This window comes from Methylobacterium sp. 1A, from assembly GCF_058072805.1.
Genome location: NZ_JBYQVE010000001.1, coordinates 2507226 through 2695000 on the forward strand (window position 1 = coordinate 2507226; position 187775 = coordinate 2695000).

At 70.1% G+C, this 187775-nt stretch carries 170 protein-coding genes, 3 tRNA genes, 6 pseudogenes and 2 riboswitches (1 of these 181 only partly in view); of the genes and pseudogenes, 104 read left to right on the forward strand and 75 right to left on the reverse strand.

Annotation, left to right across the window (positions count from 1 at the left end; translation table 11 throughout):
- Positions 1 to 843: the 5' portion of a tyrosine-type recombinase/integrase gene (locus ACX9MN_RS12310; RefSeq protein WP_489724574.1), read on the reverse strand. Its footprint begins 318 nt before the window's first position; only the first 843 of its 1161 coding nucleotides appear in the window; the start codon lies at positions 841 to 843; its stop codon lies off the left edge, out of view.
- A 353-nt stretch (positions 844 to 1196) separates the two neighbouring features.
- Between ACX9MN_RS12310 and ACX9MN_RS12315 the strand changes: the two genes are divergently transcribed.
- Genes ACX9MN_RS12315 through ACX9MN_RS12325 form a run of 3 tightly spaced genes read left to right on the forward strand, consistent with a single transcriptional unit; the run spans position 1197 to position 1791 of the window.
- Positions 1197 to 1361 carry a hypothetical protein gene (locus ACX9MN_RS12315; protein ID WP_447684110.1) on the forward strand — a complete coding sequence of 55 codons (165 nt, stop codon included), beginning with the start codon at positions 1197 to 1199 and terminating at the stop codon, positions 1359 to 1361.
- Positions 1358 to 1573 carry a hypothetical protein gene (locus tag ACX9MN_RS12320; protein WP_447684109.1) on the forward strand — a complete coding sequence of 72 codons (216 nt, stop codon included), beginning with the start codon at positions 1358 to 1360 and terminating at the stop codon, positions 1571 to 1573. Before ACX9MN_RS12315 ends, ACX9MN_RS12320 begins: the two co-directional genes overlap by 4 nt.
- Entirely contained in the window at positions 1570 to 1791 is a 222-nt protein-coding gene (locus ACX9MN_RS12325) for a hypothetical protein (RefSeq protein ID WP_447684108.1), read from the forward strand. Before ACX9MN_RS12320 ends, ACX9MN_RS12325 begins: the two co-directional genes overlap by 4 nt.
- On the opposite strand, the gene ACX9MN_RS12330 is transcribed toward ACX9MN_RS12325, so the two are convergent.
- Genes ACX9MN_RS12330 through ACX9MN_RS12355 form a run of 6 tightly spaced genes read right to left on the reverse strand, consistent with a single transcriptional unit; the run spans position 1788 to position 4718 of the window.
- Complete coding sequence (locus ACX9MN_RS12330) at positions 1788 to 1985, reverse strand: hypothetical protein (protein WP_447684107.1); 198 nt, start codon at positions 1983 to 1985, stop codon at positions 1788 to 1790. The two genes, ACX9MN_RS12325 and ACX9MN_RS12330, sit on opposite strands and share 4 nt — an antisense overlap.
- The gene (locus ACX9MN_RS12335; RefSeq protein ID WP_447684106.1) at positions 1982 to 2275 is read right to left on the reverse strand and encodes a hypothetical protein; all 294 of its coding nucleotides are present in this window, start codon (positions 2273 to 2275) and stop codon (positions 1982 to 1984) included. The genes ACX9MN_RS12330 and ACX9MN_RS12335 overlap by 4 nt, the downstream gene beginning before the upstream one ends.
- Positions 2276 to 2277: 2 nt before the next feature.
- Positions 2278 to 2886 (reverse strand): hypothetical protein, encoded by a 609-nt coding sequence (locus ACX9MN_RS12340; RefSeq protein ID WP_489724575.1) that lies wholly within the window; start codon positions 2884 to 2886, stop codon positions 2278 to 2280.
- On the reverse strand, positions 2879 to 3001 hold the full coding sequence (locus ACX9MN_RS12345) for a hypothetical protein (RefSeq protein ID WP_447684104.1): 123 nt from the start codon (positions 2999 to 3001) through the stop codon (positions 2879 to 2881). Before ACX9MN_RS12345 ends, ACX9MN_RS12340 begins: the two co-directional genes overlap by 8 nt.
- Complete coding sequence (locus ACX9MN_RS12350) at positions 2998 to 3579, reverse strand: hypothetical protein (RefSeq protein ID WP_489724576.1); 582 nt, start codon at positions 3577 to 3579, stop codon at positions 2998 to 3000. Before ACX9MN_RS12350 ends, ACX9MN_RS12345 begins: the two co-directional genes overlap by 4 nt.
- Positions 3580 to 3581: 2 nt before the next feature.
- The gene (locus tag ACX9MN_RS12355; protein WP_489724577.1) at positions 3582 to 4718 is read right to left on the reverse strand and encodes an RNA ligase; all 1137 of its coding nucleotides are present in this window, start codon (positions 4716 to 4718) and stop codon (positions 3582 to 3584) included.
- Between the two features lie 678 nt (positions 4719 to 5396).
- Here ACX9MN_RS12355 and ACX9MN_RS12360 point away from each other — a divergent pair.
- From ACX9MN_RS12360 to ACX9MN_RS12450, 19 genes and pseudogenes are all read left to right on the forward strand, one after another.
- Positions 5397 to 5978: a hypothetical protein gene (locus ACX9MN_RS12360; protein WP_447684100.1), complete on the forward strand. Its 582-nt coding sequence runs from the start codon at positions 5397 to 5399 to the stop codon at positions 5976 to 5978.
- Positions 5979 to 6016: 38 nt separating this feature from the next.
- Complete coding sequence (locus ACX9MN_RS12365) at positions 6017 to 6280, forward strand: hypothetical protein (protein ID WP_489724578.1); 264 nt, start codon at positions 6017 to 6019, stop codon at positions 6278 to 6280.
- Between the two features lie 120 nt (positions 6281 to 6400).
- Positions 6401 to 6916, forward strand: coding sequence for a hypothetical protein (locus ACX9MN_RS12370; RefSeq protein ID WP_447684098.1), 516 nt, complete (start codon positions 6401 to 6403; stop codon positions 6914 to 6916).
- A 67-nt stretch (positions 6917 to 6983) separates the two neighbouring features.
- Positions 6984 to 8624, forward strand: coding sequence for an AAA family ATPase (locus tag ACX9MN_RS12375; protein WP_489724579.1), 1641 nt, complete (start codon positions 6984 to 6986; stop codon positions 8622 to 8624).
- Between the two features lie 12 nt (positions 8625 to 8636).
- Positions 8637 to 8888 (forward strand): hypothetical protein, encoded by a 252-nt coding sequence (locus ACX9MN_RS12380; protein ID WP_447684096.1) that lies wholly within the window; start codon positions 8637 to 8639, stop codon positions 8886 to 8888.
- A 139-nt stretch (positions 8889 to 9027) separates the two neighbouring features.
- Positions 9028 to 10521, forward strand: a pseudogene (gene istA, locus ACX9MN_RS12385) (IS21-like element ISMex39 family transposase); the annotation flags it as partial.
- Positions 10522 to 10526: 5 nt separating this feature from the next.
- Entirely contained in the window at positions 10527 to 11258 is a 732-nt protein-coding gene (istB, locus tag ACX9MN_RS12390; protein ID WP_043766072.1) for an IS21-like element ISMex39 family helper ATPase IstB, read from the forward strand.
- Between the two features lie 179 nt (positions 11259 to 11437).
- Positions 11438 to 13201 (forward strand): TonB-dependent siderophore receptor, encoded by a 1764-nt coding sequence (locus ACX9MN_RS12395; RefSeq protein ID WP_489724580.1) that lies wholly within the window; start codon positions 11438 to 11440, stop codon positions 13199 to 13201.
- On the forward strand, positions 13201 to 14379 hold the full coding sequence (locus tag ACX9MN_RS12400) for an acetyltransferase domain-containing protein (protein WP_489724581.1): 1179 nt from the start codon (positions 13201 to 13203) through the stop codon (positions 14377 to 14379). The genes ACX9MN_RS12395 and ACX9MN_RS12400 overlap by 1 nt, the downstream gene beginning before the upstream one ends.
- A 139-nt stretch (positions 14380 to 14518) precedes the next feature.
- Positions 14519 to 14714: riboswitch (cobalamin riboswitch) on the forward strand.
- Positions 14715 to 14822: 108 nt separating this feature from the next.
- Complete coding sequence (locus ACX9MN_RS12405) at positions 14823 to 16985, forward strand: TonB-dependent receptor (protein WP_489724582.1); 2163 nt, start codon at positions 14823 to 14825, stop codon at positions 16983 to 16985.
- Positions 16986 to 17384: 399 nt separating this feature from the next.
- Entirely contained in the window at positions 17385 to 18440 is a 1056-nt protein-coding gene (locus ACX9MN_RS12410) for a HoxN/HupN/NixA family nickel/cobalt transporter (protein WP_489724583.1), read from the forward strand.
- A 97-nt stretch (positions 18441 to 18537) separates the two neighbouring features.
- A riboswitch (cobalamin riboswitch) is annotated at positions 18538 to 18746 on the forward strand.
- Between the two features lie 119 nt (positions 18747 to 18865).
- Positions 18866 to 20836 (forward strand): TonB-dependent receptor plug domain-containing protein, encoded by a 1971-nt coding sequence (locus ACX9MN_RS12415; protein ID WP_489724584.1) that lies wholly within the window; start codon positions 18866 to 18868, stop codon positions 20834 to 20836.
- A gap of 8 nt (positions 20837 to 20844) precedes the next feature.
- Entirely contained in the window at positions 20845 to 21678 is an 834-nt protein-coding gene (locus tag ACX9MN_RS12420; protein ID WP_489724585.1) for an ABC transporter substrate-binding protein, read from the forward strand.
- On the forward strand, positions 21675 to 22721 hold the full coding sequence (locus ACX9MN_RS12425; RefSeq protein ID WP_489724586.1) for a FecCD family ABC transporter permease: 1047 nt from the start codon (positions 21675 to 21677) through the stop codon (positions 22719 to 22721). Before ACX9MN_RS12420 ends, ACX9MN_RS12425 begins: the two co-directional genes overlap by 4 nt.
- The gene (locus ACX9MN_RS12430) at positions 22718 to 23533 is read left to right on the forward strand and encodes an ABC transporter ATP-binding protein (protein ID WP_489724587.1); all 816 of its coding nucleotides are present in this window, start codon (positions 22718 to 22720) and stop codon (positions 23531 to 23533) included. Before ACX9MN_RS12425 ends, ACX9MN_RS12430 begins: the two co-directional genes overlap by 4 nt.
- Positions 23511 to 24476: a DUF6925 family protein gene (locus tag ACX9MN_RS12435; protein WP_489724588.1), complete on the forward strand. Its 966-nt coding sequence runs from the start codon at positions 23511 to 23513 to the stop codon at positions 24474 to 24476. The genes ACX9MN_RS12430 and ACX9MN_RS12435 overlap by 23 nt, the downstream gene beginning before the upstream one ends.
- 11 nt (positions 24477 to 24487) lie before the next feature.
- Positions 24488 to 24658 carry an AAA family ATPase gene (locus ACX9MN_RS12440; protein WP_489724589.1) on the forward strand — a complete coding sequence of 57 codons (171 nt, stop codon included), beginning with the start codon at positions 24488 to 24490 and terminating at the stop codon, positions 24656 to 24658.
- A gap of 18 nt (positions 24659 to 24676) precedes the next feature.
- Positions 24677 to 25036 (forward strand): hypothetical protein, encoded by a 360-nt coding sequence (locus tag ACX9MN_RS12445; protein ID WP_489724590.1) that lies wholly within the window; start codon positions 24677 to 24679, stop codon positions 25034 to 25036.
- Positions 25037 to 25268: 232 nt separating this feature from the next.
- Positions 25269 to 26213 (forward strand): annotated as a pseudogene (locus ACX9MN_RS12450) (IS1182 family transposase); the annotation flags it as partial.
- A 65-nt stretch (positions 26214 to 26278) separates the two neighbouring features.
- Here the strand turns inward: ACX9MN_RS12450 and ACX9MN_RS12455 are convergent.
- On the reverse strand, positions 26279 to 27484 hold the full coding sequence (locus ACX9MN_RS12455) for an IS256 family transposase (RefSeq protein WP_489724183.1): 1206 nt from the start codon (positions 27482 to 27484) through the stop codon (positions 26279 to 26281).
- Positions 27485 to 27618: 134 nt separating this feature from the next.
- Between ACX9MN_RS12455 and ACX9MN_RS12460 the strand changes: the two are divergent.
- Positions 27619 to 28095: pseudogene (locus tag ACX9MN_RS12460) on the forward strand (transposase); the annotation flags it as partial.
- 150 nt (positions 28096 to 28245) lie between these two features.
- Here ACX9MN_RS12460 and ACX9MN_RS12465 read toward each other — a convergent pair.
- On the reverse strand, positions 28246 to 29529 hold the full coding sequence (locus ACX9MN_RS12465; protein ID WP_489725225.1) for a hydantoinase/carbamoylase family amidase: 1284 nt from the start codon (positions 29527 to 29529) through the stop codon (positions 28246 to 28248).
- Positions 29530 to 30134: 605 nt separating this feature from the next.
- Between ACX9MN_RS12465 and ACX9MN_RS12470 the strand changes: the two genes are divergently transcribed.
- The 12 genes from ACX9MN_RS12470 (at position 30135) to ACX9MN_RS12525 (ending at position 43731) form a co-directional block, all read left to right on the forward strand.
- Positions 30135 to 31229, forward strand: coding sequence for an adenylate/guanylate cyclase domain-containing protein (locus ACX9MN_RS12470; protein ID WP_489724591.1), 1095 nt, complete (start codon positions 30135 to 30137; stop codon positions 31227 to 31229).
- 13 nt (positions 31230 to 31242) lie between these two features.
- Complete coding sequence (locus ACX9MN_RS12475; RefSeq protein ID WP_447686011.1) at positions 31243 to 32844, forward strand: adenylate/guanylate cyclase domain-containing protein; 1602 nt, start codon at positions 31243 to 31245, stop codon at positions 32842 to 32844.
- The gene (locus tag ACX9MN_RS12480; protein WP_489724592.1) at positions 32831 to 33571 is read left to right on the forward strand and encodes an E2 domain-containing protein; all 741 of its coding nucleotides are present in this window, start codon (positions 32831 to 32833) and stop codon (positions 33569 to 33571) included. Before ACX9MN_RS12475 ends, ACX9MN_RS12480 begins: the two co-directional genes overlap by 14 nt.
- A gap of 152 nt (positions 33572 to 33723) precedes the next feature.
- Positions 33724 to 34038, forward strand: a complete 315-nt coding sequence (locus tag ACX9MN_RS12485; RefSeq protein WP_447686014.1) for a helix-turn-helix domain-containing protein — start codon at positions 33724 to 33726, stop codon at positions 34036 to 34038.
- A 21-nt stretch (positions 34039 to 34059) separates the two neighbouring features.
- Positions 34060 to 34764, forward strand: coding sequence for an ImmA/IrrE family metallo-endopeptidase (locus ACX9MN_RS12490; protein ID WP_447686009.1), 705 nt, complete (start codon positions 34060 to 34062; stop codon positions 34762 to 34764).
- 141 nt (positions 34765 to 34905) lie between these two features.
- Positions 34906 to 35106: a ribbon-helix-helix protein, CopG family gene (locus tag ACX9MN_RS12495; RefSeq protein ID WP_489724593.1), complete on the forward strand. Its 201-nt coding sequence runs from the start codon at positions 34906 to 34908 to the stop codon at positions 35104 to 35106.
- 27 nt (positions 35107 to 35133) lie between these two features.
- Positions 35134 to 37239: an anti-phage ZorAB system protein ZorA gene (gene zorA, locus ACX9MN_RS12500; protein WP_489724594.1), complete on the forward strand. Its 2106-nt coding sequence runs from the start codon at positions 35134 to 35136 to the stop codon at positions 37237 to 37239.
- A gap of 63 nt (positions 37240 to 37302) precedes the next feature.
- On the forward strand, positions 37303 to 38166 hold the full coding sequence (locus ACX9MN_RS12505; RefSeq protein ID WP_489724595.1) for an OmpA/MotB family protein: 864 nt from the start codon (positions 37303 to 37305) through the stop codon (positions 38164 to 38166).
- Positions 38157 to 39554, forward strand: a complete 1398-nt coding sequence (locus ACX9MN_RS12510) for an EH signature domain-containing protein (protein WP_447686005.1) — start codon at positions 38157 to 38159, stop codon at positions 39552 to 39554. Before ACX9MN_RS12505 ends, ACX9MN_RS12510 begins: the two co-directional genes overlap by 10 nt.
- A 1-nt stretch (position 39555) precedes the next feature.
- Entirely contained in the window at positions 39556 to 42588 is a 3033-nt protein-coding gene (locus tag ACX9MN_RS12515; RefSeq protein ID WP_489724596.1) for a DEAD/DEAH box helicase, read from the forward strand.
- A gap of 9 nt (positions 42589 to 42597) precedes the next feature.
- Entirely contained in the window at positions 42598 to 43452 is an 855-nt protein-coding gene (locus ACX9MN_RS12520; protein WP_447686003.1) for a hypothetical protein, read from the forward strand.
- Between the two features lie 114 nt (positions 43453 to 43566).
- Positions 43567 to 43731, forward strand: a complete 165-nt coding sequence (locus ACX9MN_RS12525) for a hypothetical protein (RefSeq protein ID WP_489724597.1) — start codon at positions 43567 to 43569, stop codon at positions 43729 to 43731.
- Here ACX9MN_RS12525 and ACX9MN_RS12530 read toward each other — a convergent pair.
- Positions 43728 to 43988 (reverse strand): hypothetical protein, encoded by a 261-nt coding sequence (locus tag ACX9MN_RS12530; RefSeq protein ID WP_447686002.1) that lies wholly within the window; start codon positions 43986 to 43988, stop codon positions 43728 to 43730. The two genes, ACX9MN_RS12525 and ACX9MN_RS12530, sit on opposite strands and share 4 nt — an antisense overlap.
- Positions 43989 to 44367: 379 nt before the next feature.
- On the opposite strand from ACX9MN_RS12530, the gene ACX9MN_RS12535 reads away from it, so the two are divergent.
- The 3 genes from ACX9MN_RS12535 (at position 44368) to ACX9MN_RS12545 (ending at position 50761) form a co-directional block, all read left to right on the forward strand.
- Positions 44368 to 48519 (forward strand): bifunctional DNA primase/polymerase, encoded by a 4152-nt coding sequence (locus ACX9MN_RS12535; RefSeq protein ID WP_489724598.1) that lies wholly within the window; start codon positions 44368 to 44370, stop codon positions 48517 to 48519.
- A 1433-nt stretch (positions 48520 to 49952) separates the two neighbouring features.
- Positions 49953 to 50264 (forward strand): hypothetical protein, encoded by a 312-nt coding sequence (locus tag ACX9MN_RS12540; protein WP_489724599.1) that lies wholly within the window; start codon positions 49953 to 49955, stop codon positions 50262 to 50264.
- A gap of 203 nt (positions 50265 to 50467) precedes the next feature.
- Positions 50468 to 50761, forward strand: coding sequence for a hypothetical protein (locus tag ACX9MN_RS12545; protein WP_447685999.1), 294 nt, complete (start codon positions 50468 to 50470; stop codon positions 50759 to 50761).
- Here ACX9MN_RS12545 and ACX9MN_RS12550 read toward each other — a convergent pair.
- A complete protein-coding gene (locus tag ACX9MN_RS12550) occupies positions 50706 to 51740 on the reverse strand; it encodes a hypothetical protein (RefSeq protein WP_489724600.1) in 1035 nt (344 codons plus the stop codon). The genes ACX9MN_RS12545 and ACX9MN_RS12550 overlap by 56 nt on opposite strands.
- A gap of 720 nt (positions 51741 to 52460) precedes the next feature.
- On the opposite strand from ACX9MN_RS12550, the gene ACX9MN_RS12555 reads away from it, so the two are divergent.
- Together ACX9MN_RS12555 and ACX9MN_RS12560 are read left to right on the forward strand one after the other, a co-directional pair.
- Complete coding sequence (locus ACX9MN_RS12555; protein ID WP_489724601.1) at positions 52461 to 52664, forward strand: hypothetical protein; 204 nt, start codon at positions 52461 to 52463, stop codon at positions 52662 to 52664.
- A gap of 250 nt (positions 52665 to 52914) precedes the next feature.
- Complete coding sequence (locus tag ACX9MN_RS12560) at positions 52915 to 53193, forward strand: hypothetical protein (protein WP_489724602.1); 279 nt, start codon at positions 52915 to 52917, stop codon at positions 53191 to 53193.
- 195 nt (positions 53194 to 53388) lie between these two features.
- Here the strand turns inward: ACX9MN_RS12560 and ACX9MN_RS12565 are convergent, their stop codons facing one another.
- Both ACX9MN_RS12565 and ACX9MN_RS12570 read right to left on the reverse strand, forming a co-directional pair.
- Positions 53389 to 54117 (reverse strand): hypothetical protein, encoded by a 729-nt coding sequence (locus ACX9MN_RS12565; RefSeq protein WP_489724603.1) that lies wholly within the window; start codon positions 54115 to 54117, stop codon positions 53389 to 53391.
- A 114-nt stretch (positions 54118 to 54231) separates the two neighbouring features.
- Positions 54232 to 54681, reverse strand: a complete 450-nt coding sequence (locus ACX9MN_RS12570) for a hypothetical protein (protein WP_489724604.1) — start codon at positions 54679 to 54681, stop codon at positions 54232 to 54234.
- Between the two features lie 265 nt (positions 54682 to 54946).
- On the opposite strand from ACX9MN_RS12570, the gene ACX9MN_RS12575 reads away from it, so the two are divergent.
- The 10 genes from ACX9MN_RS12575 (at position 54947) to ACX9MN_RS12620 (ending at position 60410) form a co-directional block, all read left to right on the forward strand.
- A complete protein-coding gene (locus ACX9MN_RS12575) occupies positions 54947 to 55318 on the forward strand; it encodes a hypothetical protein (protein WP_489724605.1) in 372 nt (123 codons plus the stop codon).
- On the forward strand, positions 55315 to 55572 hold the full coding sequence (locus ACX9MN_RS12580) for a hypothetical protein (RefSeq protein WP_489724606.1): 258 nt from the start codon (positions 55315 to 55317) through the stop codon (positions 55570 to 55572). The genes ACX9MN_RS12575 and ACX9MN_RS12580 overlap by 4 nt, the downstream gene beginning before the upstream one ends.
- Positions 55569 to 56477 carry a hypothetical protein gene (locus ACX9MN_RS12585; protein WP_489724607.1) on the forward strand — a complete coding sequence of 303 codons (909 nt, stop codon included), beginning with the start codon at positions 55569 to 55571 and terminating at the stop codon, positions 56475 to 56477. The genes ACX9MN_RS12580 and ACX9MN_RS12585 overlap by 4 nt, the downstream gene beginning before the upstream one ends.
- Positions 56478 to 56542: 65 nt before the next feature.
- A complete protein-coding gene (locus ACX9MN_RS12590; RefSeq protein WP_489724608.1) occupies positions 56543 to 56893 on the forward strand; it encodes a hypothetical protein in 351 nt (116 codons plus the stop codon).
- Entirely contained in the window at positions 56890 to 57609 is a 720-nt protein-coding gene (locus tag ACX9MN_RS12595; protein ID WP_489724609.1) for a hypothetical protein, read from the forward strand. Before ACX9MN_RS12590 ends, ACX9MN_RS12595 begins: the two co-directional genes overlap by 4 nt.
- Before the next feature lie 68 nt (positions 57610 to 57677).
- Entirely contained in the window at positions 57678 to 58418 is a 741-nt protein-coding gene (locus ACX9MN_RS12600; RefSeq protein WP_489724610.1) for a hypothetical protein, read from the forward strand.
- Positions 58418 to 58873 carry a hypothetical protein gene (locus tag ACX9MN_RS12605; RefSeq protein ID WP_489724611.1) on the forward strand — a complete coding sequence of 152 codons (456 nt, stop codon included), beginning with the start codon at positions 58418 to 58420 and terminating at the stop codon, positions 58871 to 58873. The genes ACX9MN_RS12600 and ACX9MN_RS12605 overlap by 1 nt, the downstream gene beginning before the upstream one ends.
- Complete coding sequence (locus tag ACX9MN_RS12610; protein ID WP_489724612.1) at positions 58874 to 59116, forward strand: hypothetical protein; 243 nt, start codon at positions 58874 to 58876, stop codon at positions 59114 to 59116.
- Complete coding sequence (locus tag ACX9MN_RS12615) at positions 59109 to 59744, forward strand: hypothetical protein (RefSeq protein WP_489724613.1); 636 nt, start codon at positions 59109 to 59111, stop codon at positions 59742 to 59744. The genes ACX9MN_RS12610 and ACX9MN_RS12615 overlap by 8 nt, the downstream gene beginning before the upstream one ends.
- Positions 59745 to 60194: 450 nt before the next feature.
- Positions 60195 to 60410, forward strand: coding sequence for a hypothetical protein (locus tag ACX9MN_RS12620; protein ID WP_447685983.1), 216 nt, complete (start codon positions 60195 to 60197; stop codon positions 60408 to 60410).
- Here the strand turns inward: ACX9MN_RS12620 and ACX9MN_RS12625 are convergent.
- From ACX9MN_RS12625 to ACX9MN_RS12650, 6 genes are all read right to left on the reverse strand, one after another.
- A complete protein-coding gene (locus tag ACX9MN_RS12625; protein WP_489724614.1) occupies positions 60403 to 60927 on the reverse strand; it encodes a metallophosphoesterase family protein in 525 nt (174 codons plus the stop codon). The two genes, ACX9MN_RS12620 and ACX9MN_RS12625, sit on opposite strands and share 8 nt — an antisense overlap.
- Before the next feature lie 115 nt (positions 60928 to 61042).
- Positions 61043 to 62509: a tyrosine-type recombinase/integrase gene (locus ACX9MN_RS12630; RefSeq protein WP_489724615.1), complete on the reverse strand. Its 1467-nt coding sequence runs from the start codon at positions 62507 to 62509 to the stop codon at positions 61043 to 61045.
- Between the two features lie 577 nt (positions 62510 to 63086).
- The gene (locus tag ACX9MN_RS12635; RefSeq protein WP_489724616.1) at positions 63087 to 65561 is read right to left on the reverse strand and encodes a Hint domain-containing protein; all 2475 of its coding nucleotides are present in this window, start codon (positions 65559 to 65561) and stop codon (positions 63087 to 63089) included.
- A 700-nt stretch (positions 65562 to 66261) separates the two neighbouring features.
- Complete coding sequence (locus tag ACX9MN_RS12640; protein ID WP_489724617.1) at positions 66262 to 67308, reverse strand: glycosyltransferase family 2 protein; 1047 nt, start codon at positions 67306 to 67308, stop codon at positions 66262 to 66264.
- A 311-nt stretch (positions 67309 to 67619) separates the two neighbouring features.
- The gene (locus ACX9MN_RS12645) at positions 67620 to 67862 is read right to left on the reverse strand and encodes a hypothetical protein (protein ID WP_489724618.1); all 243 of its coding nucleotides are present in this window, start codon (positions 67860 to 67862) and stop codon (positions 67620 to 67622) included.
- A 670-nt stretch (positions 67863 to 68532) separates the two neighbouring features.
- Positions 68533 to 68676 (reverse strand): hypothetical protein, encoded by a 144-nt coding sequence (locus ACX9MN_RS12650; RefSeq protein ID WP_489724619.1) that lies wholly within the window; start codon positions 68674 to 68676, stop codon positions 68533 to 68535.
- A gap of 511 nt (positions 68677 to 69187) precedes the next feature.
- Between ACX9MN_RS12650 and ACX9MN_RS12655 the strand changes: the two genes are divergently transcribed.
- A complete protein-coding gene (locus ACX9MN_RS12655) occupies positions 69188 to 69460 on the forward strand; it encodes a hypothetical protein (protein ID WP_020092139.1) in 273 nt (90 codons plus the stop codon).
- A gap of 173 nt (positions 69461 to 69633) precedes the next feature.
- On the opposite strand, the gene ACX9MN_RS12660 is transcribed toward ACX9MN_RS12655, so the two are convergent.
- Positions 69634 to 69927: a hypothetical protein gene (locus ACX9MN_RS12660; RefSeq protein WP_056527929.1), complete on the reverse strand. Its 294-nt coding sequence runs from the start codon at positions 69925 to 69927 to the stop codon at positions 69634 to 69636.
- A gap of 231 nt (positions 69928 to 70158) precedes the next feature.
- Positions 70159 to 72834, reverse strand: a complete 2676-nt coding sequence (locus tag ACX9MN_RS12665) for an excinuclease ABC subunit UvrA (RefSeq protein WP_489724620.1) — start codon at positions 72832 to 72834, stop codon at positions 70159 to 70161.
- Between the two features lie 363 nt (positions 72835 to 73197).
- Here ACX9MN_RS12665 and ACX9MN_RS12670 point away from each other — a divergent pair, with 363 nt between their 5' ends.
- Positions 73198 to 73941, forward strand: a complete 744-nt coding sequence (locus ACX9MN_RS12670) for a dienelactone hydrolase family protein (protein ID WP_489724621.1) — start codon at positions 73198 to 73200, stop codon at positions 73939 to 73941.
- A 14-nt stretch (positions 73942 to 73955) separates the two neighbouring features.
- Here the strand turns inward: ACX9MN_RS12670 and ACX9MN_RS12675 are convergent, their stop codons facing one another.
- Positions 73956 to 74468, reverse strand: a complete 513-nt coding sequence (locus ACX9MN_RS12675) for a CYTH domain-containing protein (protein WP_091677196.1) — start codon at positions 74466 to 74468, stop codon at positions 73956 to 73958.
- A gap of 590 nt (positions 74469 to 75058) precedes the next feature.
- Between ACX9MN_RS12675 and ACX9MN_RS12680 the strand changes: the two are divergent.
- From ACX9MN_RS12680 to ACX9MN_RS12690, 3 genes and pseudogenes are all read left to right on the forward strand, one after another.
- Positions 75059 to 75517 (forward strand): annotated as a pseudogene (locus ACX9MN_RS12680) (glycine cleavage T C-terminal barrel domain-containing protein); the annotation flags it as partial.
- Entirely contained in the window at positions 75513 to 76100 is a 588-nt protein-coding gene (locus ACX9MN_RS12685) for a sarcosine oxidase subunit gamma (protein WP_489724622.1), read from the forward strand. The pseudogene ACX9MN_RS12680 and the gene ACX9MN_RS12685, both read left to right, overlap by 5 nt.
- Entirely contained in the window at positions 76097 to 77449 is a 1353-nt protein-coding gene (locus ACX9MN_RS12690; protein WP_489724623.1) for an L-serine ammonia-lyase, read from the forward strand. The genes ACX9MN_RS12685 and ACX9MN_RS12690 overlap by 4 nt, the downstream gene beginning before the upstream one ends.
- A 34-nt stretch (positions 77450 to 77483) precedes the next feature.
- Here the strand turns inward: ACX9MN_RS12690 and ACX9MN_RS12695 are convergent, their stop codons facing one another.
- The 5 genes from ACX9MN_RS12695 to ACX9MN_RS12715 all read right to left on the reverse strand — a co-directional run bounded on the left by ACX9MN_RS12695 (position 77484) and on the right by ACX9MN_RS12715 (position 83176).
- Positions 77484 to 77996, reverse strand: a complete 513-nt coding sequence (locus ACX9MN_RS12695; protein ID WP_489724624.1) for a prolyl-tRNA synthetase associated domain-containing protein — start codon at positions 77994 to 77996, stop codon at positions 77484 to 77486.
- An 8-nt stretch (positions 77997 to 78004) separates the two neighbouring features.
- Positions 78005 to 78787 carry an adenine nucleotide alpha hydrolase family protein gene (locus ACX9MN_RS12700; RefSeq protein WP_489724625.1) on the reverse strand — a complete coding sequence of 261 codons (783 nt, stop codon included), beginning with the start codon at positions 78785 to 78787 and terminating at the stop codon, positions 78005 to 78007.
- Positions 78784 to 79809 carry an electron transfer flavoprotein subunit alpha/FixB family protein gene (locus tag ACX9MN_RS12705; RefSeq protein ID WP_489724626.1) on the reverse strand — a complete coding sequence of 342 codons (1026 nt, stop codon included), beginning with the start codon at positions 79807 to 79809 and terminating at the stop codon, positions 78784 to 78786. The genes ACX9MN_RS12700 and ACX9MN_RS12705 overlap by 4 nt, the downstream gene beginning before the upstream one ends.
- Positions 79810 to 79939: 130 nt before the next feature.
- Positions 79940 to 81805 carry a glycoside hydrolase family 15 protein gene (locus ACX9MN_RS12710; protein ID WP_489724627.1) on the reverse strand — a complete coding sequence of 622 codons (1866 nt, stop codon included), beginning with the start codon at positions 81803 to 81805 and terminating at the stop codon, positions 79940 to 79942.
- Positions 81806 to 81931: 126 nt separating this feature from the next.
- Positions 81932 to 83176 carry an acyl-CoA dehydrogenase family protein gene (locus ACX9MN_RS12715; protein WP_489724628.1) on the reverse strand — a complete coding sequence of 415 codons (1245 nt, stop codon included), beginning with the start codon at positions 83174 to 83176 and terminating at the stop codon, positions 81932 to 81934.
- 124 nt (positions 83177 to 83300) lie between these two features.
- Here ACX9MN_RS12715 and ACX9MN_RS12720 point away from each other — a divergent pair, with 124 nt between their 5' ends.
- Entirely contained in the window at positions 83301 to 84056 is a 756-nt protein-coding gene (locus ACX9MN_RS12720; protein WP_020092151.1) for a response regulator, read from the forward strand.
- A complete protein-coding gene (locus tag ACX9MN_RS12725) occupies positions 84053 to 85462 on the forward strand; it encodes an ATP-binding protein (protein WP_056527902.1) in 1410 nt (469 codons plus the stop codon). The genes ACX9MN_RS12720 and ACX9MN_RS12725 overlap by 4 nt, the downstream gene beginning before the upstream one ends.
- Before the next feature lie 24 nt (positions 85463 to 85486).
- On the opposite strand, the gene ACX9MN_RS12730 is transcribed toward ACX9MN_RS12725, so the two are convergent.
- Complete coding sequence (locus ACX9MN_RS12730; RefSeq protein ID WP_020092153.1) at positions 85487 to 87643, reverse strand: methyl-accepting chemotaxis protein; 2157 nt, start codon at positions 87641 to 87643, stop codon at positions 85487 to 85489.
- A 415-nt stretch (positions 87644 to 88058) separates the two neighbouring features.
- On the opposite strand from ACX9MN_RS12730, the gene rocF reads away from it, so the two are divergent.
- The 3 genes from rocF to ACX9MN_RS12745 all read left to right on the forward strand — a co-directional run bounded on the left by rocF (position 88059) and on the right by ACX9MN_RS12745 (position 90078).
- A complete protein-coding gene (rocF, locus tag ACX9MN_RS12735) occupies positions 88059 to 89027 on the forward strand; it encodes an arginase (RefSeq protein ID WP_489724629.1) in 969 nt (322 codons plus the stop codon).
- Positions 89027 to 89887, forward strand: coding sequence for an urease accessory protein UreD (locus ACX9MN_RS12740; protein ID WP_091976401.1), 861 nt, complete (start codon positions 89027 to 89029; stop codon positions 89885 to 89887). The genes rocF and ACX9MN_RS12740 overlap by 1 nt, the downstream gene beginning before the upstream one ends.
- Positions 89888 to 90004: 117 nt before the next feature.
- Positions 90005 to 90078 (forward strand) — tRNA-Cys (locus tag ACX9MN_RS12745).
- A 48-nt stretch (positions 90079 to 90126) separates the two neighbouring features.
- Here the strand turns inward: ACX9MN_RS12745 and ACX9MN_RS12750 are convergent.
- Together ACX9MN_RS12750 and ACX9MN_RS12755 are read right to left on the reverse strand one after the other, a co-directional pair.
- Entirely contained in the window at positions 90127 to 91806 is a 1680-nt protein-coding gene (locus ACX9MN_RS12750) for a methyl-accepting chemotaxis protein (protein WP_489724630.1), read from the reverse strand.
- Between the two features lie 318 nt (positions 91807 to 92124).
- Positions 92125 to 92361 carry a hypothetical protein gene (locus ACX9MN_RS12755; RefSeq protein ID WP_056527886.1) on the reverse strand — a complete coding sequence of 79 codons (237 nt, stop codon included), beginning with the start codon at positions 92359 to 92361 and terminating at the stop codon, positions 92125 to 92127.
- Between the two features lie 268 nt (positions 92362 to 92629).
- Between ACX9MN_RS12755 and ACX9MN_RS12760 the strand changes: the two genes are divergently transcribed.
- The 3 genes from ACX9MN_RS12760 (at position 92630) to ACX9MN_RS12770 (ending at position 93643) form a co-directional block, all read left to right on the forward strand.
- Positions 92630 to 92705: transfer RNA gene (locus tag ACX9MN_RS12760), tRNA-Asn, on the forward strand.
- 344 nt (positions 92706 to 93049) lie between these two features.
- Complete coding sequence (locus ACX9MN_RS12765; protein WP_489724631.1) at positions 93050 to 93274, forward strand: hypothetical protein; 225 nt, start codon at positions 93050 to 93052, stop codon at positions 93272 to 93274.
- 126 nt (positions 93275 to 93400) lie between these two features.
- Entirely contained in the window at positions 93401 to 93643 is a 243-nt protein-coding gene (locus tag ACX9MN_RS12770; protein WP_056530108.1) for a hypothetical protein, read from the forward strand.
- 122 nt (positions 93644 to 93765) lie between these two features.
- On the opposite strand, the gene ACX9MN_RS12775 is transcribed toward ACX9MN_RS12770, so the two are convergent.
- The 3 genes from ACX9MN_RS12775 to ACX9MN_RS12785 all read right to left on the reverse strand — a co-directional run bounded on the left by ACX9MN_RS12775 (position 93766) and on the right by ACX9MN_RS12785 (position 95144).
- The gene (locus ACX9MN_RS12775; protein WP_489724632.1) at positions 93766 to 94449 is read right to left on the reverse strand and encodes a BA14K family protein; all 684 of its coding nucleotides are present in this window, start codon (positions 94447 to 94449) and stop codon (positions 93766 to 93768) included.
- A 125-nt stretch (positions 94450 to 94574) separates the two neighbouring features.
- Positions 94575 to 94892 (reverse strand): hypothetical protein, encoded by a 318-nt coding sequence (locus tag ACX9MN_RS12780; protein ID WP_489724633.1) that lies wholly within the window; start codon positions 94890 to 94892, stop codon positions 94575 to 94577.
- Positions 94893 to 94961: 69 nt separating this feature from the next.
- Positions 94962 to 95144 (reverse strand): hypothetical protein, encoded by a 183-nt coding sequence (locus ACX9MN_RS12785; protein ID WP_012319429.1) that lies wholly within the window; start codon positions 95142 to 95144, stop codon positions 94962 to 94964.
- A gap of 475 nt (positions 95145 to 95619) precedes the next feature.
- Here ACX9MN_RS12785 and ACX9MN_RS12790 point away from each other — a divergent pair, with 475 nt between their 5' ends.
- The 3 genes from ACX9MN_RS12790 to ACX9MN_RS12800 all read left to right on the forward strand — a co-directional run bounded on the left by ACX9MN_RS12790 (position 95620) and on the right by ACX9MN_RS12800 (position 97590).
- Positions 95620 to 96261: a cell wall anchor protein gene (locus ACX9MN_RS12790; protein WP_489724634.1), complete on the forward strand. Its 642-nt coding sequence runs from the start codon at positions 95620 to 95622 to the stop codon at positions 96259 to 96261.
- 72 nt (positions 96262 to 96333) lie between these two features.
- On the forward strand, positions 96334 to 96912 hold the full coding sequence (locus ACX9MN_RS12795; protein WP_091676658.1) for an NADPH-dependent FMN reductase: 579 nt from the start codon (positions 96334 to 96336) through the stop codon (positions 96910 to 96912).
- Between the two features lie 345 nt (positions 96913 to 97257).
- Entirely contained in the window at positions 97258 to 97590 is a 333-nt protein-coding gene (locus ACX9MN_RS12800; protein WP_020092164.1) for a hypothetical protein, read from the forward strand.
- A 322-nt stretch (positions 97591 to 97912) separates the two neighbouring features.
- On the opposite strand, the gene ACX9MN_RS12805 is transcribed toward ACX9MN_RS12800, so the two are convergent.
- Positions 97913 to 98128: a hypothetical protein gene (locus ACX9MN_RS12805; RefSeq protein WP_020092165.1), complete on the reverse strand. Its 216-nt coding sequence runs from the start codon at positions 98126 to 98128 to the stop codon at positions 97913 to 97915.
- 305 nt (positions 98129 to 98433) lie between these two features.
- Here ACX9MN_RS12805 and ACX9MN_RS12810 point away from each other — a divergent pair, with 305 nt between their 5' ends.
- Entirely contained in the window at positions 98434 to 98586 is a 153-nt protein-coding gene (locus ACX9MN_RS12810) for a hypothetical protein (protein WP_489724635.1), read from the forward strand.
- A 3-nt stretch (positions 98587 to 98589) separates the two neighbouring features.
- Here ACX9MN_RS12810 and ACX9MN_RS12815 read toward each other — a convergent pair whose 3' ends face one another.
- On the reverse strand, positions 98590 to 99069 hold the full coding sequence (locus ACX9MN_RS12815; protein WP_489724636.1) for a hypothetical protein: 480 nt from the start codon (positions 99067 to 99069) through the stop codon (positions 98590 to 98592).
- Between the two features lie 154 nt (positions 99070 to 99223).
- Positions 99224 to 100474, reverse strand: coding sequence for a phosphoglycerate dehydrogenase (gene serA / locus ACX9MN_RS12820; protein ID WP_091976388.1), 1251 nt, complete (start codon positions 100472 to 100474; stop codon positions 99224 to 99226).
- Between the two features lie 373 nt (positions 100475 to 100847).
- On the opposite strand from serA, the gene ACX9MN_RS12825 reads away from it, so the two are divergent.
- Complete coding sequence (locus ACX9MN_RS12825; protein WP_489724637.1) at positions 100848 to 101696, forward strand: transglutaminase-like domain-containing protein; 849 nt, start codon at positions 100848 to 100850, stop codon at positions 101694 to 101696.
- Positions 101697 to 101730: 34 nt separating this feature from the next.
- Here ACX9MN_RS12825 and ACX9MN_RS12830 read toward each other — a convergent pair whose 3' ends face one another.
- Positions 101731 to 102498, reverse strand: a complete 768-nt coding sequence (locus ACX9MN_RS12830) for a Crp/Fnr family transcriptional regulator (RefSeq protein WP_489724638.1) — start codon at positions 102496 to 102498, stop codon at positions 101731 to 101733.
- A 541-nt stretch (positions 102499 to 103039) separates the two neighbouring features.
- Between ACX9MN_RS12830 and rpsA the strand changes: the two genes are divergently transcribed.
- From rpsA to ACX9MN_RS12850, 4 genes are all read left to right on the forward strand, one after another.
- A complete protein-coding gene (gene rpsA, locus ACX9MN_RS12835) occupies positions 103040 to 104752 on the forward strand; it encodes a 30S ribosomal protein S1 (RefSeq protein ID WP_010683172.1) in 1713 nt (570 codons plus the stop codon).
- A gap of 343 nt (positions 104753 to 105095) precedes the next feature.
- Positions 105096 to 106058, forward strand: a complete 963-nt coding sequence (gene sppA / locus ACX9MN_RS12840) for a signal peptide peptidase SppA (protein ID WP_020092171.1) — start codon at positions 105096 to 105098, stop codon at positions 106056 to 106058.
- A 47-nt stretch (positions 106059 to 106105) separates the two neighbouring features.
- On the forward strand, positions 106106 to 106417 hold the full coding sequence (locus tag ACX9MN_RS12845; protein ID WP_012319412.1) for an integration host factor subunit beta: 312 nt from the start codon (positions 106106 to 106108) through the stop codon (positions 106415 to 106417).
- An 18-nt stretch (positions 106418 to 106435) separates the two neighbouring features.
- Positions 106436 to 106804, forward strand: a complete 369-nt coding sequence (locus ACX9MN_RS12850; RefSeq protein WP_026604778.1) for a LapA family protein — start codon at positions 106436 to 106438, stop codon at positions 106802 to 106804.
- 10 nt (positions 106805 to 106814) lie between these two features.
- Here the strand turns inward: ACX9MN_RS12850 and ACX9MN_RS12855 are convergent, their stop codons facing one another.
- From ACX9MN_RS12855 to ACX9MN_RS12895, 9 genes are all read right to left on the reverse strand, one after another.
- Positions 106815 to 107474, reverse strand: a complete 660-nt coding sequence (locus ACX9MN_RS12855) for a phosphoribosylanthranilate isomerase (RefSeq protein ID WP_091676647.1) — start codon at positions 107472 to 107474, stop codon at positions 106815 to 106817.
- 113 nt (positions 107475 to 107587) lie between these two features.
- Positions 107588 to 108694, reverse strand: a complete 1107-nt coding sequence (locus ACX9MN_RS12860) for a DUF2125 domain-containing protein (protein ID WP_489724639.1) — start codon at positions 108692 to 108694, stop codon at positions 107588 to 107590.
- Between the two features lie 136 nt (positions 108695 to 108830).
- On the reverse strand, positions 108831 to 109277 hold the full coding sequence (locus tag ACX9MN_RS12865) for a hypothetical protein (RefSeq protein ID WP_132366734.1): 447 nt from the start codon (positions 109275 to 109277) through the stop codon (positions 108831 to 108833).
- Between the two features lie 132 nt (positions 109278 to 109409).
- Entirely contained in the window at positions 109410 to 110189 is a 780-nt protein-coding gene (locus tag ACX9MN_RS12870) for a lysophospholipid acyltransferase family protein (protein WP_489724640.1), read from the reverse strand.
- Positions 110190 to 110263: 74 nt separating this feature from the next.
- Positions 110264 to 110779, reverse strand: a complete 516-nt coding sequence (locus tag ACX9MN_RS12875) for a hypothetical protein (protein ID WP_489724641.1) — start codon at positions 110777 to 110779, stop codon at positions 110264 to 110266.
- Between the two features lie 108 nt (positions 110780 to 110887).
- A complete protein-coding gene (locus ACX9MN_RS12880; protein WP_056530065.1) occupies positions 110888 to 114085 on the reverse strand; it encodes an efflux RND transporter permease subunit in 3198 nt (1065 codons plus the stop codon).
- 107 nt (positions 114086 to 114192) lie between these two features.
- Positions 114193 to 115347, reverse strand: coding sequence for an efflux RND transporter periplasmic adaptor subunit (locus tag ACX9MN_RS12885; protein WP_091676637.1), 1155 nt, complete (start codon positions 115345 to 115347; stop codon positions 114193 to 114195).
- A gap of 145 nt (positions 115348 to 115492) precedes the next feature.
- Positions 115493 to 115813: a rhodanese-like domain-containing protein gene (locus ACX9MN_RS12890; RefSeq protein WP_091976377.1), complete on the reverse strand. Its 321-nt coding sequence runs from the start codon at positions 115811 to 115813 to the stop codon at positions 115493 to 115495.
- 161 nt (positions 115814 to 115974) lie between these two features.
- Positions 115975 to 117255: a glycosyltransferase family 4 protein gene (locus tag ACX9MN_RS12895; protein WP_103986109.1), complete on the reverse strand. Its 1281-nt coding sequence runs from the start codon at positions 117253 to 117255 to the stop codon at positions 115975 to 115977.
- A gap of 141 nt (positions 117256 to 117396) precedes the next feature.
- Between ACX9MN_RS12895 and ACX9MN_RS12900 the strand changes: the two genes are divergently transcribed.
- Positions 117397 to 117474, forward strand: a tRNA-Pro gene (locus ACX9MN_RS12900).
- A 498-nt stretch (positions 117475 to 117972) separates the two neighbouring features.
- Here ACX9MN_RS12900 and ACX9MN_RS12905 read toward each other — a convergent pair.
- The 7 genes and pseudogenes from ACX9MN_RS12905 to ACX9MN_RS12935 form a co-directional block, all read right to left on the reverse strand.
- Positions 117973 to 118794: an oxidoreductase gene (locus tag ACX9MN_RS12905; RefSeq protein WP_489724642.1), complete on the reverse strand. Its 822-nt coding sequence runs from the start codon at positions 118792 to 118794 to the stop codon at positions 117973 to 117975.
- Positions 118795 to 119122: 328 nt separating this feature from the next.
- Positions 119123 to 120529 carry an MATE family efflux transporter gene (locus ACX9MN_RS12910; protein WP_489724643.1) on the reverse strand — a complete coding sequence of 469 codons (1407 nt, stop codon included), beginning with the start codon at positions 120527 to 120529 and terminating at the stop codon, positions 119123 to 119125.
- 36 nt (positions 120530 to 120565) lie between these two features.
- Positions 120566 to 120799: a hypothetical protein gene (locus tag ACX9MN_RS12915; RefSeq protein ID WP_158684234.1), complete on the reverse strand. Its 234-nt coding sequence runs from the start codon at positions 120797 to 120799 to the stop codon at positions 120566 to 120568.
- A gap of 309 nt (positions 120800 to 121108) precedes the next feature.
- Positions 121109 to 121695: pseudogene (locus ACX9MN_RS12920) on the reverse strand (IS3 family transposase); the annotation flags it as partial.
- A gap of 254 nt (positions 121696 to 121949) precedes the next feature.
- Positions 121950 to 122141 carry a hypothetical protein gene (locus tag ACX9MN_RS12925; RefSeq protein WP_020095026.1) on the reverse strand — a complete coding sequence of 64 codons (192 nt, stop codon included), beginning with the start codon at positions 122139 to 122141 and terminating at the stop codon, positions 121950 to 121952.
- A 92-nt stretch (positions 122142 to 122233) separates the two neighbouring features.
- Positions 122234 to 122404 (reverse strand): hypothetical protein, encoded by a 171-nt coding sequence (locus tag ACX9MN_RS12930; RefSeq protein WP_489724644.1) that lies wholly within the window; start codon positions 122402 to 122404, stop codon positions 122234 to 122236.
- A gap of 572 nt (positions 122405 to 122976) precedes the next feature.
- Positions 122977 to 123177, reverse strand: a complete 201-nt coding sequence (locus tag ACX9MN_RS12935; protein ID WP_489724645.1) for a nuclease — start codon at positions 123175 to 123177, stop codon at positions 122977 to 122979.
- 1108 nt (positions 123178 to 124285) lie between these two features.
- On the opposite strand from ACX9MN_RS12935, the pseudogene ACX9MN_RS12940 reads away from it, so the two are divergent.
- The 4 genes and pseudogenes from ACX9MN_RS12940 to ACX9MN_RS12955 all read left to right on the forward strand — a co-directional run.
- Positions 124286 to 124398 (forward strand): annotated as a pseudogene (locus ACX9MN_RS12940) (LexA family protein); the annotation flags it as partial.
- Between the two features lie 282 nt (positions 124399 to 124680).
- Positions 124681 to 125667, forward strand: a complete 987-nt coding sequence (locus ACX9MN_RS12945) for an NAD(P)H-binding protein (RefSeq protein ID WP_427509044.1) — start codon at positions 124681 to 124683, stop codon at positions 125665 to 125667.
- Between the two features lie 314 nt (positions 125668 to 125981).
- On the forward strand, positions 125982 to 126605 hold the full coding sequence (locus ACX9MN_RS12950) for a glutathione S-transferase family protein (protein WP_091676605.1): 624 nt from the start codon (positions 125982 to 125984) through the stop codon (positions 126603 to 126605).
- A 589-nt stretch (positions 126606 to 127194) separates the two neighbouring features.
- Positions 127195 to 128205 (forward strand): glycosyltransferase, encoded by a 1011-nt coding sequence (locus ACX9MN_RS12955; protein ID WP_447683490.1) that lies wholly within the window; start codon positions 127195 to 127197, stop codon positions 128203 to 128205.
- Positions 128206 to 128528: 323 nt separating this feature from the next.
- Here ACX9MN_RS12955 and gcvA read toward each other — a convergent pair whose 3' ends face one another.
- Complete coding sequence (gene gcvA, locus ACX9MN_RS12960) at positions 128529 to 129419, reverse strand: transcriptional regulator GcvA (protein WP_489724646.1); 891 nt, start codon at positions 129417 to 129419, stop codon at positions 128529 to 128531.
- A gap of 95 nt (positions 129420 to 129514) precedes the next feature.
- Here gcvA and ACX9MN_RS12965 point away from each other — a divergent pair, with 95 nt between their 5' ends.
- Positions 129515 to 130471, forward strand: a complete 957-nt coding sequence (locus tag ACX9MN_RS12965; protein WP_489724647.1) for a zinc-dependent alcohol dehydrogenase family protein — start codon at positions 129515 to 129517, stop codon at positions 130469 to 130471.
- Positions 130472 to 130879: 408 nt separating this feature from the next.
- Here the strand turns inward: ACX9MN_RS12965 and ACX9MN_RS12970 are convergent, their stop codons facing one another.
- Positions 130880 to 131044, reverse strand: coding sequence for a hypothetical protein (locus ACX9MN_RS12970; protein ID WP_165923078.1), 165 nt, complete (start codon positions 131042 to 131044; stop codon positions 130880 to 130882).
- A 258-nt stretch (positions 131045 to 131302) separates the two neighbouring features.
- Here ACX9MN_RS12970 and ACX9MN_RS12975 point away from each other — a divergent pair, with 258 nt between their 5' ends.
- The 4 genes from ACX9MN_RS12975 to ACX9MN_RS12990 all read left to right on the forward strand — a co-directional run bounded on the left by ACX9MN_RS12975 (position 131303) and on the right by ACX9MN_RS12990 (position 136515).
- On the forward strand, positions 131303 to 132430 hold the full coding sequence (locus ACX9MN_RS12975) for a Gfo/Idh/MocA family protein (RefSeq protein WP_056527789.1): 1128 nt from the start codon (positions 131303 to 131305) through the stop codon (positions 132428 to 132430).
- Positions 132431 to 132432: 2 nt separating this feature from the next.
- Entirely contained in the window at positions 132433 to 133515 is a 1083-nt protein-coding gene (locus ACX9MN_RS12980) for a Gfo/Idh/MocA family protein (protein ID WP_489724648.1), read from the forward strand.
- Between the two features lie 794 nt (positions 133516 to 134309).
- The gene (locus ACX9MN_RS12985; protein ID WP_056527784.1) at positions 134310 to 134741 is read left to right on the forward strand and encodes a helix-turn-helix domain-containing protein; all 432 of its coding nucleotides are present in this window, start codon (positions 134310 to 134312) and stop codon (positions 134739 to 134741) included.
- A 166-nt stretch (positions 134742 to 134907) separates the two neighbouring features.
- Positions 134908 to 136515, forward strand: a complete 1608-nt coding sequence (locus ACX9MN_RS12990) for a putative bifunctional diguanylate cyclase/phosphodiesterase (RefSeq protein WP_447714957.1) — start codon at positions 134908 to 134910, stop codon at positions 136513 to 136515.
- 37 nt (positions 136516 to 136552) lie between these two features.
- On the opposite strand, the gene ACX9MN_RS12995 is transcribed toward ACX9MN_RS12990, so the two are convergent.
- Positions 136553 to 137455, reverse strand: a complete 903-nt coding sequence (locus tag ACX9MN_RS12995; protein ID WP_489724649.1) for an MBL fold metallo-hydrolase — start codon at positions 137453 to 137455, stop codon at positions 136553 to 136555.
- A gap of 243 nt (positions 137456 to 137698) precedes the next feature.
- Between ACX9MN_RS12995 and ACX9MN_RS13000 the strand changes: the two genes are divergently transcribed.
- From ACX9MN_RS13000 to ACX9MN_RS13015, 4 genes are all read left to right on the forward strand, one after another.
- Positions 137699 to 138364, forward strand: a complete 666-nt coding sequence (locus ACX9MN_RS13000) for an SCO family protein (protein WP_489724650.1) — start codon at positions 137699 to 137701, stop codon at positions 138362 to 138364.
- 87 nt (positions 138365 to 138451) lie between these two features.
- Positions 138452 to 140041, forward strand: a complete 1590-nt coding sequence (locus ACX9MN_RS13005) for an OpgD/OpgG family glucan biosynthesis protein (RefSeq protein ID WP_091927413.1) — start codon at positions 138452 to 138454, stop codon at positions 140039 to 140041.
- Positions 140042 to 140134: 93 nt separating this feature from the next.
- Positions 140135 to 140365, forward strand: coding sequence for a hypothetical protein (locus ACX9MN_RS13010; RefSeq protein WP_091976355.1), 231 nt, complete (start codon positions 140135 to 140137; stop codon positions 140363 to 140365).
- 4 nt (positions 140366 to 140369) lie between these two features.
- Positions 140370 to 140735 (forward strand): hypothetical protein, encoded by a 366-nt coding sequence (locus tag ACX9MN_RS13015; RefSeq protein WP_056527765.1) that lies wholly within the window; start codon positions 140370 to 140372, stop codon positions 140733 to 140735.
- Between the two features lie 9 nt (positions 140736 to 140744).
- Here the strand turns inward: ACX9MN_RS13015 and ACX9MN_RS13020 are convergent, their stop codons facing one another.
- Positions 140745 to 141011, reverse strand: coding sequence for a DUF6894 family protein (locus ACX9MN_RS13020; RefSeq protein ID WP_020095045.1), 267 nt, complete (start codon positions 141009 to 141011; stop codon positions 140745 to 140747).
- 176 nt (positions 141012 to 141187) lie between these two features.
- On the opposite strand from ACX9MN_RS13020, the gene ACX9MN_RS13025 reads away from it, so the two are divergent.
- Complete coding sequence (locus ACX9MN_RS13025) at positions 141188 to 141715, forward strand: DUF6894 family protein (protein WP_489724651.1); 528 nt, start codon at positions 141188 to 141190, stop codon at positions 141713 to 141715.
- Here ACX9MN_RS13025 and ACX9MN_RS13030 read toward each other — a convergent pair.
- Positions 141697 to 142416: a Crp/Fnr family transcriptional regulator gene (locus ACX9MN_RS13030; protein ID WP_020095047.1), complete on the reverse strand. Its 720-nt coding sequence runs from the start codon at positions 142414 to 142416 to the stop codon at positions 141697 to 141699. The genes ACX9MN_RS13025 and ACX9MN_RS13030 overlap by 19 nt on opposite strands.
- Positions 142417 to 142841: 425 nt before the next feature.
- On the opposite strand from ACX9MN_RS13030, the gene rpoN reads away from it, so the two are divergent.
- The 4 genes from rpoN to ACX9MN_RS13050 all read left to right on the forward strand — a co-directional run bounded on the left by rpoN (position 142842) and on the right by ACX9MN_RS13050 (position 149161).
- Positions 142842 to 144416, forward strand: coding sequence for an RNA polymerase factor sigma-54 (rpoN, locus tag ACX9MN_RS13035; RefSeq protein WP_489724652.1), 1575 nt, complete (start codon positions 142842 to 142844; stop codon positions 144414 to 144416).
- 75 nt (positions 144417 to 144491) lie between these two features.
- Positions 144492 to 145868, forward strand: coding sequence for a bifunctional UDP-N-acetylglucosamine diphosphorylase/glucosamine-1-phosphate N-acetyltransferase GlmU (glmU, locus tag ACX9MN_RS13040; RefSeq protein ID WP_489724653.1), 1377 nt, complete (start codon positions 144492 to 144494; stop codon positions 145866 to 145868).
- A gap of 146 nt (positions 145869 to 146014) precedes the next feature.
- The gene (glmS, locus tag ACX9MN_RS13045) at positions 146015 to 147841 is read left to right on the forward strand and encodes a glutamine--fructose-6-phosphate transaminase (isomerizing) (RefSeq protein WP_020095050.1); all 1827 of its coding nucleotides are present in this window, start codon (positions 146015 to 146017) and stop codon (positions 147839 to 147841) included.
- A gap of 168 nt (positions 147842 to 148009) precedes the next feature.
- Complete coding sequence (locus ACX9MN_RS13050) at positions 148010 to 149161, forward strand: M20 family metallopeptidase (protein WP_489724654.1); 1152 nt, start codon at positions 148010 to 148012, stop codon at positions 149159 to 149161.
- 4 nt (positions 149162 to 149165) lie between these two features.
- On the opposite strand, the gene ACX9MN_RS13055 is transcribed toward ACX9MN_RS13050, so the two are convergent.
- Positions 149166 to 150161 (reverse strand): aldo/keto reductase, encoded by a 996-nt coding sequence (locus tag ACX9MN_RS13055; RefSeq protein ID WP_489724655.1) that lies wholly within the window; start codon positions 150159 to 150161, stop codon positions 149166 to 149168.
- 93 nt (positions 150162 to 150254) lie between these two features.
- Between ACX9MN_RS13055 and ACX9MN_RS13060 the strand changes: the two genes are divergently transcribed.
- The gene (locus tag ACX9MN_RS13060; protein WP_489724656.1) at positions 150255 to 151142 is read left to right on the forward strand and encodes a LysR family transcriptional regulator; all 888 of its coding nucleotides are present in this window, start codon (positions 150255 to 150257) and stop codon (positions 151140 to 151142) included.
- A gap of 12 nt (positions 151143 to 151154) precedes the next feature.
- Here ACX9MN_RS13060 and ACX9MN_RS13065 read toward each other — a convergent pair.
- From ACX9MN_RS13065 to ACX9MN_RS13090, 6 genes are all read right to left on the reverse strand, one after another.
- Positions 151155 to 152098, reverse strand: a protein-coding gene (locus tag ACX9MN_RS13065; RefSeq protein ID WP_100250497.1) for an IS630 family transposase whose coding sequence is annotated in 2 segments (ribosomal slippage) — positions 151155 to 151762 and positions 151762 to 152098 — 945 coding nt in all. Because the reading frame shifts where the segments join, the coding sequence is not laid out codon by codon here.
- 110 nt (positions 152099 to 152208) lie between these two features.
- Positions 152209 to 153339: a serine hydrolase domain-containing protein gene (locus ACX9MN_RS13070; protein WP_489724657.1), complete on the reverse strand. Its 1131-nt coding sequence runs from the start codon at positions 153337 to 153339 to the stop codon at positions 152209 to 152211.
- A 143-nt stretch (positions 153340 to 153482) separates the two neighbouring features.
- Positions 153483 to 154460 (reverse strand): FAD:protein FMN transferase, encoded by a 978-nt coding sequence (locus ACX9MN_RS13075; protein ID WP_489724658.1) that lies wholly within the window; start codon positions 154458 to 154460, stop codon positions 153483 to 153485.
- A complete protein-coding gene (locus ACX9MN_RS13080; RefSeq protein WP_489724659.1) occupies positions 154457 to 156631 on the reverse strand; it encodes a 4Fe-4S binding protein in 2175 nt (724 codons plus the stop codon). Before ACX9MN_RS13080 ends, ACX9MN_RS13075 begins: the two co-directional genes overlap by 4 nt.
- Before the next feature lie 317 nt (positions 156632 to 156948).
- Positions 156949 to 157956 (reverse strand): YVTN family beta-propeller repeat protein, encoded by a 1008-nt coding sequence (locus ACX9MN_RS13085; protein WP_020095057.1) that lies wholly within the window; start codon positions 157954 to 157956, stop codon positions 156949 to 156951.
- On the reverse strand, positions 157953 to 159206 hold the full coding sequence (locus tag ACX9MN_RS13090; protein WP_489724660.1) for an ABC transporter substrate-binding protein: 1254 nt from the start codon (positions 159204 to 159206) through the stop codon (positions 157953 to 157955). The genes ACX9MN_RS13085 and ACX9MN_RS13090 overlap by 4 nt, the downstream gene beginning before the upstream one ends.
- 217 nt (positions 159207 to 159423) lie before the next feature.
- Here ACX9MN_RS13090 and pedF point away from each other — a divergent pair, with 217 nt between their 5' ends.
- From pedF to ACX9MN_RS13130, 8 genes are all read left to right on the forward strand, one after another.
- A complete protein-coding gene (gene pedF, locus ACX9MN_RS13095; protein WP_489724661.1) occupies positions 159424 to 159852 on the forward strand; it encodes a cytochrome c-550 PedF in 429 nt (142 codons plus the stop codon).
- The gene (locus tag ACX9MN_RS13100) at positions 159842 to 160702 is read left to right on the forward strand and encodes a substrate-binding periplasmic protein (RefSeq protein WP_489724662.1); all 861 of its coding nucleotides are present in this window, start codon (positions 159842 to 159844) and stop codon (positions 160700 to 160702) included. Before pedF ends, ACX9MN_RS13100 begins: the two co-directional genes overlap by 11 nt.
- A 347-nt stretch (positions 160703 to 161049) precedes the next feature.
- Positions 161050 to 162819 carry a PQQ-dependent methanol/ethanol family dehydrogenase gene (locus tag ACX9MN_RS13105; protein WP_056527719.1) on the forward strand — a complete coding sequence of 590 codons (1770 nt, stop codon included), beginning with the start codon at positions 161050 to 161052 and terminating at the stop codon, positions 162817 to 162819.
- 174 nt (positions 162820 to 162993) lie between these two features.
- Entirely contained in the window at positions 162994 to 163653 is a 660-nt protein-coding gene (locus ACX9MN_RS13110) for a response regulator (RefSeq protein ID WP_020095062.1), read from the forward strand.
- 392 nt (positions 163654 to 164045) lie between these two features.
- On the forward strand, positions 164046 to 166094 hold the full coding sequence (locus tag ACX9MN_RS13115) for an FUSC family protein (protein ID WP_489724663.1): 2049 nt from the start codon (positions 164046 to 164048) through the stop codon (positions 166092 to 166094).
- Positions 166091 to 166300, forward strand: a complete 210-nt coding sequence (locus ACX9MN_RS13120; RefSeq protein ID WP_026605231.1) for a DUF1656 domain-containing protein — start codon at positions 166091 to 166093, stop codon at positions 166298 to 166300. Before ACX9MN_RS13115 ends, ACX9MN_RS13120 begins: the two co-directional genes overlap by 4 nt.
- Positions 166297 to 167223, forward strand: a complete 927-nt coding sequence (locus ACX9MN_RS13125; RefSeq protein WP_489724664.1) for an efflux RND transporter periplasmic adaptor subunit — start codon at positions 166297 to 166299, stop codon at positions 167221 to 167223. Before ACX9MN_RS13120 ends, ACX9MN_RS13125 begins: the two co-directional genes overlap by 4 nt.
- A gap of 71 nt (positions 167224 to 167294) precedes the next feature.
- Positions 167295 to 167585, forward strand: coding sequence for a hypothetical protein (locus ACX9MN_RS13130; protein ID WP_489724665.1), 291 nt, complete (start codon positions 167295 to 167297; stop codon positions 167583 to 167585).
- 82 nt (positions 167586 to 167667) lie between these two features.
- Here ACX9MN_RS13130 and ACX9MN_RS13135 read toward each other — a convergent pair whose 3' ends face one another.
- The 7 genes from ACX9MN_RS13135 to ACX9MN_RS13165 form a co-directional block, all read right to left on the reverse strand.
- Complete coding sequence (locus ACX9MN_RS13135) at positions 167668 to 169140, reverse strand: NAD-dependent succinate-semialdehyde dehydrogenase (protein ID WP_020095068.1); 1473 nt, start codon at positions 169138 to 169140, stop codon at positions 167668 to 167670.
- A complete protein-coding gene (locus tag ACX9MN_RS13140; RefSeq protein WP_482959288.1) occupies positions 169133 to 171145 on the reverse strand; it encodes an acyl CoA:acetate/3-ketoacid CoA transferase in 2013 nt (670 codons plus the stop codon). Before ACX9MN_RS13140 ends, ACX9MN_RS13135 begins: the two co-directional genes overlap by 8 nt.
- A gap of 363 nt (positions 171146 to 171508) precedes the next feature.
- Entirely contained in the window at positions 171509 to 172639 is a 1131-nt protein-coding gene (phaC, locus tag ACX9MN_RS13145; protein WP_056527699.1) for a class III poly(R)-hydroxyalkanoic acid synthase subunit PhaC, read from the reverse strand.
- Complete coding sequence (locus tag ACX9MN_RS13150; RefSeq protein WP_091976330.1) at positions 172632 to 173462, reverse strand: poly(R)-hydroxyalkanoic acid synthase subunit PhaE; 831 nt, start codon at positions 173460 to 173462, stop codon at positions 172632 to 172634. Before ACX9MN_RS13150 ends, phaC begins: the two co-directional genes overlap by 8 nt.
- Before the next feature lie 14 nt (positions 173463 to 173476).
- Positions 173477 to 173653 (reverse strand): hypothetical protein, encoded by a 177-nt coding sequence (locus ACX9MN_RS13155; protein WP_489724666.1) that lies wholly within the window; start codon positions 173651 to 173653, stop codon positions 173477 to 173479.
- Positions 173650 to 174825 carry an iron-containing alcohol dehydrogenase gene (locus tag ACX9MN_RS13160; RefSeq protein ID WP_489724667.1) on the reverse strand — a complete coding sequence of 392 codons (1176 nt, stop codon included), beginning with the start codon at positions 174823 to 174825 and terminating at the stop codon, positions 173650 to 173652. The genes ACX9MN_RS13155 and ACX9MN_RS13160 overlap by 4 nt, the downstream gene beginning before the upstream one ends.
- A gap of 43 nt (positions 174826 to 174868) precedes the next feature.
- Positions 174869 to 176521, reverse strand: coding sequence for an acetolactate synthase large subunit (locus ACX9MN_RS13165; protein ID WP_020095074.1), 1653 nt, complete (start codon positions 176519 to 176521; stop codon positions 174869 to 174871).
- A gap of 264 nt (positions 176522 to 176785) precedes the next feature.
- Here ACX9MN_RS13165 and ACX9MN_RS13170 point away from each other — a divergent pair, with 264 nt between their 5' ends.
- Positions 176786 to 178273 carry a DUF2252 domain-containing protein gene (locus ACX9MN_RS13170; RefSeq protein ID WP_234082762.1) on the forward strand — a complete coding sequence of 496 codons (1488 nt, stop codon included), beginning with the start codon at positions 176786 to 176788 and terminating at the stop codon, positions 178271 to 178273.
- A gap of 174 nt (positions 178274 to 178447) precedes the next feature.
- Here the strand turns inward: ACX9MN_RS13170 and ACX9MN_RS13175 are convergent, their stop codons facing one another.
- Both ACX9MN_RS13175 and ACX9MN_RS13180 read right to left on the reverse strand, forming a co-directional pair.
- Positions 178448 to 179386 carry a LysR family transcriptional regulator gene (locus ACX9MN_RS13175; protein ID WP_489724668.1) on the reverse strand — a complete coding sequence of 313 codons (939 nt, stop codon included), beginning with the start codon at positions 179384 to 179386 and terminating at the stop codon, positions 178448 to 178450.
- A 945-nt stretch (positions 179387 to 180331) separates the two neighbouring features.
- On the reverse strand, positions 180332 to 181975 hold the full coding sequence (locus tag ACX9MN_RS13180; protein WP_331299018.1) for a GMC family oxidoreductase: 1644 nt from the start codon (positions 181973 to 181975) through the stop codon (positions 180332 to 180334).
- Between the two features lie 222 nt (positions 181976 to 182197).
- On the opposite strand from ACX9MN_RS13180, the gene ACX9MN_RS13185 reads away from it, so the two are divergent.
- The 3 genes from ACX9MN_RS13185 to gluQRS are packed head-to-tail and all read left to right on the forward strand — an operon-like array spanning position 182198 to position 185434.
- Positions 182198 to 184228, forward strand: coding sequence for an ATP-binding protein (locus tag ACX9MN_RS13185; RefSeq protein ID WP_489724669.1), 2031 nt, complete (start codon positions 182198 to 182200; stop codon positions 184226 to 184228).
- 44 nt (positions 184229 to 184272) lie between these two features.
- Positions 184273 to 184554, forward strand: coding sequence for a hypothetical protein (locus tag ACX9MN_RS13190; RefSeq protein ID WP_489724670.1), 282 nt, complete (start codon positions 184273 to 184275; stop codon positions 184552 to 184554).
- Positions 184555 to 184570: 16 nt separating this feature from the next.
- Positions 184571 to 185434, forward strand: a complete 864-nt coding sequence (gene gluQRS / locus ACX9MN_RS13195) for a tRNA glutamyl-Q(34) synthetase GluQRS (protein WP_489724671.1) — start codon at positions 184571 to 184573, stop codon at positions 185432 to 185434.
- A gap of 16 nt (positions 185435 to 185450) precedes the next feature.
- Here the strand turns inward: gluQRS and ACX9MN_RS13200 are convergent, their stop codons facing one another.
- Positions 185451 to 187475, reverse strand: a complete 2025-nt coding sequence (locus ACX9MN_RS13200) for a M23 family metallopeptidase (protein ID WP_489724672.1) — start codon at positions 187473 to 187475, stop codon at positions 185451 to 185453.
- Positions 187476 to 187775 lie beyond the last annotated feature (300 nt).

Here is a 187775-nt window from a genome sequence, read left to right on the forward strand (position 1 = left end):
CCGGCGCCGGAGGATCTCCAGCATGGGGGCGGACAGGGGCACCTCGTGCGGGAGCCCGTTCTTGGTGCGCGAGCCCGGCATCGACCAGGTGGCGTTCGCCAGGTCGATCTCGCTCCAGAGCATGCCGGCGACCTCCTCGCGGCGCTGGCCGGACAGGATGAGCAGCCGGACGATTTGGCTGAACTCATCGGCGCCGGCCGTGGCGCGCCAGACGGCGCGCAGCTCGTCGTCCTTCAGCACGCGGTCGCGGGCGCCGCTGGTTGCCGGCGTCTCGACATCGACCACCGGATTGCGCGAGGCGATGCCCTTGCTCACCATGGTCCTGAAGAAGCGCGACAGCCCGGCCCGCGCCTGCTTCGCGGCGTGCGGGTGGTTCCGGGCGATGCGCTCGATCTGCTCGTGGACCTGGCCGTGGGTCATGTCGGCGACCGGGACCTTGTGCAGGGGTGCCAGGTCGACATTCAGGGACCGGGTCAGGTCCCGCAGGTAGCTCGCGCTCACGTCCTTGCTGCGCATGTCGAGGTAGGCCTCGATCTGGCTGCCGAAGGTCACGCTCGCGGCCACCTTGGCGGCCTTGCGCTCGGTGTGCGGGTCGGCGCCGAGCCGGACCCGGCTCAGCATGTCCGCGGCGGCCTTGCGGGCCTCGGTCGCGGAGAGCAGGCCGACGCGGCCAACCGTCTCCTGCTTCGATTGCCCGAGCTTGTTCCGGTACGAGATGATCCACACCCGGGTCTTGGCGCTCACGCGCACCCCGAAGCCTGGCACCTCGTCGTCGAAGACGGTGATCTGCGGCCGGCCTTCCGGCCGGACGATGGCGAGGGCGGACTGGTTGGTGAGGCGCATTTCTATCCAGCACATATTCAGCGCGAGCGTTCAATCCGACACACAGTCATGCCGTGTGTGAGAGTGGCTCTCAGCGCTGGATCGCGCAAAATCAAGGACTTGGCAAGGTCCGTTTCGTACCTATGTAGCGTCTACGGTACGAAACGTACTAATTACACTCCCTCTTAATCAGCGGGTCCTAGGTTCGAACCCTAGTGCGCCCACCAAAATCCCGAAACAGAAACAACGATCTACCCCGAGGCGCCCACGCGGCGCCTTTTCCATGTCTAGGCCTTGGGCGGGGTTTGGGCGGGGCCGGTTCTTGGGCGGGGCTACGGATTGCCGGCGCCCCCGCGAGCTGCGAGTCTCCCCGCATGCGCTACGTCCTCGACATCGAGCCGGCATCCGACGGCCTGGTCAGCGTCCAGCTTGTCGTGGGCGGGAGCGGCATGCCCCTGATCCTCGGCGAGCATCGCCCCGAGGATGTGCCCGGGCTCGTCGCCGAGGCGCTCCGCGAGCGACTGGCGGACCGGGCATGAGCGACGATCTGCAGTGGTGGTGGATCGAGCGCGACGGCACCCTGGAGATCGCCCGCGTCTCGTTCGGGGATGCCTACGCCTCCATTCAGGATCCCCCGCAGCCCTGGTGCGCCGAGATCGTCGGGTCCGAGGCCGTCGTGTGGCCGGGGCAGGCCCGCCTGGTCGTCGCCGTCGCGCCACTCGTGACGGCCCGCCCGGGCGCCACGGCATGAGCAAGCCCCTCTACCCCGTCGAGGACGGCCCCGGCGCCGGCCGGTACGTCGACGTCGCAGTGCGGGTGATGGTCGGCACGGAGCGCAGCACGGTCCTTGTCGAGCGCCGGGGCGAGCCCGCGTCGCTGTACGAGACACGGGAGCACGGGCGTGAGGCCGACGGCCTGGGCGAAGCGGTCGAGGCGGCCGTGAGGGAAGGGCTCGGGAAGCTGCGCTAGGCGGCTCGCAGGACGTTGTACCGGTCGCTCACCAGGCGGCCGGCGTCGATGGCTCGCCGGAAGGCGGCCTCGGCGTCCCGGCGGGCCACGCCCTGCCGGATGAGATGCATGACGCAGTGGCCGGGGAGGCCCGGCGCGTGGCGCACGAACTCCACCAGCGCGGTCACGTTGTGGTCGATGGGCCTGTCGCTCACGCCTTCCTCCTCGCCTCGTCGGCCCTCAGGCACGTGTCTGTGCACTCGGGCTCGCCGGACTGGCGCTCCCGGCATTCCTCGGCGCAGCGCGCGTAGGCGGCCGCCCCGGGGTCGGGCTGGGGATTCCATGGCGTGTCGTCGACCTCGTCCGCCAACACCCAACCGAGACGGCCGCGGCTCGGGATGCGTGCCGGGTCCTCGCTGCCCTGGGCCACGTCGATGCCCAGCGTGATGAAGGGGACCGCGGCCACGCCGTTCGTGAAGACCCGGCCGTTCCAGTCGTTGCTCATGATCAGGCCTCCGTCGCCTTGATGGTCGCCTCGGCACGGGCCAGCACCCCGGCGAGCGCGGCGTCGATCACCGCCAGCGCGTCGGTCGCGCAATGCGGCCCCGACTGGCAGGACCAGGGTTCCAGGGGGTTCCGGGTGGCCAGCGTGAAGCGGCCGCCGAAGTCGCGCGACCACATAAGGCCGCCCTGGGGCACCCTCAGCAGGGTCTTGGCCAGCTTCAGGGCCTCCGGGATCCCGGAGAACCAGAGCAGGCGCCGGCGCTGGTCACCGAACACGGTCGGGAGGAAGACGCCCCGCGCGTAGCGGCCGATGGGGTTCGGCACCCATCCATCGGGCAGGCTGCCCGTCTGGGTCAGGACCTTGCAGGCGTTCTCGCCACGGGCGTCGACCGGGATCTCCGCGTCCCGCCAGCCGAGCAGGTGCTCCGCGATCATGCAGGCGAGCCAGTCATAGTTGACCTCGGACGATGACGGGTCGATCCAGGCGATGCACCGACGCATCGGCGGGATCGCCTCGACGAGGCGCGTAGCCTCCGCGAGCCGGTAGGCGGCCTCGGCCGCGCCGACCTCCAACTTCAGCCGGTCGGTGCCGGCGGTGCTGCGCCTAGCCACGGGATCCCCCCATCATCGAATCGACGGCGCGCGCCCAGGCGAACGCGCAGTGCCAGGCGTGGACGTAGACCGTCGTGCAGGCGGTCATGGTCTGGGTGAGCAGGGCCTCGGTCATCCGAAGGACCCGACGGCGGGGAGGGAGGAGGCGCGGGCCGGCGGGGAGACGGCGGCGGCCGCCACCTCGTCGACCATCTCGGAGATCTCCTCCTCCGCGATCTCCGCCTCGGCGGTGGCGAGGTCCGCGCGGACGATAGCCGTCATCAGGCGCACGATGACCCGCAGCAGGGCGAAGGCCTCGGGGTGAGCGACGGGGTGCGGCTCGACGCGCTGGGCCCACATGGCCGAGCGCTCCTCGGCGGTCAGCCGCTCGTCGTCGGGCGGGGTGACCAGCACGGCCCGGGTGCCCAGCATGCCCAGCTTGGCGCCCGGCATGACGCGGCGGGCATAGGCCTGGGCTGCCGGGAGGCTTGTTAGGTAGTTCGGGAGGGGCTCGCCCTCCTGGTAGTCGCCGAACTGGGCGAGCTGCATGCAGACCTCGACCACGGCATCGCGGCCGGACAGGTCGCCGGCGAGCAGGCGCTCGATCTCCGCGAGGCGTTCGAGCTGCGAGCGGCAGGCCCAGAGGGACAGCCTGGCGAGCGTGCCGGGCGACATCTTGACGGTGAACGTGCCGGTCGTGGAGATGTTCGCCATGGTCAGGCAGCCTCGTCCAGCGCGCGGGCCATCGCGTAGGACGGCACGTAGCCGGCCAGCACGTTCCCGGTCGGGCGGATCGACTTGGCGATGCTCTGGGCGACCTTCACCTTCGCCTCGGGCGTCGCCGCCTTCCGGTGGGCGAACAGGAAGGGGCGCACGTCGTCGGGCATCGTGGACAGGCGCAGCCCGAGTTCGCGGTCGGACAGGTCGCTGACCTCGCCGGCCACCTGCCACACGCGGGCCTGCAGCTTCCGGTAGCGGTCGTCGAGGATCCCGCAGATCTCGTCGAAGTCGCCCCAGAACTCCTCCGGCAGGTCCTTGCGCATCAGCGTCGGGTCGCCGCCGGCGGCGAGGATCTCCCACACGGCCAGGGGCGTGCACCGGCTGATCAGGTTGTGGAGGCGCTTGTACTCGTCGCCCTTGATCTTGAGGCGCGTGCCGTCCTCGAACCGGACGACGAAGCCCTCCTTGTCGCCGGGCAGCGTCGCGGCCCGCGTGACCATGTCGGCGATGCTGTCGAAACCCTCGCTGGCGACGAGCGGCAGGCCGGTAGCGATGCAGGCCCGGGACAGCTCGCCGTAGTCAAACTCGACGCCGTCCTCATGGTAGGCCGCCAGCAGGTACAGCCCCGCCACCGGGTACCGGACGACGATGACGTTCTCCGGGTAGATCGCCTCGAACAGGTACGTGGCGCCCGGGACGAGGGGGTGCGTGTCCATCGCGTCGAGGCGGGCCTGCGCCCACGCGGCCTGCGAGCTGTCGAACGCGCCCTTGGTCGCGGCGCGCCAACGGCCGGCGAAGTGGAAGGCCACGATGAGGCTGCCGTCGAGCTTGTCGTAGGCCTCGAACGGGCCGGCCGGGGCGGTGCGGCCGCCCTCGCCGAGGTTGAAAAATTTCGGGAACGGCGTCGCGACGACGGTGCGGGCGGCCGGGTCGACGATGAGGCCACGGGCCAGCAGGGAGAAGGCGTCCCAGCCTTGATCGTACACGCAGCGCTGCGTGTAGCAGTACAGGTGCAGGCCGGTCTCGGCGCACACCTTCCGGCTGACGTGGCCAGCGGCGCGGGCGCGCTCCAGGCCTGCCACCAGGTCGTCGAACGGCATCAGGCGTGCCGGGTGCTTGGGCTGCTCGATCACTCGTTCCCCCTCAGGAATCAGGAAGGGCTCCGCCACCTGGACGGAGCCCTTTTCAAGCCTCCCGGCGAAGGCCGGGATTGGGAGCGTGGGAGCTCAGCGCATCTCGGCCTCCGTCAGGCTGGATCTTCACCCCGCCGCGCCCGCCAGTCGGGGCGTCCGCAGAGCCATCACGATCGAAGCACGAATTCTGGATTCGCCTAGTCCCCCTCGAACGAGAAAGGGGTCCCCCTTGGCGTGAGGACCCCCTGATCGTCCCGAGCAAGGCCCCCGGGCTGGGCCCCCGCGCCGGCCGACGCGGGCTCCCGGGCCGGCCGGCCGAGGAGGAAGGCCGGCATCCTCGATCAGGGCGGGGGATTCGTCCAGTGGGCGGAAGGCAACCTCGGCCAGAGGTTAACGCCAGTATTGGTGAACGATTAATGGGTGTCCTATGGGGGGGACATATATGAGTTACTTCAGGCAAATTCCGGCCGAGTGACTTCTATATAGGTCACGCCTCGGCACAATTGATTTGATGGCGTTAACCTGTGTAGACGGACTGTTAACACTGTTGGAAGGCAGGGTCGCGGGGTGTGTGATCGGGGATCACAGGAAGACCCCTTGCAATCCAAACCGTGTCTGCTAAATACAGACACACTGGACCGGTTCTCATCGATCCAGGGGACAACAAGAGGCACTCCCATGACCAGCGTCACCATCGACACCGCCATCGCCGCCTGGAAGGTTGCCAAGAACCAGATCGACCGCGACCTGGCCGCCCAGGCCATCGGCGAGCACATCGCCTTCAACACTCCCGAGGGCGCCGACTACGAGTCCGCCACGGACGAGCTCCTCGCCCGCCTCAGGGCCGAGTTCGGCCCCGTCCCCTCCGAGGATCTCCTCTACGTCAGGAACCCGCAGCGGTTCTACATCGCCCTGCCGGCCGAGCTCGTGGCCAACGAGGTCGAGGCGATCTGGGGCATCGGCCGCACCGAGGAGGAGGCGCTGGCCGACGCCTACCACTGGAACAGCACGACCGCCCCCGTGGTCGAGAAGGATGGCGAGGGCAGGTGGTTCGTGGCCTACGACGGCAGCCGCGAGACATTCCCGGACCGGGCCGTGGCCGACGCCTACGCCGCGACCCTGGGCTACCGCGCCGAGCCCTGCACTGAGGCGCTGTACCGCCGCGTCAAGCACGAGGGCTACGACGCCCACGGCAGGAACTCGTACGGGTTTGCCAAGAGCGGCCGCCTCTACGACGTCGTCGAGCGCGACGCGGCCTGATCCCTGGCCCCACCCCGCGCCCCGGCAATCCCGCCGGGGTGCCCCTCCATACAGGGATCACCGCCCTGGACGCTGACACCTCCGAGACCTTCAACGCCGGCCCCTACCAGGCCTATCGCGCCGAGGACGGGAAGATCGACATCTACGATTCCGACGAGCACCTGTTCGCCCTGCCGGCGGGCTTCCCGGCCGAGTTCGTGCGGACGGTCGCCAAGGCCATGGACACCGCCTACGAGCGCGGCCGCGTCTCCGGGCAGGTCTCCAAGGCCTACGAGATCCGCCAGGCCCTGATGATGCTGTGAGCCGGGTCTCCATCACCGTCGCGGGTCGCCCCTGGGCGATCCGCTTCGCCATCTGGGCGGTCGCCAACGACGGCGGCCGCATCGTCGTTTCGGTCGACCTTCTCGCCCCCTGAGGGATCCATGATCATCGAGCTCGTTCCCCTCGACGATGGGCTGTACGACGGCACCGCAGTCGGCCTGCTGGACGGCCAGCCCCTCGTCTACGTCGAGCGCACGGCGCACGTCGGCGGCCAGGCGCTCGCCCACGGCGACATCGCCGTCGCCCTCGTCGAAGCCGTCAACGTCGCCGCCTCCCGCATCCTCGGACCGGAGTGGTCGAAGCCGTTGGCGCAGGTCACTGGGCTGAACGCGCGCACGTGCAACCGGGACAGGATACAGCGGTGGGGGCTACCCCCCTGGGTCCTCGTCCTGCTCGCCCGGGGCGCCGCCTCCGAGCACCCTCGCGCCATGGGCCACATGCTCATGGCCGTCGCGTCCCTGCGCGGCGGCATCGCGGAGCTCAAGCACGGCGCCCGGGTCGACGCGGTCGTCGGCAGGAAGGCGCGCGCCATCGTAGAGGAGGCCAGCGAGCTCATCGAGTGGGCGCGAAAACAGCGCCGCCTCCCCGGATCACAGGATCCAGAGACGGAATCTTAACCCGCCCCGCGTACAGTCCCACTCCCCAGCGTCGGTTCTCACCGGCGCATCGGACCAAGGAACACCGATGACCCTCGACCCTCAACGGGTTGCAGAGGCGCGTCTTTCGCTGCGCCTGCAGACGCCCCCCGCCGTCACGCTCCCCAACGCCCCGCCGGACCTCGACGCCCTCTACAAGGGCCAGGGTTTCGCGTGGAACTCGCCGTTCCTCGACTGCCGCGCGTGGGCGATGCAGGTCGAGACGAGGGCCCTGCCGCCCCTCCTCGTGGCCCTGCTGGAGCCCCTGCGGGAGAACCCCACGGCCGACGACGTCAATTCGGCGGCGGAGTGCGCCGAGCGGTACGAGCTCGACGACGGGCTCTCCACGGACGTCCAGTGGGCCTGCGTCCAGATCGCCCGACGCCTCCGGTTCGTGGGCGCTTTCATGGGGCACTACGTCTGCACGTGCATGGCGTATCACGCCGTGAGCGTCACGGCGTCGGGGCAGCATGACGACGCTATCCTGTTCCTGATGCTCACGACCGCGGCGGTGCTCAGGGAGGTCGGCCACCTGCAGGTCGCCGACGTCTACGACCCGGCGAAGGACGCCGACATCGCGAAGTTGCGCGCGATGATCGGCCCGGACATGGAGCGCGACGCCGGCGTCGTCGAGTTCTGGCGCGAGCTCCGCCTCACGGACGCCCAGGCTGCAGCAGGGGCGGACGAGCCCCGGGGCGCGGTCCGGGACGACACCGGCCTGGACCCCCGAGACGAGGATTTCGATCACGACCGCGCGAACCGCGTCGTGGCAGACCTCCTGAACGAGGGGCGGCCGGCGGCTGCCGAGGAGCCCGGGATCACGGTGCTTCGGTCCGTGGCCCACCTGCCGGGCTCGGCCAGGGATGGGCAAAAGAACTCGTCGGGCAGCACGCCGCGGTCGGAGTTCTCCGGCATCGCGGGCGAGCGCCTGCGGTGCCTGCCCCTGCGCGACCTGTCCGAGACCAGGGCGGCGCTGGTGGCGCGGCATCCCCACGCCGCCCGGCAGATCGACCGGATCCTCGGCAACGCCGTCGGCCGGCCGTTCGCCAAGCTGCCCCCGACTCTGCTCGTCGGCCCCCCGGGCGCCGGCAAGACCAGGCTCGCCACGGACATCCTCACGTGCATGGGGCTGCCCAGCATCGTCTACGCCTGCGCCGGCGTCGCGGACGCCTCGTTCGCCGGGACGAGCCGCCAGTGGGGCACGGGGCGCGGTTGCGTGCCCATACAGGAGGCGAAGAGGCACCGGCTGGCGACGTGCGGGATCGTGCTCGACGAGGCCGAGAAGTGTGGCGAAAGCCGGCACAACGGGAACCTCCAGGATGCGCTCCTGGCAATGCTCGACCACGGGGACCGCTACTTCGACCCCTACGTCGAGTCGGTCGTCGACCTGTCGGGGTTCACGTTCCTGGCGACCGCCAACGGCCGGGCCGGGCTCACCGCCGCGCTGCTGGACCGATTCGTCGTCATAGACGTCCCCACGCCCGGGCGAGAGCACGTCCCGGCGCTGGTCGACGGGATCCTCGCCGACGTCCGCCGGGAACGGGGCCTGAACTTCGACTGGTGTCCCGAGCTCGATGGCGAGGAGCTCGCCGCCGTGCAGCAGGCCTGGCGCCCGGGCAGCATCCGGTCGCTCCGCCGTCTCGTCGAGGCCATCCTGGCCACGCGCGAGACCCTGGCCCCGCGGCACTGAGGGGAGGCCGTCATGACGATCTCCCTCATCCCGGCCGTGCGCCCGGAGCGCCTGCTGTTCATCAACCGCAAGCTGGTGACCAACAGGATCGACCTGAGGCAGGTGAACGAGGCGGCCGCCGCCGCGGCGGTCCTGTTCACTTACCAGCTGGAGCGCGAGCTCCTCGAAGGGCTGATCGAGCCCGAGCTCGCGGTCAGGAAGGCGGGCGTGCTCTGCCGGGCGGCGTGTTTCACGCACCCGGACCGCACGGGAGGCCAGCCGTGACGGACGTCTACTACAACCGCCGTGTGTTTCGGCGTGCAACTTTGACCCCTTGAGGCGGGGGATCGGCGTCCAATTCTGACCCCCTAACCTCGTTCTCGCAGACTGCCCTCTGGTGCGGCCGGAAGGGTGGTGCAGGGGGATGAAGGGCGTGGACACGATTGCGCGCATCCGGCGCGAGTTCTTCACCCGCGGCCGCGCGATCAAGGACATCGTCCGCGACCTGCACGTCTCCCGCAACACGGTCCGGAAGGTCATCCGGTCGGGGGCCACCGCCTTCACCTACGAGCGCGACGTGCAGCCTCTGCCCAAGCTCGGGCCGTGGCGCGACGATCTCGATCGGATGCTGACCACCAACGCCGGCAGGTCCGCCCGCGAGCGACTGACGCTGATCCGGATCTACGAGGCGCTGCGCGGGCTCGGCTACGAGGGCGGCTACGATGCCGTTCGGCGCTATGCCAAAACCTGGAAGCGCGAGCGCGCCTCGGTCACGGCGCAGGCCTTCGTGCCGCTCATCTTCGCCCCAGGCGAGGCCTACCAGTTCGACTGGAGCCACGAGATCGTGCTGATCGGCGGCACGACCGTCACGGTCAAGGTCGCTCACGTCCGGCTCTGCCACTCGCGCATGCTGTTCGTGCGGGCTTATCCGCGCGAGAGCCAGGAGATGGTGTTCGACGCCCACGACCGGGCGTTCGCGTTCTTCCGCGGCACCTGCCAGCGCGGCATCTACGACAACATGAAGACCGCGGTGGAGACGATCTTCGTCGGTCGCGAGCGCGCCTACAACCGTCGCTTCCTGCAGATGTGCTCGCACTACCTCGTCGATCCGGTCGCCTGCACGCCGGCCTCGGGCTGGGAGAAGGGGCAGGTCGAGAACCAGGTCGGGCTGGTGCGCGAGCGCTTCTTCACCCCGCGCGTCCGGGTGAAGAGCTACGACGAGTTGAACGCGCTCCTACTCGATGGAGCTATCGCCTACGCCAAGGCCCATCCGCATCCCGAGGAGCGCGAGCGCACCGTCTGGGAGCGGTTCGAGGCCGAGCGGGCGGCGCTGGTGCCCTATGCTGGCCGCTTCGACGGCTTCCACGCCGTCACCGCTTCGGTGTCCGCGACCTGCCTCGTACGCTTCGACAACAACCGATACTCGGTCATGGCCTCCGCCATTGGCCGCCCGGTCGAAGTGCGAGCCTACGCCGAGCGCATCGAGATCCAGCAGGACGGGCGCGTCGTCGCCGAGCACGCGCGTGCCTTCGGCCGGGATCAGACCGTGTTCGATCCCTGGCACTACGTCCCTGTGCTCGCCCGCAAACCTGGCGCGCTCCGGAACGGCGCACCGTTCAAGGACTGGGTGCTGCCCGCCGCCCTCGACCGGGTTCGACGCAAGCTCGCCGGCAGTGCCGGGGGTGACCGGCAGATGGTCGAGATCCTCACCGCTGTGCTCGGTGACGGGTTGCCGGCGGTCGAGGCGGCCTGTGCCGAGGCCCTGCGCGAGGGCGTCCACTCGGCCGATGTCGTCCTCAACATCCTCGCCCGGCAGCGCGAGCCGACCACGCCCGTCACCATCCTGACGCCCGAGAGCCTGCGGCTGCGCCACGAGCCGGTCGCCGACTGTGCCCGCTACGACAGCCTAAGGAGAGCACCATGATGGAACGCCAGCAGATCCTCGCCACCATGGGCGATCTGAAGCTCTTCGGCATGAAGGCCGCCTACGACGAGATCATCAAGGTCGCAGTGAAGCGCACCCACGAGCCGCAGCAGATCGTCGGCGACCTGCTCCAGGCAGAGATCTCCGAGAAGCAGGCACGCTCGATCCGCTACCAGATGACCATCGCCAAACTGCCCCTGGCCAAGGACATCGCCGAGTTCGCCTTCGACGGCACTCCGATCAACGAGGTGCTGGTGCGTGATCTCGCCGGCGGCGAGTTCCTGGCGCATCAGCGCAACGTCGTGCTCGTCGGCGGCACCGGGACCGGCAAGACCCACCTCGCCATCGCCCTTGCACGAGCCTGCATCCGGGATGGCATGCGGGGCCGGTTCTACAACGTCGTCGATCTCGTCAATCGGCTCGAAGCCGAGGCACGCGCCGGCCGGCACGGCCGCATCGCCGACCATCTGGCGCGGCTCGACTTCGTGGTGCTCGACGAACTCGGCTACCTGCCGTTCGCGCAGTCGGGCGGCCAACTCCTGTTCCACCTGATCAGCAAGCTCTACGAGACGACCTCGATCGTGGTCACCACCAACCTCGCCTTCGGGGAATGGCCGAGCGTGTTCGCCGGCGATGCCAAGATGACCACCGCGCTCCTCGACCGGCTCACCCACCACTGCGAGATCGTCGAGACCGGCAACGAGAGCTGGCGCTTCAAGAACCGCGCCTGAGGCCAGCACACACGTCGCGCCTGCTGGACCCCTGATCAGCCCGGCTGCGCCACCCCGACCCGCCTTCGCCGGGCTGATCAGGGGCGTCCCGCCATACCCATCCAGGGGGTCAAAGTTCGACGCCGATCCAGGGTCAATGTTCAACGCTGTTTGACACCCAGAACCTCGCCCTCTATTCCGTGCGCGGCTTCGCCACCCAGGACATCTTCTTCAACGGCTTCAACATCGCCCGCGGCTACAATGGCGCCCCGGACACGCAGAATGTCCAGTCCATCGAGGTGCTCAAGGGACCTAGCGGGGCACTCTACGGACGCAGTGACCCGGGCGGCACCGTCAACATCCTGACCAAGCAGCCCGTGGCCTTGCCCTTCGTCGAGATGGGCACGCTGTTCGGGAGCTTCGGCACGGCGCGCACCACCGTCGACGCCGGCGGGCCGCTGAACGAGCAAGGCACCGTCCTCTACCGCTTCAACGGCGCGCTCGCCCGGCAGGACAGCTTCCGCGATTTCGTCGACGGCGATCGCGTCCTGGCCGCGCCCGTGGTGAGCTGGCTGATCAGCCCGGACACCAAGCTCACCGTCGAGGCGCAGTACCTGCGCAACCGCCAGACCTTCGACCGCGGGACGGTCGCGGTGAACAATCGCCTGGGCCTCGTCCCACGCTCCCGCTTCTTTGGCGAGCCGGGCGACGACTCTATTTCGGAGGCTGGGATCCTCCAGATCCGCCTCGATCACGCCGTCAATGCCGACTGGCAGCTCCGGATCGCCGGTCACTTCAACACCGGCAGCCTGACCGGCATGCAGACCGGCGCGACCGGCCTCCTCGACGACGGCCGCACCCTGCTGCGCGAGTTCCGTCGGCACGACTTCACCTGGGGGGTGGCCATCGGGCAGGCCGAACTCGTCGGACACTTCGACACCGGGCCGTTCGCCCATACCGTGCTGCTTGGGTTGGAGCACGAGCGCTACAACAGCACCGAGAACCTGCTGCGCTCGACGCCGCGGATCGACCCCTTCGCCATCGACCTGTTCAATCCGGTCTACGGCCAGCCCAAGCCGCCCTTCACCCGGCGCTACAGCGCGAGCGAGAATGTCGGGAACACCGCCGTTTACGTGCAGGACCAGATCGCGCTCAGCCCGGAATGGAAGCTGCTCCTCGGTAACCGAACCGACTTCTACAACCAGACCTTCCGCGATAAGGTCGGCAACGAACGCACTGAGCAGGACCGGACCGGCTTCTCACCGCGTGCGGGTCTCGTCTACCAGCCGCTCTCCTTCCTCTCGTTCTACGGCAACGTGGCGGCCTCGTTCCGGCCCAACACCGGCTTCGACATCGCGACCCGCCCCTTCGCCCCGGAGACCGGCTTCGGCTACGAGGCCGGGGTCAAGCTCGACCTCTTCACCGGTCTGAGCGTGACCGGCGCGGCCTTCCACATCGAGAAGGAGAACGTTCTCACCACGGACCCGCGGGACTTCTTCTTCCAGATCGCCGCCGGCGCGGTGCGCAGCCAGGGCTTCGACCTGAGCTTCGTTGGACAAGTAACGCCCGAGTTCCGGGTGATCGGGGGCTACGCCTTCATCGACGCCGCCGTGACCCGCGACGAGGTCCTGAGGGTCGGCTCGCCACTCCTCAACATCCCGCGCCACTCCGGTAGCCTGCTCGGCGTCTACGAGGTCCAGGTCGGCGACTGGAAGGGTTTTGGGTTCGGCGGAGGTGTCCGGGCCGTCGGCTCGCGTCTCGGGGACAGCGGCAACGAGCGGTTCCGACTCCCGGGCTACGTGCTGACCGACGCCCTGGCCTACTACCGCTACGAGAACCTGCGCTTCGGGCTCAACGTCGATAACATCTTCGACGAGACCTACTACGAGCGCTCCTACAACGCCTTCTGGGTCGGCGTCGGCGAACCCCGGCGGGTGACCGTCAGCATGACGGCGCGCTTCTGATGGGCGTGCATCCGGGCACGTTGGAGGCGTCGACGGAAAGATTGGCCAGGACCGGGCGCATCGTCTCCATCGATGCCCTGCGCGGGCTGGTGATGCTGCTGATGCTCGTCGACCACGTGCGGGAGTTCTTTTACCTGCATGCGCAGGTCCGCGACCCGATGGACCTCGCCGCGACGCCGCCCGACCTGTTCCTGACGCGGGCGGCCTCGCACCTCTGCGCGCCGGTCTTCATCCTGCTCACCGGCCTGTCGGCCCACCTCCACGGGCAGAGGCACGGCGCACGGGCGACCGCCGCCTTCCTGCTCAAGCGCGGTCTGCTCCTGATCCTGCTGGAGCTGACGCTCGTCAACTTCGCCTGGGCCGGCAGCGTCCAACCGCCGATCCTGTACCTGCAGGTGATCTGGGTGATCGGTCTCTGCATGGTGGCGCTGGCCGGCCTGCTCTGGCTGCCGCGGGCCGTCCTCATGGCCGGGGCCCTGGCGCTCATGCTCGGCCACAACCTGCTGGACGGGGTCACGATCCGGGCGGACGAGCCGGGCTACGTGCTCTGGTCGATCCTGCACCAGCGCGGGATGATCGCGCTGCCCTGGGGCGGTCTGGCGCGGACTTCGTACCCGCTCCTGCCGTGGATCGGCGTGATCGCGGCGGGCTACGCCCTCGGTCCGCTCTTCGCCGGCGGGGTCGACGCCGCGCGCCGGCGCGTGGGGCTCCTCGGGCTGGGCGCGGCCGCCCTGGTCGGCTTCCTCGTCCTGCGCGGGCTCAACGGCTACGGTGAGCCAATGCCGTGGCAGACAGGGGCCACACCGCTCGCCACCGCGCTGTCCTTCGTCAACCTGACCAAGTACCCGCCCTCGGCCGATTTCCTGCTGTTGACGCTCGGGCTCGGCCTCGGCCTGCTGGCGCTGTTCGAGTTGCTGCCGCAGCGATTTCTCGGCGCCCTTCGCGTCTTCGGCGGCGCGCCAATGTTCTTCTACCTGCTTCACCTCGCGCTGTTGCGCGTCCTCTACGACGGCGCGACGGCGCTGGGCCTTGCCGGGTCGTCGGGACGGGTCGAGGCCGGCTCGCCCCTCGCGCTCTGGCTCATCGCGGCCGCCGTGAGCGTTCCCCTCTGGCTGGCGTGCCGTGCCATGGTGCGCCTGAAGCGAACCGCGACTTGGCCAGCCTTGAGCTACCTGTAGATCCAGAAGCCTGCATGTTGGACGCCCAGACCGGCGTCTGACGGCCTGCCTGCGTCTCCACTCTGACACACCCCAGGGATGAAGACCGACGTTCAAACGTAAACTGGATCTTAAGCCTTGACGGTCGGCGGAGCCCGAATGCTAAGCTTTGCTCGACGGTTCCCCTCGGGGATCAAAAGGGAACGCGGTGTGGGGCAACCCGAAACCGCGGCTGCCCCCGCAACTGTAAGCGGCGAGCTCAGCACCACCGCGTCACTGGATGCGCGTCATCCGGGAAGACGGTGCGAGGGCAGTGACCCGCGAGCCAGGAGACCTGCCGTCAGCCGTGGTCACACGCGAAACGCGTCGGGCGGGGTGTCCTGACGGGTGTCGAAGCGCCGGGCCGATGCCCGGCGTGGAGATCTCATTCGCGGTGACGTGCCACTGCCGTCGCCCGAGGTCTCGTGTCCCGTCGCCCACCCACCCGAATACTTTCGACCCTGTCGGGTCTAGGCCTCGCTGCGCTCGCATGCACAGCGTCGGCTCAGGACCGATCCACCCCGAGCGCGGCGATTGGCGAGACGACGCTGGAGGAGATCTCCGTCACCGCCGAGACCGCCGCAGCCGCGTCCCCGCAGATCGGTCCGGCCGCGAGCGCGGGCTATGTGGGCGGCACGACCGGCATCGGCGGCATCAGCACGCCCGTGGCTTCCGCCAGTTCCGGCGTCATCACGGGCGCGCAGGTCAACAGCCTTCCGGTCACCCGCCCCGGCGAAGTGCTGGAATCGGTGCCGGGCCTGATCGTCACCCAGCACTCCGGCGAGGGCAAAGCCAACCAGTTCTTCCTGCGCGGGTTCAACCTGGATCACGGCACCGACATCGCCCTGTTCCTGGACGGCATGCCGCTCAACATGCGCACCCACGCCCATGGCCAGGGCTACGCCGACATCAACTTCCTGATCCCCGAACTCGTCGGCGCGGTGGAGTTCCACAAGGGGCCGTACTTCGTGCGCGACGGCGACTTCGCCTCGGCCGGCTCGGTGCGCATCGATTACCTCGACAGCACGCCGAAGAACGTCGCCCTGACCTCCATCGGCAGCTTCGGCTACAAGCGGGCGCTCTCGATAACCAACGTCCCGCTCGGCGAGGGCAACCTCCTCCTGGCCGGCGAGGCGCAGGTCTACAACGGCCCTTGGGTCGTCCCGGACGCCCTGCGCAAGATCAACGGCGTGGCCCGCTACAGCCAGGGAACGGCGCTGGACGGCTTCTCCGTCACCGGCATGGCTTACGCGGCGAAGTGGACGGCCACCAACCAGATCCCTGAGCGGGCCGTCACAGAGGGGCTGATCAGCCGCTACGGCACGATCAACCCAACCGACGGGGGCGACACGTCCCGCTTCTCGATCTCGGGCAAGTTCAGCGCGACGGACGACACCGGCATCACCCGGGCCTCGGCCTATGTGATCCGCTCGCAGCTCAACCTGTTCAACGACTTCACTTACTTCCTGAACGACCCGGTCAATGGCGACCAGTTCCACCAGCTCGACCAACGCATCATCGGCGGCGGCGAGGCCCTGCACATCTTCCAGGGTGACCTGTTCGGCCTGCCCATGGAGAACGAGATCGGCGTCCAGACCCGCACGGACTCGATCCGCGTCGGCCTGTTCAATACGACGAACCGCCAGTACCGCTCCGGCGTACTCGACGACCGCGTGCTGGAGACGAGCGGAGCTTTCTACTTCGACAACCGGGTCCGCTGGACTGATTGGCTACGCACCAGCGTCGGCTTCCGTGCCGACGGTTACTACGCCAGCGTCGTCTCGGACACGCCGGCCAATTCCGGCAAGGCGCGGGACGCCATCGTCAACCCGAAGCTCGGCCTCGTGCTCGGGCCGTGGTTCGACACCGAACTGTATGTGAACTACGGCGGCGGCTTCCACTCGAACGACGTGCGCGGCGTGACCGCTACCGTCGATCCGACGTCGTCCCTCTTCAACACGACCCGCTCACCCTTCCTCGTGCCGTCCACGGGCTACGAGATCGGTCTACGAAACCGGTCCATCGCCGGGCTGGAGACGGCGGTCGCGCTGTTCCGGCTCGACTTCGCCTCGGAGAACCTGTTCCAGGGCGACACCGGCACGACGGAGCCGAGCCGTCCGACCCGACGCTTCGGCGTCGAGTGGACAAACCGCTATGCGGTCACGCCGTGGCTCTCGCTGGAGGGCGATCTCACGATTACCAACGCCCGGTTCTCGGACTACGATCCGGTCGGCAACCGGGTGCCGGAAGCCCCCACGACCATCGCTTCGGCGGGCGTGATCTTCGGCGAGCCACTCGGCTGGTTCGGGTCGTTGCGGTTCCGCTATTTCGGCCCGCGCCCGCTGATCGAGGACAACTCGATCCGTTCGCGCCCGACGGCGCTCCTTAACGGCCGGGTCGGCTACAACTTCGAGAACGGCATCAGCGTCTCGTTGGACGTACTGAACCTGACGAACAGCAAGTCCGACCAGATCACCTACGCCTACGTATCCCGCCTGCCTGGCGAGCCGGCCGAGGGGCTAATCGACCGCGTCTTTCACCCTGTCGAGCCCACGGCCGTGCGCCTCACCATCGCCGGGCGGTTCTGATGCGTCGTCATCGACCCGACAACATCGCGAACGCCTCCGCGAAGCGCGTAACACCGGTTTCGGTCGGTGATGGCGCCCGACCCAAACGAAGCGGTGACGCCGGACGCAGAGCCTCGATGGCTCGCGCGCATCGCTACGTCGTCGGCATGATGCCCCTGCTGGAAGCCATCATGCGAGACCAGGGGCGCTCCGCCCAGGCCGTCGCGACTGAACTGACGCGACGCGCCGTGCAAAAGCCGCGCGGCGGGGTGATCTGGACATCGGCGGACGCGCAGAGGCTCCTGCGCCGCTCAAGCATTGGCCGGGAGATGCATCGACACGGTGGTCAGGCGGGCGACGGGATCCCGCCAAGCCGCCGCGGCGTGGCAAGGTCGGACGGATAGGGGATGGAAAAAAGGGATGGTCCAATCGAAGGGTACGGCGCCCGGCGTCGTCCGGCGCCGTATCGGTCTGCTCTACCTCGTCCTGATCGCGGCCAACATCGCGGTGTGGTCCTGGGCCTACGGCCTGTTCGCGGGGCAGCCGGCCCTGCTCTCGACCGCGCTGCTGGCCTACGTCTTCGGGCTGCGTCACGCGGTCGATCCCGACCACATCGCCGCCATCGACAATGTCACGCGCAAGCTGATGCAGGCGGGCCAGAGGCCGGTCTCGGTCGGCTTCTGGTTCGCGCTCGGACACTCCACCGTCGTGGTGGTGGCAGCGGCCGCGGTTGCGCTGGCCTCGACCACCCTGATCACGGCCTCGGAAGGCTACCGGGAACTCGGCGGCCTGATCGGCACCGGCGTCTCGGCCGCCTTCCTCATCATCATCGGCATCGTGAACCTCGTTGTCTTGGTGGGCGTCTGGCGCGCGTTTCGACAGGTTAGGCGCACCGGCCGCTACGTCGAGGCTGACCTCGACATGCTGCTCGCCAACCAAGGCGTTCTCGCCCGGATCCTCCGGCCGCTGTTCCGCCTCGTAACGCGCTCATGGCACATGTACCCGCTGGGTCTGCTGTTCGCGCTCGGCTTCGACACCGCCACGGAGGTGAGCCTCTTCGGACTGTCGGCCGCCCAGGCGAGCCAAGGCACCGACATCTGGACGATCCTGGTCTTCCCGGCGCTGTTTACAGCAGGGATGACGCTGGTCGACGCGACCGATGGCGTGCTGATGCTCGGCGCCTACAGCTGGGCCTATGTCCAGCCGATGCGGAAGCTGTTCTACAACCTCACCATCACCCTGGTGTCGGTGGCGGTCGCGCTGGTGGTCGGCACGCTGGAGGCGCTGAACCTCCTGGCGGGCAAACTCAACCTCCAGGGCTGGTTCTGGCAGCGGGTCGCCGCAATCAACGACCATTTCGGCGTGATGGGCTTCGGCATCGTGGGCCTATTCGCGGCGGCGTGGCTCCTGTCGTTCCTTATCTATCGCCTCGGTGGGTTCGACCGTGTCGAGGTTAGACCGGCAGATGCCCCCTGACCGCTCAAGCCTAACAACCAGGACAACGGTCGATCCGTCCCGGACGCCACAAATCTGAACAACTTGTTTCCACACGTTGACGGATAGACACACCGCAGCCTAGCTTGAGCGTGACGGTTCCCCTCGGGGATCAAAAGGGAACGCGGTGAGGCCACGCCCGTGAGGGCTCGGCCGATGCCGCGGCTGCCCCCGCAACTGTAAGCGGCGAGTCCTTCATCACGACGTCACTGGGCGGCCTCGCCCGGGAAGACGATGAGAGGGCGACGACCCGCGAGCCAGGAGACCTGCCGTCAGCCGTGGTCACACGCGGAGCTTGCCGGGCGGGGTGTCCTGGGAGGTGTCGCGGCGTCGTGGTTCCCTTGCGGACGCGACTGCCGAGGCCTCGTTCGCGGTGACGTGCCACAGCCGTCCCCCGAGGCCGTCCCGTGTCCTATCCCGTTCCCACCGCGCTTCGGCGTAGCCTGGCGCTGTCCTGCGCCGCATCCGCGCTGCTCGTCTCCATTCCCGCCCGCGCGCAGCAGGTCGCCGCGCCCTTCGCCGATGCTCAGGGAGGCACGCAGGCCGCGGTCTCGCTGTCCGAGATCTCCGTCTCTTCCACCGGCGTGCCTACGCCGATCGCCAACACGGGTTCTAGCGTCACCGTCCTCACCGACCGCCTGCTTCAGGAGCAGCAGCGCCGGACGGTGCCGGATGCCCTGCAGCAGGTGCCGGGCCTCAACGTCGTGCAGACCGGCGGCGCCGGCGGCCAGACCTCGGTCTTCGTCCGCGGCACCAACTCGAACCACGTGAAGGTCCAGATCGACGGCATCGACGTCAACGACCCCTCGACCCCGAACCGCTCCTTCGATTTCAGCCAGCTGCAGACCTACGACCTCTCGCGGATCGAAGTGCTGCGCGGGCCCCAGAGCGGCCTCTACGGGGCCGACGCCATCGGCGGCGTCATCTCCGTCGTGACCAAGCGCGGCGAGGGCCCGGCCCGGGCGACGGCGACGGTCGAGGGCGGCTCGTTCGGCACGTTCAACCAGTTCGGCAACATCTCCGGCTCGGAGGGGATCTTCGACTACTCGGTTTCGGTCGGCCACATCCGGCAATCCGCCGTCCAGGTCACGCCGTTCGAATTGCTGCCTCGCGGGGTGCCGTTGCGGACCGCCTTCACCGACATCAAGACGGTCTCGACCAAGCTCGGGGCGCAACTCACCGACGAGTTCCGTCTCAACTACGTCCTGCGCTTCTCCGATAGCGCGTATCTAGATCAGGCCGACGGCGGCTTCCCGTACGCGCCGCTGCCGTACCGTAACCTCAACGACCAGCAGCAACTGATTATGAGGGGCGAGGCCGAGTGGACGCCGGTGCCGGGCTTCCACAATGTCTTCGGCGCGAACTACTCCAAGTTCGACCGCCTGTTCGCCGGCCCGCTCGACCCGCTAGCGCCGCCGACGCCCACCACCTACCTCGGTGAACGAACCCGGTTCGATTACCGCGGCGACTGGCAATTCTCACCCGGCAACCTCGTGCTGTTCGGTGCCCAGCGCGAGGATGAGCGCTTCGAGACGACCGGCATCGACCGGTCCAACGGCAACACCGCCGGCTTCGCCGAGCTTCAGACGATGCCCTTCGCGGGCGCCGCGCTGGTCGCCAACATCCGGCGCGACGCGAACGACCAGTTCGGCGGCGCGACCACTTACCGGGTGGCGCCGAGCTACATCGTGCCCGTCACTGGGACCCGCCTGAAGGGCAGCGTCGGCACCGGTTTCAAGCCGCCGACCCTAAGCCAGCTCTATCAGGACTATCCGGGCTTCCGCTTCTTCGGGAACCCGAACCTGCGGCCCGAGGAGAGCTTCGGATTCGACGGCGGCTTCGAGCAGCCGCTGTTCGACGGCTTCATGACCGTGGGCGCAACCTACTATCAGACCGACTTCAAAAACCTGATCCAGACGGCCTACTACCCGACCTTCTCCACCAACGTGAACGTCGGCCGTGCAACTGCCTACGGCACCGAGAGCTTCGTCGCCCTGCGCTTCAACGAGTTCTGGAGCGGGCGGCTCGACTGGACCACCACGGTGACGAAGGACGAGATCGTCCACCAGGAGCTGCTGCGCCGGCCCCGCAACAAGGTCAGCGCGACCGCGATCTGGAACCTGATGCCGGGCTTGACCATGACCGGCACGCTCATCGTGCTGGGGTCGTTCGTGGACGGAAACAGGGACTTCTCCGTACCCCGCCTGAAGGCCCCCGGCTTCACGCTGGTGAACCTGTCGGTCAACTATGCCTGGAGCGAGACCCTGACGGTGTTCGGGCGGATCGATAACCTGTTCGACCAGCGCTACCAGAACCCGACCGGCTTCCAGGGGCCGGGGCTCGCCGTCTTCGGCGGCGTCCGCGTGACGTCGTTCTGAGGTCGCGGATGCCGAGGCGCCTCGTGCTCGCCATGATGGCACTCCTGTCCGCCGCGCCCCTGAGCGCGGCGGAAGGACCGGTACGCGTTGTCTCGATGAACCTGTGCGCCGACGAGCTCGTCCTGCGGCTCGCGGATCGCGACCAGGTTCTGGCCGTCACCTACCTCGCCCGAGATCCACGTGGGTCGACCGTGGCGACCGAGGCGGTTGGGCTGCCTGTGACGCGGGGCCTGACCGAGGAGGTCGTAGCCCTGAAGCCCGACCTCGTGATCGCCGGTGCCTTCACGACCCGCACGACGGTGGGCATGTTGAAGCGCGTCGGCGCCCCCGTGCTCGAACTCGGCGTGCCGGCCGACCTCGACGGCGTCCGGGCGCAGATCCGGCGGGTCGCGGAAGCCCTTGGTCACCCCGAACGGGGCGAGGCGATGGTGGCGGCGCTCGATGCGCGTCTAGCCGCCATCGTACCGGCCAGGCAGCCTCTGCGCGCCCTGGTGATGCGTCCGAACGCCTTCACGGTCGCACCTGGCGGGCTCGGGGACGCGCTGATCCGCGCCGCCGGCCTCGTTAACGTCTCGGCCGAGATCGGGCGTGACCGCTTCGGGCAGGTGCCCCTCGAAGCCGCGGCGCTGGCGAACCCTGACCTGATCGTGGTCGATGAAGGCGCGCCTGGTTCGCCCTCGCTCGCCGACACGCTGCTGCACCATCCCGTCTTCCAGGCGCTCGCGCGAGCGCACCGGACGGTCGACATCCCGAACCGCCTCTGGACCTGTCCGGGGCCACAGGTCGCGGAGGTCGTGGCGCGGCTCGCCGAGGCTGCGAACGAACGGGCGCCCGGACCATGAAGGCCCCCATCACCGCGATCAGCCCGCCGGTATCCCGGCGCCTCGGCACGCCGCGGGCCAGGCGCGCCGTCGTCGTTATCCTCGGCATTGCCGTCGTCGGGCTGACGCTCGCCTCCATCGCCATCGGCTACTCGCCCTTCGACGTGCCCGCCGCCTTCTCGGACCTCATCGCCGGCCGCACGACGCTGCCGGCCCTGGTCCTGTGGGAGCTTCGTGTTCCGCGCGCCCTGCTTGGAGCCCTGGTCGGCTTCAGTCTCGGCCTGACCGGCGCCGCGATGCAGGGCTACCTGCGCAACCCGCTCGCGGACCCGGGCATCCTCGGCATCTCCTCCGCGGCGGCGCTCGGCGCGGTCGTCGTCTTCTACGGCGGTTTCGCCGCCACCATGAGCCTTGCCCTGCCGCTCGGCGGCATCGCGGGCGCCGGCGTCGCCGCGCTCCTCCTGAACGCGCTCGCCGCCCGCGGCAGCAGCACCCTCGGGCTGATCCTCGCAGGAGTCGGGCTGTCGAGCCTGGCCGGGGCTTTGACCGCGCTGGCGCTGAATTTGTCGCCGAACCCCTACGCGGCCCTGGAGATCGTGTTCTGGCTCATGGGCTCGCTCAGCGACCGCAGCCTGGACCACGTGCTCCTATGCCTGCCGCTGATGGCTGTCGGCTGGGCCCTCATGCTGTCGACCGGCTCCGCGCTCGACGCCCTGACGCTCGGCGAGGACACCGCCGCGAGCCTCGGGGTCCGTCTGGTCTCCGTGCGCCTGCGTCTCGTCACCGGTGCGGCCCTGGCCGTCGGCAGCGGGGTCGCGGTTTCCGGTGCCATCGGCTTCGTCGGCCTCGTCGTGCCGCACCTCATGCGACCCCTCGTCGGTGCTCGTCCCGGTGCGTGCCTGCTGCCGAGCGGCCTCGCGGGGGCGGTCCTGGTCCTCGCAGCGGATATCGGGGTGCGCATGCTCGCCACCCGACCCGAACTCAAGCTCGGCGTGGTGACCGCGCTGGTCGGGGCGCCGTTCCTGATCGTGCTGCTCCTGCGCGGTCGCGGGAGGCGGGCATGAGCCTCGGCCTGCACGACGCCCAGGTGACGCTGGATGGACGGACCATCGTCTCGGACATCGATCTGATCCTGGAGCCCAGTCGTTTCATCGGGCTGGTCGGCCCGAACGGAGCCGGCAAGACCACGCTCCTCCGCGTCCTAGCGGGGCTGATCGCGCCGACGCAGGGCCGGGTCACCCTCGACGGCCGTCCGTTGTCCGGCTTGGCCCGCGAGGAACGGGCCCGCCGCATCGCCGCCCTGTTCCAGGGGGCCGGGGTCGGCTGGCCGATGACGGTTCGCGAGATCGTGGCGCTTGGCCGGCTGCCGCACCGCCGGGCCTTCGCATCCCCCACCGAAGTCGACGATGCCGCGGTCGCACGGGCGATGGCGCGCGCCGACATCCTCCACCTCGCCGACCGAGCCGAGCCGACCCTGTCCTCGGGCGAGCGCATGCGGGCGCTGCTCGCCCGGGCGCTCGCGGTCGAGGCGCCGTGGCTTCTCGTCGACGAGCCGGTCACGGCCCTCGACCCGGCGCACCAGCTCGACGCCATGGCGCTGCTCCGGGCCATCGCGCGGGACGGTACCGGTGTCGTCGCCGTGCTGCACGACCTGACGCTCGCGGCCCGGTTCTGCGACCGCATCGTCGTGCTGGCCGGTGGCCGCCTCGTCGCCGACGGTACCCCGGAGGAAGCCCTGACCGACGTTCTGCTTGCCAGGGCGTTCGGTGTCACGGTCGAGCGGGGCTGGGCTTGCGACGGAACACTATACATCCTGCCCTGGGCGCGGTCCGGGGCTCAGACGGAGGAAGGCGATGACGTCACCATCACGGGCTGACGCGGTCACGACCCTGCTGCGCGAGGCGTTGGCGGATCCCGGCACCGCCTGGAGCCTCGGCAGCTTCGGGGCCATCGCCGAGTTCATGCGCGATCCCGACGAGGCCACGTCGCCGTTGCCGGACGGGCGCATGGGCCTGTCGACGGAGCGGGGCGCAATCGCGCTCGCTCCCGGTTCCGACCTGCGCCCGGTGGCCTACGAGACCGCGGTCACGTCAGGCTGGAACCACGCCGTCGCCCTGTGCCTGCCTGAGGCGAGCTGCTCGATGAACCGGCGCGGCGTGGTGACGGAGCTCGGCCCGGACCGGGACGCCGCCTGCGAACGGGACCGGGACGCGATCCTGTTCGACCTCGGCCTCGGGCTCCTGGCGGTCGATGCCTGCGTCCGCACGAGCGATCCGGAGGCCATCGCCTGCCTCCGATCCGGCGTCGGGCTTCCCTTGTTCGACCCAGCGAGCCCCATCGGCCGCCAACTCGTCGCGCTTAGCCCCCACCGGGTCTTCCTCGCCCGGATCGGCCGCATCGAGGTCTACGCCCCGATCCCGGGACCTGGCGGCACCAGCCCGGAGGGCCCTCACACCCATGTCCTGCCCAAACTCCTGCGCGGGGGCCGCACTCATGCGGCGACCACCCCGATCCCGGCGGGCTGGGTCCCCTGTGCCGGCATCCATCCGGCTCACCCCTACAAGGACATGATGGGCCAGCGCATCGCCTTCGATGTCGCCCGGCACAACGCCTTCCAGGTTCTTCTCGACCATTGGGGAGACCCAGACCTGCTCGCGGCCAAGCGCGGCGCGGAGCTCGGCCCGGACAGCCTCGTGTCGAACCGTCACGCCCAGGCCGCCCGCCGCGTCGCCGACGTTCAGGCGCGCTACCTGCGCGGCGAGACCGTCGAGGCCGACCCCGAGATTGATGAGGACGAGGATGTCACCCACCATGCCTGATCTGATGCTTCATGGACGATGAGGAGAACCCGCGCCGGCAGAGGGTGGTAGGGCTGATCGGGTGCCCCGGCGCGGGCAAGACGACCTACGCGCGCCGGTACGATCCGCTGCAGGGCTGGGTGCACCTTACCCTAGACGACCTCCGCCAGGCATTCTGGCCGCCGGACCGTCAGGTCTACTAGCAGGTGCGACGGACGGGCTTGGAAGAGAGAGCCCGCTGGCTCCTCCACGGCGTGAAGGTCGCCGCCCTGGACGCCGCCCTGGCGGCTGGGTTCAGCGTGGTGATGGCTGACACCCACCTGACCCGGGAGGTGTTCGAGGCCGAGCTTGAAGTCATCGAGCGATACGGTCTCTCGGTCGATCGGAAGGTATTCGACCTTTCCTGGGAGACGCTCCTCGCCCGCAACGAGGCCCGTGGCGGGGTCGACCCGTCACATCGTCAACCGGAGATCGTCCTGCGGTTGGCCTACAATGCCTTCCATGCGCCCGACGCTTGGTGGCGTTTGCTCCCTCACGCTCAAGTCGAGTTCGTTGAGCCTCGAAACGTGCCAACCGTATGAGATGCAAATTGGGCACCACGCGGTCGCGAAGGTGACCCCTTTGACATCTGCCTTATGGATACCGTCTGGCCCGGCCAAGCGGTGATCAAAGGTGCATCGCCACCATTGTAGCAACGAAACATGTGTCTGCTTTCGGGATCCGGGCAGCCGCGCATGAGTGACTGAGTTGGGTCGAGGCTGTGTCAAAAGGCCGGTCTGAGATAGACTTTTGGCCTGATCTGCGGAGGCCAGCATGGGTCGGTTCGTCGAAGGGCAGGACCGTCGGCAGTCCTGGTTGCTGCCCAGTTCGCTGGACGACTATGTCACCGCGGACAATCCGGTTCGCGTGGTCGAGGTCTTCATCGACGAACTCGATCTGGGCGCCCTCGGCTTCACGCGCTTCGAGCCCGCAGCGACGGGGCGGCCTGCGTATGATCCGGCCACGCTTCTGAAGCTCTACCTCTACGGCTATCTCAACCGGGTGCCGTCGAGCCGGCGGCTCGAGCGGGAGGCCCAGCGCAACATCGAGGTGATGTGGCTGACCGGCCGCTTGGCTCCCGATCACAAGACGATCGCCAACTTCAGGCGCGACAACGGGCCTGCGATCCAGGCGGCCTGCCGGCAGTTCGTGGTGCTATGCCAGGATCTGCAGCTCTTCGCCGGGGCGACCGTCGCCGTGGACGGATCGAAGTTCAAGGCGGTCAACAACCGGGACCGCAACTACACCGTGGCCAAGGTCGCCAAGCGCCTGGAACAGGTGGATGCCAGCATCGCCCGCTACCTCGTGGCGCTTGACCGGGCGGATCGGGAGGGTAACGACGTGCCCGAGGCACGGACGCAGCGGATCGGCGAGAAGATCGCCGCCCTACGCCGCCAGATGGCCTTCCTGCGCGAGATGCAGGAGCAGGTAGAGGCCGCAGACGACGGACAGGTCTCGCTGACCGACCCGGACGCGCGCTCCATGGCGACGAGCGGGCGCGGCACCGGCATCGTCGGCTACAACGTCCAGATTGCGGTCGATCCCGAGCATCATCTCGTCGTCGCCCATGAGGTCGTCAACGAGGGCCATGACCGATCCCAGCTCCTGCCAATGGGCGGTCGGGCCAAGCAGGCCATCGGCGCGGAGGAGGTCACGATCCTGGCCGATCGCGGCTACTACAGCGGCGACGAGGTTCTGGCCTGCGAGGGCACGGGCGTCCTGCCGGCCATGGTCGCGTCCGTCAATGAGGTGGACTTTTGGGGTGGAATTGGAGCGGCCATCGGTCAGGCGGCCTGCGGTGGAAGGGTGATGGTGTCGTCGGTCAGTGCCGGCGTGAGGCCGACCATGCCCTCGACCTGCATGTAGCGATGCTGGAGCTGCCACTCGTCGTTTGCCTCCAACAGCACCGCGCCAATCAAGCGTTGGATCGAGTCCGTATTGGGGAAGATACCGACCACGTCGGCACGGCGCTTGATCTCCTTGTTGAGGCGCTCCAGCGGATTGGTCGAATGTAGCTTCGTTCGATGCTGGATCGGGAAGCTGAGGTAAGCCAGGACATCGTCGCTCGTGCCTTCGATGAAGCCCTTCAGCTTCGGCCAGCGATTGTGGAGTTGCTCGGCCAGATGCTGGAGCGCGGCGCGGGCCGCGTCCTGATCGGGCTGCTGGAAGGCGCTGCGCAGACCGGCCGCCACCATGGTCTGCTGCGCCCGCGGCACGTAGGCCAGGGCGTTCCGGGTCCAATGAACGCGGCACCTTTGCCATGTCGCCTTCAGCACGCGCCGGATGGCGGCCTTCAGGCCCTCGTGGGCGTCGGAGACGACGAGCTGCACGCCCGCGAGGCCGCGCTTGACTAGGCTGCGCAGGAAATCGGTCCAGAACACCTCCGCTTCCGACGGGCCGATATGCAGGCCAACGATCTCCCGCCGGCCCTCGGTGTCGACCGCCACGGCGACTATGGCGGCCACCGAGACGATCCGCCCGCCCTCGCGTACCTTCAGGTAGGTGGCGTCGAGCCAGAGATACGGCCACGCGCCCGACAGCGGGCGCGTCAGGAAGGCGTTCACGCGCTCGTCGATGTCCTTGCAGAGCTTGGACACCGACGACTTCGAGATGCCCGACAAACCCATGGCCTGAACGAGATCGTCCACACGCCTGGTCGAGACGCCGGCGATCCATGCTTCCTGGATTACCGCCACCAGCGCCTTCTCAACCGTCTTGCGTGGCTCCAGGAAGCCGGGGAAGTAGCTGCCGGTGCGCAGCTTCGGGATCTTCAGGTTGAGCGAGCCCAGCCGGGTGTCGAGGCTGCGCTCGCGATGGCCGTTGCGGTAGGTGCTGCGCTCGCCCGACCGCTCGTAGCGCCCGGCCCCGATCAGCCCGTCCACGTCGGCCTCCATCAGGATCTGCAGGACCGTCTCGGCGATCGAGCGCAGGAAGTTGCCGTCGTCGGCCTTCTGCAGCGCCTCGATCAGTGCCACTCTGTCGTCGGTCATCGGGGTTACCTCGGCTCGGGTTGAAGTCCGCAAACTCCACCTTAGCCGCCAGCCCCGATGGCCACCCCAATCCCCACCCGAACGGACCCGGAAATTACACCTCGTTCGCGGACGCTACCCCGGCCATGCCGCGGGCCGACACGTCGGGTCGAGCCAAGAAGGGGCTCTTCGTACGCGCCGACTTCGTCTACGACGCGGCGGCCGATCACTACGTCTGTCCCGCCGGCGCTGTGCTGACGAAGTCTAACGCGCGCTCCGATCGACACGGTGACATCGATCATTATCGCAACCTGGACGCCTGTTATGCCTGCGCGATGCGGGCGCGCTGCACGACCGAGACGTTCAAGCGCTTCAAGCGCTGGAAGCACGAGGCGGTGCTGGAAGCCATGCAGAGGCGGCTCGACGCCATGCCTGACGCCATGGCGGTACGACGCGCCACGGTCGAGCATGTCTTCGGAACGCTGAAAGCCTGGATGGGCAGCACGCCCTTCCTGACGAAGGGCCTGAAAGGCGTGAGAACCGAGATGAGCCTCGCGATCCTCGCCTACAACATGAAGCGGATGATCCGCCTGTTCGGCGCACCCTGGCTCATCCAGGCCATTCGAGCCTGAAGCGGTCGACCGCGCCGCCGTCATCATCCTGCCGACCAGCGCTGGCGACCACGATCAATGCGTTTTGACACGGCCTCGGTCGATAACAGACCGCCCGCTTTTTCGGCGCGCCCTCTTCCACGCAGGTCAACTGCTTTCAGGTACGGACAGTCAGGTCGAGTGGTCGTAACCGCGGGGCACTATAGGCTCCGGCGCGTGCGAGCCGTTGGCTAGGTCCCCGATAACGGAGGTCAGCACCTCCAGCCCGGCCTCGATGTCGGCAGGGTCCACGGTCCCAGCCGGCCACCAGCCCAGGCCGCCCTGGCACCGGATCAGCAACGATCCGATCGGTGTGATGTGGGCCATATTGGACGCATCGGTCGACATGGCCTGCGCCAGCCGCGTGACGGGGTGGCCGGAAGCCTCGACGGCGCGCTCGAAGAGCCGGACGATACCCGGCTCGCACCGGGTAGCGTCCGGATCGACGCTGTGATCGATTGCGATCTCCAACCGGCGGCGCGCGGCTATCCCGTTGAACGCCCCAACGAGTTCCATCGCGGCAGCGCGTCGCCCCGCATCGTCGGATGATTCGACCAGGACCCCGAACGTCACCGAACCCGTGACCACGCAAGTCGGCACGGGCTCGATGTCGAGGCGCATGACGGTGACCGCGACCTCCTCCCGCGCCGACCCGATGCACTCCGCTTCAAGAATGCAATCCGCCGTCCCGGCCAGAGCGTCACGCCGGTCTTTCGTCGTGATCGTAGCCGCTCGGACGGAGTGTCCCTGCAGCGTGACCCGCAGGATCTTTGAACCCGTCAGGGCCGGAACGACCCCGACCGGTGAACCCGACCGCTCCAGCAACGGGCCGGCTTCCGCCGCGACTTCAAGATAGGCGAGGACATCGCCCGCAATTCGCCTCGCGGCCACGGGCCCCTCATGGCTCAGGTCGTGCGCTTCCATAGCTTGCCGCAGCGTGACGCCGTAATCGTCATTGAAGTCCAGCATGTCCGCATCGAACCAGCCCGTGGCGGCCCTGCTGCCGCGCCTAGGTATGCCGAACCGGCCTGCCGCGTCTTTGACGAAGCCGATGACCTCGACCAGATGTCGCAACGGCGAGCCGCACCGGACGAGACGTTCGACGGCCGCGATACCCATAAGCACGCCCAGAGTTCCGTCATAGCGACTGGCGTCCGAAACGGTGTCGACGTAACCTCCGATGACGAGCACCGGGGCGCCGGGGACCGAACCTTCAAGTCGACCGATGAGGTTGCCGGCGGGATCGCGCCGGACCGACAGGCCGGCTTCCTCCATCCAGCCGAGGACGAGCGACTCGCCTTCCCCCTGCTGGGGACTGAAGACGCGGCGCGTCAGGTTCCACGGGAGGCGCTGACCTGGGCTAGGCGTTCGATGTGGTCCATAACCGTATCGGCCGTGCTCACGACGATGCGCCAGTTGTGACGATGACGGGTTCGGTTCGCATGTCGGCCCTCCGCATCATGACGTAACGAGGCCGGGGCCAACCGCGGCCGCCTCGCCGCAGGAAACGGCCGACCCAAACCCAGTGCGGAGGAATCTGACACGCCGAATTTCGCGACGGTCATGCGAAGCGATGTCAGAATGTAACGGTCGCGGCTCCTGGCCCCTGACCCTTTACGCCTTGCATCCGGCCAGCCTTTCGGCCCCGTACGCCGACCTGTCGTGGTGCTGCACCTTTGACCTGACGAATCTGATCCTAGACCGCGGGCCGGACCTCTGGATTCACGGTCCGTGCATGTTGCGGCCGATATCCGATCGGGCTGACGCGCGTGGTCTGCAACCTAAGGGGTCACGCCGACGAGCGGTCGAACTTCATCCCATCCCTGGCCGTCGAAGCATGGTGACGGACCGCACCTTGATACGCTGAGCGTACGGGAGCCGGGCGTGCTGGCGTAGGCCTGCGCCGGTTTTGAAAGGGGACGCCGCGAACAGGCGCTATTGACCTCAGCTCATCGCGCGATAAGCTGAATAGCGTAGTTTGAGGATTCGGCATGGCCCCCACCCCCGAAAAAGAGACCGGCGTGCATCAGTTTCTGCGCCGCTACCTTCCCGATCCGGAGCGGCTGGCAGCCGCGCTGGTGACCGAGTTCAACCTGGTCTCGTGCGGGGAGGACCAGGTCCTGTGCCGAGCCGGCGAGGAAGCCCATTGCGTGTGGATCATCGAGACGGGGGAGTTCTGCATCCGCTCGACGCACAGGCTCGCCGGCCGCGGACCCGGCGACATCATCGGCGAGGCGGCCTTCTTCAGGCCCCGCCCAGATGGCGGCCCGGCGCGGCGCGGAGCCGACGTCATCGCGTTGCGGCGGTCGTCCGCGTGGAGGATCGACCGGTCGGTTCTGGAGGCCCTGGATCCCGAGTGCAGGGCGATGTGGCTAGAGGCCGTCTGCGGCGCCCTCGTCGTCAAGCTCGACGAAGCCGTGGTGCATCGGGCTGCGCTGACCGGCGAGGTCGTGGACATCGAGAGCATGGTCTCGCGGTTCGTCTGCCCGGACGGGGTTCAGGCAGCTCTCGGCGCCATGCGGATGGCCGCGACCAAGATCAAGCCGGTCAACAAGGGCATGGTCGTCTGGTTCAGCGACATCTCGGGGTTCTCCGCCTATGCGGAGGGGCTCGACCCCGCGGCGGCCGCGGCGGCGCTCGAACTCCTGGTCGAGCCGCAGGTCCGCGCGATCAACGCCGCCGGCGGCCAGGTCGACAAGTTCCTCGGTGACGGCCTGATGGCGTTCTGGCCCTGCCCGGACGAGGACCGTTTGGCCAAGGCCGCGAATGCCGCCGCGAACGCCGCCCTGGCGGCGGTGCGGGATGTCGGCCAGGTCGCGGCGGACAACGGCCTACCGATGGGCCTGCGCATCGGCCTGCATCTCGGCGAGGCGATCGTCGGCGATTTCGGTGCGGCGGGACGGAGCGCCTACACCATCATCGGCGAGACGGTGAACACGGCGAGCCGGTTCGAGCAGTACAAGCCGAAGGAAGGACAGCCGAACGGATCCGTGCGCATCAGCGACCGGATTTTCGGCCGTCTCGATGCCGATTGCCGAGCGCGGTTCAGTACCGAGCCGTTCGCCATGCCGGCCAAGCATGACCGTGCCTACCCCGCCCACTTCTCCATCGACTGAGGAAGGACCGACCATGGCCTGGGACGTCTCGCGCAGCCGCACGCGCATCGCCAACCTGATGAACACCGTGCCGAAGGCGGCGGTGGTCGTCGAGAATTTCGATCAGGGCTACCTCACCCGGCGACGGGCCGACCTGATGGCTCGCGGAAAACTCCTAGGCCGGGACGAGGCACCGATCTTCAGCGTGCCGGATCGGAAGGCCATCCTCGTCGATGGCGTCCACGTCTACGTGAACCTCATCGACTATCACGACGCGATGCTTGAGGACGGACGCGAGACCGAGGCCGCCAGCCGGCGCCTCATGCAGTTTCTCCACCTGCACTACTCGGCGGCCGACCGCATCGTCGCTGACTACGAAGCGCAGCGTGTCGATTTCCACGGCCCTCGCCTGCACGCCGTCGTCGTGACGCCGCTCGGCGACGAGCGTCAGCGCATCCTCCGCGCCATCGCGATGGCGAACGCGCTGAAGGAAACCATTGAGGAGGCTGCTCCTCGCCTGGGCAAGTCCAAGCTGAGCACCCGCGTGCGCATCGGCATCGACACCGGGAAGGCGGTCGCCATCAGCAGCGGCAGGAAGCACGAGCCGGAACCCCTCTTCCTGGGTCGGCCGGCGAACTACGCGGCCAAGATCGCGGCGGGCGACATGCCGGGGATCTTCCTCAGCGACAACGCCCGCGCGGTGCTCGGGCAGAACCGCACCGGCTCGCTGCTTCAGGAGCGCGCCATGGCCCTGTCCGAGAGGGACCGCATCCAGTTCCTCAACGAGAAGCTGGGGCGCCCATACTGGATGCAGGACACCCAGCCCATCCGCGCTCAGGTCGACGCCGCCATCCGGGCGTTGCAGACGGACCGAGTGCTCATGGAGAACCTCTCCGAGGCGGTGTTTCACTTCCACCACCACGAGCCCCCGCTCCGCACCATCGATTTCGGCCTCTTGGTGCCGAGCAACTCGGTGCGCATGCCCATGATGTCGGTCTTCGCCGACCTGGACGGCTTCACCGCATACGTGGACCGCTGCATCGCCTCGCATCAGATCGCGCCGATGGTGGCGAACCTTCACGTCATCCGAGGCGAGCTCGCCGCGGTCGTGAAGGATGACTTCAACGGCAGGAAGGTTCGCTTCATCGGCGACTGCGTGCACGGCATCGTCGCCGAGGGCTCGCGTTACGAGACCGACAAGGCCGCCTCGGTCGAGACGGCTGTCAGGATGGCGGGCGGCATCCGCTCGTCGTTCAACCTGTGTCAGGCGATGCTCCCGGGCATCGCCGACCTGGGCATCGCCATCGGGCTGGAACTGGGACCGACGCCAGTGACGCGGCTCGGGATTCGAGGGGACCGGAGCGTCCGGTGCGCCTCCAGCCGCGCGGTTTCGGGCTCGGAGGCCCTGCAGCAGGAGTGCTCGGGCATCGAGACGAGCCTCGGTCCGGCCGCCAAGGAAGTCGCCCATTCCCGCGTGAAGCAGATCTTCCGCACTGGCAAGGCCTCCAACCTCGACTACGAGGCCGTCGATGCACTGCTTGGGACGCCGGCGGCACCGGCCGTGTCGAGGTTGGCGGCTGCGACCCCGGCCATCCGGCGCCCGGAGCCGGAGCACCGCTTCCATGGCAACGGCTGACAGCCCCTTTCGGCTGGCAGTCGCGGAAGCGCCAGCCTGGTTCCTGGTTTACGCCACGTCCATCCACCGGATGACCGGCTTGGCGACCGTCACCCTTAACGCCGCCACGGCGGCGTTGAGGGTCGAGCTTGAGGTGATGCAGGTGGGTGGGGCTGTCCGGGTGCGTGAGCGCGCTCCGGGCACGATCTTTCCCGTTCGCTGCTTCGAGCGGCATATCGAGGGTGGTGGCTGGTTCTGCCTCGGTTTGCCCCAGCACACGACCGTGACGGATCCGCAGTCGGCCGCGGGATGGTGGAACCGGCTGGAAGATTTCCTGCGCATGCAGCGAACGGCAGCCCGGACCGGACTTTGGCCCGAGCAACACGCCCTGTCGCATGGCGAGGCCGGCTTGCATCATCAGCTGGCTCTGGATCACGCCGAGAAGGCCGGCCTCGTCGACGCGTACGAAGCCTTCATGCAGGGTGACGCTTCGGTTCTGGCCTCCCTTGATCCGCTTTTGAGAAAGACGGGCGACCGTCTCCGAAACGGCCGTTGTCCGTGCCCGTGCGGCCGCAGGCGCCGGGATGGGCACGCAATCTTGAGGCGAAACTGCCCGCATCGCGATGACGTCGTTGGCGTGTTGCGACAGGAGAAGCTCCGCAAGAAGGAGCTGTCCCAATTCGTGGCTGACGCGAAGCGCCGTGGCATGACCTGTTGCGGCACCATGCAGGTCTGCCCGCTTCAGTGACCGACGGACCCAGACGCGCCCGGCATGGCCCTGCCGGACGCATGCGCCGTTGAGAGAACGCCCACATTCACCATACCTTTGCGGATGGGTACCCGACCGAATCAGTCGGTGGTACGCTGATCCGCGAATTGGCTGACAATGGCAGATCGACAATGTCTTCGACTTTTGGCTCCTATATCGCTGCCCGCAGAAAGCAGCTTGGCATAAGCCAAAAGGAATTGGCCAGCATGATCCAGAAGGAGGATGATGATCGGCCGATCACGCCACAGTATTTAAATGATATTGAAAGAGATAGAAGGCAGCCGACATCTGACCATATTATTAGCCAATTTTCAGAAGCCTTGAAGGTCGAGGCAGACTATCTTTTTTACCTATCGGGCATATTGCCATCTGACGTCAGGAAGGCAAACATTCCACGAGAGGATGTCGTGCAAATGTTTAGTGCATTCCGTCGGACATCCAAGTAAACTCTCAGGATGGTCTCTTGGGTGGCAGACAGGACGGGGCGGTTCGGCACGCGTCCGTATTATCTGGAGAAAGACCTCGACCAAGCTTGCGAGGTCATCGTTCGTCGTTTTCTGGAAGACAGGGTGGGCCGCATCCGCTTCCCGCTGACCACAGACGAACTCTTCGTGCTGGTCGAACAAAATGTTTCTGATCTCGATGTATATGCCGACCTGACCGATGACGGGTTTGACGTCGAAGGCGTCACCAATTTCGCCGTCGGAAAGCAACCTGAAATCAAGGTATCCGGAACGCTCTCCGAAAGCGCCTCACGGGAAAATCGCTACCGAACGACGCTCGCCCACGAACTGGGTCATGCCGTCTTTCACGACGAAGTTTTTCAAATGCGGTTCGCGTCAGGTGACCTGTTCACCGACCGGGCAGGCGCTCGCGTCGTCTGCAAACGCGATACGATGGTGGACGCCCCCCAGTCTGATTGGATGGAGTGGCAGGCATCCTATGCCAGCGGCGCTTTCCTGATGCCCCGTGAGACGCTCAACGGAATACTCCGGCCTCTCGTGATCGCGAGCGGAAAACTCGCTCCCTTCCTGGTAGGATCAGAGCCTGCCAATATTCTGATTGCCGCCGTCATCGACGCCTTCGCCGTATCGCGAGACGCTGCACGGGTGCGCCTCACCAAGTTGAAATACCTCTCGGATCGGCCAGCCCCGGCGACGCTTTTCGACTGATACGCCGCGGCACACCACTCGACCGTTCGCTTTCTGGTTGCAAAAGCCGTGAATTCGAATTGCAAAGCTTCGAATCGCGTGGGATTCTGAGCGCTCGCTATCCGGCTATCTGGCTGTCCGGACTTTGGGTCGATGCGGACGATGGGCAACACAGAGGCATCACGCGTCCGCGCCGACGGCCGGAGGCAGCTTCTCGTCTACCTGCCTCCGGAGCTCATCAAGGACCTGAAGAAGCTCGCGGTGGACGACGAAACGACTGCCTCCGCCATCGTGGAGGAGGCGGTGCGCCAATGGGTCGAGAAGAGAACGTCGGTGAACCGTGACGAACACGCGGCCGACTGAGGCGGGGCATGTGTGGCGATGAGGCCGGTGGTTTGGACACCTCTTGTTCGGTTCCCCCTGTTCTGGAGCCTGTTCGTCATCGGATACGCCGGGTCCTATTTTCTTCCTGTACTGTCGAGCCGGTCGAACCTCGCGCTCGTCGGTGCGGTCGGGGGCGAGATCGGGCGCGGTGACTTCGCCAACGTCGGGCACCCTGAGTTCGCCTTCGCCCTGGCCTGCGCCATCGTCTCGACGGCCGTCGGGCTGGCCTTCGCCACGCTGATCGCCCACGTCTTGGCGATCCGGATATCGCTCCGGCTGGCCCGGAAGCAGTTCGGGGCCGACGCCCCGGACGAGAAGGCATTCCTGGCCAACTTCGACCGCATCAACCAGAGACTGTCTCGCCATGGCCTCGTGGGGCATGCCTGGCAGGAGTTCGCCAAGACGTGCATGCGCGATCAGGTCGTGATCCGCACGATGAGGCCGGCCTCGTTCTTCGGTCCGTCCGTCGTCCGCGAGCGCCTGATGGGCATGAAGCTCATGCCCACCGTCCCCGGCTACTTCGTCGGGCTCGGGCTGCTCCTCACCTTCGTCGGCCTCGTCATCGCGTTGTCGAAGGCGGCGGCGGGCGTGGCCGGCTCGCCGGAGGGGATGACGCAGTCGCTGCGCGAGCTCCTCGACGCGGCGACTTTCAAGTTCTCGACCTCCATCGCAGGGCTCTTCTCGTCGCTGTTCCTCGCGCTCGTCTTCAAGGTCTACTCGATCATCATCGAGACGGGCTTCGACCGGTTCTGCCATCGCATCGAGGACCGCACCCACTTCCTGGCCCCCCAGTACGTGCTGACGCAGCTGGCCGCCTCGAACCGCGAGCAGGTCGAGCAACTCAAGAACATCAACGACGCCCAGTTCTTCGACCGCCTCGGCCAGGTCATCGGACCGGCGCTGGAGGCCGCTGTGGGCCGGGCGGTGACGCCGCTGGCCGACCAGCTGCAGGCGACCGTCGGAAAGCTGGAAGACAACAGCCGGACCGGCACCGAGGGCCTCATGAACAAGTTCATGGACGCCCTCCATGGCGGGGCCGGAAACGAGCTCAAGGACCTTTCTGCCACGCTCGCCCAAACCAAGGACGCGCTCGGTGCGGTCAAGTCCGACCTGGCCGGTTCAGGGCAGGATTTCGCGCGGCGGATGTCCGAAGCCACCGAGCGCTTGGCCGGCCTCATCTCGGATGCCGGCAACCAGTTCCAGGCGAACAATCAGGCGAGCCGGGAGACCATCGAGAGCCTTCTCAGGTCGCTCGCGGCCTCGGCCGACGCGACCCGGGAACGCCTGGACCGCGACATGGCCGAAGCGGGACGGATGGCGACCACGGCCGTGCGCGACAGCATGACGGGCATGCTGGACCAAGTCGAGCGGCAGATGGGCTCCTTCCGGGAGACCGTCGCGGCCATTCAGGACCAGATCGGCCGCGAGGCCGAGGCCGCCGCCGCGCGGTCCCGCGAGGCCACGGCGCAGACCGTGGCAGCCGCGGGCAAGGCCGCCGCCGAGACTGCCCAGGCGATCAAGTCCGGCTTCACGGAAACCGTCGAGAAGTTCGGTGCGGACGTCGACAGGATGTCGGCCGCCCTACGCTCGTCCGAGCAGGCCTTCGCCTCCCAGACGGCCGCCGCGAGGGAGACGGTGGACCGGACGAACGAGGCATCGGTCGCGTTCGGGAGGGTCGCGAGCGACGTCACGGCCGCCTCGACGCCCCTGCTGCAGGCTTCGGAAAGGATCGCCGTTTCGACCAAGGCGATGGAGGAGGCGACCCGCGGTGCGGTCGAAGGGCTCAGGCTCGGTCAGGACGCTGCCAAGTCGCTCGCCGACCGCCTGGAGCAAGGCCACCAAGCGGTCGAGACGGCTTGGCGGTCCTACGAGGAACGGTTCGGCACGGTCGATCAGGCCCTTTCGGACGCGGTCCGAGCCCTCGCCTCCGAGACGGCCAAGCAGCAGGAGAGCATCGCGTCGTTCGCGGTCAAGATCGACGAAGGATGCAGCCTTGCCGTCCAGCGGCTGCAAGCCATCGCCGGCTCATTGGCGGAGAACACCGACGACCTCTCCGAAACGTTCGATACCTTCCTCGCGAAGGTGCAGAAGATGGCCGCTGAGGACGCGTAAGGCCAAGCCATGCTCAGCACCACAGAGGAACAGGCCGAAGAGTCCGAGAACTACTTCATCTCCATGACCGACATGATGGTCGGCATGCTGTTTATTTTCATCATCATGCTGATGGTCTTCGCCCTGAACTACCGAAAGGGCGACGACGACTCCAAGAGGATCAAGGACTGCCTGACGGAGCTGCTGACCAAGAACGCGGTTCTCAGCGCCGACATCAACGACAAGGTCAACAAGATCCAGGGCGACGTGCGCAACCAGATCGAGGCGCTGGAACTCGCCGCGGACCAGCGCCGCCGCCTGCTCACCGACATCAGCAAGCGCCTGATCGCGCAGGGGCTGGCGGTACAGGTGGACGAGCGTAACGGGGTGCTCCGACTGACCGAGGACGCCGTTAGGTTCGCCCCAAACCGATCCGATCTCGACGCCCGTGCGCGCGACGCCCTGACCCGCATCGGCCGCGTCCTCACCGACGTCGTGGCCGAGTACGCCGCCTGCAAGCAGGGTCGTACGGAAGCGTGCGGCAAGTTCCAGGGCGCCTCGCTGGAGACCATCTTCATCGAGGGGCACACCGACACGACCGGCGTCCCGGACCTCGCCGAGCGTGACCGTCGAAACTGGCTGCTGTCCACCGAGCGCGCGACAGCGACCTACCGCGAGATGACGGCGGGGTCGCCCGATCTGCGGGACTTCCGCAACCGGCGCGGGGAGCAGATCGTGTCCGTATCGGGGTACTCGTCGACCCGGCCTATCGCCTCCGGCGAGGACCGCGAGGCTTGGGAGAAGAACCGCCGCATCGACCTCCGTTTCGTGATGGATGCCGACACGACGATCAACCTCAGGGACATCATCGCCCTCAACGATGAGGTGAAGGCGCAGATCAGCCGCTTGGCGGCGATCAGCCAGGACAGCATCGCCGCATGCAAGTGAAGAGCGCCATCGCGGAGATCCGCACCCGGCCGTCGACGTTTCCGGCGTTGCCGACGACGGCAGCGCTGGCGATGGTCGCCCAGGAGATCCCGGCCCCCACCATCGAGGTCGAGCCGGCACCGCCGCCGGATCTCGACCAGATCGCCACGCGGATCATCCAAGCCTTCTCCGCGGGCGCTGTCCCCGAGCGCAGAGACGTAAATCTCGCCCCGTGGTGCCTGTGGGACGGGAAGAGGCCGCTGGTCCGAGAGCCCACCGTCCTTGCCAGGTTTCTCGCCCACGTGCGGACGGCATCTCGCAAGTCCACCTTCAGGCGCCTGGCGTCCGCGTACATCGTGCGCTTCGACCCGAGCGAGGCGGACCGACCCACCTCCGCGCTCAACGATATCGCCGCCACCCTTCGCGACCTCGCGTCCCGCATGACCGGGCCGCTCACCGAGGCTGCCCGCCACCTCAACCTATTCGACCCTCGGACCGCGCCCCGCACGATTGCCGGCATCGCGCTCGACCGGAAGATCTCCCCGAGCCGGGTCCTGGCCGATTTCGGGATCCAGAACCTCGGCGCCGAGGCCGGCCTGGCGGAAGCCGCCTTCCTAGCCGGCCTGGACCGGCAGAGGACGGACAGGTCGCTCAGCCCCCAGGCGAGGCTCGCGTCAATCCAGGCTTGGGGCACGAGGCAGGACGGGTCGGTCATCTTCGAGCATCGGCGCGGGACCTACGTCGACGCCCTGGTGCTGCCACTGGCCGATGTCGACGTGGACCGTACGGCGATGGACGCCACCCTGAAGTTCCTCGTCGCCCGGTTCGGGGACCCCCGTTTGAAGCAGGCGCGCTGGCAGCCGATGACCAGCAAGTCGACCGTTCTGAAATGGCTGACGGCGCTCTCCCTGCGGCAATTCCTCGATGTCGTCGACCAGGGTGCCTACGACTTCCAGTGGCGGTATCGCCGCGCCTTCTGGGAGGCCGTCCATAGGCGCGGCCTCATCGACGATGCCTGGGTCGTCTTCGATGAGGTCGGGGACCGGACGGCCAAGCGTCTATTCGACGTGAAGGCACCCTACGCGCGTTGGACGAGCGGCGGCCGCAAGCCAATCGAACGCGGCCATGCCGTACTGCTCCTCAAGGTCGGTCGAGGCGTTGTCGCCGAGTGGAGCCACAACGGCCGCTGCAACATCTGGCACGACAGGGCCGATCCGACGGCCCCGGCCCTGAGCAAGTCCCTGTACGATACGGACGAGGTCCGCGTGGGCCGGCAGAGCACCCCGCAGTTCAAGGTGGCGGAGATCACGCACGCCGGGTCCGAGGGCTACAATTGGCAGGTGAAGGTCGCGAACGAGATCTTCCTCCTCACGAACGTGCGCGTGATGGAGTCGGAGTACAGGGTGTGAGATGGCGCTGAAGCTTCGGACCGAGTGTCGCCCCGACCATGTCGAGGTCACCCTGGTCGAGCCCCCACGGGTCAGGATCCCCCTTTTCGGCAAGGCCAGCATCAGGCCGGCTGCCGAGTGGGCAAGCGTTCCCGAGCCGTTGGCGCAAGCCGTTCGGCGGCTTCTTTCTCTGGTTGCGGAGGGTCAGGCTGAGTGGAAGGGTGACGCCCTTCTCATCGCTAACGCCGCCGCCGCGGACCTGCCATCCGGTCTGGCTTCGATGATGGGGATGCCGGAGATCGCTCCGCTAATCGTGGACATCGCTTTCCGGGGCGCAATCAGCGACGAGAAGAGCCGCATCGATACCGAGTGGCGCGAGACGTCCTACGGCCGGATTACGCCGCTCCGTACCGGGATCGAGGTCCGCTGGGGCGAACGGTCGGGGCGCCTGACAGCCCCGCTCTATCGACTGCTCGAAGCCATCGAAGGCTACAACTCGACTTCCGGCCAGGACATCGACGCCAGGGTCGCGCGATGGAGCGAGGTCACCTCGGCGCTCGCGGTCGTGAACCCGGATTCCGTTAAGGCGGACAGCTACACGAAGGGCCTGACCGTCTTCCAGGCGGGATCCTTTGCCCTGGACGTCACGCGGAGGGGTGACGCGATCGATTTCGTGCCCGTGCTCATGAGCCGGGAACGGGCCCGTTCGCTCGAAGACGACGCCCCCGTGATCGAGGAGGATGCCGACGTCGCGGGCGGGGCCTTCGACGAACTGGTTGACGTCGAGACCTCGACCCTGCTCGCCCATGCCGACCAAAGTGCCTTCGAGCGGACGTTCGAGACCGCCGCCGGCGTGAGGCGGGCCTACAACCTACGCCGGAGTACGTACCTCCTGGTGGATCCGGGCCTGCAGAAGGCGCTCGAAGTCGTCCGGACCATGCGAACCGCCCCGGAGGACCGCAAGCGCGCCTTCGTGAAGAACCCGAGGACGCAGATCGCCCTGGATCTCGGCCTCGATCCCGGTGACCCGACGGTGTCGGCGCTCTTCGTCGAGACGAAGCAGTATTCTGACCGTGTGATCGGGCTGGGCGTCTGGGAGAAGCCAGAGCTCTCTTGGCTGTCGAAGGCCAGCACGGAATGGCTGCCCGAGAAGTTCCCGGTGGTGGTCGAAGGTCGCCGTTCCGAGATCACCCTGAAGGACGCGCGGCAGCTCGCCACTGATGTCCCCAAGGCCGAAGTCGAAGGCCGGGAGCGGGTCGCCTGCGGTGACGGCGAGCTACTGGTGCCGGTGGCGCGGGATATCCTCCGACAGGTCGCCGACGTCATCCACGAGCGGCAGCCCGTCGATGAGAGCGTGCAGCCTGCCGACGATGACGAGCCGGCCGTCAGCACGTCGGCCGCCGGTACGGCGGGTCCGCGCGAGCCGGTAGTGGTCAAGATCGAGACCAACTTCGAGGACGTCACGTTCGAGGTGACGCGCAAGCCGCGGCCGACAGTGATCAGCGATGGTTTGCCGACGGACCGCATGGGGCGGACGAGCTTCAAGCCGCACCAGGTCGAAGGCTTCGCCTGGCTCGTCGGAGCCTGGAAGGCCGGCTGGCCTGGTGTCCTGCTGGCCGACGACATGGGGCTTGGGAAGAGCTACCAAGGCTTGGCCTTCCTCGCCTGGATGAAGGCGAACCGCGAAGCGGCCAGGGCCAAGGCAGCCGCGGGCGTCCCGAAGGGGCCCCTTCTCATCGTCGCGCCGACATCCCTCCTCCAGAACTGGATCAAGGAGGCCGAGAAGCACCTCGCACCGAACGCTTTGGGTGAGAACCGCGCCGACGTTTTCGGTTCCAGCATACGCAAGTTCCGAAACCCGGATCAGGCTGCCCGAGACCAAGGCGAAACGCTGAACTGGAGGCTTTTGGAGAAGCAGGACTTGGTCCTGACGACCTATGAAACGCTCGCCGACAATCATGTATCGTTCGCGCGGGTCGGCTTCTCGGCGGTGCTCTTCGACGAGATGCAGAAGGTGAAGGACCCGGGGACGCTCAATACCTGGGCCGCGAAGGCCGTGAACGCCGATTTCGTGCTCGGCCTGACCGGCACGCCAATCGAGAACCGGATCGAGGATCTTTGGTCGATCATGGACCGGGTTTTCCCCGGCTTCCTCCGAGACCTGAAGACGTTCTCGAACACGTACAAGAGCGGCGACATCGACCGCTACCGGGACCTTTCGGACCGGATGATGAAGCCTCTGGACGGCGCGCCGGCGATCATGCTGCGCCGGATGAAGGACGACGTCCTGGAGGGCTTGCCGACCAAGACCGTCACGCCGTACCGGACAGTCATGCCGGACGTGCAGGCGAAGGCTTACGGCGACGTCGTTGCCAAGGCCCTCGGCATGGAAGGTCCGCGGGCTCGCGGTGCCATGCTCGAAGTCATCCAGAATCTCCGAGGCATATCGCTTTACCCGGGGGACGCACTCTCGGACGATCTTCTGTCCGTGGCCGGCTGCGAGGCGTGGATCGCCAGGTCAGCCCGGCTGGGAAAGTCCTTCGAGGTGCTCCGCGAACTGGAGCGTCTAGGTGAGAAGGGGCTGATCTTCGTGGAGCAGCGAAGCATGCAGGCGCAGATGGCGAACGCCATGTCGACGATGTTCGGCATGGAGCGACCGCTCATCATCAACGGGGACACCCCCGGTCATCGGCGCCAGGACATGGTCGACGATTTCCAGGCGAGGCGTCGCGGCTTTGACGCAATGATCCTGTCTCCGAAGGCCGCGGGCGTGGGCCTGACGATAACGGCGGCGAACCACGTGATCCATCTCAGCCGTTGGTGGAACCCGGCCGTCGAGGATCAGTGCAACGACCGCGTCTATCGGATCGGCCAGGAGCGCCCCGTGACCATCCACGTCCCGATGGCCGTCCACCCGGCGCTCGGGGACAAGACGTTCGACGTGACGTTGGATAGGCTTCTGGACGGGAAGCGGAGAATGTCCCGTAATTTGCTGATGCCGCCCGTGTCGGACAGCGATCTCGATCAGGTGTTCGCGACGGCATTGGCAGCATAGGCGGAAATCATGCGCGTCTTCGCCAAGCGGTTCTACGGCTTCGATCCCGAGAGGCATCCCGTCATCGCCTTTGGAAAGGCCGGAAACAGGGACGCCCTCATCACCGCATCGTCGCCGGGCGACCTCATCGTGTTCGTTGGGACCCAGGGCGAACCGACCGCCGAGCATGAACGTGGCCGTCTCCTTGGCATGGCGGAGTTCGCGCGCATTCCCGTCGATGTCCGTGACGTGATCGATCCTGCCAGAATGGACCCGAGCTTCTATGCCGCCGATGGATCGCTTCTATGGCCCAAGGGCCTCCCGATCCTTCGCGCTTGGCGGTTCGCGGACCCACGACTGAAGCTGATCGACGTCCTTCGCGAGCAGTTGACGTTCGAGGCCACCGTCCGTGCTGTCCGGCTCGATGAGACCGATACGCGCGCGGTGCTGGCGCTGCCCAAGACGGAGGTGACGGTTCCCCTGGTCCCGAGTGTCGCGAGGCTGCTGGCCTTGAGCGACGCCCTGGCCTCCAATCTTCCCACGACCGGACCGACACCGACAGACTGGACCGGGACCGTCACGAGGACCACGGAAGCCGACGCATGGACCTACGCGATGCGTTTCGGGAAGCGCGGCGTGTGGAAGGTCGGGCACACTCAGGACATCGATCAGCGCCTGAAAGAGGTCAACAAGCACGTACCCGTCGAGGAAATCGGTGAAGGCTGGAACCTCGCCCTGAAGCAATATTGGCCGAACTCGGTCGCCGCGCATGCGATGGAGCAGCGCGTGTTCCAGAGCCTGATGGCTTCGAGGACCGTCGACGAACGTGTCAGATGCACCGAGACTCAAATGCTATCGGCATGGACATCCTCGTTGGCAGGCTGAGGCAGGGATGCAGCCTCAGCCTGAACCATCATCCGCAAGGACCAACCGGCTCCCGGCCGCCGCCGGGCTGAGAGTCGCCGAACTCGTTGCTGAGGCCCTGCAGGGACGCCTGCCATGCCGATAAATCTCGTCAACGAGGGACGGGCGGCGACTGCGGGCGAGCCCGGCATCACCGTGCTGCAGTCAGTCAGGCTCGTCCTGAACGAGCGTTCCGGCGAGGTGTTCGGAAACGCCCTCGGGTGCGCCCAAGGCTTCGTGGATCTCGGGACGGGGGACTAACCCGCCCGGCGCGCCAGGTCCTCGAGGATCAGGCCCAGCGCCACCCCGGCAGGGTCCGCGCGGGCGGCGTCGTAATCCGCCGGCGTCGGCGTCCTGCCGGAGTACCGAGGGTGCAGGTCACCCGGCTGCCGGTAGACGGCGCAGTGGATGCCGCGGACTGGGTTGACCCGAAGCCACGCCCAGGGCTCGACGCCGAGCTCCTCGGTCTGGGCTTCGGTGAGGAGGCGGCGGCAGGAGCGGCCGCGTTGCTCCCTCACGCAGGGATCGGCGGCGCATCTCAAGTCCATGATTATCCGGTCTCAGACGCTCGCGCATGAAGAATGACTGGCGAAAGCTCTTACAGTTAACGAACGGACGGTTAGTCACCGTATTTCTATCCGTTTCGGCCGATTCACCATGGCTGCTCACAAGCAACGGCGGCGAACTTGCGGCTGGCCGAATCGGGCGTAATCTATCTGTTGGAAGGGTCACCAGAGCCGATAACGGCTAAGTGAACAGTGTTCAATTTCGGCCACCGCCGGCTCTTTGAACACTGTTCAGAACAGACCCACCGCGCGGGCCCAAAGACCGCAACCTGACGAGCTCTCCCGAACGCGACGACCCAGACGGCACCGGATACGCAGAAAGGCCCGCAGGTTGACGACCCCTCAGACGCCCGACGAGCTCCAGCGGCTCGTCCTCGACGCCTTCCCCGGCGCAACGCTCGCCGACGCCAAGTCGGCCCGGCACAGGATCTACGCGAACGACCACTGGTTCGGCGACGTCGCCCCGGCGATGTGGGACCGCGGCTGGGCCGTCTACCCGCAGACGCGCCGCGCCGCCGACGGCCTGACCGCCAAGCGGGTCCCCGCCAGCATCGGCGGCACGATGATCAAGACGTCGCTCCTGGCGACGCGCATGCCCTCGGCGGTCGAGCGCGACGAGTGGTGCCGGCTCGCCCCCTCGCACAACGTGGCCTTGTTTCTCGGCCCGGCCGAGGGCGGTCCCATCGCCATCGACATCGACATCCGCATGCCGGAGATGTCGAAGGCCGTCGAGGACATCGTCCGCGAGATGCTGCCGGCGACACCGTTCTGGCGCGGTTCCGACGGCGCCAAGCGGGTCGTGATCTTCCGCTCCGACCCGGCCGACCCAATCCGGCGCAAGAGGGAGCACAAGCTCCTCGACAAGGCGGGCCGGCCCGTCGTCGACAGCTACGGCAAGGCCTGCGCCATCGAGATCCTCAGCGCCGGCAACTCGGTCACGCTGCACGGCCTGCACCACGCCACCGGCGCCCCCTTCCGCTGGGAAGCGCCCCCTGTCCTGCAGGGGCCCGAACACGCCCCCCTCGTCACCGCTGCCGCCCTGCGCGCATGCCTTGAAGCCATTTCCGAGCGCGTCGTCGAGCTCACCGGCCTCGGGCGCGGCTACGACGTCACCGGCGCCCGGCTCGCTACCGGCGAGGTCACGGCCGCCGTGACCAATTCGTCAGGCGTCGTCGTCCCCGGCAACCGCGAGGGCGTCGCCGACACCACCTACGGGCGCAAGGGCAAGGTGACCGACGGCCGCGAGCCGTACGTCCGCTCGCGCGCGTTCCGCTACGCCATCGCCAACCGCCCTCTCCTGGCCACTGAGGCCGGGCGCCACGCCGTCGCCGGCCGCCTGTTCGAGGAGTGCAAGGAGGTTTTCGACGGCCTCGGGTCGGGCCGCTACAGTGCCTGGGGCGATGAGGGCGGCCGCGGCGCCAACGCCGGCAACTCCGTCCTCCACGACTGCCGCGCCAAGCTGGAAAGCGCCCGCCTCACGCTCGCGGAGACGCCCGACCGATTCGTCAGGACCGTCGGCCGGGACGAGAGCGGCCGCAAGCAACTCGCGGTCCGGACCGGCGTCGGCATCGACCGGGGAGCCGACGACGAGCTCGGCTGGATCGAGCCCGACACCGTGTCCCTGTCCGCCATCACCGCGCACGACCAGGCCCGCAAGGCCGCCGAGCGCGCCCTGCTGGGCAAGGAGGGGCGCGAGGAGGGGCAGCGCCGCGTCGCCCGCGAGGTCCGCGCCACCATCGACCGGTTCCTCGACCAGGCCGATGCACAGGCCCGCAACGCCAAGGCGCCCCTCACCAAGGTCATCCTGATGCGGGCGCCCGTCGGCGCCGGCAAGACCAGCACCTTCATCGAGCGCATCGCGGCCCGTCCCCGACGGGGCAAGCCCGTCGTCATGTTCCTCCCGTCCTATGCCAACATCGAGGAAGCCGCCTCACGCGCCGAGAACCGCCGGTCAGCGGCGGCCGCTGCCTCGACGCCGGCGTTCCGTCAGGCGGCCGCCGAGGTGCGGGCGCAGGCCGACGCCGCTGGCCTCAAGGTCGGCATCCTCAGGGGCGTCGAGCGTGCCGGCTGCACGCGTGTCGAGCAGCGCCAGGTCCTGCGCAACCAGGGCGCCCCGGCGCACGACCTGTGCTCGGCCAAGGTCGCCGCCATCCGGGGTATGGAGAAGGAGACGCTGTACTGCTCCGACCATCCTGAGGCCGGGGGCACGTGCCCCGTCATCGCCGACCGCAAGGCACTGGCCGCCTGCGACCTGGTCCTGGCTCCGACGGTGTTCCTGACCATCGGCCTGCCGCCCGAGTTGAAGGAGGAATGCGTCGCCCTCGCGGTGGACGAGCGCTGTGCGTTCGAGTTCCTCCGCTACGACAGCATGCCCCTGTCGAGCCTGCTCCTGCCCCGGCCCGAGCCCCACATCCTGGAATCGGATGGCGAGGGGGTGACCTCCCAGGACCTGCTGCTGGAGCGCGACCGGGTCGCACGCCTCGTCCACGACGTATTGGCCCGGGGCGAGGATCCCGCCGCCGCCATCTACGCCGCCGCGGCGCAGAAGCCCACGCTCCTCGACGACGTGAAGTCGGCCAAGACCGTCGCCAGCCGGGCCCAGCGCGCCGCCGCCCAGGTGGTGCCCAATTGCTCGGCCGAGTACCTCAAGGATCTGTTCTCCAAGGCCAAGGCGACGGACATCCGGCAGGAGAACAAGCTGTGGGACGTCATCCTCGACCGGCTCGCCGGGCTGAAGGCCGACGCCCTGACGCGGTCGCTAGCCCGTTCCGCCGGCGTCGACGTGGACCCGTACATGCTGCAGGCCCGGGGCGAGCGTGACGCCCGCGTGCAGGTCCTCACCATGGGCGAGACCGGCCAGCACGTGCGTGTCTCGTGGCGCGAGGCCCCTTGCCTCACCGAGCTCCCGACGCTGCTCCTCGACGCCTCCGGCGACGCCGACATCTCGGAAAAGGTCTGGAACGGCCGCGACGTGGAGACGGTCGACATCGCGGCGTACTTGCACGTCCGCACAGTCGTGTGCCTCGACAGCAACCATAGCACCACGTCGTTCGTGCCGGAGCTCAACACCGACGACGAGGGGCGCAAGCGCGCCTCCCGTCAGCTCGTGAACGTGCGCCGGGCGGTGAACAACGTCGCCCACGTGAAAGCCGGCGGCCGCGTCGGCGTCGCCCTGCCGCTGCGCGGGCGCAAGGCGGTGCAGCGGGCCCACGCCGAGGCGCCGAACTTGGACGTGATGCACTACGGCGCCATCCGGGGCCTCGACTTCGCCAAGCGGCACAAGGCGCTCATGACGGTCGGCAGGCACGAGTTCCCCGTGTGGGTGATCGACGCCCTGGCCGCGGCGCTGACCTACGATGACATCGTGCCCGAGGCCCCGTTCGACGTGCAGGGCGACGGGCTCAACGACGAGGGCAAGCCCATCGCGCAGCCCATGGTCGACCGCACCTATCCGCTCCGGGACGGCCGCGACCTGGTCATCCAGGTGCCTCAGTACCCGGGGCGCTGGGCCGCCGCCGTGCAGGCCCAGTTCCGCGAGGAGGAGCTCATCCAATCCATGGGCCGCCTGCGCCCCGTCTACCGCGACGACGTCGGCCTGTGGATCGCCATCTCGCGCGTCCTGCCTGCCGGCATCGTCGTCGATGCGGTGACCACGCTGCGGTCCCTGTCCACGATGCGCGGCGCCGGCGGGCATTTCGAGGCTGTCCGCCGGGCCGGCGGCGTCGCGGATCCCGAGGTCATCGCCCGTGTCGCCCCGGACGTGGGGCTGGGCCCGACGACACTGGCCTCGCACGGGCTGGCCGGCACCGACACCTCGGCCGAGATCGCGGCCGGCATGGACGTGTGGTCGGTCACCGCCGACGGCCGCGCCCGGGTCGTGCAGGTCCCCGGCTACCACGAGGATGCCGCCTCGGAGATCGTCGACGCCTACGACCGTGCCGGCATGCGGGTGGATAGCCTGCAGCTCGTCAGGGAGGCATCGGGCAAGGTGCCGTCGGAGCGCAAGAAGGCCGACAAGGTCGACGACGAGCTCGGCACCAGGGACGAACGGCGCGAGGCTGAGGTGGCCGCCCGGGCCGCGGCGCAGGCCCACGTGCCCCAGCCGGAGCGCCCGTTCGGCGACGCCCCGCATTTGCTGACGGTCGGACGCGAGCCGCGCGCCACCGACGTCGAGGTCGCCATCATCCTGGAGACCCAGTGCGAGGTGGACCCGCAGGAGGCGGCCCGCCTCAACCGTGAGGCGACCGTCGACGAGGCGGCCGAGGAGTCTACAGATCAGGCGGCGGGCGGTGCAGCGCTGCCCGCAGTTTCGACTGGTCCCGGGTCGCCGGCGGCACTGCGTTCCATTGCCGCGCGGTGGGCCGGGGCGGTCGCTTCGTCTTCCGGGGCCTCTTCGCCCGCTCGATCCGGCGCTCCGCCAGACGGGCGTGCCGTGCCTCCGCCGCTTCGGCTCGCGCCTGGGCTGCGGCGTCACGGGTCCTGATCCCGAGCGATTCGTTCCGGGCGACGGACAGGCGGATGCCGGTCCTCTCGCCCCTGTAGTTCGTAACCCACGACCACGCCACCCTGAACCCCGCCGCGGCGAGCTCCGCGCATGCGGGGTTCAGGGCCGTGCGCTCCATCTGGCTGGGCTTCGCGATGCCTCGGAACCCGAGGATCTCCTGCGCCTCACCGAGGGGCAGCGTCAGGCGCAGCGTGCCGTTCTGCCGGCGCGCCTCGCAGCCCCGGGGGATGGCGGCCGGGCTGGCTTCCCAGGCGAGGCAGCGCAGGTAGAGGACGGGGCTGTACCGGCATCGAAACGCGTTGAGCGCCGCGGCGTCGACCTCGACGGTGCCGCCGTATCCCGGCGTGGCAGCCGCCAGGAGCGTCGCCTCGATACCGAGGGATGCGAGCTCGTCGCCGTCCCTCACGAACGTCCCCTTGGGACCGAGGAAAACCTTGTTGGTCGGCGTGCTCAGGCCATAGCCATCGAGGCTCCTGAGCGTGACGAGGCTGTCGCAGCATCGGGACAGGGCGGCCCGAACGGTCGTGAGCACGGCACCCGCCATGGCCCGGCGCAGGGCAGGCAGGTCGATCTCGTGCCGGGCATACTCGACCCCGTGCCGGTACGCCTCTGTCAGGCGGTACTCGCGTTCCATCTCATCAGTCTCGCGCGCCGATGAGGCTGCCTGCGAGAGGGCGAGGATCAGGAAACGAATCGATCCTGCGTCGGCGCCGTGCATTCCAGGCAGGCTCGCCGCCGGCGATGCGTCGACGACGAGGTCCCTCGCGAGGTCGAGGGACAGGGGGAGCTTTCGGGTGGCCTGCTGGCGGGGCATCGGGGGGTCCTGCAGGCCCGTCCGGGGCCTCGGAACCCATTATCGCCCCGGCCAAGCCAGTTTCAAGGAAAACGATGAGGTTTGCCTAACGACTTAGGGGGGTGCGAGGGCACCAAAGGAAGGGGGACTTAAAAGGGGGATTCTAGCCGGGAGAGGGTTTATCCCTCTCCTTCAAGGATTCCTGTAACGCGTGCGCGCGGGTCGACCGTGCTCTCTGGTACGTCTCTCCCCGTGGGCCGCGCATCGCGCGCTACGCGCCCTCCCACGTCCCAGCAACAGCCCTGCAGGTTCTCGCACCTGGTCAGGTCGACCTACGCGCCCCGTTGGGGCGTTTTTCCATGGTTCAGGCCTGTCGCTCCGCATTTCAGGGGGACTTGTCTGAGAGCCGCGCCCGCCCGGCTGAGGGATGGCCCCGCCGAGGCCCTAGGAAGCTCGCCACGCCGGTTTCTCAGGCTCGGCCGTGGATCGGCGCGTCAGACCTATCCGAACGGCCCTGGCGGGCTTCCTAACGCCTCGGCGCGAGCAAGTGATGCCGTCACGTGCTGGCGTTGTGCCTTGCTGGGCCGACGCGCACGCTTGCGGGCGAAGGAGACATGCCATGGCCGCCACACGTCTGACGCTCCGCCAAGTCCGCGCCAACGCGGCGATCCGCTCTGCCCGCGCCCGGGCACGCCGTGTGGCGTTGCAGCGCCCCGAGGGCCGCGACGTTGCCCTCGCGCTCGGCGACGCGTTCGTGGAGATCCTCGCCCAGCGCGGCATCGTGAAGGCGGACGGCCGCGTCGCCGGCGTCGCCGCGCTGCAGGCCCATCCGGACCTCGCCGCCGTGATGTCGGCCGCGACGCAGGCATTGGCCGACCGCTTCGCCCCGACGGAGGTCGCGGCCGTCCTCCAAGCCCGGCTCGCGGCCTGAGGCGTCGACTCTTGACGAATTCGCGCCGGCACTTACGATCGAAGGCTGGCAACCTGCGCATCCCCGCCCGGGGTCGCGTCGGATGCTCGTCACCCCGGCCGCATGCCCGTGCGCCGGGGTTTTTTTTCTCCCGAGGCGCCCTGATAGCCCGCTCGCGCGCCAAGAACCCGTTCTTCGTCGGCGTCGACATCGACCTCGCCGGGTTGGCGCTGGCTGTCACGGACGAGTTCGCCGAGTTCGGGGAGAAGGCCCTGCCCAGGGCCATGCAGTTCAGCGTGAACGGCGTCGCCATCGACGCCGTCCGCCGCTTCCGCGAGCGCATGCCGGCCATCCTCGACCGCCCCAACGGCTGGACGATGGACGGCCTGGCCTACACGGCGGACAAGGAGGCCCTGTCCAAGATCACCTCCCTCGGGCAAGTGAAGGCGACCATCTTCCAGGTTAGTAGTAGGAGGGCGGTGGCGGGCCAGCCAAGCCAACGATGTTGGGATCGGTGAACTTTTGATTTCCCGACTTGTAACGTATCCAGATTGCCTGGTCGGAACGTGCGGCATTGAACACGGGCTGGTCGACCATGTTGACGAGATCGCAGTGATCTGACGTTTGCAGCGCGTCCAATTTCTTTATGAGTTCCTCCATGGTTGCCCGACCGTCCATGTGACCGATGAGCTTGTTTCGCACATGCCTAACCCGGCGGTAGGTGGCATTGAATGTCGCATTCGCCTTGAGTGCTTGCAGGGAGGAAGGGTCACCAATGCCCTCAGAGACCATCACCTCAAGAAGACCGTTGATCGAGTGCGGGTTGCGGGTGTCCATGATCACGCTGTCGACCATGTTCTGAGCATGCATAAGCATGTCGAGCTTCGCGTGCATGGCCACGCCGGGCAGAACCGAGTTGGCTAGGCAGTTGTTGAAGAGGTACTCCGATAAATCATAGAGAGCCTTTGAGCTATGATATCGATAGAAGGCCCCAGGTAGCTCACCCTTCGTGATCTCGTGGACGGCATTTCCAGCAACGCACAGGTAATTGTTTATCAGGCGGTACCCAGAAAGAAAGTCTTCGACGTACCTGTCGAATACCAGCGGCACGAGGACGCCGAGATTGTGGCCCGACACCCCTCCCGACAGCTCTGGCAGGAGCAGGCGCGGATCAGGCGAGCTGATCTCGGCGGCCATCCTGGCCACCAGCGGGGCGATCTTCGCGTCCGTGATCTCGCCGGCGGCCGAATGCCCGACGAAGAAATCAGCCTCTTGCTTGTGTGCCAGTAGAGCGTCCCGAATCCTTCGCATCCGTGGCTCCTGGCGAACCTGGACGATGTCCTCGAAGGCCATTGCGTTGACGACGATCCTGAACGCCAGGTAGCGTCGGATAACATCGTTCGGCGCGAGCCTGATCATCTCCGCGTAGAGCGCAGAGCCCTGCCAGAGAAACGTCTTCTTCGCTTCGAAATCCGTAATCACCGCCGTCATCGTCATGCCGTTCCCCGTGTTGGCGTGCCTCCCTTCGGGGATCACCGCTCGCCCCTGATGTAAGCATCGAGCCGGCCGATCGCTGCCCGTGCCAATCGAACGAGCACCGGTTTCATTCCGATAGGCCGCCCGGGATCCTCGACCCTGAACAGGAGGGTCCGCTTAGTCCACGACAGGCGCAGGCTCCGCGACGGCGTGACCGCGCTCCTCCTCGGCAGCGAGGCGGGGGCGCTCGTCGATGGCCGCGCGTTTGCCGGCTGCAGCGCCGCCCTGCACGCAGTCGGACATGCCCTGCATCTTCGTCGAGGTCCGCCGCTTCTAGGGCGCCGAGTTCGGGATTAACCAAGTCGCGACCCAGCGGACCTACGAACTCAGCATCGGCATCGTCGGCCAGGGGCCGGCCGCCGCCCTTATCGCCCCCCAGGATCCCGACGCCGAACTCTTGCGCGCCGACACCCTCGACGAGGTCGCGCTGCCGGTCGAGCTCGCCCCGGCCGCTCGGAACGTAGCGGGCCGCAGCGCCCCCTGGGTCTGCCGGTCGGCACCCTTGGCAAGGTCATCGCGCGCCCGGGCTGGGGCATCGAGAAGTGATCTCGGCCAAGCCCCTGGTCGGGCAGGTCCTCAGGTCACATCGCGAATGCCTCGATCACTGAGGGCATCTACATCCCGAAGGCCGGCACGGGGTCGTTCGCTGTGTTCGGTGCGGCGCCGGCGGTGCCATGCACGGTGACCATCAACAGGCGCGCCGGCGGCCTGGGCGGGACCAGCACCAGAATTGGCACCAACACCTGGGTAGCTGGCGCGACGCATGGCACGTTCAACATTCCGGCGTACGTGACCGTGCTCGCCGGCGACGTCGTGGAGTTCGTTTTCCCCACGAGCCAGGACAGCAATGCCGCCGTGCTCACCCTCAACCTAGCGGTCTACTGACCAGCCTCGGATCCCCGTTACCTGCCCCGGGACGCGCCGGGGCAGGCGTGTCGGCGTTCGTCCGACAACCGTTGCAGATTATAGAAGTAACGGGGGACGCCAAAATCGATGTCCAGAGGCCCTGTGGGTCGGCGTCACGGGGTTATCCCCAGCCCGGCCAGGAGATCGGTAACCGTAGATCGCCTCTCAGCTGGACGAGGAGTCCGGGCTCTGAATCTATGATGACGACTCAGCCGGACGGGAGCCCGCCATGAACCTGGAACGCGACATCAAGCTGGCCGAGGGCGGGCTCACCCAGGTCCTGTTCGCTGCCCACCTGCAGGGCCAGGCCAAGGCGGCCGCTCTCCGGCAGGCGAGCTCGGACAACGCCGTCGCGTCGGTGGACCGCCTGGGCCGGGAGCTCCTGGCATCCCGCCGCCGGGAAGCCGCCCTGGCCCGCCGGATCGCGGAGCTCGAAGCCGCCCTGCGCAGCGAGCGCGCCCGTCCCCGCGCGGCCGACTGGGGCACCGGCTACGCCCGCCGCGCCTGAAATCGTACGCCGGCCTGCATTTTCCCCTTGCGGGTTTCCCTGTGCGCCCGAATCCGCACGCACAGATACCGACAGGGGACGCACGTAGGCCCCGCGCGGGCGCAGAGAGCCCAAACGAAAGGGCCCCCGGGATTACCGGGGGCCCTCTTTCATTCCGCGTCCTTGTCCTGCGGCGGTGGCGGCCGCCGACGTCGCTCAGCGAAAGGGCACCGGGCGGGGCCCGGCCTCCGTCAGCGCGTGCTCGTGCAGGTCGTCGAGGAACTCATCCACGCTCTCCGCCGCGCGCTCGGCGCATGAGCTCCGGGCGAGGTCCTCGATGACGGCCTCCCGGCGCGCCTCGGCGGCGGCACGGGCTTCCTCAAGGCGCAGGCAGGGGGCGAGGTTCACGAGCAGGTCCCGCTCCGACCTGGCGCGCAGGTGCCTGTCGAGGCGCTGGATGGGGCACGCGGCGACGCGATAGAGCTCGTCGTCCGTGAGCGACGTGAGCCAGAGGCGGACGTGCTCGGGCAGCGTGTTGAGGTCCAGGGCCTCGTAGCGGGCCGCGTTCCACGCGTGGTGGCGGACGTGGTCCTGCAGGGCGGCCGCCTCGGGATACCGCCCGCGCAACGCCTCCTCGAACCCCTCGGGGTTGGCGTCCTTGAGCTCGGCGATGTGCTGCTCAGCCCAGGCCGAGAGGTGTGCCTGGTTGTCGGGCTCCGCGCCGGCGGCGTCGAGGTAGGCGTCGGCCTGCGCTTCCGCCGCGCTGACGGCTGGCTGGGGCGAGACGAGGCGGCTGACGAATCGGATGGCGCCCGTCGCGGTGTCGACGACGGCCTCCGTGATCATGATGGCGGGCGCGGCGGCGGCGCGGGCGGCCCGGCCGGCGGCGCGGAGGGCCTTGCTGACGCCGGCGAGGGCGGCCTTGAGAACGGACCTGAGAGACATCTTGGAACCCCTTCCTTGTCGGTGTTTCGACGCCCTCGATTGTCTCCCGCCGCAAGCAAGGGACAACGAGGAGAAAACCGCGCCGGCGTGACGTGACGCCGACACGGGTTGCCCTCACGGGGCCGGGGCGCCGTGCTCCGCGTCCCAAGCGGCGACCTCCTCGGGGCGGGCCTGCCGCCAGAAGTGCCTGTTGGCATGAGACCGGACGACGATGCGACCGCCGGTGGCCGTGCGGGTGAACCCGAGGGGTGCCGGCCCCCGCCACTCCCACTCCTTGTACGTGCGAGCGTCCAGCGCGGCCGCGCGCGCCTCGATGCCGGCGGGATCCACCAGGTCCATGGCCTCGGTCTCCGTGAGGCCGTGGAGGCGGCCGCCGCGCATGACGACGAACCGGGGCAGCTTCTCGAAACCGATCTGCAGGACGCCGTAGACGCCGCCCTCGACGGCCTCGGGGTAATCGTCGCCGCCGTCCCCATAGTTCGCGATCATGGCCCCGCCCGGCGCCCGGCAGACGCCCGTCACGCGGTGCGTGAACTCGATCTCGTCGATCCCGTAGTCCCTCATCCCGTCCTCCTCCGTGCCGTTCGCACATTGGGAACGTAGCACTCGTGCGCAAGCCTGCAAGTGTTCGAAGGATTGGATGGTGAATTCATGAGTGCAGCGATTTGCACCCATACCCCCCTATATGGGTGCAAATCGCTGCAGCGGCCCTTTCGTCCTGGCGTCAACTTTGGCTGTCCTGGCGTCAACTTTCGATTTTGCTTGAAGTCTGGATCCCGAGTGCTTGAATGACGTTCCAAGTTTGCGAACGCCAGATTCGGAGGGACGGATGGAGCGGGAGGTCGGGTTCGGGATCACCGAGCGGCAGGCGCGGCAGGTGTTCGAGAGCATCCGGGGGCTCAAGGGCTGCGCCGCGAAGCTGGGCGTCGGCAGGGAGATGGCGGCCCGCTGGGCCCGGGAGCTCGGCGTCGAGATTCTCCCGCACGTCGCGCTGGTTCGCCCCGAGCTCCGCCGCGTCTCCGACGACGAGGTGCTGGCCGCGATCCTGGGGCCGCGGTCCTTGACGCAGGAAGCTCACCTGATCGGGCTCACGGCGGCGGGGCTCCTCAAGCGGGCCCGCGCCCTCGGGCTCCCGACCGACCCGCCTTCGCGCGCCGCCTTCCGTGCCGCCCAGTTCCGTAGCCGGAGGGCCGCGGCGTGAGCTGGCATCCCGACGAGGCCTACGACGACACCGCCCTGCAGCGTGAGGAGGCGGCCGAGGTCCTGTCCCCCGAGGCGCTGATCACGCGGCTCAGGCTGGCGGTCGCGGAGGCTGGCTCCCAGGCCGCGTTCGCTCGCCGCGCCGGCACCTCGCGGTCGCGCGTCTGCGAGACGCTCTCCGGCCACCGCCCGCCGGGGGACGCCATCCTCGCCGCCCTCGGCGCCCGCCGAGCCATCGTGGGAGGCCGGTCGTGAGCCGCACTGCCATCTCCGTCGACGAGTACGCCTACGCGGCCCCGGATCCGGTCAAGGTCTGCCGGATCCTTGACGGGTACGGCATTGACGCCGTCGCGGCGCGCTGGCCGTGGAGGTCGCGCAACGCCCTCATCAAGATCGCCCAGGCCGGCCGCGAGATCCTGCGCGGCCAGACAGGCGGCCCCCGGCCGTCCCGGCGCGCCATCCCGGTCGAGACCGAGGAGCGCATCCTGCGCGCTGCCCGGTGCCTCAGCTCGGCCAACCTCGCGGCAGAGGCCCTCGGCGTCAGCGAGAGCCTGGTCCGGACGATCCACCGCGAGCGTGGCGTCCCGATCCCGACGATGCCGGCGGCAGAGCGGTGCGCGAAGTCCGCTGCGACGCTCCGGGCGCGCCGGGCCGGCGTGCAGCCAGAGGTTCCGTCCCGGCCCTACACGCCCCGGCACGTGGACCCCGAGGCCGTCCTGGCCGCGTGGAAGGCGGGCAAGGCCGTCAAGGAGATCGCGCGCGAGCTCGGGTGTTCCATCGCCCCGATCTACCGCGTCCTGTCCGGCCGCGGCGCCATCCACGGCGTCCCGAAGAAGCTGCCCGACGACTCCGTCATCCGGGCCGACCTGCTCGCCGGCATGGGCCAGCACGCGATGGCGAAGAAGTACGGCTGCACCCGCGGCGCCGTCTGCCACCGCATCGCGGCCATGGGCCTGCAGGGCGCCAGCGCGCAGCCCCGGTCCGTTCGTAAGCTCCCCGACGACGCGACGCTCCGGAGGGACCGGCTTTCGGGCCTGAGCCTGCGCGCGGCGGCCGCCCGGTACGGCGTGTCCTCCAGCGTCGTCGGGAAGCACTGGAAGCGCCTCGGCCTCGGCGGCCGGGCCGAGGACCTCATCCACGAGCTCAAGGAAGCCGCCTAGCGGCCGTCGGGTCCGACTCCCGCACTTCACCCCGCACGACAACAGGCTCACAACAGGAACGTCAGATGGACCCGAACTTCAGCAAGATGAAGGAGGCCCTCCTCCACGAGGAGGGTGAATTCTACACCAGGGCCAACCCCTTCGTCGTCGGCGACCTCGTCACGCCGCGGAAGAACTCCTCGACCAGCGGCGCCGGCGAGACCCACCTCGTCATCGTCGTGCTCGATCACCTGGACCTCGACTACACCTTCACGGGCGAGTTCGGGTCCAGCAGCTTCGGCAAGCGCCTCGACATGCGTGTGCTCCGCTGGGGGAACGGTCGCTACCATGCTTTCTGGGTCGAGAGCGCTGAGTTCGAGCGCTGGACCGCCCCGGCGCGCGAGGACAATGACTTCCTGAACAGGAGGTCTGCGTGACCCCCAACCCGCTCCTCGAAGGCCTCGACGCGCTCGATGGCAAGGCGGTGCGCCTGCGCCTGATCGAGGCCCGCCGGGCCGCCGTGGCCTACGTCGCGGCGCACGACGACATGGGCCTGCAGCAGACCATCGAGATGACCGACGGCATCGTCCAGCGGGCGATGCGCGAGGCCGTCAGGTCGCTGTGCCGGATCATGGACGACTGCGCCGGCTCCCGGGCCGCGGCCGAGGCCGCCCGGTGCCTGCCCGTCCCGCCCGCCGTAAGGCGCCCCGGCCCCGCCGATTTCGCGGCGGCCGCGCAGGCCGGAGCCGCCCGGAACGCGGCCCGGCCGCCGTCCCCCATGCGGAGGCTCCCTTCGCCCGTGCGGGTCCCGGAGGAGTACGTCGCCGATGCCGCGCCCGTGGCGGCCGCTCCCCCCGCGCCCGTCCCGGCGCCCAAGCGCAGCGGGCTGGCGAACCTGCGCCGCCCCGTGGCCGAGGACGCCCCGCCCGAGCCGGAGGCCTCGACGCCGGCGCCGGCCGCCCCCGCGGTCGAGCATCCCGTCCCGCCGATCCGGAAGCCGAAGGTCGACGTGTCGCGCCTCGATCAGGCGAAGCTCAAGGCGCTCCGGGCCCGGTTCAACAACTGGAGCCTGCTGCCCTTCATCAGGCCGAACGGCGAACCGGACTGGTCGCTCCCGGCCTGGGACCCGGCCGACGACGAGATCCCCTTCTGACGAATCCCCCCGGCGCCGGGGGAGTGGCGCCGCCTACCGCAGCAGCCCGAAATCGAAGGGACCACCCTATGCGTATCCTGACCGATTACCCGCATGTGCCGTCTGAGGCGCTCGACATCCTCGTGCATCACGCCGGCGAGGGCCGCACCCCGCAACTCATCCGCGAGCTCGACTTCGCCGGCTTCCATATCGTCCCGAAGCCCGATCCCCGGGAGCGCGTCGTCCGGACGACGACGACCGTCGAGGACGGCCACACGGTCATCCGGGTCAAGATGCCGGAGCCCCGTCTCGGCACGGTCGCGATGCTCACCCCGGATGGGGAGCGCATCGTCCGCGCCGTCGCGACGGGAGACTACACCAACATCAGTGAGCGCGAGTTCGCCGCGCTCGTCGACCTGCGGGCTAAGATCGTCGGCCCCGACCTGCGCGACCTCACCGCCGCCTTCGTCGACAAGGTCGATTCCACGTCGGGCAAGCCCATCGAGATCAAGCTGGGCGAATGGAGCCAGGCATGGTGGGCGGCCCGATCCGAGGCCCAGAAGCCCTGCGACGTGTACGCTGGCCGACCCATCACGCACGAGGATTTCACGGGGAAGCTGGAGCCGGGGAAGGTGGACGAGGCCCACCAGGGCCACACCCAGGGACTCGACGCGGCGCCGACCCCCGACTCCATCGCTCAGGCGATCCGGGATTGCTTCGAGGCATCCCGCCTGACGTACGCCGCGGCGGAGGTCATCGGGCACGATGCCGTCAGCGAGATCCTCAACTCGGCTCAGCCGCCCGCCACGGACGCCGAGGAGGCCGCCTGATGCGCGTCCTGACCGACTTCCCCAACCTGCCGACCGAGGCCGTCGAGATCCTCATCCAGCAGGCCGGCGAGGCCCGCACCCCGCGCCTCGTCTGCGAGCTCGATTACGCCGGGTTCGAAATCGTGCGGAAGCCGGCGCCTACCGCGTCGGCTCCGACAGCCTGGATCCTCAAGGAGGTCGTCCCGGGCGAGGTCCTCGTCCAGCCTTACAACGACCGAACGAGCGTGTGCGACCACCAAGTGTTTGTCACCGCGAAGGCGCTGCTCACTCGGGCCACCTCCGGTGACCAGCGCGAGCTGACGGTTCGTACAGCCTGGATCTGCGGCGAGGACGCGGTGGAATACTCCGTCGGGCAGGCTCTCTCCCTCGCCCTGAGGCAGGCCCGCGAAGCGGCGGCCGCCTTCATCACCGTCACGTCCCCGGCCCCCGCCACGGACACCGAGGAGGCCGCCTGAATGCGCGCCCTCCTCACCCTGACGGCGGGCACCGTGGGTGCCTGCCTCGTCACCGCGGCCGGGCTGACGACGGTGCTGTTCGCGTTCGCCGGGCGGGCGCTCGACCTGGCGGTCGCGGCCTTCACGTTGGCCACATGGTCCCTCGGGTTCGGCTTGGCCTTCCTGACTATCGCCTTCCTCGGGCACGCGTCCGGCGTGCTGGAGCCCACCACCCCGGCCGCCAAGGAGTCCCCCGATGCCTGAGCGCTCGAACATCAGCCCCCACGCGTTTGACGGGGAGGCGGCGTGGGCCGCCCTCCCGGCGCACGTGCAGGCCCGCATCGGCGGATTCGCCCTGGAGCTCGGCGTCGCGATGGCCATCTCCGAGCACGCCGACTACCCGGCCCAGCGCGCAGGCGAGCAGGCATCCGAGCACGCGGCCCAGCTCCTGCGGGAGGCCGTGGTCGGCTACGACGGCGTGCCCGAGATCTCCTGGTGGGAGGGCGATCTCGGGGCTCCCGGCACGTTCCGGATTCCGTCCTGCCTCCCGGTCTGCCGGACGTGCGGGTGCAGCCACAACGACCCGTGCGACGAGGGCTGCGGCCGGCACTCGGACGGCCTGTGCACCGCCTGCGCCGAGGGGAAGTCCGACGCCGGCGTCGAGGCGGCCGCACCGCTCCAGCCCGGCGACGTCGTCGTGGGCGGCGTCACCAAGCGCGAGCCGCCGCTGCCCAAGGCGGAGGCCAGGGCGGTCGTGAAGGGCGCGTGCAGGGCCGTGGCGGCGTCCGAGCTCGCGCAGCCGGTGCAGCCCCTCGGCGGGGCGCTTAGGGACCTCGCCCGGGCCATCGACGACATGCACCAGGAGATCGAGGGGGAGAGCCATGGACACTGAGCGCGGGGACGTCACGCTCAGGAGCAGCGAGGTGACGACGCGCAAGGCCCGCGCCTGTGCCATCTGCCCGGACGGCCGCATGATCCCAGCCGGGTCGCGCTGCTGGTCCACGGCAATCATCGGGGACCGCGGGTTCCGGGCGGAGCACACCTGCCTCGGGACGCCCTGCCTTGTCGCCATGCCGAGGCCCGAGCCGGAGACGCTCCCGTGGCTGGGGGAGGACGAAGCCGCTTTCTGACGGACCTGGGCGCGGCCTGATCCCCGCGTCCAGGGTTACCGCCAGGTTGCGGGGATCCCTCGAATGCGAGGCCTGTCCCGAAACGAATCAAAACGCGTCCCTGCTACGGTGCCCTCGTCCTCACAGATCCTCCTCGCGGGATAGCGCCCCGCCAACCCCGATCCCAGCGCGCGTCATAGGGCCCATTGGATCGGTGCCCGAGGGGACAACCCGTGGCGAAGAAGACGAAGAAGGGGAAGGTGGTCCGGTGCAATCGGACCCCGTCGATGGTGCCGCCGCCGTGCGAGCGAGAGGTCGGGATATCGGCCGCGCGCGTCGCGCAGAGGCTGCAGCAGGCGCGGGAATGGCGGGCTCTCTGCCGCCAGCGCGCCGCTGCCAGGAGGCGCCGCGAGCTCGCGTTCGCGGCGCTCCAGGAGGATCTCATCTGAGCTCCTCGGGCACGGTGTCGCTCAGAGCCATCGCGTCGACGATGGCCGCGAGCGACACCGGCCTGTAGCCCCACACGTCCACGCCGACGTCGCATGACTGCGTCGTGCCGGGCAGCTTGCCGTGCGTGTGCCCGTAGAGGTGCAGGGAGCCCCGGAAGCACCTGGGCCACGAGCGCATGGGGTAGTGGCACAGGACGAGGTGCCGGCCCTCGATGGCCGTCTCGTAGATGCACTCATGCTGCTCCGCCCAGGGCAGGCGACGGGAGCGCCTGTCGTGGTTGCCGACGATCAGGATCTTGCGCCCGTTGAGCCGCCGGAACGCCCGCTCGACGGCGGTCGCGTCCTTCGACAGGGCGAAGTCGCCTAGGTGATAGACCGTGTCGCCCGGCGCGACGGTCGCGTTCCAGGCCTCCGTGATCAGCGCGTCGTGCTCCTGGATGGAGGAGAACGGACGCTTGCAGGCGGCTAGGATGCCGGCGTGAAAAAGGTGCGTGTCGGCGGTGAACCAGTGGGCCATGATGCCTCCAATTTTTTGGAGGCCGGCGCGCGCGCTCAGGTCCTCCTAGTGTCGGGGAAGGGGGGCGGCGGGCATGCGTTTCATGGCTGGATCTCCGGATAGAATCTTGAGGCTATCACGCGGGGGTTACGATTTCCCTGGCCGGACGTCCCTTCTGTGCGGCGCGCTTCTTCAGGAACTCGACCCGCACGGCATCGATGTCGAAGGCGGTCGCGCCGGCATGTTGCTCGACGAGATCCCACCAGGCTCGCATGACCGGGAGCTTGAGGTCGAGGCGGTCGTCGTCCGTGTAGTGCTTCTCCGACACGCTGCCCGGAGCGACGCCCTCTGCATGATCCAAGATGAGGTCGAGCACGGCATCGGGCAGGCGCAGGGCCCGGGCGCCATGCGACCGCAGCGCCCGGCGCAGGTCGTGCGGGCTCGCGTCGACGGGAAGGGCCGCCAGGAGATGGGTCAGCGTCGATTCCGAGAGGTGCCCGACCGGCGCCCCCTTCTTACGCGGCCGGTGCCCGGGAAACACGTAGACGGCCTCGGGCTCGATCTGCGCCTGCAGGGCCGACCAGACCGCAGGGGGGAGGGGCACGGCATGGTGCGCCTGCGCCCGGCCCGCCTCGCCGGTCTTGCGCCGGATCGGCGGCAGCTTCCACACCCCCCACCCGTCGTCGAGGGCGGCGAACTCGGCGACGCGAGCCGACACGATGGCGCGCCGGCGCTGCGCCGTGGCAACGAGCAGGAGCACGGCGGCCGCTAGCCGTGGATCCAGGAGATCCGTGCGGGCCAGTGCGACGAGGAGGCCGACGCGGTCCATCGTCGGCCAGCGGACGCGCTGCCGCGGCTCCTCTCCTTCCTTCATGCGGGGCTTCCTGGGGCGCTGGAGATCTTCCAGGTGCCCCTTGCTGACACCGCTGTCCCGCCGCGGCCCCGGCGACGCGAGCCAGGCGAACAGGTGCCTCAGGCGGACGAAGATCGCCTCGGCCTGGCGGTGGTGCGTCCTGTTCTTGGCGGCCAATACCGTGGCGATGTCATCCGCGGTGACGCTCGCGACCGGCATGCCGGCGAACGGCTTCATGATCGGGTGTCGGAGGTTCTTCCTCGCGTCGTCGTGCGCTGCCTTCCTCCATTCGGCCTCATGCGCTGCCAGGTAGGCGTCGACGGCGCGCGCGTACGTCCACGTCCGGGGTCGGGGAGGGGGCGCGGGCGGCGCGTCGTGCCTGATCACCTCCGGGAACACGTCTTCGAGGCGGACGATGCCGAGGTCGCCCAGCCGCCGGGCGAGCCACGTCGCCGACGGCCACCCGGCCCCCGACCGCAGCAGGTCGGTCGCCTCGCCGGCAACCTGCCGGGCCTGGGCCACGGTGAGCCTGTCGACGGGCCCGAGATCCAGGCGAACCGTCCTGCCGAGGCGCTCGGCCTTCCACCCCCATGACAGGGTCTTCGGGCTGACCCGGAGCAGGAGCCCCGGGGCCCGCTGGTCCCGGACGTCGACCGCCGGCACGCCCGGGCGGCGCTCGGCCTTGGCGCGCTCGATGAACGTGCCGGTGATGTCGACGGCGGCCTTCGGGGGCCAGGGTATGCGGGCCATTTTGGGCGGGGTTTCTTGGGCGGCTTTGGGCGGGGGCTCAGAAAGCACAGAAATGGGCCTGCCCGTCTACGGTTGCCCGTAAGTGCCCCTAACAACTTGCGAACTTATCCCCGGTTAGCTACGCGCTCCTGGCACGCGAATCCGCCCAAAAGGCCCTGTGCAGCTGACTCTTAATCAGCGGGTCCTAGGTTCGAACCCTAGTGCGCCCACCAAGACTTAGCCTACTGCGGGCTCATAGGATCTCAATCCCGTGGAGCGCGCGGTGACAAGGCAGACCGGCCGACAATCTTCATCGCAGCGTTGAAGCGCTCTCTGTCCGCCAAACCTCGACGGGCGAGCTAGGTCCGCGGAAGCTCGCTTCACGGCCGAGGGCTTCGGCTCACCATGCCATCGCAACGCTTCGAGCATTGAATTCTAACGGTCGACTTCGAAGATGAGCGCGCAAATGAAGGGGACTGGTTCACGATCGTGACCGTCGCACGATGCGCCTCGCCCACATCCACTCGGTCGCGGGCAAGCCGCCGAAAAAGCCCCGCGCGGCGGGGCTGAGGGTCGGCGCTGGATGTCCCGATCGACGCTACGCTGCCAACAGCGCAATCCAAGACCCTGCCGCATCCATCCGCTTGGCGCACATCAGGAGGCCATCGGCCGACCGACGCACTTCGACACGATGATGCACGTGCGGAGCGAGGCGTACATGCACACCGAGGTCGAAGCCGCATCGCCCGTCGCCGTAGCCGGCCGCGGCCAGGTCCGACCGGAACTCGGCCGCCACCGCGAACGCGACGACGGCACCGTCCACCAACACGTCCAGGCACAGCGGGGTGTCGGGATGCGCCTCGTCGCGCGCCCAGCCCCCGACGTGCAGCAGGCCATCGCCCGTCACGCCGCATCGGTCCAGCCACGCTCGCACCGGGCCCGGCTCTGCCGCACCGTCCAACGAGACAGCGCGGAGGGCTAAGCGCCCGCGCAGCGCGGCCAAGTCGGGTCCGAGTTCGGCGCGCGGAGCGTAGGGCATGCGCCCGGTGCCGACGTCGAGGGCCTGCACGCCATCGAAGCCTCCGCGCACGCCGGGCGCCGCCAGGAAGCTCTCCGCCGGAGCATTCTCCGCGAGCAGCAGGTCGTGGGTGTCCAACTCGACGTGCCAGTAGGTGAGATCCGCCACCGCCTCGCCACGCGTGATGCTCGAGCCGTTGACCAGATGTCCCGCGGCCGCGAGCAGCCCGTCCAGCCACAGGCAGTGATCTGGAGAAACAAACAGGTCTCGGGCGGGCACGCCCTCGCCCAGCGCGTCGGCCCGGATGCGGACGGGGCGCTCGGCCGAGGGAACCATCGATCTCGGGTACGCGCGGGTGCCGATCCAACGGATCGGGCGCGGCGTACCGGAAACCGTGATGGCGAGATCGCCCACCGCGAGCTGCTCCACCGGCACGTCCGAGATGACTCGATCGCGCAGGACACGGATCCGCGTCCCGGTCACGTAGCAGGGGGCTGGGTTGGCCGGCTGAGAGGGGTTCGCGGGGTTCGGGGCCGTAGCGGCGCGCACGATCGTGCCGCCCTGGCCGTCCGACACCGCCGCGAAGCTGGTCGTGCGGGGGGCCGACAGCACGAAGTTCTCGCTCACCTGCCCGCCACCGGAGCGGGTGCCGGTGATGGTGATCGAGCTGTTCGCACTGTTGTAGCTGACGCTGGAGTTGGTCAGCCCGGCGAGCGCGATCTCGTTGCCCGAACCGAAATTGGAGATGGTGTTGGCGAAGGTGCCACCATTGGTCGGCTGAGCGGCCACGTTGAGCCCGAGGCGCGCTGTCGCCGTGCCCGACATCGTGCCGAAGGTGATCGTCCCCGTGCCGGCCGAGGTCGGACCGCCGAGCTGAAGGGTGCTCGACACCGCGCCGCCGTTCGAACCGATCGTGGTGCCACCGGAGTAGGTGCTGGCCCCCGTCAGCGTCTGCGTGCCACCGGTGACCGCCACGCCGCCGGTACCGGAGATCGCCCCGCTGTAGCTGGTCGAACCGTTGGTGATGGTCAGGGCCTGCGCGCCGAGCGTCGTCCCGCCGGTGCCCGAAAGCGTGGTGATCGAGGCACCGGCCGTCGTCCCCGAGATGTCGAACGTGCCGGCGTTGGCTACGGGTCCGAGATTGTTGGGAGCGTTGCCGAGGACGCGCAATGTCGTGGCGCCGCCGGCGATCCCGAGGCCGCCGTTCAGCGTTCCCGTGCTGGGGGTCAGGCTGTTGGTGCCGCCCGTGACGTTGATAGCGACGGCCCGGACGGTTGTGCTGCCGCCGGTGAAGCCGCCCGAGATCGTGCCGGTGTTGGTGATGGCGATGTTCGCGCCGGACAGACCGGCTCCCCCCTGGCCCGCGATGCCCGCCGTGCCACCGTTCGCGGCCCCGCCCAGACCACCGTTTCCGCCCGTGATCTGGCCGGTGTTGGTGCCCGTACTCCCGTAGAGGAAAAGTCCGATGCCGCCCTCACCGCCGGAACCGCCGAAAGCGCCGGGACCGCCGGCGGCACCGCCGGCACCGCCGTTCCCGCCGGTGATCTGAGCGCTGGCGATGAAGGATCCGGGGCCGGGCTCAACGAAGCCGTAACCACCGCTGCCGCCGCCGCCACCTCCGCCCGTCCCGTTGCCGGCACCGCCCGTTCCACCGGTGCCGCCGGTCCGGGAAAAGGTGAAGCCTACGCCATTCCCCGTGTTGGAGAGGTACTGGCCGTGGCTGCCGCCGCCGCCGCCGCCGCCGCCGTCGCCGGGATTCGGACCGGCAAGGCCAGCCCCGCCAGCCCCCCCGAAAAAGCTGGAGCCCGTGTTGGTCGAGTAGGCGCCACCCGTTCCCGACGTGTTGGTGACAGTTCCACCAGCCGCCGCGCCCCCGTTGCCGCCGGCGCCTCCGACCGAGCCTGCGGCACCGCCCGCACCTCCGCCGCTCCCCTGGGCAGAAGCGCCGCCGTTTCCACCGGCCGCGCCGGTGCCGTTCGCCACCTCGTCCGCGCCGGGCTGACCGCCCGTGCCGTTGACCGGATCTGCGCCGCTCCCGCCCTGACCGCCCGACATCGCCGCGTTCCCAACCATCCGCATCGACCCGTCATCCGCAATCTTGCGCGGGCGGGTGCTTGCCGTCAGCGTGGCGCCTGTAGGCCCTCGGAGTCGAGGATGCAGCGTCGCCTAATCGGTGATCGCCGGGCTCGAGACAGCGCTTTTTGATCCGTTGTGCTCTCTCCGCGACAGGAGGTCAGACTGATCTGGCACGGAAACTGATTTGATGGCCTGTCATGCTCCTCTGCTGGGAAGAATAGTTATCAACAAGTCGACAGGTTGGTTCGCACGCCACTCATGCGCCCCAGCGCAGGGGTCGATCCGGATGTGGCCCGTCGGCAGTGCGACATATCTCAGAATGGATTCGGCGAAGTCCCGCGCGACGAATGCCGGCGGGGCTGAGGTCGGCTCAGGGATGAGAGCATAGTCTGCGCGCGGGCGGGGCGGCTCCTGTCAGCCGGGGGGCGCGGGCGGATCCTTCGGCGCGGTGCGATTGCCGATGATAATCCTGACCATCGGCGTCAAGAGCGAATGTGCCGGGAGTCAGGCTTGAGCGCGGCCGGATCGGCCGGGCAGGCAATGCGCCGCCGCCGCGACAGCTCAGTGTGCGCTGGTCCGGCATCCGCCGCGGCAACCTTGACGCCTGGGTTGCGACGTCGAAGACCCATGCACAGCCGATATCGACAGGACGCTCGAAGGCCGAAACCTTAGCTCAGTTTCACTCATGGAGAGCCTTGCGCCCCGGCCTGATGATGGCGCCACGGGCGTAAATGAGGATAGATTTTGCGGTTCTGGCGAGAAGTGTCCTACCATTCAACCTGACACGAAGTATAAGTTTTGCTACACGATTAGGTAAGAAGATCATAGAGATCGCCGCGCTCAAGGTCATCAATCTCCTCGCCGAACCGTACCATTTCGGAAAATATTCCGCTAGCTCGACTACCTGTTTCAACGTGAGTTTTTCCCCAGAAACAATATTGATGTATATCTGGTCTCTCAAGTATATATAATTTTTGCGACTCCCAATAATGTCATGGTCAATTTTTCTGACGGAAAGTATATGCTTCAAATGTTCCAAACGATTGGAAAATCGTTCTTGACTGTATTGAAGCCGCTCGACTGAAGGTAAGCGCCCGGTCGAGGACATATTTTTATCGTGAACCCTATAGTATCCCAGCGCCTCGTTGAACGTGTAGATTTCGCCCATGAACGGAGCCGCGATAAGGATTACACCGTCCACCGTATCATAGGATGCCTCCCGAAGAAGATCACACACGTCTCTTCGAAAAATATTCCCCGAGGTCGGAGGCGAAACATATGCTCCTGTTTCAGATATGTCCTGAATGTAGGAATTTTTGGTTTTTTTAGTGCTCAGATCAGGGAAAATTCTACCTTGCTCATCCCCTTTTTCATCGATTATTGACAAGGGAAACTGGAGCTTAGAGTATTTGTCATCCAATGCCCCGACAATTTTCTGTAAAGCCCCTGAAGAAAGCTTATCGTCAGCATCCAAGAACAGAACGTGCCTCGCTGTCGTATTATCTAAGCCGAGTACGCAGGCGCTTACAGGACCGCCGTTTTCCTTACGTAGACATTTTACACCAGTACCCTGAATCAAAATCCACGAATTGTCTGTCGATCCATCGTCCACGACGACCAGTTCACAGTCATCAGGGAGTTGCAAACTCACACTTTCGATCGCTTCAACTATATATCCCTCGTAATTATAACAGTTGACAATGATCGCGAGCTTGTTGGCACCCATCTGTCGGCTCCCAGTTCAGCCACTGAAACCCCGGGGGCCCAGCCGCGAATCATTCGCATCTGAATCTATCTTCGACTGCAAATACGGCAAATATCACCCATACGGATACGGGAAATTTCGCTGAATATTTGTTGGCGGCCAATTTAGATCAAGCAAAGTAAATTTCGGTCTAAGATCTTAATTTTCGACTCAATCTAACATCATCGCGTAGATAAATTATTTTATTATTCCCCAATTGCAATCGAATGTTCGGCTTTACGTGACAGAAGGTCTAAATAGAGCCATAATAATCTCCAGCTTCGGAAAAAATACTACGCTAATTTGATAATGGAGCTTCGAAACACCCGATTGAGCGGTCCGCAACGATTGTGTGGCCGAGAGAAATCCAACTCCTGATCGAGCGCCACCCTCCTTTCAACGTTATAGAGGGTGTAGTTGTAGACATCGACCACATCTCGGGATCCCAAGATGTGGTCGAGCAAAGCATCGACACTGTGAGGCAGCACGCCCCGCTCGTTCATGCCGGTGGACACCGTCCGCCGCAGATCGTTCAACCGCCACTCCGTGACGCCAGACCGCTTGTTTGTCGCGGCCTTCGCGTTCAAGAATCCCGAGAACCTGGCGGCGCCCCCACCGAACAGGAGCGGCCAGCCAGCACTGGGCTGGACCTTTGCGAGCAGGTCGAGGCGCGGGACAGTGGCACGTCGAGCAGCAGACTATTCTTGGTCCGCTGGCCCGGTAGTCGCCAGATGCCGCTCGCCAGATCGAGTTCGGACCGCGTCATGCCCGCCACCTCCTCGCGGCGCTGACCGGTCCGCGTTCGCGAGCGGACGATGCGGCCGAAGTCGTCATCCCGACAAGCCTTCGACGCAGCCTTGATCTCGTCGGGCGAGAGCAACCCGGCAGCGCTTCTCCTCCTGAGCCGTCTCGATCGTGCCGACTACGAGGTTGGGCTCGGCCCTGCCGTTCCCGATCAGCCACGCATAGATGGCCGAGAGCGTGGCCCGCGCCCTTTTCGCCGCGTCCGGCTCGTTCTCCTTCAAGATCACCCCGAGGCGCTCGGCGACTGTCGCCCGGCTCACAGCGTGAAGCGGCTCGCGCAGCTTCCAGGTGGCTGCTCAGTGTTCGACCTGGACGTCACGACGGCCCACGCCTTGGCGCGTCGCTCCTCGGCGCGCGGATCCAACCTGACTTGGCCAGCACCGGCCGCTCGCTCGCCGCTCGCTAGGCATCGGTCGACGAGAGCAGCAAGACCCGGCCGAGGGTGTCCCGCTTGGTCTGACCGATCGCGTTGCGGCATTGGACGATCCGCTGCCGCGAGCCGCCCGCGCCGACGCGCAGGCCGAAGCCAGGGAAGTCGTCGAACACGACCAGGCGTTCTTTCCCGGCCGAGAGTTCGCGGCGGCAGCGGTCTGTTCGGCGAGGCGACTTCCGGCAAGCACGCAGAGCGTCTTCAGCGGTGCCCAGCGTTGGACAATCGGCGGGTCCATCGATTCCAAGAGCGCGCTCAAGCTGTCGGCGACGCCGGCAAGCAGAACATGCGGGTCTCGGCGCCCGGAGCGTCGTCCTCTTACGCAGCGGGTCCGAGGTTCGAACCCCAGTGCGCCCACAGAGCCTTCAAGGACCATGACCGAACCGCTCGGCAGCGTACTCCGCCAACCTTTCTTGCCTTCGGCGCGTCCTACGAAGGTGCGGCGCGTTTTCCGATCTCGACGTGGGGGCGCCGTCCCGGTTAGCTGGTGTGACACGGATCGGAGGGTCAGGAGGGAGCTGTGACAGGAGTTCGGCTGCGCGTGTCCGCCCCAAGGTGTCGTGCCCGCGCCGGTCGCGTCGGCGTAACGCCCTGCATGTCCGGCGGAGAGCGGGATCGGGAGGGGACATGACATCCACCGCTCTCGCCGTGATGATGGCCGGCGTGCTGGGGGCCTTCTGCACGATCGTGTTCGCGGTCGACTGGGTACCGGGCTCCGTCGTTGGATTGCCGAACCTGCCGAGCCGGCGGGTGATCGGCCTGTGGGTCTACAACGGCGTTCTCTGCCTCGCCCTGGCCGCTTGGTTGGTGTGCACGTATTTCTGCACCGTCGACGGCTACGACGACATTCCCGCGGTGCGCGACAGCTACTGCAGGCCGCACGCGACCGTGGGCGCGTGACCGGCGCTACTCCGGGCTCGGCGGGGTGCTGTGGCCCGCACGGGGGCCACGCTGAAAGTCGGGTCCGCGGCAGCGCGGTACGGGTCAGGGCCTGACCAACCGTCCGCCGCGCGGCACGCCGACGGCGCTGGATCGGCCGGTGACGTCCGGCCGGAATGCCTAGCGCGGATCTGCTAGCTGAGCTTGTCGTCGGGCTCCGTGGGCTCCACGCTCGTGCCCAGCGCACCGCCCGCGGGCGGATCGGTCCGACCGCGCTGGTCCCGGCCCGAGACTCCGTCCGTCTCGCCCGCCCGCTGCCCATGCGGGTGCAGCGCGTGACGGTCGGCGCGGGCCATCTCCTTGTGGGTCGGGATGGACCGCCACGGCGCGGAAGCGGTCCCCAGGCGAAGCGTTGAAGGGGACCGCGTGAGGAACACTGCGAGCAGGACCCACGGAATGACGAACACGGCGAACGCGGTGAGGCCCATGGCGATCCTCCGGAGAATTTAGCAGTAACGGTTGAAACTCCGGCGGCTCAGTACTGATCCCGCAAACCTCACTTTAATCGATACTGCACCGCAGCGCGTTCTCCCGCGCGCAAGACGCGGAACACGATCGACCGGCCAGACCGTCGGACCACTGCCGGCAACCCGGCGTGTGACGTGTGCGCGCGGCACGCCTTCGTCCTCCGAGCCCTGTGCCGGGCGCGGTGGGTGACCTCAGCCCGGCGGCCGCGTGCGGACCGTCGCGAGTTCCTCGCGCAGATAGGGCGCCGTGCGGCCGGCCGCGGCCGCGGCGACGATCTCGGGCCGGCCGGCGGCCACGACGGTGCCGCCCTGGTCGCCGCCGCCAGGGCCCATGTCGATCACGTGGTCGGCCCGGGCGACGACGCGCATGTCGTGCTCGACCATGACGACGGTGTTGCCCGCGTCGACCAGACCGTTGAGCTGGACCATGAGGCGGTCGACGTCGGTCGGGTGCAGGCCGGTCGTCGGCTCGTCGAGGACGTAGAGCGTGCCGCCGCGCTGCCCGCGCTGCAGCTCGGTGGCGAGCTTGATGCGCTGGGCCTCTCCACCGGAGAGTTCGGTCGCCGGCTGGCCGAGCCGCAGGTAGCCGAGGCCGAGATCGCGCAGCACGGTGAGCGGCCGCAGCACGGACGGCTCGTCCGCGAAGGCCGCGCAGGCCCGGTCGACGGTCAGCGCGAGCACGTCCGCGATGCTCAGCCCGTTCCACGTCACCGCCAGCGTCTCCGGCGCGTAGCGCGTGCCGTGGCAGGTCGGGCAGGGGGCGTAGACGCTCGGCATGAAGAGCAACTCGACGCTGACGAAGCCCTCGCCCTCGCAGGCCGGGCAGCGCCCCTTGGCCACATTGAAGGAGAAGCGGCCCGCATCGTAGCGGCGCCGCCGAGCCTCCGGGGTCGCGGCGAACAGCTTGCGGACGGCGTCGAACAGGCCCGTGTAGGTGGCGAGGTTCGAGCGCGGCGTGCGCCCGATGGGCTTCTGGTCGACCTGCACCAGGCGCCCGATCCCGTCCATGCCGCCGGCGATGCGGCCCTCCGACGGGCCCGGCACCTCGTCCAGGGGATCGTCCGGCTCGTCCTCGGTCTTCACCGGCCGGCCGAGACGCTCGCCGACCAGCTCGAGCAGGGCCTGACTGACCAAGCTCGACTTCCCGGAGCCCGAGACGCCGGTCACGGCGGTGAGACACCCGATCGGGAAGGGGACCGAGACGCCCTTCAGGTTGTTGCGAACGATGCCTTCGAGGCGCAGCCACCCCGCGGGCTCCCGCGACGGCCGCGGGGGCGCCTCCACCAGCCCGAACAGGTAGAGCCGCGTCCGGGACGCCGCGACGTCACGCAGGCCCTCCGGCGGCCCGCTGTAGAGGATCGTGCCGCCGTTCTCGCCCGCTTCCGGCCCGACGTCGACCAGCCAGTCGGCGCGGCGCATGGTGCCGATGTCGTGCTCGACGACGAAGAGCGAATTGCCCGCGGCGCGCAGCCCGGCCAGCGCGTCGTGCATGGCGTCCCCGTCGGCGGGGTGCAGACCGGCCGTGGGCTCGTCGAGCACGTAGACGACGCCGAACAGCTGCGAGCGCAGCTGGGTCGCGAGGCGGAGGCGCTGCAGCTCACCCGACGACAGGGTCGTGGTCACACGGTCCAGCGAGAGGTAGCCCAGGCCCAGATCCGCGAGCGTCCCGATGCGCGCGATGAGGTCCGAGGCCAGGCGCTGGGCGGCGAGGCGCTTCTCGATCGACAGGTTCGGCGTGACGCGCACGTCCGGCGCGCCCGCATGGGCCGAGCCACCGGACGCGGCACGCTCGGCACGGTCCTTCCGGCCCACCGCGCGGTCGAGGGTGGCGGGTGCGGCGTCGGCCTCGGGCTGCCGGTCCTCGGCCGCCGGCCTCAGGGCCTCGGCGAGCGCCGAGAGCGGCATGCGCGAGAGCGCGCCGATATCCAGCCCGGCGAACGTGACCGAAAGCGCCTCGGGCTTCAGCCGCTTGCCATGGCAGGCCGGGCAATCCTCGCTCACGAGGTAGCGCGCGGCGCGGCGGCGCATCAGCGCGCTCTGCGAGTTGGTGAAGGTGCCGAGCACGTGGCGGCGGGCGCTGGTGAAGGTGCCCATGTAACTCGGCTCCAGGCCGCGGCGGCGGGCGAGCCGCGTCTGCTCCGGGGTGAGGCCGGCATAGACCGGCTCCTGCGGCTGCTCGTCCGTGAACAGGATCCAGTCCCGGAGCCTCCGGGGCAGCGCTTTCCAGGGCGTGTCGACGTCGACGCCCCGGCTGACAAGGATGTCCCGCAGGTTCTGGCCGCCCCAGGCCTGCGGCCAGGCCGCGACGGCCCGCTCGCGGATCGTCAGGGACGGGTCCGGCACCATCGAGGCTTCCGTGGCCTGGTAGACCCGCCCGAGGCCGCCGCAGGACGGGCAGGCGCCCTGCGGCGTGTTGGGCGAGAAATCCTCGGCGTAGAGCATCGGCTGGCCGGGCGGGTAGGTGCCGGCGCGCGAGTACATCAGGCGCACGAGGCTCGACAGGGTCGTGACGCTGCCGACCGACGAGCGCGCGCTCGGGGTGCCGCGCTGCTGCTGGAGCGCGACAGCGGGCGGGAGGCCCTCGATCGCGTCGACGTCGGGGACGCCGACCTGGTCGATCATCCGCCGCGCGTAGGGCGCGACCGATTCGAAGTAGCGGCGCTGCGCCTCCGCGTAGAGGGTGCCGAAGGCCAGCGAGGACTTGCCGGATCCGGAGACGCCCGTGAACACAACGAGCGCGTCGCGCGGCATCTCCACAACGATGTCGCGCAGGTTGTGCTCCCGCGCGCCCCGGACCGTGACGTAGCCCGTCCGCCCCGCACCCGCCCGCGCGATCGTCGTGTCGCGCCGGGGTTTCGCTTGGTCCATGAGCAGCCTTCTCGAAGGAGGCCGGCGCCCCCGCGGATCGTGAAATCGGGAGACCGGAGACCGGCGCGGGCGACGGGGCCGTCACCGCGCGGGCCGCCGTGGCGACCCGTATACCGTCCGGCCCACAAACCGAAGCCGGACCGCGCCGGGAACGCGTCAGACAGCTGGCCTCGCGGGGGAGCGACCGGGATAGCACGGTCGCAGGCGTGGACCGTCGCCGCAGCACCACCGGACCGGATCAGGTCTCGGGCCTTCTCCTCGCTCATGGCGACCGGCGGCCCGAGACGTGGGGTGCGGTCGACGGCCTGGCGATTTTCCGAAGGCGGGCGCAGAACGTGTGGGCGCCCCGTCGAGGAACCGAGCATGGTCAACGAGCACGTCGCGATCCGGACCGAGGACGGCGTATGCGGGACGCACGTCGTCGCGCCGGACGGCGCGGGGCCCTGGCCGGCCGTGATCCTGTACATGGATGCCGGCGGTATCCGACCGGCCCTCGTCGACATGGCGGGGCGGCTCGCGACCGGCGGCTATCTCGTTCTGTTACCGGATCTCTTCTACCGCTACGGGCCCTATGGCCCCTTCGTCCCCGCGGACGTGTTCAAAGGCGATTTCCGAGCGATCCTCGGCCCGCTGATGGCGACGACGGACAATCTCAAGGCCGCGACCGATACAGCGGCGCTCCTCGCCTATCTCGACACGCGCGACGACGTCGCGGGGCGCGCGGTCGGGGCGGTAGGCTTCTGCATGGGCGGCCGCATGGCCATCACGGCGGCCGGCACGTATCCGGACCGGTTCGCCGCCGTCGCCAGCTTCCACGGCGGCAATCTCGCGACCGAGGAACCCGCGAGCCCGCATCGTCTGGCGCCCGCGCTGAGGGCCGAGATGTATATCGCGGCCGCCGAGAACGACGGAAGCTACCCGTCCGCGATGGCCGAGCGGCTGGAGACGGCGCTGTCGCGAGCCGGTGTTCGGTATGCGGCGGAGACCTATCCCGCCGCGCACGGCTGGATGATGCCGGACTTCCCCGTCCACGATCGCGCGGTCGCGGAGCGCGGCTGGGCGGCGATGGGCGCCCTGTTCGACCGCGTGCTGCGCAGCAAGGGTTGAGCGCGGCCGCGTCGCTAAGCGGCCACCGGCAGCCGCAGCACGTCGTCCATCGTGATCGGCCGGCCGGCCTCGCAGCAGAGATGGAGCAGTGTGGACTGGCGGAACCGCAGGTCGCCGGTCACCTCCTCGCCGAGCCAAGCGGGCTTGCTGAAGGACTGATCGGCCCGCGCGAGCTCGACCTCGGCCAGGACCATCCCGGCCAGCGAACCCTGGAAGACGTCGACCTCCCAGGTCAGTCCGTCGTGCGGCACGCAGTAGCGGATCTTCTCGATCACGTTGCCGGTGCACACCTGATCGACCATGGCGGCGCCGTCGGCATGCGGGATCTCGTACTCGAACTCCGCGCGAGCGATGCCTTCGCGCGCGCCCTTGACCGTCAGCCAGGCACGCTCGCCGTCGAGCCGCACCCGGACCTTCCCGCGCGCGAAATGACCGACCAAGCCGTCCTTCAGGTGCCGAATGGATGTGGCCGCGTCGCGCCAGCCCGCGCCTGCCACGAGGAACTTCCGCTCGATCTCTAACCGCATCCACGCGTCCATTGCTTCGGCCGGACGCCTCGTAGCCCATCGGGACCGCCGAGTCAGGCGGACTGGGGCATCCGGTGCGGACGCACGGGAACGGGACTCGGCCTCGACGCAGATGTGCCGCTCACCGTTGCGGCAGAACGATCGTCAGCCTCTCGGATCGCCGTCGATCCGGCGACGTCGTGCCCGGGCGCGAACCGTGCCGTCGGCGTGACCGAGTCGATGATCGCGGGAGCGTAAGAACAAGCGGCGCCGCCGCGAACGATGCGCCTGCGAAGGAACGCGGCCGTTCCTGCACAATATGTATTCATCGCTGTCTAAATCGATGCCAATGCTGCAGTGCATTGTGAATTCATGACGGGAAAATTCCGGACGTGTCGTCTTCCCGCCAGAAAGCGTCGCAGAAAGGCAAGCCCGTGAGGGGGCCGCCGGTAGCTTTTCTTTGTCATTGATAAAAGGCTTGCTAGGCTCGGGGCAACAAGTGACGACTGGAAGATGCAGTAGATCGCAGAGGTCGTAACCACATGGGGCGTATTACCTTAGCGGTCGTGAGCTAGATCTTCGGCTGGAGCTGCGCGAGGGCCTCGCGACCCGGGACCGAGATGATGCACGTGCACCGGGCCGAGAAGGGCTACAACATCGTCAGCCAGGAGACGGACGGGACCGTCACCCCGGACGATGTCGGGCTGGCCGGCATGATCGCCAAGGCGAAGACGGACTTCGTCGGTAAGCGCTCGCTCGCCCGGCCCGACGGGGTCGCCTCCGGCCGCAAGCAGCTGATCGGGCTCGTCACCGACGACCCGCGATGCGTCCTCGACGAGGGCGCCCAGGTCGTCGCCGACCCGAACCAGCCGATCCCGATGCGGAGGCTCGGCCACGTCACCTCGAGCTACTGGAGCGCGAGTTGCGACCGCTCCATCGCGCTGGCCCTCGTGACGGGCGGTCGCGACCTACTCGGCCGGACCCTCCACGTCACGATTCCGGACGGCTTCACCACCGCGACCGTGGCCGAGCCGGTGTTCTTCGATCCCAAGGGCGAGCGCATCCATGCTCGAGGCACGCTACCGCACCGCCCGGGCGCTCCCGCTCGGCCGCACCGAGGCGCCGGCCGGCGCCGGACTCCTGATCCGGCCGGCCGAAGCCGAGGCGCGCTTCTCCCTGCGCCTGCGCGGTCCCCGCACGTCGGCGGCCGATTTCCCCCTCGACCGCCCGATCAACACCCTGTCGGGCGACGAGACCCGGTGGATCGCCCGCCTCGGCCCCGACGAGTGGCTGATCGGCGCGCCCGAGACCGATGCCGACATCCTGGCCGCCGCCGTGAGCACCGACCTCGCCGGCCGGACGCACGCCCTCGTGGACGTGTCGCACCGCAATGTCGGGATCGACGTCCGCGGGGACGCGGCCGCGATCGCCTTCAACGCCAGCTGCCCCCTCGACCTCGGCGACGCCGCCTTCCCGGCGGGCAGCGCCACCCGCACGCTCCTCGGCAAGGCCGAGATCGTGCTGATCCGTCGCCCCGGCCCGGTCCCGACATACCGGGTTGAGTGCTGGCGGTCCTTCGCGACCTACGTGTATGGCTTGCTGCAGGAAGCCGCCTTCGGGGCCGGCCCGCTGGAGAGAGCCGCCGCGCGATGATCAGCGCCTTCGATCTGTTCAAGATCGGGATCGGCCCGTCGAGTTCCCACACGATCGGGCCCATGGTGGCCGCGCGCCGCTTCCGCGACCGCGTCGCCGGCCGGGCCGGCGTCGCGCGGGTGTCCGCGGAGATCTTCGGCTCCCTCGCCTGGACCGGGCGCGGCCACGGCACCGACGTGGCGATCTTCCTCGGCCTGCTCGGCCACGAGCCCGCGACCGTCGATCCGGACGCCGTGACGGGCTACACGCGAACCCTGGCCGAGACCGGCGCCATCGGCCTGCCGGGCGTCGCCTTCGACACGACGAAGGACCTTGTCTTCAACTTCGCCGAGGTCCTGCCCCGCCACACCAACGGCATGCGCTTCAGCGCCCTGGACGCCGACGGCGCCGTGCTGGACGAGGTGGTCTGCTACTCGGTCGGCGGCGGCTTCGTCGAGGAGGAGGGGGCGGGGGAGACCGGCGGCCTCGGCGCCGTCGCGGTGCCCCACCCGTTCGAGAGCGGTGCCGACCTGCTGCGGATCTGCGCCGAGACAGGCCTCACCATCCCGCAGGTCCAGATGGCCAACGAGCGCGCCCTGCGCACCGAGGCGGAGATCGAGGCCGGGCTCGACGCCGTCCGCGACGCCATGCTGGCCTGCATCAGTCGTGGCCTGCGCATGGACGGCGAGCTGCCCGGCGGCCTCAGGGTCCGGCGGCGCGCGAAGCGCCTGCACGAGACCCTCGAGGCGAACCGCCTCACGAACAGCCGGCCGGCCCACGAGATCATGGACTGGATCAGCCTGTTCGCCCTGGCGGTGAACGAGGAGAACGCGTCCGGCGGCCGGATCGTCACGGCGCCGACCAACGGTGCGGCCGGGATCGTGCCGGCGGTGCTGCGTTACATCGTCGACTTCTATCCCGGCTGGAGCGAAGCGCGCGGCCGCGACTACCTCCTCGCCGCCGCGGCGATCGGCGGTCTGATCAAGCGCCGGGCCTCGATCTCGGGCGCCGAGGTCGGCTGCCAGGGCGAGGTCGGCTCCGCGGCCGCCATGGCGGCGGCCGGGCTCGCGTCCGTCCTCGGGGGCGACGCGCGGCAGGTCGCCAACGCCGCCGAGATCGCCATGGAGCACCATCTGGGCATGACCTGCGACCCGATCGGGGGGCTCGTCCAGATCCCCTGCATCGAGCGCAACGCCTTCGGTGCCAACAAGGCGGTGGCGGCCGCATCCCTCGCCCTCCACGGCGACGGGGTGCATTTCGTGAGCCTCGATCAGGTCATCGAGACGATGCGCCAGACCGGCCACGACATGCAGGCCAAATACAAGGAAACCTCCCTCGGCGGCCTCGCGGTCAACGTGGCCGCCTGCTGAGCGCGACGTCCCGCGCGGCCTCGCAGGGACCGCGTCAGGCCGCCTGCGACGTCTCCGGCAGCGCGAACGGCTCCGGCGCGTGACCCTCCGCTCGGAGCGCGGCCAGCAGGTCATCGGGCGCGAGGTTGAGGGTGCGCGTGCTCACCAGGGGATGGACGTTGATCCGCGCCTCCGCGAGCAGGCTGTCCTGGACGAAGATCCGCACGCTGCCCGGCGCGGCGTTGAGGGCGGCGAGCGGCGACACCGCGCCGCTCGCGACGCCGAGCTGCTCGCCGAGCGCCTCGGCACTGGCGAAGGACAGGCCGCCCCGCGCGCCGAGGACGGCCCGGAACGCCTTCAGGTCCACCTGGGCGTCGTGACGGAGCGTGACGAGGAAGTACGTCTTCTTGCCGTCGCGAAGGAACAGGTTCTTGGTGTGCGCGCCGACGATGTCGCCGCAGGCCGCCATCATCGCCTCGACGGTCAGGACCGGCGCGTGCTCGTAGAGCTTGTAGGCGACCCCGAGCGCGCGCAGCCGGGCCAGGAGATCGTCGGAGGTCATAGCCATCGGGTTCCTCATCGGGATTCGCGGGCCGGCGGGCCGAGGACGCCGATCCGGCGCAAGTGAGCCAGAATCTCCGGGGCGGCCTCGTCGGGCTCGGGACGGACGAGAAGGCGCCCGTCGCCAGACGCGGCCGCTCCGGTCGCCGCCCTCAGCCGCTCCGCCGCCGAGCCGCCGGACGGCGCACCTTTCACGAGTTTCGGCCGGCGGCGATAGGGGCGCTCCTCGAAGACCGGGACGGGGGCCGCCGCCGCGGCCGGGTCGCCCGCAACGGTCTCGATCACGCCGTGCGGCGCCTGCCCGTAGGCGAAGGGGAGCGGCGCGGGCGCGTCGGGATGGATCGTGGCCAGGACCGGACCGCGCAGGCGCACGCGGCGGCGGGCACCGCGGCCGAGGGTCTGGTCGAGGGACAATTCGCCCGCGTCGCCGGGCGCGAGGGCGACGATATCGGGGATCAGGAGGCCGTCGAGGGCCTGCGCGACCGCGTAGGGAACCATCCCGGTCTCGTCGCCCCCCTGGCCGCGCCGGCCCGCGAGGATCAGGCCGGGCGCCATCGTCGCGAGGCGGGCGGAGAGGGCCGGCACCGGATCGACGCCCGCCGGCACGGGGACGTGCACGATCCGGGACAGGCCGTGGCCCAGCGCGTCCGCGACGGCGGCCGCGTCCGGCCCGGCATGGAGGCCGACGGCCTCGCCGAGGCCCGTCGCGAGGCGGATCGCCTGGGCCTCCAGCCGCGGCAGGACCGTCGCGCCCGAGACCGGATGCCGTCCCGCGGAGAGGAGCACGACGCCGATCATGGGCTGTCCTCCGGGCGCGCGGCCTCCGCGGCCTCCGCGGCCAGCAGCCGCAGAAGGGCGGGCATGACCGCCTGCGCGTCCTGCACGATGGCGAGGCCCACCCGCTCGATCATCGCCGCGTGCAGGTCGGTGTTGACCGCCACGACGTGCTCGCAGCCCGCGATACCCTGCAGGTGCTGCGGCGCCCCCGAGATGCCGAGGGCGAGGTAGCAGGTCGCCGCCAGGACGGTGCCGGAGGCGCCGACCTGGGTCCGACGCGGCATCAGCCCGGAGTCGCACAGGACCCGGCTCGCGCCCGGGGTCGCGCGGAGCGCCGCGACCAGCTGCCGGAACGCGTCGAGGTCGGTGACGCCGTTGCCCGCGGCGGTGACGAACTCGGCGAGCGCGAGCGGCACCGTGGCCGGGTCGGCCGGGACGCGCTGCGCCGAGAGGATCGCCGTCCCGGCCGTCGCGGGCTCCGCCGTCGCGACCGCCAGCGGCCGCGCCTCCCGGGGCGGGCCGGCATACTCGGCCACCGCGTCGGGGGCGACGGTGGCGAGCAGCCCGGGCGCGGCCCGCTGCTCGACGCTGCGGCCCCGCGCCGGGCGGATCAGCCCGGAGGCGGAGACGCCCTCGGCCTGGGTGAACAGCGGCGCGCCGAGCCGGACCGCGACCCGGCGGGCGACGTCGCCGCCGTCGAGGGATTCCGGGAACAGGACGTGGCGCGGATCGAGCGCTGTCAGGGCCGCGACGATCCGGGCGGCCCGGCCGGCGGGATCGTAGGCGCTATCGTGGAAGGCCCGCACGGCGCCGTCGTCGTCCCGGACGATCGCCACCGAGGTCTTGCCGATGTCGACGACCATGACGTCGCCGGCCTCCGGCACGTCGGGCTCGACGCCGACGTAGATCCAGTGGCGGCCGAAGATGTCCGCCATGTCGGCCTTGAAGACTTCGGGGCTCAGGTAGAACTCGGCCGGCAGGCTGTAGCCGCGACGGCGCTCGCGCCAGAGACGCTGCAGAGGGGTCGGCGTCACGTCGAGCATGGGACCTCCGGAGCCATTCAGGCCCCGAAACTATCGTCGCCGGACCGGCCGCCCGCTGCCACGCCAGCGACACTCGCTTGGTCAACGGCGACGTGGCGTGGACCGGCCCGTGCCGGGGGCCGGGGCGCCGCTACTCGGCAGCCGACCGCGTGACGGTCTCCGCCCCGTCGTCCACGCCGAAGCGCGCGATGCTGTCCTCCAGCCGCAGCGCGGCGTTGATCAGGGCCATGTGGGAGAAGCCCTGCGGCGTGTTCCCGCGCTGCGCCCCGGTGGCCGGGTCGATCTCCTCGGCGAGCAGCCCGACATCGTTGCACCGGGCGATCAGGCGCTCGAAGGCGGCCCTGGCCTCGCTGGTCCGCCCGTCGAGGGCGAGGCAGCCGACCCGCCAGAACGCGCAGGCCGTGAACGTGCCCTCGTCGCCCTCCAGCCCGTCCTCCATGCGGTAGCGGTAGATCAGGTCGCCGACGCCCAGTTCGCGCTCGACCGCCGCCAGGGTCTCGCGCATGCGCGGCTCCCGCGGGTCGAGGGCCCCGAACAGGGCGACGCGCAGGACCGCGGCGTCGAGGTGGTGCGAATCGTAGGCGCCGACATAGGCCCGCTTCTCGGCGTTCCAGCCCTTCTCCAGGTATTCCGACCGGATCTCGGCGGCGATCCGCTCCCACTCGGCGATCTTCGCCTCCGGCACGCCCGCGATGTTGCGGGCGATCCGGGCCGCGTCCCGCAGGGCGACCCAGATCATCGCCTTGGTGTGGACCTGCTGGCGCGGCCCGGTGCGCAGCTCCCAGATGCCGTTATCCGCGTCGTGTCGGTGGCGGATGGCCCGGGCGGTGAGGTTGTCCAGCACCTCCGGCAGCCGGTCGTTGACCTTCTCGGGCGGGTCGTAATCGACCGCCTCGAGGAAGACGCACAGCGCCCGGATCAGCTCGCCGTAGATGTCGTGCTGGTCCTGGCACTCGGCGATGTTGCCGATCACCACCGGCCCCACGCCGTTCCAGCCGGCGAGGTGGCTCAATGCCTCCTCCGGCGGCATGTCGCCGGCGATGCCGTACATGAGCCGAGTCTCCCGCCCGAAGGTGCCGTCGCGCTCGCGCAGGAAGCGCAGGAACTCGGACGCCTCGCGGACGTAGCCCAGCATCACGAAGGCGGTGACCGTGAAGGCGGCGTCGCGCATCCAAGTGAAGCGGTAATCGTAGTTGCGGTTGCCCGGGACCGCCTCGGGCAGGCCGGCCGTGGCCGCTGCCACGATCCCGCCCGAGGGCGAGTAGGTCAGCAGCTTCAGGCACAGGGCGGACCGCATCACCGCGTCCCGGTAGGCGCCGCGATAGGTGCTCCGGGCGCACCAGCGGCGCCAGTAATCGGCGGTCGACTCCAGCCGCCTTTGGGCGCCGGCGAAATCCTCGATGCAGGCCTCGTCCTGATCCTCGCCGTGGGTCAGGACCAGGTAGGCGGTCTCGCCCTCCGCGAGGTCGAAGCGGACCTCGGCCGCGTCGCCCGCGAGGGTCGGGCACGCGTGCGCGTTGACCCGCACGCGCCAGTCACCGGCCTCGAACAGGACCGACCCGCCCTCGACCAGCGGCGTGCACGGGCGACGGGCGTAGTCGAAGGTCGGACGGACCCGGAACACGCCCGAGACCCGGCCCTGCTCGCAGGTCAGCAGCCGGATCAGGCGGCTCTCGCTCTCGCCGTCCGGCCCCTCGTCGGGCTCCGGGCTCGGCGGATTGACGGGCATCAGGTCGACGAGGTGCGCCCGGCCGGTCTCCGTGGTGAAGGTCGTCTCCAGGATGTTGGTGTCGGGAAGGTAGCGGCGCGCGCTCCCGGTCGAGCCGTCGAGGGCGAGGCTGCACGCCCCGCCCTTGTCGTCGTCGAGGAGCTTCACGAACAGCGCCGGCGAATCGTGGCGCGGCCAGCACAGCCAGTCGATGGAGCCGTCCCGGGCGATCAGCGCGCAGGAATGGGTGTCACCGATGAGGGCGTAATCGCTGATGGGCTTCGACACGGGGCTTCCGGATGGCGGCACCCGGTCCGCCGGGCAGGACAGAGTTCTGAGGTAGCCGGGCGGCGCCGGGCGGGGAGTCCCGATCGACGATTCGCCGCACGGCCGCGCGCGATCGCCCCCGTTCGGTCAGGCCCCGGGCCGCGGCAGCATACGGTCGCTGATGATCCGCCGCTGGATCTCACTCGTGCCCTCGAAGATCGTCGTCAGCCGCGCGTCGCGCCAGTAGCGCTCGACCCGGCGCTCGGTGGTGTAGCCGTTGCCGCCGTGGAGCTGCATCGCCTGGTTGGTGACCCGCACCGCCATCTCGGTGGCCAAGAGCTTCACCATCGCCGACTCGCTCTCGGCGGCCTCGCCCTGGTCGAGGAGGTGGGCGACCTGATGCCAGAAGGCCCGCGCCTGCGCGACCTCGGCGGCCATGTCGGCCAGCGCGAAGCGCAGCGCCTGGAAGTCGCCGATCGGGTGTCCGAACTGGACGCGCTCCTGCAGGTAGCTCTGGCAATCCTCGACCGCCGCGCGTGCGACGCCGACGGCCCGGGCCGCCGTGTGCACCCGGGCGATGTTGAGGCCGCGCTGGACGGCGGCGAACCCGCCGGAATCCGCGTCCGCCCCCTGGTCGCCGTAGAGCCCGGTGAGCCGGTCGCTCTCGGGCACGCACACGTCCTCCAGGGACAGCTCGAAGGTCTGGAACCCGTGATAGCCGATCTTGTCGATCACCCGGCCGGTCACGCCGGCCGGGAAGCTGTCGCGCTCCTTGAGCACGAGGAACGGCTCGAGGCCGGCCGAGCGCGACTCGCCCGGCTCCGGGTCGCGGGTCCGGGCCAGGACCTCGATGAAGTCGGCGCCCTTGGCGAAGCCGGCCCAGCGCTTGGTCCCGGTGAGCCGCCACCGGTCTCCGTCGCGCACCGCCCGGGTCTGCACGCCGGCGAGGTCGGACCCGGCATCGGGCTCCGACAGGGAGATCGAGCCGATCCACTGTCCCCGGGCCGAGCGCCGGAGCAGCTCCGCCCGGCGCTCCGGGTCGAGGGTCTGGGTGCCAAGGCCCTGGCCGCGCGCCAGGATGCTGCCCACGGACAGCCAGGCCCGGGCCAGCTCCTCCGAAACGAGGCAGTACTCGAACACGCCGAGTCCCAGCCCGCCGTGCTCCGCCGGGATCGTGATCCCGAACCAGCCCTTCTCGGCCATGGCATCGATGAGCGTCCGCGGCATCTCGGCCTTGTGACGGTCGAGCTCGTCGGCGAGCGGCAGGACGGTGTCGCGGGCGAAGGCCCGGGCCTCGTCCTGCAGCGCCGCCCGCGCCTCGGTGCGCCAGGGCGAGGCGAGTTCCGGCGGCTTCGGCGCGATCAGGTCATTCCGATCCTCGGTTCCGGTCATCGTTCCCCCCTGTGATGTGACGCCGTGCGGCAACTCAGTTCAGGTCCGTGCGGGAAACACGCGCTTACAAAATGGTTCCGTGCCCCATCTTCGAATAATCGGCGGACGGGGTCATAATAGCTTGATGATGCAGGCCGAACCGCAGACCGACTCCTTCGCGATGAGCGCACCCGCAACACCCCACATCCTCGTCGTCGAGGACGATCGGGAGATCTCGGCGCTGATCGCGCGCTACCTGCGCGGCAACGATTGCCGCGTCACGCTGGCCGGCGACGGCGCCGACATGGACCGGGTCCTGGCGGAAGCGCGGATCGACCTCATCGTGCTCGACCTGATGCTTCCCGGCGAGGACGGTCTGAGCCTGTGCAGGCGCCTGCGCGGTACCTCGCAGATCCCGATCCTGATCCTGACCGCGAAATCCGAGGACGTGGACCGGATCCTCGGCCTCGAACTCGGCGCCGACGACTACCTCGCCAAGCCGTTCAACCCGCGGGAGCTGCTCGCCCGCATCCGCGCCATCCTGCGCCGGGTCGCCGCCGAGGCGCCGGACGCCGACGAGCGGCGGCGGCTGCACTTCTCGGGCTGGACGCTGGACGTCTCCCTGCGTCAGGTCCTCTCGCCCGAGGGTGCGCGGATCTCGATCACCGGTGCGGAGTTCGACCTCCTCCACGCCCTGTGCCTCCGGCCGGGGCGGGTGCTGTCCCGGGACCAGCTCCTCGACCTCACCCAGGGCCGCGCCGCGGGCCCGTTCGAGCGGAGCATCGACGTGCTGATCTCCCGGATCCGCCAGAAGATCGAGCGCGACACCCGCAACCCCGAATTCATCCGCACGATCCGCTCCGGGGGCTACCTGTTCACGCCGGAGGTCACGCGGTCATGAGCGGGCTGGGGCGGCTCCGCGCGCGGCTGCGTCCGAAGACCATCGCGGGCCAGATCGCGCTCCTCGTGGTCGCCGGCATCGCCGTGGCGCACGTGGTCGCCACCGCGGCGTTCCTGATGCTGCACGAGTCGCAGAATCCCGACACGCTGCCGGGCGTGGCCGCGAGCCGCCTCGGCGTTCTGGTGAGACTCATGGACGCCGCCGACCCGGCGGCGCGACCGGCGCTGCTGGCGAGCGGCCGCAGCCTGCCGCTGATCCAAGTCGAGCCCTGGGACGGGACGGTGCCGCCGGGGGCGAAGCCGGCCCCCGACCTGCCGGTGATCCGCAAGCTGCGCTACGGCGCCGGCCGGCCGGTGACGATCACCGACCTCGCCGCGGCCGACCCGGCGCGCGACAAGTCGGACGGCCGCCTCCATATCGGCATCGTCACGCCGGCGGGTGTGCGGGTCCAGGCGACGCTGCCGAACGATCCTCTGAGGGGCCCCCGCCAGGGAGCGCTGATCTTCACCGTGGTGTTCCTGGCGCTGACGCTGGCGCTGCTCTGCGTCTGGGCCACGCGCGCCCTCACGGCGCCGCTGAAGCGGCTCGCGGGCGCGGCGGAAGCCTTCGGCGCCCGCGACGACCACGTGGCGCTGCCGGAGGCGGGGCCGCGCGAGGTGCTCGCCGTGTCCCGGGCGCTGGACCGAATGCGGTCGCGCGTCCGTCGCCTGATCGACGACCGGACGCAGATGCTGGCGGCGATCAGCCACGACCTGCGCACGCCGATCACCCGGCTGCGCCTGCGCGCCGAGTTCATCGAGGACGAGAACGCCCGGGCCTCGACCCTGCGCGACCTCGACCAGATGAACGGCCTCGTCGAGGCGGCGCTCTCCTTCGTGCGCGACGGCCAGATCCGCGACGCGAACAGCCACAGCCTCGTGGATCTCGCCTCGGTGGTGCAGACGGTCTGCGACGACTTCTCGGATTTCGGCGCCCCGGTCAGCGTCAGCCGCAGCCGGCACGTCCTGGTCCAGGGCCGGCCCGAGGAACTCCAGCGGGCGGTGACCAACCTCGTGGACAACGCCGTGAAATACGGCGGCCGGGCCGACGTGCAGATGGAGGCCTCCGAGCGCGGCGTCCGGGTCTGCATCCTGGACAACGGCCCGGGGATCCCGGAGGCGGAGCGCGAGGCGATGCTCCAGCCCTTCGTGCGCGGCGACCGGGCGCGCAATCTCAACGAGGCCAGCGGCTTCGGCCTCGGCCTCTCGATCGTGCAGGCCATCGTCGAGGCACATAACGGGCGCCTGCGGCTGGAGAACCGCCCCGAGGGCGGGCTCTGCGCGGCGATCGAGCTGCCCCTGGCCGCCCAGGCCTTCGCGGGGCGCGCGGCGCACAAGCCCGCGCCGCTCCCGGCCGAGGCGGCCTGAGGCCGCCTCGGGTCCCGTCCGCTTCTACGCCGCCCGCACGTTGCGGAGGAACTGCGCCACCTCGGCGCGGAGCTGCTCCGAGCGGGTCGCCAGCGAGTCGGACGCCTGCGCGACCGAGTCCGCGGCCTCGCCGGCATCGCCAGCGACCCGCGCGACCTCGGCGATCTCCAGGGTCATCGTGCCGGTGCCGGCCGACGCCTGCCCCATGCTGCGCACGATGTCCTGCGTGGTGACGCCCTGCTGGTCCACCGCGGCGGCGATGCTGGTCGACACCTGGTTCATCGCCTCGATCTGGGCGGTGATGCCCTGGATCGCCCCGGCCGCGTCGCCCGTGACCGTCTGGATCGAGGCGACCTGACGGCTGATCTCCTCGGTGGCGCGGGTGGTCTGCGCGGCGAGTTCCTTGACCTCGGCGGCGACCACCGCGAAGCCGCGGCCCGCCTCGCCGGCGCGGGCGGCCTCGATCGTGGCGTTGAGCGCCAGCAGGTTCGTCTGCCCGGCGATGGTCGAGACCATGCCGACCACGTCGCCGATGCGCGTCGCGGCGGCGGCGAGGTCGGTCATGGTCTGCTCGGCCCGGCGGGCCTCGCCGACGGCGGTGGCGGACATGCCGGCGGCCTGCTCGACCTGCCGGCCGATCTCCTGGACGGTCGCGCCGAGCTCCTCGGCCGCGGCCGCCACGGTGTTGACGTTGTCGGAGGTCTGCTGCGCGGCCCCGGCGACGCTGGTCGAGCGCTCGGAGGTGCTGGAGACCGCGGCGCGCATCGTGTCCGAGGCGCCCTGAAGCTCCGTGACGGCGCCGGTCAGGCCCTCGACGATGCCGCCGACCGAGTGCTCGAAGCCGTCGGCCAGCTGCTTGAGCATGGCGCGCCGGCTCTGCTCCTCGCGCAGGCGCGCGGCCTCGGTGGTCTGGAGCTGCTGGGCGGCCTCCTCCAGCGACATGTCGCGGATCGTGACCACGGCGCGGGCGATGTCGCCGATCTCGTCGCGCCGCGCGCTGCCCGGCACGTCGGTCAGCGCCTGGCGATCGGCGAGGGCCTTGAGGGCGCGGGTGAGGGCACCGAGCGGCGCCACGATCGAGCGGGCGAGCAGCAGGCCGAGCAGGGCCGTTCCGGCGAGCACGAACAGGCCGGTCAGGATCAGCGTGCGCGACAGGGCCTGGACCGCGTCGATCGCCTCCGCCTGGGTCTGCTCCGCCACAACCGTCCAGGGCGCGCCCAGAACGGTCACCGGCGAGGCGGCCGCCATGTGGGTGCCGTTCTCCGCCGCGAAGTCGACGGGACCGCCGGCCTTGACCCGGTCGGCGGCGAGGCCGATCCCGGCGAGGCCCGCGCCGGCACGGACGCCGGGGTTCAGCGGCGGGTTGCTGCGCAAGAGGCCGTCCGCGCCGACCGCCAGGATCTGGCCCGTGTCGCCGAGACCGGTCCGCTTCGACAGCGTCTGGTCGAACAGGGCGGGCGTGACCCGCATGACGATGAAGCCGATCCGCTCGGCCGCCTGCGCGGTGCCCATGGCGACGTTGGCCCGCTTGGTCATGGCGCGGCCGAGGAAGGCGGCCGGGACCCCGTCCACCGGGTAGGCGGCAAAATCCTCGTACAGGACCGCGCCCGGGTCGGCGGATTTCAGGCGCTCGACGAGGCGTGCGAGCGCCGTCCCCGCCAAGCCGTCCTCCGTGACCGCTTTGCCGAAATCGGCGCCCTTCGTCGTGGTGTAGTCGATCCGGCCGTTGTCATCGATGAACATCAAGTCGGCGTAGCCCGGCTGGGCGACGAGCTTGCGCGCCACCTCCTGAACCTTGACGTGCCGGCGGGCATACATCGACGACATGCCGCTGCCGTCGAGGGCGACCCGCGCCTCGGCGGTCTGCGGCGCGCGGAACGCCGCGATGACGCTCTCGGTGTCGGGCTTCGCCGGGTCGAGGTTCTCGAGCAGGTCGGGGAAGTTCGAGACGATCTGCGGGTGGGCCGCCACCGCCAGGAAGTCGGCCTGCGCCCGATCCGCCACCAGCTCGATCGCGTCCCGGCGCGCCGCCGCGGCGAGTTCGAGGCGCTCGTGGGCCGCGGTCATCAGACCCGCCCGCGCCGAGTACCAGCTGAATCCGCCCATGGCGGTGGCGCTCAGGAGCGCCAGGCCGACGGTCGTCGCGGGAAGGCGCGTGCTCAGCCGCGATAGCGAGATCATGATGCCCCTGTATTCTTCGGGAGATTGATTTGACGTGAACCAATCGCCCAATCCTTATAAAAATCTCGTAAACACCGATACACCGCTCAAAACTTGAGCAAACGCGGAACATACAACTTAAAGAACAGTCTGAGCACCATGATTCCAAGTTGTGAATGGTCGAGCGCCTGTTCCGGCAAGATTTCGCCGCGCGGGTCGTCACGGACGCCCGCGCGGCGTTGAGGGATGCGCGGCATCCGGCCAAGTTTCGGCCAGCCCGTTTCGGCCAGCCCGTCGTCCCGCGGCCGCCCCGGACACACCGTGACGGATCTTGCTGACCGATCCCGTCTCGCGGTCGGCGTCATCGGCCGGTTATGAGTCCGGGTGGTAGAGCGGCCGCGGAGAACGGTCGCTTCGTGACGGCGATGGAGGTGGGATGAGCGGCGAAGACCAGCTGGACCGGGCGCGCAGCATCGCGCTGATCGGGGCCCCGATCGAGGTCGGGACCAGCGAGGCCGGCGCCCTCATGGGCCCGGCGGCCCTGCGCACGGCCGGGCTGGTGCGGGCGCTCGCCGAACTCGGCCACGCGATCGCGGATCGCGGCGACGTCACCCCGGACGGGCCCGCCGGGACGCGCGGGCTGGACGGTGTCGCCGCCTGGACGCGGGCCCTGTCCCGCGCTGTGGAGGACGCCCTCGACGCGGGGGCGCTGCCGCTGACCGCCGGCGGCGACCACAGCCTGTCCCTGGGCTCCGTCGACGGGGTGATGCGGCACTGCGCGCGGCGCGGCCAGCCCGTCTTCGTCCTCTGGCTCGACGCCCACGCCGACTTCAACACGCCGGCGACATCGCCCTCCGGCAACGTCCACGGCATGCCGCTCGCCGCCCTGTGCGGCGAGCCGGGCTTCCCGCCGCTCTTCGCCGAGCCGACGCCGGCGCCCCTGCCGCCCGCCGACGTCCACCTGTTCGGCCTCCGGTCGATCGATGCCGGCGAGCGCGCCCTCGTGACGGCGCGCCGGGTCGGCGTCACCGACATGCGCACGATCGACGAGTTCGGCGTCGTGGCGCCCCTGCGGCGGGTGCTCGACCGCGTCGCCGCGCGGGGCGCGCACCTCCATGTCAGCCTCGACATCGACTTCCTCGATCCGTCGATCGCCCCGGCCGTGGGCACCACCGTTCCGGGCGGCGCCACCTTCCGGGAGGCCCATCTGATCATGGAGATGCTCCACGATTCCGGTCTGGTCCGCTCCCTCGACGTGGTGGAGCTCAACCCCTTCCTCGACGAGCGCGGCCGCAGTGCCCGGGTGCTGGTCGAGCTGGTGGCCAGCCTGTTCGGCCGGCGCATCCTCGACCGGCCGACCCTGCCGATCGAGGCCGTGCCGGCAGAGCCGGCCGGGCGCGCCTGATGCACGGCCCTCTCGCGCCCTCATCCGCGCCCGAGATGACCGCGCCCGCGCGCCAGCGCTCGGACGGGCGCGTCCAGCTGCGTGTCGGACTGGCCCGTCCGGGCGGCGGGACGCGCATCCTGGATCTGGCAGAAGCCGGGCCGTCGCGGCTGCGCTTCCCCCGGGGCACCGGCGCGCCGGAGGCGGTCCTCGTCAACACGGCGGGCGGCGTCGCCTGCGGCGACACCTTCGCCATCGACCTCACGCTCGAACCGGGGGCCGAGCTGGTCCTGACCACGACGGCGGCCGAGAAGATCTATCGCTCTGACGGCCCCGTGAGCCGCATCGTCAACACGCTGAATCTGGGGGAGGGGGCCGGCCTCGCCTGGTTGCCGCAGGAGACGATCCTGTTCGATCGGGCCCGGGTGCGGCGGCGCTTCGTGGCCGATCTCGCCGAGGGGGCCGCGCTGCTCGCCGTGGAGGTCGTGGCGTTCGGCCGCGCCGCCCGGGGCGAGCGGATCGGCGACGGGCTGTTCGCGGATTCCTGGCGGATCCGCCGGGGCGGGCGCCTCGCCTACGCCGACGACCTCCTGCTGGAGGGGCCGATCAGCGACCACCTCGCTCGCCCGGCCATCGGCGGCGGCGCCCGCGCCTGCGCGACGATCCTCGACCTCTCCGCCGGGGCGGAGGCGCGCCTCGAGGAGGCGCGGACCCGGCTGGCCGAGGCCGCGTCGCCCGGGACGACGGCGGCGGCGAGCGCCTGGAACGGCCATCTGGCGGTCCGCGCGCTGGGCGACGCGGTCGGGCCCCTGCGCGGGCTCGTCGCCCGCTTCCTCGCGGGCTACCGCGGCCTGCCGATGCCAAGGGTCTGGCAGAGCTGACGCGGTCCGCACGATCCGGGCCTCGGGGCCGTTGCCTGCGACCGCCGACCTCTGCTAGAGACGCGCACCCGGAGCTGTCCGCCAAGCTCCGGACGGGACGGCAGCGCCGTTCGGGAAGGCCTCGTGGCGGAGTGGTTACGCAGAGGACTGCAAATCCTTGCACCCCGGTTCGATTCCGGGCGAGGCCTCCATCCTTCCCAGACAGATTGTGCCGGCCGTGACGGGCCGGTGCGCGCCCGTCAGGCGCCGTGGACCTCCACCATGAAGGTCTCGATCGCCCGCTGCAGGCTGTGGGTCCCGGCATTGACCCGGGCGGCGCTGCCGCGCACCTGCCCGGCCTGCGCCTCGTTGGACGCGGCCGCGGCCTGAACGCCCGCCACGCTCTCGGAAACCTGCCGGGCCTCCGCGGCCGCGCCGAAGATCGCCCGCGCGATCTCCTGGCTGGCCTGCCCCTGCTGGTCGGTGGCGTCCGCGACCTCGGAGGCGATCAGGCTCATCCGGGCGATGGTCTCGCCGATCGTGCCGATGGCGCCGACCGTGCGCCCGGCGGCCCCCTGGATCGCCCCGACCTGCCCGGTGATGCGGTCGGTGGCGAGCGCCGTCTGGCCGGCCAGCGCCTTCACCTCCGCGGCGACCACCGCGAAGCCCCGCCCCGCGGCGCCCGCGCGGGCGGCCTCGATCGTGGCGTTGAGCGCGAGGAGGTTCGTCTGCTCGGCGACCTCGCGGATCAGCGTGACCACGGCGCCGATCTCCTCGGCCGCCTGCGAGAGGCTCATCACCGTCTCCTTGAGCCCCTGCGTGTCGGAGAGGGCCGAGGTGGCGATCGCGCTGGTGTGACGGACCCGCGCCTCGATCTCCCGCGCCGAGGCCGAGAGCTCCTCGGCCGCGCTGGCGATGCTGTCGACGAGGCCCGCGCTCTGCTGCGACGCTCCGGCGACGACGGCCGACTCGGCCGCCATCGCGCCCGCGTTGCCCGAGAGCGTGTCGGCCGCCGCCTGCATCGCCTCGGCCGAGTCGGCGAGATCGGTGACGGCGCGGTGCGTCTCGGCCTCGAAGGTGCGGGTGGCCGCGGCCAGGGCCTCCGCCCGGCTGCGGTCGCGGTCGCGCCGCGCCTGCGCCTCGGCGTCGAGGTCGCGCTTCTCGATCAGCGCCGTCTGGAACGCCGCGATGGCGGCGGCCATCTCGCCGATCTCGTCGCGGCGGTGCGTGAACGGGATCGCGCGGCCGAGATCGTTGGCGGCGAGCGCCGTCATCCCGTCCTTGAGCCGATGCAGCGGCCGCCGCACCTGGCTCACGATGATCCAGATCGCCGCGAGGAGGCCGAACGCCAGCGCCGCGGCCGGCACGGCCACCAGGGTGATCCGCGCCCGACGGCGGTCGGCCGCGTCCGCGGCGCGACGGGCGTTCAGGCGGTTCAGCACCTCCCGTCCGAGAATGCCGATCTCGGCGACCATGCGCTCGCGGTTCTTCACGGTCGCCTCGTCGGTCGCCTGGATCAGCGCGGCCTTGGGCGAGACCGTGAGACCGAGTTCGGCCGTATCGGTCTGGTAGGCGACGAATTCCTTGACGAAGAGGTCGAACCGCCGCCGACGGTCGGCGGGGAGTTGATCCTCCATGGCCTCGAGGAAGGGCACCCGCACCTGCTCCACGGTGGCGAGGGCGTCGTGGAGCGCCGACAACCGTGTGCGCGCCTCGGTCGTGTCTTCCGCGGTGTAGAGGGCCGTAGCCTGCACCACCGCGTGCTCGATCGCCTGCCCCAGGGCGCCCGCCTGAAGGCCGGCGTTCCAGATCCGGTCGGTGGCGGCCGCCCGCTCCTGCTCCCAGTTCGATTGTCGAACCGCGAAGGCAGCGATGCCGATCGCCACCAGGGCCAGCAGCCCGATCACAGCGGAGAGCTTCAGGCCGAGTGAGATGCGCATGGCGACGAGCCGCTTCTGGCCGGAGATTCGTGTGACCGCAGCTATATCGAAGCAAATCTTTTTGAACAGGTAAATATAGCCGGCAAAAACATTTATCTTATACTCCGAAGCTCCGAAATTTTTGCCATCGCGCGGCCCGGCTCAACCTCCGCATCCAAGAGCTCATCGGAGGAAGAATTCGCGGATCTCGGCCGGTGCCGGATTGTCAGTTCAGTCTCGCGAGCGCTGCCGGCAGATGCGCCGGCAGGCAGGAGCACTGTTTCGCCCGGACGAAGCTGGATCGCCGCGCGCCCGACCGCGCGGGACACAGGTCGGCGATCACGGCAGGCGGATCTCGGTCCGACCTGGGATGCACGGCTCTGGAAGCGGTAGGGCGGCCACGATCTCGCGACGGAGATCGTCGCGCTGGGCCTCCACGAGGTCGGGGAGGATATCGGCCTCGTGCTCGTCCAGGGCCGCGATCAGGCGGGGATGGTCGGCGCTCCACTCGAAGGCGACGCGCACCTCGCGTTCGGCGTAGGGGTCCTGTGGGTCGAGACAGCGATGGGTCGGCATAGCGGCAGGGTCGTCACACCGGCGCGCCGGCAGGCGGTCCCCGTAGGAGCGGGAGACGACAGACGGATGACTTCCACCGGCCGCGGACCGGCAGAGCCGGCGACGGGCCTCGGCGACGATGTTGCCGATCAGTCACATTCCGGGCCTCCCGACCTCCGCGGGAGGCGCCACGCGCTGTGTCGGGGGGCGCAGCGCGTCGGTTTGGACGCGGATCGTGCATCGAGGCCCTTGCGTCACGCCATCCCGGTGTGTAGAGACCCCCTCGTGATCCCCGATAGCTCAGTTGGTAGAGCAGGCGACTGTTAATCGCCTTGTCGCAGGTTCGAGTCCTGCTCGGGGAGCCATCCACTTACCAACATCTTGATCGAACTGAGTTTTCGGATCTCTCACCCGTCCCGGGTTCTGAGGTTCGGGAACAGCGTTGCCGTTCCGGCATCCGTCAATACGTGCGACGTGCCGTGTTCGACTGGCGCGATGCGGGCGTGCCGGCGCCTCTGCCGACCGGTGCCGTCGCAGATCGATCCTCCACACTCCCCGCGGGATCCGGCGCGCGGTGGCGCCGATGGATGGCGGGATGTTTCGCGCGCCCTCGAACGTCTACGTCGTGCGCCCGTGCCGCCCGCCCCGATGTGGCGCGGCGCGCTGAGCCACGACGACAGGCACGGCGGTGATCCCGATGTCGGGCGGCATGCTCGGTTCCCTGGCCCTGGCGGCCGTCTTCACGCTGGGGTGCTTCGGCATCCACAGCGCGCGCCGGCATCCGGACGCGGTGACCATCGGTCTGTTCCTCCTGCTCGGCCTGCTCGCGTCCCTGTATGTCGGCCGGCACGTCGGACCGGACGCGCACCATCCCCCGTGGCAGCACGAGGCCCTGTATCGCGAGAGCGCGCCGACGTCGCATCCGACGATGTGACGGATGCAGCATGGCGCTGTCGGAGCGCGCGGCGACATCGACTGTGATCGATCGCGACGACCGTCGCGTGTGGCCGATGGCCTCGCGGTGACCTAGTTCCCGGAGCCCTCCTGCGAGAGACCGGCCATGGCTTTCCCCGATGCGAACGAACCCAGCGCCACGTCGATCAGCGCCCTCGAGCTGGTCAATACCCTGATCGAGCGCAAGGAGAGCGGCGAGCCGGTCGACGCCGACATCCTGTCTTTCCTGACCGACATGGAACGGCTCGGGCTCACCGACACCGATGCCTACGCGACGCTCGACGCGTATCGGCCTGGGCCCGCACTGGGTGCGACCGGCGGGGATGACGCGAGCGAGGCGGACGCCTAGCGCCGGCGATCCGCCGCGCCGTCCCGGCCGGTCGTGACGATGGCACCTTCATCCCCGCCGACGCCGCGGCGTCTGCGGGGATGGTCCGAGCCGGATGCGGCCGTCGTCAGGACGGTCGCGGCTCACCGGCAGCGGTGGCGACGTCCATCCCGGCCGAGATAGGTTCCGCTCTGCGGATCGTAGGATCGGAACCGGCGCGCGCAGTAGCGGTCGTCGTCCGCGACACGGTAGGTCTCGGTGTCGGCGTAGCCGTACGTGACGGGCGCGTAACCGCCGTAGTATCCGGTGTTGTAGCCGTATCCCGGATAACCGTAGTCGCCGTACAGACCGCCCACGGCGACGCCGAGGCCGAGGCCGCCGAGCCCGTATCCGCCCCGTCCGTAGCCGTAGCCGTAGCCGTAGGGGCGGCCGTAGTAGCCGCGGTTGTAGCCGTAATGGCGATGATGACCGTAGCCCCGGTGGGCGCCGAGCCCGTGCCCGAACCCTGGATTGGCGAATCCGCCGCCGACAGCCGGTCGGCCGAAATTGTGGTTGCCGAAGCCGTTATTGGCGAAGCTACCCCCTCCGGCACCGGCAGCCGGCCCGAAGGCGTGATTGCCGAAGCCCCGGTTGGCGAAGCCGCCGCCCGCGGCGCCGGCCCCGACGCCGGGACTGCTGAAGCCGCCGCCGACGGCCGCCGATCCGAAATTGTGGTTGCCGAAGCCGTGGTTGGCGAAGCTGCCCGCCTGCGCCATGGCTCCGGTCGGCGCCCCGAGGAGAGCGCCGGCAAGGATTGCCGACGCGATCGCTGTGACTGTCGTGTTCATGGTCGCCACTCAGGCTGTGTTGCGTCTACTCTGATCAACGTCGCGCCCGAGACGGCCAATCCCGCTTCCTTTTGTCCCGCCACAGATCGGAGAGCGGCGCGCCGCCCTGCTCGTGAGCCGGAGACCTACGAGTGCTGCTGGGCCTTGAGGCTACTCTGCGTCCCAGACTCGTCCGTCTTCGGGTTCGCGAGGCCGCTCGTGTTGCCGTCGGTGTCGGCGCCCGTCTCGGCAACCACCTGCCGGTTGCCGGCGTGGTCCTGGTACTGCTCGGTCTGGACGTTCTTGCTGTCCAGACCGCGCTCGTCGCTGCGCCGCGACTTGTCGCGGTTGCTGAGCACCATGTTCTCCGGCAGCACGCCGTCGGGCAGGTCCGACATGGCCCCGGATCCGGTTCCCTTACCCTGAGCGCCGGGACCGACTTTGTGCCGACTGGCATTCGCCATGATCATTCTCCGATGCGGATCAACACGTCTCGGGCACGGCGGCTCGCGGTGCCCGCGCGGATCGGGCGGTCAGCGATCCTGCTGGTAGCCCTGGTTGGTGGTGTTCACCTTGGAGTTTCCGGCCTGGCCGACCTTGTCCGGATCCTTGGTCTGGGATCCGGCGCGCCCCTGCGTGAGCGGCGCTTCGGTGGCGCTGCCGGGGCCCTTGTCGGACCGGTTGGCCGGCGGAACGGGCGGTGGCTTGGTCGTCATGTGCACCTCGTGGTGACCAGTAAGGAGCCAACCCGACAGGGTACTCATCGTTCCGGGCGCAGTTGTTCCGGCCACGCTCGAGAGCTGAGCCGTGGCCCGCGAATAGAACGACACACTTACCTCCGCTCATCGCGACCGCGATGGGGCGATTGATCGACTGTTCTACTTCGGACAATCGCGCGACGATGGCGGCACGTCGCGGCTGTTCGGGAACCGCGCGAGACGATGCGAACGGGCCCGGATCTTCGTGGCGGCGACGGCGACACCGCCCGAGAACCTGCGCCGTCGCGACGACCGGCGCGCGCGCCCCGACCGGATCCGTGCCGATGCGGTATCTGTCGGTCGGCGCGGCCGGCAGATTCTGCCGCTCGGCCGATCCTGCCGGCCGAGAGCCCGGACCCGCCGCTGAAATCATTGGGAAAATTCTGGAACGACCCGTGCCTGACCACCGTGAGGGCGGTCGCGGAGGCGTACCATGTCGGTCAACACGGTTTCGGGCAGTTCACTCCAGCGGGACCTCGTCAGCGCCCTCAGGCAGGCGCGCGCGGCGAACGTTGCCCGCCTCGATGTCGGCACCGCCGCGACGGCGAACCAGGAGACCGGCAAGCAGGCGGCCGCGGACGACACGGCCCCGTCGACCGGGACGGCCTCGACTCCGACCCTGTCGAACGACCTGATGGCGTCGCTCCTCCAGCTGCAGTCGGACTTCAGCCAGATGGGGCTGCAGAACGGCGTCACGACGCCCGCGGAAGCCGCGGCCAACGCCGACGACACGTCGACGACCGGCACCGCCACCGGTACGGCGCCCGGTCAGGCCGCGGGCGGTGCGTCCGCCGTCCATCACCATCGCGGCCATCACGGCCACCGGCCGGTGTCGGATGCCGAGCAGAGCGAGGGTGCGGCCCAGGCCGGCACCGCGACCGACGCGTCCGCGGCCTCATCCGCGGCCTCGTCCGCGAGCACGTCCGCCACCGCGACCGCCGATCCCGCGACGGCGACCGGCAGCGGCAGCGACCTGCAATCCTTCCTGCAGCAGGTGACCAAGGCGGTGACCGCCTACGCGGCCGGCGGACCGCTCGGCATCGCGGCCGCGCTGACCAGCACCACCAAGGTCTGACGATCCCGGGCTTGGCCCGCGGCTGGAGCGGCGCGGCCGCCTCTGGCATGATCGGGGCAACCGGAGAGCGCCATGGCCCTGACCGTCCCCGTGATCCTCGGCAGCGTTCGGACCGACCGCATCGGCATCCGCGCCGCGCGCTTCCTGATCGCGCAGCTGGAGTCCCGCGGCCACGCCGCCCCCCTGGTCGATCCGGCCGAGCTGGCGCTCCCGCTCCTCGACCGGATGTACAAGGAATACCCGGCCGGGACGGCGCCGGAGCCCCTGCAGCGCTGCGCCGACCTCTTCCGCCGCGCCGACGCCTTCCTGGTCGTCACGGCCGAGTACAACCACGGTGTGCCGCCGGCACTGTCCAACACGCTCGATCACTTCCTCGAGGAGTATTTCTGGCGGCCCTCGGCCATCTGCTGCTACTCGGCCGGCCAGTTCGGCGGCGTCCGGGCCGCGATGCCGTTGCGGGCCATGCTCGCCGAGATGGGCATGTCCAGCATCCCCTCCCTTCTGCCGATCCCGCGACTCCAGAAGGTCATTGACGCGCAGGGCGTCCCCGCCGAGCCCTGGCTCGCGGCGGCGGCCGGCCGCTTCCTCGATGAGCTGGAATGGCACGCCGAGGCCCTGCGGGAGCGGCGCCGGGGCGGCACGCCGTACTGACCCGCGGAGCGCCCTCCGGACGCCGCGGGCTCGGGTCGGACGGTGGCTCGAGCGGTGTGGCCCCCAGCATCGCCCCTGCCGGAGCGGAGGTATTCGGACTGCGAACCGGGCCTGCACGCGGGCGTTTCTGTGCGCTGAATCTGTCGAGACGGCGCATTCGATTCTGGAAATGCCCAAATACTCGGCACACGATTGTAGAACAACTGTGCCGGATCGGGCCCGCGAGACGTTGAGCCCGCGGAGCGCTCATGTCGCGAGACAGTATTGCGCTGTTGCAAAAAGGTGGCTGCACACGCCCCCGAAGTATGAGAGCTTGGCCGTGTTCCCGAACCCGGACCGATTCCGATGAAGATCGACGAGAGGGCGCTCCTGCAGGAGCGCGTGCGGACGCTTGTCCTGCGCCACGCCCTGGAAGCCGTACTGGACCGCCTCGCGTCGGTGGCGCGCGAGGCCGGGAAAGATGCCGAGACGGAATTCCTGAGCCTGGAGCAGTCGCTCGTCTCGGCCGCGCGCGGTCTCGCCGATCGAGCCACCGCCCAGAAGCTGGCGGTGCTGGTCGCCGTCGAGGACGCGGGCACGACGATCCGGGCCGCGTTCGACAACGCCCATGACCGCCTCGAGGCGCTGCGGCCGGCCCATCTCACCCTCGTCGCACCGACGGCGGCCGTCGCCGCCTAGCTGCGCGCGGTCTCGGGCTGAGCCCGGAGCGCCCGGCGCGGACGGGATGTCGGTGCGGCCGCGCCTCGGGCTGGGACGCGCCGCCGCGGGATCGTCGAGGACAGCGGAGATCTGGGACGCCGGGACCGGAATCCGGGACCGAACGCCCCGCCGCGCAACCGATACAGGCGGCGTCTCCTGCCGCACCGCTCGAAGATCCGGTCCCCGACCCGCCGTGGCCGGCCGGACACGTCCGCGAGGCTCCGCTCCGGCGCGGCCGGGGCTGGCGGAAGCCCGGATCGGGCGGGCGCGTCCGCGACGCGCCCGCCAACTCACTGCCAGCTCACTGCTTGGCGCGGTTGATGATCGCCCAGAGCGCGTGGGCGACGGGCTCGGTGACGGTGCGACGGTACTTGCGGTGAACCAGTTGCCCGTTGTGGTAGACGTCCTGCTCCACGTAGAGCCGCTCGCCGTCCCAGCGGACGATGTTGTCGGACTCGGTGGTCTCCTCGACGCCGAGATCGCCTCGGAGAATCGAGTTGCCTGTCTGGGTCAGCATACGCGCGTCCTCGTTCACGCAGTCGGTTCTACCCGGGAAGCGCCGCCGCGGCCCGTGCAGCGCGATCCCAGGCAGCCCCCGATGTGGGCAGCATAGGAGGGCATCGGCGGACTTGCCAGCGAGGTGATGGACGCAAGCGCCCGACCGTCACGTCGTCCCCGCCGGCCCCGCGATCCGGGCACGACCTTAACGTTACCCATGTGCGCTTCGGCACGTCCAGCTCGGCCGTAAGGTGCGATCCTTCACAGGCGCACCCAGTCTGTCCGCACGACGCGGGCGGGATCGGCGGCGCGACGGAGGCGTCCATGCTCGCTCGCCCGTTCCGCCTGCTCACCCCGGCGCTCGCAGCCCTCGGACTCGTGGCCCTGCGCCTCGCGAGCCCGTTCATCGGGCCGGTGTCGCCCGCGCAACCGGGCGCGACCGACGACGCGGGCGTCGTCTTCCGGCACTATCTCTGACGCTCAACCCCGGCGGCTCAGCACGGGAGCGGTGGCCGGCAGCGGGCAAGACGCGCCGGCCGCGGGCCCGAGGATGATGTCGCCCTGGCGCGGGTTGTTGACGGTGAACGGGGCCGTCTCCTGGAGACCGATGAAGCCGCGCCCGATCTGCGGCACGAACAGGTCGCCCCCGAACCGGACGAAGCAGCGGTCGAGCACCGCCTCGTAATCGAAGGTCCGCTGGGTGACCGGGGTCCCGCCCGCGCCCGGCGCACCGCAATAGGCCGCGATGTCGATCTGGCCCGGCCGCGCCAGCCGCACCGGGAGCGACTGGCCGGGCAGCAGCGTGGCGGGCGGGCCGCCGTCCTGACGGGCGACCAGAACGAGGTTCGACCGGTTGTAGACCCGGCGCAGGCAATCCGCCGACGCGCCGGAGACGACCGAGACCGACCCGACGATGCCGAGCACGAGGCCGGCCCATGCGCACGCTACACGCTTCGTCACCGCAATTCCTCCGCCGGCCGGGCGCTCGACCGGCCGAGGCCGTCGATGGTGCCGTCCATGACTTGAACAGCGGCCAGCTTGGCCGCGCAAGACGAACGCGGCAAGACCCGCCGCGTTCACGCGCGCATCGTAAATTCCCGCGCCCGCCTCGGGATCAGCGGCGCTCGTAGAGGAGGCGGGCCCGGATCGTCCCCGGGATGGCGCGGATCTCGGTGAGCAGCGCCTCGGCATCCGCGTCGGTGGCGTCGGTCTCCAGCACCACGTAACCGACCTCGCCGTCGGTCTGGTAGAACTGCGCGGCGATGTTGACGTGGCCGCGGGAGAACACGTCGTTGAGCCGCCCGAGCATGCCGGGCAGGTTGCGCTGGACGTGGATGAACCGCGTCCCGGTCGGACGGGCCGGGAGCTGCACCTGCGGGAAGTTCACCGCGCCGACCGTCGAGCCGATATCGGAATAGTCCACGAGCTTGCGCGCCACCTCGGAGCCGATCCGCTCCTGCGCCTCCTCGGTGGACCCGCCGATATGCGGGGTGAGGATCACGTTCTCGAGGCCCTGGAGCGGGCTCACGAACGTTTCGGCGTTCGAGCCGGGCTCCACCGGGAAGACGTCGACGGCCGCGCCCTTGAGATGGCCGTCGCGCAGGGCCGCGGCCAGCGCCTCGAGATCGACCACGGTGCCCCGGGCGTTGTTGATCAGGAAGGCGCCGGGCTTCATCGCCCGGATCTCGGCGGCGCCGATCATGTTGGCGGTGGCGTCGGTCTCCGGCACGTGCAGCGAGACGACGTCGCTCTGCGCCAGCAGGGCGTGCAGCGTCTCGACCGGCTCGGTGTTGCCGTGGCGCAGCTTGTCGGTGTGGTCGTAGAACAGCACGCGCATGCCCATGGCCTCGGCCAGGGTCGAGAGCTGCGTGCCGATATTGCCGTAGCCGACGATGCCCAGCGTCTTGCCGCGCACCTCCAGCGAGCCCACCGCCGACTTGTCCCAGCGGCCCGCGTGGGCGCCCACCGAGCGCGGAACGATCCGGCGCAGCAGCATCACGATCTCGCCGATCGTCAGCTCCGCCACCGAGCGGGTGTTGGAGAAGGGCGCGTTGAAGACCGGGATGCCCCGGTGGCGCGCCGCGTCCAGGTCGACCTGATTGGTGCCGACCGAGAAGCAGCCCACGGCCAGGAGCCGGTCCGCCGCCTCGAAGGCGGCCGCGTCGAGCTGCGTGCGCGAGCGGATGCCCACCATGTGCACGCCCTGGAGCGCCTCGTGCAGGGCCTCCCGGTCCAGCGCCTTCGGCAGGCGGGTCAGGTTGGTGTAGCCGGCCGCCCGCATCAGCGCCACGGCGCTGTCGTTGATGCCCTCGAGCAGCAGGACGCGGATCTTGTCCTTCGGCAGAGAAAGCTTGTCGGGCGTCATGGGCGTCGATCGTCTGGCAGCAGGCCGGGCCGGGCGGTGCCGGCAGGCCCTGGAGTCGAGCGGCCTGGGATAAGAGGGCGCCGTGTGCGTTGCAACATGGCGCGGTGACGGACCGCCCCGCTTGACCGCAGCCCCGCCCACTGCCTGCCGCATGGCTCCCGCAAGGCTCTCGCATGGCTCATCGGATGCCGGCCGGTTCGGGCGCGGCACGTCCGGCGCGGGCACCGCTCTGCCAAATATTCGGGCAGTTCAAACCGGCCTGAACTGGCCTGATCGACGGAACTCGACCCCGGCTCGCGGCTTATTGGGCCCTGTACTGTAACGGCCCGCCTGCCGCTCCGTCGGCCGGCGTCCTTCCTCACGGTCCCCGACGATGCATATCCGCACCGGCTTCTCGATCGCCTTCGACACGTTCGGCCCCACGCCGATGAACCTGCTCCTCAACGTGCGCCCGGAGCGGCGGGGCGACCTCCTGACGCCGGAGGTGATCGCCTTCGATCCGCCCGTCGCGGCGTCGCAGCACGTCGACGCCTTCGGCAATGTCTGCACGCGCATCGTCGCGCCGGGCGGCCGGATCACCATGGCGGCCGATTTCACGATCGCCGACAGCGGGCTGCCGGACGATCAGGCCCCCGGCGCCCGGCAGATCGCCGTTCAGGACCTGCCCGGCGAGGTCGTGCCGTACCTGCTCGGCTCCCGCTACTGCGACACCGACAAGCTGTCGGGCATCGCGTGGTCCCTGTTCGGCGGCACGCCGGAGGGCTGGGCCCGCGTCCAGGCGATCGTCGACTTCGCCCACACCCGCCTGCGCTTCGACTACCAGCAGGCCGACGCGACCCGCACCGCCTTCGACGGCTACACACAGGGCGTCGGCGTGTGCCGGGACTTCGCGCACCTGGCGATCACCCTGTGCCGGTGCATGAACATCCCGGCGCGCTACGCCACCGGATACCTCGGCGATATCGGCGTGCCGAAGGACCCGGCGCCGATGGACTTCTCCGCGTGGTTCGAGGTCTTCCTCGAAGGGCCCGAGGGGCCGCGCTGGTACACGTTCGACGCCCGCCACAACCGGCCCCGCATCGGCCGCATCGTCATGGCCCGCGGCCGCGACGCCACCGACTGCGCCCTGACGACGAGCTTCGGTGCCGCCCATCTGGTCCGGTTCGACGTCCACACCGACGCGGTGACCGAGGCGCCGGAGACCCTGGCCCGGGCCGCCTGAGGCGCGCGCCCGCCGCGTCACCCGGCCCCACCCGCTAGACCGCCTCGGCGGTCTCTCGGGCCGGCGCCGCGTTGTTCGCCAGGTGCAGGAACGTCTGGTCGAACTCCGCGACCTCCGTCAGCGCGTCCCAATCCTCGATGGTCAGGATGCCGCCGCTCAGCGTGACGAGCCCGCGTCCACGCAGGGTGCGCAGGACCCGGTTGAGATGGACGCTGGTCAGGCCGAGCGCGTCGGCGAGTTCGGATTGCTTCGGCACCAGCGGGCAGCTCAGGCCGCGCGCGAGCCCGACCGCCTTCTGCCGGAGATAGAGCTCGCAGAACAGGTGGGCCACGCGGCCCAGCGCCTGCCGCCGCCCGAGGCTGGTGATCCGCTCGCGGTAATGGGCGGCGTCGATGAGGCTGTCGCGCCAGAGGGTGCCGGCGAGCCCCGGATTGCGCAGGAGGACCGCGCGCAGATCGTCGTGCGCGATCAGCGCCACGACGCAGGGCGTCAGGGTGGCGAGGTTGTGATCCATCCGGTGCAGGTGGAGGCTCTGCAGATCCGGCAGGTCGCCCGCGATGTAGAACGACAGGATCTGCCGCCCCCCCTCGGCGAGGGCGGCGTAGCGGTAGACCCAGCCCTGGAGGACGAGGCAGCTGTGGGTCGGCCGGTCGCCGAACCGGACGATGTCGTGGCGGGCCGGCAGGTTCCGGACCGTGTGCGGCAGATCGAGGAGCGCCGCGCGGTCGGAATCGGACAGCCGCGCGATGCTGTCGAGCTTGCGCGCCAGCATCTCCATCGGGGTGTTGTACCCGTTCGGCATCGGGGGCTCAGGCCCCGGATCGCGCGGAGCGCGCGGTGCCGCCGCGCCGACGGCGGGCAGCCCGAGAGTCGAGATCAGGACAACCCACGCTTCACCCCCTTACGCCCCGGATCGCCGACCGGCGCGGACCTCGGTCGAGCGGGGTTGCCCCCTCAGCCGGCGGAAGCGCGACCGCAAACGTTCGACGGCGGACGAGTTTGCCGGATCTGCGGCCGGCGGCAAGACCACCGATATCGCCCGGACCCCGCGGACCGTCCTCTGCCCGGCGAGCCTAAAACCCTAATCGGTTGAAGTCGCAAGGCCGATGCTGTAAGGGACGCGCGTCCTCCCGGATCCGCCCTCGCGCGCTCGTCTTCTGGCGCGCCCGCCGGGCCGCCGGACGGACCGCCCTCGTCATCCGTATCGACGCGTCGGCAAACCGGGTCCCGCGGGACCGGTCGCCTCTCCCGAAAGACTCCGGGAAGGCCGCGGCGAACGGGGGCGCCTGCAACGCGAGCCGCCGACGCAACGGGCCTCCGCCGGGGGCCGTTCAGGAGACAGAATGACCGCAGGTACCGCTCTGGGGCGTGGCCCGAGCCGCGAGGATTTCGCAGCCCTCCTCGAGGAGAGCTTCCTCGAACACGAGATCACCGAAGGCTCCGTCGTCAAGGGTCGCGTCGTCGCGATCGAGAAGGACGTGGCCGTCATCGACATCGGCGCCAAGACGGAAGGCCGTGTCGCGCTCAAGGAATTCACCGGTCCCGGCCGCGAGGGCGAGCTGAAGGTCGGCGACGAGGTCGAGGTCTACGTCGACCGGATCGAGAACGCGCTCGGCGAGGCCGTCATCTCGCGCGACAAGGCGCGCCGCGAGGAGAGCTGGGTCAAGCTCGAGAAGTCGTTCGAGAACAACGACCGCGTCACCGGCACGATCTTCAACCAGGTCAAGGGCGGCTACACGGTCGACCTCGACGGCGCCGTGGCGTTCCTGCCGCGCTCGCAGGTCGACATCCGCCCGGTCCGCGACGTCACCCCGCTGCTGGGCACCCCGCAGCCGTTCCAGATCCTCAAGATGGATCGCCGCCGCGGCAACATCGTCGTGTCGCGCCGGACCGTCCTCGAGGAGAGCCGCGCCGAGCAGCGCTCCGAGCTGGTGGCCAACCTCGAGGAAGGTCAGGTCATCGACGGCGTCGTCAAGAACATCACCGAGTACGGCGCGTTCGTCGACCTCGGCGGGATCGACGGCCTGCTGCACGTCACCGACATGGCGTGGCGCCGCGTGAACCACCCGTCCGAGGTGGTCACGATCGGCCAGACCGTGAAGGTCAAGATCATCAAGATCAACCACGAGACGCACCGCATCTCGCTCGGCATCAAGCAGCTGCTCGCCGATCCGTGGGAGGGCATCGCCGCCCGCTACCCGGAGGGCGCCAAGCTCAAGGGCCGCGTGACCAACATCACCGATTACGGCGCCTTCGTGGAGCTGGAGCCGGGGATCGAGGGCCTGATCCACGTCTCCGAGATGAGCTGGACCAAGAAGAACGTCCATCCGGGCAAGATCGTCTCCACCTCCCAGGAGGTCGAGGTTCAGATCCTGGAAGTCGATCCGGTCAAGCGCCGCATCTCGCTCGGCCTCAAGCAGACCCTGCAGAACCCCTGGGAAGCCTTCGCCGAGAAGCACCCGGTCGGTTCCGAGGTCGAGGGCGAGGTCAAGAACAAGACCGAGTTCGGCCTGTTCATCGGCCTCGAGGGCGATGTCGACGGCATGGTCCACCTGTCGGATCTCGACTGGAACCGTCCCGGCGAGCAGGTCATCGAGGAGTTCAAGAAGGGCGACATGGTCCGCGCCCAGGTTCTCGACGTCGACGTCGAGAAGGAGCGGATCTCGCTGGGCGTGAAGCAGCTCGGCGGTGACCCCTTCGCCGAGGCCGGCGAGATCAAGAAGGGTCAGATCGTCACCTGTGAGGTGGTCGAGGTGAAGGATGCCGGCGTCGAGGTGAAGATCGTCGACACCGACATGCAGACCTTCATCCGCCGGGCCGAACTCGCCCGCGACCGCGGCGACCAGCGCCCCGAGCGCTTCGCCACCGGCGAGAAGTTCGACGCCCGCGTCGTCCAGTTCGACCGGAAGGCCCGCCGCGTTCAGGTCTCGATCAAGGCCCTCGAGGTCGCCGAGGAGAAGGAGGCCATGGCCCAGTTCGGCTCTGCCGATTCGGGTGCCTCCCTCGGCGACATCCTCGGTGCCGCCTTCAACAAGAAGCGCTCCGACGACGAGTGAGAGACGGCCCCTGCCGCCCGGCCTGTCCGGGCGGCGGATCCGCCGCGTTGAGACCCGCGCGGGACCCCGGTCCCGCGCGGGTTTTTCTTTGGGCGCCGGCAATCCAAGGTTGCCGGGGCCGCGCAGCGGGCCCGGTCGCGCCGCCCGACGCGACAGCGACGGGCGGCCCCGTCATTTTCTTCACGCGCCCCGTATCCACGCCCGCGGAAAATGCTCTAGAACACCGGCCTCGCACGGCTCGGACGGAGCGAGCCGAAGGAAACCAAGGACTTGCCCGGCGCGGGGGTACGGCTCCCGCACCCCGTCGAGGGGCCGGTCGGGGTGCTTTAGGGGAAGCGACAGCATGGCAGCCGATGCCGAACTGCTGATTGACCGGCGGCGCCTGCGCCGCAGGTTGTCCCTCTGGCGCGTGCTCGGCGTCGGCGGCCTCATCGTGGCGGTCGGGGCCCTCGGGTACCGGGTGCGGACGGGCGCGGACGGCGCCTTCGCGGTGCAGCCCCAGATCGCCCGCATCTCCGTCTCGGGCTTCATCGCCGGGAGCGAGGCCACCGCCAAGCTGATGAAGCGGGTCGGCGATTCGGACGCCGTGAAGGGCGTGATCGTCTCGATCAACTCGCCCGGCGGCACGACTACGGGCTCGGAGGAGATCTTCCGCAACCTCCGGGCACTCGCCGCCAAGAAGCCGATCGTGGCCTTCGTGGACGGCACCGCCGCGTCCGGCGCCTACATTACCGCGATCGCGGCCGATCACATCGTCGCGCGCGAGACCAGCCTGGTCGGCTCGATCGGCGTGCTGTTCCAGTACCCCGACTTCTCGGGCCTGCTGGACAAGGTCGGCGTCAAGGTCGAGTCGGTGAAGTCGTCGCCGCTCAAGGCCGAGCCCTCGGGCTTCACCCCGACCTCGCCGGAGGCGCGCGCCGCGCTGGCCTCCGTGGTGGGCGACACCTACGCGTGGTTCAAGGGCCTCGTCGCGGAGCGCCGCGGCATGGATCCGGCCCAGCTCAGCACCGTCTCGGACGGACGGGTGTTCAGCGGGCGCCAGAGCGTGCCGCTGAAGCTCGTCGACGAGCTCGGCGGCGAGCGGCAGGCGGTGGCGTGGCTGGAGAGCGCCCGCGGCGTCCAGACGAACCTGCCGATCAAGGACTGGAAGCCCGCCTCGGAAAGCCGGTTCTCCCTGTGGTCGGCCGCCGGGATCGGCGCCGACCTCCTCGGCCTGGAAGGCCTCGCGGCGCGGCTGCGGTCCGTCGGCGCCGAGGCCGAGGCCGCCCGGGGCGGGATGCTCGCCCTCTGGCGCCCGGAACCCTGAACGACCGCCGCGCAGCCCGCCCCGATCCCGCGAGAAGATCCCACGCCATGATCAAGTCGGAGCTCGTCCTCAAGATCGCCGAGCAGAACCCGCATCTCTACCAGCGCGACGTGGAGATCCTGGTCAACGCGATCCTCGACACCATTTCCGACGCGCTGGCCCGCGGCGACCGGGTCGAGCTGCGCGGCTTCGGCGCCTTCTCGGTCAAGCGCCGGGAGGCGCGCCGGGGACGCAACCCGCGCACGGGTGCCGCCGTTGCCGTGTCCGAGAAGGCGATCCCCGTGTTCAAGACCGGCAAGGAGATGCGCCAGCGCCTGAACGCCGCCGGGATCGGCGAGAATGCCTCGGCCGCCGAGTAGGAAGGACCTGTGAGCGCGATGATCCGTTTCCTGAAGAGCCTCGTGCTGCTGCCGATCGCCGCCCTGGTGATCCTCCTCGCGGTGGCCAATCGCGCGCCGGTGCGGCTCTCCTTCGATCCGTTCAACGTGGACGCGCCCGTCTTCAGCGTCGATCTCCCGCTCTACGCGATCCTGTTCGGCGCGGTGGCCCTGGGCATCGTGGTGGGCGGCATCTTCACGTGGCTCGGCCAGGGCAAGACCCGCGCGCGGGCGCGCTATCACCGCCGCGAGGCCGTCCGGCACGAGCGCGAGGCGACCCGCCTGCGGGCCTACGCGCCGGAGACCGAGACCTCGGGCGTCTACACGGTCCCGAATACCGGCCGGACGGCCCTGCCGGCCCCGCGCTGAGGCGGTCCCCTCAGCGCAGGCCGCGCGCCGCCGCTACGAAGGCCGCGATCTTCGCCGGATCCTTCACCCCGGGCGCCGTCTCGACCCCAGACGAGACGTCGACGGCGCCGATCCCCGTGCGGGCGAGGGCGTCGGCCACGTTTCCGGCATCCAGTCCGCCCGACAGCATGGTCCCGGGCGGGAGCGCGGCGCCGCGCAGGATCTCCCAATCGAAGCGCCGGCCGTTGCCACCCGGCAGGGCGGCGTCCGGCGGCGCCTTGGCGTCCAGCAGGATCCGGTCGGCGACCGCCGCGTAGGCCGGCAGGGCCGCGAGATCCGCCGACGTCGCGATGCCGAGCGCCTTCATCACCGGCCGTCCTGTCCGGGCACGGATCGCCGCGACGCGCTCCGGGCTCTCCCGGCCGTGGAGCTGGACCAGATCCGGATCCACCGCCTCGACGGACGCGGCGAGAAGCGCGTCGTCCGGATCGACGAGCAGGATGACCCGCTCGGCCCGGCCGCGGGCCAGAGCGGACAGCGCGGCGGCCCCCGCCAGCGCCACGTGCCGGGGACTGCGGGGGAAGTGCACGAGGCCGATCCAGTCCGCCCCGGCCTCCAGAGCGGCGGTCAGGGTCGCTTCGGTGCTGAGCCCGCAGATCTTCACGCGGGTCGGGGGCGGGGAGGAGGCCATCGGCCTCCTATAGCCGATCCCGCACCGACGAGCAGGCCCGCGGCGCGCCGAGCGGTCATACCGATCGCGCCCGCACCGCCCACCCGGCAGTGCCGGCCGGCAGGGTCGCTCCCCTAGTACAGGGCCGGCACGTAGACGTTCGGGATCGGGAAGCCGCTGAAGACGAGCTTGCCGTCGACGAGCCGCAGCGGCGGGAGCGCCTTCAGCGGCGTCGCGTCGGCCGGCGCGTCCGGCCCCGGACGCTGGGCAAGCCCCAGGAGCCCGCCGACCAGCTGGCCCACCAGCGCCCCCCGGTCCGAGCCGAAGCGCTGGCCGACGATGCTGCCGACCAGCGCGTCGACGCCGGCCGCCCGCAGGTCGATCTGCCCGGCGGGCCGGTGGGCGGCGTCGAGGGCGAGGCTGCCCTTCGCCTGGACGCGCTGCGCCCCCTTGGCCAGCGACAGGGCCGTCAGGTCCAGGGCACCGCCGGCCTGACGCCAGCGCTCCAGCTCGCGCGCCACCGTCCCAGTGCGCAGCACGGTCGCCTGCGTCAGGGTCGCGTCCAGGGCCAGATCGGCCGGATCCTGCGTTCCGGTGACCGCGTCGAGCTGCGGAACCGCCGCCTGGTTCAGGCGCAGGCTGACATCCACGGCGCCGTCGGAGTCGAAGCGGCCCGGGCTCGGCCGGGCATGCAGCTCGAGATGCCGCCCCGAGACCGCGATCGGGCCGGGCTCGGCGCCCGTCACGGTGATGTCGGGCTTGTCGACGACCAGGGACGCGCGGCTGAAGCCCCCCGCGGCGCCGTGGAAGCTGCCCTGGAGCGCGGTCCAGGACGCGTCGCCGGTCAGCGGGCCCTGCTCGACGTGGAAGGGGCCCGCGCTCTCGAAGACGACCAGGCGGGGCTGGTAGATCTGCGCCACCGCTGTGCTCGGGCCGAGCCGGAAGCGTCCGTCGGCGCGCTCGAGGGTCACGGCGCTGCAGCGCAGCTCCAGGCGGAACGGGTAGCCGCCGAGGGATCGGTCCGCGCAGGTCCAGGTGCGTCCGGCGGTCGCCTCGCGGGCGATCCAGCCGTCGATCTCGCTGGCCGCGCGCTCCCGCATCCACAGCCAGCCGGCCGACCAGCCCACGACCACGAGGGCGAGCAGGATGTAGGGCAGGAACAGCCCCCGCCGGGATCGCCGCGCGCCCCGTACCGGAGCTGTCTCAGCGGCACCCTCCGGCCGCGTCCGATCCTGCACCATGCGTTCCGCTCCCCGACCCGTCCCCGCGGGGACATCGTGACCCCGGCTTGTGGCCACGCAAGGGGCGAAACTGGGGCAGCACCGCCACGGGTCGACCGCCGCGGACGCGATCCGTCCGCGCGCGGCACGTCCCCGGTCAGACCTGCGCCGGCTCGACGGTGTCGACCTGCAGATCCTCGACGATCGCCGTCCGCTCGGCCTCGTTCTCGGCGAGGCGGTGGACGTGCATCTCGGTGGCGCCCCGGCGGCGGACACGGTCGAGCCAGGTCCGGCGCAGGTGGTCGCGCGGGCTCTCGCTGGAACTCGCCACCGAGACCATCTCGGCGATGCCGGCGTTGTCCCGGCGGACGGCGATCACCACGGCCCGCGCCATCTCGTCGAGGTCGAAGCCGCCGGCCGGGTGGACACCGACCACGTAGCGCCGGCCGGAGCGGCCGCGCCAGGCCGAGAGCGGGAGCGCGGGGGAGCCGCGCAGACCCGCGGTCGTCTTGAGGCGTTCTTCACGCACATCCTGCCTCCGGGTGCGATCGTCCTTCAGGTCGCGGAGCGCGGCCGACCAGGACAGGGCTCTTCTGTTCGCCATTTGTTCTAACCTAACGCGCGATATCCACAGGCGTCAAGGGCGACGTTCCTAGAGCGAGATGTGGCGACGATGCCCGTTATCCACAAGCCGCCGGGCGCCGGTCCGACGCGGAAAACCGCGCTCGCGAACGGCTCAGCGTCGGGCGTCTGCGGCGGCCGGCGCCTCGTCGGCCGGCACGGCCTGCCCCTCGGCCGCGAGGCCCTGGAGGCCGCCCTCGACGAGGGCGTTCGAGGCCGTCTCGAGCCGCTCCTGGGCCAGCGCCTGGAACTCCTGGCGGGGAAGGCCCGGCGGGATAGGCGGCAGGAACTCGATCACCGCCCGGCCCGGCCGGCGCACGAGGCTGTTGCGCGACCAGAACAGGCCGGTGTTCAGCGCCACGGGCAGGCAGGGCACGTTCAGGGCAGTGTAGAGGTGCGAGAGCCCCTGCTTGTAGGCGGGCGGCGCCCCGACCGGACGCCGGGTGCCCTCGGGGAAGATGATGAGCTGGCGGCCGTCCCGGATCGCCGCGCCGGCGGCGGCGTTCATCAGGCTCATGGCCCGGCTGCCCTTCGACCGGTCGATCGCCACCATGCCGCTGCGCGACAGGTACCAGCCGATCAGCGGGATGAGCAGCAGCTCCTTCTTCAGGATGTAGGCGAAGTTCGGCAGCACCGTGCAGAGGGCCAGCGTCTCCAGGGCCGACTGGTGCTTGGCCGCCACCAGCAGGGGGCCGGCCGGGATGTTCTCCAGCCCGCGGAACTCGACCCGCGTTCCCGCGACGACTCGCAGGAGCCACAGGGTGATCCGCCCCCAGGCGCGGGCGAGCCGCAGCACCGACCGGCCGGAGACCAGCATGGGCAGGCCGGCGAAGGCCAGGACCGTCGTGACGGCGTAGAAGCAGACGTTGAAGGCGAGAGAGCGGAGGGCGAGCATCGGGAACCGTGTCGTGGCGGCTCCCCTGTAGCGCGCCCGCGTGTCCGCGGCCAAGGGCGACGTGCCGGGCGGCGTCAGGCGCCCTCGGGGCGATGCCCGTCCCGGACGAGCCCCGCGCCGCGCCCGGCGACCAGCCAGTAGACCAGGCCGGCGCTGGCACCGACCGCGAACAGGATCAGCGTCAGGCGCGCCTCGCCCGCGAGGAGGGCGGCGTCGCGGGCGCCGCCGGACCGGAGCGCGCCGCGCGTCAGCCAGGGGAGGGCGGCGGTGAGCAGCCCGCAACCGGCGCCGTACCACAGCAGGCCGCGGCGCCCGAGGATCTCACCGCCGAGGCCGATCACGGCCGGGGGTACGAACAGCAGCGCGAACAGCGCCTTGGCGAGGCCGGCGAGGAGCAGGGCGAGCCCCTCCGGCGGCAGCCCGGCCGAGAGGTCCGACAGGGCCATGTCGAGTCCGGCGAGCGCCCCGCCGGTCAGCCAGGCCTGCGCGGCCGGGTCGACGAGCAGCGCCAGCACCAGGACCGCGAGGCCCGTGGGGACGGCGAGCAGCAGGGCGAAGGCCCCGAGAATCAGGCGACCGAGGGCGTGCATGCCGCGAGCCTCTACACCGGGTGCCCCCGCCCGTCGCGCGGAAGCCGCGCCCGATCCTCGCGGATCCGGCGCGGCTTCCATCGTTCCGCGGCCCAGGGGCGTGTGCCGTCAGCCGTGGGCTGGGGCGGCGCCGCCGGGATCGCCGTGCGTGTGCTTCTTCCGGAACCGGCCCAGCCAGATCGAGAAGTGGCGGATCACCACGTAGAAGACCGGGGTCAGGAACAGGCCGAAGAAGGTCGCGCCGATCATCCCGAAGAACACCGCGGTGCCGAGCGCCTGGCGCATCTCGGCGCCGGGGCCGGTCGCCACGACCAGCGGCAGGGTGCCGAGGATGAACGCGAAGGCGGTCATCAGGATCGGGCGCAGGCGGAGACGGCAGGCCTCGACCGCCGCCTCGACCGGGCCGCGATGCTCCCGCTGCTCGATGTCGTGTGCGAACTCGACGATCAGGATCGCGTTCTTCGCCGCGAGGCCGATGAGCACGATCAGGCCGATCTGGGTCAGGATGTTGTTGTCCTGCCCCCGGAACTGCACGCCCGCGAGCGCGGCGAGCACGCCGGTCGGCACCACCAGCAGGATCGCGAGCGGCAGCGCCCAGGATTCGTACTGCGCGGCGAGCACGAGGAAGACCAGCAGCACGCCGAGGGCGAAGACCGCGCCGGCCGTGCCGCTCGCCGCCTTCTGCTGGTAGGCGATCTCGGTCCAGTCGTACGAGTAGCCGTCGGGCAGCGCCTTCTTGGCGATCTCCTCCATGGCGGTGAGCGCCTGTCCGGTGGAGACGCCGGGCTTGGCCACGCCCTGCACCGGGACCGAATAGTACAGGTTGAACCGCTGCACGATCTGCGGACCGGTCACGTCCCGCACCGAGGCGAGGGTGCCCATCGGCACCAGGGCGCCGGTGGAGGAGCGCACCTTGATCTGCGAGATGTCCTGCACCGACGTGCGGAACGCCGCGTCGCCCTGCAGGCGCACCTGGTAGATGCGGCCCAGGGTGTTGAAGTCGTTGACGTAGGTACCGCCGAGATCCGCCTGGACCGACGAGAACACGTTGGCCAGCGGCACGTTGAGCATCCGCGCGATGGTGCGGTCGATGTCGAGGAAGAGCTGCGGCGTCGAGTTGTCGAAGGTCGTGAAGACGCGCTGCACGTCCGCGCTCTGGTTCGCCTGGGCGATCACCTCGCCGGCGGCGGCCATGAGCGGGCCGATATCCGAGGACTGGCGGCTCTCGATCTGCATCTTGAAGCCGCCGCCGTTGCCGAGACCGCGGACGGGCGGCGGCGGGATCACGATGACCCGCGCCTCCTGGATGTCCGAGGTCGCCTTCAGCACGTCGCCGGTGATGACGGCCGCGCTCCGACCCACTTCCGCGCGCTCCTTCGCCCCCTTGAGGGTCAGGAACATCACGCCGGCATTGGTCGTGTTGGTGAAGGTCGCGCCGTCGAAGCCCGCGATGATCACCGCGTTGGCCACGCCGTCGACCGTCCGGGCCTGCTTGGCGGCGCGCAGGCACACCTCCGTGGTGCGGTCGAGGGAGGAGCCGGACGGGAGCTGGACGACGCCGATCAGGTAGCCCTGATCCTGGTCCGGGATGAAGCCCGTGGGGGTCGTCTGCGCGAGGTGGAGCGTGCCAGCGATCACCGCGGCGTAGACCAGCAGCATCACGCCCAAGCCCACGATCCCGCCGGTGAGCACCCGGATCGTCCGGCCGTAGGCGTTCGACGTGGCGTCGAAGGCGCGGTTGAAGCCGTTCGCCAGCCAGTTCACGAACCGCGTCAGGAAGAACTTCGGCTCCTTGCGGGCGTGGTGGGGCACCAGCAGCAGCTTACAGAGCGCCGGCGACAGGGTAAGCGAGTTGAAGGCCGAGATCAGGGTCGAGGCCGCGATGGTGAGCGCGAACTGCTTGTAGAACTGGCCCGAGATGCCCGGGATGAACGCCGTCGGCACGAACACCGCGGCGAGCACCAGCGCGATGGCGATGACCGCGCCGCCGACCTCGTCCATGGTCTTGTGTGCGGCGTCGCCCGGCGACAGGCCCTCGGCCATGTTGCGCTCGACGTTCTCCACCACCACGATCGCGTCGTCGACCACGATGCCGATCGCGAGCACCAGCCCGAACAGGGTCAGGTTGTTCAGCGAGAAGCCGAAGGCGGCCATCGCCGCGAAGGTGCCGATCAGCGAGACCGGGATCGCGATGACCGGGATCAGGGCGGTCCGCCAGCTCTGGAGGAACACCAGCACCACGATGACCACGAGGCCGACCGCCTCGAACAGGGTCTTGTAGACCTCGTGGATCGATTCCTCGATGAACTCCGTCGGGTTGTAGGCGATGCGGTACTCGACGTCCGGCGGGAAGTTCTTCTTGACCTCCTCCATCACCTTCTTGACCGACGCCGCCGCGTCGAGCGCGTTGGTGCCCGGCCGCTGGAAGGCGCCGATGCCGACCGCGGGCGTGTCGTTGAGGAACGAGTTGGTCGTGTAGTCCTTCTGGCCCATCTCGACGCGGGCGATGTCCTTGACCCGGACGAGGCGCCCGTCCTGCGCCTTGATGATCACCTCGGCGAACTGCTCGGGCGTCTTGAACCGGGCCTGCGACTGCACGACGAGCTGGAACGCCTCGCCCTTGGCGGCCGGCGGACCGTTCAGCTGGCCGGCGGCCACCTGCACGTTCTGCTCCTGCAGGGCCGTCGTGACGTCGGTGACCGAGAGGCCGTAGGCGGCCAGCTTGTTCGGGTCGACCCAGACGCGCTCCGCGTACTCGTTACCGCCGAAGATCGTGATGTCGCCGACGCCGTCGAGGCGCAGCAGCTCGTCGCGGATGTTCAGGTAGATGTAGTTGGCGAGGTAGTTCTGGTCGTAGGTCTTGTTCGGCGAGAGCAGGTGCACGACCAGCATCAGGTCGGGCGAGGCCTTGCGGACCGTGACGCCGAGGTTGCGCACGTCCGGCGGCAGGCGCGGCTGTGCCACCGACAGCCGGTTCTGCACCAGCACGTTCGCGATATCGAGGTTCGTGCCGACCTTGAAGGTCACGGTCAGCAGCATGTTGCCGTCGTTGGTCGACAACGACGTCATGTAGAGCATGTTGTCGACGCCGTTGACCTCCTGCTCGATCGGCGTCGCGATCGTGGCGGCCACGGTCTCGGCGTTGGCACCCGGGTAGGAGGCGCGCACCGTCACGGTCGGCGGCACGATCTCGGGGTACTGCGAGACCGGCAGGCTCTCGTAGGCCACGAAGCCGAGGATCAGGAAGACGATCGACGTGACGGACGCGAAGATCGGTCTGTCGACGAAGAAATGGGCGAAACGCATCGGTCAAACCTCTGAGGCCCGCCGGTCTCCCGGACGGGGCCCTGCGTCGTCGGTGCGGGGCGCGCCGCGCGGCGCGCACGAAGGCGTTCGTGTCGAGCCCCGGGGGCTCAGGTCTTGCTCGGGGGCAATTCGATCGTCTCGGGGGTGACCTTCGCGCCCGGACGGACGCGGGACAGGCCGTTGACCACCACGGTCTCGTCGCCCTTCAGCCCTGACTGGATCACCCGATAGCCGTCGACCTTCGGTCCCAGCACGACGTCCTTCTGCTGGATCACGTTCTCGGGCCCGACGATGTAGACGATCCGCTTGTCCTGGTTGGCCGCCACGGCGTCGTCGGGCAGCAGGATGCCCTGGAACGGCTTGGTCGCCGGCATCGAGACAATGCCGAACAGGCCGGGCTTGATGAACAGGTCGGGGTTCGGGACGGTCGCGCGCAGCAGGATCGTGCCGGTGGCGTTGTCGACGCGGTTGTCGACGAAGTCGAGCGTGCCCTTGCGAGTGGGCTTCGCCTCGCCGGACAGGGCGATCAGGATCGGCACGCCCTTACCCTGCTGGGTCTGGCCCATGCCGATGCCGAGGCTGTTCTGGTACTTGAGGAACGACTTCTCATCGACGGTGTAGCTGAAATAGATCGGGTCGAGGGACACGATCGTCGTCAGCATGGTCTGGTCGGCGCTGACGATGTTGCCCTCGGTCACCAGGCGGCGGCTGATGCGGCCGTTGATCGGCGCCTTCACCTCGCTGAAGTCGTAGTTCAACTGGGCGTTGTTGAGAGCGGCCTGGGCGCTGTCGACGTCGGCCTGGGCGGTCTGCGAGGCCTGCCGGCGCTGGTCGGTGACCTGCTCGGAGATGTTGCCGCTGCGGGACAGGGTCTGCGCGCGCTCCAGGTCCGTCTGCGAGAAGGACTGGCGCGCCTTGGCGGAGGCCAGGGCCGCCTGGGCCTGCTCCAGCGCCGCCTTGTAGGGGCGCCGGTCGATCACGAACAGGACGTCGCCCTTCTTCACCGTCTGGCCGTCGACGAAGTTGATCTTCTCGAGGTAGCCGGTGACGCGGGCGCGGACCTCGACGTAATCGATCGCGTCGAAGCGGCCGGTATACTGATCCTGCTCGACGATCTGGCGCACCACGGGCTTGGCCACGGTGACCTTGGGCGGCGGGCCGCCCGGCGCCTGCGCGCGGGCCGGAGTCGCGAGGGGGCCTGCCGCGAGAGCCGCGATCAGGCCTGACAAGACGGTGAGTAGGCTGGGAAGCCGGCTGCGCATCGGGTCCTGCTGTCCGTTGGCCGACCGTCCGGTCGCGCCGAGCTTGACGATTGTTCCGCCGCGGGTGCGCCGTAACCCGCGGTCGACGGTGTTGCTTGTGCGCGAACGCACATCACGGTCCCGCGAGCCGGATTGAAACGGCAGATTAGGCGATCGTTTCGCCCGCGCTGTACCAGTCCTTGAAACCGCCCTTGTAGTGTTCGGCGAGGTCGAGCCCGGCATTCTGCGCCGCCATGAGCGCGTGAACCGAGCGGACGCCCGAGGCGCACGAGAACACCGCCCGCCGGCCGTCCTCGGCGACGAGGGCCGCGACCGCCTGCGGGTCGAAGCCGGAGAGCGGGTGCGAGACGGCGCCGGGGATGTGCCCGGCCTCGTACTCGTGCGATTCACGGACGTCGATGATCAGCATCGAGCCGTCATCGAGCCCTTGCTTGACCGTCTCGCGATCGAGGTCGACCACCCGCATCGGCAGGATCTCCGTTCCGCCCGCTCTCGGCCAGGCTGGCTGACTGACGCTTTTCCTTATTCGTCAGACTCCGGCGGCGCAACGTGCGTCGTCGTCCCGCGACCGTCGCCCGCGGGCGGGCGGCCGAGGAGGCCCGGCCCGGCGCGGATCGGCGGCCCCTGTCAGAGCGCCGCGAGGGTCGGCGCCACGGCCGCGAAATGCGCGGGCCAGTCCGGCGGCCGGTACCCGGCCAGACGGCCGGCCAGTTCGGCGCGGAGCGATCCGTCGGGCCGCGCGAGCGCCTCGATCGCCTCGATCCAGCCCGGACCGTCCAGGGGATCGCGGAACAGCGCGAAGCCGTCGGCGATCTCGCGGTGGACGGCGATGTCGGAGGCGATCACCGGCAGCCCCGAGGCCGCGGCCTCGACGACGGGGATGCCGTAGCCCTCGGTGAAGGACGGCATCAGCAGGGCGGTGCAGCTGCGCATCAGCGCCGCCAGACCGTGGGTCGACAATCCCGAGGCCTCGATGACGTGGGCGCGCACGCCGGGGCAGCGCTCCAGCATGTCGATGGCGCTCTCCGCCTCCCAGCCCCGGCGCCCGACCACGACGAGCCGGGGTGCCGCCGCCCCGTGGCGCTCGGCCAGGAGCCGCCAGATCTGGAACAGCAGCAGGTGGTTCTTGCGCGACTCGATGGTGCCGCAGACCAGGAAGGTCGGCCGGTCGGGGGTGAATCGGGGCCCGGTGTGGCCGAAGGCGGTCTCGACCCCGAGATGGCCCACGGCCACCGGCGGCCGCCCGAACCCCTCGGCGGCGAGATGCGCGAGGGTGCGCCGGCCGGTATCCTCCGAATTCACCAGGATGGCGGAGGCGTGCCGCCCGATCGTGCGCAGGCGCGCCCGGTGCCGGTCGGCCTCACCGGACCGGCCGTATTCCGGGTGGGTGATCGGGATGAGGTCGTGGACGAAGAACGCCGCCCGGACGTCCCGCCGGGTATAGAGCCAGTCGAACCGCCGCGGGTCGTCGAGGCGCAGGTGCGAGGTGTGCAAATAGAGCGCGTCCCGGGGCAGGATCGCGACCGACCGGCCGCGCAGCGCGATGTCGACGGTCTTGCGCGCCTGGATCCGCCGCCGGTCGGCGGACCCGGCCTGCGGTGCGGTGCCGGGCGGCGGCGCGGCGGCGGGATCGCCGCAGCGGGACGCGAGCCGCCGGTAGACCGGGTCCGACGCGGCGTCCCGGTCCTCGACCCAGCCGGCCGCCACGGCCTCGACGATCTCCAGCGCCTGCGCGCGGTCGAGGATGCGCGGTCCGAACGCCGTGGAGACGACGCCGACGCCCGTCTCCGCCCGGCCGAGATAGGCGCGCGCGTAGGCGAGGTCGACGCGGTCGATGCCCGACGGGCTCGCGTGGCGCAGCCGCGTGACGAGGCGCGTGAGATCGAAGGCGATCGGTCGGTCCGTCATGATCCTCTGGCAATCGCGGGGGCGAGGCCTCCCCGTAGCGGGCCTGACCCGCGAGAGCCAGCACATCCGCGCGGCCCGCGCGCGCCGAAGGGCTTGCGCGGGCGCGGCGCGGAGGCTAAGAGCCGCGAGCCCTAGCGGCGTCGGAGTGTAGCGCAGCCCGGTTAGCGCACTAGTCTGGGGGACTAGGGGTCGTGGGTTCGAATCCCGCCACTCCGACCATTCAAGCCTTTGGGCAACAAGGCTCTGTCCTGGAACGATCGCTGGTCAGTCCGCGAGCAAAGGCGGAACGCGCGGTGCACGTGGGCACTATGGGCCACCAGAGCCACCCAGGGTCTGTTCTCGGTCGGTGCATTCCTGGCGGCGAAGGGTCGCCGAAGCCCATGGCCTCGAACCCGACCGTCTCCGCGCTTCGCGAGGCCGCCGAGCTCTCTGACGAGGCGATCGACTTGGATCCTCAGCAGCGTGGCCGGCGGCAGAGGCGCGCCTCCCCGACTTTCATCGCCCGCAGGTAGGCGCGGCCGTCCAGGCTTCGCCCTGTCTGGGCCACCTCGGATCACTCCACCGCACGTCGACGAAGCGGTGCGGAGCTGCGGGTGCTGTCGGTGTGCCTGGTGACGACGCGGCGCGGAGGGTCAGGATCGACGGCGCTGGCGCCCGGCCGATCTCAAACCCTGCACGCCGACACGCGCCGGAACCGCGACCTCTCCGGACTCGTGATCACGGGACCTGCGGGAGGCGCATCTCCTTGCGGAAGCTCCTGTCGAAGGCGGTGGCCGGCACGAAGCGGCGCAGCAGGCTGACCTGCCTCGCCTTGGGGCCCGCCGTGTAACGGCGCTTCGGGCTCGTCGCGGTGGCGGCTTCGACGATGACCTTCGCCACGACCTCGGGCGCATCGGCGGACTTCATGACCTCGCTCAGGAACCGGTCTCGACCGGCGCGCTCCGCCTCGTAGATGCCGAGCGGCGCGTCGGGGCGCACGAGGTTCCGGTCGAAGGCCGTCCGGGTGAAGGCGGGCTCGACGAGCACGATCCGGATCCCTTGCCCACGAACCTCGTGGTCCAGCGACTCGGAGTAGCCTTCGACGGCGTGCTTGCTGGCGCCGTAGAGCGCCATGTAGGGGGCCGGGATCAGGCCCTGGACAGAGCTGACGTTGACGATCCGGCCGCCCTTCTGCGCGCGCATCAGGGGAAGCACGGCGCGGGTCGTCCGGATGACGCCGAACAGGTTCACGTCGAACATGGCCTGAGCCTGCGAGACCGACGATTCCTCGGCCGCGCCGCTGATGCCGAAGCCGGCGTTGTTCACGAGGAGGTCGATCCTCCCCGTCTCGCCGAAGACGGTCTCGACCGTCTCAGTGACCGATCTCTCATCGGTGACGTCACAGACGATGGTAGCCATCCCGCCGTCCACGGCCGGAGACGCCCTCCGGCTGGTCCCGAATACGCGGTAGCCCGCAGCCTGAAGGGCCTTCGCCGTCTCCAGCCCGATGCCGGACGAGGCGCCTGTGACCACCGCGGTCTTGATGCTGCCCTTGCTCATATCGCCCTCCGATCCACGCGGCACCTTGCCCGCTGCGACCCGATATAAATTATGATCATAATTTTTTAAAGCAAGCCAGATCCGAGTGCCTCGCCAATTCGGCCCAGGGTCTCGGAGGATTCATCGGCGATCTCCGTCATCGATCGCGAGCGCGGGTCGGTCGGTTCGAGGATCCTGCCGAACTGCTCCTCGGGTGCTCCCAGCACCGTCGCCTCGAGATGGGCGGGCGCCCCGCTCATCCCGAAGGAGACGCGGCCCCGGGACGCGGACGCCGTTCGCCTCGGAGGCGCCGGCACCCATCGGCCTCAGCCGCGTCGCAGGCCTCGTCTCAGCGTCCCGAATTGGCGGCCGCCGTGAGGTCCGGCGGAACAGGTGATGTGCTCAGACCGGGACCCGCCAGGAACATCCGGCCGGCCGCGAAGGCGGCCGCGTTGACGAGGCCCATGGCGACGAAGCCGGCCGAGAGGGCGACGAACATCCCGACCAAGCCGAGCCCGAGCCTCGCCGCGATCCAGGCTCCCCCCAGGGCCACGGCCATCCGAAGGACGCTCGCGGCGAGCGGCCAGCCGACACGCCCGGCCCCCTGGGCCGCGAAGTAGAGGGCGAGGCCGGCCCCGAAGAATCCGTAGAACGGTCCGACGACGCGCAGGTAGGTCGAGCCGGTGGCGAGCATCGCCGGATCGTGCCCGAACAGGCCGAGCCACCCGGCAGGATGGAGGGCGGCCGTGAGGCCGATGGCCTCCGTCAGGACACCCGCCACGAGGGCGCCGGTCAGCGCGGCCTGACGGGCGCGTGCGTGCATCCCGGCCCCGAGGGCGGTCCCGACGAGGGCGGCGATCGGCGAGCCGAGCCCGAACACCAGGGGGACCAGCAGGTACTCAAGCCTCGCGCCGGTCCCGTACCCCGCCACTGCCGCCGGTCCCGCCGTCCCGACGAAGCCGGTCGCGGCGATGACGGTGACGTTGGAGGTCATGCTGGCGATGCCGGAGAGCAGGCCGACGCGCAGGATCTCGCGGGACGGCGCCCAGGTCAGCCTCGGCGGGCGAGGGCTCGGGCGTAGGACACTCCGGCCGGACCAGATGTAGGCGGCGAAGAGGGTGGCGCCGACGGCGTAGTAGGCGGCGAAGGCGACACCGCCGCCCACGACCCCGAGGCGGGGGAACGGCCCCCACCCGAAGATCAGCGCGGGCGAGAGCGGGATCAGCAGGACGGCCCCGGCGCAGGTGACGCCGGCCGGGAGCGCCATGTTGCCGGTCCCGCGGATCACCGCCGCCAGCGCGTTGAACAGCCAGATCAGGATCGCCGCGCCGAACACGACGGTCGCGTAGGCCGTCGCGGCCCTGAGCGAGGCACCCGTGCCGCCCATCGCCGCGTAGAGGCGCGGTCCCAGGGTCAAGGCGAGCAGGCTGGTCACCGCGCCGAGGCCGAGTCCGATGGCGGCGGCGTGCCACGCGAGCGGACCTGCCGCGTCCTGCCGACCAGCGCCCAGGGTGCGCGAGACCGCCGACTGGATGCCGCCGCCCATGCCGCCCGCGGACAGCATCTGGACGAGCATGACCACCGGGAAGACGAGCGCCATTCCGGCGAGGGCGTCGGTGCCGAGCTCGGCGACGAAGTAGGTCTCGATCAGGCCGATGGAGGTCTGGACGACCATGACCGCGACATTCGGCACGGCCATCCGGGCCAGTGTCGGCAGGAGAGGGGCCGTCAGCAGTCGGCGCGTCCTGATGTCCATGAGGGCTTCCTCGTCCGTGACAGCTTCGGCGGCCGGCTACGCGATGCCCGAGGAGCGGACTCGGGAGGTCGGGCCCCCTCGTCCGGCTTCGGGGGTATTGGACAGGAGCCCCGGCCGGCCATCCGAGACCTGGATGTTGGCGTCGACGATGGTCACGCCGATGGGGCCTCCGAACTGCTCAAGGCCCTCGATCTCGGCGCCGCTACCCTCGACCATCCCCGCGGCCGGCGCGACCTCGGAGGCCTGGACCAAGGCTGGCTTCAGGGTCACGGAAATCCGGGCCGGCCAAGCCGGTGCGTACGATGACCAGTCCGCATCCATCGCCGGCTCCCCCGCGGGCCCTCGACGGTTTGATATGACGCCCATAATCTATTATGATCGTCATCTATCGTCAACGGCCTTCCCGTCTGCCAAGCGAGGCTTTCTTGGACAATCGGGCCGCGCATCCCGAGCCGGCGGTCGGCGAGGCCCGGGGCCCACGCGAGGTCCTCGAAGCCCGGGGCGTTGCCTGTGTCAGCGCCGATCTCCCGGCCGTCGCGACGCGCGGTCGTCACGCCCTCCCTGGTCAAAGGGATTCTGCGGAACCTCGAGCCTTTCGCGACGCCCGATGCGCCGAACCCGATCCTGGCCCGCTTGCCAGCAATCCGCTCGCAGCAGTGCGGTGACACGGCAGCAGCCGCAGCGCCCGCACTCGGATGCCAGGGTGATGATGGCAGGGGTCAACGCGTCTTCTTCGGCCGACACGGAGGGCACATCGCGTCGCGTGCCGCGGCGCTGGTCGACGGTCCGGCAGGCGTGGCGTTCCGGAAGACCGTACCTCTCCCGGATATCTGCAACCGCCTAGCGGCGTCGCTCGGATGCTACGAGGCTCCGGCCGCCACGTCCGCCAACATCTGCTTCTTCAAGGTCAGATCGGCCACGAGCCGCCGCGGCCGAGCCTTCTCGCGGTCTGGATCCTTCATCTTCCAAGCCTGATCGACTCGGAGACCGGCGTACGCCTTGCGCCAGCGTGAGGCACTCTGCTCAGAGATCTCCGCTTCCGCGCACGCAAGCGCCAAGTTCTTGCCCCGGGCTGTCTGCACCTCGATCTGGTGCAGCTTCGGCGCGCCCTGCTCCGCGCGCGTCGTCCGACCGCGCCGCCTGTCCGGCTCCTCCGGTCCTGGCAGATCCTCTCGATCAGCTCGGTCCGAAGGCGGCCGGTCAGGTCAGCCTGGACGCAGGCCGGGCGCCGTCCTCGTCGGAGGCTTAAACCGTCCCGCCTGCCCACGCGTCGACCGGGCCTCGGCATGCCCTCGAGGCTACCGCCTTCAGCCCCGACGGCACCGCCGCGCGGGACGTTCTCGCTGCCGCTGCACGCCCGCCGGGGCTCGAATCCGGACGGGCCAACCGGTTCGCCGGTCGGAGCTTTCCTGTCTCGCCCCTAGGCTTTCATCTCGGCGAGCATCTTCGCGCCCTCGGTCAGAAAGAACGCCTTGATCTTCGGGTTGCGGACCCGCAGGGCGCAGTGCCTCGCGATCTCGCTCATCGACCGGTTCTTCGGATTGTTGAGGAGATCGGTCAGGTACGTCTGAGCCTGGGCCTCGGTGTCGATGGTGAATGGCTGGGGGTCCACGAAGCACCTCTCGCTTTGACCTGCCCGGCGCGCCGTGGCGCGCCTCTCGATGCCCCGCCGACCGATGAATGGCGAGTCCGTGTCGAGCGCCCTTAGCGCGTCGCCTGCATATCGATGATCGGGCCGCCGATGTCGAAGAATTCTTCGTCGGTGAACTCTGCCAACTCGATCTCCTCGCGCGGACGCTGAAACGGCAGGAACGCGGAGATCATTCCGAGACACAGCGCCCCGGCAATCAGGACGGCCAACAGCGCGAGGGTCATGGTCAACATCGGAACGCAATGCGATGTCAGACTTATAGAACGGTAATCTTAAAACTTGCTTTCGGTGCATGGGATACCGCCCGGTAACCGCCGGCCGCGAACCTGCCGCCGGGCCGCGTTGCGTATCGGCTCGGCTCACACGCTGGTGAGATCAGGCGCTCCCCCGCCCCGTGAGCAGATCGGGGCGGAGCCGAGCGGGCTTACCGACCGAGGGACGGGCCGCCCGACGTGCCGCCAGTGCCGGGCGGCCCGCTCGTGGGGGTGCCGCCAATGTTGACGCCCGGCGTCGTGCCCGGGATCGACGAGTTGCTCGGGTTGGCCTCATTTCCACGGGTGACCGGGCTCGGTCCGAGATCCCGGGCACCCGGGCCGGCACCTCCGGTTGTCGCCGGCGGGGCGACCCCGGTGTTTCCCGCGCCGCCCGTCACCGTTTGCGCTGAGACCGGCGCGGCCAGGGCGATGGACAAGGCTCCTGCGAGCGCCGCGAGCGTGCGAGTCATGAAGTCGTCCCTGCGATTGCTGTGGCACAGGAACGGTTGATGTCGAGGGAAGTTCAGGGACGGGCGCGTCCATCACCCGCGCGCCGTTCGCCAGCCCGCGGCCTCGATCTCGCGGCAGAGTAAGCGCTCGCCGGAGCCCGTGTCGATCGCGGTCCGGTCGTAGTCCCTGCTTCCGGGAAGCCGGTCGATCTCGTCGGCCTCGCGCGGGATGTCGCCCTCGATCGCGCAGACAGTCCGCGTGAGCGCTGCCGTGGGCGCCGCGGGCTTCTCCATTTCCGGCCGGTCTCGACGCCACTGGCGCACTCGGCACGCTTCCAGTCCGACGGCGGATGCGGGTCCCGCAGATCACCCCGGTGTCGCCGTCGGTGACCGAAACGCGGCTGATCGGTAAACGCTCGGATCAGCCCGCAGCGATGAAAACCGGTCAGCCTGACCTCACCCGCAGCCTGTTCCCTCGGCGACAGCGCTATCGAGGGGGGCAGCAACGGCGGTGCGCATCCCGGTGCACCCCGAGGGTGACTGATCTGAGCAGGCGTCTCGCTGGTCCAGAAATAAAGAGTTCGTCGCGGGACCGTCGAGCATTTCGCCTGTGCGAGACCACCATTCGCGCTCGAATGTATCACCGCGGGAACGTTATTTAGTTGCAGGCCCGCGCATTGGCCGCGATTTCAGCTCAAGCAAACAATGTTAAATCATCATCGATGGGTAAATTATTACTGAATTATCATCTGGCCGACATCGAGGATCATCGTGTCGAAATATAGATCCAGCTCGTCCGGCTAAATTCTGCAGTGGCCCCTCACTGCTGCCGGAGGGAGCCGCATTCCATGTGCATCGTGAGACAAAAGTGCAAGTGCTCGACCCGCGTTCGGTATCAAATCGGGCAAACGCTTGGTTCACGCAACAAGTGCGCGCATCCGGTCGTGCGCTGGATCGGCTTCTCTAAACGTCGACGTAGTGAGATATCTCGGAGACGATCTGTCGGACAAGAAAGAATCAGCGTCATTCAGTTGAGTTGGGCACAGACATTTGGTCGACCGGTCAGTGTAGCGACGACCGGAATCGTTCAGCCTATGGCGACGGTGGTGCCGTTCGAATCGCCCTCGCGTTGACCGGCTCGAAGCCGATCGCGAGACGAAGAGACCGTTCTCGAGACGGCCGGTCTGGGGGTTCGCGGCCGAGGGGCCCGGCTAACGATCAGCCCTGCAGCCTGTCGGCGACGTCGTCGGGGATCTGCACCCCACTGTCCGGAAATCGTGACGCTCTCCGCCTCGCCGGTCTCACCGCCGGCCACCACCTTCAGCGCCGCTGCGCCCGGCATCCGGCGTTTGGCATCCGCTTGGCCAGATTCTCGGCCTTCTTCGCCACCCCACTCTCGGCCTGCGCCGGCGTCCTGTCCGCGGCCGACGCTTTCTCGAAGGCGCGCTGGAACTGCCCCGCTGGCGCGTGCCGAACCCGCCCACCACCTTCCTGCGGCGTAGCGCGGGCTCGTCAGGGAGGGCGCCGGCAAGTTCGCGTTGCGCGACGCAAGTGAGCGAACTGCCGGTTGCGCACTCACAGGGTGCGCGCCGTCCGGCTTCGCGACTGCCTGGGGTGGAGAGCGGAAGCCACCTCAGGCCAAGGGTCGACACTGGACAGGCGGTCTCGCGCAGCTGAACGTCAAGATTGACGCGGATCATTCTGCGGATCCCGTCGTATCTTCGCTTTCGCCGTTCGACGGGGCAGCGCAAGCGCCGCCGTCGCGCTAGGATGGTTGAACGTCGTGATGAAGCGATCATGAAAGCGGATCGACCGGACGGTGTGAGGCCGCGCCGTGTCCTCTTCCTGGGAGCGACCGGCACAATCGGCCGGGCAACGGTTCGGGCACTGGTCTCGCGCGGCCACGAGGTCGTCTGCCTCGTCAGGCGCCCTGCCGAAACCGCAATCCCGTCAGGCGCTACCGCGCGCATCGTGGATCTGACCGACACGGTGTCGCTGGCGCGCGACGGTGTCCGCGGCGAACGCTTCGACGCCATGGTGTCGTGCCTCGCCTCGCGCACGGGGCTGCCCGACGATGCCTGGGCGATCGATTACGGCGCGCAGGTCGAGGCCTTGCACGCGGGCCGCACAGCCGGCGTCACGCATGTCGTGCTTCTGTCGGCGATCTGCGTCCAGAAGCCGATCCTCGCTTTTCAGCACGCCAAGCGCGCCTTCGAGGCAGAGCTGATCGCATCGGGGCTCGACTACACGATCGTTCGGCCCACCGCCTTCTTCAAATCGCTCTCGGGACAGATCGAACGCGTGAAACGCGGCAAGCCATTTCTGGTGTTCGGGGACGGGACCTTGACGGCCTGCAAGCCGATCAGCGACGACGACCTTGGCCGCTATCTCGCGGACTGCCTCGACGATGGGGACCGCCGCAATCGCGTTCTGCCGATCGGCGGCCCGGGCGAGGCGATCACGCCGCGCGCGCAGGGCGAGCGGCTCTTCGCCCTTCTGGGGCGCGAACCGCGCTTCACGCACATTCCGGTCGTGCTGCTGGACGCGATCGTCGCCGTTCTGACGACGATGGGCCGATGGGTGCCGGCCCTGGCCGCCAAGGCCGAACTCGCGCGGATCGGGCGCTACTACGCGACGGAGTCCATGCTCGTCCTGGACCCGGCGACCGGGCGATACGATGCCCAGGCCACTCCGTCGACGGGATCGGAGACGCTCTTCGACTACTATGCGCGCGTGGTCCGTGGCGAGGCGGTCGCCGAGCGCGGCGACCACGCGGTGTTCTGACGACGCGCGACAGGAGGTGTCGGCTTTTCCTGCAGTTTCACTCCGGAGCAGACCGGCATCTTTCGGCCAGCTTCTGCCGCCGCGCATGGCTCTCCCCAACGTCTCAGATGAATGGTTCCCTGCCCGACCGCATCTGGATTGTGGACGCATCGAAGCGGGCGTAGCCGTGGACATCGCTCGAGATCCTCTCGAGGTCGCTCGCTGCATCCGCTTTGCGCACTTGAGACAAGGGCGGTTAACTCCGCGGGTGGAAGATGCAACCACGCCCTCTGTGGTCGTCTCTTCATCATTCCAGCGTTGACTAACCCGCTCCCATGATCCGCATTCTCGGCAAGGCCAGTTCGATCAATGTTCGCAAGGTGCTTTGGACCTGTGCCGAGATCGGATTGGATTACGATCGCCAGGACTACGGCAGCGGCTTCCAAGCAACGGATACCCCGGAATTTCTGGCTCGCAACCCGAACGGCCTCGTGCCCGTGATTGAAGACGCGGCAGGGGCCTTGTGGGAGTCAAATACGATCTGCCGCTACCTCGCTGCGAGCGCCGCTCGGACGGATCTGCTCCCTGCTGACCCGCGTGGACGCGCTCTGGTTGAACAATGGATGGACTGGCAAGCGACCGAGTTGAACGCGTCTTGGCGGGCGGCTTTCCTCGGCCTCGTTCGTCGTGATCCGGCCTACGCCGATCCAGACCGGATAGTGGCGGGGGTCGAGGCCTGGAACGCGAATATGGGGATCCTTGACCACCATCTCTCCTCAACCGGAGCTTATGTGGCCGGAGGAGCCTTCACGTTGGCGGATGTCGTTCTCGGCCTGTCCGTAAACCGTTGGCGCATGACGCCAATGGAGCGCCCGAGCTATCCCGCCGTCTCGGCCTATCATGATCGCCTTCTCGCTCGATCCGGCTACCGAGACCACGGGGCGAATGGGATTCCTTAGTGGGATGCCAACCGCGCCTTCAATCCGAGGTTGCTGGACGATCGATAAGTGGCGGCTTTCGGCAGGCAACGACCGCTCTCCGAACGCCTGGGTTGGGTAGCTTGCGAATCGGCAACGTGGCGTGGATTCCCGCCGGTCAGCTTCGGCGACGCAGATCTGTCGGAGCGCACGCCGTCATCCGGCCGCGTCGATATCCCTTCCGGCCCCCGGCGGGTACAGGTCAATGATCGGAACGTGCAGAACAGGAACTTCATTAGCGCTCTTGCTTTTTGTAGCGAAGGCTATAGACAGTACCGACGACTAAGATGATAAATCAACAGCCTCCGCGTCGGCGCAAAGCGCCACTCTCGAGTTTAAGAAAGACGTTCTTGGTCGGCATCTTACCGGGAGAAGGGAGCAGAATATCTGCTTCGGGCGCCACAGCTCCGTTCATTTATTTGCATCCAAATCCGTTCGATTAAGACTGTGGCCCCAAATGAATACGCGCTCACCCGATAGCAAGAACTCGAGAGGCCACCCGTGACCGAGAGATGGTCTGATTGTTGCTCCGACCGCAGAAGATAGCAATCCGTTTCGTCAGGACATCATCATGCGATATGAACATGGTGTTTCTGTTGTTCTTGCCACGCATAACGGATCGAGATTTATCCGCGAACAGCTTGAAACTCTCGTTGGGCAAACAGTACATCCTCTTGAGATCATCGTTTCCGACGATGCATCGACGGATAACACGCTAGAAATTGTCCGAAATTTCTCTTGCGGCAGCGCAATCGAGTTCAAAATCCATGAGAACGTGCCCGCGCTCGGCTTTCGAAGCAATTTCTTGAGAGCCGCTCGGTTGGCGCGTGGAAAATTCGTCGCCTTCTGCGATCAGGACGATATCTGGGACACGAAGAAGATTGAGTTTTGCTCGCCCTATCTGGACGATCGCAGCGTCTCGATGATCGCCCATACGGCCATCACTATCGACTCCAGCAATCGCGAGCTTGGCGTCTTTCGGCAAGGCATTCATCGTACCGGACTCAGAAAACCGCTCACCTACGATCCGTGGCTGACGTTCTTCGGATTTTCGATCGTCTTTCGACGGGAACTCTTGGATCTGTGGGATGTCGATGACCGTTTTATCGATTTCATTGTCCCCAGCGAGATGATCGCTCATGACCGGTGGGTAATGTTTCTGGCGCAAGTCGTCGGTCAGACCGTCGAGATCGATGTACCCCTGGTCCGCTATCGGCAGCACGCCCATAATCTGTTCGGACACGGTGAGCGCGAGCGGAGCGCGGGTCGGAGGACGGTAGCTGGGGGCTTGGATCCCTACAGGGAAGCCACGACCGCCATGATCGATATCGTCGAGCGGCTTCCGGAAGCGACGGCTGAGCATTTTCCACTCTTCGATCGGGCAAGGGCGGCCGCTTTCTTTCGCAGCGCGCTTGACCAGCTCGAGAAGCGCGAAGCGATCTATCGAACTGAGACGCGCCTGGAGGCACTCCAGGGCCTGTCGGCACGTGTCGCCGGCGGAACCTATCGGGCGGTTCACAACGGCCGTCCACGATGGCGATCGATCGCGAAAGATCTCAGATTCGCACTCCTTCGTCGTTGACCGCCTTGGCGGGCTTGCAACAGGTCCCGTCGAACGTCTGCATCCACGCCTTTACGACACAGCATCGCCTGTCCTTCTGACTTAAGCTTCGGTTTTACCGGACGCTGGGCTTAGGCTTGCTACGCCGTCGAGATTTACCGGCGATCGGCGAAAACTTAGCTCCATGACGAGCACTGCGATCGAGCAGGGAGTTTCGGCCAACGCTTCGGACGGTCGCCACCTCATGGTCGAGATGCCGGGTCCCGCCCCGAACAAAGATTGCCGAACCGCCGACGGATGGCCGCTCGCGAACCGTCATACAGACCTCGCCACATGGTCCTGCGTCACCGGATGGCTGCGTTGCGCAGCCAGTCGATCAGCACCCCGACGCGTCCCGCCTGGGCCGGATGTCGCGGGTGGACGACCCAGTAGGGGTGCGCGTCGAGGACGGGCCCGAAGGGCTGAACCAGCGTGCCGCTCGCCAGGTCGTCGGCGGTCAGTACGACCGAGACCAGCGCTATGCCCTGACCGGCGATCGTGGCCTGGATGACGTGACCTTCGTCGCTGAAGCGGATGCCCGCACCGCCATCGACATCGGTGATCCCGGCCTTCCGCAGCCAGGCCGGCCAGGTCGGCGTCTCGTCGGTCAGGTCGGGCCACTCGAAGTGCAGCAGGGGGTGGCGGGCCAGATCGCTCTCGGATCGAATGGCGAGACGCGGGCTGCAAGCGGGTGCGACCCGGTCGACCACCAGCCTGTGCGCGTCGAGGCCGGGATAGGGACCGGGCCCGTATCGGACGGCGACGTCCACGCCGTCGCGGGCGAAGTCGACCAGGTTGTCGGACGCGTGCAGTCGCAGATCGCAACCGGGATGCGCGGCCCGGAAGTCGGCGAGCCGGGGCACGAGCCACTTCGCCACGAAGGCGGTCGGGGCCGAGAGCGTGAGAACGCCGGCCGCGTGCCGGCCGCGGATCTCATCGATGGCTCGGGCGAACGCGTCGAAACCGTCGCGCAGCACGGGCAGCAGAACGGTGCCCTCGGCGGTCAGCCGGACCCGGCGCGTCTCGCGGTGGAAGAGACGCAGCCCCAGGGTCTGCTCGAGAAGCCGGATCTGATGACTGATGGCGGTCGCCGTGACACCCAGCTCGTCGGCGGCAGCGCGGAAGGTCAGGCGGCGCCCGGCCGCCTCGAAGGCCCGGAGCGCCGCGAGGGGGGGAAGCGATCTCCGCATCGTCATGGCTGAACGTAGCTCATCGACCCCGTGAGGAGAACGCGTTCGTCATCCCGCAGCCCGGCTGACACAAGGTTGGCCGGTCAGGACGGGAGGCTCTCTTGAAGGCGATGGTGTTGACGAAGTTCGGCGGGCCGGACAGCTTCGAGCTCCGGGAGCTGCCGGACCCTCGGCCGGGACCCCGGCAGGTCCGCGTGGCCGTGCATGCCACGTCGATCAACCCGCTCGACTGCCAGATCCGCCGCGGCGACTACACCGATCAGGTCGCGCTGCCGGCCATCATCGGGCACGACGTGTCCGGCGTCGTCGACCAGGTTGGATCCGACGTGACCGAGTTCCGCGCGGGGGATGAGGTCTATTACACGCCGCGGATCTTCGACGGTCCGGGATCGTACGCCGAGTACCACGTGGCGGAAGCCGGCATCGTCGCGCGCAAGCCGGCCAACCTCACCCATTCCGAGGCCGCGAGCGTGAGCCTCGTCGGCGTGACCGTCTGGGAAGGGCTGGTCGAGCGGGCCCGATTGCAGGTCACAGAGACCGTCCTCGTCCACGGCGGTGCCGGGGGCGTCGGGGCGATCGCCGTCCAGGTCGCGAAGGCCATCGGGGCACGGGTCCTGGCGACGGCGCGCGGCAGCGACGTGGCGCGCGTCGAGCGGCTCGGCGCCTCCGCCGTCATCGATTTCGAGCGCGAGGACTATGTGGACGCCGTCGATCGCCTGACCGAGGGCAGGGGCGTCGACGTCGTCCTGGACACGATCGGCCGCGACACGCTCGCGCGCTCCCCGCGCATCCTCCGCGAGGACGGGCGCGTCGTCACCCTGGTCGACACCGCGATGCCTCAGAACCTCATCGACGCTTGGGGCCGGAACGCCACCTACCACTTCGTCTTCTCGCGCCAGGACGGCCGCAAGCTCGACGCCGTGACGCGCCTCCTCGAGCGCGGCCTCGTGGTGCCGCGAGTCGGCCTGGAGTTTCCCCTCGACGAGGTCGCCAGCGCCCACGCGCGCTCCGAGGAGGGTCGGCTCGGAGGCAAGATCGTGCTCCGGGTGAGATCGTGAGGCGGCCGGACCTCGATCGCTGTCCCTGACCTGACACCGGCAGCGTCCGGCGCCGCGAAGGGAAGCGGCTCACCTGAGATCGAACCCGCGGAAACGGTGATGTCGCACCGTGGCAAGCCCGACCGGTCGGCGGGTCGAGCGGCACCCGGAGGCACGCGATCCTGCCGTCGACGACCTCGGTTACGTCCGTTCCGGTGACCGCGACCGGCCCGATCCCGACCCGCCTTCCATCGAAGGGATCTCAGGTGGTGGTGCCCGACGGCTACGTCGACCGGGGTGAACCGGTTGAGGGTCAGGGATCCTCGCGCGACCTGGGCACGACGGATCTTCCCGGCGGGAACCCGACCCGACCGCGAACTTAAAGATCTGAGACGCCGGATACTCGGCCGGTGCCGGTCGAATGCCGACCTACGCGCGCCCGAAGTGACGGAGCACGAGGGGCTCGGTCCGGGTAAGCTTGAGGCCGCGCGGCTGCGAGCGGCCGCTCCGGCCGGCGACGACGGCCAGGCCGACGAGGCCGACCGATCCGGTCAAAGCCACGGCCACACACCACCAGAAGGCGACATCGAGCATGGCTGTCCACGGGGCTCCGGTTGCACCGGAACTGTCGGACCGTACGGTAAACGGAGCGTTAAACGCGCGTTCGACCGAATAGCGTCGGCGCCTGCGGCCCGAGCGCCGTGTACTGCCGAGACATGGGCGCCGAATTCGGGCGCCGGAGAGCGTCGCTGAGCTCTCGGCGCGCCGATCCTACGCCCAATTGATGAAGGCGCGGAACGGAGCGCTGCCGCTACGACCCGAATCCGGTGCGGATGACCTTCAGGGACAGAGATGCAGATCGGGATCGTCGGCTGCGGTTACGTCGCCGACTTCTACATGACGACCCTCGTGAACCACCCCGAACTGCGCCTCGCCGGCGTCTACGACCGGGACCCGGAGCGGCGCGCCGTATTCTGCCGTCACTACAACGCCCGCGCCTTCGACAGCCTCGAGGCCCTGCTCGCCGAGCCGGAGATCGGCCTCATCCTGAATCTGACCAATCCGCACAGTCACTACGTCGTGACCAAGGCCGCCCTGGAGGCCGGCAAGCACGTCTACTCCGAGAAGCCGCTCGCCATGGAGTACGCCCAGGCCGAAGCGCTGGTGGAACTCGCCGAGGCGAAGGGCCTCTCGCTGAGCGGCGCGCCCGCGAGCATCCTGGGCGAGGCGGGCGCGACCGTGCGGGAGGCCGTCGCGTCCGGCCAGGTCGGGTCGGTCCGGCTCGTCTACGCCGAGTTGGAGGACGGGCCGGTGTTCCGGGAGCCGGTGCATGAATGGCGGAGCGTGACCGGCGCCCCCTGGCCGGCCGAGGACGAGTACCGGGTCGGCTGCACCCTGGAGCACGCCGGCTACTACCTGACCTGGATGAGCCTGATGTTCGGCCCGGTCGAGCGCATGACTGCCTTCGCGTCGCGCCTGTACCCGGACAAGGGCACCGGCCAGCCCCCGGACTCGGTCGCCAACGACTTCTCGACAGCGTGCCTGGAGTTCCGATCCGGCGTCGTCGCGCGGATCACCTGCGGCCTCGTCGCGCCGCAGGACCGATCCCTGCACATCATCGGCGACCGGGGCGTCCTGACCGTGACCGATTCGTGGGCCAGCCAGGGCCCGGTCTATCTCCGTTCGCCGAGCGGCGAGGCGCCCGGGCGGCTCGGCCGGCTGCTGCACCGGATCCAGCGCTACCTGCCCGGGCGGATCTTCCTCGGTCGGAAGCTGCCGACTCCCCGCTTCGGCGGCAAGCTGCCCAGCTACCCGTCGCAGATGGATTTCGCCCGCGGACCCGCGGCCCAGGCCGCGGCGATCCGGGCGGGCGTTCCGGCGCCGCTCCCGGCGCGGTTCGTGCTGCACATCACCGAGATCGCGCTCGCCATGCAGAATGCCGGCGGCGGCGCCGTGATCCAGCTGAGATCCAGGTTCTAGCCATGGCACAGACCGTCTCGTGGGGCGTCCTCGGCACCGGGATCATCGCCCAGCGCTTCGTCAGCGACCTTCTCGGGCGGCCGGACGCGCGCCTCACCGCCGTCGGGGCGCGGAGCATGGGGAGCGCCCAGGCCTTCGCCGCGGCCTTCCCCCAGGCGTCCGGCGCGCCGGCCGCCGTCGCCGGCGTCGAGGCCCTGGCCGCGCGGCCGGATATCGACGTCGTCTACATCGCCACGCCCAACAGCGACCACATGGACAGCGCGCTGGCCTGCATCGAGGCCGGCAAGTCGGTCCTGATCGAGAAGCCGATCGCGCTCTCGGGCGGGCAGGCGCGGCGCATCGCGGAGGCGGCGCGGCGGAAGGGCGTCTTCTGCATGGAGGCGATGTGGATGCGCTTCACGCCCGGCGTCGTGCGGGCCAAGGCGATGCTGGAGGCGGGCGAGATCGGCGATCCCCTGCATCTCGACGCCCGCCTGTTCTTCCCCCGCGCGCCGGACCCGCCCGGACGGACGGACGATCCGGCCGAAGGCGGGGTGATCCTCGATCTCGGGGTCTACCCCGTGTCGCTGGCGCTCCACCTGTTCGGCGCACCCACCGAGGTCTCGGGCGTCGGCCTCGATCGGGGCGGTGCGGCGGCGCAGCAGGCCGCGCTCGCGCTCGGCTGGAACGCCAGGACCGCGACCCTGAGCTGCGGCTCGACCGGAGAAGCCGACAACGCCGCCGTGATCGTCGGCACGCGCGGCCGCATCCACCTGCACCGGCAGTTCCTGTGCCCGCCCTTCCTCACGCGCGTGCGCACCGCGGCCGCGCCGGCGCCCGCCGACCGTGCCCCGCCGCGCCGCCAGGCCGTCGGCCGGCTGGCCTTCGCGAAACGCCTCCTGCAGCCGCTGGACTTCCGCCGCGTCGCGCTGATCCCGACGCCGTACCTCGGGTTCGGGCTGCGGCATCAGATCGACGAGGTGCATCGCTGCCTGCGCGCCGGCGCCCGCGAGAGCCCGATCATGCCGCTCGCGGACAGCATCCGCACCCTCGACATCCTCGATCGCGTCCGCGCCCGGCCGCAGCCGCTGGAGGCCGTCGCCTAGGAGGGGCGTCCGGACCGGGCGCCCGTCCCGAGCGGATGATCCGTCCGGGCAGGTCGCGGCGCCGTTCCCGGCGGTCGAGGTCAGGTCGTCTTCGTCGCCTTGGCGGGAGGCAGCCTGCGCAGAATCCGCGCGATATGCGCGCGCAGGGCCGACGTCTCGGATCCCGGCCCGGCCTGCCCGGCGGGTTCGGCTGGCTCCTGGAGGGTGACGAGAAGGTCGGTCATCGACGAGGGCGCTGTGATGGGAGACCGACTCTACCGTCGAGCCTGGCCGGTGAATACATCATTTCATAGATTTTCTCGACCGGGACTTAAAGTGTTTAGGCCGGCGATAGACGCGGCCCGATGTCGGAGACAGGGGTGTGTGTCCCGCCGGCCGCGACATTCGCGCCGGTGAATTGCATCGCCGATGTCTTGATGGAGACCCGCGGCCGCAGTCCCATCACAATGCCGGCCGCATCACATATCCGTCACCGTCCGCCACGACGATCGGAGGCCTCGGTACTTTACCACCCCTTCGACCGATCTCCGATGTATCGTCGCGCACGGCGACTGAGAGGCTGCCGTAGCCGGCGAAGACAGGCGCAGGAGGGAAACCGTCTGTGCGCTGCGTGACGGATACAGTTGACCATTGCGGTTTCACCGTCCCTGGGCGTACAACCAACAGCCAAGCCATGCGTCCAGTGCAACTAGGAATTGCGCAACTTATTGGTGCGCTAAGCAGTTTTCGGTTGTGTTTTTCTCCGCGACTCTGGGTAAGTGCCACTCATCCAGCATGCTGAAGGTTTCCGTTCGATGTCGTCCTCCCCGAAGCCCAAGTCCGCCACCGAGACTGATCGCTCGATCGGCGGCCGCATCGCGGCGCTCCGCGTGGCACAGGGCCTGAGCCAGACCGATCTCGGTCAGGCCATCGGCGTCAGCTTCCAGCAGGTTCAGAAGTACGAGAAGGGGCGCAACCGCATCGGCGCAGGGCGTCTTCAGGCCATCGCTGACCTGCTGAGGGTGCCGGTGGACACGTTCTTCGCGGATCCGCGGGACAACGGCGGCGGACGCGTCGGACCCGCGGCCCTGTTCGAGGATCCGAAGGTCATGGAACTCGTCCTGGCCTTCACTAGCATCACCGACGAGACGACCCGCGGCGGGATCCTGTCGATCGTCAAGGCCGCCGCCACCCTTCAGGAGAGCCGCGCGGCCGCGCAGCGTCCGGACGCCGTCGACGAGGCGTGACGGCGCGGCCCTGTCCATCTCTTCCCGCGACGGGACATACCGGCGCCCCCGAGCCGCGCGCAGCGTGGCGGCGCGATTTAATCCAAATTAAACCAAGACAAAGACCCGTAAAGATGTAGAGAAGCTGCCGCGTCCGGAGCTGATCTACAGCGCGTGAGCGGACGGCATGCTTCGCTCTGACGTTGGAAACCGGGTCCTGACCATGCCGATCGAGACGTCGAGAGCCTGGGGCCGCGGCGAGCTGTACGAGACCCTGTGCCTCCTCGTGATCGGCGTCGGGATCTGGTTCGTCGGCGTCACGCTCGGGACCTTCGCGTATCTGAACAGCGTCGTCGCCACCTACAACCTCACGGATCTGCTGCTGCTCGCCGCCTGCATGGGCGTGGCGCAGTGGGGCGCCAGCATCCGCAAATCGATCATCCTCCGGCGGCTCATGCTCGAGCGCGCCGCCGCCGCCGCGCAGGCCGAGGCGATCGCCCGGCACGACGGGCTGACCGGTCTGGCGAACCGTCGCCGCTTCATCGACGCCGTGGAGCGGGCGCACGCGCCGGGCGCCGCGGACGCGGCGGTGCTCCTCATCGACCTCGACCGGTTCAAGCCGGTCAACGACCTCTACGGCCACGCGGCCGGGAACGCGGTCCTGTGCGCCGTGGCCGAGCGTCTCCAGCAGCTCGTGCCGTCGGGCGGCCTGGCGGCCCGTCTGGGCGGCGACGAGTTCGCCATGCTGGTCCCGCTCCGCTACGAGAGCGAGGCGCTGCGGCGCCTCGCCCAGGCGGTCATCGCGCGCATCGCCGAGCCGGTGACGTGGAACCAGAACGACCTGAAGGTCGGGGCCACGGTCGGCGTCGCCGCGGTGTCGGCCGAGCACGGGGACGCCGACGCGATCCTGCACGCGGCCGACCTCGCCATGTACCAGGGCAAGAAGGACGGGCGCGGCAATGTCCGCTTCTTCCGCAGCGCCATGGACGCGGAGCTGCGCGCTCGCGCCCGCATGGAGACGGAACTTCGCCTCGCCATCGAGACGGGCGCGATCGAGCCCTTCTACCAGCCGGTGGTGTCGCTCCCCGAGAAGGAGATCGTCGGGGTCGAGGTCCTGGCGCGCTGGCGCCACCCGACGCGCGGGGTGGTGGGCCCGAGCGAGTTCATCCCGGTGGCCGAGGAAACCGGGATGATCGCGGATCTCAGCTACAGCCTGATCCGCCGCGCCTGCCTGGATGCCCGGGCCTGGCCGCCGCACCTGATCCTCGCGGTGAACATCGCCCCGCAGCAGTTCCAGGACGCGTGGCTCGCCCAGCGCATCCTCGGGATCCTGACCGAGACCGGCTTCCCGCCGCAGCGCCTGGAGGTCGAGATCACCGAGAGCGCCCTGATCCAGGACCTGGAGGCGACCCGGACGACCCTGCTGTCGCTGCGCGAACTCGGCGTGCGCATCGCGCTGGACGATTTCGGAACCGGCTATTCCAGCCTGTACCACCTGCGCGAACTGAAGTTCGACAAGCTGAAGATCGACCGCAGCTACGTCGACGCCATCACGATGAGCGACGAGCGGGCGAAGCTCGTCGACGCCATCATCAAGCTCGGGGCGAGCCTCGGCCTCTCCACCACCGCCGAGGGGATCGAGACCGACGCCAGCCTCGACTGGCTCTCCGAACAGGGCTGCCATTTCGGCCAGGGCTACCTGTTCGGCCACGCCATGCCGAAGGCCGAGATGGACGGCGTGCTCGCCGCCGCGCGATCCCCGGCCCCGTTCCAGGATCTCGCGCGGGCCTCGTGAGGCGCGGGATTCCGCCCGCGCGGCCGCATCGCGCCGGTCAGCGCGGCGCCCTGTAGGCGGAGCCGTCGGCGGCTTCGAGCGGGTGATCCGCGAACCGGCCCGTCTCCGGCACCGCGACCCGGTCGAAGTCCGCCGCCAGGGCGTCGAGGGCGCGGCGCATCTCTGCTCCCTGGAGCGGCCGGCCGTGTCCGGTGATGACCCGCTCCGGGGCGAGCGCGGCGAGCGCCCGCACCGACGCACGCGCCGCCGGCCAGTCGATCGTCAGGTACATCGGCGGCCCGTGCAGCTCCGGCGCCTGCGTCGCGACCGCGTAGGCGGATTCCTGCGCCGTGGTGATGAAGGCGTCGCCCGCGATCAGCGTCCGGTCGGATTCGCGCCAGAGCGAGACGTGGCCCGGCGCGTGGCCGGGCGTGTGGATCCAGCGCCAGCCGGGCAGGGGCGGCACCGAACCGTCCTCCGGCAGGAGGCGGAGCCGCCCGGAGACGTCGACCGGGCTCGTCGGGAACAGCGGCGACAGGCGGCCGAGGAGTCCGCCGCCGACGCTCGGATCCGGCGTCGGGTAGGCGGCGCTGCCGTCGAGATAGGGCCGCTCCAGGGCGTGCGCGTAGACCGGGACGTCCCAGTCCTTCGCGAGGTCCTCCAGGACGCCGACATGGTCGAAATGGCCGTGGGTCAGGACGATCGCGGCCGGCCGGGCGCCTTCGCCGAAGCGGGCCCGGGCCGCGGCCTCGATCCCGCGCTTCGCGCCCATCACGCCGGCGTCGATCAGGACCCAACCCCGGTCGCCCGCGCCGGGGGGCCCCACGAACACGACGTTGACCAGGACGTGGCGCTGATAGGCGACGTCATCGGCGATGGCGTGGGTGGCGTCGTCCCGCTCGGCGTCGCGGCGGGGATCGTCGACCCGGGCCTGCGGGTCGACGGGGATCTGCTGGGCCATCTGGGGCGGCTCCCGTGCGCGGTCGCGGAGGGGACGGTCTGGCCCGCGGCCCGAGTGTCCCGGCGCCGGATGGCGCGAGCGCCCGTACCCTGGCCAACCGGCCTCTCCCGGGCGTGTTCCTGACGTCGTCGCCTCTCCAGGTCCGGCCCCGCACGGGAGGCCGCGGCCTCACGCCTGTCGACACGGACCCCATATTGGCGGCATCGATACCGGCCACCCCGACGCGCCGTCGCAGGTCACAGCATGGCACCGAGCCCTCTCGCCCTCATCGCCTCCGTCGCCCTCGTCGCCGTGATCGCTACCGGCACCGGGGCGATCGTCCTCCAGCAGGGATCGCGGTTCAGCCATTCCCGGAAGGTCGGCGGCCCGTTCACGATGGCGGATCTCGACGGCCGCCCGGTGACCCAGGCCGATCTCCGCGGCAAGCCGTCCGTCCTGTTCTTCGGCTTCACCCACTGCCCGGATGTCTGCCCGACCACGCTCGCGAGCCTGGCGTCGGCCCTCGGCCGGATGGGCCGCGACGCGGACCGCCTCAACGTCGTCTTCGTCACCCTCGACCCGGAGCGGGACACGCCCGACACCCTGCGGGCGTACCTGGCCTCGTTCGACCCGCGGATCCGCGGCTTCGTCGGCACGCCGCAGCAGGTCGCCCGCATGGCCGATGCCTACCACGTCGCCTACAAGCGCGTGCCGACCAAGGACGGCGACTACACGATGGAGCATTCCGCCACCGTGGCGCTGTTCGACAGGACCGGCCGCATGGTCGGCGAGATCGGCTACGGCGAGGACGAGGCCAACACCTTCGCGAAGCTGATCACCCTGGCGCTGCCGGGGCAGTGCCCGCCGGGGGGCGGCGCCAACCTCTGGACGACCGACGGCAGCACCGGCAACTGCGGTCCGCGGAGCTGAGCCGCGGCCGGGAAATTGCGCCGCCGCGCCGGCGTGGCTAGAGGGCGGCGCGGGTCGCGAGGCCCGACCGAATCCGGGGGTTCCAGCTTGATCACGCGCCGCGTCCTGACCGCCATCGGGCTCCTCGCCCTCGCGCCGTATCCCGGCCTCGCCCGGGCCGCCGGCGGCGGGCCGCGCCTCGCACCGCCCGAGCCCATGGACCTCGACCGGCTGAAGGATCTCGCCCGGACGCTGCGGGACCGGCCCTACGCGCCGCCCCCGGAGGCGCCCGCCTCGGCGGCCCTCGACGCCCTGACCTACGGGCCGCTCCAGGAGATCCGCTACCCGCCGGGCCACGCCCTGTTCGCCGACAGCCCGTACCCGGTGACCTTCTTCCACCTCGGCAACTTCTTCCGCCATCCGGTGAAGGTCTACGCCCTGGAGGGCGGGCAGGCCCGCGAGGTGCTCTACAGCCACGACCTGTTCACCTACCCGCCGGGCAACCCGGCCAAGGACGTTCCGGACGGGGCGGGCTTCGCGGGGTTCCGGTTCCAGAAGGCGCCCGCCGGGCAGCCGGGCGACGACGGCGACTGGCTGGCCTTCCTGGGCGCTTCGTACTTCCGCGCCGCCGGGGACGGAGCCCAGTACGGGGCCTCGGCCCGGGGCATCGCGATCGACACGGCGCCCGGGCCCGGGAAGACAGAGGAATTCCCGGTCTTCACGCGCTTCTACGTCAGCCCGGCCGCGGACGGCGCCGTGACCGTGCTGGCGCTCCTCGAGGGCCGGAGCCTCACCGGCGCCTACCGGTTCGTCGCCCGGAAGGAGCCGCACGTCGTCATCGACGTCGCCTGCACGGTCTACATGCGCAAGGCGGTCGAGCGGTTCGGCATGGCGCCCCTGACCTCGATGCTGTGGTACTCGGAGGGCATGAGCCGCTTCCTCGCGAGCGACTGGCGGCCCGAGGTGCACGATTCCGACGGGCTGCTGATGCAGACCGGCGCCGACGAGCTGATCTGGCGGCCGCTCAACAACCCGCCCCGCCTCAGCGTCAGCGCCTTCGCCGACCGGTCGCCGAAGGGCTTCGGCCTGCTCCAGCGCGACCGCGCCTACGAGAACTACATCGACGACGGCTTCGAGGAGAACCGTCCCGACATCTGGGTCGAGCCGCAGGGCGACTGGGGCCGCGGCAGCGTCCAGCTCGTGGAGATCCCGACCCATCAGGAGACCGACGACAACATCGTCGCCCTCTGGGTGCCGGACGACGCGCCGCAGGCCGGGTCGGACCGCAGCTTCGCCTACCGGCTGCGCTGGACCGTCAAGGAGCCGGTCGCCACCGACCTCGCCCGGTGCGTCGCGACCCGGGCCACCAAGGCCGCGTGGCTCGCGGATGCCGACAGACGCCCGGGCCGGGCCAACCTCGTGCGGCAGTTCGTGCTGGAATTCGAGGGCGCGGCCCTGTCGGGCCTCGATCCCGAGAAGGCCACGGTCGCGCTCACCCTGTCGCGCGGCAGCGTCGAGGAAGTCGGCGCCACCTGGGCGCCCTACGGCAAGCCGAGCCCCTGGCGGGTCTTTCTCAAGGTCTACGCCGAGGGGCCGGATCCGGTGGAGATGCGGCTGCAGCTGAGATCCGGGGATCGGCTGCTGTCCGAGACCTGGGCCTACCAGTACTACCCGCAGGCACCCGGCACGGTGCTGTGAGCGGCGGTCGTCGCCGGACGGCCCGTCGCCCGAACCGGTCCGGCTCCGGGCGGTTCCGCCCCGGACCCGCCCATCGTCGCATCGGAGACCGCCATGACCGGCGAGACACCGCCCGGCCCGCACCTACCGGAGGTGCTGACGCGGCTCCTCAAGGCGCCCCGGGCGGCGATCTGGCCGACTCCGGAGGACCGGAACCGCCTGCGCCCCGGCCGGTCGCGACCGCGGCAGCCGAGCCGCGCCGTCCTGGGTGTCTGGATCTGGGCGATCCTCTACAACGTTCTCGGCTTCGCGATCCTCGCGGCCCTGTGGTGGACGATGCGCTGACCCGATGAGCCGACACGCCCTGATCCCCGGCCGAGCGATTCTCGCGGCAATCCTCCTGCTCGGCCTCGCCCCCTCCGCGGCGCAGAGCCAGGGGGACGCGCTCAACGCCGATGACGGCACCGGGGCGGTCAAAGTCTGCTCGCCCGTGGCGATGCCGCGCTGGCGGTCCATGACCCCGGTGCCGAAGACCTGGACCTTCCTGGACTGCATGGGCTTCGCGGGCGAGATGGGCGCGACCCACTTCCAGCTCGGCTGCCTCTTCGCCAACGTCACGCCCCACGCCCAGAAATACGCCTGGGGCGCGATGGTGCCGATCGAGAAGTCGGCCATGGCCAAGGCGCAGCCGCCGATCCCCAATTGCGGCTGGTAGGGCCCGCGCTCAGCCGTCGGAGGGCTGCCAGTCCAGGTCGAGGGTGAGGCGGGCGCGGAAGACCGTGCTGCCGGTCGCGTCGCGGACCCGCGCCTCCAGCACCAGGCCCGCATCTCCGGGGGCCGGTCGGTCCGCCCGGACGCGGAGCCGGTCATGCACGGCCTCGATCAGGGCCTCGGTCGCCGACAGACACGCCTCGTGACGATCGGCGAAGGGCAGCCCCTCCTCGTCGAGGGACAGGCCGCGGTCGTCGGTGAAATCGGTGAAGTAGCGCATGGCGCAGAACCTCACGGCCAGCTGAGGAGCGTGCGCCGCGACCTGAGTGGTGTCGTTAACCTGTGTGTGCGCGCCGCACGCCCTCGCGCGACGGGCCGCCGGATCCTCGCGCCGCGGCGACCGCGCGGAGAACGCGGCCGCGCGGGCCGCGATCCGCCCGCCCTCAAAGAAAATGTATGAGTGTGGACAGACGCCGCGGGTGCGGCACGGACTGTGCCGATCCCCGAACCCGCTGCACGAAAGTACGATATGGCCGGCGCGGTCGACCCGGTACCCGTCGGTGCGCGAGCGGCCGCCCTTGCGCGCGCCGCCCGTCTCGGCGGACACTCGGCGGCCGGTCCCCGCGCGGCGTGGTTCACGCCGATCCGACAACTCGCTCAGGCCCGCGACGCCGTTCCCGATGGCGCGACACCCTGTCTTCGACGGGCGCGCCGGGGGCCCCGCTGGCCGACGCTCGAAGGGGATGTGACCTGCCCCGTTTCTTCCTCAACGTCCGACGTCACGGGACGCTGATCGCCGATCGAGAGGGCGACGATCTGCCCGATCGGACGGCGGCCGAGCATCTCGCCCGCGACATCCTGCGCGAGATGCGCCGCCTGCCGCACGTCTACGGCGCGCCGCGCGGCTGGCGCGCCGACACCTTCGTGATCACCGACGAGGCCGGCGCGGTGGTGGCCGAAGTCCCCTACGCCAGCGTGCTCTGAGGCCGCCGCAGCGGGCCGATCAGGCGCTCGTACTCGGCCTCGGCCGGGCCGTAGGTCTGGCCGGCGGCCTCCTCCAGGCGGGTGCGGCTCAGGACCCGGATCCGGCCGCGCCGGGCCCGGATCAGGCCGGCGCCCTCCAGGGTGTGGATCGCGACCGTGACCGTCGGGCGGCGCACGCCGAGCATGATCGACAGGAACTCGTGCGTCACCGACAGGTCGTCGCCGTCCTGACGGTCGTGGTACATGAGGAGCCACCGCGCGAGCCGCTCCTCGGCGGGCGCGCCCGCGTTGGCGATCGCGGTCTGGGCAACTTGGACCAGGAAGGTCTGGACGTAGCGCAGCAGCAGGTTGCGCATCGACGGGCTGGATTTCAGGGCGTCGCGCAGGGCCGGCACGGAGATCCGGCGCCCCCGGCCGGCGACCTGCATGAAAATCTGGTACGGGATCGTGTCGGTTCCGAGCAGCAGCGCCGGTGCGGCCATGCCGTCGCGTCCGAACAGGCCGACCTCGATCCGGCCGCCCTCGGCGAGGGTCGACACCACCGAGCACAGGCCGGTGTCGATGAAGACCGCGTGCGGGATCGCGGCGGCCGGCTCGACGAGCACTTTGCCGAGGGGCAGGTCGATCGCCTCCAGATGAGGCCCGAGCAGTGCGCCATCCGCCTCGGATAGGGCAGCCAGAAGGCGGTTCTGATGCGGCATCGGCAAACGCGTACGCAGAAATCGACCTCCGCGCAGCGGCTCTCGTGCGGGAACCGCGGCGCACCCCCGAGCCATGCTCGGATCAACACGGAATAGCGAGCGGATATTGCATCTAGCGGGGGAAGCGTCTGCAACCAGACAAAGCTTTGCCGGCGGATTTCGGATGTCCTGGCAAATGCGCGCGGATGATTGCGCAAACCTTCCTTTAAGATCTGCCCTCAGACTGCCGGGCGGCGGATCGGGATGTGACTGGAACGCTGCGCGTCCCGCAGCGCCGTGCACTTGCCAACAGCGGTGTGCACGGTCGCGCTTTGACGCGCGGGTCGGATCGCGTTACAGAAAGTGTGACGGAACAAGCAAGAACCATGCCGTGAGCAGCGTGGCTCCGGCTGGCGAACCGCGCCGGAAGGGCATCGGGGCCTCGCATGAGTTTGGTGCAACGGCTGGAAGTGCGTCAGGGCCAGGCCCTGGTGATGACGCCGCAGCTCCTGCAGGCGATCAAGCTTCTCCAACTCTCGCACCTCGATCTCTCGGCCTACGTCGAGGCCGAGCTGGAACGCAACCCGCTGCTGGAGCGCGCCGAGCCGGACCTGCCGGCCGCGGGCGAATCCGCCGAATCGGGCAGCCATGCCGAGGAGGCGGGGGCCGACGGCTTCGACGCGCCGGAGCCCGACTCGTGGCTCTCGGCCGACCTCAACCCGAGCCGCGGCGAGATCGAGAGCGACTTCGACACGCGCCTCGACAACGTGTTTCCCGACGAGAGCCCCGTCCAGGCGCGCGAGGCGGGCGGGGGCGACATGCTCTCGCTGACGCCGCCGCCCTACGGCAGCACCGGCGGCAGCTTCGACGCCGAGGCGCCCGATTTCGAGGCGACCCTCACGGCCGAGACCTCGCTGCGCGAGCACCTCGCGGGCCAGCTCGACCTCGCGACCCGGGAGCCGGCCGAGCGGTTGATCGGCGGCTTCCTGATCGACGCCGTCGACGAGGCCGGCTACCTGCGCGAGACGGTGGAGGGCGTGGCCGAGCGGCTCGGCGCCGACCCGGCCCTCGTCGGCCGGATGCTGGCGCTGATCCAGACCTTCGACCCGCCCGGGATCGCGGCCCGCGACCTCGCGGAGTGCCTCGCGATCCAGCTGCGCGAGCGCGACCGGTTCGACCCGGCGATGCAGGCGCTGGTCTCGCGGCTGGACCTCGTGGCCAAGCGCGACTTCGCGGCCCTGCGCCGGCTCTGCAGCGTCGACGACGAGGACCTCGTCGACATGCTGGGCGAGATCCGCCGCCTGGATCCGAAGCCCGGCCGGGCCTTCGGATCGAGCGCCGTCGAGGTCCTGGTCCCGGACGTGTTCGTGCGCGCCGCGCCGGACGGCTCCTGGCTGGTCGAGCTGAACAGCGAGGCGCTGCCCCGGGTCCTGGTGAACCAGAGCTACTACGCCCGCGTCTCGCGCAAAGCCGCCGCGGAGGGTGACAAGGCCTTCCTGTCGGAGGCCCTCCAGAACGCCAACTGGCTGACCCGCTCGCTGGAGCAGCGCGCCCGCACCATCCTGAAGGTCGCCACCGAGATCGTCCGCCAGCAGGACGGATTCTTCGTCCACGGCGTCACCCATCTGCGGCCGCTGAACCTCAAGACCGTGGCCGAGGCGATCGGCATGCACGAATCGACCGTCTCGCGGGTCACCTCCAACAAGGCCATCGGCACGAGCCGCGGGACCCTGGAGATGAAGTACTTCTTCACCGCGGCGATCCCCGGGGCGGCCGGCGCCGCCGCACACTCCTCCGAGGCGGTGCGCCACCGCATCAAGCAGCTCGTCGACGGCGAGACGCCGGACGACGTGCTGTCCGACGACGCCCTGGTGCAGAAGCTGCGCGGGGAGGGCGTCGACATCGCGCGGCGCACGGTGGCGAAGTACCGGGAATCCCTGCGGATCCCGAGCTCGATCGAGCGCCGCCGGGAGCGCTTCGCCCACGGCTCGGGCCAGCACGTCGCCCTGGCGCTGCGCTGATCGGCCCGGACGGGGTTGCGCCGGGCGCCCGTCCGGCCCATCCGTCTTGGCCCTCGATCGATGCCTGGACCCGCGATGACCCCGACCGGAACGCCCTCGCGCAGCCTCACCGCCATCGTGCTCGCGGCCGGGAAGGGCACGCGGATGCGCTCGGACCTGCCGAAGGTGCTGCACCGGATCGCCGGGCGCAGCATGCTCGGCCACGTCCTGGCCGCCGTCCAGGCGGCGGGCGCGGGCCGGATCGCCGTGGTGGCCGAGCCCGGCCGCGACGACGTCGCCGCCGAGATCGCGCGGGCGGCCCCCGGCGCCCGGGTCTTCCCGCAGGCCGAGCGCCTCGGTACCGCCCACGCGGTGCTCGCCGCCCGGGAGATCCTGGCCGACCCCGACGACGACGTGGTGATCGCCTTCGGCGACACGCCGCTCGTCTCGGCCGACACCTTCCTGCGCCTCCGCGCGCCCCTGGCCGACGGCGCCGCGGTGGCCGTGCTGGCCTTCGTGACGGCGACACCCTCCGGCTACGGGCGGGTGCTGACCGAGGGCGACCGCGTGCTCGCCATCCGCGAGGAGAAGGACGCGAGCGCGGCCGAGCGGGCCGTGACCCTGTGCAATGCCGGGCTGATGGCGCTCGCCGGACGGCACGCCCTGGCCCTGCTCACCCGCATCGGCAACGACAACGCCGCCGGCGAGTACTACCTGCCCGACGCGGTCGCGCTCGCCGTCGCCGACGGGCTGCCCGTCACGGTCGTGCCGGTGGACGAGGCCGAGGCGCAGGGCGTGAACGACCGGGTGCAGCTCAGCGTCGCGGAGGCCGCGATCCAGGCGCAGCTGCGCCGCAGCGCCATGCTGGGGGGCGCCACGCTGATCGCCCCCGAGACGGTGTTCCTCAGCCACGACACGGTGCTGGGGCGCGACGTGATCGTGGAGCCCAACGTGGTGTTCGGCCCCGGCGTGCGGGTCGCGGAGGGCTGCACCGTGCGGGCCTTCGCGCATCTCACCGAGACCAGCCTGGAGGCGGGCGTGAAGATCGGACCGTTCGTGCGGCTGCGCGGCCACGCCGTTCTGGAGGCCGGCGCGGAACTCGGCAATTTCGTCGAATTGAAGAACGCGCGGATGGGGGCCGGCGCCAAGGCCGCGCACCTCACCTATCTCGGCGACGCGGAGGTCGGCGCCAGGGCCAATATCGGCGCCGGCACGATCACCTGCAATTACGACGGCGTGCTCAAGCACCGGACCACGATCGGCGCGGGCGCCTTCATCGGCTCGAACTCGGCCCTGGTCGCCCCCGTCTCGGTGGGGGAGGGGGCCTACGTCGCCTCCGGCTCGGTGATCACCGACGACGTGCCGGCGGACGCCATGGCGGTGGCCCGGGGCCGGCAGGCGGTGAAGCCGGGCTGGGCCGGGGAGAAGCGCGCGGCGCTGCAGGCCGAGAAGGCGCGGCGCGGCAAGGCGTGAGGCCCGGCACGCCGCGCGGGCGGGGCTGGCCCTGCGCCGTGCCGATCCGGTAGAAGTCCCGCTCGGCCCCGCACGGCGCGGGGCGGCCCGGACCTTGCGCGCGACCTGCGCGCGGCCACCCGGGCGCGACAGCGAGAGACACTCCTATGTGCGGCATCGTCGGCATCGTCGGGCGCGACGCGGTGGCGGGGCAGGTGATCGAGGCCCTGCGGCGGCTCGAGTACCGCGGCTACGATTCCGCCGGCATCGCCACCCTGGAGCACGGCCGGCTGGCGCGGCGCCGGGCCTCGGGCAAGCTGGTCAACCTGGAGGCCAGGCTCGCCCAGGAGCCGCTCACCGGCACGATCGGCATCGGCCACACCCGCTGGGCGACCCACGGCCGGCCCAACGAGACCAACGCCCACCCGCACGCCACCAAGCGCCTGGCCGTCGTGCACAACGGCATCATCGAGAATTTCCGCGAGCTCAAGCAGGAGCTGGAGGCCGACGGCGTCGTCTTCGAGACCGAGACCGACACCGAGGTCGTCGCCCAGCTCGTCAGCCGCAACATGGACCGGCAGATGGGGCCGGTGGAGGCCGTGGCCGCCGCCCTGCCGCGGCTGCGCGGCGCCTTCGCGCTGGGCTTCCTCTTCTCCGGCGAGGAGAACCTGCTGATCGGGGCCCGCCACGGCGCGCCGCTGGCCATCGGCTTCGGCGAGGGCGAGACCTACCTGGGCTCCGACGCCCTGGCGCTCGCCCCGTTCACCGACGCCATCACGTATCTCGACGAGGGCGACTGGGCGATCCTGTCCCGCGGCGGCGCCGAGATCCGCGACGCGTCGGGCGCCACGGTCGAGCGCGCCCGGCAGACGATCGCCACCCAGGCCTACCGGATCGACAAGGGCGAGTACCGCCACTTCATGGCCAAGGAGATCCACGAGCAGCCCGAGGTGGTGGGCCGCACGCTCGCCCACTACGTCGACATGGCGCAGGGGCGAGTCGCGCTGCCCGAGGCGCTGCCCTTCGACTTCGCCAAGCTCAGCCGCGTCTACATCACCGCCTGCGGCACGGCCTACTACGCGGGCCTCGTCGCCCGGTACTGGTTCGAGCAGGTGGCGCGCCTGCCGGTGGAGATCGACGTCGCCTCCGAGGCCCGCTACCGCGAGGCGCCGCTGGAGAAGGACGGGCTGACGCTGGTCATCTCGCAGTCGGGCGAGACCGCCGACACCCTGGCCTCCTTGCGCTACGCGAAGTCGAAGGGCCAGCACACGCTGAGCGTGGTCAACGTGCCGACCTCGACCATCGCGCGGGAATCCTCCGTGGTGATGCCGACGCTGGCCGGGCCGGAGATCGGCGTCGCCTCCACCAAGGCGTTCTCGTGCCAGCTCACCGTTCTGCTCTGCCTCGCCATCGCGGCGGGCCGCGCCCGCGGCACCCTCGACGCGGCGGGCGAGCGGCGGCTGATCGACGGCCTGATCAAGGCGCCGGGCCTGATGGCCGAGGCGCTCACCCACGAGGCGGCGATCGAGGGTCTGGCCCGGGAGGTCGCGAAGGCGCGGGACGTGCTCTATCTCGGCCGCGGCACCAGCTACCCGATGGCGCTGGAAGGCGCGCTGAAGCTCAAGGAGATCAGCTACATCCACGCCGAGGGCTACGCGGCGGGCGAACTGAAGCACGGGCCGATCGCCCTGATCGACGAGAGCGTGCCGGTGATCGTGATCGCGCCGCACGACGCGGTGTTCGAGAAGACCGTCTCGAACATGCAGGAGGTGGCCGCCCGCGGCGGGCGCATCGTGCTCATCGGCGACGCCAAGGGGGCCGCCGAGCACGGGCTCGACACGCTCGCGACCTTCACCATGCCGGCGCTCGATCCGACGGTGGCGCCGATCGTGTACGCGGTGCCGATCCAGCTGCTCGCCTACCACACGGCGGTGTTCATGGGGAAAGACGTCGACCAGCCCCGCAATCTCGCCAAGTCGGTCACTGTGGAATAGCCGCCGCCGATCGCACCCACGTCCGGTTCGGAAGCGGCGCCGTCTTTGCGAGCGGAGCGAAGCAATCCAGTCTGCGCTATGCTGCCAGAGGTTGCGCGACGCTGGGTTGCTTCGCTGCGCTCGCAAAGACGGTCTGCGCAATCCTGCTGACCCCGGTACGAGGCCCCCATGACCGCCCATGACACCGACGTCCTCCGCTGGCTCGACGGGCAGGAGGGCGCGATGCTGGCGCTCCTCGAGGAGCTCGTGAACATCGATTCCGGCTCCTACGACAAGCCGGGGGTCGACGCGGTCGGCATCCGCATCGCGGAGTTCCTCGCCGGCCACGGCATCCCGGTGACCACGATCCCGGTCGACGGCTACGGCGACGCGCTGAAGGCGAGCGTGGCCGGATCGGGCGGCGGCAACCGGCCGGTCGTGCTCATGGGCCACCGCGACACCGTCTTCCCGAAGGGGGAGCCGGCCCGCCGGCCGTTCCGGGTCGCCGACGGCCGCGCCTACGGGCCGGGCGTCGCCGACATGAAGGCGGGCCTCGTGATGAACGCCTTCGTTCTGGCCGCCTATCACCGCGCCGGCGGCGCGCCGGTGCCGCTCGTCGGCCTGTTCACCAGCGACGAGGAGATCGGCTCGCCGGCCTGCCGGCCGATCATCGAGGAGACCGCCCGGGGCGCCCGCGCGGTGCTGAATTCCGAGCCGGGGCGACCGACCGGCAACGTCGTCACCGGCCGCAAGGGCGGGGTGTTCATGCACCTCGAGGTGCTCGGCAGGGCGGCCCATTCCGGCGGCAACTACGCCGACGGGCGCAGCGCCATCCTGGAGCTCGCCCACAAGACCGTCGCGCTCCACGCGCTCACCGACCTCGACCGCGGCACCACGGTGAATGTCGGACTGGTCTCCGGCGGCCAGTCGGTGAACACCGTGGCGCCCCGGGTGACCTGCGAGATCGACCTGCGCTACGTGACCCCGCCCGACCGCGAGGCCGCCATGGACCGGATCGCCGCGATCGTGGCCGGATCGACGGTGCCGGACACGACCGCGCATCTCACCATCAAGGGCGAGTTCCTGCCGCTCGTGCAGGACGAGGCCTCGCGGGCCCTATTCGAGACCTACGCAAGGGTGAGCGCGGAGGGCGGCAACCCCGTCACCGGCGAGTTCGCCGGCGGCTGCGCCGATTCGGGCTTCACCGCCAGCGTCGGCTGCCCCACGCTCTGCGCCGTGGGCCCGGTGGGCGGCAAGGCCCACTCGCCCGAGGAGTACCTGGAGGTGGGAAGCCTCGTGCCGCGGGCGGGCGCGATGGCCGAGACCATCGCGGCGCTCTGACGGCTCAGAGACCGACCATCGCCAGCCCGGCGGCGCCGTAGCGGTCGCCGGTCACCGCTTCGGCGGGCATCGCGTCCGCGATGGCCCGCAGGTCGGTCTCGGCCAGGACGAGACCGGCCGCCGCCGCGTTCTCCTCGAGGTTCCGGATCTTGCGGGCGCCCGGGATCGGCACGATGAAGTCGCCCTGGTTCAGCACCCAGGCGATGGCGAGCTGGGCCGGCGTGACGCCCTTGTCGCGCGCCAGGGCGGCGAGCGTGTCGAGCAGCCGCTGGTTGGCCGCGAGGTTCTCCGCCGCGAAGCGCGGCATCGTGCGGCGGTAATCGTCGGCGGCGAGGCTGTCGCGGTCGCGGATCGCGCCGGTCAGGAGTCCGCGCCCCAGGGGGCTGTACGGCACGAAGCCGATCCCGAGTTCGCGGCAGGTCGGCAGCACCTCGGCCTCGGGATCGCGGCTCCAGAGGGAGTACTCGCTCTGCACGGCGGCGATGGGGTGGACCGCGTGGGCCCGCCGGATCGTGGCAGCGCCGGCCTCGGACAGGCCGAGCGCCCGGACCTTGCCGGCCCGCACCAGATCGGCCATGGCGCCGACCGTGTCCTCGATCGGCACCGCCGGGTCCACCCGGTGCTGGTAGAACAGGTCGATGACGTCGACGCCGAGGCGCCGGAGCGAGGCCTCGCAGACCGCCCGGACGTGCTCCGGCCGGCTGTCGACGCCGATGATCCGGTCGGGACCCTGGCCGGTCTCGGAGATCTTGAAGCCGAACTTGGTGGCGATGATCACCCGGTCGCGGACCGGCGCCAGGGCCTTGCCCACCAGCTTCTCGTTCTCGAAGGGGCCGTACATCTCGGCCGTGTCGAAGAGGGTGATGCCGAGGTCGACGGCGCGGCGCAGCGTGGCGGTGGCCTCGCCCTCGGGCTGGCCGCCATAGGCGTAGCTCATGCCCATGCAGCCGAGGCCGAGGGCGGAGACGGTGAGTTCGGTTCCGAGTCGGCGGTGATCCATGCGGGCCTCCCGTGATGCGGGCCGGACTTCGCACGGGGCGCCGGCGGCGATAATCCGTGACCTGCGGCGCAGGCTGTTCTATGCGGCTCAACAGTGAGACGCGCCGACCTCCCCGCCCTGTCGCTCTTCGCCGCGGTCGCGGCGCGCCGGAGTTTCCGCGGCGCCGCGCGCGATCTCGGGCTCTCAGTCTCGGCGGTGAGCCACGCGATCAACGGCCTGGAGGCGAGCCTCGGCGTGCGCCTCCTCGCGCGGACGACCCGCAGCGTCGCCCCGACCGAGGCGGGCCAGCGCCTGCTCGACGGTCTCGAGCCCGCCCTCGCGGCGATCGCCGACGCGGTCGAGGTGGCGACCGCCGCGGAGCGGCGGCTCACCGGGACGCTGCGGATCTCGGTGCCGCGGTCGGCCGCCGAGATGCTGCTGGTGCCGATCGCCGTCGCGTTCACCCGCGCGCATCCGGGCGTCGAGATCGAGATCCGCGCGCAGGACGGCTTCCGCGACATCGTCGCCGAGGGGTTCGATGCCGGCGTCCGCTTCGCCGAGAGCCTGGACCAGGACATGATCGCGGTGCCGCTCGGTCCGCCGCAGCGCGGCGCGATCGTCGCCGCGCCGGACTATCTCGCCCGCCACGGGACGCCCGCGGACCCGCAGGACCTGCACCGGCATGTCTGCGTCCGGCGCCGCTTCCCGAGCGGCGGCCTCTACCTCTGGGAACTCGAGAAGGACGGGATCGCCCAGTCGATCCCGGTCACCGGCACCCTCGTCCTCGACGATGACGGGCTGGTGGCCGAAGCGGCGCGCGGCGGCGCCGGCCTCGCCTACCTCTTCGAGGCGCAGGTGGCGGCCGACATCGCGGCCGGCCGCCTGATCCGGGTCCTCGACGCGTGGTGCCCGCCCTTCCCGGGCTTCTTCCTCTACTACCCGAGCCGCCGCCAGATGCGGCCGGTCCTCCGGAGCTTCGTCGATCACGTCCGGGGCCGCTAGAGCGGTTTCGGTTTAATCGGGGTCGTATCCTGCCGCGACGAAGAAGTTTGCGGCCTCGTCGGGCGTAACGGCATCGACGAGCCGCCCGATTGTGGTCCAGAGCCCTTCGCGCGTGCGCGCCGCGGCCTTGCGCAGCCCCGCCTTCAACTTCGAGAACGCCATCTCGATCGGATTGAAGTCCGGCGAGTAGGGCGGGAGGAACAGGAGCCGCGCGCCCGCCGCCTCGATCGCCGCGCGCACGGCCGGGCCTTTGTGGCTGCCGAGATTGTCCATGATCACGATGTCCCCGGGTGCGAGTTCGGGCACCAGGACCTGATCGACGTAGACTTGGAAGGCGTCGCGGTTGATCGGCCCGTCGAGCACGAACGGCGCGGCGATCCCGGACAGGCGCAGGCCCGCCACCAGGGTCGTGGTCTTCCAATGACCGTGCGGGACGGGGGAGCGCAGCCGCTGGCCGCGGGGACAGCGCCCGCGGGTGCGGGCCATGTTGGTGGCGGTCCACGTCTCGTCGAGGAACACCAGCCGGTCCGGGTCGAGATCGGGCTGGCTCTCGAACCACGCTTCCCGGGCGGCCTTCACGTCCGGCCGATCCTGCTCTGCGGCGTGGGCCGTCTTTTTTTGTACGTCAGGTCGCGCGCGTCGAGGAAGGCCCACAACGTGCCGAGCCCGACGGTGAGGCCATGCTCGTCCTGCAACCGGGCGCGCATCTCCTCCAGGGTGATGTCGACCGTCTCGTCGATCAGCGTACGCAGGAACGTCTCGTACGGGTCGAGCTTGGAGCGGCGGGCACGCCCCTGCGGCCGGGCGGCCACCGTCCCAGTCGCGGCGAGCGCCGCCATCCAGCGGATCGCGGTTGCTTGGCCGACCCCGAAGCGGGCGGCCGCCTGACGGCGCGAGGTCGCCGCAGCCGCGGTCACCACCCGCTCGCGCAGGTCCAAGCTGTAGGGGCGGCCCATGCATCACTCCGGCTGTCGACCGGCCTGAGTGAATCAGCCTCCCAGCGCCGCGTGAACCCCACCAAGCCGACTCAGCCCAAACCGAAAACGCTCTAGCGCCGCCGGCCCGCCTACGGGCGCAGGGCCGCCACGAGGCGCAGCAGGAAGCCGTCGAGGGCCGCCTTGTCGATCCAGCGCAGGACCGCGACGAGGTCGTGCTCGGGATCGCACCAGATCACGTTGTTGCCCGCCCCGAGGGCGCTGAAGGCCGAGGCCGGCAGTTCCGGCTTGGCGGCCGCGCCGCGGTTCAGCCACCAGAGGTAGCCGTAGCTGTCCAGCGTCGGAGAGGGCGTCAGCATGGCGCGGATCCAGCGCTCCGAGAGGAGCTGCCGCCCGTTCCAGGCGCCGCCGCGGGCGACGAGGAGGCCGAAGCGGGCGTGGTCGTCGGCCCCGATGAACAGGCCGCCGCCCCAGTGGCCGCCGCCGGGGACCGACTGGACCCGCGCGCCGTCGACCGCGACCCAGGCCGTGTCGTAGCCGTGCCACGCCCAGTCGCGGGAGGCGTCGATCGGATCCATGATCCGCTCGCGGAGCACGTCCGGGAGGGCCCGGCCGAAGCGGCGCATCAGGCAGTACGACAGCAGGTTCACCCGGACGTCGTTGTACTCGTAGTAGGTGCCGGGGCGCCGCAGCGCCCGCGCCGCGCCCTTGCGGCTGTTGTCGGCGCCCGGGCCGATCTGCCGGAAATGATCGACCTGATCGGACTTGCCGAACAGGGTCCCCTGCCACTCGCTCGACTGCTGCAGGAGGTGGCGCCACGTGATCGCGCCGTTGTGCGGGCCGTCGAGGAGCGGGTCGGGTACGCTGTCGCGCACCGGCGCGTCGACGTCGGGGATCAGGCCGTCGTCGTGGGCGAGGCCGGCCAGCACCGCGAGGTAGCTCTTGGCGATCGAGAAGGTCATGTCCGGGCGGGCCGTGTCGCCCCAGGCGGCGACGCGCCGGCCGGCCTTCAGGATCACGCCCGCCGGGCCGCCGCGCGGGCGCACCGGCCCGTCGACGGCGCTCCAGGGCCCCGTCTCGTTCCACTCGACGATCCCGACGTAGCGCCCGTCGGGATAGTACAGGCTGCGCGGCCACGCGCTCTCGTGGGCCTGCGCGAACGCCACCGCGTCCGCGAGCCGCCCGGCATCGAGCCCCGCCGCACCCGGGTCCTGCTCCGCCCAGTCATCCGTCGGCCAGTACGGCCCGGTCGCTTCGGTCACGCGCGTCTCCTGACGGTCCTCTCCGGTCCGGGCGCATGCAGGGCCTGCGCCGCAGATCGGACCCTCCGTAGAGCCATCGGCCCCGAGAGGGCAGGGCGCGCGCCGCGGTTCGGGGCTCGCCCCGCACGACGGGGCCGGATGTGTCAGCCCTTCCCGGTGAAGCGCACGGCGCAGCCCGGACGGGCCGCGACGAGGTCCGCGCCGCGCGCGCGGCCCAGGACCATGCAGGCGGTCGACAGCCCGTCGGCGACGAGCCCCGTCGGCGCGGTGACCGTCACCGACGACAGGCCGCGCGGCGACCGGCCGGTGGCCGGGTCGAAGATGTGGTGGTCGGTGCGGTCGTCCGAGAAGCTCATGTTGTAGTCGCCCGAGGTCGCGGCGAAGCCCGTGAACGGCGCGATGACTGCGGCGACCGCCCCGGGATCGCGCGGATCCGCCAGCCCGAGCCGCCAGGGCGTGCCGTCGGGATGCGCGCCCGCCGCGCCGAACTCGCCGGTATCCACGAAGGCGTCCGCGATGCCGCGCGCCCGGAAAGCCGCCATGACCTGGTCGGCCGCGTAGCCCTGGATCAGGGCGTTCAGCGTCAGGGCCGTCCCGGGCTCCAGGACGATCCGGTCCGTCGCGACCCGCACGCGCCGCCAGCCGACCCGCGACAGGGCCCCCCGCAGGGCCTCCGCCCCGGGGCGCTCGCCGCGGGCGGCGGCCTGGGCCCAGACCGGCCAGAGCGGCTGGACGGTCGGGTCGAAGGCGCCGCCGGTCTCGGCCGCGAGGGCGAGCGCGAAGCGCAGCAGGGCGAGCAGGTGCGGGTCGGGCGCCTCGAGGGATCCGTCCCGGTTGAGCCGCGCCAGGGCGCTGTCGGCCCGGAACAGGCTGGCGGCCGCCTCCACGGCGCGCATCGCCGCGAACCCGTCGCCGAGGGCGGCCTCGATCGCCGACGCGTCGGGCCCCGCGGCGGTCAGCGCCACGGTGGTGCCGAAGGCGAAGCCGGCGCGGGTGCGCAGCGCCAGCCCGCGCGACGCCGCGGCGGCGCGGAACGCCGCGACGCCGCCGAGCGCGGCCAGCCCCGCGGCCCCGACGAGGAGCCGGCGCCGGGCCGGCGCGAAGGGCGGCAGCGCGCTCATCCGACGGTCACCGGCCGGGGCGCGGCGCGGCGGCCCCGCTTGCGCGCCACGACCTGCGGCACGCACTGCCCGGGATCGTGGATGATCGTCACGCACTCCATGCACTGGAAGCACTCGGCGTAGTCGACCCGGCCGGAGGGCGCGATGGCGCCGTAGCGGCAGCGGACCTTGCAGAGCTGGCACGGCGAGCCGCACTCCGCCCGGCGCGGGATCCAGTCGAGGACGCGGACCCGCCCGAGGAGGGCGAGGGCGGCGCCGAGCGGGCACAGGTAGCGGCAGAAGCCCTTGTAGACGAGCAGGTTGAGCACCAGCAGCCCGGCCGCGTAGGCGACGAACGGCCACGCCCGGATGAAGTACAGGGTGACGGCGGTCTTGAACGGCTCGACCTCGGACAGGCTGTCGGCGAGGGGCGACCCCGCGGCGGCGGCACCGAGGATGCCGGCCAGCACGACGTATTTCAGCGACCGCAGCGCCCGGTCGAGGCCGGGCGGCACCGCGACCGGGCGGATGCGCAGCGGCCGGGCGAGCAGCGCGACGAGTTCCTGCAGCGCGCCGAAGGGGCAGAGCCAGCCGCAGAACGTGCCGCGCCCCCAGGCGACCAGGGCGGCCAGCGCGAAGGCCCAGAGCACCAGCGAGGGCGGGTCGTATAGCAGAAAGGCGAGGTCGTGGGTCACGGTGACGGCCCGCACGAGGCCGACGAGGGTCACGATCGAGAGTTGCGCCTGCGCGTACCAGCCGACGAAGCCGAGCGTCAGCGCCAGGAAGCCGAGGCGGAAGAGGGTGAAGCGGCGCTGGTCCGCCACCAGCCCGCGCTGGCGGCTCAGGACCGGCACCAGAACCGCGAGCATCAGCCCGATCAGCGCGAGTTCGGGCGCCCGGGCCCGCCAGGGGTCGGTCCAGCTCGGCCCGTCATCGGGCCGGACCCGCGTGAACAGGTCGGCGGGCAGGGCGGTCTCGACCGTGAAGGTCCGGGCGATCTTCTCCGACAGGATCTGCCCGCGCTCGCGGACGATCGTCTCGGTCAGCACCCAGGGCGCGGACGGGTCGAAGCCGGCGGCCTGGTCGATCCGCAGGATCGTCCAGGGGCCGGGCGGCAGCCCCTCGGCGAGGCCGGCGTCGCGGCGCTCCACCGCCATGTCGCGGGCGTTCACGATCAGGCCGGCCTGGCCGATCGCCAGCCGGTCGGGGACGGCGCCCAGCACGAACCGGTCGCCGACCGGGTTCTCGGGCGCGTCCTCCGGCCCGGCGCTGACGACCATCACGGCGTGGTTGCCGGCGCCGAGCTCGCGCATAAGCGCGTCGTAGCGCGCCGGCCCCAGCAGGTTGCGGCCGATCGAGGGCGGGTCCAGGGCGGCGACGTAGAGGTCGGTCAGCACGGCGTCGGCCGGACCCTCGGACGGATCGGCCACGCCGGTGCCCCGGAAGGCCGCGGCGGCGTCCGCGTTCGTGACCGTCAACCGCCGGACCCAGCCCCGGGCAAGAAGCTCGGCCAGGGTCAGGGGCTCGTAGAGGTCGAGCTTCGCCTCGACCTTCAGGCCGACATTGGCCGCCCCGAAGCCGAGCTTCGCGCGGGCGACCGCCAGCGCCGAGGCCAGGATCGACTGATTGATCACCCGGGTCGAGGCGGTGGCCATGGAGATGCCGTCGACGGTGGTCTGCGGCGCGGCGCCGGCGGCCCGCGCGTTGGGCCGCCCGACCCGGATCGCCTGCCGGGCCGACAGGCCGGCATACTGCTCGACGAAGGCGAGGAGCGGCTCCGGGCCGAGCCCCTCGAGGAAGACCGGCTCGTGGTGCGCGAGCACCGTCACGTCCCGGAAGGTGCCGTCGGGGGCGAGCGCGATCAGCAGGTCGGGGGGCGTGCCCCCGAAGCCCGGGATCGGCGCGAGGTCGACGGATTCGAACGCGTAGGCGAAGACCTCGTAGGACCCGGCCTGCTGCTTCAGGATCGGCCAGACCGGGAGCCTGTCGTCCTTCTCGCCGACCACCAGCGGGGGCGGGAAGTGGCGTTCGACGCCCGCGCGATCGAGCTGGCCGGCCCGGGCCGGGAGGGTCGGCAGGAGCAGGGCGAGAAGGAGCAGCGCGGCGCGCAGGAGCAGGCCCGCGCCCCGGGCCAGGGCGGTGCGCGGCGCGGGCGGCCTGGGAGACGGTGCGCTCCGCAGCGGCCGAGTCATCTGGCTGCCTCCGCCCCAGGCCGCGTCGGTCACAGGCCCGGGTCGCGCACCGACGCCGGCGGCAATGCGCGACGGGCCCCCTCTCCCGAGCGGGAGAGGGTCGGGGTGAGGGACGATGAGTTTCAGGATGGAGCACGGTCTTGACCCGCGGTCGCCTCGCGCCTCGTCCCGACGGCCCTGATCCCTCACCCTGTCCCTCTCCCGCACGGGAGAGGGGACCCGAGTGTCCTTCGGCTCCGCTGTGGCCCAGCCCCCAGTGTGGATCCGGAAGCCTCCAACGAGGGAGGCGGATGCCTGGGTCCGCGTCAGCCAGACTGTCACGGCACCGCACCGGCGGCGCGCCCGTCCGTCGCCTGCGCCGAAGGCATCGGCCGCGCCGCCGCGCCCCAGGGGAAGCGGCCGACCTTCACGGTCTTGATCGGCCGGAACGTCGCGGCGTCGATCACCGTCACGTCGCCGGAGACGCCGTTGGTGGTGAAGAGCCGCGTGCCCGCCGCGTTGAGCGCGAGCTGCCAGACCCGGCGGCCGACCAGGATGTAGCTCTCCACCCGGTAGGTCGCGGTATCCACCACGGCGACCCGGTCGGACGGCCCCAGCGCCACGAAGGCGTGGCGCCCGTCCTTCGCCATCTGGATGCCCACCGGCTGGATCCGGTCGGCCGCGATTCCCTTCACGGCGAACTCGATCGTCGCGATCACCGCGCGGGTGGCGACGTCGATCACCGACACGGTGCCGCCGATCTCCGAGGACGCCCAGAGCCGGGACCCGTCGGCCGTGAAGGCGGCGAAGCGCGGCCGCTGCCCGACCGGCGTCGCGTCCACGGCCGCGAGTGTCGCCGTGTCGATCCAGTGGACCATGTTGGTCGTCTCGGAGGTCGTGACGGCCGTGCGCCCGTCCGGGCTGACCGCGACGCCCTCCGGCTCGATGCCGACGTCGATCTGCGCCAGCACCCGGCGGGTCTGCGCGTCCACCACCGTGGTGGTGGCGTTCTCCTCGTTGGCGATGAACAGGGTGCGCCCGTCGGGCGCCAGGGCGAACTGCTCCGGGTCCTCGCCCGAGGGCAGGTCGTGCCGCACCTGCCCGGTCTCCGGGTCGATCACCTGCACGGCGTCGGAGTCGCTGGCGCAGACGTAGAGCGACCGCCCGTCGCGCGAGAAGGTCAGCCCGCGGGGCCGACGCCCGACCGGGAAGGTGCGCAGCACCTCCAGGCTGTCGCCGTCGATCACCGAGACGGTGTTGTCGCGCTCGTTCGAGACGAAGATCTCCTCGGCCCGCGCGGGGCCCGCGAGGCAGAGCAGCAGCGCGAGGGCGGCGAGCCGGGTCATTCTGACGTCCCCGAGAAGGCGCGGCAGGCACTCTCGGGCGCGTCGAGGCCGAGCGTGTCGAGTTCCGTGCGGTGGTGGAGGAAGCCCTCGATCGGCGCCGTCGCGGTGACGGCCCCGGGCCAGAGCAGGAAGACCGGCTGGCGCAGCTGCCCGTCCCAGGCGCGGAAGCTCAGGGGGCGGCCCTTGAAGCCGCCGATCTCGAAGCCAGGCGCCGTCAGGGCGGCGCGGACCGCCGCGGGGTCGGTGCTGCGCGCCTTCACGGCCGCCTCGCCGACGGCGTGCACCGCCATCCAGCCGGCCCAGTCGACGGGCCGCATGGCGCGCCCGGCGAGCTTCCGGAACCGCCCCTGGAGCTGCACGGCGGCCCAGGCCTCCACGGGCCGCCCCCAGGCGGCCGGCGCGAGGCCCTGCGTGCCGACGAGGGGCCGGGGCGAGGCGGTGTTGTAGTTGAGGCTCGCGCCGAACGCGCCGGCCTCGTCGGCCACCGCGACCACGTCGTGCTCGGGCCCGCGGGTCGGCAGGGCGAACTCGCGCAGGGCCGTGTCGCGGACGTCGCCGCCCTGCGGGTCGTAGCGCGTCTCGGCGACGATCCGCGCGCCGAACTTCCTCGCGCTGCGCCGCAGCGCCTCGGCGAAGAGCGCGTCCCCCGGTTCCGGACCGGTGACCAGCAGGATCCGGGCCCAGCGCTTGAACGCCAGGAACTGCACCAGCGCGTCGGCCAGCATGGCGCGGGACGGCAGGACGTGGAGCAGGTTCCGGCGGCACTCGGCGTCGCGCAGGCGCGTGTCCGGGGCGCCGATGTTGAGGAGCACGCTGCCCTTCGCCTCCGGCAGGTCGGCCAGCGCGAGGATGTCGGCGGCCGGGGCGTTGAGCACCACGAAGCGGCGGTCGGCGAGATCCCGGAAGGCCTGGCGGATGTCGGCGCCCGGCTCGACGATCGTGGTGCCGAGGTCGAAGCCGAGGCCGAGGAACCGGCCGGTGGCGTTGGAATCGCGCAGGCCAAGTTCCGCGCCCTTGGCGCCCTCGTCGTCGGGGATCGGGTCCTCGTTGTTCAGCGGCGCCGGCCGCTCGACGCGCCGCTCCAGGTAGCGGATCGTCAGGGGCGGGCCCGCCGGCGCGGGCGCGGCCCGCCCCTGCGCGACCGGCGCCAGGGTCGACATGGCCGCCACGGCCGCCAGCACGACGGCGCGCCGCAGGCCGGCCCATGGCCCGCCGCGCATCCCGGGCCGCCGCGCACCGGAGGACACCATCCCCGCCCGTCTCCTCCAGCCCCGCGGCGCTCGTCTTTGGCCGGGAGTCTAGGAGCGGAGTTGCGCCCTCCGATATTAGACCAAGGTGCACAAACCGGGTTTGATGCAGTGCAACACAAGTGGTGGATGGCGCTAATCTGGCCGATCCGTACCAAAGCATAATGGGTCCGCCGCCCGGTACTTGCTAACCGTCGTGCAACGACGACGGGAGGGGCGGATGCGCACGATGAAGACGGCGGCGGGCGGCGTGCTCGCGGCGCTGGGACTGGCGCTGGCGACCGGCGGCGCCCTCGGGCACGGCGACGTCCAGCCCCAGCCGGTCAACACCGACGGCCTCAAGCCGCTTGGCGCCGAGTGGGTTGCCGAGAACCCCTACAAGGGCGACAAGCACGCCATCGCGATCGGCGCCTCGGGCTTCAACCAGAACTGCGCCCGCTGCCACGGCCTGGAGATGATCTCCGGCGGCCTCGCCCCGGACCTGCGCTACCTGCCGCAGGGCAAGGAGGGCGACGAGTACTTCGTCGAGCGCATGAAGCACGGCGCCGTCATCAACGGCGTGACCAAGATGCCGGCCTTCGAGGGTGTGATCTCGCAGGAGGGCCTGTGGGCGATCCGGAGCTACATCGAGTCGAAGCATGAGGAGTAGCGCGCGGCTCCTCCTCGCCTGCGGCCTGCTCGCGGCCCTCCGGTTCCAGCCGGAGGCGGCCGCGCGCCCCCTGGACCAGGTCGTGGCCGACGGCACCCTGCGGGTGGCGGTCTACGGCGACAACGCGCCGTTCTCCGGGGAGGAGACCGGCAAGCCCCGCGGGATCGACGTCGATCTCGCCCGCGCGATCGCCGACAGGCTCAAGGTGAAGCTCGACCTGCGCGTGGTCGACGCCGGCGAGAACGTCGACGGCGACCTGCGCCTGAACCTGTGGCGCGGCGACCTCGCCGGCACGCCGCTCGCCGACCTGATGCTGCACGTGCCCACCGACCGGCAGCTCGCCCTGCGCAATGAGCAGGTGTTCTTCACGGCGCCGTATTTCGAGCAGGAGATCGCCTTCGCGTACCGCAAGGGCGCGCTGGACGGCTTCGACAGCCTCGACGACATCGGCGACCGGAGCGTCGCGCTGGAGGGCACGGGCGCCGCCGACCTGATGCTGCTGACCGCCCAGGGCGGCCGCTTCCGCCCGAACCTGAAGCATTACAGGAGCTTCGAGGAGGCCGCGAAGGCCTACCTCGCCGGCGAGGCGCCGATCCTGGCCGGGAGCCGCGCGGCGATCGAGGCGGCCCTTTCCGCCGCGAAGGCCCCGAAGGACGACAACCCGATCGCCACGGTCCCGTCGACGGGGCTGGTGAAAACGCGCTGGGAGATCGGCGGCGCGGTGAGGACCGATTCCCGCGACCTCGCCTACGCGGTCGGGGACGCGATCACGGCACTGAACGCGGAGGGTCGGCTCAGGGCGATCTGCGAGAGCTACGGCGTCACGTACGCGCCGCCGAAGGGGTATTGAGCGCATACGTCATCGCGAGCGCAGCGAAGCGATCCAGACAGCGCGCCATCGTGGGATGCTGTGCTGCCCTGGGTCGCTTCGCTGCGCTCGCGATGACGGTAAGAGCGAACATCAGATCTCCCGAACGAGACCTCCCTCGGATTCGCGCCAATCCGAGCGCCGATCTCGACGAATACATTGCATTCGCCGGTCCGCAGAGTGGCCTTATTGGACCAATGGCCAATAAGACTTCTCTGAGAAGCCCGATAGCTTCGTCCTCCAAGGGGGCGCCCCGCGACTCGTGCGGCCCGCGTCGAAACCCGGATGCCCCGGCCACACGGACCGGGGCCGACCACGGAGGACACGTCATGAGAATGCGGACCCGGTTCCTCGCCGCGGTGGGCGTCGCCGCCCTCGTGGCGGGCGGCGCCCTGCCGGCCATGGCCCAGGGGGTCACCGAGCAGGACATCATCAACGACGCCAAGACGCCCGGCGACGTGGTCACCTACGGCCTCGGCCCGCAGGCCCAGCGCTTCAGCCCGCTCAAGACCCTCAACCGCGACAACATCAAGGGCCTCGTCCCGGCGTGGTCGTTCTCGTTCGGCGGCGAGAAGCAGCGCGGCCAGGAGAGCCAGGCGCTGGTCAAGGACGGCATCATCTACGTCACGGGCTCGTACTCGCGCATGTACGCGATCGATTCCCGCAGCGGCGAGAAGAAGTGGGAGTACGACGCCCGCCTGCCGGAGGGCATCCTGCCCTGCTGCGACGTCGTGAACCGCGGCGCCGCGCTCTACAAGGACAACGTCTATTTCGGCACGCTCGACGCCAAGCTCGTCGCGCTCAACACCAAGACCGGCAAGGTGGTCTGGCGGAAGGAGATCGACGACTTCAAGGCCGGCTACAGCTACACGGCCGCCCCGATCATCGTGAAGGGCAAGATCATCACCGGCGTGTCGGGCGGCGAGTTCGGCGTGATCGGGCGGATCGAGGCCCGCGACGCCGAGACCGGCGAGGTCGTGTGGAAGCGCCCCGTGATCGAGGGCCACATGGGCGAGCTCAACGGCAAGCCCTCGACCATGACCGGCAAGGTCAACGAGAGCTGGCCCGGCGACATGTGGAAGTTCGGCGGCGGCGCCACGTGGCTCGGCGGCACCTACGATCCCGAGACCAACCTGATCTACTTCGGCACCGGCAACCCCGGCCCTTGGAACTCCTGGCTCCGGCCGGGCGACAACAAGTGGACCTCCTCGCGACTCGCCCTCAACCCCGACAACGGCGAGATCGTCTGGGGCTTCCAGACCACCCCGCACGACGGCTGGGACTTCGACGGCGTCAACGAGTTCGTGCCGTTCGACCTGAACAAGGGCGGCAAGACCATCAAGGCCGGCGCCACCGCCGACCGCAACGGCTTCTTCTACGTCCTCGACCGAACCAACGGGAAGTTCATCTCGGCGACGCCGTTCGTCGAGAAGATCAACTGGGCCAAGGGCATCGATGAGAACGGCCGCCCGATCTACAACGAGGAGAACCGCCCCGGCGACCCGAGCAAGGCGACCGGCGACGACAAGAAGGGCAAGTCGGTCTTCGCGGTGCCGAGCTTCCTCGGCGGCAAGAACTGGATGCCGATCGGCTACAGCCCCGACACCAAGCTGTTCTACGTGCCCTCCAACGAGTGGGGCATGGATATCTGGAACGAGCCGGTGAACTACAAGAAGGGTGCCGCCTACCTCGGCGCCGGCTTCACCATCAAGCCGGTCTTCGACGACCATATCGGCTCGCTCAAGGCGATCGACCCGGCCTCCGGCAAGGTCGTGTGGGAGTACAAGAACAAGGCCCCGCTCTGGGCCGGCGTGCTCACCACGGCTGGCAACCTCGTCTTCACCGGCACACCGGAGGGCTTCCTGAAGGCCTTCGACGCCAAGACCGGCGAGGAGGTCTGGAAGTTCCAGGTCGGGACCGGCGTGGTCTCCTCGCCGATCACCTGGGAGCAGGACGGCGAGCAGTGGGTCGGCGTCGCGGCCGGCTGGGGCGGCGCGGTCCCGCTCTGGGGCGGCGAGGTCGCCAAGTCGACGGCCGGCATCAACCAGGGCGGCAGCTTCTGGGCGTTCAAGCTGCCGAAGACGGTGGCGTCGCGCTGAGGGCCCGCAACCGAAAGCGTGCCGGTCCCCGCGGGCCGGCACGCCCAGGTCCCGGGGCCGGGCTGTCGTCTCAACACCCGCTTGCGCCCCGGGGCCGCATCGATCACCTTCGGACCTCCCGCCCGCGTATTCGGCGGATCCTGTGAGGATCTCGAGCGAAGGACCGAGGTCTCCGTGCATCTCCTGATCGTCGATGACCACCCGCTGTTCCGCGACGCCCTGGCGGCCACGATCCGCCTCGCGCACCCGGACGCGGTGCTGCACGAGGCCGACGGGATCGAGGCGGCCTGCGCGGTGCTGGCCGCGAACCGCGGCATCGACCTGACGCTCCTCGACCTGTCGATGCGGGGCGTCACCGGCTTCGACGGGCTGATCACCATCCGGGCGAGCTTCCCGCGCATCCCGATCCTGATCGTCTCCGGCCACGAGGATCCGCGCATCGTCCGCGAGGCCCTGCAGCACGGGGCGGCGGGCTTCGTCCCCAAGGCCATGGACAAGGCGACGCTCACCCGGGCGATCACCGAGGTGATGAGCGGGGCGCTGTTCCTGCCGCCCGGGCTCGCCGAGGCCGGCGCGCCCGCGCCCCGGTCCAAGAAGGCGCCGCTGGCCGAGCGCCTCGCCCGGCTGACGCCGCAGCAATTGCGGGTCCTGATGATGATCCGTCAGGGCAAGCTCAACAAGCAGATCGCCCACGAGCTCCAGGTCGGCGACTCGACCGTGAAGGCGCACGTCTCGGAGATCCTGCGCAAGCTCGAGGTCATCAGCCGCACGCAGATCGTGATCGACACGGCGTCCCTCGACTTCGACCAGATCCACAACAGCCACTCGGCCTGACGACGCGATCGCGGGATCCGGCCTGCGGCTCGGGGATCGCCGCGACCGCGGCTGCGCGTCCGGACGCGCCCCGTGCAGCGACCGGATCATATGCGCCCGCCGCAGAGCAAACCCAAGTCATGGGTCGACTCATTCTTCCGGCGCAGCCCTGATCCCCTCGCGGCATCCCTCAATCGAGATCGATATGAGGCTATCTATCGGCGTGCGAGCCGATTGATCCGGTGACCTCGCCGGCTCCTCGCGACGGTGGATCAGGTTGTGACCGGCATCGATGGCCCGACGACGTTGGGGCGAGTCCAGCAGGCCTTCACCCCCGCCCCCCTGACCACCGGCCGCCACCGGCGCCGCTCTGCCGTCGGGGCCGCGGAGGCGCACAAGCCGGAGCCGGTGTCGTGACCCTCCCCGGATGGCGCGACTGGGCCTTCGCGCTGAAGACCTACGCGGCGGCGATGCTCGCCCTGTACCTCGCGCTCTGGATCGACCTTCCGCGGCCCTACTGGGCCCTCGGCACCGTCTACATCACCAGCCAGGTCCTCTCCGGCGCGACGCGCGCGAAGGCCGCGTACCGGGTCTGCGGCACCGTGCTCGGCGCGGCGGTCAGCGTCGTGCTGGTGCCGAACCTCGTGAACGCGCCGCTCCTGCTGAGCCTCGCGGTGGCGCTCTGGGTCGCGCTCTGCCTCTACGTCTCCCTCCTCGACCGGACCCCCGCGAGCTACCTGCCGATGCTCGCCGGCTACACGGCGGCGCTGATCGGTTTCCCCGCCGTCGACGATCCCGGGGCGATCTTCGACACGGCGGTGGCGCGGGCCGAGGAGATCTCCCTCGGCATCGTCTGCGCCAGCCTTGCCGCCACGCTGATCGTGCCGCAATCGGCGGCCCCACTCATCGTCGGACGGCTGAACGACTGGTCGGCGGAGGCCCGGGCCTGGATCCGGAGCGCCCTCGCGGCCGCCCGCGCGCCGGAGGCCGTTGGGCCGAGCCAGGGCCGGCGCCTGCGCCTCGCCTCGGACGCGATCGGCCTCGACGCCCTCGGCCTCGCCCTGCGCAACGAGGCGACGGGCGCGGAGCGCGCCGCCGAGGCCTTCGCGCCCCTCCGTCAGCACATGCTGATGGTCCTGCCGATCGTCGCCGCCGTGGCGGACCGCGTCGCCGCCCTCGAGCAAGCCGGCGCTGTTCCGGCGCAGGTCCGGGCCTTCCTGTCGGACCTCATCGCCTGGCTCGCCGACGAGGTCGACGATCCGGATCGCGCCGCGCGGCTGCGCGACCGGATCGACGGGTTCGAGCCCGCCCTCGGCCGAGCGCCGGACTGGAACACGCTCCTCCTCGCGAGCCTCGCGGCGCGCCTGCGCGACGTCATCGACCTGCGCCAGGATCTGCGGGCACTGCGCGGCCACCTCGCGGCCGGCACCGCGCCCCGCGCGCCGCTCGCCTTCGCCTACACGGCCCGCGTCCGGTCGATCCGCCACCGGGACCACGGGCTGGCCGCGTTCTCGGCCTTCGGGGTGTTCGCGGGCCTGCTCGCCTGCTGCGCCGTCTGGATCGCCACCGGCTGGCCGGACGGCTCCGCGGCGCCGATGATGGGCGCGGTCGCCTGCTGCCTGTTCGCCGCGCAGGACGATCCCGCGCCGCAGATCCTGAGCTTCGCCAACTCGGCGATCGTCGGCGCCCTCGGCGCGGGCCTCTACCTGTTCGCCGTGCTGCCGCTCGCCACCTCCTTCGAGATGCTGGCCCTCGCGCTCGCGCCGGCCCTGATCCTGTGCGGCCTGATGATGACGCAGCCGCGCACCGCCCCGATGGGCATGGGCGCGGCGCTGAACGGCGCGACCCTGCTGGCCCTCCAGAACGGCTACAGCGGTGACTTCGCGCCCTTCGCCAACGGGGTGATCGCCTCGGTGGTGGGCATGTGGATCGCCGCCGCGGTGACCCGGGTGATCCGCTCGGTCGGCGCCGGCTGGAGCGCGCGGCGGCTGATCGGGATCAACCGGCGCAGCCTCGCGGCCGCCGCGGCCGGGCGCGGCGCCGGCCACGGGCTCGAACTCGCGGCCCTCATGCTCGACCGCGTCGGCCTGATCGCGCCGCGGCTGGCGAGCCTGCCCGCGGACACGTCCGCCTCCGTGGGCGACCTGCTGGCCGATGTCCGGGTGGGCATCAACCTCGTGGAGGTCCGCCGGGTGCGCCGGCGGCTGACGGGCCCGGCCCGCAACACCGTCGACCGGGTCCTCGCGCTGGCGGCGCGCCAGCTGCGCGGCCGGACCGACCGGCCGGACGCGGCGCTGCTCGCGGCGCTGGACGAGGCGCTCGACGCCGTCGCGGGCGCGGCCCCGTCGCCGGAGCGGCGCGCCGCCCTGATCGGCCTCACCGGCCTGCGCCGCGGGCTCTTCGCCGACGCGCCGGCCTACCGGGCGGCGCCAGCCCTGGACCACCGGGAGATGGCGGCATGATGGGCGAGATCGACCTCTGCGGCGTGTTCGTACCGGGCCTCGCCCTCTGGATGGCGCTGGCCTTCGCCCTCGGCCTGCCGCTGCGCCGCCTGCTCGCGGCGACCGGCCTCTACCGCCTCGTCTGGCACCGGCCGCTCTTCGACCTCGCCCTCTACGTCGTCCTGCTCGGCGGCGTGGTGACCCTCGCCCACCGGACCCTGCCATGACCGCCCTGTTCTCCGCCCTCGGCCGCCTCCTGGTCACCCTCGGCATGGTCGCCGCGGCGCTGATCGTCGGCCTCGGCCTGTGGGACTATTACATGGACGCCCCCTGGACCCGGGACGGGCGCGTGCGCGCCGACGTGGTGGCGGTGGCCCCCGACGTCTCCGGCCTCGTCACCGAGGTGCTGGTGGAGGACAATCAGGTCGTGCGGAAGGGCGACATCCTGTTCCGGATCGATCCGGACCGGTTCCGCCTGGGGCTGCGGCAGGCGGAGGCGATGGTGGAGGGCCGCAAGGCGACCGCCGAGCAGGAGGCGGCCGACTACGCCCGCTACAGCAGGCTCTCCGACGCGGCGGTGTCGCAGCAGCGGGTCGAGGCCGCCAAGGCGGCCGACCTGTCGGCGCGGGCCGCCTACGAGCAGGGCTTGGCGGATCGCGACCTCGCCAAGCTCAACCTGGAGCGCTCGGCGGTGCGCGCCCCGGTCAACGGCCGGATCACCAACATGGAGCTGCGGCCGGGCGCCTACGTCACCACCGGACGCGGCGTCATGGCGCTGATCGACAGCGACACCGTCCGGATCGAGGGCTACTTCGAGGAGACGAAGCTGCCGCGGATCCGCGTCGGCGCGCCCGTGACCGTCGAGCTCATGGGCGAGGACGGGGCGCTCCGCGGCCACGTCGCCAGCATCGCCGGCGGCATCGGCGAGACCGGCCGCAGCGACGCCTCCAACCTGCTCGCGAACGTGAACCCGACCTTCTCGTGGGTGCGCCTCGCCCAGCGCATCCCGGTGCGGATCAGCCTCGACGGCGGCACGGCGGATCCGCGGCTGGTGAGCGGCCGGACCGCGACGGTCTCGATCGCGCCGGCGGCCGGCGGGGAACCCCGGCGCTGGCCCTGGACGGCGTGGCGCGAGGCGCGCGTCCGCTGAGGACGGCCGAACCATCCCGGCGCGCCCGGGTTGGCCTGACACCGCAGACCAACGACCTGTCAGGAGGTCCCATGTCGAAGACGATCCTCGCCCTCGCCACATCCGTCGTTCTCGCCACGTCCGGGGCGGCGCTGGCCCAGGCGCCGCAGACTGGCGGCGCCAACCAGGGCAACGTCAACAAGTCCGGCGCGGTCGGTGGCCCCGGGACGGGGACCGGCTCCATGGAGAGCACCGGGTCCACCGGCGCCGGCATGGCGCCCGGCACCAGCGGCGGCCCGCGGGTCAGCACGCCCGGCGCCCCCGTCGGCAGCAGCTCGGGCAACGGCGCCACCGGCAGCGGCGCTGCGCCCAGCGGGAAGTAGGCCCCGCCGGTTCTCCCTCCCACCTGCGCGGGGGGAGGGAGAACCCGTCAGGTCCCGATCCGGACCGGCGTGTGCCCCGGCCCTACGCGCCGAGGCCGCCCACGCACAGGTACTTGGTGTTCAGGTAATCCTCGATGCCCTGGTACGAGCCCTCGCGGCCGAGGCCGGATTCCTTCACGCCGCCGAAGGGCGCCACCTCGGTGGTGATGATCCCCTCGTTGATCCCGACCATGCCGTATTCCAGCGCCTCCGCGACCCGGAAGGTGCGGCCGAGGTCGCGGGTGTAGAAGTAGCAGGCGAGCCCGTACTCGGTGTCGTTGGCCATGCGGATCGCCTCCGCCTCGTCGCGGAAGCGGAACAGCGGCGCCAGCGGCCCGAAGGTCTCTTCCCGGGCCACCGCCATGGCGGGGGTGGCGCCGGTGATCACCGTCGGCTCGAAGAACTGGCCGCCCAGTGCGTGGCGGTGGCCGCCCGCCACCACCCGACCGCCCTTCTCCACGGCGTCGCGGATATGGGCCTCGGTCTTCTCCACGGCCGCCATGTCGATCAGCGGCCCCTGGGCGACGCCGTCCTCGACGCCGTTGCCGACCTTCAGGCGGTTGGCCGCCTCGGCCATCTTCTCCGCGAAGGCGTCGTAGATCCCGTCCTGCACCAGGAAGCGGTTGGTGCAGATGCAGGTCTGGCCGGAATTGCGGTACTTGGCGAGCATCGCGCCCGCCACCGCCTTGTCGAGGTCGGCGTCGTCGAACACGATGAAGGGCGCGTTGCCGCCGAGCTCCATCGAGACCTTCTTCACCGTGTGGGCGGCCTGCTCCAGCAGCACCTTGCCGACCTCGGTGGAGCCCGTGAACGTGATCTTCTTGACGAGCGGGTTGCCGGTCATCTCGGCGCCGATCGCCCGGGCCGAGCCGGTGAGGATCGAGACCGTGCCGGCCGGGAAGCCGGCGCGCTCGCACAGCACGCCCCAGGCGAGGCCCGAGAGCGGGGTCTGCGAGGCGGGCTTGATCACGATCGGGCAGCCGGCGGCCAGAGCCGGGGCGATCTTGCGGGCGATCATCGAGGACGGGAAGTTCCACGGCGTGATCGCCGCCACGACGCCGACCGGCTCCTTGGTGACGAGGATCTTGCGGTCGCCCCAGGGGGAGGGGACCACGTCGCCGTAGACGCGGCGCGCCTCTTCCGCGAACCACAGCACGTAGGCGGCCGACATGGCGACCTCGCCGCGGGACTCGGTCAGCGACTTGCCCTGCTCGGCGGTGAGGATCTGCGCCAGATCCTCCTGATGCTCGGTCACGAGCGCCGCGAGCTTGCGCAGCAGCACGGCGCGCTCGTTGGCGGTCTTGGCGCGCCACGCCGGGTAGGCCTCGTGCGCCGCCTTGATCGCCTGCCGGGTCTCGTCGGCGCCGGCATTCGGCACCTTGGCGATCAGCGCGCCGGTCGCCGGGTTGGTGACGTCGATGCTGCCGGAACCGGCCTTCGACCATGCGCCGCCGATCAGGCAGGCATCGACCAGCAGGGCGCGGTCCTTCAGGGAGGGGGTCTCGAACTCAGGCATCCAACGGTTCCTTCGGCGGCCGCGGCATGTCGGGCTGGGACATGCCGGGCCGCGGCTTGAGAGGCACGCTCTGGGCCGTATTCCTCGCCTGCGCCTCGGCTTTTGTCTCGAAGACATGGGGAGCCAGGTCGCGGCTCGCCAACGAGGCGCCGAGTTTCAATCGCAAGAACGCGCTCGTGGTATACCGGGACGCGGTCTCGTAATAGCGGTTTTCGAGATAGGCGATCGCCGAGAAGTAGGCGTCGCTCACCGTCGGGTCGATCTCGAACCCGTCGTAATTGGCGATCAGGTGGACCTTCCTGCCGATCTCCTGGCAGGCGCGCTCGTATTCGCGGCGCACCAGCTCGACGTCGTCGATGGTCCGGACCTGGAAGCCCTCGAGGTTTGAGAACAGGATGTTGCGCTCCGGGTCGTAGCTGATCCGCTCCGACAGCGAGAGGCCCAGCAGCCAGGGTTCCAGCGCCATCACGGACTCGCGGAACAGGCGCGGATCCATCGGCTGCGGATCCTGCACGATCGGGGTGAAGCCCATCTGGCCGAGGATGTCGCGCGCGATGTCGATGCCCGGCGCGACCTCGATCAGCTCCATGCCGGCCCGCGTCCGGCGGAACACGCAGCGCTCGGTCACGTAGAGCACCGGCTGGCCGCGCTCGGCCGCGTAGGCCCCCGAGAAGGTCACCTGCTCGACCGCGGCGATGAATTTCCGCGAGCGGCCCTCGCTGAGGATCCGGAGGCCGCCGTCCTCCACCGCCACCTTGAGGCCGTCGGCCGTGAAGGTGCCGGCGAAGACGAGGCTCTTGGCGTTCTGCGAGATGTTGATGAACCCGCCCGCGCCCGCGAGCTTCTTGCCGAACCGGCTGACGTTGACGTTGCCCTCGGCGTCGCACTGCGCGAGGCCCAGGCAGGCGAGATCGAGGCCGCCGCCGTCGTAGAAATCGAACTGCTGGTTCTGATGCAGCACCGCGGCCGGGTTCAGGGCGGCGCCGAAATCCAGCCCGCCCTGCGGCAGGCCGCCGATCACGCCCGGCTCGGCGGTGAGCGTCAGGTACTTGAGCACCCGCTCCTCGGCGGCGACCGCCGCGACGCCCTCGGGCATGCCGATGCCGAGATTGACCACGCCGCCGGGCGGCAGCTCGAAGGCGCAGCGCCGGGCGATGACCTTGCGGGTGTCGAGCGCCATCGGGGCGACGCGGTCCAGCGGCACGCGCTGGCGGCCCGTGAAGGCGTGGTTGTAGGGCGTGCCGTAGGTCTGGCGGTGGTTCTCGGGCGTGCTCAGCACCACGCAATCGACCAGCACGCCGGGCACCTGCACCTCGCGCGGGTTGAGGGAGCCGGCCTCGGCGAGCCGCTCGACCTGGGCGATCACGAAGCCGCCCGAGTTCTTCGCCGCCATGGCGGCGGCGAGATTGTCGAGGGTGAGCGCCTCGCGCTCCATGGTGATGTTGCCGGCCGGGTCGGCCGTGGTGCCGCGGATCAGCGCGACGTTGACCGGGAAGGCCTTGTAGTGGAGCCAGGATTCGCCGCCGAGCTCGACCACGCTGACGAGGTCCTCCTTCGTGACGGCGTTGAGCTTGCCGCCCTCCAGACGGGGGTCGACGAAGGTGCGCAGGCCCACCTTGGTGATGTGGCCCGGCGTGTGGGCGGCGATCTCGCGGTAGAGGTGCGAGACCACGCCGAGCGGCAAGTTGTAGGCCTCGATCTCGCCCGCCACCGCCATGGCGCCGAGCTTCGGCACGAGCGCCCAGTGGCCGCCGACGACGCGGCGGACGAGGCCCGGGATCGCGAGCTTGTTGAGGCCGCGCTCCTTGCCGTCGCCGGGGGCGGCGGCGAACATCAGGCCGATCCCGTGCGGGCCGTTGCCGGATTCGAAGCGGCGGGCGAGCGCCAGGATCAGCTCGTCGGGCGTGCCGATCCCGACGAAGCCCGAGACCGCGACCATGTCGCCGTCCTGCAGGATGGCGGCGGCCTCGTCGGCGCTGACGATCTTGTTCTTCAGGCTGCCCATCGGGTGGTCCTCGGCGCCCGGGTTGCGGTTCGCCTCCCGCGCAGGGAGGCTATGATGTCCGCCGGACTGGATCGATCGCTGGCGTTGGTGACAGACCGCGACACGCCCCCTCTCCCGTGCGGGAGAGGGTCGGGGTGAGGGACAAGAAGCTTCAGGATGGAGCGCGCCGTCGAAGCGCGTGCATGGCGCGGCTTCTCCGGACCAACCTGATCCCTCACCCTGTCCCTCTCCCGCACGGGAGAGGGAACCCGCGCTCGATCCTGCCGCCACGGCGCCGCGCACGATGTGCGTATCCAGTGGGCGTCCCGGCAGAGGTGGGAGGGGAGGGGCGTCGCGCTCATCGAGGACCGTCGGGCAGACATCCTACCCCCGCTTGCCGAGCCAGTCGGCGATGCCGGAGCCCAGCAGCTTCTGTGCCTTGCCGCCGACGAAGACGCCGACATGGCCGCCGGGCAGCCCCATCTCGGTGTAGTCGGTGGTGCCGATCTTATCCTTCAGCGCCTGCGAGGTGGCCGGCGGGATGATGTGGTCATCCTGGGCGAAGACGTTCAGCACCGGGCAGGTGATGGCCTTCAGGTCCACCCGCCGGCCGCCGAGCTCGAAGGCGCTCTCGACCAGCTTGTTGTCCTGGTAGAGGTCCTTCAACCACTGCTTGGCGGCCTCGCCGGGATGGTCCGGCCGGTCGGCGATCCACTTCTCCATGCGGAGGAAGTTCAGGAACTTCTTCTTGTCGTCGAGGGCGTCGAGCAGGTCGAGGTTGTACTTCGTCATGGTGCGCATCGGCGTCATCATCGAGAACACCGAGCCCATGAAGGCGCCGGGCAGCGACCCCTGCGCCTCGATCAGCCGGTCGACATCCTCGGGCGTGAGCGACCGGGTCCAGACATTGATGAAGCCGTGGCCGGCCCGGTTCTCCCGCGTGTCGGCGTGGAAGTCGATCGGCGTGATGGTCAGCACCATCGCGTTGACGGTCTCGGGGTAGAGCGCCGCGTAGCAGGTGGTGAAGACGCCGCCCTCGCAGATGCCGAGCAGGCTGACCTTATCCCGCCCGGCCGCCTCCTGGATGAAGGCGACGCACTCGGCGAGGTAGCCGTCCACGTAGTCGTCGATGGTGACGTAGCGGTCGGCCCGGCCCGGATTGCCCCAGTCGACGACGTAGAGGTCGAGGCCGAGATTCAGGAGATTGCGGACGAGCGAGCGGTCCTCCTGAAGGTCGGCCATCGTGTAGCGGCCGATCAGGCCGTAGACGATCAGCACCGGCGGCAGGCCCTTGCTCTCGGCGAGCGGCCGGTAGCGGTAGAGGCTGACCTTGTCCTGGCTCCAGACCAGGTCCTTCGGCGTGGTGGCGATCTCGACATCGGCGTCGCTGACATCGGCGAACAGCCTGGCGCCCTCGCTGATGCGGCGGCCGAGGGTGCCGACCTCGGCCAGCAACGCGGCCGGGGTGAGATTCAGCGGGGCGGCCGGCCCCTTCGGCTTCTCCTGATCAGCCATGGGCGTCCTCCCCGACCCGTGAACCGCCGGCTCTCGCGGTCTTGCCGGCCTGCCGACGCTCGCGGCGGAGCGCCCGGACTTCCCGGCGCAGCTCGGTCAGGCTCTTGTGGACGTCGTCGAGCTCGGCCCGGGTCGGCTGGCCGTAGAACTCGGACAGGAAGGCCGCGACGTCCTGCTGGGCGAGCCGGAGGTCCGTGGAGGCCCGCAGGACCGCCCGCTGCGAGGCCAGGAACGCGTCGGAGCGCTGGACCTCCAGAAGGACCGCGTTGGCGGTCTCGATCCACCGGCTCATCATCTCGCGGGCGGAGGCGAAGCTCTCGCCGTTTTCGGCGCGGGCATTGGCCTCCTTCGCGAAGGTCCCGGCCGCCCGCGTCCAGGCCTGCAGCATCACGGCCTGATGCTCGCTCTGCGCCCGCCGCAGGCTCGCCCAGGCGGTGAACAGCGCCGCGTAGCGCCGCTCGGTCTGCCACAGGTCGGCGAGCTGCGGGCCCTCGGCCATGCGGGTCAGGGCGGCGTCGAACTCGGCCGAGCCGCCGAGCCAGGCCTGCGGATCGAAGATCCGGGCGAGCACCGCTCCGGCCGTCGGGTCCGGTGCGCCGGGGCCGCCCTGGAGCGAGCGCGTCAGCGTCTGCGAGAGGGCGCTGGCGGCGGTCCAGGCCTCGGTCAGCTTGGCCTGCGCCGCGGCGAGATCCGCGAGGTCGCCGCCCGGGAAGGTCGGCCAGCCGAACCCGGGCGCGGACTGCCCGGCGCCCGGGGTGAAGAAGCCCGCGCCGGCCCGCGTCCAGAACTCGCTCATCGCCCGGAACGCGTCGAACTGGTCCATGCTGGCGTCTCTCCTCACAGCCCCGAGGCTGAAACCGTCGCCCCCGTCCTCGCGAGCGGAGCGAAGCGATCCAGCAGCGCCATGCTCAACGACGGCGCGTCTCCCTGGGTCGCTTCGCTGCGCTCGCGAGGACGGTGTGGGCTGGACTGATCGGGCGACAGCCCCAGCATCACCGCCATCGTCATGCTCACGCCGCCGGCCGCGCCTCTCCCAGCGCCTCAGCGTAGATCGCGAAGGCGTCGTCGTAGGTGACCTCGCGCGGGTTGTTCACGAGGAGCCGCGTCTGCTTCATCGCGTCGGTGGCCATGCGCTCCAGGTCCTGCCGGGCGACGCCGACTTCGGCGAGCGAGGCCGGAACCTTGCAGTCGCGGCAGATCGCGTCGAGACTCTCGACGAAGCGCTTGGCGGCCTCGGGCCGCGGCAGGTCGGCGGCCGCGGGGTCGAGGATCGGCGCGAGCTCAGCGTAGAGTCCTTCAGCGTGCGAGAGGTTGAAGCGCATCACCCCCATCAGCACCAGGGCGTTCGAGAGCCCGTGCGGCACGTGGAAGATCGCGCCGACCGGGTAGGCGAGCGCGTGCACCGCCGCCACCGGCGCGTTGCCGAAGGCCATGCCGGCCAGCATCGAGCCGAGCAGCATGCCGGAACGCGCCTCGAGGTTCTTCCCGTCCGTGCAGGCGGTCCGGATGTTGGCCGAGAGCAGCGCCAGCGCCTGCTTGGCGAGCTGGTCGGAGATCGGGTTCTTCTTGTTCTTGCTGGTGAAGGCCTCGATGGCGTGGACCATGGCGTCGATGCCGGTCGCCGCGGTGACGTGCGACGGCAGGCCGAGCGTCAGCTCCGGGTCGAGCACCGCCCAGTCGGGCAGGAGCTTCGGCGCGACGACGCCCTTCTTCTCGGTGGTCGGCGTCGTGACGATCGAGATCGGCGTCACCTCCGAGCCGGTGCCGGCCGTGGTCGGCACCAGGATCAGCGGCAGGCGGTCGCCCTTGGCGAGGCCGACGCCGTAGATCGCGTCGAGCGGCTCGTCGGACTTGGCGAGGTAGGCCACGAGCTTGGCGGTATCGAGCGCCGAGCCGCCGCCGATCGACAGGACGAGGTCGGTCCCGAGCTCGCGGGCGCGCTTGGCCGCCGCCTCGATGACCGTCGAGGGCGGGTCGGCGACCACGTCCTCGTAGACGTCGAGGGTGACGCCCGCGGCGGCCAGGGCCGCCTCGGCGGCCTGGGTGAGGCCGGCGCCGCGCACGCCCTTGTCGGTGACGAGGAGGACGCGCTTGGCCCCGAAGCTGCCGACGATCTCGGGCAGCTTCTTCGCGGCGCCGGCCTCGAACAGCACGTTCGGCGTGGTCTGGAAGGTGAACGGGTTCATCGCGCTGCCCTGTCTTGCGTGCCGACCATCTGCGAAACCGGCCTCACTCGGCCGGCTCGAAATCCTTCACCTTGGCGCGCAGCTCGTCGACCAGCACGCGGGTGTTCTCCGAGTAGTCGATCGGCACCGCCACGAGGTGCACTCCGCCCGCCGCGAAGGCCCGGTCCAGCGTCGGCACGAGGTCGTTGACCGACTCGACCCGGTGGCCGGTCGCCCCGTACGACTTGGCGTAGAGGACGAAGTCCGGGTTGCTGAAGGTCATGCCGTAATCGGCGAACTTGTCGACCGCCTGCTTCCAGCGGATCATCCCGTAGGCCGAGTCGTCGAGCACCAGCACCACGAGGTTGAGCTTCAGCCGGACGGCGGTCTCCATCTCCTGGCTGTTCATCATGAACCCGCCGTCGCCGCAGACGGCCATCACGCGCCGCTTCGGGTAGAGCATCGCCGCCATCATGGCCGAGGGCAGGCCCGCGCCCATCGTGGCCAGCGCGTTGTCGAGGAGCAGCGTGTTGGCGACGTAGGTGCGGTAGTTCCGGGCGAACCAGATCTTGTACATGCCGTTGTCGAGGCACACGATCCCGTCCTCCGGAATCACCCGGCGCACGTCGCGCACGAGGCGCTGCGGCGTCACCGGGAAGCGGTCTTCGCCGGCCCGATCGGCGATATGGCCGAGGATGTGCTCGCGCAGGTGCAGCAGCGCGCCCGCGTTCGGGAGCTTGCCGTCGAGCTTGTCGGCCAGGAGCTTCAGCGTCGGGCCGAGGTCGCCCACCACCTCGGCATCCGGATAGTACACCTGCTCGACGTTGGCCGGCATGTAGCCGATGTGGACGACCTTCTGGTCGGCCTGGCCCATGAAGAAGGGCGGCTTCTCGATCGTGTCGTGGCCGATGGCGATGATCAGGTCGGCCTTGTCGATCGCCTCGTGGACGTAGTCGCGCTCCGAGAGCGCCGCGGTGCCCATGTAGAGGTCGGTCCCGCCCGCCACCGTGCCCTTGCCCATCTGGGTGGTGAAGAACGGGATGCCGGTGCGCTGCACGAAGCCGCCGAGCTCGCCGGTGGCGCGGGGGCGGCTCGCGGCGGCGCCCAGCATGATCAGCGGGCGCTTGGCCTTCAGGATCATGTCCGCGGCGCGCGCGATCGCGGTCGGGTGCGCGACCGGGATGTCGATCGGGTGCGAGGGGACGAGGTCGGCCTCGGCCTCCTCGGAGGCGATGTCCTCGGGCAGCTCCAGCAGCACCGGGCCGGGCCGCTCCTCGGTGGCGACCCGGAAGGCGTCGCGCACGATGGTGGGGATCGAGGAGGCCGAGACGATCTGCCGGGCCATCTTGGTGATCGGCTTCATCGACGAGATCACGTCGACGATCTGGAACTTGGCCTGGCGCGAGGACAGGATGCCCTTCTGGCCGGTGATGATGATCATCGGCATGGCGCCGAGATGGGCGTAGGCCGCGCCGGTGGAGAAGTTCAGGGCGCCCGGGCCGAGCGTCGAGAGGCAGACGCCGGGGCGGCCGGTGAGTCGGCCGTGGGTGGCGGCCATGAAGCTCGCCGCCTGCTCGTGGCGGGTCAGGACCAGCTCGATCTTGGAGTTGCGCAGAGATTCGACGACGTCGAGGTTCTCCTCCCCGGGAATCCCGAAGATGCGGTCGACGCCCTCGTTCTCGAGGGCCGCGACGAGGAGATCTGAACCTTTGGGCATGCGACGTCTCGCTGATGTAACGGTGTTCCCCGGCCGTCCGGGTCGATTCCGGCACTGTGATCGCGAGGCCGTGAACGACACGAGACGGAGGAACACCCCCCGAATACTCGGTTCGTTAGAGGGCCCCCCTGTAGGGTGGTCAAGGGCCGTCCGGGCCCGTGACGTCACAGAGCCGGCCGGATGCTAACGTGCGGTCCGCCGCCCCGGCTTCGGGCCGGTCGAGCGCACCGGCGGGGCCGACCCGGCTGCCGCGATGGGACAGCGATGGATCGCATCGAGAGCGACAAGACCGTGCCGCCGGAGGACCGGGAGGCGGATGCCCCGGCCGTGGACTCGGTGCTGGCACCGGTCGCCGATTTCCCGCGGATCGACCTCCGCGCGGGCGTCGAGGCCTGGGACAAGCGCCGCAAGGCCGGCAAGCGGCTGCGCGCCGAGGTGCCCCACGCGGGCCAGGCCGCGCTGGCTTCCGATCCCGACCGGCCCGACCCGGTCGCCCTGATCGAGGCCGCCCACGCGGGCCGCCAGCCGCACCTGATCCCGCTGCGGGTCGCCCGGATGGCGAGCTCGCCCTTCGCGTTCCTGCGCGGGGCCGCGCACGTCATGGCCTGGGACCTGTCGCGCGGGCCGCGCAGCGGCATCGACGTCGTGATGAACGGCGACGCGCACACCGACAATTTCGGCCTGTTCGGCACGCCGCAGCGCGACATCGTCCTCGACCTCAACGATTTCGACGAGGTCACGATCGGCCCGTGGGAGTGGGACCTCAAGCGCCTCGCGGCCGGGCTGGCGGTCGCCACCGACGACGCGGGCCTGCCGGCGGGCGAGCGGCGGGCGGCCGTCATGGAGGCGGTCTCCGGCTACCAGCACACGATGCGGCGCCTCGCGCCGCAGGGCTCCCTCGACGTCTGGTACCAGACGACCCGCGCCGACGGCCCGCACATCGCCGGGCTCCAAATGAACGCGGAGGCCCGGGCCGTGGTCCGCCGGGCGGTCGACAAGGCGCGGCGTCGCAACAACCGCAGCCTGCTCGCCCAGGTGGCCGAGCGGCGCACCGACGGCACCTGGCAATTGCAGACCGACGCGCCGATCCTGACGCCCGTGGACGCGGCGACCCGCGAGGGCGTCGTCACCGGCCTGGAGCGCTACGCCGAGACCCTGCCGCGGGAGCGGCGCTTCATGCTCGACCGCTACCACGTGGTCGACGTCGCCCACCGCGTCGTCGGCGTCGGCAGCGTCGGGACCCGGGCCTACCTCGCCCTGCTGTTCGGCAATTCCGACGCCGACGCGCTCTTCCTGCAGGTCAAGGAGGCGGTCCGACCGGCGCACGCGCCGTACCTGCCGGGCGTGCCGGCGCCGTTCTCCGGGCACGAGGGCGAGCGGGTGATCTACGGCCAGCGCCTGCTCCAGGCGGTGGGCGACCCGCTGCTCGGCTGGACCAGCATCGCGGGCCGGCCGTTCTACGTGCGCCAGATGAAGAACCTGAAGGGCGCGATCCCGCTGGCGCGGATGTCCGGCGCGCCGCTCCTGACCTTCTCGTACGCCTACGGGACGCTGCTGGCGCGCGCCCACGCGCGGACCGGGGACGCGGCGGCGATCGCCGGCTATTGCGGCAGCGGCAAGCACCACGACCTGAGCGGGGCGATCGCCGACTGGGCCGCGGCCTACGCGGAGCGCAATGCGGCCGACTTCGCCCTGTTCCGCGCGGCGATCGCGAGCGGCCGCCTGGAGGCCGCAGCGGATCCGTGCCTGTGACGGTGCGGTCTGCTCGCGGCCGGTCGATGCCGTCCGCACGTCCGTCCTCGCGAGCGGAGCGAAGCGATCCAGATCGCGCGACGGCGGCCAGCCTCGCGCTGTCCTGGGTCACTTCGCTCCGCTCGTGAGGACGGCACGGAATGCGTCGACCGTCGCGTTCAAGCGGAAAGCGTATCAGATGATGCCCGGCGCCGGCGGCTCGTGGGCCAGCCGGACCAGGAGGTCCCGCAGCCAGCGGTGGGCCGGGTCGTGGTCGTAGGAGGCGTGCCACAGCATCGACACGGGCACGTCGTCGAGGGGCACCGGCACGGGGCTGACGCTCAGCGCCAGGGCGCTGGCGAAGGAGGTGGCGAGCCGGGCGTGCATCGTGGCGATCACCGGCGCCGCGCGGACCATGAACGGGACCACGAGGAAGCGCGGGGTCGTCACCGCCAGGGTGCGCGAGCGCCCGATCAGCGCGAGGGCGTCGTCGACGACCCCGTGGGCGGTCTCGCGCAGGGACGTCAGCACGTGGGGGAAGCGCAGGTAATCGTCGAGCCCGATCGGCGGCTCCAGGCCGATCAGGGCGGCGTTGAACAGCACCACGTAGCTGTCCCGGTAGAGGAGGCGCTGCTTGTGGTGGAGCTGCCCCTCCGAGAACAGGCCGATGGCGAGGTCGACCCGGTCGGCGTCGAGCTCGTCGAGGATCCGGGTCCGGTCGACCGAGCGCAGGAGCAGCCGGATGCCGGGCGCGTCCCGCCGGAGCTGCGCGATCAGCCGCGGCCCGAGCAGCGCCTCGACGCTGTCCGGCAGGCTCACCGTGAAGACGCGTTCGACGGTGGTCGGGTCGAACCGCTCCTCCCGGTGCACCAGCGCCTGCACCTGCCGGAGGGTGGCGCGCAGCGGCTCGGCGATCTTCAGGGCGCGGGGCGTCGGTCGCATCCCGTCCGGCGCCCGGGTCAGGAGCTCGTCGTCGAACAGGCGGCGCAGGCGGGCGAGGCTCGAGCTCATCGCCGACTGGCCGATCCCGACCCGCGCGGCGGCCCGCGTGACGCTGCGCTCGTCGAGCAGCGCGTCGAGGGCGACCAGCAGGTTCAGGTCGATCCGGCTGAGATCGATATGGTCGATGGCCACGGGCGTCGCGTTCGGTGGAGGGTCGGAGTGCCGACATAGCAGATGCGACGGCTTGCCCGTCATCCCGAAGTCGCGCCGCGGCGTCCCGGAGTGACGGCAGGGCTCGGCCCATGTGACGGTGCCCGCGGCCGATGGTTTCTCGGCACCGACGTCCTTGCGAGCGGAGCGAAGCGAGCCAGCAGCGCGACCTTGCCGATGGTGCGCGGCCCTGGGTCGCTTCGCTGCGCTCGCGATGACGGAGAGGCGTCGTCGACCGCGGCGCGCGGCTCAGTTTGCCTTGACAATGTTCCTATTTTGTGCTTCCTGACCGCACCTGTCCGCGGCGGCTCGGGAGCGATCCCGGGGCGTCCTTCGGGGGCCCGCCCGGTGGCTGACCGTGCGGGTCCGGGGACGGGGCGGCGCCCGCGTCGGTGGCTCTCAGCCGCCATCGCCCCGGGCGACGGACCGGTGCGGGGCGTGCCTCGGATGCGGGCGTGAGACCGGGCGGCACTCTGCCCGGCGGGGTGAGGAAATGCCCCCGCGCCGACCCGCCTCTGGGCCGACCCTGAGCGACCTGCGGACCCGCCCACTACGAGGCGGGGGACGGCTGGAAGGCCACGGCGCCGATGCGGGTTCCGGAGGTGCGGGCACGGCGTGCGAGTACGGCGTGCCTGCACCTCGACAGAGACCGCTAACGGGGAGTCGCAGGACCGGGACGTCGGAGACGTCGCGACGAGACAGACGGCACCGGCCGGGGATCATGCCCGGCCGATGCCGCGGGGCGCCGCGGGGATCGGATCCCGCGCGTACTTGGCCGACACCTGGGTTCCCGCGGCGTCCCGCGTCCCTCGTGCTCGCCTCCCGGGCCATGCCCCCGGCGCCACGCGCGCGCGGGGACGATCACGCGTGTCCGGTGCCGGCACCTCGGGACGAGCAGGAGAGCGATGGTTCGCGCCCCGCCGGTCTTCAGGCCGGCAGCGGCTCGCGCGGCTCGGTGTGGTCGAACAGCCGGGGCGGCGCGATCGCGTCCCGGGCGCCCATCCGGGCGACGAGATGATCGGCGACCCGCAGGGCGTTGGCGATGATGGTCAACGTCGGGTTCACGGCGCCGATCGACGGGAAGAAGCTGGCGTCGGTCACGTAGAGGTTGTCCAGCTCGTGCGCCTTGCAGTTGGTGTCGAGCACCGACGTCCTCGGATCCGCGCCGAACCGCAGGGTCCCCGCCTGGTGGGCCGTCCCGCCGATCGGGACGTTCTTGCCCAGGTAGAGCGAGCGGTCGAACAGGTGCGGGTGGATGTCGGTGAAGCTGCAGATCTCGCGCAGCTTGTGCCGGAGCCGCTTGTGCGCCTCGACGTTCGTCTCGGTGAGGTCGAGATGGACCTTGCCGCCCTTGTAGAAGATCCGGTTCTGCGGCAGCGGCACGTCCTCGGAGGTCAGCCAGAAGTCGACGGAGTGCTTGGCGATCCAGTCGAACGGCTTGTCGGGGAACCATTGCAGGAAGCCGGGCAGGCCCTCGCCGTGGATCTGGGCGCCGTCCGACTTGCCGACCATCTGGATGTGGCCGAGAGGGAAATCCCAGCCATCCTTCGGGTCCGGATCGCCGAAGTAGAAGTCGTTGAGGCCGAGCGTCTTCTGGAATCGGGTCGGGTTCGGGACCTTCGAGATCGCCAGCACCGTCGAGTTGTTGTGGCGCATGTAGTTGCGCCCGACCTGATCCGACCCGTTGGCGAGGCCGTTCGGGTGGCGGTCGCTGGCCGAGCGCAGCAGCAGCAGCGCCGAGGAGAGGGCGCCGCAGGCCACCACCACGATGTCGGCCGAGGCCTCGAACGGCGCGCCGTCGCGGTTCCCGACGACGCCCGTGACGGTGCGGCCGGAGGCGTCGGTGACGAGGCGCTCGATGTAGGTGCGGGTGAGCAGCGTCAGGTTCGGGCAGTCGCGCAGGGCGGGGTCGACCACCATGGTCTGCGCGTCCGACTTGCCGTTGGTGGGGCAGGGGAAGCCGTCGAACGATTCGCACTTGATGCAGGGCGAGGTCGGCACCGCGCGGCCGTCCTTCTCCACCAGCCGCACGCCCACCGGCAGGTGGAACGGGTGGTGGCCGGCCCGCTTCAGGTTGTCGAACAGCTCCTGGATCCGCGGCTCGTGCGCCACTGGCGGATGGGCGTAGGGCTTGGTCGACCAGGGCTCGGTCGGGTCCTCGCCGCGCAGGCCGTGGACGTGGAACAGCTCCTCGGCCGCCTGGTAGTACGGCTCGAAGACGTCGTACCCGACCGGCCAGGCCGGCGCGACGCCGTCCTGGTGGCGGATCTCGGCGAAGTCCCTCTCGCGGAGGCGGAAGAGGATCGAGCCGTAGAACTTCGAGTTCCCGCCGACGTAGTAGTGCAGGCCCGGATGGAAGCTCTTGCCGTCGGACGAGTACCACGTCTCCTTGGCCTGGTAGTAGCCGTCGACGATCACCGCCTGACTGTCCCAGTTCCGCGGCTCGCGCAGCAGGTAGTCGCCGCGCTCGATCAGCAGGATGCGCTTGCCCGTCTGGGCGAGGCGCCACGCCATCGTGCCGCCGCCGGGACCGGACCCGACAATGATGACGTCGTAGTGCTCACCGGGCATGTACCGTCTCCGTCCGGACCTGCGTCCTGGCAGGCAACTCGCGAGCCGCTTCTCGGATCACCGCACGGTACCGTTGATCCCGTGCCGCGTCGCGGACTCCGCCGCGGATTCCGCCGCGGACTCCGCGAAGTCCGCAACCGGCGGTTAAGGGCCTTTCCCAACGCCGCCTTCAGCTTCGGCTGCGATCCTGCGGCGGACCGGCCCGATGCCGGGGAGGCCGGAATGATCGACACGCTGGCGCCTGTCCTGGCGCTCCTGACCGCGGCCGCACTGGCCTTCGCCCTCTGGCGCCGGCTCGGAACGCGGCGCGCCGAGCGCGAGGCCGAGCGGCTGCAGGACCGCCTCTGGCGGATCAGCGAGAGCGAGGACCGCTACCGCGCCCTGGTGGCCGCCACCACCGAGATCATCGTCCAGCGGGATGCCCGCGGGCGCATCACCTACGCCAACGAGGATTTCGCCCGCCTCCTCGGCCGCGAGCCGATCGCGCTGATCGGCTCCCAGGACGATCTCGAGATCCTCGACCGGAACGCCGTGGAGATCGGGCCGGACGGGGTCCGCCGCCTGGAGGCGCAGGTCCGGACGGCGGACGGGCGGGCGCGCTGGTTCGCCTTCGTGGAGATGCCGGTGGCGCACGGCGACGCGACGCACTGGCTGCGCGCGGGCCGGGACGTGACCGCGCGGGTCGAGGCGATCCGCAGCCGCGACGCGGCCCTGGAGCGCGCCGAGGCGGCGAGCGTCGCCAAATCCCGCTTCCTGGCGACCGTGAGCCACGAGATGCGGACGCCGCTCAACGGCATCCTGGGCATGGCCGACCTCGTGCTCGGGACCGCGTTGAACCCCGAGCAGCGCACCTACGTGGAGGCGGTGCGCACCAGCGGCCAGGCGCTGCTCGGCCTGATCGACGGGGTCCTCGACTTCTCGCGGATCGAGGCCGGGCGCCTCGACCTCGCGGCCGAGCCTTTCGACCTGCCGGCCCTCTCCGAGGGGGTCGTCGAGCTGCTGGCGCCCCGCGCCCAGGACAAGGGCATCGAGATCGCCCTCGACGTGGCCGAGGACTTCCCGGCCGCGATCCTGGGCGACGCCGACCGGGTGCGGCAGATCCTGATCAACCTCGCCGGCAACGCCATCAAGTTCACCGAGCGCGGCGGCGTCGGCGTCAGCCTGAGCTTCGCGCGGGCCGGGACCGGCGGCGAGGTCGTGCTCGCCGTGGCGGATACCGGCCCGGGGATCCCGGAGGAGCGGCTGCCGATCCTGTTCGAGGAGTTCGAGCAGGGCGACGGCAGCGCGAGCCGCAGCCACGAGGGCACGGGGCTGGGCCTCGCCATCACGCGGCGGCTCGTGACCCGCATGGGCGGGCGGATCGAGGCAGACTCGCGCCTCGGCCGGGGCTCGACCTTCCGGGTCCTGCTGCCGCTCGCCGAGGTCGCGGCGGCCGAGGATAGCGGGCGCGCGCCGCTGCCGACGCTGGCCCCGCGGCGCTGCCTGATCGTCGCCGACTCGCCGTTCCAGGCCCCGTACCTCGCCCGCAGCCTGTCCCGGGCCGGGGCCGCCACCGTGATCGTCGACAGCCTGGAATCGGGCCTCGACGCCCTGTCGGGCGCGGCCTTCGACGCGGTGCTGGCCGACCGGGCCTTGGGCGACGCGGCGGTGCGCCAGATCGCCGACGCGGCCCGCGCCTGCGGGGTTCGCACCAGCCTCGTGCTCCTCTCGCCGTTCGACCGGCGCGGCTTCGGGTCCCCCGGCGCGGCGGGCTTCGACGGCTACCTGATCAAGCCGGTCCGGCCGCGCTCCCTGTTCGAGCGCCTGCTCGCGTCGACGGGCCCGGTCGAGGCCGCGACCGCGCCGGCGGCGGAGCCGGCGCGCGTCGGCTCCAGCCTGCGGATCCTGCTGGCCGAGGACAACCCGATCAACGCCCTGCTGGCGACCCGGGCCCTGGAGCGCCTCGGTGCCACGGTGATCCACGCCGTCGACGGCCTCGAGGCCCTCGCTCGGCTGGAGACGGACGGCCCCTTCGACCTCGCGCTGATCGACGTGCGGATGCCCCGCCTCGACGGGCACGAGACCGCCCGGCGGATCCGCGCCGCCGAAGCGGGCGGCGCGGACCGCCTCCACCTCGTCGCGCTGACCGCGAATGCCGGCCGGGAGGACGAGGCCGCCGCCCGGGCGGCCGGCTTCGACGGGTTCCTGGCCAAGCCGCTGAATCTGAAGCTGCTCCCGCCGCTGCTGGAGCGCCGATCCGCGCGGGCCGCCTGAGCGCGCGTTGACAGGCGGGCGGGTCCCGCGCCAACAGGAGGCCCATGTCGACCGTCAGCCCTCCGTCGCCCGCATCGCGCTCGTCGAGCGGCGCGCTTGCCGCCTGGGGCATCGCGGTCCTCGTGATCGCCACCGTGCTCATCGGCGCCCTGGCGCCGGCGCGGCACGCGTCGCCGGCGGTGTCGGCGGCCGACGATCCGGCCTGCCTCGAGTGGACCGACGGCTGCAAGGTCTGCCGCCGCCTGGCGGAGGGACCGGCCTGCTCGCTGCCCGGGATCGCCTGCCAGCCCGGCGCGCCGCAGTGCCTGCACCGCCGGAACGGGTGATCTGCCGGACCGGTCCGTGACCGACGCGGCGCCGGTGCTGCGCTTCGCGCCGAGCCCGAACGGGCGGCTGCACCTCGGCCACGCCTACTCGGCGCTGCTCAACGCGGACCTCGCCGCCCGGATGGGGGGCGTCTGCCGCCTGCGGATCGAGGACATCGATCCCGCGCGCTCGAAGCCGGACTTCGTCGACGGGATCGTCACCGACCTCGCCTGGCTCGGGCTGACCTATCCCGAACCGGTGCGGCGCCAGTCCCGGCACATGGCGGCCTACCGGGTCGCCCTCGACGGGCTGATCGCGAGCGGGCTCGCCTATCCGTGCTTCTGCTCACGCGGCCAGATCCGGGCGCGCGTCGCCTCCGGCGGCGACGGCCCCCGCGATCCGGACGGCGTGCCGCTCTATCCCGGCACCTGCCGCCACTTGGACCGGGCGGCGGCCGCGGACCGGATCGCCCGCGGCGACCCGCATACCTGGCGGCTCGACATGGCGGCCGCCCTGCGCCGCGCCGGCCCGACCCACGGCTACGTCGCCTTCGACACGGCCGGCGCGCACCGGGTCGCGGCGGATCCGGCACGCTGGGGGGACGCGGTGATCGCCCGGCGCGACGTGCCGACGAGCTACCACCTCGCCGTGGTCCACGACGACGCGGCGGAGGGGATCACCCACGTGGTGCGGGGCCGCGACCTCGAGGCGGCCACCGACCTGCACGTGCTCCTGCAGGCCCTGCTCGGCCTGCCGGTCCCGCGCTACCGCCACCACGCGCTGCTACTCGATACCGGAGGCGAGAAGCTGGCCAAGTCGCGCGGCTCGCGATCCCTCGCCGACCTTCGGCAGGCCGGCGCGACGCCCGAGGCTGTCCGCGCCCGGCTCGGCTTCGCCTGAACGACAGCGCGCTCCCTCAGCGGACCGCCGCGTCGCGCTGGGCGAGGGCGGTCGCGCTCTTCGACTTCTGCATGGTGGCGTCGATCTGCTCGCGCTGGCGCTTGAAGTCGGCGAGCAGGCGCCCGTCGAGTTCCCGGCCGCGGGGGACGCGGATCTTCATCGGGTCGACGAAGTGGCCGTTGATGATCACCTCGTAGTGGAGGTGCGCGCCGGTCGACAGGCCGGTCGAGCCGACATAGCCGACGATCTGGCCCTGCCGGACCTTGACGCCCTCGCGGATGCCGCGGCCGAACCGCGACATGTGGTTGTAGGTCGTCACGTAGCCGTTGACGTGCTGCAGCTCGACCCGGTTGCCGTAGCCCGAGGTCATCTCCGCGCGGATCACCACGCCGTTGCCGGCCGCCATGATCGGCGTGCCGATCGGGTTCGACCAGTCGACGCCCGTATGCAGCTTGGCGTAGCCCAGCACCGGGTGGCGGCGGTAACCGAAGCCGGAGCGCATGATCCCGTCGGCGATGGGCTTGCGCAGCAGGAACTTCTTCAGCGACCGGCCCTGCTCGTCGAGGTAGTCGATCGTGCCGTCGTCCGGCGACTGGAAGCGGTAGACCTTGCGGGTCTCTCCGCCGAGCGTCAGCGCCGCGTAGAGCAGGTCCGGACGATCGGCGCTGGCCTCGTCGTCGGTGCTGTAGAAGACGTCGAGCCCGTCACCGCTGCCGATGCGGCGCTGGAAGTCGAGGTCGTAGCTGAAGACGCGGACGATGTCCTCGACCGTGGCCCGCGGCAGGTCGTGGCGCGCGGCCGTCTCGTAGAGGCTCTGGTACAGGCGCGGCCCGGAGCCGGAATCCTCGTCCTCGTCCTCGCCGGCCTCCGCCTGAGGCTGTCCCTTGGGGGAGGGGGCCTCCTCGGCGGGGGGCGCCACCGACACGAAGGCGCCGCGGTTGTTCAGGGCCGCGATGCCCTCGATGCCGTTCTCGCCGTACAGCACCACGCGCGTCACCTGGCGGGGATCGCCAGGACGGGGCCCGGGGGCGACTTGGACGCGCATCGGCTGCCCCTCGTTGAGGGCAGCGGTGCGGGTCTTGCCCCCGAGCGCGGCGACGATGCCGCGAACGGCATCGTCGCTCGCGAGGCCGGTGGCCTTGAGCGTGGTCTCCAGTGTCTCGCCGCGCTTCAACGCGAGATCGCGCTCCTCCACGAGCGGCGCCTCGTTGGCCTTCAACTCGACCTTGGCGACCTTCGTGACGTTCTCCGGGACGACCAGCACCTCGATGGACTTGAACGGGTTCGCGTCCTTCGGCGCCGCGCCGTCGCCGTCGCCGGCCGCGCCCTGCTGGAGCGTCCGCGACAGCATGATCTGCGGGGCGATCGGGATGGCGGCGCGGCGCCCTGCCTCGGCGGCGATACGGCGCTCCTCCTCGACCTGCGCGGTGACGTCGTCGTCGCTGAGGGCGGGCGCGTTGGCGTCGACGGCAGCGTCGGCGAGTTCGCGCTTGACCACGGTGACCTCGGCGCTGGGGGCGTCGGCGGACGCATCGGGCGCGCGCTCCAGTGGCTCGTCGGAGACGAACTTCATGGGGTCGAAGCGGGGCGGCTCGGCGGCGTAGACGCCCGTCGTCATCGACAGGGGCGTCGTCAGCCGCACGAAGGCCTTGGCCTTGATGATCTCGCGGTCGCCGAGGCGGACCGTGACCGGCGCCTTGAAGCTCTGCTTGGCCGAGGCGATCATGAGGTTGCGCACCAGCCGGTCGCCCTTGCGGGCGATGTTGGCGCCGCTCTCGCTCGGCTGGGGGCGGGGCATGATCGCCGCCTTCTCGGGAATGGCCGCGAAGGAGACGTCGCCCTGGAGGGACACGTGAAGCGCCGCAGCGATCAGACCGGCGCCGGTCAGGCCGGTGAGACTGCTGGCGCAGAGCCAGCGGAGGTTGACGGCGCGTCGGTCGATCTGCGTCGCGGTCGCGCCGAGATGGTCGAGAGGCTCGTGCACCCCGCGTGCCGGGGGGAGGGCGGCCACGTCGCCGATCTTGAGTCGCTCGCGCTTCACTCGAAGGCCCTGAGAAGACGATGGCGAACGGGCGTTCCCGCGGGATCCGCGGCGCTGAGGCCGGGCTCGACCATACCGGAGGCGACATCCGCGCCCGGCAATCTCATCTCACGACCCAGCGTGTCGAGATTGAGGCGTGCTGCTCCTGAGCGCCAGCCCCGGCGCGGGAAAGACCACGACGATCCACTGCGAGGCTTCCGGACGGCCCGCCGCGCCGGTCGGCAAAAAGGGTGTTGACGGCCGGGAACCGTGGCTCTATACCCCGGCTCATCGGCGCCGGCCGCGGAAGTGGACCGGGCG

Coding starts and splice junctions, on each gene's coding strand:
- ACX9MN_RS12315 (WP_447684110.1), top strand. CDS start 1,197: ATGCGCTACGTCCTCGACATCGAGCCGGCATCCGACGGCCTGGTCAGC.
- ACX9MN_RS12320 (WP_447684109.1), top strand. CDS start 1,358: ATGAGCGACGATCTGCAGTGGTGGTGGATCGAGCGCGACGGCACCCTG.
- ACX9MN_RS12325 (WP_447684108.1), top strand. CDS start 1,570: ATGAGCAAGCCCCTCTACCCCGTCGAGGACGGCCCCGGCGCCGGCCGG.
- ACX9MN_RS12335 (WP_447684106.1), bottom strand. CDS start 2,275: ATGAGCAACGACTGGAACGGCCGGGTCTTCACGAACGGCGTGGCCGCG.
- ACX9MN_RS12345 (WP_447684104.1), bottom strand. CDS start 3,001: ATGACCGAGGCCCTGCTCACCCAGACCATGACCGCCTGCACGACGGTC.
- ACX9MN_RS12350 (WP_489724576.1), bottom strand. CDS start 3,579: ATGGCGAACATCTCCACGACCGGCACGTTCACCGTCAAGATGTCGCCC.
- ACX9MN_RS12360 (WP_447684100.1), top strand. CDS start 5,397: ATGACCAGCGTCACCATCGACACCGCCATCGCCGCCTGGAAGGTTGCC.
- ACX9MN_RS12370 (WP_447684098.1), top strand. CDS start 6,401: ATGATCATCGAGCTCGTTCCCCTCGACGATGGGCTGTACGACGGCACC.
- ACX9MN_RS12375 (WP_489724579.1), top strand. CDS start 6,984: ATGACCCTCGACCCTCAACGGGTTGCAGAGGCGCGTCTTTCGCTGCGC.
- ACX9MN_RS12380 (WP_447684096.1), top strand. CDS start 8,637: ATGACGATCTCCCTCATCCCGGCCGTGCGCCCGGAGCGCCTGCTGTTC.
- istB (WP_043766072.1), top strand. CDS start 10,527: ATGGAACGCCAGCAGATCCTCGCCACCATGGGCGATCTGAAGCTCTTC.
- ACX9MN_RS12400 (WP_489724581.1), top strand. CDS start 13,201: ATGGGCGTGCATCCGGGCACGTTGGAGGCGTCGACGGAAAGATTGGCC.
- ACX9MN_RS12410 (WP_489724583.1), top strand. CDS start 17,385: ATGGTCCAATCGAAGGGTACGGCGCCCGGCGTCGTCCGGCGCCGTATC.
- ACX9MN_RS12420 (WP_489724585.1), top strand. CDS start 20,845: ATGCCGAGGCGCCTCGTGCTCGCCATGATGGCACTCCTGTCCGCCGCG.
- ACX9MN_RS12425 (WP_489724586.1), top strand. CDS start 21,675: ATGAAGGCCCCCATCACCGCGATCAGCCCGCCGGTATCCCGGCGCCTC.
- ACX9MN_RS12430 (WP_489724587.1), top strand. CDS start 22,718: ATGAGCCTCGGCCTGCACGACGCCCAGGTGACGCTGGATGGACGGACC.
- ACX9MN_RS12435 (WP_489724588.1), top strand. CDS start 23,511: ATGACGTCACCATCACGGGCTGACGCGGTCACGACCCTGCTGCGCGAG.
- ACX9MN_RS12440 (WP_489724589.1), top strand. CDS start 24,488: ATGGACGATGAGGAGAACCCGCGCCGGCAGAGGGTGGTAGGGCTGATC.
- ACX9MN_RS12455 (WP_489724183.1), bottom strand. CDS start 27,484: ATGACCGACGACAGAGTGGCACTGATCGAGGCGCTGCAGAAGGCCGAC.
- ACX9MN_RS12475 (WP_447686011.1), top strand. CDS start 31,243: ATGGCCTGGGACGTCTCGCGCAGCCGCACGCGCATCGCCAACCTGATG.
- ACX9MN_RS12480 (WP_489724592.1), top strand. CDS start 32,831: ATGGCAACGGCTGACAGCCCCTTTCGGCTGGCAGTCGCGGAAGCGCCA.
- ACX9MN_RS12485 (WP_447686014.1), top strand. CDS start 33,724: ATGTCTTCGACTTTTGGCTCCTATATCGCTGCCCGCAGAAAGCAGCTT.
- ACX9MN_RS12495 (WP_489724593.1), top strand. CDS start 34,906: ATGGGCAACACAGAGGCATCACGCGTCCGCGCCGACGGCCGGAGGCAG.
- ACX9MN_RS12505 (WP_489724595.1), top strand. CDS start 37,303: ATGACCGACATGATGGTCGGCATGCTGTTTATTTTCATCATCATGCTG.
- ACX9MN_RS12510 (WP_447686005.1), top strand. CDS start 38,157: ATGCAAGTGAAGAGCGCCATCGCGGAGATCCGCACCCGGCCGTCGACG.
- ACX9MN_RS12515 (WP_489724596.1), top strand. CDS start 39,556: ATGGCGCTGAAGCTTCGGACCGAGTGTCGCCCCGACCATGTCGAGGTC.
- ACX9MN_RS12520 (WP_447686003.1), top strand. CDS start 42,598: ATGCGCGTCTTCGCCAAGCGGTTCTACGGCTTCGATCCCGAGAGGCAT.
- ACX9MN_RS12525 (WP_489724597.1), top strand. CDS start 43,567: ATGCCGATAAATCTCGTCAACGAGGGACGGGCGGCGACTGCGGGCGAG.
- ACX9MN_RS12540 (WP_489724599.1), top strand. CDS start 49,953: ATGGCCGCCACACGTCTGACGCTCCGCCAAGTCCGCGCCAACGCGGCG.
- ACX9MN_RS12550 (WP_489724600.1), bottom strand. CDS start 51,740: ATGACGATGACGGCGGTGATTACGGATTTCGAAGCGAAGAAGACGTTT.
- ACX9MN_RS12560 (WP_489724602.1), top strand. CDS start 52,915: ATGAACCTGGAACGCGACATCAAGCTGGCCGAGGGCGGGCTCACCCAG.
- ACX9MN_RS12565 (WP_489724603.1), bottom strand. CDS start 54,117: ATGTCTCTCAGGTCCGTTCTCAAGGCCGCCCTCGCCGGCGTCAGCAAG.
- ACX9MN_RS12570 (WP_489724604.1), bottom strand. CDS start 54,681: ATGAGGGACTACGGGATCGACGAGATCGAGTTCACGCACCGCGTGACG.
- ACX9MN_RS12575 (WP_489724605.1), top strand. CDS start 54,947: ATGGAGCGGGAGGTCGGGTTCGGGATCACCGAGCGGCAGGCGCGGCAG.
- ACX9MN_RS12590 (WP_489724608.1), top strand. CDS start 56,543: ATGGACCCGAACTTCAGCAAGATGAAGGAGGCCCTCCTCCACGAGGAG.
- ACX9MN_RS12600 (WP_489724610.1), top strand. CDS start 57,678: ATGCGTATCCTGACCGATTACCCGCATGTGCCGTCTGAGGCGCTCGAC.
- ACX9MN_RS12605 (WP_489724611.1), top strand. CDS start 58,418: ATGCGCGTCCTGACCGACTTCCCCAACCTGCCGACCGAGGCCGTCGAG.
- ACX9MN_RS12610 (WP_489724612.1), top strand. CDS start 58,874: ATGCGCGCCCTCCTCACCCTGACGGCGGGCACCGTGGGTGCCTGCCTC.
- ACX9MN_RS12615 (WP_489724613.1), top strand. CDS start 59,109: ATGCCTGAGCGCTCGAACATCAGCCCCCACGCGTTTGACGGGGAGGCG.
- ACX9MN_RS12625 (WP_489724614.1), bottom strand. CDS start 60,927: ATGGCCCACTGGTTCACCGCCGACACGCACCTTTTTCACGCCGGCATC.
- ACX9MN_RS12630 (WP_489724615.1), bottom strand. CDS start 62,509: ATGGCCCGCATACCCTGGCCCCCGAAGGCCGCCGTCGACATCACCGGC.
- ACX9MN_RS12635 (WP_489724616.1), bottom strand. CDS start 65,561: ATGTCGGGCGGTCAGGGCGGGAGCGGCGCAGATCCGGTCAACGGCACG.
- ACX9MN_RS12640 (WP_489724617.1), bottom strand. CDS start 67,308: ATGGGTGCCAACAAGCTCGCGATCATTGTCAACTGTTATAATTACGAG.
- ACX9MN_RS12655 (WP_020092139.1), top strand. CDS start 69,188: ATGACATCCACCGCTCTCGCCGTGATGATGGCCGGCGTGCTGGGGGCC.
- ACX9MN_RS12660 (WP_056527929.1), bottom strand. CDS start 69,927: ATGGGCCTCACCGCGTTCGCCGTGTTCGTCATTCCGTGGGTCCTGCTC.
- ACX9MN_RS12665 (WP_489724620.1), bottom strand. CDS start 72,834: ATGGACCAAGCGAAACCCCGGCGCGACACGACGATCGCGCGGGCGGGT.
- ACX9MN_RS12670 (WP_489724621.1), top strand. CDS start 73,198: ATGGTCAACGAGCACGTCGCGATCCGGACCGAGGACGGCGTATGCGGG.
- ACX9MN_RS12675 (WP_091677196.1), bottom strand. CDS start 74,468: ATGCGGTTAGAGATCGAGCGGAAGTTCCTCGTGGCAGGCGCGGGCTGG.
- ACX9MN_RS12685 (WP_489724622.1), top strand. CDS start 75,513: ATGCTCGAGGCACGCTACCGCACCGCCCGGGCGCTCCCGCTCGGCCGC.
- ACX9MN_RS12690 (WP_489724623.1), top strand. CDS start 76,097: ATGATCAGCGCCTTCGATCTGTTCAAGATCGGGATCGGCCCGTCGAGT.
- ACX9MN_RS12695 (WP_489724624.1), bottom strand. CDS start 77,996: ATGGCTATGACCTCCGACGATCTCCTGGCCCGGCTGCGCGCGCTCGGG.
- ACX9MN_RS12700 (WP_489724625.1), bottom strand. CDS start 78,787: ATGATCGGCGTCGTGCTCCTCTCCGCGGGACGGCATCCGGTCTCGGGC.
- ACX9MN_RS12705 (WP_489724626.1), bottom strand. CDS start 79,809: ATGCTCGACGTGACGCCGACCCCTCTGCAGCGTCTCTGGCGCGAGCGC.
- ACX9MN_RS12715 (WP_489724628.1), bottom strand. CDS start 83,176: ATGACCGGAACCGAGGATCGGAATGACCTGATCGCGCCGAAGCCGCCG.
- ACX9MN_RS12720 (WP_020092151.1), top strand. CDS start 83,301: ATGATGCAGGCCGAACCGCAGACCGACTCCTTCGCGATGAGCGCACCC.
- ACX9MN_RS12725 (WP_056527902.1), top strand. CDS start 84,053: ATGAGCGGGCTGGGGCGGCTCCGCGCGCGGCTGCGTCCGAAGACCATC.
- ACX9MN_RS12730 (WP_020092153.1), bottom strand. CDS start 87,643: ATGATCTCGCTATCGCGGCTGAGCACGCGCCTTCCCGCGACGACCGTC.
- rocF (WP_489724629.1), top strand. CDS start 88,059: ATGAGCGGCGAAGACCAGCTGGACCGGGCGCGCAGCATCGCGCTGATC.
- ACX9MN_RS12740 (WP_091976401.1), top strand. CDS start 89,027: ATGCACGGCCCTCTCGCGCCCTCATCCGCGCCCGAGATGACCGCGCCC.
- ACX9MN_RS12750 (WP_489724630.1), bottom strand. CDS start 91,806: ATGCGCATCTCACTCGGCCTGAAGCTCTCCGCTGTGATCGGGCTGCTG.
- ACX9MN_RS12755 (WP_056527886.1), bottom strand. CDS start 92,361: ATGCCGACCCATCGCTGTCTCGACCCACAGGACCCCTACGCCGAACGC.
- ACX9MN_RS12765 (WP_489724631.1), top strand. CDS start 93,050: ATGCTCGGTTCCCTGGCCCTGGCGGCCGTCTTCACGCTGGGGTGCTTC.
- ACX9MN_RS12770 (WP_056530108.1), top strand. CDS start 93,401: ATGGCTTTCCCCGATGCGAACGAACCCAGCGCCACGTCGATCAGCGCC.
- ACX9MN_RS12775 (WP_489724632.1), bottom strand. CDS start 94,449: ATGAACACGACAGTCACAGCGATCGCGTCGGCAATCCTTGCCGGCGCT.
- ACX9MN_RS12780 (WP_489724633.1), bottom strand. CDS start 94,892: ATGGCGAATGCCAGTCGGCACAAAGTCGGTCCCGGCGCTCAGGGTAAG.
- ACX9MN_RS12785 (WP_012319429.1), bottom strand. CDS start 95,144: ATGACGACCAAGCCACCGCCCGTTCCGCCGGCCAACCGGTCCGACAAG.
- ACX9MN_RS12790 (WP_489724634.1), top strand. CDS start 95,620: ATGTCGGTCAACACGGTTTCGGGCAGTTCACTCCAGCGGGACCTCGTC.
- ACX9MN_RS12795 (WP_091676658.1), top strand. CDS start 96,334: ATGGCCCTGACCGTCCCCGTGATCCTCGGCAGCGTTCGGACCGACCGC.
- ACX9MN_RS12800 (WP_020092164.1), top strand. CDS start 97,258: ATGAAGATCGACGAGAGGGCGCTCCTGCAGGAGCGCGTGCGGACGCTT.
- ACX9MN_RS12805 (WP_020092165.1), bottom strand. CDS start 98,128: ATGCTGACCCAGACAGGCAACTCGATTCTCCGAGGCGATCTCGGCGTC.
- ACX9MN_RS12810 (WP_489724635.1), top strand. CDS start 98,434: ATGCTCGCTCGCCCGTTCCGCCTGCTCACCCCGGCGCTCGCAGCCCTC.
- serA (WP_091976388.1), bottom strand. CDS start 100,474: ATGACGCCCGACAAGCTTTCTCTGCCGAAGGACAAGATCCGCGTCCTG.
- ACX9MN_RS12825 (WP_489724637.1), top strand. CDS start 100,848: ATGCATATCCGCACCGGCTTCTCGATCGCCTTCGACACGTTCGGCCCC.
- ACX9MN_RS12830 (WP_489724638.1), bottom strand. CDS start 102,498: ATGCCGAACGGGTACAACACCCCGATGGAGATGCTGGCGCGCAAGCTC.
- rpsA (WP_010683172.1), top strand. CDS start 103,040: ATGACCGCAGGTACCGCTCTGGGGCGTGGCCCGAGCCGCGAGGATTTC.
- sppA (WP_020092171.1), top strand. CDS start 105,096: ATGGCAGCCGATGCCGAACTGCTGATTGACCGGCGGCGCCTGCGCCGC.
- ACX9MN_RS12845 (WP_012319412.1), top strand. CDS start 106,106: ATGATCAAGTCGGAGCTCGTCCTCAAGATCGCCGAGCAGAACCCGCAT.
- ACX9MN_RS12850 (WP_026604778.1), top strand. CDS start 106,436: ATGATCCGTTTCCTGAAGAGCCTCGTGCTGCTGCCGATCGCCGCCCTG.
- ACX9MN_RS12855 (WP_091676647.1), bottom strand. CDS start 107,474: ATGGCCTCCTCCCCGCCCCCGACCCGCGTGAAGATCTGCGGGCTCAGC.
- ACX9MN_RS12860 (WP_489724639.1), bottom strand. CDS start 108,694: ATGGTGCAGGATCGGACGCGGCCGGAGGGTGCCGCTGAGACAGCTCCG.
- ACX9MN_RS12865 (WP_132366734.1), bottom strand. CDS start 109,277: ATGGCGAACAGAAGAGCCCTGTCCTGGTCGGCCGCGCTCCGCGACCTG.
- ACX9MN_RS12870 (WP_489724640.1), bottom strand. CDS start 110,189: ATGCTCGCCCTCCGCTCTCTCGCCTTCAACGTCTGCTTCTACGCCGTC.
- ACX9MN_RS12875 (WP_489724641.1), bottom strand. CDS start 110,779: ATGCACGCCCTCGGTCGCCTGATTCTCGGGGCCTTCGCCCTGCTGCTC.
- ACX9MN_RS12880 (WP_056530065.1), bottom strand. CDS start 114,085: ATGCGTTTCGCCCATTTCTTCGTCGACAGACCGATCTTCGCGTCCGTC.
- ACX9MN_RS12885 (WP_091676637.1), bottom strand. CDS start 115,347: ATGCGCAGCCGGCTTCCCAGCCTACTCACCGTCTTGTCAGGCCTGATC.
- ACX9MN_RS12890 (WP_091976377.1), bottom strand. CDS start 115,813: ATGCGGGTGGTCGACCTCGATCGCGAGACGGTCAAGCAAGGGCTCGAT.
- ACX9MN_RS12895 (WP_103986109.1), bottom strand. CDS start 117,255: ATGACGGACCGACCGATCGCCTTCGATCTCACGCGCCTCGTCACGCGG.
- ACX9MN_RS12905 (WP_489724642.1), bottom strand. CDS start 118,794: ATGAGCAAGGGCAGCATCAAGACCGCGGTGGTCACAGGCGCCTCGTCC.
- ACX9MN_RS12910 (WP_489724643.1), bottom strand. CDS start 120,529: ATGGACATCAGGACGCGCCGACTGCTGACGGCCCCTCTCCTGCCGACA.
- ACX9MN_RS12930 (WP_489724644.1), bottom strand. CDS start 122,404: ATGACCCTCGCGCTGTTGGCCGTCCTGATTGCCGGGGCGCTGTGTCTC.
- ACX9MN_RS12935 (WP_489724645.1), bottom strand. CDS start 123,177: ATGGAGAAGCCCGCGGCGCCCACGGCAGCGCTCACGCGGACTGTCTGC.
- ACX9MN_RS12945 (WP_427509044.1), top strand. CDS start 124,681: ATGAAAGCGGATCGACCGGACGGTGTGAGGCCGCGCCGTGTCCTCTTC.
- ACX9MN_RS12950 (WP_091676605.1), top strand. CDS start 125,982: ATGATCCGCATTCTCGGCAAGGCCAGTTCGATCAATGTTCGCAAGGTG.
- ACX9MN_RS12955 (WP_447683490.1), top strand. CDS start 127,195: ATGCGATATGAACATGGTGTTTCTGTTGTTCTTGCCACGCATAACGGA.
- gcvA (WP_489724646.1), bottom strand. CDS start 129,419: ATGACGATGCGGAGATCGCTTCCCCCCCTCGCGGCGCTCCGGGCCTTC.
- ACX9MN_RS12970 (WP_165923078.1), bottom strand. CDS start 131,044: ATGCTCGATGTCGCCTTCTGGTGGTGTGTGGCCGTGGCTTTGACCGGA.
- ACX9MN_RS12975 (WP_056527789.1), top strand. CDS start 131,303: ATGCAGATCGGGATCGTCGGCTGCGGTTACGTCGCCGACTTCTACATG.
- ACX9MN_RS12980 (WP_489724648.1), top strand. CDS start 132,433: ATGGCACAGACCGTCTCGTGGGGCGTCCTCGGCACCGGGATCATCGCC.
- ACX9MN_RS12985 (WP_056527784.1), top strand. CDS start 134,310: ATGTCGTCCTCCCCGAAGCCCAAGTCCGCCACCGAGACTGATCGCTCG.
- ACX9MN_RS12990 (WP_447714957.1), top strand. CDS start 134,908: ATGCTTCGCTCTGACGTTGGAAACCGGGTCCTGACCATGCCGATCGAG.
- ACX9MN_RS12995 (WP_489724649.1), bottom strand. CDS start 137,455: ATGGCCCAGCAGATCCCCGTCGACCCGCAGGCCCGGGTCGACGATCCC.
- ACX9MN_RS13000 (WP_489724650.1), top strand. CDS start 137,699: ATGGCACCGAGCCCTCTCGCCCTCATCGCCTCCGTCGCCCTCGTCGCC.
- ACX9MN_RS13010 (WP_091976355.1), top strand. CDS start 140,135: ATGACCGGCGAGACACCGCCCGGCCCGCACCTACCGGAGGTGCTGACG.
- ACX9MN_RS13015 (WP_056527765.1), top strand. CDS start 140,370: ATGAGCCGACACGCCCTGATCCCCGGCCGAGCGATTCTCGCGGCAATC.
- ACX9MN_RS13020 (WP_020095045.1), bottom strand. CDS start 141,011: ATGCGCTACTTCACCGATTTCACCGACGACCGCGGCCTGTCCCTCGAC.
- ACX9MN_RS13025 (WP_489724651.1), top strand. CDS start 141,188: ATGAGTGTGGACAGACGCCGCGGGTGCGGCACGGACTGTGCCGATCCC.
- ACX9MN_RS13030 (WP_020095047.1), bottom strand. CDS start 142,416: ATGCCGCATCAGAACCGCCTTCTGGCTGCCCTATCCGAGGCGGATGGC.
- rpoN (WP_489724652.1), top strand. CDS start 142,842: ATGAGTTTGGTGCAACGGCTGGAAGTGCGTCAGGGCCAGGCCCTGGTG.
- glmU (WP_489724653.1), top strand. CDS start 144,492: ATGACCCCGACCGGAACGCCCTCGCGCAGCCTCACCGCCATCGTGCTC.
- glmS (WP_020095050.1), top strand. CDS start 146,015: ATGTGCGGCATCGTCGGCATCGTCGGGCGCGACGCGGTGGCGGGGCAG.
- ACX9MN_RS13050 (WP_489724654.1), top strand. CDS start 148,010: ATGACCGCCCATGACACCGACGTCCTCCGCTGGCTCGACGGGCAGGAG.
- ACX9MN_RS13055 (WP_489724655.1), bottom strand. CDS start 150,161: ATGGATCACCGCCGACTCGGAACCGAACTCACCGTCTCCGCCCTCGGC.
- ACX9MN_RS13075 (WP_489724658.1), bottom strand. CDS start 154,460: ATGAGCGCGCTGCCGCCCTTCGCGCCGGCCCGGCGCCGGCTCCTCGTC.
- ACX9MN_RS13080 (WP_489724659.1), bottom strand. CDS start 156,631: ATGACTCGGCCGCTGCGGAGCGCACCGTCTCCCAGGCCGCCCGCGCCG.
- ACX9MN_RS13085 (WP_020095057.1), bottom strand. CDS start 157,956: ATGACCCGGCTCGCCGCCCTCGCGCTGCTGCTCTGCCTCGCGGGCCCC.
- ACX9MN_RS13090 (WP_489724660.1), bottom strand. CDS start 159,206: ATGGTGTCCTCCGGTGCGCGGCGGCCCGGGATGCGCGGCGGGCCATGG.
- pedF (WP_489724661.1), top strand. CDS start 159,424: ATGCGCACGATGAAGACGGCGGCGGGCGGCGTGCTCGCGGCGCTGGGA.
- ACX9MN_RS13100 (WP_489724662.1), top strand. CDS start 159,842: ATGAGGAGTAGCGCGCGGCTCCTCCTCGCCTGCGGCCTGCTCGCGGCC.
- ACX9MN_RS13105 (WP_056527719.1), top strand. CDS start 161,050: ATGAGAATGCGGACCCGGTTCCTCGCCGCGGTGGGCGTCGCCGCCCTC.
- ACX9MN_RS13120 (WP_026605231.1), top strand. CDS start 166,091: ATGATGGGCGAGATCGACCTCTGCGGCGTGTTCGTACCGGGCCTCGCC.
- ACX9MN_RS13125 (WP_489724664.1), top strand. CDS start 166,297: ATGACCGCCCTGTTCTCCGCCCTCGGCCGCCTCCTGGTCACCCTCGGC.
- ACX9MN_RS13130 (WP_489724665.1), top strand. CDS start 167,295: ATGTCGAAGACGATCCTCGCCCTCGCCACATCCGTCGTTCTCGCCACG.
- ACX9MN_RS13135 (WP_020095068.1), bottom strand. CDS start 169,140: ATGCCTGAGTTCGAGACCCCCTCCCTGAAGGACCGCGCCCTGCTGGTC.
- ACX9MN_RS13140 (WP_482959288.1), bottom strand. CDS start 171,145: ATGGGCAGCCTGAAGAACAAGATCGTCAGCGCCGACGAGGCCGCCGCC.
- phaC (WP_056527699.1), bottom strand. CDS start 172,639: ATGGCTGATCAGGAGAAGCCGAAGGGGCCGGCCGCCCCGCTGAATCTC.
- ACX9MN_RS13150 (WP_091976330.1), bottom strand. CDS start 173,462: ATGGACCAGTTCGACGCGTTCCGGGCGATGAGCGAGTTCTGGACGCGG.
- ACX9MN_RS13160 (WP_489724667.1), bottom strand. CDS start 174,825: ATGAACCCGTTCACCTTCCAGACCACGCCGAACGTGCTGTTCGAGGCC.
- ACX9MN_RS13165 (WP_020095074.1), bottom strand. CDS start 176,521: ATGCCCAAAGGTTCAGATCTCCTCGTCGCGGCCCTCGAGAACGAGGGC.
- ACX9MN_RS13170 (WP_234082762.1), top strand. CDS start 176,786: ATGGATCGCATCGAGAGCGACAAGACCGTGCCGCCGGAGGACCGGGAG.
- ACX9MN_RS13180 (WP_331299018.1), bottom strand. CDS start 181,975: ATGCCCGGTGAGCACTACGACGTCATCATTGTCGGGTCCGGTCCCGGC.
- ACX9MN_RS13185 (WP_489724669.1), top strand. CDS start 182,198: ATGATCGACACGCTGGCGCCTGTCCTGGCGCTCCTGACCGCGGCCGCA.
- ACX9MN_RS13190 (WP_489724670.1), top strand. CDS start 184,273: ATGTCGACCGTCAGCCCTCCGTCGCCCGCATCGCGCTCGTCGAGCGGC.